At 62.1% G+C, this 228,523-nt stretch carries 209 protein-coding genes, 1 tRNA gene and 2 other RNA genes (2 of these 212 cut by a window edge); 141 read left to right on the top strand and 71 right to left on the bottom strand.

From position 1 onward, the window contains the following. Positions 1-27, top strand: the final stretch of a protein-coding gene (locus ACQ4WY_RS20925; protein WP_436505703.1) for a nitrilase-related carbon-nitrogen hydrolase. The gene continues 1,440 nt to the left of window position 1, outside the view; 27 of the gene's 1,467 nt are visible here — the last part of the coding sequence; its start codon lies beyond the left edge, outside the window; it ends in the stop codon at positions 25-27. Between the two features lie 192 nt (positions 28-219). Here the strand turns inward: ACQ4WY_RS20925 and ACQ4WY_RS20920 are convergent, their stop codons facing one another. Then, entirely contained in the window at positions 220-960 is a 741-nt protein-coding gene (locus ACQ4WY_RS20920; RefSeq protein WP_035825427.1) for a GntR family transcriptional regulator, read from the bottom strand. Positions 961-1,348: 388 nt separating this feature from the next. Here ACQ4WY_RS20920 and ACQ4WY_RS20915 point away from each other — a divergent pair, with 388 nt between their 5' ends. After that, entirely contained in the window at positions 1,349-4,030 is a 2,682-nt protein-coding gene (locus ACQ4WY_RS20915) for a TonB-dependent receptor (RefSeq protein WP_436505702.1), read from the top strand. A 9-nt stretch (positions 4,031-4,039) separates the two neighbouring features. On the opposite strand, the gene ACQ4WY_RS20910 is transcribed toward ACQ4WY_RS20915, so the two are convergent. After that, complete coding sequence (locus tag ACQ4WY_RS20910; protein WP_436505700.1) at positions 4,040-4,288, bottom strand: hypothetical protein; 249 nt, start codon at positions 4,286-4,288, stop codon at positions 4,040-4,042. On the opposite strand from ACQ4WY_RS20910, the gene ACQ4WY_RS20905 reads away from it, so the two are divergent. Continuing rightward, positions 4,287-5,408 (top strand): acyltransferase family protein, encoded by a 1,122-nt coding sequence (locus ACQ4WY_RS20905; protein WP_436505698.1) that lies wholly within the window; start codon positions 4,287-4,289, stop codon positions 5,406-5,408. The two genes, ACQ4WY_RS20910 and ACQ4WY_RS20905, sit on opposite strands and share 2 nt — an antisense overlap. On the opposite strand, the gene ACQ4WY_RS20900 is transcribed toward ACQ4WY_RS20905, so the two are convergent. From ACQ4WY_RS20900 to ACQ4WY_RS20850, 11 genes are all read right to left on the bottom strand, one after another. Beyond that, complete coding sequence (locus ACQ4WY_RS20900) at positions 5,405-6,598, bottom strand: hypothetical protein (RefSeq protein ID WP_436505696.1); 1,194 nt, start codon at positions 6,596-6,598, stop codon at positions 5,405-5,407. The genes ACQ4WY_RS20905 and ACQ4WY_RS20900 overlap by 4 nt on opposite strands. Before the next feature lie 81 nt (positions 6,599-6,679). Next, positions 6,680-7,993 carry a tetratricopeptide repeat protein gene (locus ACQ4WY_RS20895; RefSeq protein WP_436505694.1) on the bottom strand — a complete coding sequence of 438 codons (1,314 nt, stop codon included), beginning with the start codon at positions 7,991-7,993 and terminating at the stop codon, positions 6,680-6,682. Positions 7,994-8,152: 159 nt separating this feature from the next. Further along, on the bottom strand, positions 8,153-9,298 hold the full coding sequence (locus ACQ4WY_RS20890) for an ABC transporter ATP-binding protein (protein ID WP_436505692.1): 1,146 nt from the start codon (positions 9,296-9,298) through the stop codon (positions 8,153-8,155). Positions 9,299-9,312: 14 nt separating this feature from the next. Then, a complete protein-coding gene (locus tag ACQ4WY_RS20885; protein WP_353658577.1) occupies positions 9,313-10,641 on the bottom strand; it encodes an MFS transporter in 1,329 nt (442 codons plus the stop codon). Between the two features lie 26 nt (positions 10,642-10,667). Next, positions 10,668-11,504, bottom strand: a complete 837-nt coding sequence (locus ACQ4WY_RS20880; RefSeq protein ID WP_436505690.1) for a carbohydrate ABC transporter permease — start codon at positions 11,502-11,504, stop codon at positions 10,668-10,670. Between the two features lie 13 nt (positions 11,505-11,517). Further along, a complete protein-coding gene (locus tag ACQ4WY_RS20875; protein WP_166447680.1) occupies positions 11,518-12,387 on the bottom strand; it encodes a carbohydrate ABC transporter permease in 870 nt (289 codons plus the stop codon). 7 nt (positions 12,388-12,394) lie between these two features. Further along, complete coding sequence (locus tag ACQ4WY_RS20870; protein ID WP_436505688.1) at positions 12,395-13,654, bottom strand: ABC transporter substrate-binding protein; 1,260 nt, start codon at positions 13,652-13,654, stop codon at positions 12,395-12,397. Positions 13,655-13,785: 131 nt separating this feature from the next. Continuing rightward, positions 13,786-14,799, bottom strand: a complete 1,014-nt coding sequence (locus ACQ4WY_RS20865; protein WP_071079063.1) for an SIS domain-containing protein — start codon at positions 14,797-14,799, stop codon at positions 13,786-13,788. Next, positions 14,789-15,901 (bottom strand): N-acetylglucosamine-6-phosphate deacetylase, encoded by a 1,113-nt coding sequence (gene nagA / locus ACQ4WY_RS20860; RefSeq protein ID WP_436505686.1) that lies wholly within the window; start codon positions 15,899-15,901, stop codon positions 14,789-14,791. Before nagA ends, ACQ4WY_RS20865 begins: the two co-directional genes overlap by 11 nt. Continuing rightward, positions 15,898-16,632, bottom strand: coding sequence for a GntR family transcriptional regulator (locus tag ACQ4WY_RS20855; protein WP_353658572.1), 735 nt, complete (start codon positions 16,630-16,632; stop codon positions 15,898-15,900). The genes nagA and ACQ4WY_RS20855 overlap by 4 nt, the downstream gene beginning before the upstream one ends. Before the next feature lie 2 nt (positions 16,633-16,634). Next, positions 16,635-17,507 carry a glucosamine kinase nucleotide-binding domain-containing protein gene (locus ACQ4WY_RS20850; RefSeq protein WP_436505685.1) on the bottom strand — a complete coding sequence of 291 codons (873 nt, stop codon included), beginning with the start codon at positions 17,505-17,507 and terminating at the stop codon, positions 16,635-16,637. 348 nt (positions 17,508-17,855) lie between these two features. On the opposite strand from ACQ4WY_RS20850, the gene ACQ4WY_RS20845 reads away from it, so the two are divergent. The 9 genes from ACQ4WY_RS20845 (at position 17,856) to bufB (ending at position 25,960) form a co-directional block, all read left to right on the top strand. After that, positions 17,856-18,143, top strand: a complete 288-nt coding sequence (locus tag ACQ4WY_RS20845; RefSeq protein WP_029496217.1) for a hypothetical protein — start codon at positions 17,856-17,858, stop codon at positions 18,141-18,143. A 230-nt stretch (positions 18,144-18,373) separates the two neighbouring features. Next, positions 18,374-18,898, top strand: a complete 525-nt coding sequence (locus ACQ4WY_RS20840; protein ID WP_436505683.1) for a hypothetical protein — start codon at positions 18,374-18,376, stop codon at positions 18,896-18,898. Positions 18,899-18,949: 51 nt separating this feature from the next. Then, positions 18,950-20,584, top strand: a complete 1,635-nt coding sequence (locus ACQ4WY_RS20835) for an ExeA family protein (RefSeq protein ID WP_436505682.1) — start codon at positions 18,950-18,952, stop codon at positions 20,582-20,584. 1 nt (position 20,585) lies between these two features. Further along, entirely contained in the window at positions 20,586-21,296 is a 711-nt protein-coding gene (locus ACQ4WY_RS20830) for a general secretion pathway protein GspB (protein ID WP_436505681.1), read from the top strand. 100 nt (positions 21,297-21,396) lie between these two features. Then, positions 21,397-22,884, top strand: coding sequence for an alkaline phosphatase family protein (locus ACQ4WY_RS20825; RefSeq protein ID WP_436505680.1), 1,488 nt, complete (start codon positions 21,397-21,399; stop codon positions 22,882-22,884). A gap of 106 nt (positions 22,885-22,990) precedes the next feature. Continuing rightward, positions 22,991-23,515 carry a molybdopterin-guanine dinucleotide biosynthesis protein B gene (gene mobB, locus ACQ4WY_RS20820; protein WP_436505679.1) on the top strand — a complete coding sequence of 175 codons (525 nt, stop codon included), beginning with the start codon at positions 22,991-22,993 and terminating at the stop codon, positions 23,513-23,515. Between the two features lie 57 nt (positions 23,516-23,572). Next, positions 23,573-23,773, top strand: a complete 201-nt coding sequence (locus ACQ4WY_RS20815) for a YjfB family protein (protein WP_034759798.1) — start codon at positions 23,573-23,575, stop codon at positions 23,771-23,773. 235 nt (positions 23,774-24,008) lie between these two features. Continuing rightward, positions 24,009-24,311, top strand: coding sequence for a BufA1 family periplasmic bufferin-type metallophore (locus ACQ4WY_RS20810; RefSeq protein ID WP_131690123.1), 303 nt, complete (start codon positions 24,009-24,011; stop codon positions 24,309-24,311). Positions 24,312-24,328: 17 nt separating this feature from the next. After that, entirely contained in the window at positions 24,329-25,960 is a 1,632-nt protein-coding gene (gene bufB / locus ACQ4WY_RS20805) for an MNIO family bufferin maturase (RefSeq protein WP_436505678.1), read from the top strand. A gap of 4 nt (positions 25,961-25,964) precedes the next feature. On the opposite strand, the gene ACQ4WY_RS20800 is transcribed toward bufB, so the two are convergent. The 3 genes from ACQ4WY_RS20800 to fumC form a co-directional block, all read right to left on the bottom strand. Further along, positions 25,965-26,249 (bottom strand): hypothetical protein, encoded by a 285-nt coding sequence (locus ACQ4WY_RS20800; RefSeq protein WP_035825472.1) that lies wholly within the window; start codon positions 26,247-26,249, stop codon positions 25,965-25,967. 126 nt (positions 26,250-26,375) lie between these two features. Further along, positions 26,376-26,597 (bottom strand): RNA-binding S4 domain-containing protein, encoded by a 222-nt coding sequence (locus ACQ4WY_RS20795; protein WP_035825476.1) that lies wholly within the window; start codon positions 26,595-26,597, stop codon positions 26,376-26,378. 96 nt (positions 26,598-26,693) lie between these two features. Next, positions 26,694-28,088 (bottom strand): class II fumarate hydratase, encoded by a 1,395-nt coding sequence (gene fumC, locus ACQ4WY_RS20790; RefSeq protein WP_436505676.1) that lies wholly within the window; start codon positions 28,086-28,088, stop codon positions 26,694-26,696. A gap of 172 nt (positions 28,089-28,260) precedes the next feature. Here fumC and ACQ4WY_RS20785 point away from each other — a divergent pair, with 172 nt between their 5' ends. After that, the gene (locus tag ACQ4WY_RS20785; RefSeq protein WP_436505675.1) at positions 28,261-29,373 is read left to right on the top strand and encodes a type IV pilus assembly protein FimV; all 1,113 of its coding nucleotides are present in this window, start codon (positions 28,261-28,263) and stop codon (positions 29,371-29,373) included. Positions 29,374-29,795: 422 nt separating this feature from the next. On the opposite strand, the gene ACQ4WY_RS20780 is transcribed toward ACQ4WY_RS20785, so the two are convergent. Beyond that, positions 29,796-30,068 carry a flagellar protein FliT gene (locus ACQ4WY_RS20780; RefSeq protein ID WP_495542784.1) on the bottom strand — a complete coding sequence of 91 codons (273 nt, stop codon included), beginning with the start codon at positions 30,066-30,068 and terminating at the stop codon, positions 29,796-29,798. Between the two features lie 267 nt (positions 30,069-30,335). Between ACQ4WY_RS20780 and ACQ4WY_RS20775 the strand changes: the two genes are divergently transcribed. From ACQ4WY_RS20775 to ACQ4WY_RS20765, 3 genes are all read left to right on the top strand, one after another. Beyond that, positions 30,336-32,420, top strand: coding sequence for a M13 family metallopeptidase (locus ACQ4WY_RS20775; RefSeq protein WP_436505673.1), 2,085 nt, complete (start codon positions 30,336-30,338; stop codon positions 32,418-32,420). 69 nt (positions 32,421-32,489) lie between these two features. Continuing rightward, positions 32,490-33,134: a class I SAM-dependent methyltransferase gene (locus tag ACQ4WY_RS20770; protein WP_436505672.1), complete on the top strand. Its 645-nt coding sequence runs from the start codon at positions 32,490-32,492 to the stop codon at positions 33,132-33,134. 176 nt (positions 33,135-33,310) lie between these two features. Continuing rightward, positions 33,311-33,496: a CsbD family protein gene (locus ACQ4WY_RS20765; protein ID WP_034759763.1), complete on the top strand. Its 186-nt coding sequence runs from the start codon at positions 33,311-33,313 to the stop codon at positions 33,494-33,496. Positions 33,497-33,567: 71 nt separating this feature from the next. Here the strand turns inward: ACQ4WY_RS20765 and ACQ4WY_RS20760 are convergent, their stop codons facing one another. Continuing rightward, positions 33,568-35,775, bottom strand: coding sequence for a S9 family peptidase (locus tag ACQ4WY_RS20760; protein ID WP_436505670.1), 2,208 nt, complete (start codon positions 35,773-35,775; stop codon positions 33,568-33,570). Positions 35,776-36,006: 231 nt separating this feature from the next. Continuing rightward, complete coding sequence (locus tag ACQ4WY_RS20755) at positions 36,007-37,401, bottom strand: MATE family efflux transporter (RefSeq protein ID WP_436505669.1); 1,395 nt, start codon at positions 37,399-37,401, stop codon at positions 36,007-36,009. A 189-nt stretch (positions 37,402-37,590) separates the two neighbouring features. Here ACQ4WY_RS20755 and ACQ4WY_RS20750 point away from each other — a divergent pair, with 189 nt between their 5' ends. The 6 genes from ACQ4WY_RS20750 to ACQ4WY_RS20725 all read left to right on the top strand — a co-directional run bounded on the left by ACQ4WY_RS20750 (position 37,591) and on the right by ACQ4WY_RS20725 (position 42,597). Next, positions 37,591-38,244, top strand: coding sequence for a beta/gamma crystallin-related protein (locus ACQ4WY_RS20750; protein ID WP_436505668.1), 654 nt, complete (start codon positions 37,591-37,593; stop codon positions 38,242-38,244). 167 nt (positions 38,245-38,411) lie between these two features. Next, positions 38,412-39,284: a beta/gamma crystallin family protein gene (locus tag ACQ4WY_RS20745; protein ID WP_436505667.1), complete on the top strand. Its 873-nt coding sequence runs from the start codon at positions 38,412-38,414 to the stop codon at positions 39,282-39,284. 102 nt (positions 39,285-39,386) lie between these two features. After that, a complete protein-coding gene (locus tag ACQ4WY_RS20740) occupies positions 39,387-40,376 on the top strand; it encodes a beta/gamma crystallin family protein (RefSeq protein WP_353658553.1) in 990 nt (329 codons plus the stop codon). Positions 40,377-40,536: 160 nt separating this feature from the next. Further along, a complete protein-coding gene (locus ACQ4WY_RS20735) occupies positions 40,537-41,229 on the top strand; it encodes a beta/gamma crystallin-related protein (RefSeq protein ID WP_436505666.1) in 693 nt (230 codons plus the stop codon). Between the two features lie 132 nt (positions 41,230-41,361). Then, the gene (locus ACQ4WY_RS20730) at positions 41,362-42,282 is read left to right on the top strand and encodes a DnaJ C-terminal domain-containing protein (protein ID WP_436505665.1); all 921 of its coding nucleotides are present in this window, start codon (positions 41,362-41,364) and stop codon (positions 42,280-42,282) included. Positions 42,283-42,285: 3 nt separating this feature from the next. Continuing rightward, complete coding sequence (locus tag ACQ4WY_RS20725) at positions 42,286-42,597, top strand: chaperone modulator CbpM (protein WP_436505664.1); 312 nt, start codon at positions 42,286-42,288, stop codon at positions 42,595-42,597. Positions 42,598-42,600: 3 nt separating this feature from the next. Here ACQ4WY_RS20725 and ACQ4WY_RS20720 read toward each other — a convergent pair whose 3' ends face one another. Further along, positions 42,601-42,828 carry a hypothetical protein gene (locus ACQ4WY_RS20720; protein ID WP_034759733.1) on the bottom strand — a complete coding sequence of 76 codons (228 nt, stop codon included), beginning with the start codon at positions 42,826-42,828 and terminating at the stop codon, positions 42,601-42,603. Between the two features lie 136 nt (positions 42,829-42,964). After that, the gene (locus ACQ4WY_RS20715; protein ID WP_436505663.1) at positions 42,965-43,882 is read right to left on the bottom strand and encodes a LysR family transcriptional regulator; all 918 of its coding nucleotides are present in this window, start codon (positions 43,880-43,882) and stop codon (positions 42,965-42,967) included. A 134-nt stretch (positions 43,883-44,016) separates the two neighbouring features. Here ACQ4WY_RS20715 and ACQ4WY_RS20710 point away from each other — a divergent pair, with 134 nt between their 5' ends. Both ACQ4WY_RS20710 and ACQ4WY_RS20705 read left to right on the top strand, forming a co-directional pair. Next, entirely contained in the window at positions 44,017-44,622 is a 606-nt protein-coding gene (locus ACQ4WY_RS20710; protein ID WP_436505661.1) for an FMN-dependent NADH-azoreductase, read from the top strand. A gap of 112 nt (positions 44,623-44,734) precedes the next feature. Beyond that, positions 44,735-45,280: a nuclear transport factor 2 family protein gene (locus ACQ4WY_RS20705; protein WP_353658546.1), complete on the top strand. Its 546-nt coding sequence runs from the start codon at positions 44,735-44,737 to the stop codon at positions 45,278-45,280. Between the two features lie 17 nt (positions 45,281-45,297). Here the strand turns inward: ACQ4WY_RS20705 and ACQ4WY_RS20700 are convergent, their stop codons facing one another. Further along, positions 45,298-45,597 (bottom strand): hypothetical protein, encoded by a 300-nt coding sequence (locus ACQ4WY_RS20700; protein WP_353658545.1) that lies wholly within the window; start codon positions 45,595-45,597, stop codon positions 45,298-45,300. A gap of 148 nt (positions 45,598-45,745) precedes the next feature. On the opposite strand from ACQ4WY_RS20700, the gene ACQ4WY_RS20695 reads away from it, so the two are divergent. From ACQ4WY_RS20695 to pncB, 3 genes are all read left to right on the top strand, one after another. Further along, positions 45,746-46,000: a hypothetical protein gene (locus ACQ4WY_RS20695; RefSeq protein ID WP_436505660.1), complete on the top strand. Its 255-nt coding sequence runs from the start codon at positions 45,746-45,748 to the stop codon at positions 45,998-46,000. Positions 46,001-46,116: 116 nt separating this feature from the next. After that, on the top strand, positions 46,117-46,980 hold the full coding sequence (locus tag ACQ4WY_RS20690) for a cysteine hydrolase family protein (RefSeq protein ID WP_436505659.1): 864 nt from the start codon (positions 46,117-46,119) through the stop codon (positions 46,978-46,980). Positions 46,981-47,057: 77 nt separating this feature from the next. Continuing rightward, on the top strand, positions 47,058-48,248 hold the full coding sequence (gene pncB / locus ACQ4WY_RS20685; protein ID WP_436505658.1) for a nicotinate phosphoribosyltransferase: 1,191 nt from the start codon (positions 47,058-47,060) through the stop codon (positions 48,246-48,248). Between the two features lie 16 nt (positions 48,249-48,264). Here pncB and ACQ4WY_RS20680 read toward each other — a convergent pair whose 3' ends face one another. Both ACQ4WY_RS20680 and ACQ4WY_RS20675 read right to left on the bottom strand, forming a co-directional pair. Further along, complete coding sequence (locus ACQ4WY_RS20680) at positions 48,265-48,564, bottom strand: antibiotic biosynthesis monooxygenase family protein (protein ID WP_353658541.1); 300 nt, start codon at positions 48,562-48,564, stop codon at positions 48,265-48,267. A gap of 62 nt (positions 48,565-48,626) precedes the next feature. After that, positions 48,627-48,956, bottom strand: coding sequence for a hypothetical protein (locus ACQ4WY_RS20675; RefSeq protein ID WP_436505657.1), 330 nt, complete (start codon positions 48,954-48,956; stop codon positions 48,627-48,629). Between the two features lie 195 nt (positions 48,957-49,151). Between ACQ4WY_RS20675 and ACQ4WY_RS20670 the strand changes: the two genes are divergently transcribed. From ACQ4WY_RS20670 to ACQ4WY_RS20655, 4 genes are all read left to right on the top strand, one after another. Beyond that, complete coding sequence (locus tag ACQ4WY_RS20670; RefSeq protein ID WP_353658539.1) at positions 49,152-49,733, top strand: DJ-1/PfpI family protein; 582 nt, start codon at positions 49,152-49,154, stop codon at positions 49,731-49,733. Between the two features lie 64 nt (positions 49,734-49,797). After that, positions 49,798-51,030 (top strand): GAF domain-containing sensor histidine kinase, encoded by a 1,233-nt coding sequence (locus ACQ4WY_RS20665; RefSeq protein WP_436505656.1) that lies wholly within the window; start codon positions 49,798-49,800, stop codon positions 51,028-51,030. Between the two features lie 38 nt (positions 51,031-51,068). Beyond that, the gene (locus ACQ4WY_RS20660; RefSeq protein ID WP_353658537.1) at positions 51,069-51,716 is read left to right on the top strand and encodes a response regulator; all 648 of its coding nucleotides are present in this window, start codon (positions 51,069-51,071) and stop codon (positions 51,714-51,716) included. A 155-nt stretch (positions 51,717-51,871) separates the two neighbouring features. Beyond that, positions 51,872-52,567, top strand: a complete 696-nt coding sequence (locus ACQ4WY_RS20655) for a Crp/Fnr family transcriptional regulator (protein WP_034759676.1) — start codon at positions 51,872-51,874, stop codon at positions 52,565-52,567. A gap of 4 nt (positions 52,568-52,571) precedes the next feature. On the opposite strand, the gene ACQ4WY_RS20650 is transcribed toward ACQ4WY_RS20655, so the two are convergent. Continuing rightward, on the bottom strand, positions 52,572-53,759 hold the full coding sequence (locus tag ACQ4WY_RS20650; protein ID WP_436505654.1) for an MFS transporter: 1,188 nt from the start codon (positions 53,757-53,759) through the stop codon (positions 52,572-52,574). Positions 53,760-53,851: 92 nt separating this feature from the next. Between ACQ4WY_RS20650 and ACQ4WY_RS20645 the strand changes: the two genes are divergently transcribed. Both ACQ4WY_RS20645 and ACQ4WY_RS20640 read left to right on the top strand, forming a co-directional pair. Beyond that, positions 53,852-54,313, top strand: a complete 462-nt coding sequence (locus tag ACQ4WY_RS20645; protein WP_436505653.1) for a winged helix-turn-helix transcriptional regulator — start codon at positions 53,852-53,854, stop codon at positions 54,311-54,313. After that, positions 54,310-55,539, top strand: a complete 1,230-nt coding sequence (locus tag ACQ4WY_RS20640; RefSeq protein ID WP_436505652.1) for a D-amino acid dehydrogenase — start codon at positions 54,310-54,312, stop codon at positions 55,537-55,539. Before ACQ4WY_RS20645 ends, ACQ4WY_RS20640 begins: the two co-directional genes overlap by 4 nt. On the opposite strand, the gene ACQ4WY_RS20635 is transcribed toward ACQ4WY_RS20640, so the two are convergent. Both ACQ4WY_RS20635 and ACQ4WY_RS20630 read right to left on the bottom strand, forming a co-directional pair. Further along, the gene (locus tag ACQ4WY_RS20635) at positions 55,514-56,605 is read right to left on the bottom strand and encodes a hypothetical protein (protein WP_436505651.1); all 1,092 of its coding nucleotides are present in this window, start codon (positions 56,603-56,605) and stop codon (positions 55,514-55,516) included. The two genes, ACQ4WY_RS20640 and ACQ4WY_RS20635, sit on opposite strands and share 26 nt — an antisense overlap. Positions 56,606-56,674: 69 nt before the next feature. Further along, positions 56,675-57,706 carry a MerR family transcriptional regulator gene (locus ACQ4WY_RS20630; protein WP_436505650.1) on the bottom strand — a complete coding sequence of 344 codons (1,032 nt, stop codon included), beginning with the start codon at positions 57,704-57,706 and terminating at the stop codon, positions 56,675-56,677. A 339-nt stretch (positions 57,707-58,045) separates the two neighbouring features. Here ACQ4WY_RS20630 and ACQ4WY_RS20625 point away from each other — a divergent pair, with 339 nt between their 5' ends. The 13 genes from ACQ4WY_RS20625 to ACQ4WY_RS20565 all read left to right on the top strand — a co-directional run bounded on the left by ACQ4WY_RS20625 (position 58,046) and on the right by ACQ4WY_RS20565 (position 70,525). After that, positions 58,046-59,056, top strand: a complete 1,011-nt coding sequence (locus ACQ4WY_RS20625; protein ID WP_436505813.1) for a zinc-binding alcohol dehydrogenase family protein — start codon at positions 58,046-58,048, stop codon at positions 59,054-59,056. A gap of 1 nt (position 59,057) precedes the next feature. Next, positions 59,058-60,194, top strand: a complete 1,137-nt coding sequence (locus ACQ4WY_RS20620; RefSeq protein WP_436505648.1) for a mannitol dehydrogenase family protein — start codon at positions 59,058-59,060, stop codon at positions 60,192-60,194. A gap of 114 nt (positions 60,195-60,308) precedes the next feature. After that, on the top strand, positions 60,309-61,226 hold the full coding sequence (locus tag ACQ4WY_RS20615; protein WP_436505646.1) for a GntR family transcriptional regulator: 918 nt from the start codon (positions 60,309-60,311) through the stop codon (positions 61,224-61,226). Between the two features lie 25 nt (positions 61,227-61,251). Next, positions 61,252-61,587, top strand: a complete 336-nt coding sequence (locus ACQ4WY_RS20610; protein WP_436505645.1) for a UxaA family hydrolase — start codon at positions 61,252-61,254, stop codon at positions 61,585-61,587. Further along, a complete protein-coding gene (locus tag ACQ4WY_RS20605) occupies positions 61,584-62,807 on the top strand; it encodes a UxaA family hydrolase (protein ID WP_436505643.1) in 1,224 nt (407 codons plus the stop codon). Before ACQ4WY_RS20610 ends, ACQ4WY_RS20605 begins: the two co-directional genes overlap by 4 nt. A gap of 20 nt (positions 62,808-62,827) precedes the next feature. Next, complete coding sequence (locus tag ACQ4WY_RS20600) at positions 62,828-63,847, top strand: aldo/keto reductase (RefSeq protein ID WP_436505642.1); 1,020 nt, start codon at positions 62,828-62,830, stop codon at positions 63,845-63,847. Further along, complete coding sequence (locus tag ACQ4WY_RS20595; protein WP_436505641.1) at positions 63,844-64,686, top strand: amidohydrolase family protein; 843 nt, start codon at positions 63,844-63,846, stop codon at positions 64,684-64,686. The genes ACQ4WY_RS20600 and ACQ4WY_RS20595 overlap by 4 nt, the downstream gene beginning before the upstream one ends. After that, positions 64,683-65,012, top strand: coding sequence for an L-rhamnose mutarotase (locus tag ACQ4WY_RS20590; RefSeq protein WP_436505640.1), 330 nt, complete (start codon positions 64,683-64,685; stop codon positions 65,010-65,012). The genes ACQ4WY_RS20595 and ACQ4WY_RS20590 overlap by 4 nt, the downstream gene beginning before the upstream one ends. 85 nt (positions 65,013-65,097) lie before the next feature. After that, the gene (locus ACQ4WY_RS20585; protein WP_436505639.1) at positions 65,098-65,853 is read left to right on the top strand and encodes an SDR family oxidoreductase; all 756 of its coding nucleotides are present in this window, start codon (positions 65,098-65,100) and stop codon (positions 65,851-65,853) included. Between the two features lie 189 nt (positions 65,854-66,042). Then, positions 66,043-66,909 (top strand): fumarylacetoacetate hydrolase family protein, encoded by an 867-nt coding sequence (locus ACQ4WY_RS20580; protein ID WP_436505812.1) that lies wholly within the window; start codon positions 66,043-66,045, stop codon positions 66,907-66,909. An 81-nt stretch (positions 66,910-66,990) separates the two neighbouring features. After that, on the top strand, positions 66,991-68,523 hold the full coding sequence (locus ACQ4WY_RS20575; protein WP_436505638.1) for a sugar ABC transporter ATP-binding protein: 1,533 nt from the start codon (positions 66,991-66,993) through the stop codon (positions 68,521-68,523). Between the two features lie 19 nt (positions 68,524-68,542). After that, positions 68,543-69,517 (top strand): ABC transporter permease, encoded by a 975-nt coding sequence (locus ACQ4WY_RS20570; protein WP_070257549.1) that lies wholly within the window; start codon positions 68,543-68,545, stop codon positions 69,515-69,517. A 54-nt stretch (positions 69,518-69,571) separates the two neighbouring features. Then, positions 69,572-70,525 (top strand): ABC transporter substrate-binding protein, encoded by a 954-nt coding sequence (locus ACQ4WY_RS20565; protein ID WP_436505637.1) that lies wholly within the window; start codon positions 69,572-69,574, stop codon positions 70,523-70,525. Positions 70,526-70,528: 3 nt separating this feature from the next. On the opposite strand, the gene ACQ4WY_RS20560 is transcribed toward ACQ4WY_RS20565, so the two are convergent. Next, a complete protein-coding gene (locus ACQ4WY_RS20560) occupies positions 70,529-71,428 on the bottom strand; it encodes a LysR family transcriptional regulator (protein WP_436505635.1) in 900 nt (299 codons plus the stop codon). Between the two features lie 98 nt (positions 71,429-71,526). On the opposite strand from ACQ4WY_RS20560, the gene ACQ4WY_RS20555 reads away from it, so the two are divergent. Beyond that, entirely contained in the window at positions 71,527-72,594 is a 1,068-nt protein-coding gene (locus tag ACQ4WY_RS20555) for an SDR family oxidoreductase (protein WP_436505633.1), read from the top strand. Here ACQ4WY_RS20555 and ACQ4WY_RS20550 read toward each other — a convergent pair. The 3 genes from ACQ4WY_RS20550 to ACQ4WY_RS20540 all read right to left on the bottom strand — a co-directional run bounded on the left by ACQ4WY_RS20550 (position 72,581) and on the right by ACQ4WY_RS20540 (position 74,694). Continuing rightward, positions 72,581-73,594 carry an SMP-30/gluconolactonase/LRE family protein gene (locus ACQ4WY_RS20550; protein WP_436505632.1) on the bottom strand — a complete coding sequence of 338 codons (1,014 nt, stop codon included), beginning with the start codon at positions 73,592-73,594 and terminating at the stop codon, positions 72,581-72,583. The genes ACQ4WY_RS20555 and ACQ4WY_RS20550 overlap by 14 nt on opposite strands. 89 nt (positions 73,595-73,683) lie before the next feature. Beyond that, the gene (locus ACQ4WY_RS20545) at positions 73,684-73,926 is read right to left on the bottom strand and encodes an Imm32 family immunity protein (RefSeq protein ID WP_436505631.1); all 243 of its coding nucleotides are present in this window, start codon (positions 73,924-73,926) and stop codon (positions 73,684-73,686) included. A gap of 18 nt (positions 73,927-73,944) precedes the next feature. Continuing rightward, entirely contained in the window at positions 73,945-74,694 is a 750-nt protein-coding gene (locus ACQ4WY_RS20540; protein ID WP_436505630.1) for a hypothetical protein, read from the bottom strand. A gap of 215 nt (positions 74,695-74,909) precedes the next feature. Here ACQ4WY_RS20540 and ACQ4WY_RS20535 point away from each other — a divergent pair, with 215 nt between their 5' ends. The 5 genes from ACQ4WY_RS20535 (at position 74,910) to ACQ4WY_RS20515 (ending at position 78,960) form a co-directional block, all read left to right on the top strand. Further along, positions 74,910-75,146, top strand: coding sequence for a hypothetical protein (locus ACQ4WY_RS20535; protein WP_353658516.1), 237 nt, complete (start codon positions 74,910-74,912; stop codon positions 75,144-75,146). Between the two features lie 161 nt (positions 75,147-75,307). Further along, entirely contained in the window at positions 75,308-76,678 is a 1,371-nt protein-coding gene (locus tag ACQ4WY_RS20530; RefSeq protein ID WP_436505629.1) for a hybrid sensor histidine kinase/response regulator, read from the top strand. A 72-nt stretch (positions 76,679-76,750) separates the two neighbouring features. Continuing rightward, positions 76,751-77,167, top strand: a complete 417-nt coding sequence (locus ACQ4WY_RS20525; protein ID WP_436505628.1) for a hypothetical protein — start codon at positions 76,751-76,753, stop codon at positions 77,165-77,167. Further along, positions 77,164-78,609 carry an ATPase domain-containing protein gene (locus tag ACQ4WY_RS20520; RefSeq protein ID WP_436505626.1) on the top strand — a complete coding sequence of 482 codons (1,446 nt, stop codon included), beginning with the start codon at positions 77,164-77,166 and terminating at the stop codon, positions 78,607-78,609. Before ACQ4WY_RS20525 ends, ACQ4WY_RS20520 begins: the two co-directional genes overlap by 4 nt. A gap of 108 nt (positions 78,610-78,717) precedes the next feature. After that, the gene (locus tag ACQ4WY_RS20515) at positions 78,718-78,960 is read left to right on the top strand and encodes a hypothetical protein (protein ID WP_353658512.1); all 243 of its coding nucleotides are present in this window, start codon (positions 78,718-78,720) and stop codon (positions 78,958-78,960) included. A gap of 60 nt (positions 78,961-79,020) precedes the next feature. Here the strand turns inward: ACQ4WY_RS20515 and ACQ4WY_RS20510 are convergent, their stop codons facing one another. Further along, a complete protein-coding gene (locus ACQ4WY_RS20510; protein ID WP_436505625.1) occupies positions 79,021-80,175 on the bottom strand; it encodes an ATP-binding protein in 1,155 nt (384 codons plus the stop codon). 294 nt (positions 80,176-80,469) lie between these two features. Here ACQ4WY_RS20510 and ACQ4WY_RS20505 point away from each other — a divergent pair, with 294 nt between their 5' ends. The 3 genes from ACQ4WY_RS20505 to ACQ4WY_RS20495 all read left to right on the top strand — a co-directional run bounded on the left by ACQ4WY_RS20505 (position 80,470) and on the right by ACQ4WY_RS20495 (position 83,511). Continuing rightward, the gene (locus ACQ4WY_RS20505; RefSeq protein WP_436505624.1) at positions 80,470-82,071 is read left to right on the top strand and encodes a sensor domain-containing diguanylate cyclase; all 1,602 of its coding nucleotides are present in this window, start codon (positions 80,470-80,472) and stop codon (positions 82,069-82,071) included. Positions 82,072-82,208: 137 nt separating this feature from the next. Then, a complete protein-coding gene (locus ACQ4WY_RS20500; protein ID WP_436505622.1) occupies positions 82,209-83,048 on the top strand; it encodes a hypothetical protein in 840 nt (279 codons plus the stop codon). A gap of 13 nt (positions 83,049-83,061) precedes the next feature. Then, the gene (locus ACQ4WY_RS20495; protein ID WP_436505621.1) at positions 83,062-83,511 is read left to right on the top strand and encodes a GTP pyrophosphokinase; all 450 of its coding nucleotides are present in this window, start codon (positions 83,062-83,064) and stop codon (positions 83,509-83,511) included. 196 nt (positions 83,512-83,707) lie between these two features. Here the strand turns inward: ACQ4WY_RS20495 and ACQ4WY_RS20490 are convergent, their stop codons facing one another. The 7 genes from ACQ4WY_RS20490 to ACQ4WY_RS20460 form a co-directional block, all read right to left on the bottom strand. After that, positions 83,708-84,229, bottom strand: a complete 522-nt coding sequence (locus ACQ4WY_RS20490) for a GNAT family N-acetyltransferase (RefSeq protein WP_436505620.1) — start codon at positions 84,227-84,229, stop codon at positions 83,708-83,710. Positions 84,230-84,614: 385 nt separating this feature from the next. Then, positions 84,615-84,975: a transfer-messenger RNA gene (ssrA, locus tag ACQ4WY_RS20485) on the bottom strand. A 173-nt stretch (positions 84,976-85,148) separates the two neighbouring features. Next, positions 85,149-85,471, bottom strand: a transfer-messenger RNA (tmRNA) gene (gene ssrA / locus ACQ4WY_RS20480). A gap of 91 nt (positions 85,472-85,562) precedes the next feature. Then, entirely contained in the window at positions 85,563-86,267 is a 705-nt protein-coding gene (locus ACQ4WY_RS20475; RefSeq protein ID WP_436505619.1) for an HAD family hydrolase, read from the bottom strand. 68 nt (positions 86,268-86,335) lie between these two features. Beyond that, on the bottom strand, positions 86,336-87,031 hold the full coding sequence (ubiG, locus tag ACQ4WY_RS20470) for a bifunctional 2-polyprenyl-6-hydroxyphenol methylase/3-demethylubiquinol 3-O-methyltransferase UbiG (RefSeq protein WP_353658488.1): 696 nt from the start codon (positions 87,029-87,031) through the stop codon (positions 86,336-86,338). A gap of 127 nt (positions 87,032-87,158) precedes the next feature. Next, complete coding sequence (gene ompA, locus ACQ4WY_RS20465; RefSeq protein ID WP_353658487.1) at positions 87,159-87,869, bottom strand: outer membrane protein OmpA; 711 nt, start codon at positions 87,867-87,869, stop codon at positions 87,159-87,161. Between the two features lie 164 nt (positions 87,870-88,033). After that, positions 88,034-88,261, bottom strand: a complete 228-nt coding sequence (locus tag ACQ4WY_RS20460) for a hypothetical protein (RefSeq protein WP_353658486.1) — start codon at positions 88,259-88,261, stop codon at positions 88,034-88,036. A gap of 264 nt (positions 88,262-88,525) precedes the next feature. Here ACQ4WY_RS20460 and gyrA point away from each other — a divergent pair, with 264 nt between their 5' ends. From gyrA to ACQ4WY_RS20385, 15 genes are all read left to right on the top strand, one after another. Continuing rightward, positions 88,526-91,213: a DNA gyrase subunit A gene (gene gyrA / locus ACQ4WY_RS20455; RefSeq protein ID WP_436505617.1), complete on the top strand. Its 2,688-nt coding sequence runs from the start codon at positions 88,526-88,528 to the stop codon at positions 91,211-91,213. Between the two features lie 106 nt (positions 91,214-91,319). Beyond that, on the top strand, positions 91,320-91,904 hold the full coding sequence (locus tag ACQ4WY_RS20450) for a DUF2059 domain-containing protein (RefSeq protein WP_436505616.1): 585 nt from the start codon (positions 91,320-91,322) through the stop codon (positions 91,902-91,904). 24 nt (positions 91,905-91,928) lie between these two features. Beyond that, a complete protein-coding gene (gene serC, locus ACQ4WY_RS20445) occupies positions 91,929-93,020 on the top strand; it encodes a 3-phosphoserine/phosphohydroxythreonine transaminase (RefSeq protein WP_436505615.1) in 1,092 nt (363 codons plus the stop codon). 83 nt (positions 93,021-93,103) lie between these two features. Then, positions 93,104-94,174 (top strand): prephenate dehydratase, encoded by a 1,071-nt coding sequence (gene pheA, locus ACQ4WY_RS20440; protein ID WP_353658483.1) that lies wholly within the window; start codon positions 93,104-93,106, stop codon positions 94,172-94,174. A gap of 44 nt (positions 94,175-94,218) precedes the next feature. Beyond that, entirely contained in the window at positions 94,219-95,325 is a 1,107-nt protein-coding gene (gene hisC / locus ACQ4WY_RS20435) for a histidinol-phosphate transaminase (protein WP_436505612.1), read from the top strand. Positions 95,326-95,329: 4 nt separating this feature from the next. Next, positions 95,330-96,238 (top strand): prephenate dehydrogenase, encoded by a 909-nt coding sequence (locus ACQ4WY_RS20430; RefSeq protein WP_436505611.1) that lies wholly within the window; start codon positions 95,330-95,332, stop codon positions 96,236-96,238. Between the two features lie 18 nt (positions 96,239-96,256). After that, the gene (gene aroA, locus ACQ4WY_RS20425; protein WP_436505609.1) at positions 96,257-97,612 is read left to right on the top strand and encodes a 3-phosphoshikimate 1-carboxyvinyltransferase; all 1,356 of its coding nucleotides are present in this window, start codon (positions 96,257-96,259) and stop codon (positions 97,610-97,612) included. Positions 97,613-97,628: 16 nt separating this feature from the next. Beyond that, a complete protein-coding gene (cmk, locus tag ACQ4WY_RS20420) occupies positions 97,629-98,297 on the top strand; it encodes a (d)CMP kinase (protein WP_436505607.1) in 669 nt (222 codons plus the stop codon). Between the two features lie 119 nt (positions 98,298-98,416). Continuing rightward, complete coding sequence (gene rpsA, locus ACQ4WY_RS20415; protein WP_071650172.1) at positions 98,417-100,129, top strand: 30S ribosomal protein S1; 1,713 nt, start codon at positions 98,417-98,419, stop codon at positions 100,127-100,129. A 17-nt stretch (positions 100,130-100,146) separates the two neighbouring features. After that, the gene (locus tag ACQ4WY_RS20410) at positions 100,147-100,452 is read left to right on the top strand and encodes an integration host factor subunit beta (RefSeq protein WP_008446215.1); all 306 of its coding nucleotides are present in this window, start codon (positions 100,147-100,149) and stop codon (positions 100,450-100,452) included. A gap of 240 nt (positions 100,453-100,692) precedes the next feature. Further along, positions 100,693-100,995, top strand: coding sequence for a LapA family protein (locus ACQ4WY_RS20405; RefSeq protein ID WP_034751796.1), 303 nt, complete (start codon positions 100,693-100,695; stop codon positions 100,993-100,995). 46 nt (positions 100,996-101,041) lie between these two features. Continuing rightward, entirely contained in the window at positions 101,042-102,217 is a 1,176-nt protein-coding gene (lapB, locus tag ACQ4WY_RS20400) for a lipopolysaccharide assembly protein LapB (protein ID WP_034782020.1), read from the top strand. 139 nt (positions 102,218-102,356) lie between these two features. Beyond that, on the top strand, positions 102,357-103,724 hold the full coding sequence (locus ACQ4WY_RS20395; RefSeq protein ID WP_353658477.1) for a UDP-glucose dehydrogenase family protein: 1,368 nt from the start codon (positions 102,357-102,359) through the stop codon (positions 103,722-103,724). Beyond that, the gene (rfaE1, locus tag ACQ4WY_RS20390) at positions 103,721-104,674 is read left to right on the top strand and encodes a D-glycero-beta-D-manno-heptose-7-phosphate kinase (RefSeq protein ID WP_353658476.1); all 954 of its coding nucleotides are present in this window, start codon (positions 103,721-103,723) and stop codon (positions 104,672-104,674) included. The genes ACQ4WY_RS20395 and rfaE1 overlap by 4 nt, the downstream gene beginning before the upstream one ends. A 165-nt stretch (positions 104,675-104,839) precedes the next feature. Further along, positions 104,840-105,544 (top strand): ComEA family DNA-binding protein, encoded by a 705-nt coding sequence (locus ACQ4WY_RS20385; protein ID WP_436505604.1) that lies wholly within the window; start codon positions 104,840-104,842, stop codon positions 105,542-105,544. 93 nt (positions 105,545-105,637) lie between these two features. Here ACQ4WY_RS20385 and ACQ4WY_RS20380 read toward each other — a convergent pair whose 3' ends face one another. After that, positions 105,638-107,251, bottom strand: coding sequence for a phospholipase D family protein (locus ACQ4WY_RS20380; RefSeq protein ID WP_436505603.1), 1,614 nt, complete (start codon positions 107,249-107,251; stop codon positions 105,638-105,640). Between the two features lie 86 nt (positions 107,252-107,337). Then, complete coding sequence (locus ACQ4WY_RS20375) at positions 107,338-109,107, bottom strand: FAD-dependent oxidoreductase (RefSeq protein ID WP_436505601.1); 1,770 nt, start codon at positions 109,105-109,107, stop codon at positions 107,338-107,340. Between the two features lie 252 nt (positions 109,108-109,359). Between ACQ4WY_RS20375 and cysM the strand changes: the two genes are divergently transcribed. Next, positions 109,360-110,262, top strand: a complete 903-nt coding sequence (gene cysM, locus ACQ4WY_RS20370; RefSeq protein ID WP_353658471.1) for a cysteine synthase CysM — start codon at positions 109,360-109,362, stop codon at positions 110,260-110,262. Positions 110,263-110,362: 100 nt separating this feature from the next. Here the strand turns inward: cysM and ACQ4WY_RS20365 are convergent, their stop codons facing one another. The 5 genes from ACQ4WY_RS20365 to ACQ4WY_RS20345 form a co-directional block, all read right to left on the bottom strand. Further along, the gene (locus tag ACQ4WY_RS20365) at positions 110,363-110,695 is read right to left on the bottom strand and encodes a hypothetical protein (RefSeq protein WP_034751784.1); all 333 of its coding nucleotides are present in this window, start codon (positions 110,693-110,695) and stop codon (positions 110,363-110,365) included. A gap of 438 nt (positions 110,696-111,133) precedes the next feature. Then, entirely contained in the window at positions 111,134-112,312 is a 1,179-nt protein-coding gene (gene mltB / locus ACQ4WY_RS20360) for a lytic murein transglycosylase B (RefSeq protein WP_436505599.1), read from the bottom strand. After that, positions 112,303-114,324, bottom strand: a complete 2,022-nt coding sequence (locus tag ACQ4WY_RS20355) for a transglutaminase TgpA family protein (protein ID WP_436505597.1) — start codon at positions 114,322-114,324, stop codon at positions 112,303-112,305. Before ACQ4WY_RS20355 ends, mltB begins: the two co-directional genes overlap by 10 nt. Next, complete coding sequence (locus tag ACQ4WY_RS20350) at positions 114,321-115,310, bottom strand: DUF58 domain-containing protein (RefSeq protein WP_436505596.1); 990 nt, start codon at positions 115,308-115,310, stop codon at positions 114,321-114,323. The genes ACQ4WY_RS20355 and ACQ4WY_RS20350 overlap by 4 nt, the downstream gene beginning before the upstream one ends. Positions 115,311-115,315: 5 nt before the next feature. Continuing rightward, positions 115,316-116,224, bottom strand: a complete 909-nt coding sequence (locus tag ACQ4WY_RS20345; protein ID WP_436505594.1) for an AAA family ATPase — start codon at positions 116,222-116,224, stop codon at positions 115,316-115,318. A gap of 244 nt (positions 116,225-116,468) precedes the next feature. Here ACQ4WY_RS20345 and ACQ4WY_RS20340 point away from each other — a divergent pair, with 244 nt between their 5' ends. After that, the gene (locus ACQ4WY_RS20340) at positions 116,469-117,395 is read left to right on the top strand and encodes a histone deacetylase family protein (protein WP_436505593.1); all 927 of its coding nucleotides are present in this window, start codon (positions 116,469-116,471) and stop codon (positions 117,393-117,395) included. A 14-nt stretch (positions 117,396-117,409) separates the two neighbouring features. On the opposite strand, the gene ACQ4WY_RS20335 is transcribed toward ACQ4WY_RS20340, so the two are convergent. Both ACQ4WY_RS20335 and ACQ4WY_RS20330 read right to left on the bottom strand, forming a co-directional pair. Then, entirely contained in the window at positions 117,410-117,787 is a 378-nt protein-coding gene (locus ACQ4WY_RS20335; RefSeq protein ID WP_436505592.1) for a hypothetical protein, read from the bottom strand. Positions 117,788-117,953: 166 nt separating this feature from the next. Beyond that, positions 117,954-118,751, bottom strand: a complete 798-nt coding sequence (locus tag ACQ4WY_RS20330) for a hypothetical protein (protein WP_436505591.1) — start codon at positions 118,749-118,751, stop codon at positions 117,954-117,956. Positions 118,752-118,978: 227 nt separating this feature from the next. On the opposite strand from ACQ4WY_RS20330, the gene ylqF reads away from it, so the two are divergent. Continuing rightward, positions 118,979-119,899 (top strand): ribosome biogenesis GTPase YlqF, encoded by a 921-nt coding sequence (gene ylqF / locus ACQ4WY_RS20325; RefSeq protein WP_413465205.1) that lies wholly within the window; start codon positions 118,979-118,981, stop codon positions 119,897-119,899. Positions 119,900-119,953: 54 nt separating this feature from the next. Here ylqF and ACQ4WY_RS20320 read toward each other — a convergent pair whose 3' ends face one another. Further along, positions 119,954-120,772, bottom strand: a complete 819-nt coding sequence (locus tag ACQ4WY_RS20320) for a DODA-type extradiol aromatic ring-opening family dioxygenase (RefSeq protein ID WP_436505590.1) — start codon at positions 120,770-120,772, stop codon at positions 119,954-119,956. 112 nt (positions 120,773-120,884) lie between these two features. Here ACQ4WY_RS20320 and ACQ4WY_RS20315 point away from each other — a divergent pair, with 112 nt between their 5' ends. Then, positions 120,885-121,778, top strand: coding sequence for a LysR family transcriptional regulator (locus ACQ4WY_RS20315; protein WP_436505589.1), 894 nt, complete (start codon positions 120,885-120,887; stop codon positions 121,776-121,778). On the opposite strand, the gene ACQ4WY_RS20310 is transcribed toward ACQ4WY_RS20315, so the two are convergent. Next, positions 121,775-122,659: a hypothetical protein gene (locus tag ACQ4WY_RS20310; protein ID WP_436505588.1), complete on the bottom strand. Its 885-nt coding sequence runs from the start codon at positions 122,657-122,659 to the stop codon at positions 121,775-121,777. The genes ACQ4WY_RS20315 and ACQ4WY_RS20310 overlap by 4 nt on opposite strands. Next, positions 122,656-124,944, bottom strand: a complete 2,289-nt coding sequence (locus tag ACQ4WY_RS20305; RefSeq protein ID WP_436505587.1) for a M1 family metallopeptidase — start codon at positions 124,942-124,944, stop codon at positions 122,656-122,658. The genes ACQ4WY_RS20310 and ACQ4WY_RS20305 overlap by 4 nt, the downstream gene beginning before the upstream one ends. 235 nt (positions 124,945-125,179) lie before the next feature. On the opposite strand from ACQ4WY_RS20305, the gene ACQ4WY_RS20300 reads away from it, so the two are divergent. The 5 genes from ACQ4WY_RS20300 (at position 125,180) to ACQ4WY_RS20280 (ending at position 129,268) form a co-directional block, all read left to right on the top strand. Continuing rightward, on the top strand, positions 125,180-126,715 hold the full coding sequence (locus tag ACQ4WY_RS20300) for a TonB-dependent receptor domain-containing protein (protein WP_436505586.1): 1,536 nt from the start codon (positions 125,180-125,182) through the stop codon (positions 126,713-126,715). 147 nt (positions 126,716-126,862) lie between these two features. Next, positions 126,863-127,534 (top strand): thiol:disulfide interchange protein DsbA/DsbL, encoded by a 672-nt coding sequence (locus ACQ4WY_RS20295; protein WP_436505585.1) that lies wholly within the window; start codon positions 126,863-126,865, stop codon positions 127,532-127,534. A gap of 11 nt (positions 127,535-127,545) precedes the next feature. Next, complete coding sequence (locus tag ACQ4WY_RS20290) at positions 127,546-127,770, top strand: hypothetical protein (protein ID WP_219133298.1); 225 nt, start codon at positions 127,546-127,548, stop codon at positions 127,768-127,770. Positions 127,771-127,850: 80 nt separating this feature from the next. Further along, complete coding sequence (locus ACQ4WY_RS20285) at positions 127,851-128,597, top strand: SDR family oxidoreductase (protein ID WP_436505584.1); 747 nt, start codon at positions 127,851-127,853, stop codon at positions 128,595-128,597. A gap of 125 nt (positions 128,598-128,722) precedes the next feature. Beyond that, positions 128,723-129,268 carry an ester cyclase gene (locus ACQ4WY_RS20280; RefSeq protein WP_436505582.1) on the top strand — a complete coding sequence of 182 codons (546 nt, stop codon included), beginning with the start codon at positions 128,723-128,725 and terminating at the stop codon, positions 129,266-129,268. Positions 129,269-129,278: 10 nt separating this feature from the next. Here ACQ4WY_RS20280 and ACQ4WY_RS20275 read toward each other — a convergent pair whose 3' ends face one another. The 7 genes from ACQ4WY_RS20275 to ACQ4WY_RS20245 form a co-directional block, all read right to left on the bottom strand. After that, positions 129,279-130,196, bottom strand: a complete 918-nt coding sequence (locus ACQ4WY_RS20275) for a LysR family transcriptional regulator (RefSeq protein ID WP_436505580.1) — start codon at positions 130,194-130,196, stop codon at positions 129,279-129,281. Continuing rightward, complete coding sequence (locus ACQ4WY_RS20270) at positions 130,193-131,101, bottom strand: efflux RND transporter periplasmic adaptor subunit (protein ID WP_436505578.1); 909 nt, start codon at positions 131,099-131,101, stop codon at positions 130,193-130,195. The genes ACQ4WY_RS20275 and ACQ4WY_RS20270 overlap by 4 nt, the downstream gene beginning before the upstream one ends. Positions 131,102-131,149: 48 nt before the next feature. After that, entirely contained in the window at positions 131,150-131,350 is a 201-nt protein-coding gene (locus ACQ4WY_RS20265; RefSeq protein ID WP_070224633.1) for a DUF1656 domain-containing protein, read from the bottom strand. Continuing rightward, on the bottom strand, positions 131,340-133,496 hold the full coding sequence (locus ACQ4WY_RS20260; RefSeq protein ID WP_436505576.1) for an FUSC family protein: 2,157 nt from the start codon (positions 133,494-133,496) through the stop codon (positions 131,340-131,342). Before ACQ4WY_RS20260 ends, ACQ4WY_RS20265 begins: the two co-directional genes overlap by 11 nt. A 10-nt stretch (positions 133,497-133,506) precedes the next feature. Then, on the bottom strand, positions 133,507-134,013 hold the full coding sequence (locus ACQ4WY_RS20255; protein ID WP_034782299.1) for a MarR family winged helix-turn-helix transcriptional regulator: 507 nt from the start codon (positions 134,011-134,013) through the stop codon (positions 133,507-133,509). 73 nt (positions 134,014-134,086) lie between these two features. After that, entirely contained in the window at positions 134,087-135,499 is a 1,413-nt protein-coding gene (locus ACQ4WY_RS20250) for an efflux transporter outer membrane subunit (RefSeq protein ID WP_436505574.1), read from the bottom strand. A 130-nt stretch (positions 135,500-135,629) separates the two neighbouring features. Beyond that, a complete protein-coding gene (locus ACQ4WY_RS20245) occupies positions 135,630-135,944 on the bottom strand; it encodes a DUF4148 domain-containing protein (RefSeq protein WP_436505572.1) in 315 nt (104 codons plus the stop codon). Between the two features lie 285 nt (positions 135,945-136,229). On the opposite strand from ACQ4WY_RS20245, the gene ACQ4WY_RS20240 reads away from it, so the two are divergent. The 3 genes from ACQ4WY_RS20240 (at position 136,230) to ACQ4WY_RS20230 (ending at position 137,560) form a co-directional block, all read left to right on the top strand. Next, on the top strand, positions 136,230-136,559 hold the full coding sequence (locus ACQ4WY_RS20240) for a hypothetical protein (protein ID WP_436505571.1): 330 nt from the start codon (positions 136,230-136,232) through the stop codon (positions 136,557-136,559). 128 nt (positions 136,560-136,687) lie between these two features. Next, positions 136,688-137,005, top strand: a complete 318-nt coding sequence (locus tag ACQ4WY_RS20235) for a hypothetical protein (RefSeq protein WP_353658449.1) — start codon at positions 136,688-136,690, stop codon at positions 137,003-137,005. Positions 137,006-137,080: 75 nt separating this feature from the next. After that, positions 137,081-137,560, top strand: coding sequence for a DUF2244 domain-containing protein (locus tag ACQ4WY_RS20230; protein ID WP_436505570.1), 480 nt, complete (start codon positions 137,081-137,083; stop codon positions 137,558-137,560). 5 nt (positions 137,561-137,565) lie between these two features. Here the strand turns inward: ACQ4WY_RS20230 and mgrA are convergent, their stop codons facing one another. After that, positions 137,566-138,606, bottom strand: coding sequence for an L-glyceraldehyde 3-phosphate reductase (gene mgrA / locus ACQ4WY_RS20225; RefSeq protein ID WP_436505568.1), 1,041 nt, complete (start codon positions 138,604-138,606; stop codon positions 137,566-137,568). Positions 138,607-138,737: 131 nt separating this feature from the next. On the opposite strand from mgrA, the gene ACQ4WY_RS20220 reads away from it, so the two are divergent. Beyond that, the gene (locus tag ACQ4WY_RS20220; RefSeq protein ID WP_436505566.1) at positions 138,738-140,300 is read left to right on the top strand and encodes a CYTH and CHAD domain-containing protein; all 1,563 of its coding nucleotides are present in this window, start codon (positions 138,738-138,740) and stop codon (positions 140,298-140,300) included. Between the two features lie 58 nt (positions 140,301-140,358). Here ACQ4WY_RS20220 and ACQ4WY_RS20215 read toward each other — a convergent pair whose 3' ends face one another. The 4 genes from ACQ4WY_RS20215 to ACQ4WY_RS20200 all read right to left on the bottom strand — a co-directional run bounded on the left by ACQ4WY_RS20215 (position 140,359) and on the right by ACQ4WY_RS20200 (position 145,750). Beyond that, entirely contained in the window at positions 140,359-140,730 is a 372-nt protein-coding gene (locus ACQ4WY_RS20215) for a lysozyme inhibitor LprI family protein (protein WP_436505564.1), read from the bottom strand. A 117-nt stretch (positions 140,731-140,847) separates the two neighbouring features. Continuing rightward, positions 140,848-143,820 (bottom strand): sensor histidine kinase, encoded by a 2,973-nt coding sequence (locus ACQ4WY_RS20210; RefSeq protein ID WP_436505562.1) that lies wholly within the window; start codon positions 143,818-143,820, stop codon positions 140,848-140,850. A 119-nt stretch (positions 143,821-143,939) separates the two neighbouring features. Further along, positions 143,940-144,518 carry a superoxide dismutase gene (locus ACQ4WY_RS20205; protein WP_070224622.1) on the bottom strand — a complete coding sequence of 193 codons (579 nt, stop codon included), beginning with the start codon at positions 144,516-144,518 and terminating at the stop codon, positions 143,940-143,942. 212 nt (positions 144,519-144,730) lie between these two features. Beyond that, a complete protein-coding gene (locus ACQ4WY_RS20200; protein WP_436505561.1) occupies positions 144,731-145,750 on the bottom strand; it encodes a LacI family DNA-binding transcriptional regulator in 1,020 nt (339 codons plus the stop codon). A 393-nt stretch (positions 145,751-146,143) separates the two neighbouring features. Between ACQ4WY_RS20200 and ACQ4WY_RS20195 the strand changes: the two genes are divergently transcribed. From ACQ4WY_RS20195 to ACQ4WY_RS20170, 6 genes are all read left to right on the top strand, one after another. After that, positions 146,144-147,433, top strand: coding sequence for an extracellular solute-binding protein (locus ACQ4WY_RS20195; protein WP_436505559.1), 1,290 nt, complete (start codon positions 146,144-146,146; stop codon positions 147,431-147,433). Between the two features lie 82 nt (positions 147,434-147,515). Then, positions 147,516-148,442 (top strand): carbohydrate ABC transporter permease, encoded by a 927-nt coding sequence (locus ACQ4WY_RS20190; RefSeq protein WP_436505558.1) that lies wholly within the window; start codon positions 147,516-147,518, stop codon positions 148,440-148,442. Further along, entirely contained in the window at positions 148,439-149,257 is an 819-nt protein-coding gene (locus tag ACQ4WY_RS20185; protein ID WP_070282696.1) for a carbohydrate ABC transporter permease, read from the top strand. The genes ACQ4WY_RS20190 and ACQ4WY_RS20185 overlap by 4 nt, the downstream gene beginning before the upstream one ends. Positions 149,258-149,283: 26 nt before the next feature. Then, on the top strand, positions 149,284-150,651 hold the full coding sequence (locus tag ACQ4WY_RS20180) for a GH1 family beta-glucosidase (protein ID WP_436505557.1): 1,368 nt from the start codon (positions 149,284-149,286) through the stop codon (positions 150,649-150,651). 1 nt (position 150,652) lies between these two features. Then, on the top strand, positions 150,653-151,693 hold the full coding sequence (locus ACQ4WY_RS20175) for an ABC transporter ATP-binding protein (protein WP_436505556.1): 1,041 nt from the start codon (positions 150,653-150,655) through the stop codon (positions 151,691-151,693). Positions 151,694-151,799: 106 nt separating this feature from the next. Beyond that, a complete protein-coding gene (locus tag ACQ4WY_RS20170) occupies positions 151,800-154,250 on the top strand; it encodes a TonB-dependent receptor (protein ID WP_436505555.1) in 2,451 nt (816 codons plus the stop codon). Positions 154,251-154,397: 147 nt separating this feature from the next. Here the strand turns inward: ACQ4WY_RS20170 and ACQ4WY_RS20165 are convergent, their stop codons facing one another. From ACQ4WY_RS20165 to xseA, 3 genes are all read right to left on the bottom strand, one after another. Then, positions 154,398-154,634 (bottom strand): hypothetical protein, encoded by a 237-nt coding sequence (locus tag ACQ4WY_RS20165; RefSeq protein WP_436505554.1) that lies wholly within the window; start codon positions 154,632-154,634, stop codon positions 154,398-154,400. Positions 154,635-154,919: 285 nt separating this feature from the next. Further along, entirely contained in the window at positions 154,920-155,630 is a 711-nt protein-coding gene (locus ACQ4WY_RS20160) for a hypothetical protein (protein WP_436505553.1), read from the bottom strand. A 77-nt stretch (positions 155,631-155,707) separates the two neighbouring features. After that, the gene (xseA, locus tag ACQ4WY_RS20155) at positions 155,708-157,069 is read right to left on the bottom strand and encodes an exodeoxyribonuclease VII large subunit (RefSeq protein WP_436505552.1); all 1,362 of its coding nucleotides are present in this window, start codon (positions 157,067-157,069) and stop codon (positions 155,708-155,710) included. A 1,305-nt stretch (positions 157,070-158,374) separates the two neighbouring features. On the opposite strand from xseA, the gene ACQ4WY_RS20150 reads away from it, so the two are divergent. From ACQ4WY_RS20150 to ACQ4WY_RS20110, 9 genes are all read left to right on the top strand, one after another. Then, positions 158,375-158,980 (top strand): MotA/TolQ/ExbB proton channel family protein, encoded by a 606-nt coding sequence (locus tag ACQ4WY_RS20150; RefSeq protein WP_353658435.1) that lies wholly within the window; start codon positions 158,375-158,377, stop codon positions 158,978-158,980. Further along, entirely contained in the window at positions 158,977-159,417 is a 441-nt protein-coding gene (locus ACQ4WY_RS20145) for an ExbD/TolR family protein (protein ID WP_436505551.1), read from the top strand. Before ACQ4WY_RS20150 ends, ACQ4WY_RS20145 begins: the two co-directional genes overlap by 4 nt. A gap of 93 nt (positions 159,418-159,510) precedes the next feature. Next, positions 159,511-160,566 (top strand): tetraacyldisaccharide 4'-kinase, encoded by a 1,056-nt coding sequence (gene lpxK, locus ACQ4WY_RS20140; RefSeq protein ID WP_436505549.1) that lies wholly within the window; start codon positions 159,511-159,513, stop codon positions 160,564-160,566. Further along, positions 160,547-160,723 (top strand): Trm112 family protein, encoded by a 177-nt coding sequence (locus ACQ4WY_RS20135; RefSeq protein WP_010395789.1) that lies wholly within the window; start codon positions 160,547-160,549, stop codon positions 160,721-160,723. The genes lpxK and ACQ4WY_RS20135 overlap by 20 nt, the downstream gene beginning before the upstream one ends. Before the next feature lie 2 nt (positions 160,724-160,725). After that, positions 160,726-161,481: a 3-deoxy-manno-octulosonate cytidylyltransferase gene (gene kdsB / locus ACQ4WY_RS20130; RefSeq protein WP_436505548.1), complete on the top strand. Its 756-nt coding sequence runs from the start codon at positions 160,726-160,728 to the stop codon at positions 161,479-161,481. A 243-nt stretch (positions 161,482-161,724) separates the two neighbouring features. Further along, complete coding sequence (adk, locus tag ACQ4WY_RS20125) at positions 161,725-162,381, top strand: adenylate kinase (RefSeq protein ID WP_077400901.1); 657 nt, start codon at positions 161,725-161,727, stop codon at positions 162,379-162,381. Positions 162,382-162,559: 178 nt separating this feature from the next. Continuing rightward, positions 162,560-164,683, top strand: coding sequence for a sodium-translocating pyrophosphatase (locus tag ACQ4WY_RS20120; protein ID WP_436505547.1), 2,124 nt, complete (start codon positions 162,560-162,562; stop codon positions 164,681-164,683). Between the two features lie 205 nt (positions 164,684-164,888). After that, entirely contained in the window at positions 164,889-165,269 is a 381-nt protein-coding gene (locus ACQ4WY_RS20115) for a hypothetical protein (RefSeq protein ID WP_436505546.1), read from the top strand. Positions 165,270-165,284: 15 nt separating this feature from the next. Continuing rightward, positions 165,285-165,782 (top strand): glycine zipper family protein, encoded by a 498-nt coding sequence (locus ACQ4WY_RS20110; RefSeq protein ID WP_436505545.1) that lies wholly within the window; start codon positions 165,285-165,287, stop codon positions 165,780-165,782. Positions 165,783-165,785: 3 nt separating this feature from the next. On the opposite strand, the gene ACQ4WY_RS20105 is transcribed toward ACQ4WY_RS20110, so the two are convergent. Beyond that, positions 165,786-167,852 (bottom strand): TonB-dependent receptor domain-containing protein, encoded by a 2,067-nt coding sequence (locus ACQ4WY_RS20105; RefSeq protein WP_436505543.1) that lies wholly within the window; start codon positions 167,850-167,852, stop codon positions 165,786-165,788. Between the two features lie 281 nt (positions 167,853-168,133). On the opposite strand from ACQ4WY_RS20105, the gene ACQ4WY_RS20100 reads away from it, so the two are divergent. From ACQ4WY_RS20100 to ACQ4WY_RS20035, 14 genes are all read left to right on the top strand, one after another. After that, positions 168,134-168,556: a hypothetical protein gene (locus ACQ4WY_RS20100; RefSeq protein ID WP_436505542.1), complete on the top strand. Its 423-nt coding sequence runs from the start codon at positions 168,134-168,136 to the stop codon at positions 168,554-168,556. Positions 168,557-168,712: 156 nt separating this feature from the next. Next, a complete protein-coding gene (locus tag ACQ4WY_RS20095; protein WP_436505541.1) occupies positions 168,713-169,471 on the top strand; it encodes a 3-hydroxyacyl-CoA dehydrogenase in 759 nt (252 codons plus the stop codon). A gap of 84 nt (positions 169,472-169,555) precedes the next feature. Continuing rightward, entirely contained in the window at positions 169,556-171,331 is a 1,776-nt protein-coding gene (gene ggt, locus ACQ4WY_RS20090; protein ID WP_436505540.1) for a gamma-glutamyltransferase, read from the top strand. A 39-nt stretch (positions 171,332-171,370) separates the two neighbouring features. Continuing rightward, on the top strand, positions 171,371-172,540 hold the full coding sequence (locus ACQ4WY_RS20085) for a patatin-like phospholipase family protein (protein WP_436505538.1): 1,170 nt from the start codon (positions 171,371-171,373) through the stop codon (positions 172,538-172,540). 54 nt (positions 172,541-172,594) lie between these two features. Further along, positions 172,595-176,824, top strand: coding sequence for a hybrid sensor histidine kinase/response regulator (locus ACQ4WY_RS20080; protein WP_436505537.1), 4,230 nt, complete (start codon positions 172,595-172,597; stop codon positions 176,822-176,824). Between the two features lie 85 nt (positions 176,825-176,909). Further along, positions 176,910-177,620, top strand: coding sequence for a response regulator (locus tag ACQ4WY_RS20075; protein WP_436505536.1), 711 nt, complete (start codon positions 176,910-176,912; stop codon positions 177,618-177,620). Between the two features lie 93 nt (positions 177,621-177,713). Beyond that, the gene (locus ACQ4WY_RS20070; protein ID WP_436505534.1) at positions 177,714-179,333 is read left to right on the top strand and encodes an AMP-binding protein; all 1,620 of its coding nucleotides are present in this window, start codon (positions 177,714-177,716) and stop codon (positions 179,331-179,333) included. Next, positions 179,330-181,711, top strand: a complete 2,382-nt coding sequence (locus tag ACQ4WY_RS20065; RefSeq protein ID WP_436505533.1) for a bifunctional salicylyl-CoA 5-hydroxylase/oxidoreductase — start codon at positions 179,330-179,332, stop codon at positions 181,709-181,711. Before ACQ4WY_RS20070 ends, ACQ4WY_RS20065 begins: the two co-directional genes overlap by 4 nt. A 1-nt stretch (position 181,712) precedes the next feature. Continuing rightward, on the top strand, positions 181,713-182,513 hold the full coding sequence (locus tag ACQ4WY_RS20060; RefSeq protein WP_436505532.1) for an SDR family NAD(P)-dependent oxidoreductase: 801 nt from the start codon (positions 181,713-181,715) through the stop codon (positions 182,511-182,513). A gap of 13 nt (positions 182,514-182,526) precedes the next feature. Next, positions 182,527-183,039 carry a MarR family winged helix-turn-helix transcriptional regulator gene (locus tag ACQ4WY_RS20055; RefSeq protein WP_436505530.1) on the top strand — a complete coding sequence of 171 codons (513 nt, stop codon included), beginning with the start codon at positions 182,527-182,529 and terminating at the stop codon, positions 183,037-183,039. Positions 183,040-183,041: 2 nt separating this feature from the next. Beyond that, positions 183,042-183,896, top strand: coding sequence for an enoyl-CoA hydratase family protein (locus tag ACQ4WY_RS20050; protein WP_353658420.1), 855 nt, complete (start codon positions 183,042-183,044; stop codon positions 183,894-183,896). Between the two features lies 1 nt (position 183,897). After that, positions 183,898-185,058 (top strand): acyl-CoA dehydrogenase family protein, encoded by a 1,161-nt coding sequence (locus ACQ4WY_RS20045; protein WP_436505528.1) that lies wholly within the window; start codon positions 183,898-183,900, stop codon positions 185,056-185,058. A gap of 17 nt (positions 185,059-185,075) precedes the next feature. Further along, positions 185,076-185,468, top strand: a complete 393-nt coding sequence (locus ACQ4WY_RS20040; RefSeq protein ID WP_426088825.1) for a RidA family protein — start codon at positions 185,076-185,078, stop codon at positions 185,466-185,468. A gap of 123 nt (positions 185,469-185,591) precedes the next feature. Further along, the gene (locus tag ACQ4WY_RS20035; protein WP_436505527.1) at positions 185,592-186,338 is read left to right on the top strand and encodes a PEP_CTERM-anchored TLD domain-containing protein; all 747 of its coding nucleotides are present in this window, start codon (positions 185,592-185,594) and stop codon (positions 186,336-186,338) included. 473 nt (positions 186,339-186,811) lie between these two features. Here ACQ4WY_RS20035 and ACQ4WY_RS20030 read toward each other — a convergent pair. Further along, positions 186,812-186,886 (bottom strand) — tRNA-Arg (locus ACQ4WY_RS20030). Between the two features lie 221 nt (positions 186,887-187,107). On the opposite strand from ACQ4WY_RS20030, the gene ACQ4WY_RS20025 reads away from it, so the two are divergent. From ACQ4WY_RS20025 to ACQ4WY_RS19950, 16 genes are all read left to right on the top strand, one after another. Further along, on the top strand, positions 187,108-189,000 hold the full coding sequence (locus ACQ4WY_RS20025) for an ATP-binding cassette domain-containing protein (RefSeq protein WP_353658416.1): 1,893 nt from the start codon (positions 187,108-187,110) through the stop codon (positions 188,998-189,000). A gap of 176 nt (positions 189,001-189,176) precedes the next feature. Then, positions 189,177-189,839, top strand: coding sequence for a CAAX prenyl protease-related protein (locus ACQ4WY_RS20020; protein ID WP_436505525.1), 663 nt, complete (start codon positions 189,177-189,179; stop codon positions 189,837-189,839). A gap of 40 nt (positions 189,840-189,879) precedes the next feature. Beyond that, positions 189,880-191,127, top strand: a complete 1,248-nt coding sequence (gene epsL, locus ACQ4WY_RS20015; protein WP_353658414.1) for an XrtB/PEP-CTERM-associated polysaccharide biosynthesis outer membrane protein EpsL — start codon at positions 189,880-189,882, stop codon at positions 191,125-191,127. 8 nt (positions 191,128-191,135) lie between these two features. Then, positions 191,136-192,518 (top strand): undecaprenyl-phosphate glucose phosphotransferase, encoded by a 1,383-nt coding sequence (locus tag ACQ4WY_RS20010; RefSeq protein ID WP_353658413.1) that lies wholly within the window; start codon positions 191,136-191,138, stop codon positions 192,516-192,518. Between the two features lie 505 nt (positions 192,519-193,023). Beyond that, entirely contained in the window at positions 193,024-194,007 is a 984-nt protein-coding gene (locus tag ACQ4WY_RS20005) for an EpsD family peptidyl-prolyl cis-trans isomerase (RefSeq protein ID WP_436505523.1), read from the top strand. 54 nt (positions 194,008-194,061) lie between these two features. After that, positions 194,062-194,850 (top strand): polysaccharide export protein EpsE, encoded by a 789-nt coding sequence (gene epsE / locus ACQ4WY_RS20000; RefSeq protein ID WP_353658410.1) that lies wholly within the window; start codon positions 194,062-194,064, stop codon positions 194,848-194,850. A 60-nt stretch (positions 194,851-194,910) separates the two neighbouring features. Next, on the top strand, positions 194,911-196,320 hold the full coding sequence (gene epsF / locus ACQ4WY_RS19995; protein ID WP_436505522.1) for a chain length determinant protein EpsF: 1,410 nt from the start codon (positions 194,911-194,913) through the stop codon (positions 196,318-196,320). 22 nt (positions 196,321-196,342) lie between these two features. Beyond that, positions 196,343-197,215, top strand: a complete 873-nt coding sequence (epsG, locus tag ACQ4WY_RS19990) for a chain length determinant protein tyrosine kinase EpsG (protein ID WP_353658408.1) — start codon at positions 196,343-196,345, stop codon at positions 197,213-197,215. Beyond that, positions 197,215-198,111, top strand: a complete 897-nt coding sequence (gene xrtB, locus ACQ4WY_RS19985) for an exosortase B (protein ID WP_353658407.1) — start codon at positions 197,215-197,217, stop codon at positions 198,109-198,111. The genes epsG and xrtB overlap by 1 nt, the downstream gene beginning before the upstream one ends. After that, on the top strand, positions 198,108-198,791 hold the full coding sequence (gene epsI, locus ACQ4WY_RS19980; protein WP_353658406.1) for an exosortase-associated protein EpsI, B-type: 684 nt from the start codon (positions 198,108-198,110) through the stop codon (positions 198,789-198,791). Before xrtB ends, epsI begins: the two co-directional genes overlap by 4 nt. 62 nt (positions 198,792-198,853) lie before the next feature. Further along, on the top strand, positions 198,854-200,452 hold the full coding sequence (locus tag ACQ4WY_RS19975) for a hypothetical protein (protein ID WP_436505520.1): 1,599 nt from the start codon (positions 198,854-198,856) through the stop codon (positions 200,450-200,452). Continuing rightward, the gene (locus tag ACQ4WY_RS19970) at positions 200,453-201,721 is read left to right on the top strand and encodes a lipopolysaccharide biosynthesis protein (RefSeq protein ID WP_436505518.1); all 1,269 of its coding nucleotides are present in this window, start codon (positions 200,453-200,455) and stop codon (positions 201,719-201,721) included. Further along, complete coding sequence (locus ACQ4WY_RS19965; protein ID WP_436505517.1) at positions 201,718-202,464, top strand: glycosyltransferase family 32 protein; 747 nt, start codon at positions 201,718-201,720, stop codon at positions 202,462-202,464. Before ACQ4WY_RS19970 ends, ACQ4WY_RS19965 begins: the two co-directional genes overlap by 4 nt. Before the next feature lie 205 nt (positions 202,465-202,669). Continuing rightward, complete coding sequence (locus ACQ4WY_RS19960; RefSeq protein ID WP_436505516.1) at positions 202,670-203,812, top strand: acyltransferase family protein; 1,143 nt, start codon at positions 202,670-202,672, stop codon at positions 203,810-203,812. Between the two features lie 148 nt (positions 203,813-203,960). Next, complete coding sequence (locus ACQ4WY_RS19955; protein ID WP_436505515.1) at positions 203,961-204,614, top strand: PIG-L family deacetylase; 654 nt, start codon at positions 203,961-203,963, stop codon at positions 204,612-204,614. Between the two features lie 899 nt (positions 204,615-205,513). After that, complete coding sequence (locus ACQ4WY_RS19950) at positions 205,514-207,772, top strand: DUF4962 domain-containing protein (protein ID WP_436505513.1); 2,259 nt, start codon at positions 205,514-205,516, stop codon at positions 207,770-207,772. 75 nt (positions 207,773-207,847) lie between these two features. Here ACQ4WY_RS19950 and ACQ4WY_RS19945 read toward each other — a convergent pair whose 3' ends face one another. Further along, a complete protein-coding gene (locus ACQ4WY_RS19945; protein WP_436505512.1) occupies positions 207,848-208,837 on the bottom strand; it encodes a glycosyltransferase in 990 nt (329 codons plus the stop codon). Between the two features lie 180 nt (positions 208,838-209,017). Here ACQ4WY_RS19945 and ACQ4WY_RS19940 point away from each other — a divergent pair, with 180 nt between their 5' ends. From ACQ4WY_RS19940 to ACQ4WY_RS19900, 9 genes are all read left to right on the top strand, one after another. Next, positions 209,018-210,232 carry a glycosyltransferase gene (locus ACQ4WY_RS19940; protein ID WP_436505510.1) on the top strand — a complete coding sequence of 405 codons (1,215 nt, stop codon included), beginning with the start codon at positions 209,018-209,020 and terminating at the stop codon, positions 210,230-210,232. A gap of 130 nt (positions 210,233-210,362) precedes the next feature. Beyond that, positions 210,363-211,445 (top strand): glycosyltransferase family 4 protein, encoded by a 1,083-nt coding sequence (locus ACQ4WY_RS19935; protein ID WP_436505508.1) that lies wholly within the window; start codon positions 210,363-210,365, stop codon positions 211,443-211,445. A 22-nt stretch (positions 211,446-211,467) separates the two neighbouring features. Beyond that, entirely contained in the window at positions 211,468-213,336 is a 1,869-nt protein-coding gene (gene asnB / locus ACQ4WY_RS19930; protein ID WP_436505507.1) for an asparagine synthase (glutamine-hydrolyzing), read from the top strand. A gap of 7 nt (positions 213,337-213,343) precedes the next feature. Beyond that, entirely contained in the window at positions 213,344-215,359 is a 2,016-nt protein-coding gene (locus ACQ4WY_RS19925; protein ID WP_436505506.1) for a heparinase II/III family protein, read from the top strand. Continuing rightward, complete coding sequence (locus ACQ4WY_RS19920) at positions 215,356-216,666, top strand: nucleotide sugar dehydrogenase (RefSeq protein WP_425252252.1); 1,311 nt, start codon at positions 215,356-215,358, stop codon at positions 216,664-216,666. The genes ACQ4WY_RS19925 and ACQ4WY_RS19920 overlap by 4 nt, the downstream gene beginning before the upstream one ends. After that, positions 216,647-217,909, top strand: a complete 1,263-nt coding sequence (locus ACQ4WY_RS19915; protein WP_436505505.1) for a glycosyltransferase family 4 protein — start codon at positions 216,647-216,649, stop codon at positions 217,907-217,909. Before ACQ4WY_RS19920 ends, ACQ4WY_RS19915 begins: the two co-directional genes overlap by 20 nt. A 33-nt stretch (positions 217,910-217,942) precedes the next feature. After that, positions 217,943-219,097, top strand: a complete 1,155-nt coding sequence (locus ACQ4WY_RS19910; protein ID WP_436505504.1) for a nucleotidyltransferase family protein — start codon at positions 217,943-217,945, stop codon at positions 219,095-219,097. Between the two features lie 20 nt (positions 219,098-219,117). Continuing rightward, entirely contained in the window at positions 219,118-220,572 is a 1,455-nt protein-coding gene (locus ACQ4WY_RS19905; RefSeq protein ID WP_436505503.1) for a mannose-1-phosphate guanylyltransferase/mannose-6-phosphate isomerase, read from the top strand. A 71-nt stretch (positions 220,573-220,643) separates the two neighbouring features. Then, positions 220,644-221,678, top strand: a complete 1,035-nt coding sequence (locus ACQ4WY_RS19900; RefSeq protein ID WP_436505502.1) for a TIGR03790 family protein — start codon at positions 220,644-220,646, stop codon at positions 221,676-221,678. Positions 221,679-221,750: 72 nt separating this feature from the next. Here ACQ4WY_RS19900 and ACQ4WY_RS19895 read toward each other — a convergent pair whose 3' ends face one another. Further along, a complete protein-coding gene (locus ACQ4WY_RS19895) occupies positions 221,751-222,560 on the bottom strand; it encodes a PEP-CTERM sorting domain-containing protein (RefSeq protein ID WP_436505501.1) in 810 nt (269 codons plus the stop codon). Between the two features lie 449 nt (positions 222,561-223,009). Here ACQ4WY_RS19895 and ACQ4WY_RS19890 point away from each other — a divergent pair, with 449 nt between their 5' ends. The 4 genes from ACQ4WY_RS19890 (at position 223,010) to ACQ4WY_RS19875 (ending at position 228,237) form a co-directional block, all read left to right on the top strand. Next, positions 223,010-226,024, top strand: a complete 3,015-nt coding sequence (locus tag ACQ4WY_RS19890; RefSeq protein WP_436505500.1) for an ExeM/NucH family extracellular endonuclease — start codon at positions 223,010-223,012, stop codon at positions 226,022-226,024. A gap of 10 nt (positions 226,025-226,034) precedes the next feature. After that, the gene (locus tag ACQ4WY_RS19885) at positions 226,035-226,673 is read left to right on the top strand and encodes an NF038129 family PEP-CTERM protein (protein ID WP_436505499.1); all 639 of its coding nucleotides are present in this window, start codon (positions 226,035-226,037) and stop codon (positions 226,671-226,673) included. 185 nt (positions 226,674-226,858) lie between these two features. Next, positions 226,859-227,563: a winged helix-turn-helix domain-containing protein gene (locus ACQ4WY_RS19880; protein WP_436505498.1), complete on the top strand. Its 705-nt coding sequence runs from the start codon at positions 226,859-226,861 to the stop codon at positions 227,561-227,563. Beyond that, positions 227,560-228,237 carry a LuxR C-terminal-related transcriptional regulator gene (locus ACQ4WY_RS19875; protein ID WP_436505497.1) on the top strand — a complete coding sequence of 226 codons (678 nt, stop codon included), beginning with the start codon at positions 227,560-227,562 and terminating at the stop codon, positions 228,235-228,237. The genes ACQ4WY_RS19880 and ACQ4WY_RS19875 overlap by 4 nt, the downstream gene beginning before the upstream one ends. A 6-nt stretch (positions 228,238-228,243) precedes the next feature. On the opposite strand, the gene ACQ4WY_RS19870 is transcribed toward ACQ4WY_RS19875, so the two are convergent. Next, positions 228,244-228,523: the 3' portion of a protease inhibitor I9 family protein gene (locus tag ACQ4WY_RS19870; RefSeq protein ID WP_436505495.1), read on the bottom strand. It continues 92 nt past the right edge of the window; the window shows 280 of its 372 coding nt (coding positions 93-372); the start codon falls outside the window, past its right edge — the gene reads right to left on this strand; the stop codon is at positions 228,244-228,246.

Here is a 228,523-nt window from a genome sequence, read left to right as displayed (position 1 = left end):
GGCCGCCGCGCCGTGCCTGCTCCGTGACAAGTAAGGCCACATTTTGCTGCAATGCGCAAAACCCCATTGCGCCGCCTTCTTTTATATTTTTCGCATGGGGCTAGATAATGTCCGCCGATTATTGCAGCACCGCCGTGCATATATCGGCGCGATGCCGGCATATATATTGCACTGCAATAAGTGGTGTTATCTGGTATTGAGAAATTCGTGCATCCGGTATTAATTGGTACTTAATTCGGCCACGAAGTCATACATATCGCCGCGGAAATAGGAGCGGCAAAATTCCACGGCGCGGCCATCGCGCAAAAAGCCCAGCCTTTCCACCGACAAGCCTGCGTCACCTTCCTCCGCCTGCAACAGGCTGGCCTGTTCCCCCGTCAGTAAAAGCGCGCTGAGGCGCTGCAAGGCGCGCACGGGCCGGTTGCCCGCCTGTTCCAGTGCGTCATACATGGACACGTCGACGGCGTCGAGCGCCGGCAGGCAGCTGGCGACGATGGTGGCGTACTCCAGGCACATCGGTATCTCGTCCGCATAGCGGATGCGGTGAAAACGGTACACGGGCGCGCCCGGCGACAGCCGCAGGCGCAAGGCCTCTTCCGGCGTGACGGTGCCCTCTGCGCGCTTGAGCCACACGCTGCGCGGCGTGCGTCCGCGCGCCCGCATATCCTCGGAAAACGAAGTCAGCTTGGCGAAGTTTTTCTCGATGCGCGTATTGATGAAATTGCCCGAACCGGGGCGCCGCACCAGCAAGCCCTCGTTGACGAGGCCATCGATGGCCTTGCGCACGGTGATGCGCGAGACGGACAGGTCGCTGGCCAACTGGCGCTCGGCCGGCAAGGCTTCCTCGGGGCCGAGGATGCGCTTGTCGATCGCTTCGCGCAGCGCGCGCTGCAGTTGCTGGTACAGGGGCAGGCTACTCGTCTGCCCCAGGCCTTGCATGATGTGAGCCAGGGTTGTCATACGCTGAGGGTCTCCGTTACGGCGCGTTGCAGACGCGCTCTGTATCTGTTTTGTGTCGCTGGATAATACCAAAAAAGGCCGTTATAAAACCAATTTGAATTGTCAGGCCAGCAATTTATGCCTGGCTTCGCCGGTATTTAGCCCGCCCATACGGGCTACAGATTGATTTAGATAAAGTGGTCTGTGTGATTCAAACAACGTTATAAAAAAAAAGTTGCAACTGGTAGTGTTCTGGTATTGGATAGTAGTATATTGGCGTTGAATTGGTTTTGTAAGTGGTTGTGCCGAAGGGTCTGCAGCATGCCGGCGAGAGTGGGCGGGCTGGAAAGAAGACCTACGTTAAAAATGAAAAGGGTCCAATCCTGGAGCCTAAATCAAGGGGGAGTACATGAAACGCAATTTGACACCTGCAGCTGCCGTCGTGAAATCCGGATCGCGTAGCCGTACGCCGATCGCTACGGCCGTCGCCGTGATGGTCGCTGGTCTGGCCTTTTCGGCGCAGGCGCAGGAAGCGCCCGCCGACGACGTGTCCACCGTAGTGACGGTGACCGGCGTGCGTGCCTCGCTGGAAAAATCGCTGAAGCAAAAACGTAATGCGGATTCCGTGGTGGAAGTGATCACCGCCGAAGATATCGGCAAGATGCCAGACCGTAACGTGGCTGACGCGATCCAGCGCCTGCCAGGTGTGAATACCCAATCGTCGGCCGGTGGTGAAGGCGGCTTCGGCGAAAACGACCGCGTCAGCCTGCGCGGCACCAGCCCGAGCTTCCAGCAAACCCTGTTCAACGGCCACGCCATCAGCACGGGCGACTGGTTCGTGCTGAATCAATTCGGCGGCAACGTCGGCCGCAGCAGCAGCTTCTCCTTGCTGCCATCGGAACTGGTGAGCTCCGTCGTCGTGCACAAGAGCGCCACGGCAGACCTGCCTGAAGGCGGCGTCTCGGGGGTGATCGACGTGATCACCCGCCGTCCGCTGGAATTCAAGAACCAGCTCACGGCTGAAGGTTCGATCCAGGGTTTCTACAACGATCTGGCCGGCAAGACCGATCCTCAGTTCTCCGGCCTGGTGAACTGGAAGAATGACACGAATACCTTGGGCATCATGGTGCAGGGCTTTTCGCAAAAATCGACCGTGCGCCGCGATGGCCAGGAAATCCTCGGCTACACGCCGATCGCTGCGAACAGCGTCGCAGCCCAGGCCCGTCCGGAACTGGCCGGCGTGAAAGTGCCGACCTTTATTGGCGCCAGCCTGTTCGAGCAAAAGAAAACCCGCGAAGGCGGCGCATTCGACATCGAATTCAAGCCCAGCAAGGACTTGACCCTGGACGTGAACGGCTTCTATTCGCAACTGAAGGCGCCGCATCAGAACACCAACTGGCTGGCCGCGCCCGCCAACTCGATCAACAGCACGAAAGACGGCGTGCCGAACGGCCAGATACCGACCAACTATACGGTCAAGAACGGCACGATGACAGGCGCCACCTTCGCCACGAACGCGGGCGAAGTTGACAATATCTACCGTCCTGACGCCGGTGGCGAATCGTACTACCTCGATTTCAACTTCAAGTACCGCGCCACCAAGGACCTGACCCTGACCGGCAAGCTGGGCAAGACCCATGGCGTGGGCTATGACCGCAATGATGTCTACTACCAGAACAACGTCGATGGCGGCATGGTGTATCAATTGAACGGCATGAGTCCGGCCAGCGTTTCCTATCCGGGCGGCACGACCACCAAACCAGGCTCGACGGCTTGGATCGGAGGCGGCGAATCGCGTTCCGTCGACCAGGAAAAATATGCCCAGATCGACGCAGAACTGCGCCTGTCGTCCGGCATCTGGGATTCCGTCAAGTTCGGTGCACGTTTGACCGATCACAAGCGCGATGCCGAACACCCGCTGGAATCCAAACCGGGACCTCTGGGTATCGCCAATCCGGGGCCTGTCTGGAATGGTACCCAATACCCTAGCGACTTCGCCAAGAATCTGGGTGGCAACCTGTCGTCGAACTACTTCAAGTATGACGGGGCAGCGCTGGGCGTTTGGGGCGCGATTCCTGGTAACCGCAATCTCGACCGTGTGGCACGCCACAACTGGACCGATGAATTCAAGCTGAAGGAAAAAACTTCGGCTATCTATGCCATGGCCAATGTGACGGGCGATAACTGGAGCGGTAACTTTGGTTTGCGCGCGGTGCAAACCAAACAGTCCAGCCTGGTTAACAAGAAGGGCGGCCCGATCACCGGTTCCGATTGGGAACCATACTCGCAGAACCTGTTTGAGCGCACCTATAATGACTACTTGCCTAGCGCCAACATCAAATTCGATGTGCGCAACGATTTGGTCGTCCGGGCTGCCGTTGCCCGCACCATCGCCCGTCCGGACTACAGTGCGCTCGGTGGCTCGGTTTCGCTGAATGACGATGCATTGAGCGGTACCGGTGGTAACGTCCAGCTTGATCCTGTCAAATCGGATAACGCTGAAGTCAGCGCCGAATGGTATTTTGCTCCGAAGTCTGCTTTCTCGGTCGGCCTGTTCTACATGGACCTGAAGTCGGTGGTGTCGAATGGTACCGTAAATGCCTCTTATTACAATAGCAAGCGTGGTACCAACACCGTGTACCAGATTACGTCGCCATTCAATACCAGCGGCAAGAACAAGGGCGCGGAATTCAGCTATCAGCAACCGCTGTTCGGTGACTTCGGCATTTTGGCCAACTACACCTATGCCGATGGCAAGCTGGATAACGGTGACGAACTGGTCAACGCATCGCGCAGCACGTATAACCTGACGGCCTTCTACGAAGCCAATGCGCTCAGCGCTCGCCTGGCCTACAACTACCGTTCGTCCTACAAGGCGGGCGTGGACCGTGGCGCCAGCCAGCACGTCGAAGGTGCGGGCGGCCTGGCCGGTTCGCTCAACTACAAGATCAACGAACACTTCACGATCACGTTCGATGCGCTTAACCTGACGAACACGACCATCAAAATGTACGCTGAAAACCGCGATCAGCCACGCGCGTTCTACAGCAATGGCCGTACCTTCTACCTGGGCCTGCGCGCCAAGCTGTAAGCAAGACGATCAGGCCTGATGCGCCCGCGTCAGGCCAGGTCTTCCTCGGTCTTTCAAGCAAGTTCCTGCTTCAGGAGCTTGCTTTTTTTTTGCGCTCACCGGCAGGGCCGCTTCTGTCTTGTTCATGCCAGGGCTGTCGCCGCCGGTCGCCAGCATGACTTGCGCCCGCGAAGCTTGTATCCTGCGGCGTAAGGGTTTTTGCTGCCTCCTTGCCGCAAGCAGGAAGGAGGTTTTTCTCATTTGGAATTGTTTGACCATGACTATTGCACCTCAACGCTACCTCGCCCTCGACGTCCTGCGCGGCCTGACCGTGGCCCTGATGATCTTCGTCAATACACCCGGCGACTGGGGCAGTGTGTATGCGCCGTTCCTGCATGCCGAATGGCATGGTTTTACCCTGACGGACCTGGTCTTCCCCAGTTTTTTATTTGTCGTCGGCAATGCGCTGGCTTTTGCGCTGGGGAAATATGAAAACCTGGGCCATGGCGCCGTACTGGCCAAGCTGTGCAAGCGCAGCGCGCTGATCTTCTTACTGGGATTCCTGCTGTACTGGTTCCCCTTCTTCAAGCTCGACGATGCGGGCCAGTTCGCCTGGTCGCCCCTGTCGCATACGCGCATCCCCGGCGTACTGCAGCGCATCGCCGTGTGCTACCTGGCCGCCGCCTTGATCCTGCACTACTGGAAGACACGGGGCGCGCTGGTCTTCAGCGCCTGCGCCTTGCTCGGCTACTGGGCCATCCTGGCGACATGGGGCGACTACAGCCTGCACGGCAACGCGCCGGCCAAGCTGGACCTGATCCTGCTGGGTGACAGCCACCTGTATCACGGCGAAGGCATCGCCTTCGATCCGGAAGGTATCCTCGGCACCTTGCCGGCTATCGTCAATGTCATCGCCGGCTACCTGGCGGGCAGTTTCCTGCGCCAGGCGGCGCCGGCGCAGCTGCGCTCCAGCTTGGCTCAGCTGGCCGTGGCTGGCGTCTTCTGCGTGGCGGTGGCCCTGTGCTGGAATGAAGTGTTTCCGATCAATAAGAAACTGTGGACCAGCTCTTACGTGATGCTGGGCATCGGCCTGGACTTGTTGCTGCTGGCGTTGCTGATGTTCGTCATCGACGTGCGCAAAATCACGGGCTGGACGTATTTTTTTGAAGTCTTCGGCAAGAACACCCTGTTCATCTACCTGGTGTCGGAAGTGCTGGTAATCATCGCCTTTACCGTGCGCATCGGCGGCGGCAACCTGTACCAGTGGCTGTACCAGCAGTGGTTTACAGGCTGGGCGCCGGCGCGGGTGGGATCCATGCTGTTCGCCGTCAGCTTCATGCTGCTGTGCTGGCTGATCGCCTACGGCATGGACAAGCGCAAGCTCTATATCAAGGTCTAAAACTTCAACTTCAGGCCGTAACGCGTGGCCAGCGCGGTGAAGAGCAGCATCAGGGCGGTGACGGCGGCGGCATTCCACAGGCCGGCCGCGCCGCCCGTCTCCAGATAGGGCCACCAGAAGCGCGGCAGGTGCAGTACGGCCGCCAGTTGCTGCCACAGGTCGGGCACGATGTAGGCGAACAGGGCATTGGTACCGGCGGGTAACAGTAGCACTGCCCAGGCGCGCCAGCGCCACACGTCGATGACGACATAAAATACGAGGAACATGGCCAGGATGAGGGCGCTGCACACGAGCGTGTAGGACTCCGTTGCCGCGATCTTGTTGATGTTGTGATACGGCCGCAGCAGCAGGCCTGCCGCCAGCAGACCCAGCGCGAACCACGCCATGAAATGTATCCTCTGGGCATGGTTCAGGGCCGCGCCGCGCAGGAACAGCTGGCCCACTAGGGTGCCGGCCAACACATTGGCCGCCGTCGAACCGAGCACCTGCGGCACGTTGACAAACCCGTTGATGCTAGTCGGCAGGAAATCCAGGCTGCCCGCCATGCCACCCATGAACAGCGCGATCAGCAGGGAAAACACGCCCATCAGCGCCGTGCCGCTGCCCTGGCACGCCAGGTACAACAGGCTGCACAGCAGGTAGGACCAGCCGATCATGCCAAGGATGCCCCACCACGATGGTTGTAGCCAGGTACTGGAAAATTCCGCATTCAGTTCGCCGCGGAAGGTCGCCAGCAGGAACAGCATCAGGGCGCCGCCTGCAGCCAGCTCAAACCTGCCCGCGCCCTGGCGCCACAGCAGGATCATCGCCAAATAAAACAGAAGGAAGAACACGGCCTGCGGCAGCAGCGCCGCCTGCGCATCATAGCGGTAGGCATTCGCCAGCACCACGCCGGCCAGCATCAGGCTGGCGGAGCGCCACAGCAGGCGTCCCAGCAAGGCTGGCGTGACGTGGCCGCAATGGCGCTGCAAGGCCAGTGGAATGGCCATGCCGACCATGAACAGAAAGCCGGGAAAGACCAGGTCGGGCAGGGTGATGCCGTCGGCGCGCGCTCCCGCATGTTCGAGCCAATAGGCAATGCCGGGCATGCCGGCCAGGTAGTTGACCCAGATCATGGTGACGATCACGAAGCCGCGAAAGGCGTCCAGGCTGGTCAATCGTTCGGCGGTGGGGGAGGTGGCTGGCGGCATGGAAGGATGAAAGAAGGTCGAAAAAAAAGCAGCCCCGGCCTGAGCCGGGAACTGCCTTGCGCATGCTTGAAGGAGCAGGAATTACTGTGCCGCTGCTGCCGGTGCTACCGCTGCCGTGGCAGGACGGTTCAGCCACAGGATCCAGTAGCGGGCCAGGTCGCCCACGCCGTCGCCGCCCTTGACCGTTTCCAGTACCTTGATGGCGTCGTCTTTCTTGCCCGCCATGGCGTAGGAATAGCCGAGGCGCAGTTTGGCGTCTTCAGCACGCTTCAGGCCGCCCTTGGCGATGCCTTTCTGGATCAGGTCGATACCTTTGTCGAACTGGTCCATCGTCACGAAGGCGTAGCCCAGGTTGATCAAGCCCGTGCCATCTTTGCTCTTCATGGCCGACGCTTCGCCGCTGGCGATGTTTTTCACATCGTCGGCGGCAGCCTTGTTGGCCTGGTCGCGCAGCTTCTTATGCTTGGCAGCATTCGCGCCCGTGCCCAGCACGCCTTTGGCAAAGCCGGCGTCGAGGACTTTTTTCGCTTCCGTCGGGAAGGCGTTTTGCAAGGCGATTTCAGCCATGTCGCTGTAATCTTGCGGCGGCATGGTGCCGACGGCCTTGAATTGCAGGCGCAGCACGTCCAGCGCGAAGCGGTCCGAATAACCGGCCTTGCCTTGCAAACGGCCCAGCAGGTCGCTCCAGTAGTCGTCCGACGGGTAGTAGCGCACCAGGTTTTCCATGGCGACCAGGTAGGTGGCCGGATCCTTGCTCTTCGATCCCGTGTTGGCCAGCAATTGCAGTTCTTCGATACTCGGCGTCTTGCCCGCTTGCTGCTTGGCCGTTACGTCGGCCATCAGTTCCTGCTTGGCGCGCGCGAAATCGTTGCTGAAGTAATAGGAGCGGATGATGTAGGGACGCACGGTGGCCACGTCGCCTGTTGCCGTCTGGTAACGGGTGAACCATTTGATGGCGTTCGGGTAATCCTTGGCGTTGTAGTGATAGTTCGCCAGGGCCTGGATGAAGTCGCCTTCCGATTTTTTGTCCAGCTTGCCCGATTCGATCACCGCTTCCAGCGCCGTCATGGCCATCGGTGCATTGTTGGTGGTCGAGGCCAGCGCTACGCGCAGGCGGTTCAGCACGAACGTTTCATACGGCGTCAGGGCTGGAATGGCGGCAGCCTGGTCAATGCGGCTTTGCACGTCGGCGTAGTTTTTGGCATCCATCGATGCCTTCACGGCAGTCGGATCGAGCAGCTTGAACACTTCAGGGCGCACCGATTCTGCTGCGGCGGCGGGTGCACCGGCAGCAGCGGCAGGCTTGGCATCCTGCGCATGCGACAGGGATGGCAGGACATTCAGGCCGATGGCGGCCAGGAGCAGGCTAAGACGGGCAAGACGGAATTGGGACATGGGTTATCCTTCAATCAATAACAAAAATACGCTCCGGTACTGGTTGCCGCAACAGCGTGTGGCGGCATTTTCCGGGGGCAGGGAATCTTAAAAAACACGTATTCTGCCATCCTGATCGCACAAGTCAAAGGGCGGCAGCATGGTAAACAACGGCTATTGTCACATAAACGGCTGGGCCGGAGCGCCAAACGTGCGCGCCAGGGCTTGCCCTTTGGCATCGAACAGCAGGCAGCGCTGCGGCGGCAGATGCAGGCGCATGGTCTCGCCCGCCTGGCGCAAGCCATCCTCGGCCGGCAGCTTAATTGCCAGCATTTCGGCCAGCATCTCGGTCACGCCCGGCATGCTGGCGTAAACGATGGCCACGTCGCCCAGATATTCGACATGGCTGACACTGGCCTCGATCACGTTATTGTTCGCCGTCTCCCCGTGCTGCAGGACCACATGTTCGGCGCGCACGCCCAGGGTCAGCTGGTCGCCTGGCGCCACGGTCTCGCCCTGCGCTTCGACGTCGATGACGGCGCCGCCGGGCAGGCGCACGGCCACGGAGCCGGGACCGCAGGCAACGGCCTCGCAAGCGACGAAATTCATCTTCGGCGCGCCGAGGAAGCCGGCCACGAACAGGTTGCCGGGATTGTTATACAGCGCGTGCGGGCTGCCCACCTGCTCGATGCGCCCGCCGTTGAAGACGACGATGCGCTCGCCCAGGGTCATCGCTTCGACCTGGTCGTGCGTGACGTAGATCATCGTGGTTTTCAATTCCTGGTGCAGGCGCGAGATTTCCACCCGCATCTGCACGCGCAAGGAGGCGTCGAGGTTCGACAGCGGTTCGTCGAACAGGAACACCTGTGGTTTGCGCACGATGGCGCGGCCGATGGCCACGCGCTGGCGCTGGCCGCCCGACAGATCTTTCGGCTTGCGTTTCAATAGTGGCGTGATTTGCAGGATCTCGGCCGCGCGCTCGACGGCAGCGCGCACCTCGGCCTTCTTGTGTCTGGCCAGGCTCAGGGCGAAGGCCATGTTCTCGAACACCGTCATGTGCGGATACAGGGCGTAGCTCTGGAAGACCATGGCCAGGCCACGCTCGGCCGGCGCGATATCGTTGGCCAGCTTGCCGCCGATATGCAGCTCGCCGTCCGTGATGTCTTCCAATCCCGCGATCATGCGCAGCAGGGTCGATTTGCCGCAGCCGGACGGCCCCACGAAGACGACGAATTCGCCGTCGCGGATATCGAGGTCGATGCCGTGGATGACCGGGTGCTTGTCGTCGTACCGCTTGACGATATTCTTTAATGCGATATGTGCCATGGACTGTGCGATTCCTAGCTTGCGCTGGCCGGCGCGGACGTGGCGCCGGCGTCAGCCTGGTCGGAGGGGGCCTTTGGTCCGATGCGCATGAAGCGCGACAGGATCAATACGGGCACGGCCGACACCAGCACCCACAGGAAAAAGGTCTTGTAGCCGAGCGCCGTCTGGATATCGCCGCTGATCATCTTGAACAGCACGAAGCCCAGCTGCATCACGCCGGTGGCGAACGCATAGTGGGCCGTCTGGTACTTGCCCACGGAGACCACCTGCATCATGAACAGGATCAGGCCGACGAAGCCGAAGCCATAGCCGAACATTTCCACGCTGAGCGCGGCCGTGATCAGGGTCAGGTCGGTCGGCATGCTGTGGCTCAGGTAGTAGAACACCAGGTTCGGCAAGTTCATGGCCAGGATCAGGAAGAACATGGCGCGCTTGAGGCCCAGCCAGGAAGTGAAGTAGCCGCCGCCGATGCTGCCCAGCAGGAATGCCACGGTGCCGGCCGTGCCGTACACGGCGCCCACTTCCGTCGTCGACAGGCCCAAGCCGCCCAGTTCGCGCGCTTCGCGCAGGAACAGCGGGCCGATGGTCTGCACTTGCGCCTCGCCCGCGCGAAACAGGATGATGAAGGCGATCATGCCCCAGATGCCGGGTTTTTTCAGGAAGTCCACCAGCACGTCCCACAAGGTGCGGCTGATGCCGGCCACGCTCTTGTCTGCCACGGCCGCGTTGCGTACCTGCGGCAGCGCCCACAGGTGGTAGGCGGCCAGCGACAGCATCATGGCGCCGATGATCAGGAAGATCACCGACCATGCCGGCTTGATGCCGATTTTTTTCTCCAGGTAGCCGGCCAGGATCACCAGGCCGCCCAGCGAAATGAATTTGCCGGCGTTGAAGAAGGCGCCTTGCCAGCCCGCGTAGGCGGCCTGCTGCTTGTCCGACAGGCTGGCGATATACAGGCCGTCGCAGACGATGTCGTGCGTCGACGAGGCCAGCGCGGCGACGAACAGCACGGCGATGCTGGCGGCGAACCACAGCGGCGTTTGCAGGGCCAGCGCGATCAGGCCCAGGCTCAGGCCACCGAGGAACTGGAACAGCACCACCATGGTCTTCTTGCTCGACGCCAGTTCCAGGAAGGGACTCCACAGCGACTTGAAGACCCAGGCAAAGCCGATCAGGCCCGTCCAGCGGGCGATCTGGTCGTTCGGTACGCCCATGCTCTTGAACATCAGGCCGGCTACCAGGGCCACGGCGTAGAACGGCAGGCCCTGGGCGAAGTACAAGGTGGGCACCCAGGATATCGGGCTGCGTGCTTTCTTGCTGATGCTGATGCGCTGGTCGTGCATGGAGGCTTCCTTATCGAGAGACGTTTTCATTTGACTGCGCCGTCCATGCCGCGCATGAAGAAGCGTTGGGTAAACAGGAAGGCGAGCAGGGTTGGCACGATGGTGATCAGGGTGCCGGCCGCGATCACGCGCGTGCTGCTGCCGAAGGTGCCGCGCAAGTACAGCACGCCGACCGAGAGCGGGAATTCATCGGGTTTGCTCATGACGATGGAGGGCCAGATGTACTCATTCCACGACTCGACGGCCGTCAGGATGCCGACGGTTGCCAGCCATGGCGTAATCAGCGGCAGCATGATGCGGCTGAAGATGACCCACTCGGTAGCGCCATCGACACGCGCCGCGTCGATCAGGTCTTGCGGCACTTCCTCGAACGCCTGCTTGAGCAGCAAAATGGCCACGGCCGTCACCACGTTGGGCAGGATCACGCCCGTGTAGGTGTCGACCAGGCTCATTTGCGTGATGGTGATGAAGTTGACGAGGAAGTTTACCTCCGACGGCAGCACCAGGGTGGCCAGGATCAGGCCGAACACGAGTTTGCGGCCGCGGAATTTCAGACGCGCCAGCGGATACGCTGCCAGTGAGCACAGCAGCAGTTTCCAGAACACGGTAAACACGGCGATCAGCACCGAGTTCTTGAAAAACGACCAGATCGGGATGGCCTGGAAGACTTCGATGAAGTTGTCGAAGGACGGGGCCTTCGGCCAGAAAGTGGGCGGGAAGGCGAAGATATTGCCTTCCGTGGAGATGGCCGTCACCAGGGTCCACCAGAACGGGAAGACGCAGACGACGGCGATCGCGCACAGCACGGCATAGTGGCCCAGTATTTGCAGGCGTGTTTTCAGGGGGCGGGAGCGGGTTTTCATGGTCATTCCCCTGTCAGCGGTGCTTGGGTTTCAAATAGCGCAGGCACAGCAGGGCGATGCCTATGCAGAACAGCGAGACGACGAAACTGGCTGCCAGCGCGCGCGGCAGTTTCAAGTGCTTGAGGCCCTGATCGTAGGCGTAATACAGCGCCGTGAAGGTGGAATTCATCGGCCCGCCCTGGGTCAGCACGTCGACTTCCTGGTATGCCTTCAAGGCTGCCAGCACGGACAGGATGGAGCACAGCATGATGGTCGGGCGCAGCATCGGCACGGTGATCTTCCAGAAACGCTGCCAGCGGTTGGCGCCATCGAGCATGGCCGCTTCCTGCATGTCCGACGGGATCGATTGCAGGGCCGCCAGGTACATCACCATATACCAGCCCAGGCCGCGCCACAGGGTGACGAACATCACGGCGAACAGGGCCAGGCTGTCGTTCGTCAGCCAGCCCACGGGCGCGTTCACCAGCCTTAACGTCATCATCACGTAGTTCAGCGCGCCCTGTTCATGGAACATGAAGCCCCACATGATGCCGACCACGGACACGGTGGTCACCACCGGCACGTAGAAGGCGGCGCGGAACAGGCGGATGCCGGGCAGGCGGTTGTTGACCAGTACGGCCAGCACGATGGCGCCTACCTGCACGAAGGGCACCATCAGCAAAAACATCAGCGAGTTTTTCAGGCCCGAGACGAACATCTCGTTATTGAATATGTAGCGGAAGTTATCGAGGCCGACGAAGCGCGTCTCGCGTATCAGGCTGTAGTCGGTGAAGGCCAGCACGGAGCCGTAGCCGACGGGCCAGAAGGAAAAGGCGGCCAGCAGCAGCAGGGCAGGGGCGAGGAACAGCCAGGCTTGCAGGGTGTGGCGGTGGGCGAGTTTCATGGTGTCCTCAGTGGCGCGGCAGGGTGGCCAGCTTGCGGTTCCAGATGGCGACGGCCTGATCCAGCGCCTGTTTCACATCCTGCTTGCCCGTCACGCCCGCCTCGACGGCCTTCACCAGCGAGCGGCGCAATTCGTCGTAGTCGTCGATGCCGGCCACGTACAGGGTGCGCGAGTGGCCCATTGACAGGGCGCCGGCAGCCACCGCCTTTTCGGCCGCGCCCGCGTTCTGCGGCGTGGATAGAAAGAACGGGTCGGCCGCCGCCTTGATCGTGGTGGGAAAGACGCTGGCCTGTCTGGCGAAGGCCAGCTGGTTGGCGTCGTTCGTCAGGAAGCGCGCGAACTTGCCGACCGATGCCAGCTGGTGCGCCGGCACGCCTTTCGGAATGGCGAAGTGCACCAGCCAGCCGCCATCGGCGATGCCGGTGGGGCCCAGCGGCGCGGGCGCCACGTCGGTGATGGCGTAGATGTCCTTCGCGTCGCCGCGGATGCGCTGCATGGCCGTCGGCGGCGCCAGCAGCATGCCCAGGCGGCCACCCTTGTAGGCGTCGATCACGGCCGGGAAATTATCCTCGGCGAACAGGCTTTCCTTCAGCAGGCCACCCACTTTATAGGTGTCGGCCAGCTTTTGCACCAGCGCCACGTGCTGCGGCGAATTGAAGACGGCGCGGTTGTCCTGGATCACGGCCAGGCCTTGCTGCATGAACAGGCCGTCGATTTTAGAGAGGGCGGGGGCGATGCCTGCCTTGCCCGTGCGTTGCGCGATCTGGCGCGCGAACGCCAGCTGTTCATCGAGGCTGGCGGGGCCGCGCGTGAGGCCCGCCTGCTTGAAAATGGCGGTATTGAAGGCGATCACCGCGACATTGCTGTACATGGGAAAACCGTAGGTGCGGCCCTTGAAACGCAGGTCGTCCAGGGCGCTGGGAATGTAGCTGGCGCGCGCCTCCGCGATCAGGCCATCGACGGGCGTGAGCAAGCCGTCGCGCGCAAATTCGTCGGCCCAGGGCACGTTCAGGCTGACCAGCGCGGGCGGCGTGCCGGCCACGATGCGCGTGACCAGCTTGGTCTGGATGACGTCCCAGGGAAAGTCGATCCATTCGATCTTGACGTCGGGATTCTGCGCCTCATAGCGCGCCACCACCGCATTGAAATACGGCGTGAACTTGGGCTTCATGCTGAAGGTCCAGAATTCGATTTTCTCGGCAGCCCATGCCTGTGGCGCGAGCAGGCCCGCGCAGGCAAACACTGCCAACAGTCTCTTGATCGTCATTTTTATCCTGGAGCGTGGCGCTCCAATGTCCATGAGTCCGCGGCGCGGGTACATGCCCTTGCCGTCGCTTATATTCGGGTGCTGCTGCCGGCAGCTGCGCCCCGTGCCGGGGACGCAGCTGCCGATACTGCTTAGTTGGTCTTCGTGACCTTGCTCAAATGGCGCGGCGCATCCGGGTCCATGCCGCGCGCTGCCGACAGTTTTGCCGCCATCACGTAGAAGGACTGGATGGCGACGATCGGATCGAGGTCCGGCGTGGCCGCCACGGGCAGGGTCAGGTCGCGCTCGGCCACATCGGCGGGCGCCGCCAGCAAGACCTTGGCGCCGCGGCCGCGCATTTCCGTGGCCAGCTGCAGCAGGCCGGCCTGGGTCGGGCCGCGGGTGGCGAAAATGAGCAGCGGGTAGCCGTCTTCGATCAGGGCCATCGGACCATGCTTGATTTCGGCGCCGCTGAACGCTTCCGCCTGCAGGGCCGAGGTTTCCTTGAATTTCAGTGCCGCTTCCAGCGCCACGGGGAAGCTAATGCCGCGTCCCACGACCATGATGTTGCGGGCCGGCGCCAGTACGTCAATCGCTGGCGACCAGTCGACGCGGGTCGCTTCGAGCAGCGCTTCAGGCAGCGCTTCCAGGCCCGCCTGCAGCTCGGGATCGTTCTGCCACTGGGCTACCATGCGTGCGCCGGCGACCAGGCTGGTGATGAAGCTTTTCGTCGCGGCGACGCTTTGTTCCTTGCCGGCGCGCAGGGGCATGGCCCACTCGGCGGCGTGCGCCAGCGGCGAATCGATGTCGTTGACGAGGGCCACGGTGGTGGCGCCGCCATCGCGGAAGTAGCGGATCGGTTCAACCACGTCCGGGCTCTGGCCCGATTGCGAGATCGAGATGGCCAGGGTGTCGCGCGTCACCAGCGGCGACTTGTTCAGGGTCACCAGCGACATCGGCAGGGACGCGACGACACGGCCCAGGCGCGCCATGATCAGGTACGCGACGTAGTTGCAGGCGTGGTCCGAGCTGCCGCGCGCGATGGTCAGCGCGGTCGAGAACGAGGTGCTCCTCAATTTGCGGCCCAGTTCCGCGTAGCGTTCCGTGTCGCTGGCCAGTTGCAGGGCGACGCATTCGGCGGCGGAAATGGCTTCTTTAAGCATCATTGAGGTCACAGATTTCTCCTTCTATATACACAGCTTTGAGTTTGAGATCGCGATCGAGTACCACCAGATCGGCGTAAGTACCGGGGGCCAGCCGGCCGCGTTCTTCCAGGCCCAGGTAATCGGCGGCATTGGTCGATACGCGCTTGGACGCGTCGGCCAGGTCCAGTCCCAGTCCCACCAGGTTGCGCAGCGCCTGGTCCAGGGTCAGGGTGCTGCCCGCCAGGGTGCCGTCGGGCAGGCGCACGCCGCCCATGCATTTCTGCACGGCGTGGCGGCCCAGCATGTATTCGCCGTCCGGCATGCCGGTGGCGGCGGTCGAATCGGTGACGCAGTACAGGCGCGGGATGGCGCGCAGGGCCACCTTGATGGCGCCCGGATGCACGTGCAGCAGGTCGGGGATCAGTTCGGCGTATTCGGCGTGCGCCAGGGCGGCGCCAACCATGCCAGGCTCGCGGTGGTGCAGGCCGCTCATGGCGTTGAACAAATGCGTGAAACCCATGGCGCCGTGTTCCAGCGCGGCCACGCCGTCTTCATAGGAACCAAGCGTGTGGCCGATCTGCACGCGCACGCCGGAGTCGGCCAGGACGCGCACCAGGTCCAGGTGGCCGGCGATTTCCGGCGCCACGGTGATGACGCGCAGCTTGGCCAGGGTTTGCAGGCGCTCGATTTCAGACAGCGTGGCGGCGCGCGCATAGTTGGGCTGCGCACCGAGCTTGCCGGAATTGATGTACGGGCCTTCCAGGTGGGCGCCCAGCACGCGCGCCGTATTCGGGCGGCGGTGGTTGGCGGCGATGCCGATGGCCGTCAGGGCCATGTCGATATCTTCCGGCGGCGCCGTCATGGTGGTCGCCAGCAGGCTGGTGGTGCCGTGGCGCGCGTGGATGGCCGCGATGGTGTAGACGGCGTCACCGCCTTCCATGATGTCCTTGCCGGCGCCGCCATGCACGTGCAGGTCGATAAAGCCAGGCAAAATATAGTCGTCGCTGTTGTTCGACGGGTGGAGGGAATTGCCCGTGATGCTGTCGACGCGCTCGCCGAAGGCGATGGCGCCGTGGATCCAGCCGCCGGGGGTAAGGATATTGCCTTTGATAGTGCTGCTCATCTGCGCGACTCCGCTACGAATTCATAATAATCACTGCGGCAATACGAGTGGGTCAGTTCCACCGCTGCGCCGTTGTCGAGATAACTGACACGGGTGATGTGCAGCATGGCTTCACCCGTCTTGATATTGGCCAGCTTGGCCTGTTCCGCCGTGGCGTTGACGGCGCGGATATGCTGCAGCGCGCGCATCGGGATGGTGCCGCGCGACTCCAGGTAGCCGTACAGCGAGTCCGTCACCTGCTGCGGGTCCGGCATGTACAGCGCGGGGATGGTGGTCGTCTCGATCGCCATCACCACTTCGTCGGCCGTGCGCAGGCGGCGCAAACGCGCCACAGGCATATGTGGCGACAGGCCCAGCGACAGCAGTTCCAGCGGCGCGGCCGCGCCGATGTCGCGCTGCAGCCAGCGCGAGCCGGCCGTGAAGCCCCGCTGGCGCAATTCTTCCGAAAAGCTCGTCAGGCGCGACAGCGGCTGTTCCAGCTTGGGCGTGATGTAGGTGCCCGAGCCGCGCTTGCGCGTCAGCATGCCCCGGTCGCACAGCATGTCGATGGCCTTGCGCGCCGTGACGCGCGAAATTTCCAGGATGTCCGACAGTACGCGCTCGGAAGGCAAGGCCTGGTTGGCGCGCCAGTCGCCGCTGGCGATGCCGTCCGACAGCATGTTCGCCAGCTGCATGTAGAGCGGCGTGTCGCTGGCCGGATTGGGTTTGAAGGCGGACAGTTTGTCCAGCATGGTCATTGCTCCTGCAAGTGCTTGCGTATCAGGCGCAGGCCGCCTGCGGCCGAGTCGCCCTGTGCCGGCACGACCAGTTGCAACAGTGCCGCTGGAAGGTAGCTCGACAAGGGCGCCGCCAGGCCGCCGCACAGGGCCACGGGCAAGGTGCCGGCCGGGTCGAGCGCCCTGGCGATGAGGGCGATCTGCTGGCCCGCGTCCATCAGGATGGTGCGCGCCACGGCATTGCTGGCCGCGTGCTCGAGCACCAGCCGCGCCAGTTGCGCAAAGTTGGTCTGGCTGGCGGCGGCCAGCCACACCTGCATGGCGTCGCGCTGGCCGCCGCAGGCGTCGATGATGGCCGTGGCGAAGGCGCTGCCGGGCACGCGACCGTCGACCACTTGCTGCGCGTGGTTGATGGCGCGCATGCCGATCCAGGCGCCGCCCGCCTCGTCGCCGGAGGGGAAGCCCCAGCCGCCCACTTCATGGCGGCTGCCGTCCGCGTGCAGCACTTCGCCCACGCTGCCGGTACCGACGGCGACAATCGCGCCCGGCTGGCCGGCATGTGCGCCCAGCAGGGTGGTCAGGGCATCGGATTCGAGCGCCACGAAGGCATAGCCGGGATTGTGTTCGATGAAGCTGGCGGCCCACTGCTTGTTGTGTACGCCGGCCAGGCCCAGGCCGATGGCCATGCGCTGCAGCGGCGCCTGTTCCAGGCCGGCGGCGCGGAAGGCCAGGGTGACGGCATGCGCCACGGACGTCCAGGCCCGTTCGATGCCCAATCCCAGGCCGGATGGGCCGCTTTGTCCCTGCGCCAGCTCCTGGCCATCGAGGCGCGCCAGGCGTACGCGGGTACCGCTTCCCCCGCCGTCGACGCCGATTATGTATTCGATCATGTTATGCAGTCCCGCGTTTGGTTGATTGCGCCTGTCTCGGTTCTTTTATTTGTCGGGCGGCGAAAAAGCTGAAGGCACTATATTGTCGCCTCGATGGCTTGTCAACAGGTATTTAAGTGGTATTAACAAATGCCTTGCGCGATGGCGGGTCTTGCCCGAGTAGAAGATTGCAAGTTATTGTTAATAAAGGAGTTTTTGCGTGCCGTGAATGGTATTGAAATTGGCCTTGTTTAATGCCAATTTTTCCCGAGTGGTCTGCGCCGTGCGCTGTAGTGTTGCTTCCGTGCATGCTTGGCAAGGGACGCCATGAAGAGTAAAGTCCGCCTTTTACACCTGAGTTGGAAGAGCATGATGAACGACAAGGCAGCAAAGAGCGATTACTGGGACGACTGGCAGCAAGAGGCGCTAGCCGCTGGCGTGTCGGCGCCGCTGGCTGCGCTGGGCATGGAAATGATGCGCACGCACCGCAAGAACCGCTGGCCGAAGGATTTCCTGGGCCGCGAAAGCGATGGCCCGGTCATGATCGAAATGTGCCTGGAAGACGAAGCGGAAACGGAATTGTTCTTTATCGAGAACCTGTATCCCTACGATGCGGCGCTGATCGAAAAGACGCGCCGCCGCCTGTGCCTGCACTGATAGTGCGCTGACGCGTGACTGGAACGGCCGCCTTGCGCGGCCGTTTTGCCTTTCGGGTGGCATTTTCATGGGGGAGTGTCATAATGGCCCAGGCATTTTCGCCCAGGTATGGAGTAAATGATGAGCAAGGCACAGGACAGCAAGAAGGAAGCCAAGAAGGAACCGGCCAAGAGCATGAAGGAAAAGAAGGAAGCCAAGAAGGTCAAGAAAGAAGAGCGCAAGCGCTGATCATGCGCGTGCGTCGTTCATTGATGCGCCCGTGGCGTGCGCCGGCCCTGCTGGCGGCGTTCGCCCTGCTGGCCTTCGGTGTACCCGTGTCCGGCGTGCTGGCGCAGCAAAAGGCACCACCGTCCACGTTCGGGCAAGTGGTGGGCAATGCGGTGCTGTGCATCGACCAGATCGACAACAAGGCCTTCTATGCCTATTTGCTGACGGCCTTCGGCCCCGCCTACAAGCATGAAGGGGGCGCCTACTGGTTCCGCACGGACGCCACCTTGTGGGGCGCGCCGATTACCGACGTGATCGTCAGCGACGATACCAGTCCCCTCGTCTTCATGGGCGTGGTGGCCGATTCGACGCCGGAAAAACTGGAACCGGCCATCCGCGGCGCCTCGGGCCTGCGTTTCAATAAGCTCGACAATTCCGCCTTTCCTGTCCGTGGTTCCGTGCCTGGCAGTAAAATCGTCTACTTCCGCAGCAAGGCGAAAGTGTATTGCGCCAAATACAAGCCGTTGCCGCCCGCCCGCACCCGATGAGGGGTTCGGCTTGCCGCCGCGCATTTTGATCGTTTCATCCGCAGGGTCTCCATGTACACGCATTATTTCCAGCTCAAGCAATCGCCGTTCTCGATCGCCCCCGATCCGCGCTACCTGTTCATGAGCGAACGCCACCGCGAAGCGCTGGCGCACCTGCTGTATGGCGTGGGCAGCGGCGGCGGCTTCGTGCTGCTGACGGGAGAAATCGGCGCCGGCAAGACCACCGTGTGCCGCTGCTTCATGGAACAGATTCCGGAAAATTGCCAGCTGGCCTATATCTTCAATCCGAAGTTGTCCGTCGAGGAATTGCTGCTGTCGATCTGCGAGGAATTCCGCATCGCCCTGGCGCCCGGCGTGGCCAGCGTGAAGGGCTATGTCGACGCCATCAATGCGCACCTGCTGGCCAGCCATGCGCAGGGCAAGAACAATGTGCTGATCATCGACGAAGCGCAAAACCTCTCCGCCGCCGTGCTGGAGCAATTGCGCCTGTTGACGAATCTGGAGACGAGCGAGCGCAAGCTGCTGCAGATCATACTCATCGGCCAGCCAGAATTGCGCGCCATGCTGGCCCGGCCGGAGCTCGAGCAGCTGGCGCAGCGCGTGATCGCCCGTTATCACCTGGGTTCGCTGTCGGCGGACGAGACGGCCAGCTATATCCGCCACCGCCTGGCCGTGGCGGGCAGCACGGCGCAGACGCCGTTCGCCCCCCGTTTGATGGCGCAGATCCATGCCATGAGCCACGGCGTGCCGCGCCGCATCAACCTGCTGTGCGACCGCGCGCTGCTGGGCGCCTACGTGGAAAACCAGCCGCAGGTGACGCGCCAGATACTGCGCCGTGCCGCCGAGGAAGTGTTTGCGGAAGAGGGGAAACCGACTGCCGGACGGGGCCTGCGCTGGCCGCACGTGGCGGCCGGCGTGCTGGCTGGCGCCGTGGTCACGGCCGCGCTGGCCTGGCATTTCATGCCGCGCCCATCCTCTGCGCCCGCTGTATCTGCCTTGGCCGCCTCGCAGCCGGCCGCGTCCGCCGTGGTGGCTGCCGCCGCATCCGCCCCCGCGCCGGTGAGCGTGCCGGACCGCAATGCCGTGCTGCGCCAGCTGGCCGCCCTGTGGGGCGAGCAGTTGCCGGCCGGCGACGCTTGCCAGGCGGGCGCCCGCGCCGGCTTGCGTTGCCTGCACAGCAGGGGCGGCATCGCCGAGCTGCGCGTACTGGACCGTCCTGCCATGCTGGCCTTGCGCGATGGGCAAGGGGTAGAACAGCTGGCGCTGCTCACGCGCGTGCAAGACGAGAACGCCACGCTGATGCTGGGCGGTAAGCAGCAAAGCCTGCCGCTGGCCCAGCTGGCGCAGCGCAGCGATGGCAGTTTCACGACTTTCTGGCGCGCCCCGCGCAGCTGGCGCGACGAAGTGCCGCTGGGTGCCCGTGGCGCCGACGTGGACTGGCTGGCGCAGCGCCTGGCGCAGCAGCAGGGCTTGCCGCCGCCGGCCGGCAATCTGCCGCTCGATGCTGAGATGCAAGGCCTGCTGCGCGCTTTCCAGCAGCGCCAGAACCTGCGGGCCGATGGCCTGGCGGGCCCGAAAACGTATATACGCCTGATGCAACTGGGTGACAACTCGGAGCCGCGTCTGAGCAGCGCAGCTCCTGCCGTGGTAGCGCCCGCTGCGACGGCGATGGTGGCGGGGAAATAAGATGTCCTACATACTTGAAGCACTGAAAAAATCGCAAGCCGAGCGCCAACTGGGCGAGTTGCCGTCGATCCACGCACCGCAAGTGCAGCTGCACGATGCCGCAGCGTCCGGCGCGGCGCGGCGCGCGCCCGTCTGGCTGGCGCTGGGCGGCGTGGCTGTGGCCGTGGCTGCCGCACTGCTGCTATGGCAGCCTTGGCAAGCGGGTGCGGCTGCACCTGCACCTGCACCTGTGGCCGCTGCTGTCCCTGTTGTGCTGGCCCAGGCTGTGCCCGCGCCGCTGCCGGTAGTCGTCCCGCCAGCCGCGCCCGCGCCTGTGGCAGCCCCCGTCCCGCAAGTCACGCCCGTGCCGCCGGCGGCCACCGCCGCGCCCGTGCACCATGCCAGGCCCGTACCGGAACCGAAGCAGGAGTCGCCAGGCCAGGCCACGCCGCCCGTCCCCGTGCCGGCGCCGGCCGCGCCCGCGCCCGCGCTGGCAGCCGAAGAGGCCGTGCCGGGCATGCGCGACTTGCCCGAGCCGATACAGCGGCAAATTCCCGCTATCGCCATCGGCGGCTATATCTATTCGAAGAATCCGGCCGACCGCCTGCTGCTGATCGACAAGGTCTTGCGCCACGAAGGCGAGGAATTGGCGCCCGGTCTGGTGCTGGAAAAGTTGCAGCCGAAGGCAGCCATCTTCAGTTTCAAGGGCTACCGCTACCGCGTGCCGTATTGAGTTGTTGCGCATCAAGGCCGGGCCGCCATAGCTGAACCATACTGGCCAGGCCTGGTCGAACCAGGATCGCTGCGCCCGTGTGCGCGGCCGGGGAGGTCCGATGATTGCTGCCGCAGATGCTGGCGAGGATGTGCTTGATGCGCATGGCTTGGGAAACCTGGCGCGCATCGAGCATATCGTCGTGCTGATGATGGAAAACCGTTCCTTTGACCACATGCTCGGCTACCTGAGCCTGGAAGGCGGGCGCGCCGACATCGACGGCTTGCAGGTCAGCCATGCCAACCTGCATGGGGGCGTGGCCTACCCCGTGCACCATTTGCGGCGCACGGCCTTCGGCCCGCAGCAAGATCCGTCGCATACGGGCCTGTCGGTGGCGCAGCAATTGCAAAACAACAATGGCGGCTTCGTCGACGACTATGCGCAAACGCATCCGGGCGACCCCGACATCAACCTGGTGATGGGTTACTATAATGCGGCCGACTTGCCCATGTACGATTTCCTGGCGCAGCAGTTCTGCGTCTGCGACCGCTGCTACAGTTCCGTGCCGGGCGCCACCTGGCCCAACCGCCTGTATGCGGTCAGCGGCAAGGCGGCCGGCAGCCGAGACAGCAAGCGCGTGCCCTTGTATGCGAACAAGTCCTTCGTGCGGCACCTCGAGCGGGCCCAGGTCAGCTGGAAATTTTATTCCGCCTGGAAGCCCTGGAGCCTGGCCCTGACGGACGACCATTACCGCTCGTCCGAGCTGTACGAACCGTTCGGTTCCAGCGCGCGCCGTTATGGCTTCATCGGCGATGCGCTGGCGGGCACCTTGCCCTCGGTCAGCTGGATCGATCCGCATTTTTTTGAGAATGACGACCATCCGCCGGCCGATATCCGCGCCGGCCAGGCGCTGGTGGCGCAGGTCTACCAGGCCTTGTCGCGTGGTCCCGCCTGGGCGCGCACCTTGCTCATCCTCAGCTATGACGAACACGGCGGCTTTTTCGATCATGTGCCGCCCCCGACCGCTGTGGACGATGATCCCGCCTTCCGCCAGTACGGCGTGCGCGTGCCCATGCTGCTGGTGTCGCCGCTGATCGCGACGGGCAGCGTCAGCCACGAGGTGGTCGACCACACATCGATTATTAAAACCATCCTGCAGCGCTTTTGCCGCGCCGCCGATGGCGCCTTGCCCCAGATGGGCGCGCGCGTGGGGGCCGCCAGCGGCCTGGGCGCCGTGCTGACTCTGGCGCAGCCGCGCGCGGCGCCCGCCGTGCCCGCCGCTGTGCTGGCGCAGCGCGCCGCCTGGGAAGCGGAGGTGCGGGCACAGGATTTCGCCCCGCTGGCACCTGCCTGCCAGCCTGATGGCGAGCTGGCCGCCGCTGCCGCCGCACCCTTCCAGTCCGATGCGGAGGCAGGCGCGATCGCTGCCCATCGGCAATCGGCGCGCACGGCCAGGAATGCGCAAGCGGTGAATGGCAAGGCAGCGAGCAAGGCAGCGGGCAAAACGGCGGGCACGACAGCGCCGAAGCCGGCGGGCAGGCGCCGGCGGAAGGGCGGCAAGCCTGCGCCCTTTGGCGACCCGAATGGCGGAAAATCCACAGGCGCTTGATCTGCGCAATGAGTTTGGCAATGAGCTGGGCAATGCGCGTCGCCGGCGCCAGGCGCTGGGCCGGTGGGGCTGCGTATAATCATTCCTTCTCAATCAAGGAGTGACCATGCACGATGCGATGCCCGCACACCCTGTACTCGGTGTGATCGGCCGTTCCGGTAGCGGCAAGACGACCCTGCTGGAGTTTGTGGTGAAGGAACTGGCGGCGCGCGGATTGCGCGTCAACCTGGTCAAGCACAGCCACCATGACCTGGCGCTGGAGCCACCGCAAAAAGACAGCGCCCGCCTGCGCCTGGCCGGAGCGGCGGAAGTGCTGGTGGCGTCGCCGTACCGCTTTGCCATCGTACATGAGCTGCGTGGCGCGCCCGAGCCGAGCCTGGCGCAGCAATTGGCTCGCATGGGGCCGGCAGACCTGACCCTGGTCGAAGGTTTCAAGACGGACCCCATTGCCAAGCTGGAAGTGTTCCGCCCGGAAGTGGGGCAGGCGCCCCTGTATCCGCATGACCCGCATGTGATCGCCGTCGCCTCGGACAGCCCGGCGCCGGCCGATTTGCGTGCGGGCGTGCAATGGCTGGACTTGAATGCGCGCGAGCACGTGCTGGCCTGGCTGCTGCAAAGACTGGAAAAATAAGCTAAAGGTTTTCCGGCGGCATCCGTTAACAAGGGTAGAACCTCATTGGAGAAACGTATGGACGTCGGAAGCATTGCTCAACTGTCAACCACGATGGCGGAGACAGGCACGCGGCAAGCCGTCGGTTTGACTGTCCTGAAAAAAGCCCAGGATATTCAAAGCTCGACTGCCACAGCCTTGCTGGCAGCCCTGCCACCGATACAGGCGGCGCCTAGCCTGCCTGCTCACCTCGGTAACCGCATCAACACGACAGCCTGAGCGCAGTCCCGCGGCGCCAGTCCGGCGCTCGCCACCGCCATGCCCACACCACCGTCATCGACGGTGGAGAGTGGGTGTCTGTCTTCTATCTCCCTTCCTGCCTCTATCAAATTGACTAATTGACCATGGTTCGCCATGGCGCGGCCGATTCAGTAAAATGATGGCCGTTACCTCGCGTTGCCCATGGCGCAGCCCGGGGCGTGCCATTACTTTGACCCATGCAAGAGGAATCCCCATGAACAAACGTCAAGCTCTCATCGCCGCCGCCCTCGCGGGCATCTGCGCCGGCACCACAGTCAACGCGGCCGCGCACGATGGTCCCGCTCCTGGCGACAAGGAAAAATGCTACGGTGTGGCCAAGGCAGGGCAGAACGATTGCGCCTCGTCCGATGGCGCGCATTCCTGCGCGGGCCAGGCCGAGGCGGACAATCTGCCCACGGAATGGACCTATGTTGCCAAGGGCACGTGCGAACAGGCGGGCGGCTCCGTCAAGCCCATCAAGGCCGGCAAGGCGGCAAAACCGGCTACGCAGCCGTAAACGTCCGCGACCTTCCCATGCCGCCGCCCATCCAGGCGCTTGCCGGCGTCGGCCTGCGCGCCGCGCACTACCGCGACTTCCTGGCGCGCCGGCCCAAGGTGGGCTGGCTGGAAGTGCATACCGAAAATTATCTGCAGCCTTCGGGCTGGGATAGTCATGTGCTGCAGGCACTGCGCCAGGATTACCCGCTCAGCCTGCATGGCGTGGGCCTGGGCCTGGGTTCTGCGCGCGGCTTTTCCGAAGCCCATTTGCAGCGCGTGCGCGCCGTGGTCGAGCGCACCGAGCCGGCCCTCGTGTCGGAACACCTGTGCTGGGGCGCCGTGGCGCAACGGCAACTCAATGATCTGTTGCCGCTGGCCTTGAATGGCGCCGCCCTGGACTTGCTGTGCGCAAGAGTGGGGAGAGTGCAGGAGGTGCTGAAAAGGCCGATCTTGCTGGAGAATGTCTCCACTTACCTGCGCTTTGCCGACGATGCCATGAGCGAGGCGCAATTCCTGGCGGAGCTGGCGCGCCGTAGCGGCTGCGGGTTGCTGCTCGATATCAATAACCTGTATGTGAACCAGTGCAACCACGGCGAAGACGCCTTGACGGCCATGCAGTCCATCGCGCCGGGCAGCGTGGGCGAGCTGCACCTGGGCGGCCATTTGCTGACGCCGCACGCCGTGATCGACCACCATGGCGCCGCCGTGGCTGATCCTGTCTGGGACTTGTATGCGGCCGCCTTGCTGCGCTTCGGCGCCATTCCCACCCTGGTCGAATGGGATACGGATATACCGCTACTGGATATCCTGCTGGGCGAAGCGGACAAGGCGCAAGCCATGCTGGCGCGCCATGCACCGCAGGCGCCATGGCAGGGAGCGCTGCTGGCGCTGGCGCCGGCCCTTCCTGCCGATACGCTGGCGGCCGGTCAGCAAGCGTTTGCCACGGCCTTGTTTGATACTGTGGCAGTCCTGCCATCATTTGCAGGAGAGGCTGTCTCGCAGCGTTTTTCACTGTACCGCAGCAACTTGAACGCCACCTGGCGCCGCACTCTGGGCCAGGCCTACCCCGTCGTGCTGGCGCTCGTGGGCGAGGATTTCTTTGGCGGCCTGGCGCGCGCGTACGGCCGCCAGTATCCGTCAGATAGCGCCGATTTGAACCAGTTTGGCGCCCGTTTCGCCGATTTTCTCGCTGCGTTCCCGCCCGTGGCCGAGTTGCCCTACCTGCCAGACATGGCGCGCCTGGAATGGGCCGTGCACCTGGCCCATTACGCGCCCGATGCGCAGGGCCTGGCGCCCGAGTCGCTGGCAGGCTTGCCTCCCGATCAACTGGAAGCGCGCCATTTTGCCTTGCATCCCGCTTGCGCCTTGCTGGCATCAAACTGGCAGGCGGCGGCCCTGTGGCAGGCACATCAGGAGGGGGATGGACAGAGTAAAGGGCAGGGGGCGTTTCCGCAGGATATGCAGGTGGCTAGCTACGCACTGGTGTGCCGGCCGCGCTGGAAGGCGCAGGTGCTGGTCGTGGATGGGGCGGCGCATGCGGCCTTGCTGGCCTTGCAGCAGGGCCAGACGTTTGGCGCGGCGCTCGATGCGGCATTCGAGCTGGCTCCGGCATTTGACCTGGCCGGATACTTGCGCCAGTGGCTGGCGCATGCGGTGCTGGCAGCATAATGGTCTACTCGAAGGCCCGCAGCAGGCGCGCTTCGCCCGTCTGATCGCGGTACAGGGCATTCGCGGCCAGGGTGGCGTCCATCATGCGCGTGACTTGCTCTTCTTCAAAGCGCGCGAGTTCGGCAGTGGCCGCGACGAGGGCCAGTTCCAGTCTGGCGCGCGCGCTCTGGTACAGGCTGCTGGTGTATTTGTCTGTGTTACGCAGCAATTCTTCCGCGTTTTCTATGACCTGGCGCAAGTCGCCGATCAGGCGTTCCTGGCTACGCGTACCTTGTTCGGGCTGGTCCATGGCGCTTCCCTTCTGCAATCGATATTTATCTGACAATAACGACATGTTTGCAGCCTGATCCAGGCAGCCGGGCTGGCAGAGTGCTGGCTGGACGCATGGGGCTGCTTTCGCACCCCCATGCAGGGGTCAGACCGGGGCGACGACCGTGATACGGATATCGCCCACGCTGACGACCTGGCCGGCGCGGATCTTGGCGGTCTTGCGCAATTCCTTCTTGCCATCGACCTTCACCACGCCGCTATCGACCATGACCTTGCCTGCGCCACCGCTGTCGCACAGGCCGACCAGCTTCAATAGCTGGTTCAGCTCGACAAACTCGGATGTTAAATCAAAGCTTACTTTTTGCATTGTATCCCTTATTGCAATGATGTGTTTTAAACACTTGGTGACGGCATCAACTAAGGTCATAGTTTACATGAAGCGAGGGAGAATGCAGGCTGAGCCTTAACTTTTGTTGGGCCGCGTCATCTCCAATGGCACGATCCACGCACTGAATTGCTCTTCCGTCACGAAGCCCAGGGCCAGTGCAGCTTCCTTCAAGGTCGTGCCTTCGTGCTGGGCCTGCTTGGCGATTTGCGCCGCCTTGTCGTAGCCGATGTGCGGCGCCAGCGCCGTGACCAGCATCAATGAGCGTTCCATCAGTTCGGCGATGCGTACACGGTTCGGCGCGATGCCATGCGCGCAATGCGCGTCGAAGCTGCGCATGCCGTCGCCCAGCAGGCGCGCACTTTGCAGGAAGTTATGCGCAATCAAGGGCTTGAAGACGTTCAACTCGAAATTGCCCGAGGCGCCGCCCACCGTGATGGCGACATCGTTGCCAAACACCTGGCAGCACAGCATGGTCAGCGCTTCGCACTGGGTAGGATTGACCTTGCCCGGCATGATGGAGCTGCCCGGCTCGTTTTCAGGAATGGTGATTTCACCGAGGCCGGAACGGGGGCCGGACGCCATCCAGCGCACGTCGTTGGCGATTTTCATCAGCGCTGTGGCCAGGGTTTTCAGCGCGCCATGGGCGGCCACCAGCGCATCGTGGGCGGCCAGGGCGGCAAACTTGTTGCTGGCTGTCTCAAACGGCTGGCCCGTCAGGCGCGCTAGTTCCGCGGCGATGCGGTCCGCAAATTCCACGTGGGCATTCAAACCCGTACCGACGGCCGTGCCGCCGGCGGCCAGCTGCAGCAGCGGCGGCAACGATGCCGTGATGATGTGCTCGGCGAAGTCCAGCTGCGCCACGTAGCCGGAAAACTCCTGGCCCAGGGTCAGTGGCGTCGCGTCCTGCAAATGGGTGCGGCCGATCTTGACGATGTCGGCAAATTCCGTGGCCTTGGCGTCCAGGGTGGCGCGCAACTGGCGCAGCGGCGGCAAGACCGTGTTGGCGACGGCCAGCGCGGCCGCCACGTGGATGGCGGTCGGAAAAATGTCGTTCGAGGACTGGCCCAGGTTGACGTCGTCATTCGGGTGCAGCAGGCGCTCGGCGCCCCGCAAGCCGCCGATCAGCTCGGAACCGCGGTTGGCCAGCACTTCATTCATGTTCATATTGCTTTGCGTGCCAGAGCCCGTCTGCCAGACGGCCAGCGGGAATTCCCCGTTGTGCTTGCCGGCCAGTACTTCGTCTGCTGCCTGCGTGATGGCGATGGCCTTCTTGCCGTCCAACAGACCCAGGTCCAGGTTGACGTGGGCGGCCGCGCGCTTGACGGTGGCCAGGGCGGCGATCAGTTCGGGCGGCATCTTTTCCGTGGAGATATGGAAGTGCTCGAGCGAGCGCTGCGTTTGCGCTCCCCAAAGCCGGTCGGCGGGTACGTCGATCGGGCCGAAACTGTCGCGTTCGATTCTGCTACTCATGACATCCCTTTCATCGATGGAGGTGGATCGAGTGTACTCCAGACGTCAAAAAGGCACAGGATGATGCTGTATTGCATCATTTTTGCCGTAGCCCATCTATATTTTTGCGATTTCCTGCCGTTAAAGACAGGCGAGTTCCCCTTATTTATCTTGTTATCAAAGCGATCAGTCCATGCAGAGCAGCATCTTTCCCCGTTGGTCCCTGATCGCGTGCGCCGCCGCCAGCCTGGCCTTGCCGCCCGTCATGGCGGCCGAACTGGGTGAGATGGCGGTGCTGTCGCACGTGGGCCAGCCCTTGCTGGCCGAGATCGAACTGACGGCCCTGGCGCCCGAGGAAGCCAACGGCGTGGCCGTGCGCCTGGCCTCGCCCGATGTGTACCGCGGTGGCGGCATCGGCATGGATCCGGCCCTGCAGACCTTGACGATCAGCCCGCTGGAACGTGGTGGACGCCACTATGTGCGCGTGAGCACCCGGCAAGCGATCCAGGGTGGCCACGTGCATTTGTATTTGTTATTGGGCAATGGCAGTGGCGCCATCGTGCGCCTGGGCACCTTGTGGCTGACGCCGGCGCCACCCGCTGCCATCAGCGCGCCAGTCAGGCCTGTCTCCCCTGTTGCCGCGCCTGTGCCCGCGCCGCTGCCGTTTCCACGTGCTGTGTCGGGCGCAGCGTCGCCCGATGCCGCCGCGCTGGCGGCCCGCGCCCGCGCCGAGGGCCTGGTGCGGCCGGCGCGCGTGTTCGTACCACCGCCCGCCACACCCACGCCGGCTGCCCCCGCGCTGCGCCCGCCGCCGTTGCGCCGCGCCGCCGCCCCCGTGGCCGCTTGCGCGCCGCAGGCGGATGCCGGGCAGACGGCAGCGTGCGTGGCATTGGACGAGAAAAACGCTGCCTTGAATGACAAGCTCGGTGAATTGGAAGGGAAGATCGGCGCCTTGCAAAAGGCGCTGGCGCTGCCTGCCGTTCCTCCTGCTGCGGCGCTTGCCGTAGCGCAAGCGCCGCATGCCAAGCCCAAGCCCCTGATGCCGCCAATAGTTGACAAGGAAAAGAAAGCGGGCGGCAACGGCTTGCTGTGGCTCGGTATCTGCACCCTGATCTTCCTGTTGCTGACGGCGGTCATCGTGTATGCCGTGCGCAAACGCAAGCAAGCGGCGCAGCCGGGCACGCCATCGAAATATTGGGTCTTGCTGCGCAAGTCATTCGGTCGCAAGAAGAAGGACGTGCCAGTGCTGACGGAAACGGTGGAGGAGGCGGTGGCCGAGCCGGAAGCGGAGCCGTTCTCGCGTTAACGCTGCCGCAAGGTCGCACTAAAATTTGATATAAAAAAAGATATTGAAAGAGACGGGAAAGTGCCTGTCTATCGTGTTAGCTATTTTTCAAAGATGGTGATATGATTAATTCAGTGGACTTGCTCTACGACAAAACAGCCCCAGCCTGTCGCAGTCACCAACGATAGTGTGGCGCGGCAAACAGGTGTAGCGTTGCATAAACGCCTGGGCCTGGAAGCGGTTTGCGATGCCGACGATGTGCTCGCGAACGCCGGATGCAACCGGCAGCGAGGCGACGCCAGGAGATACCTGGGGCTCGCCTTCCAAATTCCCCCTCCTTGCTTTCCGGGCGCCGCAGATACCGCGCTTCCTGATACGGCGACAGACGTAAAAAAAGCACCCGCAGGTGCTTTTGTTGTTTCTGGCGTTGCAAGCTTGCTTGTTTACATGCGGGCGCGCGAACCCTGCATCCCGTTCGACAGCTGCGTCATCCACGGTTCCGTGATGGTGCGTATTTCGCGGTCATTGGCCAGGATTTGCTTGAGTAAGTCAATCTTGCGCTGGCGTGAGGCGCCAGCCAGGGCCGGTACCTTGCCCGTCATGGTCGGGCTGGCGGCGCTGGCGCACTGGTTTTCCAGGGTATTCAAGCCATCCCAGTCGCTCGAGCGTGCGGCCACGACCATTTTGTTGGTCATTCCTGCAATATTTTCATACATCGAGAGAACGTCGTTGGAGGTCATGAGCACACCCGTAACTAGTGAATGGATTACCGCTTGTCTAGATTAACGGCGGCCAGAACGGGAACTTGAGGGTTTTTTTGAAAAAAAATGAAAATAATTTAGATGATTGCTTGTATGCCGCCGGAATCGCCTGCCAAGCCGCATACCCGCTGGCGTCGCGGTGACAGAGGGATGTGTTGCGGCGCCTCAAAACGCGTTATGATTTTGCACACTACTGTCGTCACTTTGCCTGAAAGGATCACCATGCGCGTTGTCACTGCTGCCGCTTCCTCTTTCCCTGCTCCCTGGCGCATGCGCGCCATGGCGCTGGCCCTGTCCGGCATCGCGCTGGCCGGCGGCGTCGTCCACGCACATGGCCAGGAGGCGGTCGCCAGTCCTGCCGCCGCGATGGCGGCGCCCAAGGCTGTCTTGCCCGGCGACGATTTTTATGATTTCGTCAATGGCGACTGGCTGCGCGGCACGGAGATCCCCGCCGACCGCAGCAGCTGGGGCTCGTTCGCCATCCTCGCCAACTCTACCAACGAGCGCATCATCGCCCTCGTGGAAGGCTTGGCGGCGGCGCCACAGGCGGATGCGTCCGCGCGCCAGGTCAGCGATTTTTACCGTTCCTGGATGGATGAATCTGCTATCGAAGCGAAAGGCTGGGCACCGATCAAGCCTTTGTTGACAAAGATTAATGGCATACGCGACCAGGCAGGGCTGGCCCGCGCGTTGGGCGAGAGCTTGCGCGCCGATGTCGATCCGCTCAACGCCACCAATTTTTATACGGAAAACCTGTTCGGCCTGTGGGTGGCGCAAGACTTGAACGACACCACGCGCAACGTGGCCTACCTGTTGCAAGGCGGACTGGGTTTGCCCGACCGCGCCTTTTACCAGGGCGACAGCGCCCGCATGCAGGGCTTGCGCACGGGCTACCAGGCGCATATCGCCGCCATGCTCAAGCAAGCTGGCTACAGCGATGCGCCGGCCCGCGCCGCGCGCGTGTTTGCGCTGGAGCAGCAAATTGCCGCGAGTCACGCCAGCCGCGAGGATTCTGCCGATGTCGCCAAGGGCAACAACGCGTGGCGCGCCGCCGACTTCGCCAGCAAGGCGCCGGGCCTGGACTGGAAAGCTTTCTTCCAGGCGGCCGGCCTGGGCAAGCAGGCGGATTTCATCGTCTGGCATCCGACGGCCATGACGGGCAGCGCCGCGCTGGTGGCGAGCGTGCCGTTGGCCACGTGGAAAGATTTCCTCGCCTTCCACGCGATCAACCATTTCAGCACCACCTTGCCGAAGGCAGCCGCCGACCAGCGCTTCGCCTTCTATGGCAGCACCCTGAGCGGCACGCCGCAGCAGTCGCTGCGCAGCAAGCGCGCGCTGGCCGCGACGAATGCGGCGCTGAGCGACGCCGTCGGCAAGCTGTACGTGGAACGCTATTTCCCGTCTGAATCGAAAGCCCGCGTACAGGACATGGTGACGAATATCGTCGCCGCCTTCTCGCGCCGCATCGACAAGCTGGACTGGATGGCGCCGGCCACCAAGGCGCAGGCGCAGGAAAAACTCAAGACCCTGTACGTGGGCGTGGGCTATCCGGAGCGCTGGACCAGCTATGCGGGTTTGCGCGTGGTGCGCGGTGACGCGCTGGGCAATGTGCAGCGGGCGGAACAGTTTCACTATCGCCAGGAGCTGGCCAAGCTGAGCCAGTCTCCCGACCGCAAGGACTGGGCCATGCCGGCACAGCTGGTCAATGCCGTCAACTTGCCGCTGCAAAATGCGCTGAACTTCCCCGCCGCCATCTTGCAGCCGCCGTTTTTCGACCCGCAAGCATCCGATGCGGCCAACTATGGCGGCATCGGCGCCACCATCGGCCACGAGATCAGCCACAGCTTCGATGACCAGGGCGCACAGTTCGACGCCCAGGGCAAGCTGCGCGACTGGTGGACGCCAGCCGATCTGGCACATTTCCAGTCGGCATCCAAGCAATTGGTGGCGCAGTTCGCAGCCTACAAGCCGTTTCCCGACCTGGCCGTGAATGGCCAGCTGACCCTGAGCGAAAATCTGGCCGACCTGGCCGGCGTGGCGGCCGCGCATGACGCGTTCACCCTGTCGCAGCAAGGCAAGCCGGTGCAGGCGGGCGCGGATCGCGATTTCTTCACGGGCTACGGCGTCAGCTGGCGCAGCAAGGCGCGCGACGCGGCGGCGCGCCAGCAAATCCTCACGGATGGCCATGCGCCGGCGCAATATCGCGCCGCCACCGTGCGCAACCTCGACGCCTGGTACCCGGCCTTCGGCGTCAAGCCGGGGCAGCAGTTGTATCTGACACCGGAACAGCGCGTGCGCGTCTGGTAAGGGTGCTGACGCTGCCGGCCGGGGAGCCGGTCGGCAGCGTAAAATGCGCCCATCGATGACAGGAGCGCCATGAAGCCGACCCCACCGCAAGATCCGCAAGACCCCATCCACGCGATCACCGGGCGCACCCTGGCCCATTACGACGCCAGCGCCGAGCAGTTTTTCGAAGGCACGCGCGATCACGACGTCAGCCAGAACATCAATGCGCTGATGAAAGCCATCGACAGGCCGGCACCGCTGGCGATCCTCGACCTTGGTTGCGGCCCGGGCCGCGATCTGAAAGCGTTCACGGCCATGGGGCACCACGCCACGGGCGTCGATGGCTGCCCCCGTTTCGTCGAGATGGCGCGCGCCTACAGCGGCTGCACAGTATGGGAGCAGGATTTCGTCGACCTCGATTTACCGGCTGGGCACTTTGACGGCGTGTTCGCCAATGCCGTGCTGTTCCACGTGCCCAGCGCCGTCTTGCCTGGCGTGCTGCGTGCTTTGTACGCGTGCCTGAAGGAAGGCGGCGTACTGTTCAGCTCAAATCCGCGCGGCCACAACCAGGAGGGCTGGAATGGCGCGCGCTATGGCAGCTATCACGACGAAGAGACGTGGGCCGCGTTTGTGCAGGCGGCCGGCTTTACCCTGGTCGAGCAGTACTACCGTCCGCCCGGCTTGCCGCGCGCGCAGCAGCCGTGGCTGGCGACCGTCTGGCGCAAACACGGCTGATTGGCGTATGTTGGATGAATTTGAGCATGTGTTAGGAACCGTACAGAGCCTTTGATACTCCTTGCGTACTATGGACACATCGACACGCAGCAAGCAGTTTGCAACAGCGTGTGAGCCGCAGTACCGGCCCTTCGGGTGCCGGACTACAGAGGTACCAACTACAGTGAGGATCCATCATGAACAAAGATCAAGTCGAAGGTAAACTGAAGGAAGTCGGCGGTAAAATCCAGGAAGCCGCTGGCAAAGTCGTCGGCAGCGAAGAACAGCAAGCCAAGGGCCTGGCAAACCAGGTCGAAGGCAAAGTGCAGAAGAAGGTTGGCGATGTGAAAGACGCAGTCGAGACCGTCACTCGCAAACCGTAAATCTGGCAGCAAGAATGAAAAAACCGCCGCCTGTCGCAAGACAGGCGGCGGTTTTTATTTGTAGTGGCGCTTTACTTCGCTACGCCCAGGTTTTGCTTGAAGAACATTTCAATTTTCTTGTACACGTGGCGCTGGCCCGCGCGCGACGAGATGCCGTGCTTGGCGCCCGGATACGTCATCAGGTCGAATTGCACGCCGCGGTTGACGAGGGCGTCGATCAGGCGCGTGCTATTGCTGAACAACACGTTATCGTCGGCCATGCCGTGCACCAGCAGCAGCGGCGACTTCAAGCCGTTGAGGTGGGCGAACACGGTGCTGGCCTTGTAGCCATCCACGTTTTCCTTCGGCATGCCGAGGAATTGCTCCGTGTAGTGGGTGTCGTACAGCGACCAGTCGGTGACGGGCGCCACCGAGACGCCCATGGCGATCTTGTCGGAGGCTGCCGACAGCAAACGCAGGGTCATGAAGCCGCCGTAGCTCCAGCCGAACACGCCGATGCGTTTAGGATCGACGAAGCTTTGCTTGCCCAGCCAGTCGATGCCGACCAGTTGATCGGCCACTTCGGCTGCGCCCAAGTTGTGATAGATGGCGTCCGTGAACGCGCGTTCGCGGCGCGACGAACCACGGTTATCGAGGCGGAAGACGACAAAGCCTTGCTGCGCCATGTACTGGTCGAAGTTGTTGCCCCAGCGGCGCGCCACGTGCTGCGAGTGCGGGCCGCCATACGTCGACAGGTAGACGGGGTAGCGTTTTGCCGCGTCGAAGTTCGACGGTTTGACGATGGAGTAATACAGCGTCTGGCCATCGTTGGCTTTCAGGGTGCCGTATTCCGTCGGCAGGTGATCCGATTTGTATTTGGCGTACGGGTGGCTGGCGTTCAGTGCATTTTCTTCCAGCCAGCCCACCATCGAACCGTCCGGACGGTGGATGCTTACTTGCGGCGGCGTGGCGGGATCGGAGTACGTGTCGACAAACACTTCGCCATTGCGCGAGAACGTCGTGTCGTGCCAGCCGTCGGCTTTCGTCACGCGCTGCGGTTTGTCGGCCGTGCTGCCATCCAGCGCCAGGGCGTAGGTTTGCTTGTCGATGACGGCGTCGCGGTTCGACGAGACGAACACCTTGCCCGTTTTCTGGTTCACGGCCAGCACGCTGTCGATGCCCCACTCGCCCGATGTGACCGGGTGCAGCAGCTTGCCGCTCATACCGTACAAATACAGATGGTTGCGGCCCGTGCGCTCGGACGACCAGAGGAAGGTGCCGTTCGACAGGAAGCGCAGGTCGTCATGGATGCTGACCCAGGTTTTCGACGTTTCCGTCAGCAGGGTGCGCTGCGCCAGCGTGGCTGCATCGACGGCGACCAAGTCGAGGGTCTTCTGGTCGCGCGACTGGCGCTGGTAGACGAGCGACTTGCTGTCCGAGCTCCAGTCGGCGCGCACCAGGTAGATGTCCGGATTCGTGCCCAGGTCCACCTGGCGCTGCGCGCCCGTTTCCGGTGAGACGATCAGCAGCTGCACCAGCACGTTCGGGTCGCCGGCGGCCGGGTAGCGCTGCTCGACGACGTCCGTGCGGTCGGCGAAGATTTCGAAGCGGCGCACGACGGGCACGGGCGCTTCGTCATAGCGTTTATAGGCGATGGCGGAATCGTCGGGGGCCCAGTAGTAGCCGGTGCGCTGGCCCATTTCTTCCTGCGCCACGAATTCGGCTTCACCGTTGCGGATGGTGCCCTTGCCATCGGTCGTCAGCTGGCGTTCCTGGCCCGATTTCAGGTCGATCACGTAGATGTTCTGGTCGCGCACGAACGAGACGTAGCGGCCTTTCGGCGAGATTTTCGGATCCAGCACATTGCCCTTGGCGACCAGGCGCGCCTTGTCCGGGTGCGCCGCGTCGACCAGGTACAGATTGCCGGCCAGCGGCACCAGCAACTGCTTGCCATCGGGCGACCAGCTGTAGCTGAGAATGCCGTTCAGGCTGGCCGTGCGTTCGCGTTCGCGGCGCGCCTGCTCTTCGGGCGAAATCGTTTCATTCGGTACCAGCGCCTTGGAGTCGACCAGGCGGTGCGTGCTCTTGTCTTTCAGCTTGAATTCCCACAGGTCGAGCTGGAACTGGTTGTCGGCGCGGCCGCGCAGGAACGTGACGCGCTCGCCGTCAGGCGAGACCTTCAGGTAGCGCACGCCGGGGCCGGCCAGCGCCGGATCGGCATGGATGCGTTCCAGGGACAGCTTTTCAGCCGATGCGGGAACGCTGGCCATCGCGGCCAGAAAACAAAGAATAAAACGCATGGATGTCTCGGTGATTGTAAAAGGATGGTCAAGAAAAATGCTTGACAGCAAACGATACCAGAGCAAGACATTTAATGCGATAGGGTCAGCCACGGAATAATCCGGCAATTGCCTTCTTTACTTTGGTGGAAAGAGTAGGGTGCTGGTGCTTTGTATGGCGAAGCAGCAAGAGTGGCGCGCTAAAATTGCGCGCCGCCCTGTGTCCAATGAGCTGTGTTCAATGCGCTGCGGTCAATGCCCCGCGCGCAGGCGCTGCAGCGACAAACGGTTCAGATACCAGGTCAGCAGCACGGCGGCCACCGTCAAGCCCGTGACGAGGCCGATCCAGAAACCGGCGGCGGCCATCGGCTCGGCCGGCGACCAGATGAAACCGGCCGGCGCGAGGCCCAGCACGTAGCCGATCGGCAGCGAGAAGCCCCAGAAGGCCAGCAGCTGGATCAGCATCGGCTGGCGCGTCACCTTGTAGCCGCGAATGGCGCAGGAAGTGGCCACCTGGGTCGCGTCGGACAGCTGGAACAGGGCGGCAAACAGCAGCAGTTGCGCGCACAGCGCCTGCACCTGCGGGTCGGAGGTGTAGGCTTGCGCGATCTGGTGGCGGAAGACGGTGATGAGGGTGGCCGAGACGATGGCCGCCGTCAGCGACATGGCCACGCCCACCCACGAAATGAAGCGGGCGCGGCGCAGATTGGCTTCGCCCACGGCGTGGCCCACGCGCGTGACCAGCGCGATGCCGAAGGTGAGCGGCACCATGAAGACGACGGACGAGAAGTTCAGGGCGATCTGGTGCGCCGACACCTGGATCACGCCGAAGCGCGCCACCAGCAGGCTGATGACGCCAAACGCGCTCACCTCGGCAAAGTAGGTCACGCCGATGGGCAGGCCCAGGCGCAGCATGGGGCCGATGGACGACAGCTGCGGCCCTTCCCAGTGCGTGAACGGGTACGTGGCGTGGTAGGCGGGCGCGATCCTGATCCAGGCCAGCATGGCCAACAGCATCATCCACACGCAGCAGGTGGTGGCCACGGCGCAGCCCACGCCGCCCATCTTCGGCATGCCCCAGTGACCGTAGATCAGCAGGTAGTTGACGAGGATATTCAGGCCCAGCGCGGCCAGCGCGATGACCATCACGGGCTTGGTCTGGTTGATGCTGGTGCTGTAGCCATACAGCGCGCGGTAGGCGGCGAATGGCGGCAGCGCGCAGCTGATGATGTGCACGAACAGCTTGGCCTTGGCCGCCACGGCAGGTTCCAGCATCAGGTGATCGAACACCAGCGCCGCCATGTTCGTCAACAGGCAAGCCACCAGGCCCACGAGCAGCGCCTTCCACAGCGACTGGCGCACGATGTGCGGCACCCGGTCGTGGCGCGCGGCGCCGATTTCATGCGCCACCAGGGTATTGATCGCCATCATGATGCCGCTCACGGTGACGAGCACGATGGACCAGATGGCCGCGCCCAGCGAAACGGCGGCCAGTTCCTCTGGATTCGTATGTCCCGTCATCGCCACGTCGGCCGCGCCCATGCCGACGGTCGCCAGCTGGCCGATCAGGATGGGCCAGGCCAGCTTCCACAGTGAGGAAATTTCAGTACGGACGGCGGGCAGCGTGAACGAGGTAGTGTGTGGCATGGGCGGCAAGCTTAACTAAACACAAGATTCTACCGGCATTCGCCATGCTTGTCCGTCGAGGCATCCCTGGCGCCCGGGTGCGGTAATCATTTGTTACAGCTAAGTGGGCCAGTCGCGGATAGACTGCGCGCTCTATTTGGCAAAATGACCAAATAGTCAACCGCAGTACCCTGACTATGGAGTAAGACCATGTTGAAGAAAGCCTTGAACTGCGCCCTGTTGCTGGGCGCCGCCATGACGGCCGAACTGGCTGGCGCGGGCGAACTGACCCTGTATTCGCGCGACGATTATCACGGCCGCTCGCACACCGTGCGCGACGCCGTCGCCGACCTGGAAGACGTCGATTTTGACGACACGACGCAAAGCATCCGCGTGCGCTCGGGCCGCTGGGAAGCGTGCGAGGAAGCCGATTTTCGCGGCGCCTGCTTCCTGCTCGCGGCAGGAGAGTATCCATCGCTCGATGTCCGCGCCAACAAAATCAGCTCGCTGCGCGAAGTGCGCGGCGGCTGGGGCGGTTATCCGGGCCGGGATCGGGATCGGGATCACCGCTGGGAGCGTGACCGGGAGCGCGGCCATTTGCCAGGGCGCTCGCTGGGCGGAGAACTGACCTTCTATACGCGCGACGATTTCGCCGGCCGCAGTCTGACCGTGCGCAATGGCGCTGCCGACTTGCGCGAGCGCGATTTCAACGACACGGTGCAAAGCGTGCGCGTGCGCTCCGGCTATTGGGAAGTGTGCGAGGACGTGGATTTCCGTGGCCGCTGCCGCACGCTGGGTCCCGGCGAGTATGCGAGCCTGGAACGCCTGAGCAACCGCATCTCGTCGGTGCGCGAAGTGCGCTGACGCGGGGCTGGCAAGCGTGGCCGGTCCCTGCCGGGGCCGGCTATTTCTTTTGGTAACAATTTATTGTGCTTTTCGCATACTTTGTTACACCGTTTTTTCTACGGATGGCTACACTGAGATCAGTTGCAATGTAGATCACTGCCTTTGCCGCCACTGGAGACCGCCCCATGAATCGCCCGTTCGCCTTTGCCCTGCTGTGCGCTAGTTCTCTGTTTGTCCATCTTGCGGCGCAGGCCGGCGAAATCCGCCTGTACACCGATGACAATTTCAAGGGGCGGGTGGTGCTCTTGCGCGATACGACGGACGACCTGTCGCGCGTCAATTTCAATGACACCGTGTCGAGCATCCAGGTCGATTCGGGCAGCTGGGAAGTGTGCACGCATGCCGATTTCAAGGGCGATTGCAAGACGCTGGAACGGGGCGATTACCGCTCGCTGCCGGGCATGAACGATAAAATTTCCTCCGTGCGCGAAATCGGCGGCGGGCAGGGGAGCGGCGGCAGCGGTGGGCACCGCGCGGCGCTGGAGCTGTTCGCCGACAGCGGCCAGCGGGGCGCATCGGCAGGTGTGAATTCGGACCGCGACGACCTGGTCGACATCAGCTTCAACGACCGCGCCAGCAGCGCGCGCGTCGAACATGGCTACTGGCAGTTGTGCAGCGATTCCAATTACCGTGGCAGCTGCCGCGTCTTTGGTCCTGGCAGCCACGATGACCTGGGCAGCCTGAATGGGCGCGTGTCGTCGGCGCGCCTGGTCGATCCGCGCGAGGAGAACCGTCCGCAAAATGACGAAGGCCTGGTGGTGCTGTATGGCCGCGCCTTCCTGAAGGGGCGAGGGCTGCAGGTGAACCGCGACGTCAGCGACCTGGTACGCCTGAACTTCAACGACCAGGCCGAATCCATCGCCATCAACGAAGGCACCTGGGAAGTATGCACGGACTCGCAGTTCAACGGCAGCTGCGAGCGCATGGGGCCGGGCAAGTATGAAGTGCTGAATACGGCGCTCGACAAGCGTATTTCCTCGCTGCGCCGCCTGTACTGAGCGTGTGATCGGGTTTTGTTCCTGGCCTTGTATTTGTTACACTAGCATCCTGGCGCAACAGCCAGGCAAATCATCACCAAAGAATGAAGAATGGAGTTAATCATGACGGGCCCTTTCAAACACGCGTTGGCATGCGCCGCGACCTTGCTGCTCTCGCTAGGGGCGCACGCAAGCGCCCATGCGGGCGATATCACCTTGTTCGAAGACGTTGATTTCCGTGGTCGTGCAGTGAACCTGCGCGAGACGACGGACGATTTGTCGCGCATGGGTTTCAACGACAAGACGTCGAGCATCCTGGTGCGTTCAGGGACCTGGGATGTGTGTACCGATGCCGGCTTCCGCGGCAATTGCAAGACCCTGGGACCGGGCGAGTACCGCTCGATGCCGGGCATGAACGACGCCATCACCTCGGTGCGCGAATCGGGGCGCGGCGATAGCTACAATCCGGGACGCCCGGGGCGCGATCCCGACCGTGGCAATGGCGGCTATGGCCGTGGCGGCACCCTGGAAGTGTATTCGGGCGCGGGTCAGAATGGCGGCTCGGCGCGCCTGAACCGCGACACGGACGATTTCGTCAATATCGGTTTCAACGACCGCACCACCAGCATCGTCATCTATAACGGCTATTGGCAGCTGTGCAGCGACTCGAACTACCAGGGGACTTGCCGCATTTTCGGCCCCGGCCGCCACGACGACCTGGGGCGCGGCCTTGACGGGCGCGTTTCGTCGGCGCGCATGGTCGACGAGCGCGAAGCGCGCCGCCAGCAGCAGTATGAACAGCAGTACCAGCGGCCGCAGTACGAGCAGCAGTATCCACAATATCAGCAGCCGCAGTACCAGCAGCGCGGCGCCGTCCTGCTGTTCCCCGAAGCGGGCATGCGCGGCGAGCCGCTGGCGCTGGACCGCAATGCGGAAGACCTGGTGCGCTACAACTTCAATGACCGCGCCTCGTCCATCGTCGTCAATGAGGGCCAGTGGGAAGTGTGCAGCGATTCAAACTTCCGTGGCCGCTGCGAAACGATCGGGCCGGGAGAATATGGACGCCTGAACGGCATGGAAAACCAAATTTCCTCGCTGCGCCGCGTGCGCTGATTTTCGACAGCCGTCATGCTGACAGGCCGCCTGCCGGGTTGATCCCGCCAGGCGGTTTTTACATTCTCTGCCGTGTGCTGACATTTGCTTGCCCTTTGTTACACTCGCCGCCTGCCGCCTGGACTACACTGGCGAAAATGTAATCAGTATTGGAGTTGTCATGGTTCGATCTTTCCGGCCCGCGCTGTTGTGCGCCGCCACCTTCCTCGCCCCCCTTGCCGCATCCGCGGGCGAAATCACCCTGTTCGAGGACGCCGGTTTCCGTGGCCGCCCGGTCACCCTGCGTTCCGATGCGGGCGATTTGTCGCGCATGGGCTTTAACGACAAGACGTCCAGCGTCATCGTGCGCTCGGGCACCTGGGAAGTGTGCAAGGACGCCAACTACCGGGGCAATTGCCGTACCTTCGGGCCGGGGCGCTATGACAGCATGCCGGGCATGAACGACGCCATCTCTTCGGTGCGCGAAGTGGGCCGCCCGGGCCATGGCGGCGGCGATCACCGCCCCGATCACCGTCCCTACCCGCCGCGCCCTCCGCGTCCGGAGCCGGAGCGTCCATATCCCGGTTATCCCGGCCACGGCGGCGGACACCGTCCCGACATGAATGGCGCCGTGCTGATGTTCCCTGACGCCGGCATGCGCGGCCGGCCCGTGCGCCTGGACCGCGAAGTGCATGACTTGAGCCGCTATGGTTTCAATGACCGCGCTGAATCGATCGTCGTCAATTACGGCCGCTGGGAGTTCTGCGTCGATGCCAATTTCCGCGGCCGCTGCGTGGTCATGGGACCAGGCAGCTACGGCCGCCTGCACGGTGGCCTCGACCGCCGCATTTCCTCGCTGCGCCGCGTGCGCTAGGCGTTTTCCGCTGCCCCTTTCACCGCCCGCGCGCCCCGTGCCTCGCGGGCGGTGTTGTATTGTGCGCACGCGTTGTCGGCGCCAATTCGTGTACTCTTCCCATAGGCAGTTCAACCATGGGGAGCAAGCACGGTGGAATACAAGGACTACTACAAGGAGCTTGGCGTCGAGAAGACGGCGACCGAGGCCGACATCAAGAAGGCCTACCGCAAGCTGGTACGCAAATACCATCCCGACGTGAGCAAGGAGCCGGACGCCGACAAGCGCACCAAGGCCCTCAACGAAGCTTACGGCGTGCTGGGCGACGCGGAAAAGCGCGCCGCCTACGATGAGCTGGGTCGTAACCAGGGCGCGCAGGGGCAGCCCTTCCGCCCGCCGCCGGACTGGGGTTCGGGCTACGAATCGTCGGGCGCCGACGACAGCGATTTCTTTGCCGACCTGTTCGCCCACGTGGGCGGGCGCCGCCGCGCGGGCGGCAGTTTCCAGATGCAGGGCGAGGATAGCCACGCCGCCATCACCATCGATTTGCAGGACAGCTACCAGGGCGCCAAGCGCCACATCGTCATGCGCGTGCCAGAAGCGGATGCGCAAGGCCACGTGGTGACGCGCGAGCGCACGCTGGAAGTGACGATACCGAAAGGGGTCACGGAAGGACAGCAGCTGCGCATGAAAGGGCAGGGGAATCCGGGCAGTGGCGGCGCGCCGGCCGGTGATTTGTACCTGGAGATACGCTTCCGGCCCGATGCGCGCTACAAGGTGGAAGGGCGCGATGTCTTCGAGACGGTGCCCGTCACGCCGTGGGAAGCGGCGCTGGGCGGCGAAATCGACGTGGCCACGCCATCGGGCACGGTGTCCGTCAGCGTGCCGCCCAATTCGCAGACGGGGCGCAAGCTGCGCCTGAAGGGGCGCGGCATCCCCGCCGCCCAGCCGGGCGACCTGTATCTGCTGCTGGAAGTGGTGCTGCCGCCGGCGAACGATGACAAGGCGCGGGAACTGTATGCAACCATGGCGCGCGAGATGGCTTTCAATCCGCGCCAGAAGCTGGGAGGGTAAATCATGACAAACAAGGTAATTGGCGAATTGCTCGAAGATCGTGCCCTGAGCCTGGAAGAACTGGCGCGCGCCTGCGCCGTAGAGCCGGATTGGGTGGTGCAGCACGTGCAGACGGGCGTGCTGCTGCAAGACGGCCCGCCAGCGGGGCAATTGACGTCCTGGCGCTTCACCAGCCTGGATCTGGTGCGCGCGCGCCGCCTGCACGAAATCGAATCCGTGTTCGACGCGAACGCCGAACTGGCCGCGCTGGTGGTCGACCTGTCGGAAGAAGTGGCGCGCCTGCGGCGCCGCCTGCACGTGCTGGGCGTCGGCTAGCCCTTAGGCCGGATCGCCGTGCCGCTGCACGGTGATCCGGCCAATGTAGAATTGCCCATCGACGACGACCCGGTGCGGAATGCCGGCCACGTCGAAGCCGGGGCCGCCGTCTTCCATCCATTCCTGCGCCAGCGAGTCGAATTGCTGCGGTGTCATGCGCAGCATCTGCGCCGTGATGACGAAGCGTGCGCCAGGTTTTTGTTTGTTGACGAAGTCGTCGATGCCGGCCATGGTGGTTCCTTCTTATTAAATGACGGCCGGGGGCAGACCCCCGGACACGTTGGCACTGAGCCTTGCGTTAGCGGTGTTGAGGGTCTGACCCCAGACTTCCGCTGCGGGTCACTATCATACCTTCACGCTGAGTTATCTAGAACCCCGCTTCTGGCAGCAACGGCAGCTGCTCCGCAAAGCGCTCAGTGAGCCACTTGCCCGCCTGGCCCGGCGGCGTGTCGGCGCGCTGGATCAGGTAAATCGGGTAATTCTCGCCATTGTCGACGGCCAGCGGCAGGTGCACCAGGCGGCCTTCTGCCAGGTCGTCGCGCACCATCGCTTCGGGCATGTTGCCCCAGCCCAGGCCCGCCCGCAGCAAGGCGTGCTTGGAGCCCAGGTCGCCCAGGCGCCAGTTGCGCAATCCCAGCACGCCGAAATCCTGGCCCTCCGTCAGCACGCTGCGGTCGCTGAGCACCAGCTGCACGTGTTCGCGCGCCACGTTGGAGGCGATCGGCCCTTCCAGCTGCGCCAGCGCGTGGCTGGGCGCGGCCACGGGAATCAGGCGCACATGACCGACGGCCAGGCGCTCGAAGACGCTGGCCGTGGCCGTCATCCAGCCACCGAGGCCGATGTGGCAGCTACCATCCATCACCAGCTGCGCCACGGCGCCCATGGCTTCGATGCGCAGGCGCAGGGCGACGGTGGGGAACTGCGCCTGGAACGCTTCTAATACGCGGACCAGTACGCAGGTGGGGAACATCACGTCGACCACCACCGACACTTCCGCCTCCAGCCCGCCGGCCAGCGCCTTGGCGCGCGCGCGCATGCCATCCACCTTCAGGGCCACGGCGCGCGCATCGGCCAGCAGGGCCTTGCCCGCATCCGTCAGGGTGGGCTTGCGCTTGCCGCGGTCGAGCAGCACCACATTCAGTTGTTCTTCCAGGTTGGCGATGGTGTAGCTGATCACCGACTGGGTGCGGTGCAGCTGGCGCGCCGCGTGGGCGAAGCCGCCTGCGTCGATGACGGCGACGAACACGCGCAACTGGTCGAGCGAAGGCTGGCCCGGTTCTCTCATGGCAACTCCATATCTAAAAATTCGATGCTAATCATTTATATTTACACGGTTTTCTCGATGGTATACCCGAACTATGCTGTGTGCAAGGGCTGCGATGCGGCCATTCCCGTCACCCGTTTTCACAGGAGCATTCCATGAGCAAGGTCTTGTATATCAATAGCAGCGTGCGCAACAGCGGTTCTCTGTCGCGCCAGTTGTCCGGCGAATTCGTCGCGAAACTGGCCGCGCAAGGCGCCAGCGTGGTGGAACGCGACCTGGCCTTGCAGCCCGTGCCACACTTGACGGAAGAGGTGATGGGCGCCTTCTTCACGCCGGCCGAACAGCGCAGCGCGCAGGCGGCAGCGGCCGTGCAATTGTCCGATACCCTGGTCGATGAATTGCTGGCCGCCGACGTGCTGGTGCTGGCCGCGCCCATGTACAATTTTTCCGTGCCCTCGACCCTGAAGGCGTGGATCGATCACGTGGCGCGCGCCGGCCGCACTTTCCAGTACACGGCCACGGGCCCGGTCGGCCTGGCCACGGGCAAGAAAGCGCTTATTTTCACGGCCAGCGGCGGCGTCTACAGCGAAGGCCCGGGCGCCGCGTATGATTACCTGAGCACCTATCTGCGCACGGCGCTGGGCTTCATCGGCATTACCGACATCGAGTTCGTGCAAGCCGAAGGCGTGGCCATGGGCGAGGACGCCGTCGCCAGCGCGATCGCCAAGGGCCGCGCGTCGATCGAGGCCCTGGCGGCCTGAGTTGCTGTCATCTAGTTCGAAAGAGGGATTGCCAATCTGCTATGGTTGACATAAGCTTGCCGGCGGCACGTCCCGTGCCAGGCCGGCGAGCGGTTCGCCATGAAGGTCCCTCATGCACAAGTTGGCAAGCGCAGTACTGTTCGGATGTACCCTGCTTTCAGCAGGCACGGCGCTGGCGCAGACTGCGCCACCTGCGCCACCCCACGTGGCTCGCCACGCCTCCACGCCCGACGATATCCGCGCCATCGAAAAAGTCGTCGCCGACTTCCAGGCGGCCCTGATCGCCAAGGATGTCAAGCTGCTGTCGTCGCTGATGCTGCACACAAACATCCTGTTCGCCTCGCCGGCCGACGACGGTTTCATCAAGAAAATGCGCGATACGACGGACGTCCACTTCGACGGCGTCGGGGCGGCCGGCTATGTCGGTTTCGCCAACTTCATCAAGCGCGAACCGCAGCGCACGGAAGAAAAATTCTACAACGTCAAGATCACCCAGGATCGCCATGTGGCGTGGGTCAACTTCGACTATGAATTCCTCGTCGGCGACAAATTGTCCAACTATGGCGTGGAAGCGTGGCAAATGGTCAAGCGCGATGGTGAATGGAAAATCCTCAGCGTCGTCTGGTCCATGCATCCCGCCGCCGAGGCGGGGAAGTAGCTGCGAGCCAGGCCGCGTCAGTCGCGCGGCAGTGCGCGAATTTCCACCGTACCCCCTGCGTTCAGTACGGGGTTTCCGATTAACAATTTTTTTGCATCGTCTATACTTTCAGCTTGCACACGTAGATAGCCTGACAAGTGTGGCGTGACCGGTCTGGCCTGGCCTGAGCGGTGCACGCAGATGCCAGGCCCGATGGAGCTGCCGCCGCAGAAGCGGCCACTGGCCCTGAGCATGGCGAAGTAGTCTTCCCAGGCGGAGGTGGCGACGTCCATTGGTGTTTCCGTGTCGTCATGCATGAAGATGATGTAGTCGTTCATCCCTTTTCTCCTGTGCCGCGTTATAAAAACGCATGATAAAAGCTGAATTGAGTATCACCAGCAATCGCGAGCGCATGGTTTCACCCTTTTTACCGCGTCAGTCCGTAGAGACAAGCTGTCCGGCCATGTCATTTTTGGAGCGCACATCGTGCCGATAAAGTATGTTGATTTTTATGAAGTAAATTACACGGCAGAGCGCTTGCGGGGCTGCAAGCTATGGGGCGCCTACGTCGCCATCTATGCCCCGTCGCCCAACCCCATGCATCGGGTGAATCTGGTGCACAAGCGCCGGGTGTCGGCTGATCACCAGTTTACAACGGAAGCGGACGCCATGGCGGAAGCGGGTGAGGTAGCCGTCAAGCTGGTCGAGCGGCGCCAGCGCCGTTATGTCTTCCACCCCTGACCTGGCTTGTTCAGACGCAAGTTATTGCTACTTGCAAGGTGCATGGCGGCCCCTGGATTGGCGTGATGGCGATGTTGCCATTATCATGCAACTTCCCGCCACGCACGAGGACCGCCATGAAACGCCAGCTGCACCTGCTCGTCATCGACCCGCAAAACGATTTTTGCGACTTGCCCGCCACCTGGCTGCCGCCAGATGCCGCACCGGCCCTGCCCGTGCCGGGCGCCCACGCCGACATGCTGCGGGTGGCGCAGCTGATCCGTGAAGGGGGCAGTGGTTTGACGCAGATCAGCGTGACGCTTGATGCCCACCACCGCTACGATATCGCCCACCCCGCCTTCTGGCGCACGGGCGATGGCGGTCCCGTCGCGCCGTTCACCCAGATCAGCGCGCAGCAGGTGCGCGACTGCCTGTTCCTGCCCGCCGCCAGCGGCGCCTTGCCGCGCGCGCTGGCTTACCTCGATGCCTTGCAACAAGCGGGACGCTACCAATTGATGGTGTGGCCCGTGCATTGCGAGATCGGCAGCTGGGGCCAGAATATCCATGCGGCCGTGCGCGCCGCCTACAACGCCTGGGAAGTGGATCAGCTGCAAGTGGTCGCCAAGCTGAGCAAGGGTTCCAACCCGTGGACCGAGCATTACTCGGCCGTCATGGCGGAAGTGCCCGATGCACAGGATGCGGCTACCCAGCGCAACCTGGATTTCCTCGCCACCCTGCTGCCGGCGCAGCAGATTTATGTCAGCGGTGAAGCGGGCAGCCATTGCGTGAAAGCCAGTACGGAGCACATTGCCGACTACCTGGAAGCGCAGCATGGCAAGCCGGCGCTGTCGCGCCTGGTCTTGCTGACAGACTGCATGAGCCCCGTCACGGGCTTTGCAGCGCAGCAGCGCGACTTCCTGGCCGCCATGCACGAGCGCGGCGCGCGGCTGGCCACGTCCGCCGACGTCTTGCCCGAATTATTGGCCAACGCGGTTGCCTGAGCCATTATTAATCGTGCCCTGCTGAAATGCTTGCGGTGGCGTACTATTCTGGCTTCAGGAAGTTGGAGAAAACACACATGACCCCGATAGTGCGCAGTTTGCTGGAAACCGATCTGTATAAATTTACAATGTGGCAAGCATTGCTGCACGGTCATCCGAATACCCATACCGAATACGAATTTGTCTGCCGCAACGCGACGGCCTTTCCCCTGGCCGAACTGAAGGGCGAACTGGAAGAGCAGCTCGACCATTTGTGCTCGATGTCGTTTGCCGACGACGAGCTGGCCTATTTGCGCACCCTGCGTTTCATGAAGAGCGATTTCGTCGACTTCTTGACGGTCTTCCGCTTCCAGCGCAAATTCATCGAGGTCAGCACGGATGGTGACACCTTGCTCGTGCACGCGGCCGGGCCGCAAGTGCATGTGATGGGTTTCGAGATTTTCGTGCTGTACATCATCAACGAACTGTATTTCCGCCGTTTCGACCTCGATGCCGCCATGCGCGAAGGGCGCCATCGCCTGAGCTTGAAAGTGGCGGCCGTCAAGGAATTCGGCAAGCTGCCGCGGCGCAAGCATCCGTTCGAGTTTTCCGATTTCGGCGTGCGCCGGCGTTTTTCCGGCGCCTGGCATGACGAGGTGGTGCAGCGCCTGGCGCGCGACGTGCCCGAGTATTTTAAAGGCACGTCGAATGTGTACCTGGCGAAAAAGCTGGGCATCGTGCCGATCGGCACCATGGCGCATGAATACATGCAGTCGTTCCAGTCCTTCGGCGTGCGCTTGCGCGACTTTCAAAAGGCGGCACTGGAAGACTGGGTGCAGGAATACCGTGGCGACCTGGGCATTGCCCTGACGGACGTGGTGGGCATGGATGCTTTCCTGGCCGACTTCGACCTGTATTTCGCCAAGCTGTTCGACGGCTTGCGCCACGATTCGGGCGACCCTGTCGAATGGGGAGAGAAGGCGCTGGCCCACTACGCGGCTCTGCGCATCGACGCCAATACCAAGCGCCTCGTGTTTTCCGACGGCCTGGACCTGGACAAGGCGTTCGCCCTGTACCAGCACTTCGCAGACCGCATCATGACGGGCTTTGGCATCGGCACCAATCTCACCAACGACGTCGGTTTGACGCCGCTCAACATCGTCATGAAACTGGTACGCTGCAATGGCCAGTCCGTGGCGAAGTTATCGGATTCGCCGGGCAAGACCCTGTGCAAGGATGAAACCTTCCTTGCGTACTTGCGGCAGGTGTTTCACCATCCTGCCGTGTAGGCGCTTGATTGCCGGTCTAGAAGCCTGCGACCACCGTGTTCATGTGCTCGACCTGGGGCGGTGCGGCAAAGAATTCGCCGACGAGACCGCGCCATGCCTGGAAATCGTCGCTGCCGCGGAAATGCACGGTATGGTCTTCCAGGGTCGTCCAGCCCACCACCAGGCGATAGGCATCGCCGTTTTCGATCGAGCGCTCCAGGCGCATCGACTCGCAGCCGCGCGCGCGCTGGAACAGGGGGATGGCTTTCGTCACGGCCGCTTCGAAAGCAGCGTGCGTGGCCGATTTGATCTGGATGTGGGCAATTTCAAAAATCATGGCAAGTTCCACTGTGGAATGAAGGAACGCTGATCTTGCCATAATTTGGCCGGGGGAGGGTGTCAGCCTGCGAGCGCGTGCGCGCCTGTGCGCTGGCCGCCCGCATGGCTGGCCGTGCGCTGTTCGATATCGCAGCCATTGCAGGCCTGCACGATGGCGTGCGCCCGTTCCCGTTCCTGCGGATTGCTGATGGCCACGACGAGGCGGAACATGCCGCGCCATGCGGCCTTGCCCAGCAAGGGGACGGCTTCGTCATCGACCGTGTCCAGCTGTACGGCGTGCGCGGGGAAGCCATCGTCGAGCAGGGCGCTGCGGGCCTGCTGGGCATCGGCAAAATGGTCGAAGATACGGATCAGGGCAGGCGAAAGAAGGGGGCTGGTGGCGGTGTTCATGGCCAGGCTTTCCAGTAGGGGTGTCCGAGTTTGACCTGCCAGCCTGTAAATAATTCTGTCTCAGCCTGTAAAATCCTCGATCAAGGCGCAAAAGTTTGATAAATATCCAGTATGGCTGCCAAGTCGCGCTAAGATACGCCTTGCGGTGCATTCTGCAGGCAGGGATGCGGGATCAATCTTTCATAGGAGAACTAAATGGCAGCGAAGAAAATTCTGTTTTTGACCGGCGATTTTGCAGAAGATTATGAAACGATGGTGCCGTTTCAAGCCCTGCTGATGCTGGGCCATACCGTGCATGCCGTTTGTCCTGGCAAAAAAAGCGGCCAGACGATCAAGACGGCCATCCACGATTTCGAGGGCGACCAGACCTACACGGAAAAGCCGGGCCATTTGTTCACGCTGAACGCCAGCTTTGACGAGATCGATCCGGCCGATTATGACGCCGTGATGATCGCCGGCGGCCGCGCTCCCGAATACCTGCGCCTGAACGACAAAGTCATCGCCGCCGTGCGCCATTTCGCCGAGGCTGGCAAGCCTGTCGCGGCCGTCTGCCACGGCGCGCAATTGCTGGCCGCCGCCGACGTCATCCGCGGCAAGCGCATTTCCGCCTATCCAGCCTGTGCGCCGGAAGTGAAACTGGCGGGCGGCACGTATGCCGACATCGCCGTCACGGACGCTGTCACGGATGGCCAGTTCGTCACTGCGCCCGCCTGGCCCGCGCATCCGGCGTGGCTGGCGCAGTTCGTCAAGCTACTGGGTACCGAGATCCATTTGTAACCTTTACCAGCCCGGCAGGCCGCTGCGTTTGCCGGGCGCATTACTTTTCAGATTCGAGTTCTTCATGCATGCGCCGCGCAGTCAACCTTCCCGCAAACAACTTCCAGCGTCGCGCTGGCGCCAGCGCCGCCTGGCGCAAGCCGAATCGGGCCTGAGCGCCGCGCAGGAACGCCAGCTGGCCACCTTGCACGAGATTTCCACCTTGCTGGCGGGACAGCACGCCATCGATGCGCTGTGCCGCGGCTTCTTGCGCCACGTGATGCAGTTCGCGCAAGCTGAAGGCGGCACCGTGCGCATCCTCGATCCGCAACAAGACACCGTGCACATCATCGTGCACGAAGGCATTTCCGACGCCATGGTGGAAGAGGAACACTGCATCCGCAACAACGATTGCCTGTGCGGCGCGGCCGTGGCGCAGGGCGTGATCCAGATCCGCGATTTCCGCCAGGTCGATGCGCTGCAGCGCTACCGTTGCCAGGACGAAGGGTTTATCGCCATCGCCGTCTTTCCCATCCTCGCGCGCGAGCAGGTGGTGGGCAGTTTTTCGCTGCACTTTGCGCGCCCGCAAGCCGTGCATGGGCAGCAGCAGGGCTGGCTGGAGACCTTGGGCCAGAGCCTGGGTATCGCCATCGAAAACCAGCGCCTGATCGCGCGCGAAAAGGAATTCGCCGTGGCGCGCGAACGCAGCCTGCTGGCCGAAGGCTTGCATGACAGCATCGCGCAAAGCCTCAATTTCATCAGCCTGCAAGTGCAGATGCTCGACGATTCCGTGCGCCGGGGCCAGCTTGACGAAGCGGCCGAAGTGTTGCCGCTGATGCGCATGGGCGTCGAACAAAGCTACCAGGACGTGCGCGAATTGCTGGTCAATTTTCGTACGCGCTGGCATGGCAGCGACCTCGAAAGCAAACTGTCGGAAGTGCTGGCGAAGTTCGAGCTGCAGACGGGCGTCGTCGGCACCCTGGACATGAGCGGCAATGGCGCGCCGCTGGCGCCCGAGCAGCAGTTGCAGATCCTGTTCATCGTGCAGGAGGCGCTGTCGAATATCCGCAAGCATGCGCAGGCCAGCAACGTGGCGCTGCGCGTGGAAAACGGGCGCGATTTTGCGCTGCAGGTGCGCGACGATGGCGAAGGCTTTGCCGCCAACCTGCGCGACAAGAAAACGGAATTGCAGATCGGCTTGCGTATCATGCAGGAAAGAGCCGAGCGGCTCGGTGCGCAATTTGCCATCGACAGCACGCCCGGCGGCGGCACGACGATCTCGCTGGCCTTGCCGGCAGCGCGGCGCCAGGCGGCGTAAGCGATGACCCTTATTTATCAGGTAGAAGAAACAAACAAGTGAACGCACCAATCAAAATCCTGCTGGTCGACGACCACACCTTGCTGCGCAGCGGCGTCAAGCTGCTGCTGCAGCGCAATCCTCAATTCCAGGTGGTGGGCGAGGCATCGAACGGACTGGACGGCGTGCGCCTGACGGCCGAATTGCAGCCCGACGTGGTGCTGATGGACTTGAACATGCCAGGCGTGACCGGCGTCGAGGCGCTGCAGCTGATCTTGCAGGACCTGCCGCAGATGGTGGTGCTGATGCTGACCGTGTCGGAAAACGCGGCCGACCTGGGCGCGGCCCTGCGCGCGGGCGCACGCGGCTACCTGCTGAAAAATATCGAGGCCGAGCAGCTGGGCCAGGCCATTTGCCGCGCCGCCGCCGGCGAATCGGTGATTGCCGATGCCATGACGGCCAAGCTCGTGTCGCAGTTCCGCGCGGGGCAGAACGCGCCCCAGGCCGACTATGACAAACTGACGCCGCGCGAACGCGAAGCCATGGCGTGTCTGGCGCAAGGACTGAGCAACAAGGAAATCGCGCGCCAGCTGGACGTGGCCGAAAGCACGGTGAAAATCCACGTGCAAAACATCCTCAAAAAGCTTAAGCTCAGCAGCCGCGTGCAGATCGCCGTATATGCAGTCGAGCGTGAGTTAAGCAAATAAAGATCAAACAAAGTCCAAATAGTGCGCAAGGAATGCGCGATTGTTTGATCTGCATGGCGTTCCGGCCTAGACAACCCTAGTTCCTTTGACGTATGGCCTTGACCGTGCCTGCGCATTACACTCTTAGTCATTCGCTAATCTAATAAGAGAGTGTCATGCATAAGGTCAACGTCGATGGCTTGCTATCGAGCCAGGCTCTGTTCCGCCATATTTCCCCTTCGCAATTAGAACAATTGCGCCAGGATGTCGTGCGCGTCGAAGTGGAAAAAGGCAAAGTGCTGTTCCGCAAGGGCGAAGTGGCGGAAGGCGCCTACGTCGTGGTCTTCGGCCTCGTCAAGCTGAGCGTGTTTTCCATGGAAGGTACGGACAAGGTACTGGAACTGATCCGCCCGGGCCAGAGTTTCGGCGAAGCCATGATTTTCCTCGATGAACCGTACCCGTTCTGCGCCGAAGCGCTTGAGCACTGCCTGCTGCTGCGCATCCCGCCGCACGCGCTGCTGCGCCTGCTGGACCAGTCGCCGCGTATCGCGCGCCAGATGATGAACAGCCTGTCGCACCACCTGATGGGTTTCATCCGCAACGTGGAGCGTTGCTCCGTGCAGAACGCCACCCAGCGCGTGGTCGAGTACCTGTTGCAGGCGTCGGACCAGCAGCGTTCGAACGAGGTCAAGCTGGACTTGAAGAAAAGTTTGCTGGCATCGTTCCTGAACCTGGCGCCCGCCACCCTGTCGCGCGTGCTGCACCAGCTGACGGACTTGCATTTGATTAAAGTCAGCGGTTCGCTGATCCAGATCCAGCCCGATGCCTTGAAAACCTATCGCCATGGTTCTGCCACGGCCATGCTGAATTAAGCATCTAAGCTTTTTCAGCAGGCAAGGTCAGCCGCCAGAACAGCAGGGCGAGCAAGCTGACCGCCGCGCCCAGCGCGCATACCCCATGCCAGCCCGCCAGCGCATACACGCTGGTGGCGGCAATCGCACCGAGTCCGCTCCCCACCGCATAAAACAGCATGTAGCACGCCACCAGGCGGCTGTGCGCGTCGCTGTCCTGCTTGAAGATCAGGCTTTGATTGGTCACGTGGATGGCCTGGCCCGCCAGGTCCAGCGCGATGATGCCGACGATCAAGGGCCACAGGGCTGTGCCCGCAATGCTCAGTGGCAGCCACGCAGCCAGCAGCAGCAACAGGGCCGCGCCCGTCGTCCATTGCGCGCGTCCGCTGTCGGCCAGTGCCCCGGCCCGCGCCGCGCCCAGCGCCCCGATCACGCCGACCAGGCCAAATGCGCCGATGGCCGCATGGCTATAGCCTTGCGCCGTCAAGGGCAGCACCAGGGCGCTCCAGAAAATATTGAAGACGGCAAACATCAGCAGCGCCAGCATGCCCCGTACGCGCAGCACCTTGTTGTGCAACAGCATGTCTAGCATCGAGGCGAGCAGGGCGCCATACGCCATCTTCTTGCCAGGCAGCACTGGTGGTGGCAGCTTGCGCCACAGCAGCAGCAGGGCGCAGGCGATGGCTGCTGAAACAAAATACACGGCGCGCCAGTCGGCGATATCGGCCACTACGCCGGACAGGGTGCGCGCCAGCAGCAAGCCGATCACCACGCCGCCCTGCGCCATGCCGACCACGCGGCCCCGCTCGTGGCTGGCCGCCGCGCTGGCCGCATAGGCGATCAGGCCCTGCGTCATGGCCGTGCCCAGCAAGCCTACCAGCAGCATGCCACCCAGCAAGGCGGCCGTGGAACGTGCGCAGCCCAGCGCCGCCAGGGAGATGGCGAGCAAGCCCAGCTGGAACAGGATCAATCGGCGCCGGTTCAGCATGTCTCCCAGGGGAACCAACAGCAGCAGGGCCAGCGCGCAGCCGAGCTGCGTGGCCGTGATGACCATGCCGCTGGCGGCCTCCGTCATGCCGAATTCGTGCGCCAGGGTAGCCAGCAAGGGCTGGGCGTAATACACATTGGCCACGCTGAGGCCGGCCGCCGTAGCAAACAGCCAGACGAGGGTGGGGGGAAGTGCTGTCGTGATGGGTGGGTTCGAGTCGCGCATAGAGTTTACAATTAAGTGGTTTCAAATTAAAACCAGTTGGAGTCTACGCCGAGAAGTTTTAAAATGCAACCAGTCAATCCTGGAGAATGCCTGTGGCCAAGCGCAAGAGCCTGAAAACCGACCCCTGTCCCGTGGCGCGCGCGCTCGACGTGATCGGCGAGCGCTGGTCGCTGCTGATCGTGCGCGACGCCTTCGACGGCATGCGCAGGTTTGGGGAGTTCCAGAAAAGCCTGGGCGTGGCGAAGAACATCCTGGCCGACCGCCTGCACACTTTGGTGGAAGAGGGCATCTTTACGGTCGCCCCCGCCTCGGACGGTACGGCGTACCAGGAATACGTGCTGACGGCCAAGGGGCTGGCGCTGTTTCCCGTCGTGGTGGGCTTGCGCCAGTGGAGCGAAGCGCAATTGTTCGAGGCGGGCGAGGCGCATTCCACCTTGCTGCAGCGCGGTTCAGGCTTGCCCGTGCGCCGCATGGACGTGCTGGCGCCAGACGGCCGCGTGTTGCAGGCGGGCGATACCGTCGTGCAGAAGGTGTCGCAGAAAGCTGAGACATGAAGCGCGTGGCCGTGCTGGGCGGAGGGATTACCGGCGTGACGACGGCGTATGCGCTGGCGAAACGGGGCGTGGACGTGACCTTGATCGAGCGCCACCGCTACGCGGCCATGGAAACGTCATACGCGAATGGCGGGCAATTGTCGGCCTCGCACGCGGAAGTGTGGAATCACAAGGCAACAATATGGAACGCCCTGAAATGGATGGCGCGGCGCGATGCGCCGCTGCTGCTCCATCCCTGGCCCAGCTGGCACAAGCTGAGCTGGTTTGCCGAGTTTCTTGCCGCCATGCCCGGCTACGAGCGCAACACCATCGCCACCGCGCGCATGGCGATCGCCGCGCGCGAACATTTGTTTGCCTGGGCGCAAGAAGAAAATATCGACTTCGATCACCGCCGCGCCGGCATCCTGCACGTTTATCGTGACAAGGCCGGCTTCGAGCGGGCGGCCGGCGTCTCGCGCCTGCTGGCGCAGGGCGGCTTGCAGCGGCGCGCCGTCACGCTTGCGGAAATGCGCGCCATCGAACCGGCCCTGGCTGGCGACTTTTACGGCGGCTACTACACGGACAGCGATTCCACGGGCGACATCCACAAATTCACCAGCGGCCTGGCTGACGCCTGCGTCCGGCTGGGCGTGGCGTGCCGCTTTGGTCAGGAAGTCACCGCGCTGGCGCGCGAGGATGGCAAGGTGCGCGTCACAACAGGGCAGGACAGCATCTTGTTCGACGCCGTCGTCATCTGCGCGGGTACGGTCAGCCGCGCCATGGCGGCAATGCTGGGCGACCATGTGAACGTGTATCCCGTGAAAGGTTATTCGATTACGGTGCAGCTCGATGATGGAGCCAGCCGCGTGGCGGCGCCGTCCGTCAGCCTGCTTGACGACGCCACCAAGCTGGTCAGCAGCCGCCTGGGCGAGGACCGTTTAAGAGTGGCGGGCACGGCCGAGTTCAATGGCGTCAACCACGACATCCGCGCCGACCGTATCCGCCCGCTATTGCAGTGGGTGGAGCAGTGTTTTCCCGGCGTCAATACGCGCAAGGTGATCCCGTGGGCGGGCTTGCGCCCGATGCTGCCGGACATGCTGCCGAAAGTGGGGCCGGGCAAGGCCCCGGGCGTGTACTACAACACGGGCCACGGCCACCTAGGCTGGACTCTGGCGGCCGCCACGGCGGAGATGGTGGCCGCGATGGTGGAAACGGCGGTGGCTAGTTCTTCGGCAACAAATCGCTGAGCGCGGCGCGGCCCTTGACGGTGAGGAAGGGGCCGACCTTGCTGTAGGGCAGCAGGAAGTCGTTTTCGCAGCCGCTGCCGTTGGAATCTTCCCAGAAGGACACGCCCTCCCGTTTCAATGACAGGTGGAAGCGGCCACGGCCGTCGTAATCCGTGCCCTTGCACTCGGCGTCGATTTTCACATTCTTGAAGAGGGCTTGCCGCAGGCGGTCCGGCAACTCGGCCTTGTCGTCGCCATCGCTGGCGCTGGCGCCGAACCAGTTCCACACATCCGTTTCCTGGCCCGTTTTTACATCCCAGGTGCGGAACTTGATGGAGATGCCGTTGGCGCCATAGCCGGCCGGCCAGCGGTAAAACTTGACCGTCACCCAGCGCGGCGACCAGTAGGTCGGCTCCGCATACACTTCGTCTTCCGTCGTGAAACCGTTGCGCCCCAGATATTCGCGGCGCGTGGCGTAGAAGTCGGTCAGGTCCTTTTTGTTCTTGGCCAGCACGGCGCGCAGCTGCGCGTTGATTTTTGCCACGCCGTCGCCGGGCGCGATCAATTCCACCGTGATGGTGTCGCCGATTTGCAGGTTGCGGTATTGCTTGCCTTCGAAGGCAATCGGTTTACTCACCTTGGTGCTGGGAAATACCTCCAGCGCCAGGTTGTAGGCGTCGCTGGCACAGGATGGATGGTCGCGGTCGCCCGCTGCTTCCAGCAGGCTCAAGGCCAGCGGCAGGGACTTGCCGCTTTTCGGATCCGTCCAGCTGCCGATGAGCTTGTCACTTAGCTTGTCGCCCTGCGGCGCATGCAATGACCACGTGCCCGTCGTGTCACCCTTGGCGTCGAGTTCCTGCCACAGCACCTTGCCGTTGGGCTTGGCCAGCATGATGGGCGTCTTGTAGCGCGTGTAGTAGTAATTGCCGCTGCGGTCAGCACCTTGCGTGGGGCTGGGCTGGTTGAAGCAGGCCACGATATTGGCCTTGCCCAGGGTGCCCTGCCACACCCCTTGCACGGGCGGCTCGGCCGCCATGGCCAGATTCAGGGCGGGCAGGGTCAGACAGACAAACAAGAAGCGGCGCATCGGGTTTTCCGGTAAATGGCGATGGCCGATTCTACATGGCCACCGCCTGGATGTGCCGCACGTCAACTTTTATGCTTGCTTTTCCTGCGCCACCACGGCCATCGCCGCGCTCAGGTATTGCAGCATGGCGGCGTCGACAAAGCTGCCTTCCATCAAACGCGGTTCCTGCTGGTGCGCCTGGCGGAATTTCAGCTGCGTGGCTGGATCCGTGCCCGCATACGCGCGGAACAGTTCCAGCCACTGCCGCGCCAGTTGCAGCACGGCCGGATCGGTGGGCGGCGTGCGTGCATCGATGGCGGCGCGCACGGCGGCGATCAGGGCCGGCCACTCGCCCGAGCGCTTGCCGTAATTGGCGGCCAGGTGCGCATATTCCTGTTCGTTGAGGAAAGGTCGATACAGCGCGATGCGCGAGGTATTGAAGGCGGCGATGATGAACTGCATCAAGTCCGCATCGATGCTGGTGGTGGCCTGCATGGAGGGTTCCTGCGTGTGCATGTCGTTCAGGCGCGCGAACAGGCCCGGGTGGGCGCCTGTGTCGCGCACCAGCTTGACCATCCATTCCGTGGCCAGCGCCTGCGCCTTGTCATCGCCGGGGCCGGCGCCCGCGTCTCTGACGGCGCGCACTCTCGCTACCAGTTCCTTCCATTCCTGTTCCACGGCCGCATCGGACAGCAGCGGCAGTTGCTGCAGTTCTTCGGGGGTAAAGTATTTGTCGTACATGGTCATCAACTCCATTGTGGTGAGCCACTCGGCCAGTTCCGGCGCCTTCCCCTGTGCCAGTTGCGCCTGCAAGCTGCACAGGCGTACACGCAAGGTGGAAGCTTGCGCGATCTGGCGCTCCAGCATGGCGATCTGCTGCGCCACGATGGAATGCAAAGGAAGATCCGGGCCGGCGAGTGCGTTGGCGATATCGGCCAGCGACAGCCCGAACTTGCGCAGCGCCATGATCCGGTGCAGCCGGTCCATGTCGCCGTGCTGGTACAGGCGGTAGCCAGCTTGCGTGCGCGCCGAGGGCGAGAGCAGGCCGATGCTGTCGTAATGGTGCAGGGTGCGGATGGTCAGGCCCGTGAGCCTGGCCAGTTCACCGATTTTCAACAACATCGTCTTCTCCTTGTCTTCAGTGCGTGCCACCACGATGGCGCCTGACCTTACGTCAGGGTCAAGCAGAAATGTAGCAGAAGACTCAAAAAAACCGGCAAAAGAATCCGTTGACCTTCATTTTTTTGTACGGTATATTTATAAAACCGAATAACGGCTTCAGCAAAACAAGGGGGTTCGGGCCAGGCAGCATGACGGAATAATCGTTGTGCGGCGCAGCAAGATGCGCCCTTGGCAGGGCTGGAAAGACAATCCGCGCAGACGGATTTTTTTCACAGTTGGTTTGTACGTTAAATATAATATGCCACCGGCAAGACCCGGTCGGCGAGAGAGACGACCATGATGAAAAGTATCGTTTGCGATACGCCCGGCAGTTTGCGCATGGAGCAGCGCCCCGTGCCTGTGCCCGGCGAAGGCGAAGTGCTGCTGCGCATACGCCGCGTCGGCATCTGCGGCACCGACATGCATATCTTCCGCGGCACCCAGCCTTTCCTCAGCTACCCGCGCGTGATGGGCCATGAATTGTCCGGCCATATCGACAGCGCGCCAGCCGGCTCGCGCCTGGCAGTGGGCGACCAGGTCTATGTGATGCCCTACCTGTCGTGCGGCAGCTGCGTGGCCTGCCGCCAGGGCAAGACCAACTGCTGCACCCGCATCGAAGTGCTGGGCGTGCACCGCGACGGCGGCATGACCGAATACCTGGCGCTGCCCGAGCGCTTTGTCTTCAAGACGGAAGGCATCTCGCTCGACGACGCGGCCATGATCGAATTTCTCGCCATCGGCGCGCATGCCGTCAAGCGCGGCGCGGTCGACGCGGCCAAGCGCGTGCTGGTGGTGGGCGCCGGTCCGATCGGCATGGCCGTGATGCTGTTCGCATCGTTGAAAGGCGCCGACGTGACGGTGCTCGATGGCCGCGCCGACCGCCTGCAGTTCTGCCGAGAGGCGCTGGGCATCGCCCGCACGGTGGCGCTGGGCGAGGGCGACAAGGAGCAGTTGTCGAGTGCCACCGGCGGCGAATTTTTTGACGTGGTGTTTGACGCCACCGGCAATATCGCCGCCATGGAGCGGGGCCTGGATTTCGTCGCCCACGGCGGATCCTATGTGCTGGTGTCCATCGTGCGCGACCGCCTGTCCTTTTCCGACCCTGAGTTCCACAAGCGCGAAACGACCTTGCTGGGCAGCCGTAACGCCACCGTCGACGATTTCGAGGAAGTGGTGGCGGCCATGAAGGCGGGATTGGTGCCGACCGCGCTGCTCAATACCCACCGCACCACGCTCGACGAATTTACCGGCGTGCTCGATCGCTGGATGCAGCCCGAGGCGGGCGTCATCAAGGCTATCGTCGAGGTCTGAGATGGCGCACTCCAACCCCATACTTCAATTTGGCACCAGCCGCTTCCTGCAGGCGCACGCCGACCTGTTCGTCAGCGAAGCGGCCAAGGCAGGCCAGGCGCTGGGCCATATCACCATCGTGCAGACCACGCACAGCGCGCAGGGCGCGGCGCGCGTGGCGGCGTTTCGCCGCAGCGGCGGCTATCCCGTGCGCATCCGCGGCTGGCAGGACGGCGCGCAAGTCGATGAAGAGCGCCGCGTCCACGCCGTCACGCAGGCGTGGCAAGCCGCCAGCGACTGGCGGCAGGTGCGCGATGCGGCCGTGGCCGCGCGCGTGATCGTCTCGAATACGGGCGACACGGGCTACCAGCTGGATGACGCCGACCACGCCGGCATGCTCGATGGCGCGGCCGTTCCCGCCAGCTTTCCCGCCAAGCTGCTGGTGCTGCTGCACGGTCGCTTCCTGGCCGGCGCCGCGCCCATCTCGATTTTTCCGTGCGAACTGGTGGCCGATAACGGCAAGGTGCTGCGCCAGGTGATCGTGACCTTGGCGCGGCAATGGCAGCTCTCGCCCGACGCCATCGCCTATCTGGAAACGGGCTGCCTGTGGATCAATTCCCTGGTCGACCGCATCGTTTCCGAACCGATCGAACCGATAGGCGCGGTGGCCGAGCCGTATGCGCTGTGGGCCATCGAGGCGCAGGAGGGCATGCTGCTGCCGTGCCGCCACCCGCAACTGGTGGTGACGGGCAGCCTGCGCGAGTATGAACAGCGCAAGCTGTTTCTGCTCAACCTGGGCCACACCTATCTGGCGCAGCTGTGGATGGACCGCGGCAGTCCGGCCGCCATGACGGTGCACGAGGCGATGGACGATGTCGCCATGCGCGCCGCGCTGGAAGCCGTGTGGCATGAGGAAGTGCTGCCCGTGTTTGCCGCCATGGGGGAGCCGCACGGTGACGCCGCGCTGGCGTATGTGGCGCAGGTCCGGGAACGCTTCGGCAATCCATTCCTCGCACACCGCCTGGCCGACATCGCCCAGCACCACGCCGGCAAAATCGCGCGTCGCATGGCGCCCGTGGCGGCGCTGGCGCAGCAGCTCTGTCCCGCCCTGGCGCAGCCGCGCCTGCGCGCCATGCTGGCGTCGGGAGCGCAGCCGTGAACGCCCGGCTCACCACAGTTGTTTCTTTTTCGGCATGCCGATCCAATCCGATATCGACTAAAATGGCCCACTCATCCACTTTCCCTTTCGCTGGCATAGCGCGTTCATTCATCCATGTCCAAACCCGCCACCGTCTTCAAGCGCAGTACCAATCTGCTGTTGCAATTTCTCGCCGAGAATGTCGCAGTGGGCGAGATGCTGCCGACGGAGCAGTTCCTGACCACCATCTGCCAGGGCAGCCGCACGGCGATCCGCAGCGCGATCGCCTACCTGTCGACGCGGCGGCTGATCGGCAGCCCGGCGGACCGGCGCTTGCTGAGGAAGCCCATACCGGGCGACTACTTCGATATCTCCGAATTGCAATCGGGGGCCGAGCGCATCCAGCAAGTGCTGATGGAGCGCGTGTACCAGCGCGACATGCCGCCCGGCGCAGAATTCTCGGAAGCGGAGCTGGCGCGCGAGGCGGGCGCCAGTACCGTCAGCGTGCGCGAATTCCTGATCGGCTTTTCGCGCTTCGGCCTGATCGAAAAGAAACCGCGCGGCGGCTGGCGCCTGTGCGCGTTCGACCGCTCGTTCGCCACCGAACTGGCGGACATGCGGCGCATGTTCGAGATGGCGGCCGTGGAGCAGTTTGCGCACCTGCCGCACGGCGATCCCGCGTATGCGGAACTGGCGCGGCTGATCAAGCAGCACGAGAAGCTGGCGGCCAGGATAGACACGCGCCACAACGCCTTTCCGGCGCTGGACCGCGAGTTCCACACCTTCCTGATTGGCCTCTTGAACAACCGCTTCGCGCAGGGCTTCTACGATATCGTCTCGTTTGTCTTCCACTATCACTACCAGTGGGACAAGGGCGAGGAAAAGGGGCGCAACCAGTACGCGGTGCAGGAGCACCTGGCGATCCTGCACGCGCTGGCGGAGCACGACATACCGAAGGCGCTCGAGGGCATGCGCTCGCACCTCGATTCCTCGCGCCGCACCATGCTGTCCTCGATCGGCACCCGCGAAAAACTGAACCAGCCAGGCGTCTAGCCGTCCTGGCCGGGGAGGGTGCGCCATGAGCCTCGCTTCCCAGCCTGCCAGCCTGCTGCTGATGTCGCCCGAGGATAACTGCCTGATTGCCAGGACAGCCCTGGCCTGCGGCGACGTCGTGGCCATCGATGGCCAGCCCGTCACCCTGGCGCAAAATATCCTGATCGGCCACAAGGTGGCGCGCCGCGCGCTGGCCGTGGGCGACAAGGTGCTGCGCTATGGCGCCCTGATCGGCAGCATCACGGCTCCCGTCGCCATCGGCGAGCATATCCACACGCACAACCTGGCAAGCGATTACATCCCCACGTTTACCCTGGGCCAGGACGGCCACCATTTCCTGGACAAGGACGACCAAGCATGAACGCTCCCGTAACGACACCGGCCCTGTCTGGCTACCTGCGCGCCGATGGCCGCAAGGGCATCCGCAATATCGTGGTGGTGGCCTATATGGTCGAATGCGCGCACCACGTGGCGCGCCTGATGGTCAACGCCTTTCCCGGCCAGCCCGTGCACCTGATCGGCTTTACGGGCTGCTTCCCGAATGAATACGCGGACCAGGTGATGCGCCGTTTGCTGACGCATCCGAACGTGGGCGCCGTGCTGCTGGTGTCGCTGGGCTGCGAAGGATTCAACAAATATGGCCTCTCCAGCGCCGTGGCCGACAGCGACCGCCCCGTCCACACGATCACCATCCAGGAAAACAGCGGCACGCGTCCCAGCGTGCGCAGCGGCACGGAATGGATAGGCTGGGCGTTGGAACACCTGGCGCAGCAGGAGCGCGTGCCGATGGGGATCGATGAACTGGTCGTTGCCACCATCTGCGGCGGTTCCGACAGTACCAGCGGCATCAGCGCCAACCCGGCCGTCGGTGTTGCCTTCGACACCCTGATCGCGGCCGGCAGCCCCTGCATCTTCGAAGAGACGGGCGAACTGGTGGGCTGCGAATACCACATGCAGCGGCGCGCCATCAGCCCGGACCTGGGCAATGCCATCGTCGACACCGTGGCGAAGGCCGCCCGCTACTACACCATCATGGGCCATGGCAGCTTCTCGCCGGGCAACGCCGACGGGGGCCTGACCACGCAGGAAGAAAAGTCGCTGGGCGCCTACGCCAAGAGCGGTTCCTCGCCAATCGTCGGCATTCTGAAACCGGGCGACCAGCCGGCCGGCGGCGGCCTGTACCTGCTCGACGTGGTGCCGGACGGCGAGCCGCGCTTCGGTTTTCCGAACGTGTCGGACAACGCGGAAATCGTCGAACTCATTTCCTGCGGCGCCCACATTACCTTGTTTACCACGGGCCGCGGCTCCGTGGTGGGCTCGGCGATTTCACCCGTCATCAAGGTGTGCGCCAATCCGCAAACCTTCGAGCGCCTGGCCGACGACATGGATATCAACGCCGGCAAGATACTCACGGGAGAAGCCACCCTGGAAGAAGTGGGCGCGGAGATCGTCGCCGCCGTGCTGAACGTGGCCAATGGAGAACTGAGCCGCTCGGAAGACCTGGGCCACCAGGAATTCGTGCTGACCTATAAACAATTCGACGCGGTGGGGCCAGGCTGCTTCCCGCTGCGCGCAGCATGAGGGCCGCCGCGATGGATGTCATGGATACCACGCGACGCCGTACCTTGCCGCGCGGCGGCCTCTCACTGCCCTGCATCGGCATGGGCTGCGCGCCGCTGGGCGGCCTGTACCAGCCGGTCAGCGACGCGCAGGCGCGCGCCACGCTCGATGGCGCCTGGGATGCCGGCGTGCGCTTCTTCGACACGGCGCCGTTCTATGGCTATACCCAGTCCGAACACCGGCTGGGCGCGGCGCTGCGCGAGCGGCCCCGCAGTGAATTTGTGATCAGCACCAAGGTGGGACGGCTGATGCGGCCCGACGCCTCCGTGCGCCCCGGCGACGACGGCTTTGCCGCGCCGCTGCCGTTCCGCCCCCGTTACGACTACACGTATGACGGCGTGCTGCGTTCGCACGAAGACAGCCTGCAGCGACTGGGGCTGGAGCGCATCGACATTCTGTTCGTGCACGATATCGGCAAGGTCACGCATGGCGAACACGATCAGCAATACTGGCGCCAGCTGACGGCCGGTGGCGGCTTTCGCGCGCTGGACCAGTTGCGCGCCAGCGGCCAGGTGAAAGCCGTGGGCCTGGGCGTCAACGAATGCGACGCCGTGCTGCGGGCGATGGCCGAATTCGATCTCGATTGCACCTTGCTGGCCGGCCGCTATACCTTGCTGGAGCAGGCCTCGCTGTCGCCGCTGCTGGACCTGTGCGTGGAACGCGGCAACGCCATCGTGATCGGCGGCCCGTTCAACTCGGGCGTGCTGGCCGGTAACGGCAAATTCAATTACGCCGATGCGCCGGCCGCGATACTCAAGCGCGTGGCGCGTCTGGACGCTGTCTGCCGTGACTTTGGCGTGCCCTTGCAGGCGGCGGCACTGCAGTTTCCGCTTGCCCATCCGGCCGTCGCTTCCTGCATCCCGGGCGGCCAGGACCTGGCGCAGCTTCGGCAAAACCTGGCCTGGTTCGCCACACCGCTGCCCGACGCCCTGTGGCTGGCACTGCGGGACGCGGACTTGCTCGATGCGCGCGCGCCGCTGCCTGCGGGAGTGGCCGCATGATGCGTATCGACGCCCATCAGCACTTCTGGCAGCTGGCCGCGCGTGCCGGCAGCTGGCCGCCGCCATCCCTGGCCGCCATCCACCGCGATTTTGCGCCCGCCGACCTGGCGCCCCTGCTGGCTGCACACGGCATCGCTGGAACCGTGTTGGTGCAGTCCCTGCCGTCCGAAGACGATACGCACTGGCTGCTGGCGCTCTCCGAAAAAAGCAGCTTTATCCGCGCCGTCGTGGGCTGGACGGAGCTGCTGGCGCCTGACGCGCCGGCCAATATCGCCCGCCTGGCGTCGCACGGCAAGCTCAAAGGCTTGCGCCCCATGCTGCAGGATATCGAAGACGATGCATGGATCGCCGATCCCGCGCTGGCGCCGGCTTTGAAGGCCATGCTGGAACACGGCTTGCGGCTGGACGCCCTGGTGTTGCCGCGCCACTTGCCCGCGCTGCTGCATTGCGCGCGCGACTATCCGCTGCTTCCCATCGTGATCGACCATGCGGCCAAGCCGCCGATTGCCGATGCCGCCTTCGGCAACTGGCGCGAAGACATGGCGCAGCTGGCCGCGCTGCCGAACGTGCATTGCAAGCTGTCCGGGCTGGTGACGGAAGCGGGGCCCGACTGGCATGTGGACGATTTGCAGCCGTATGTGCGGCACGTGCTGGACGTGTTCGGTCCCCGGCGCGTGATCTGGGGCAGCGACTGGCCCGTGGTGGACCTGGCCGGTGGCTATGCGGCGTGGTTGGCCGTCAGCGAAGCACTGCTGGCGCATCTGGGGCAGCAGGACAGAAACGATATTTTTGGCCTCAATGCACTGCGCTTTTACGACATCAACCAGGAAACGCCATGAAAAGAATGGGCATGGTCATCGGCATCGCGCCGGAGCGCATCGCCGAATACAAAACCCTGCACGCCGCCGTCTGGCCGCAGGTGCTGGCCAAACTGTCGGCAGCGCATGTCAGCAATTATTCGATCTTCCTGCGCCAGCCGGAAAACCTGCTGTTCGGCTATTGGGAATACCACGGCGAGGATTTTGAAGCCGACATGGCGGCCATCGCCGCCGACCCTGAAACGCAGCGTTGGTGGACCTTCTGCGCCCCATGCCAGCTGCCCCTGGCCACACGCGCCGAGGGCGAGCATTGGGCGATGATGGAGCAGGTTTTTTACCTTACTTAGTCAGCAAAAATCCGGGGTCAGACCCGCCGGGTCTGACCCCAGTACTTAAGGTGTTGGATTGAAAGTATAAAAATATGGAGATGAAATGACCGCCAGACTACAAGGAAAAATCGCCCTGCTCACCGCCGCAGGCCAGGGCATCGGCCGCGCCACGGCCGAAGCGTTCGTGCGCGAAGGCGCCACCGTGATCGCCACCGATATCAATCAGGCGCAGCTCGACGCGCTGAAGGAAGCGACGGGCTGCGCCATCCGCCTGCTCGACGTGACCGATGGCGCGGCGATCACCGCGCTGGCCGACGAGATCGGCCCCGTCGATGTCCTGTTCAACTGCGCCGGCTTCGTTGACGGCGGCACCATCCTCGAGTGCGACGACGCTGCCTGGGACCGTTCCTTCGACATCAACGCCCGCTCCATGTACCGGCTGATGCGCGCCGTCCTGCCCGGCATGCTGGCCAGGGGCGCCGGCTCCATCGTCAATATGTCGTCGGTGGCGTCCAGCGTGAAGGGCGCGCCGAACCGCTTTATCTACGGCACCTCGAAGGCGGCCGTGGTGGGCATGACCAAGTCGGTGGCTGCCGACTTCGTCACGCGCGGCATCCGCTGCAATGCGATCTGCCCCGGCACCATCGAGTCGCCCTCGCTGAAGGAACGCATTGCTGCGCAAGCCGAGGCCACTGGAGTCAGCGTGGAAACCGTGCAAGCCGCTTTCGTGGCTCGCCAGCCGATGGGCAGAGTGGGTAGGGCAGAGGAAATCGCCGCCCTGGCCGTCTATCTGGCCTCCGACGAATCCGCTTTTACCACCGGCATGGTGCACGTCATCGACGGCGGTTGGTCTAACTAAGGACACCCGACCAAACCTACTGCGCGTCGCGATATGCGGCCTGCGATGCTCACTGTACATTCGTACAGTTGCGCTTCTCGGCCACATCTCCCTTCCGCTCGCTACGGTTTTGTCGGGTGTCGTGAGGGCGCGGACCCGCTTGTTTCTGAATTTGTTTATTTTGTTTGATATTTACTTGAAAGTTTAATGATGAAACTGATGCGTTATGGCGCCAAGGGCGCTGAAAAACCTGCCTTGATCGATGCTGACGGCGCCGTGCGCGACCTCTCCGGCGTGCTGTCGGATATCACGGGCACGACCCTGGGCAAAGATGGCCTGGCGACCTTGGCTGCCCTCGATATCGCCAGCCTGCCGGTGGTGGACCATCCCGGCCGCATCGCGCCGCCGTGGAAGGGCGTGGGCAAGTTTTTGTGCGTGGGCCTGAACTATGCCGACCATGCGGCCGAGTCGGGCATGGCCGTGCCGGCTGAGCCGGTGCTGTTCATGAAGGCCACCAGCGCCATCATCGGCGCCAACGATGCCGTGGTGATGCCGCAGGACTCGAAGAAAAGCGACTGGGAAGTGGAGCTGGGCGTGGTGATCGGCACCACCGCGCGCTATGTGAGCGAGGCGGATGCGCTGTCGCACGTGGCCGGCTACTGCGTCGTCAATGACTTGTCCGAACGCGAATACCAGCTGGAGCGCGGCGGCCAGTGGGACAAGGGCAAGGGCTGCGACACCTTCGGCCCGATCGGCCCCTGGCTGGTGACCGCCGACGAAGTGGCGGACCCGCAAAACCTGGGCCTGTGGCTGGAAGTGAACGGCAAGCGCGTCCAGGACGGCAATACCCGGACCATGGTCTTCGGCGTGGCCAAGCTGGTCAGCTACATCAGCCGCTTCATGACCTTGTGCCCGGGCGACATCATCAGTACCGGCACGCCACCGGGCGTGGGCATGGGCCAGAAACCGTCGGCCGTGTACCTGAAGCCGGGCGACACCATGCGCCTGGGGATCGAAGGCCTGGGTGAGCAGAACCAGACCGTGCATGCCTGGAATCCGCAACTGATCGACGGTTAATGAAGTAGCAGACCGGCGTGCCGCCAAGGTGCTCAGACACCGGCGCGCCGGCCTATGGCAGTGGAGTGGAGGAGACACACCATGAATGAATCCGAAGAGATACTGGCGCTGAACAAGGTCAGCAAGCGCTTTCCCGGCGTGCTGGCGCTGGACAACGTCAGTTTCAGCCTGCGCAAGGGCGAGGCGCATGCGCTGTGCGGTGAAAACGGCGCCGGCAAGTCCACCCTGATGAAGGTGATGAGCGGCGTGTACCAGGCCGACGAGGGAGAACTGGTCTACAAGGGCAAGGTGTGCAGTTTTGCCTGCAGCGTGGATGCGGAGGCGGCCGGCATCGCCATCATCCACCAGGAATTGAATTTGATCCCGCACTTGAGTGTGGCGGAGAACATTTTCCTCGCGCGCGAACCGGTGCGCGGCATTTTCATCGACCGCAAAAAAATGCGCGCCGATGCGCAGGCGCTGCTGGACCGCTTGAAACTGCGCATCGACCCGCGCCAGCTGGTCAAGAACCTGTCCTGTGCGCAGCAGCAGATGGTGGAAATCGCCAAGGCCCTCTCGCTCAATACGGAAGTGCTGATCATGGACGAGCCCACCTCGTCGCTGACGGAAAGCGAGACGGGCCAGCTGTTCGACATCATCAATGAACTCAAGCGCAATGGCGTGAGCGTGGTCTACATCTCGCACCGGCTGGAAGAGATGCAGCACATCATCGACAGGGTGACGGTGCTGCGCGACGGGAAATTTGTCTGCACCGACGATTTTGCCAGCACCACCCTGGACGCCATCGTGGCAAAGATGGTGGGCCGCACCCTCGATGAAAAATTTCCCGACCGCGTCTCGACGCCAACCGCTGACGTGCTGCTGCGTGTGACCGATTTGCACCGCAAGGACGTGTTCGGCCCGCTGAGCTTTGATTTGCGGCGCGGCGAGATCCTCGGCTTTTCCGGCCTGATGGGCGCAGGGCGCACGGAAGTGGCGCGCGCCATCTTCGGCGCCGATCCGCTCACCAGCGGCGCGATCCACCTGGGCGACATGGAAGTAGCGATCGCCAGCCCCATCGACGCCATCGGACACGGCATCGCCTACCTGTCGGAAGACCGCAAGAGCCACGGCCTGGCGATCCGCATGTCGGTGGCGGCCAACCTGACCTTGACCAATGTATCGGGGCTGGCGAACCGTTTCGGCTTCATCGATTTCGCCAGGGAAGAGGCGGTGGCGCAGCAGTACATCGCGGCGCTGGGCATCAAGACGCCGACGTCGAAACAGATCGCGCGCAACCTCTCAGGCGGTAACCAACAAAAGATCGTCATCAGCAAATGGCTGTACCGCGAATCGAAAATCATCTTCTTCGACGAACCCACGCGCGGCATCGACGTGGGGGCCAAGTTCGCCATCTACCAGCTGCTCGACAAGCTCGCGTCGGAAGGCATCGGCGTGGTGCTCATCACGTCTGAACTGCTCGAGATCATGGGCATGACGGACCGGGTGGCCGTGTTCCATGAAGGGCGCATCAGCGGCATCGTCAATACGCGCGAATCGTCGCAGGAAGAGATCATGCAGCTGGCGTCGGGGCGCGTAGCCAGCCCCGCCCTTGGCCAGGCAGCAGTCCGTTAAAAACAGAAAGCTTAAAAAAATGAATAAAGAACTGATACAAAAATTCGCCGCGCTGGGCAGCCTGTCGCTGTTGCTGCTGGTGTTTTCCCTGACCAGCAACGCCTTTTTCTCCGTCAGCAACGGCATGAGCGTTGCCTTGCAAGTCACGTCGATCGCCTACCTGGGCATTGCCGCCACCTGCGTCATCATCACGGGCGGCATCGACCTGAGTTCCGGCTCCGTGCTGGCGCTGGCCGGCGTGGCCGCCGCGCTGCTGGTCAAGAGCGGCGTGCCCGTGCCGGTCGCCATGCTGGGCGGCGTCGTGGTGGGCGCCATGTGCGGCGCCGTCAACGGCTTTTGCATCACGCAATTGAAACTGCCGCCCTTCATCGCCACGCTCGGCATGATGCTGATCGCGCGCGGCCTGGCGCTGCAGGTGACGGGCGCGCGCGCCATTTCCGGCCTGGGCGATTCGTTTGGCGAACTCGGCAATGGCGTGCTGTGGCGCATCGAACGCGACACGGGCGGCACCTTCCCCGAAGTCGTCTTCCCTGGCATACCGTATCCGGTGGTGCTGATGGTGGTGATCGCCGTGGCCGTCTCCATCATGCTCAGCCGCACCACCTTTGGGCGGCATATCTATGCCGTCGGTTCGAATGCGGAAGCGGCGCGCCTGTCGGGCGTGAAGGTGGGCCGCGTGACCCTGCTGGTGTACACCTTGTCCGGCGCCTTGTCTGGCCTGACGGGCTGCGTGCTGATGTCGCGCCTGGTGACGGCGCAGCCGAACGAGGGCGTGATGTACGAACTCGATGCGATCGCCAGCGCCGTGATCGGCGGCGCCTCGCTGATCGGCGGCATCGGCACCATTTCCGGCACCGTCATCGGTTCCTTCGTCATCGGCATCCTGCGCAACGGCTTGAACATGAACGGGGTATCGAGCTTTATCCAGCAAATCATTATCGGACTGGTCATCTTGCTGACCGTCTGGATCGATCAGAAGCGCAACCGCGCCTGAAGCAGTAGCTGAAAGTAGTCACACCCATAAATCTATAATTACATGAGGACGACAATGAAAACCTTCAAAGCCTTCAACACCATCTTGCTTGGTCTGTTGACCGCAGCATTTTCCCTGAGCGCCAGCGCCGCCCCGGGCGAGATCGCCGTGATCGTCAAGACGACCAATTCCAATTACTGGCAAAACGTCAAGAAGGGCGCCACGGCCAGCGCGGCAGACGCCAAGGGCTACAGCCTGACCTTCCAGGGACCCGCTTCGGAATCGGCCATCGCCGACCAGGTCAGCATGGTGGAAAACGCCGTCACGCGCAAAGTGGCCGGCATCGTGCTGGCCGCGTCGGACCCGGACGCGCTGGTGCCGGCCTTGAAGAAGGCGTGGGAAGCGAAGATTCCCGTGGTGCTGATCGATTCGCTGGTGGCCGACAGCGGCAAGCGCTACTACCAGTCTTTCCTGTCGACCGACAATGAAGCGGCCGGCGAGCAAAGTGCCAAGGCCCTCATTTCGCAGGTCGGCAAGACGGGCAAGATTGCCGTGATGTCGTACGTGGCCGGCGCCGGTTCCGAGACGGGCAGGGTGGGCGGCTTCAAGCGCTATATCGAAAAGAACTCGCGGCTGCAGATCGTCGGCACGTATTACTCGCAGTCGCAAATGGCCACGGCGCTGAACCAGACGACCGACGTGCTGGCGTCGAACCCTGACCTGAAGGGCATCTTCGGCGCGAACGAGCCGACGGCCGTGGGCATGGGCCGCGCCATCGCGCAGGCGGGCAAGGCCGGCAAGGTGATCGCCGTGGGCTTCGACGGCAATGAAGACCTGAAAAACTTCGTCAAGGACGGCACCCTGTATGCGACCGCCGTGCAGGGTTCCTACTCGATGGGCGCGCTGGGCGTGAAAACCCTCGTCAGCCTGATCGAGGGCAAGAAGGTCGCGCCGTTCGTCAACACGGGCGTGGTGATCGTCACCAAGGCCAATGTCGACCTGCCGGAAGCGAAGAACGTTTTATATTGAGGGTCAGACTATCGTCAGGCGCTGCTTCAATTCCTTGAGCAGCGTGCCGGTCTTGGCGGTGAGCTGGCGCGCCAGCGGCCACGCCAGGGAGAGCGGCAAGCCTGGCGTGGCGCAGGCTGGCAGTACTTCGACGATGGCGCCACTGGCCAGGTGCTCCTGCACCAGCCAGGTCGCCTGCTGCGCGATGCCCAGGCCCGCCAGCACGGCGGCCGTTTGCGCCTCGGCGTCACCTACCGTCAGACGTGGATGGATCGCGCGCCGTTCCACCCCGTCCTCGCCAGCAAACAGCCACGGCGCCGCCGTGCCGTCGCCCCGGCCATAGGCGATGCAGTCGTGGCCATCGAGCTCGGCGATGGTGGCCGGCATGCCGCGCTGCGCCAGGTAGGCGGGCGCCGCGCAAAAGATCAGGCGCTCTTCGCCCAACGGCATCTGCCCCAGCGTCTGCGGCCAGCTGCCCGGCGCGCCGATGCGCACGGCGATATCGATGCGCTCTTCGAACAGGTCGGCAAAGCGGTCGCTGAAGGTGATCGTCGGCTGCAGCTGCGGATATTTTTCGCACAGATCAATCAGCGCCGGCATCACGCGCATGCGGCCATACGAAGCGGGCACGCCGATGCGCACCTTGCCTGCCAGTTCGCCTTCCTGCTCGGCCAGCACGTTTTCCGCATCGACCAGTTCCTGCAGCACGCGCTTGCAGGTGGCGTAATAGGCCTGCCCCGCGCTGCTCAACTGCAGACGCCGGGTGCTGCGCTCGAACAGGATCACGCCCAGGCGGGCTTCCAGCCGTGCCACGCTCTTGCTCACGGCCGAGCTGCTCAAGTGCAGTCGTGCGGCCGCCTTGGTGAAACTGCCGGCGTCGGCGGTGGCAAGAAAAGGCGCGATGCCTTTCAAGTGTTCGGACATGATTGAGGAATATTTTTCATGAATAATGTGAAATACTATCGCGGATAAGAATTTCTGTCCGTTATATCATGTTTTTTTACACAGGCATTAGAGTTCCCATGAACAAGCACGCATTGATTATCGGCGCCAGCGGCGTTATCGGCAGCAGCCTGGCCACGCATTTGCTGGCGCAGGGCTGGCAGGTGACGGGCGTCTCGCGTGGCCGCACGCCCGTGCCAGCCGGTTGCGTATCGCTGCAACTGGATGCCACGGATGGTGCGGCAGTAAGCGCCGCCCTGACGGGCCTGGACGCCAGCCACGTCTTCTTCACGGCTTGGGCGCGCCAGGCAAACGAGCAGGAAAATATCCGCGTCAATGGCGCCATGGTCGCCAATGTGCTGGCTGCGCTGGGACCGAACGGCCACTTGCGCCATGCGGCGCTGGTAACGGGCCTCAAGCATTACCTGGGGCCGTTTGACGCTTATGGCAAGGGCAACGTTCCAGTCACGCCGTTCCGCGAAGAGCAGGGCCGGCAAGCGGTCGAGAATTTTTACTATGCACAGGAAGACCGCTTGTTCGAAGCGGCCGCCCAGTATGGTTTTACGTGGAGCGTGCACCGTCCGCACACCATCATCGGCTACGCGCTGGGCAATGCCATGAACATGGGCCTGACGCTGGCCGTGTATGCCAGCCTGTGCAAGGCCTGCGGCCAGCCCTTCGTCTTTCCCGGTTCGCCCGCGCAATGGCACGGCTTGTCCGACATGACGGACGCGGGCCAGATCGCGCGCCACCTGGCGTGGGCGGTGGACAGCCCCGCCGCGCGCAACGAGGATTTTAATATCGTCAATGGCGACGTATTCCGCTGGAAGTGGCTGTGGCCGCGCCTGGCCGCCTATTTTGGCGTCGAGGCGGCGGACTTGCCGGAGACGATGGCGCCGCTGGCTGATCGCATGCAGGACGCCCCCGCGCAGTGGCGCGCCCTCGCGCAGCAGCATGGCCTGGTGGAAGCGGACATCGGCCGTCTCGCCTCCTGGTGGCATACGGATGCCGACCTGGGGCGGCCGATGGAAGTGATGACGGACATGGGCAAGAGCCGCAAGGCGGGTTTTCTTGATTACCAGGATACGCAAGATGCCTTCATCGCCCTGTTCGAGCGCCTGAAGGCGGAGCGCGTCATTCCGCGCTGACCTGCTCCGCTGCGGCCGGTGGCGGGGCTGCCGCTGCCGCCGCATTGCTCTTGTGCTGCTGTGCCCGCTGCCACTCCAGGCCCGGGCGGTCGACGCGGAATTGCAGCAGCCGCCCCTGCACCACTTCCGTCACATACGCCGTGCGGCCATCGGGGCCGCCGAAGGTGATGTTGCTGGGCTTGGCGCCGGGTACGCTGATTTCGCGCAGGATGCGCCCCTGTGGCGACAGTTTCACCACGCTGCCCTTGCCATAGCGCGTCACGTACAGATTGCCGTCGACATCGACCCGCATGCCGTCCATGCCGAAATCGTCGAACTTGATCAGCAATCGCTTGCCGCTCAGGCTGCCATCCGCGGCGATGTCATATATCCAGATATTGCGCTGCACGCTTTCATTCACATACAAAATCTTGCCGTCGGGACTGACCTCGATGCCGTTGGCCGTGCCCATGGTGTCCAGCGCCAGGGTCACCGTGCCGTCGGCCGCGATGCGCCATACGCGGCCCGTGTTTTCCTTCCAGTTCGGGTCGCTCGCATACAGCACGTCGTCCTGCGTGATGGCGATATCGTTCGGCTGCGTCATGCGCGGCTCGCGCGCGTGGATGGTGAGCGCGCGCGTGGCCGGATCGACCAGGTAAATCGTGTGTTCCATGTAGTCGGCCAGGTACATCTGCCCACGGCTGCCGAAGCGGATGCCATTGGCGATGCTGGTGCCAGGCAGGGTCAGGTACACCTCGCCACTGCCGCCGGGGCTGACCTTGCCGATGGTTTGCTGGCGCGCAAAGTTGACGGCATAGATATTGCCATCCGCATCCACGGCCGGGCCTTCGATGCCCTTGGTGAAGGAATGCGCGGGCGTAAGGGTGGTGGCGAGGAACAGCGTCTCGTGCGCGGGCGGGCTGGCGCAGGCGGACAGGTTGGCCAGCGCGGCGGCCAGCACGGCGGTGCGCAAGCAGGGCAGGGCGGTTCGGAAATGGGGCAAGGTGGAGGATTGATGCATGGAGCGATCTCTGTATGGCAAAGGTGGCGTATGTTACCCGAGGCGCGCGAGCCGGGGCGCCAGTGTAGGTCTTACCCCAGGCCGCCGCCCTAGGCTGCCACCACGACCAGGTCGGGGAAGTCATCCTGCCAGCCAGGCCATGCATCTTGCAAATGGGCGTGCATGCCGGTGCACTCTTGCGCCAGATCAAACTCGTCGGCGCTGGCCAGCAGAAAATGGGCAATGGCGCGCAGGGTGGCCGGGTCAGCCTGGATGGTTATGTCGGAGCAGGGCAGGGGGCGCTCCGACGGCGCGTCTTGCAGATAGCAATGCAGGGAAAGGTGCGTGGTCATGACGTTTATTGGTTAGCTTCAATTGTCGATGTGAGAGCCCAGCATGGCGTGCGCCAGCAGGTCGGCACGGGCGGCGGTCTGTTCTTCGCCGCTTAAAAACCAGTGTGTCTTGCCGTCGTGCGCATCGCAGCGGCCATGGGTTTGCATCGCTGTGCGCAATGCCTGTAGTCGTGCCGGTGGCAGCGCTTCGAGCCTGGACTGGCTGAAAGTATTGATGGGATACACGTCGCGTATGTGCTCATATTGCAGGCCCTTGCGCTTTATTGCGTCCCAGTTATTGCCGGGGTCGCCGCTGCCAAAGGTCATCGGATGGGCCGCATCGAGTTGCCGATAGCCGCGTGCGTAGCCGGTGCCATAGCCCAGGGTTTCGCTGTAGCCGTACACATAATCGCAATGATCGAGCAAGCCGGGTATGCTTGCCGCAGCGTCGAACAGTTGTTGCAACGGAAGCTTGCTGGCGCGCATCGCCAGCAGCAGTGTAACGCTCGGCTGATAGATGGCCAGCGCGTCGCAGTTCGTGGTCTCGTCGGCCTCGTCGGGCGGCACGATGCGCGGTGAAAATAACTCGATGCCGTCGGCATCGGGGGCGTTCAGGGTCTTGTCGTAGTTTTTCTGCGAGAACTTGACGACCTTGCCGCTCTTGCTGCCGTAGCGCTCGACGGGTTCGCCTATCTGCGCGAACCAGGCAAACAGCTGCGCGCTGGCCGCGGCGGGAATGAAGGGGCTATCTTTGGTGAATTCGCCGACGAGGAAATGGTATTGGTCCATATGGCATGCGTGGGGAGGGTATCGAGGGGCATATTTTTACACGGGATGCCAAACGCTGCCAATGCGTGCGTGCGGGTCCCGTCAGTCGGCCTGATGCGTATGTATTTGATTTAAATGAAATTCGTGGCGCATTGCGGTTACACTAAGTCTGACTATACTGCAATAACGGCTGTGGTTTTTGTTCACGGCGGCGCTGGCAATCCCATGGAGGCCTCATGTCTTATGCGAATCCCACCACCCACAACGGGTTCCTGATCTCGGCCTACGCCTGCGAACTGCCCGAGGGATGCTGGCAGGGACAGTTGGTGCTGAGCAAGTGCGGCTTTGCAGATGTCCGGCAAGCCAATCTGGAAAATCGCCGCACGCAGCACGAGGCGGAGCAATCGGCCCTGGCCATGGGGTGGCAGCTCGCCAATTACGTGCTACCCCTGCGCACTGTTGACGATAAGTAATCTAATGCTTTCATTTGCTAAGGGAAATAGGGTATCGTGTTCAGATAAAGTAATACACCGTATGCAGCAATAGAGCTGGCGTGCGCGGCGATGTCTGAGTGAACGCCGCGGCACGAAGAGTTGTCCTTGAGGCCGGCCCCCACAGGCCGTACACCGTCACCATGCAATACACAGCACTCTCGCCCGATCCTGAGGATGCGCCCGCCCAGCAGTTAACCTCCGAGCACAATCTGCATGCCTTGCATAGCCGCGAAGTCATGCTGCTGCGCGAGACGATCAACCAACTGTTGGTCATGGCCAAGATGCAGGTGCAGGAAAAGGATAAATCCGACGCCTTTGGCCTGCTGATCATGCAGTTGCGCGAAGCCAATCAAAATCTGGTGCTGGCGACGTTTGGCGCGCAGGATATGCAAGCGTCCGCCGAAGCGACGGCTCTGCGCCAGACAGAATTCCTGGCCATGCTCGCGCATGAGTTGCGCAATCCCTTGCAGCCGTTGGCGATGGCCAATGACTTGTTGGCCAAGAAGGTCGAGCTTGATCCCCAACTGGTGGATGTGCATGGCGTGATCGGCCGCCAGGTGGCGCACATGGCGCGCCTGATCGACGACTTGCTCGACGCTTCGCGCGTCAGCAGCGGGAAGATCACCTTGCAGCTGGCGCCCATCCTGCTGAGCGACATCCTCGCCAGTGCCATGGAAGTTGGCCAGGCCAGCATCAGCCAACGCCAGCAAGTGCTGAGCGTGAGCGTGCCGGACGAACCCCTGGTCATCGAAGGGGACTTGGTACGCCTGACGCAGGTGTTAGCCAACTTGCTCATCAATGCAAGCAAATTCACGCACGAGTTCGGCCATATCGACATCGTCGTCAGGCGCCACGATAATTTGGCGGAAATTACGGTCACCGACGATGGCGCCGGTATCGCCCTCGATATCCAGCCCTTCATCTTCGACCTGTTTACTCAGGGCTTCCGTTCGCTGGAACGGGCGCAGGGCGGCCTGGGCATCGGTCTGTCGCTGGTGCGCATCATTACCCAGCTGCATGGGGGGACGGTGGATGTGTTCAGCGCCGGGGTCGGCTTTGGCAGCCAGTTTGTCTTGCAGTTGCCCCTGTCGTCGCTGGCGCCACCATCTCAGGACTTGCCTGTGGAACATGCGGCGCATGCAGCATCACGCCGCATATTGCTGATCGAGGATAATGCCGATGCGGCGGAAATGCTGGCGCTGCTGCTGACGCAGGATGGCCATCATGTCGATGTGCGCAATGATGGCCCCAGCGGCTTGCGCGCCGCGCTCGATGCGCCCTATGATGTGATCGTGTGCGATATAGGCTTGCCGGGCATGGATGGCTTTCAGGTCGTCAGTTCGGCCCGTGCGGCCCTGGTGGCGCCGCTGCCGTGTTTTGTCGCTACGTCGGGATACAGCCAGCTTGGCGAGTTCGACCGCGCCGGCGAGGCAGGGTTTGACCATTACCTGGTAAAACCCATCAATATCGACGCTTTGTCGAAAATAATCACGGCAAAGGCTCCGCGCTGATGGGCGAAAGAGCCCTGATGCTTTTTTTAAACATGGTCCATGCACCGAAAACCGCAGAGAAAAGATCCGATTATGGCCACAGTCCATGAACAGCGGCAGCGCAGAATAGAGTACGCGCTGTTACGCGACCCAGGTGCGGTGGTAAACGTCAGTATTCGCCTTTGGGAGCAACTGGCCACTGAGTTGAATCAGATCATTGGTGAGCGGGGTGTGGAGTCGATGTATGCCCGCAGCCTGCACCAGATTCAGAAACAGTTCAGCTGGCTGACGCCTCATCCACCGCAAGCGCTGGCAGCTGCCATGACCGCCTTGCGCGCCAGCTTGCAGGCACAGGCAGACGCAGTCGCCTGCGCGGCAAGCACAGCGATGTTGATGCACTTCATCAATACCCTTATTTTATTAATTGGCGAACTCTTAACGAATAGCATCCTCCTCAAAGCCTGGGGTGATGACGTTGTGAATAATGCTATAACGGAGCCGAACGAATGAACAAAGTCACCATCCACCGCCTGGCCACTGGCGTGCCGGGGTTGGACAAACTGCTGGGAGGCGGAATACCTGAATTTTCCTTCAACCTGGTGGCGGGCACTCCCGGCAGCGGCAAGACGACGCTGGCGCACCAGATCATGTTTTCCCTCGCCACGCCGGAGCGCAAGGCGCTGTTTTTCACGGTCCTGGGCGAGCCACCGCTGAAGATGCTGCGTTATCAGCAGCAGTTTCCCTTCTTCGACGTGGAAAAGATCAACCAGTCGATCAAGTTCGTCAATCTGTCGGCCGACTTGCTGGAAGGTGATTTCGACCGCGTGCTGGCGCGCATTGCCGAAGAGGTGGAGGCGTTTTCGCCCAGTCTCGTCTTTGTCGATTCCTTCCGCTCCGTGGTGCAGTCGGCCAAGGCCATGGACACGGGGGCGGCCGGCTTGCAGAATTTCGTGCAGCAACTGGGCGCGCAAATGACCAGCTGGCTGGCCACGACCTTCCTGATCGGCGAGTACCTGGCCCCCGAGGCTGAGTCCAGCGCCGTGTTCACGGTCGCCGATGGCATCCTGTGGCTGTCGCAGCTTGTGCACCGCGACGCCATGGTGCGCAAGATCCAGGTGGTCAAGATGCGCGGCCAGTCACAAAGTCTGGGCGTGCACACCTTCCGCATCAATGATGATGGCGTGGAAATCTTTTCCCGCGCCGTGCTGAAGACCAGTGGCATGCAAGAGCTTAGTATTTCCGGCAATGAGCGCCTGTCGCTGGGCGTACCGGAGCTCGACCAGATGATGGGGGGCGGCTTGCCGGCCGGCTATTCGCTGCTGCTGGTCGGGCCGTCCGGTTCCGGCAAGACCGTGCTGGCCACGCAATTTCTCACGGAAGGCGTGCGCTGCGGCGAGCCCGGCGTGATCGCCGCCTTCGAGAAAAGCCCGAACCAGCTGCTCAGCCATCAATTGAATGCCCTCGTCAGTTCCGGCCAGATCGGCGTGATCAACACGCGCACCCTGGATTTGTCGCTGGATGAAATCCTGCATGACCTGGTGAGCATGATCACGCGCATGAAGGCCAAGCGCGTGGTCATCGATTCGCTGTCCGGTTTTGAAATGGCGCTGGCCTCCATGTTCCGCGAGGATTTCCGCGAATCGCTGTACCGCCTGGTGGCGGCCTTGACGGAGATGGGCGTGTCGGTGCTGATGACGGCCGAGCTGGAAGACCAGTATTCCGTGCTGCGCTTCAGTTCCTACGGCAACGCCTTCCTGGCCGACGCCATCGTCATGCAGCGCTACGTCGAGCTCGAAGGCCAGTTCAAGCGCGTGGTGTCGGTGGTGAAGGTGCGCGGCAGTGGCCACAGCAAGGATATCCGTTTCTATGATATCGACGGGGGGGGCTTGAAGATCGGCGCCGCCCTCAGCCAGTACCAGGGCATCCTGTCGGGCGACCCCTACCGGGTCTAGGTGATGAGGCGTATGATGAAAGTGCGGCCATGCCGACCGTGATGGCTGTACGCACAGGGGACGGATGATGCGTCTTCTATGTTTCCGAGCTGATCAAGAGGAGATATGATGGATAAACCCGAATTCATCCTGGCCGTGAAAGCCATGGAAACGCTGGAGATGTATCAGACCTTCTATGGCCATGCGCAGGAATACCAGGCGCATCAGCAGGAAATATTGAAACTGCTGCGCCACAAGGGCGCCTCGCTGCTGGTGTCGGAACATGGTCCGGCGAAGTTTTTATTGGCGTTTGCCGATGCGCTGGAAGCGGCCAGCTTGCCGGGCGAGTATGTGCCGCTCAACCGCAGGTAGGGCGCGCCTGTCCCGGTAGATGTGTCGGCAGCAGATGTCGTCTTCTACCGGGTTCCGTCCCTAGCCGTCGTTCGCGTTCTCGTTCAGCGCTACCCTGGGCAGACACACGGTAAATACCGTGCCGCATTCCAGGCTCGATTCGGCGCCGATGGTGCCGCCGTGCGCGCAGGCGATTTCACGCGCGATAAACAGACCCAAGCCGATGCTGGTGGCATTCGGTGCTTTGTGTTCGTCGGAAACGGCCAGCTGTACCAGGGGATCGAATATGGTCTTCAGCGAGGACTCCGGGATCTGGCGGCCGAAATTCTTGACCTGCACCACTGCCGTATCGGCATCGCCGCAGGCCGTGATGGTCACCGGCTGGTCGTCGGTGCGATATTGCGCAGCATTGTTGAGCAAATTGGAAAACAGCTGGGCCAGGCGGGCCGCATCGAAGTCGCCGATCATCTCGCCCGTGGTACTCAGTTCGAACTTGCATTTCGGGTGAGCGGCCGAAGCGTCCTCGACGGCCGTCCTGCAGATTTCCCCCAGGTCGCCCAAGATGGGCGAAACGGGCATGTGTCCCCCCAGCTGCGTCCTGGCAAATTCCAGCAGATCGTTCACCATGGTGGTCATGGTGGCTGCGCTGCGGGCAACCCGTGCACCGATCTCTACCGTGGAAGAGGAGTTCGCGCTCGGCCTGCTCAGCAGCGCACCTGCCATTGTCATCGTGCTCAGCGGGCTGCGCAGATCGTGGCTGAGGATGGCGAGAAAGGTATTGCGGGTGCGTTCGCTCTGCTGCGAATAGCGTATGGCCGATTCCTGCAACGCCTTGTCTATCGCTTCATTAAAGCGCAGGATGTCTTCTGTCGCCGTTTTTGACGCCACTGACACCTGTGCCATCCACAGTCGCAGAACGCTGGCCCGCATGGCGCGAAATTCCGCCGTCAGTTGCGGTAGCGTGAAGCCAATTTGCTGGCGCAGGGAGCCATGCGTGGCGGCGGCGGTTTCCTTGCCCGCTATCTCGGATACGCCCGTGGTCGATTTCTTTTTTCGCTGCGCCGCGTTCTCGATGACGTCCATGTCGCGCACGATGGTTTCCAGCATCTGCTTTGCATGATCGCGTAATTCTGCTTTCGAGATGGCTGCTCCCGGAATGGGTAGCGAGCTGGCGAAGAGTTCCCACTCCTCCAGGATCCGCTCCAGATGGTCGGTAATAAAGCGCGATAGTTTCACGGTGGACCAATGCGTTGATGGAAGAGGAGCCAGTGTACGCCGTTAAGGCGAGGGATGCGGGCGATGCACGTGCGCATGTCGTTGCAAGGGCTGTTGCTGGAACGTATGTGGGAGCTGGAATGGCGGTATTGTAAATGATGGGAGGCTGGAAGCACCTTCCTTGACGCCCTGGCGGCGAAGGCATGTCACCCAGCAAGTGTGGTAATTTTTTTATATCTTGCATGTGATAATGTGTGAGCATGTTGGTGCAGATTTGGTGCACACTTTGCCGGATATCTATTCGGGAGTGTATCCATGATCAGGTCACGCAGCTTGCCGCCACGCTTGTTGGGAGCAGGTTTCCGTGGCTTTTCCCTACTGCCGCTGGCTATTTCATTTGTCGTGCTGGTGTGCCTGTCGCTCCTGGCGATACAGCTATGGATGACCTTGCGCGCACGGGAAGTGCAGCTGAATGAAGCGGCCCGTGAAAGCGCCAACCTGGCGCAATCTGTTGCGCAGCATGCCTATGACACCATCAAGGAGGCCGATACGGTGCTGGTCGGACTGGTGGAGCGGGTGGAGACAGACGGCGTGTCCGATCTTGAACTGGCCCGTATCCATAAATTGCTGGTCACCCGTGTCGCCGAGCTGCCCCAGTTGCACGGCATCTTCATCTATGCCCAAGATGGCAGCTGGCTGGTGAACTCCCAGCAAGCGCTGTTGAGCAATCTGAATAATTCTGATCGAGATTATTTTAACTACCATCGAACGCATGAGGATCGGGGGCCATATGTCGGCCCTCCCGTGCGCAGCAAATCGACGGGGCAATGGATTGTCACAGTGTCGCGGCGGATCAATATGCCTGATGGAAGTTTCGGTGGCGTGGCGCTGGCGACCCTGAATATGAATTATTTCAGGCTGTTTTATGAACGTTTTTCGATAGGAAAAAAAGGCGCCATCTTCATTGCGAATGGAGTGGGTATTCTTTTATTGAGAAGGCCATTCGATGAGAGTTTGCTGGGGCGTGACATTTCACAATACCCGGTGTTTCATGATTATTTGCCCAAAAGTCCCGTTGGCACCGCCGTGATCAAGTCGGGCGTCGATGGCGTGATGCGTATCAATAGCTACCGAAAAATCGAGGAATACCCGCTGGTGGTCTCTGCCGCATTGTCAGAGGATGAAGTACTCGCCGAGTGGCGTCTCGACATGATTTTGCATAACGCGGTGGGTGGCGTATTAGTACTGCTGATTGCCTTCATCGGATACCGCGGAGTGCGGCAAATCGATTTGCGGGTCAAGAGCGAGGCGGGACTGATCGAGGCGCGCAATGAGCTGGAAATGATCAATGAGACCCTGGCCCGCCTTGCCAACCAGGATGGATTGACGGGGCTGGCGAACCGGCGCCACTTCGACCAGTCGCTGCTTGCCGAGTTCAGCCGTGCGCAGCGTGAAGACAGCGCACTCGGGCTGGTCTTGATCGATGTCGATTTCTTTAAACAATACAACGATATCTACGGCCATGTGGCCGGCGACGAGTGCCTGAGAAAAATCGGCAAAGTGGTCGGCTACAGCATGCGCAGGCCGGGCGACCTTGCGGCGCGCTACGGTGGCGAAGAATTGGTCATTTTATTGCCCGGAACGGATCTGCCGGGCGCCTTGGCGGTGGCGGAAGGCGTGCGTCAGGCTGTGCAATCACTGGGCGTCGAGCATCGGGGCAATCCCCTTTGCGTGGTGACAGTCAGTGTCGGCGTGGCGGCTTTCATGCCAACGCACCTGGGAAACCATGCGGTCGAGCTGGTTGAACTCGCTGATAAGGCACTGTACAAGGCCAAGGCATCCGGGAGAAATCAGGTCTGTTATGAATCTTCTTGCGAGCCTGCCGAGCAGGCAGCAACTGCGTTTGCGTTTCGATAGCACTTTTTGAAGGCGAGCACGTGCTGGTGTCAGTCTTGCGCTGTGTCCTGGGCGGCCCGTGTGCCGGCTTTGTCCATGTACAATCGGCAACATACGGATCGACGTATCCGCCCCTTCATTGCGGAGTACGCTTGAGCGTGACACAAACATTCCAAACCTGGCTGCTGGCCTGGCGGGAAGCCTTCACGTGCGTCGGCCTGGGACTGCGCGATGCGCGTCATGCGGGGCTGTGGTGGCGCTCCGCGCTGTGGTGCATGGCGGTCGTGGCCCTGTGGCTGGGACTGTATGGCTGCTTTGGCCGTTTCTTTGTCGAGCTGAGCGCCATGCTGGCGCTGGTGTCGGTCACCGGTTTGCTGGGCCTGGGCGTGATAGATGGCGTCGGGACACTGGCCAACGGGCCGGCCACCCTCTCACAGATGGGCAATATCGCCGGCGGCCTGGGCAGCGCCGCCAAGGCCCTGCTGTCGATCGGCCAGATTGCCCTGGCGCTGCTGGCGCTGGCAGCTTTTTTCTATGTGCTGGTCTTTATCGTCGGCGCCATCGGTACGGCGCGCTTGCCGCTGCGCTGCTTGTTGCTGGAGCGCGCCAAGGCCGTGGCGGCGCGCCGCTATGTTTCGTGGCAAGCACCGGCCGGCCTGGAGCTGTCCGCCGCGCCCCCCGCCTGGCGGCGGCGCCTGTTGCTGCTGCTGTCTCTGCTGATCCCCGTGTGGGCCATGTGCGTGCTGATCTCGTACTTGCTGGCTTGGAATATCCAGATGATCTACGGCGCGGCGGCCGAAGAGGTGCTCGGCGCGGAACAGCAAGCGGCGTTGCGCCGCGAACAGCGCCCGGCGATTTTTGCCCTGGGGCTGCTGTTGTGCTTGCTGATGCTCGTACCTGTTCTCAATTTATTGTTGCCAGCCTTGCTGTGCACCAGCGTTTGCCATTTGCAACGCCGCGGCTGGCGCGCAACGGACACATCAATCAAAGTGGAGTGAACAAGGAGTGAACATGAGTGAACACGCAAGACGCGCTACCCTGGAGCGCGCGATTGAAATCGCTGCCACCACCCATGCCGGCCAGACGGACAAGGGCGGCGCGCCGTACATACTGCACCCCTTGCGCGTCATGTTGCGTGTCGCCCCCGGCGCCCAGCAGATTGTCGCCGTGCTGCATGATGTGGTGGAAGACAGCGACGGCAAAGTAACCTTCGACGACCTGGCGCGCGAAGGATTTTCCCAGGAAGTCCTCGACGGCGTGCGCGCCGTGACCAAGATTGAAGGCGAGTCGTACGATGATTTCATTGCCCGCGCAGCGTTGAACCCCGTCGGCAAGGCTGTCAAGCTGGCTGATCTGGCTGAGAATAGCGATTTGTCGAGGATAGCGGCGCCGACGCAGAAGGATCTGGAGCGGGTGGAGAAGTATCGGCGGGCTATTAAACGATTAATATCGCAGCAATGATTCTTGAATGCTGAGATCGTGTCTGAGTGGAAGACATGATCCCGGCACCTGCAAACAATATTGCCGCGGAGCTACCCCTGTCGTTCGCCGGGATATTTCTTACTGCGCCTCTGCCCAATTTGCATAAACCGGCGTTGGGACCGCCGCCTTGTTTTTTGATGCCCATAGCGGTACATAGTGCACGCGGGCTCAGGCGTCACGCTATTGGAAGTTGGCAGACCATGACTACCATTCCAATTGCAACTTTGTCTGTTTGGAAGGGGATTTCACCGCGTTCTTGAAAACCCTGTTTCGCGTAGAAGTGGCGAGCACTTAAGTTGGTTTTGAGCACATCTAACCATATCAAGCTCTCCCTGCGCTCCAGCGCCAGATCTTGAATATAGCTCAAGAGCTGCTTTCCATAACCGCGTCCAGCCTCGGATTTGAGGAAGTATATCTTCTGCAGTTCTAGGCCCACCTCGCCGCTGATAGGCGCCGGCTTCGACAAGTTGACCTTGGCGAAGCCGACGACTTTTCCACTTTCGTTGGAAGCGACAAGCCAGACTTGCTTCAATGAATTGAGCGAGTTTTCAAGCGTGCCTGGAGAAAAATCTTGATCCAGGAAATCCGATATTCCAGCAGCGGACCAAATATCCGAAAAATGCTCACGGTAGGTCTGGCAGCCGATTTCCTGTAGAGCGCGCAGGTCTGTGATTTCAGCCTCACGGATATTAATCATATTCTTTCGATTTAGTCAGAAACGGGAGATGCAATGATATTGTAAATTGCATCATTGCGTTGGGGAGCTGTTGCCAAGAATCATGTCGTGAACGGATTTCATCCTGCTTCCTAGCGAGCGGCAGGTCTGTCATTCATACACCGCCTGAGCGGCTGAGTTTGTCGTGAGGAAAAACCGGCTGCGGCGCAAAACCTAGCCAGAGGAATCGGAGAGGGTTGCGCTTGCAAGCGCAACCCGGTTTTGCGGCGCCGAGCTGCGCTCGCCGAAGGCCCCGCAAAACCCCCGCGCCCGTACTGGGCGCAGATTCGACGCCCGCGCTCTGCATGCATGGAATAAATAAAAAGGGCCTCCCCGCCAAAACGGGGAAGCCCTTTTATTTATTCAGTGGTGGAGACGGCGGGAATCGAACCCGCGTCCGCAAGCACTCTACAGACAGTTCTACATACTTAGCACTATCATTTAATTTAACTCAGCCAGCACGGATGTGCACGTTATGGGCAAGCGAGTTACCTATTATTTAGTCGGACGCTAAGTAACCCAGCATACGACGAGTCCCTGTAAATGACTCTAGAGCTTTTGACGGCCCACCCCAGGGACGAGGTGTTCTAGAGCTAACAGCGATTAAGCTGCCAGTGCGTACGAGTTATCGTTTGCAGTTAAGTTTTTTCAGGTTGTATTTACGAGGTAGCCCGCCCTCGGTATGCCCTGCGCTGCTTTGCAACCCACGTCGAAACCAGGTCGTCCCCACAGAACCTTCATTGTAGCGCAATCCGCCCACTCTTGCATGATGCATTCGCGGTAAGGAACGAGGCATCTTCGAATCGCTTGAACCAGACGAATCGGAGAGGCTTGCGCTGGCAGGCGCAAGCCGGTTGTGCGGCGCCGGGCTGTGCCCGCCGAAGTCCCGCACAACCCCCGCATCCGCAAGCACTCCACAGACAGTTCTACCTACTTGGCACGATCATTTCATTTAACTCAACCATCACTGCTGTGCAGCTTATGGGCAAGCGAGTTACCTAATATTTAGTCGGACGCCAAGTAAGCCAGCATCAGACGAGCTCTGTTGTGACTCTGGAGCTTTTGACGGCCCACCCCAGGGACGAGGTGTTCCAGGGCTAACAGCGATTACGCTGCCAGTGCGCACGAGTTACCGATGGCAGTTAAGTTTTTTCAGCTTGTATTTACGAGGTAGCCCGCCCTCGGTATGCTTTGCGCTGCTTTGCAATCCAGGTGGAAACCAGGTCGTCCCCAGCGTATCGTCAACGTAGCGCAATCTTCACACTCTTGCATGATGCGTTCGTTTGTTGGCGCACCAGATCGAGCGGAGGCCGATTTACGCTGCCAACTGGCGCTCCTGCGCCGCCTTCACCACCGCGCTGACCAGCTCGAGCAACGCTTGCGGCGTATCCAGCAGATGGTCGGCATTCCAGTGCTGCGGCTCGACGGGGCCGCAGTAGCCCCAGGCGCAGGCCACCGTGCGCATGCCGGCGGCCCGGCCGGCCTGGATGTCGCGCAGGTCGTCGCCCACGTACCAGCAGTCTTGCGGCGTCAGGTCCAGGCGGCGGGCCGCCTCCAGCAGGGGGGCGGGGTGCGGTTTCGGGTGCGGCATGGTGTCGCCCGAGATCACGCAGCCTGCAGCGCCCAGGCCGATCTGGCCGACCAGCGGGTCGGTGAAGCGGGCGGCTTTGTTGGTGACCACGCCCCAGGCCAGGCCCAGGGCGCTCAAGCCTTCCAGCATGGCGGGGATGCCGTCGAATAAACGGCTTTCCACGGCCAGCGCCGCTTCGTAATTGTTCAGGAAGCCGTCTTTCAGGGCTTCATAGCCGCTTTCGCCAGGTTGCACGCCATACGACACGCCTATCATGCCGCGCGCGCCGGCCGAGGCCGTGGGGCGCAGGATCTCATACGGGGTCGGCGCCAGGCCGGCGCGCGCGCGCAGCAGGTTGATGGCCGCTGCCAGGTCGGGCGCGGTGTCGGCCAGCGTGCCGTCGAGGTCGAACAGGATGGCGCGCGGGGCTGGCAGATGGTCTGTGATCATGGCGGGTAAAGTGTGTCAAGTAGGAATGAAAAATGGCGGCCGCAGCCGCCTTGTATTGTGCGTGATGGTTACAGCGGCCGGGTGCAGGCCACCAGATAATTGACGCTGGTATCGCTATTAAGTGAGTAAATCTTGGTCAGCGGATTGTAGCCCATGCCGCGCATGCTGTTGATGTCCAGGCCGGCGCTGCGCACGTATTGCGACAGCTCGGCCGGGGTGATGAATTTGTCATAGTCGTGCGTGCCTTTCGGCAACAGACGCAGCAGGTACTCGGCGCCCAGGATGGCGAACAGATACGCTTTCGGGTTGCGGTTCAGGGTCGACAGGAAGATGTGGCCGCCCGGTTTCACCAGGGTGGCGCAGGCCTTGACGATGGCGGCGGGGTCCGGCACGTGCTCGAGCATTTCCATGCAGGTCACGACGTCGTACTGGCCGGCTTCTTCCTCGGCCATGGCTTCGGCGGCGATCAGCTTGTAGCGTACCTTGGCGCCAGATTCCAGGCTGTGCAGGTCGGCAACTTTCAAGGCCTTGTCGGACAGGTCGATGCCCGTCACGTCTGCACCCTTGCGTGCCATTGATTCGGCCAGGATGCCGCCGCCGCAGCCGATGTCGATCACGCGCTTGCCGGCCAGCGGCACTTTCGCGTTGATCCATTCCAGGCGCAGGGGATTAATTTCGTGCAGGGGACGAAACTCGGAAGTGGGGTCCCACCAGCGGTGGGCCAGCTCACTGAATTTTTGGATTTCGAGAGGGTCGGCGTTCATAGGTCGAATAATAGCGGCAATTTTACAATTGGGCAGCCACGGACGAAAAAAAACCCCGCCGAAGCGGGGTTTTTCATGCTGGTCTTGACTTGCGCGATGACTTGCGGCAAGTCCAGGAACTCAGCTATTACTTGTTGCGGGTACCAACAACTTCGATTTCCACGCGACGGTTTTTCGCACGGCCTTCGGCAGTTTTGTTATCAGCAACAGGTTGTTTCTCGCCTTTGCCTTCGGTGTACACGCGGTTGCTTTCAACGCCTTTGGTGACCAGGTAGGCTTTGACAGCATCAGCACGACGTACCGACAGTTTTTGGTTGTAAGCATCGGTGCCGACGGAGTCGGTGTGACCCACAGCGATGATGACTTCCAGGTTGATGCCGCCCAGTTGTGCGGACAGCTCGTCCAGCTTGGCTTTGCCTTCTGGCTTCAGCGTAGCTTTGTCGAAATCGAAGAATGCATCAGCAGCGAAGCTGACTTTTTCCGAGGTAGGAGCAACGACGACTGGTACTGGTACGACAACGGCTGGTGCTGGTGCTGGTACGACTGGTGCTGGAGGAGCCACGCATTTGCCGTCTTGCAGGGTTTCTGGCTCTACGCACAGTGGCACGTCGCAACCTGGCACTGCGTCAGCAGGTGTCCAGTAGCCGGTACGCCAGCACAGGCCGAATGGATCACGCACGATCACGCCGCGGGCATCTTGCACATAAGCGCTTTTTGGGCTTGGTGCTTGGATGTCAGTGGTAACTGGCGCGAATGGTGGGGAGGTTGGGGTTTGGGCCGAAGCCGAGCCAGCAATCACTGCGGATGCAGCGAAAAACAGCGTTACAAATTTATTCATTCTTTTTTCCTTTCGGGGGGTGATATCCGCAGAACAACACTGCGCTACTGGTGCTACGTGCCAAGATTTTATCATGTAGACCATATGCGCTCGTTTCAGATTGCGAAACTAGCAATTAACTTCCCAGTCATTTTGCCACACGCATCAGGGGCACACGACCGTGGTTAAATCAAAGCTTGCCCGATTTTAGACCGTGCGTTGTTTTTGCGCAACGAAAATGCCCATTTGTAACGCGTCTGTAACAATTGATCGTTTTTTTTGCCACTTTTAAGGGCAGGTGTCTTGAACTGGTATTTCCATTGTGCATTATCGACAGGTCTACGTGCACGCCCCCGGTGCAAACTGCCAATCTTGTCGGTATGGCCAATTTGTACAGGTAGCTGGGCGCGCATGCTAAAATCGTGCGCTTGACTGTTAAGAGTGTCGAGCAAATGCCCACGGCAGCACCGTATGGCCAGGAGGTACCCTTGCGGTACCTGTACTGGCTGTGCCGCCAGCCCGTCGATTTGTTCAATCACTCTGCGACATGGAAGCCGGGCCGCGCCAGCAGCGCGCAGCGCGGCGTCCACGACGACAGCCACCCAGGATATGCAGTATTGCGTCATACATTGCGTAACAGATAAGTTAACCACAGCCTGAGATCAGTCGAACCGCCAATGGATCAATTCGCAAAAGAAACAATTCCTATTTCCCTCGAAGAAGAGATGCGCAAGAGCTACCTCGATTACGCCATGAGCGTGATCGTCGGTCGCGCCTTGCCCGATGCGCGTGATGGCTTGAAGCCAGTGCACCGCCGCGTCTTGTTCGCGATGCATGAAATGAATAACGTGTGGAACCGCCCTTACGTCAAGTGCGCCCGCGTGGTCGGCGAAACCATGGGTAAATACCATCCCCACGGCGATGCCTCGATCTACGACACACTGGTGCGCATGGCGCAAGATTTTTCGCTGCGCTACATGCTCGTCGATGGCCAGGGCAACTTCGGTTCCGTCGACGGCGATGGCGCCGCGGCGATGCGTTACACCGAGTGCCGCCTGGACAAGATCGCCGGCGAACTGCTGGCCGATATCGACAAGGATACCGTCGACTTCCAGCCCAACTACGATGGCAAGGAAAAGGAACCGACGGTCTTGCCGACGCGTATCCCGAACCTGCTGATCAATGGCTCGTCCGGTATCGCGGTCGGCATGGCGACGAATATTCCGCCACATAACATCACCGAAGTCATCGACGGCGCGCTGCACGTGCTGCGCAACCCCGATTGCACGATCGATGAATTGATCGAGCTGATCCCGGCGCCGGACTTCCCGACGGCCGGCATCATCTATGGCGTGTCCGGCGTGCGCGACGGTTACCGCACGGGCCGTGGCCGCGTCGTGATGCGCGCCAAGACCCACTTCGAAGAATACGGCAAGGATGGCGGCCGCATCGCCATCATCGTCGACGAGCTGCCATTCCAGGTCAACAAGAAATCCTTGCTGGAACGCATCGCCGAAAACGTGCGCGACAAGAAGCTGGACGGCATTTCCGACATCCGCGACGAATCCGATAAGTCGGGCATGCGCGTGGTGATCGAGCTGAAACGGGGCGAAGTGCCGGAAGTGGTGCTGAACAATCTGTACAAGCAGACCCAGTTGCAAGACACTTTCGGCATGAACATGGTGGCCCTGGTCGATGGCCAGCCGAAGCTGCTGAACCTCAAGCAGATGCTGCAATGCTTCCTGTCGCACCGCCGCGAAGTGGTCACGCGCCGTACCGTGTTCGAACTGCGCAAGGCGCGCGAACGTGGCCACGTGCTCGAAGGCCTGGCTGTCGCGCTGGCCAACATCGATGACTTTATCGCCATCATCAAGGCCGCGCCAACGCCACCGATCGCCAAGGTCGAGCTGATGGCCAAGGCCTGGGATTCGTCCGTCGTGCGCGAAATGCTGGCCCGCACGGGTGACGGCACGACGCCAGGCGGCATCGATGCCTACCGTCCGGAAAACCTGCCGAAGCACTACGGCATGCAGACGGATGGCCTGTACAAGTTGTCGGACGACCAGGCGCAGGAAATTCTGCAGATGCGCCTGCAGCGCCTGACCGGCCTGGAGCAGGACAAGATCGTCAACGAGTACAAGGACGTGATGGAACATATCGCCGACTTGCTCGACATCCTGGCCAAGCCGGAACGCGTTACCGTCATCATCACCGATGAAATGACGGCGGCGAAGAACGAATACGGCGCCGGCAACAAGGACGTGCGCCGCTCGCAGATCGAGCTGAATGCGACCGACCTGGAAACGGAAGATTTGATCACGCCGCAGGACATGGTCGTGACCCTGTCGCACACGGGCTACATGAAGGCGCAGCCAATCACCGAATACCGCGCGCAGAAGCGCGGCGGACGCGGCAAGCAGGCCATGGCGACCAAAGAGGAAGACTGGATCGACCAGCTGTTCATCGCCAATACGCACGACTACATCCTGTGCTTCTCGGATCGTGGCCGCATGTACTGGCTGAAGGTGTGGGAAGTGCCGCAAGGCTCGCGCAATTCGCGCGGCAAGCCTATCGTCAACATGTTCCCGCTGCAGGACAACGAAAAGATCACCGTGATCCTGCCGCTGTCGGGCGAGAACCGCACGTTCCCGGAAGACCATTACGTTTTCATGTCGACCAGCCTCGGTACCGTCAAGAAGACGCCGCTGAAGGACTTCAGCAATCCACGCAAGGCCGGCATCATCGCGGTCGACCTGGACGACGGCGACTTCCTGATCGGCGCGGCGCTGACCGATGGCCAGCACGACGTGATGCTGTTCTCCGATTCGGGCAAGGCAGTGCGCTTCGACGAAAACGATGTGCGTCCGATGGGCCGTACGGCGCGCGGCGTGCGCGGCATGAACCTGGAAGAAGGCCAGCACGTGATCGCCCTGCTGGTGGCTGAGAACGAGCAGCAGTCGGTGCTGACGGCAACGGAAAACGGTTACGGCAAGCGTACGCCGATCACCGAGTACACGCGCCATGGCCGTGGCACGAAAGGCATGATCGCCATCCAGACCAGCGAGCGCAACGGTAGAGTGGTTGCCGCGACCCTGGTCGATACCAGCGATGAAATCATGCTGATTACCACCGGTGGCGTATTGATCCGCACCCGCGTGTCGGAAATCCGCGAGATGGGCCGCGCGACGCAGGGCGTGACCCTGATCGCCGTGGAAGACGGCACCAAACTGTCCGGCCTGCAGCGCGTGGTGGAAACGGATATCGACGAAGTCGAGCTGACGACGGAGGCGGGCACTGATGCCGCGCCAGCGGCGGCTGAACCAGCCGATCCCGTTGATCCTGTCGATCCGGCCCAGCCGGAGTAAGATGATTGGGGCTCTTTCGGGAGCCCCAATTGCTATTGGCGCGCCAGTTGCGGCGCCAGCCTGCGTGTCCCAGCTTATTTCCCGCTTTTATAAAGTCCCGCATGCCATGAGAAAAATCGTCGCCACCTTCTTTGCCGCGTTTTCGCTGGCCTTTCTTGCGACCCTGCCGGCCCTGGCCCAGAGCACGCAAGCCACGCCCGCCCGCCAGGCCGCGCCCAGCCCTGCCATGAAAGTGGCTGTGCGGCGCATGCTCGACGCGATGCAGTTCCCGCAGCTGACGCGCAATATCTTCGACCAGATGCTGCAATCGGTGCCCGCCATGATCCGCCAGTCGGCGCAGCAGCAAATCAGCAGCAACCCGAACCTGGACGAGCAGCGCAAGGCGCGCGCGCTGGCCAGCGCCGAGGAAGAAATCCCCTTGGCCATCGCCACCCTGACGCAGGTGCTGGCCGACCCGACCCTGATCGACGAGCTGGCCGCCGAAATGGTGCCCCTGTATGCGCGCTTTTACACGGTGCCCGAAGTCGAGCAGCTGACGGCCTTCTACAAGACGCCGCTGGGCCGCAAGATGCTGGCCACCATGCCGCAACTGTCTGCCGAATCGATGGCCATCAGCCAGCGCGTGCTGATCCCGCGCGTGAATGCCGTGCTTGACCAGGTCATGCGGGCGGCTACGCAGTCGCCCCAATAATTTCATTTTACTAAGGACCGTATCGTGACCCATATCTACAACTTCTCCGCCGGCCCCGCCGTCCTGCCCAAGGAAGTGCTGGCGCAAGCGGCCGCCGAGATGCAGGACTGGCATGGCAGTGGCATGTCGGTGATGGAAATGAGCCACCGTGGTCCTGAATTCATTTCCATCTACAAGCAGGCGGTGGCCGACCTGCGCGAGCTGCTGGCCGTGCCCGCGAACTACAAAATCCTGTTCCTGCAGGGCGGTGGCCTGGGCGAGAACGCCATCATCCCGATGAATCTGGTGGGACTGGCCGCGCAGCAGCCGGCCACCGTCGACTTCGTGCACACAGGCTCGTGGTCGGGCAAGTCGATCCAGGAAGCCGCCAAGTATGCCAGCGTGAACGTGGCCGCGTCGTCCAAGGCCGCCCGTTTCACGGGCGTGCCGCCGGTGAGTGAATGGAAGCTGACGCCAGGCGCCGCCTACCTGCACATCTGCACCAATGAAACCATCGATGGCGTGGAATTCCAGCAGGCGCCAAACGTGCCGGCAGGGACCACCATCGTGGCCGACATGTCGTCGCACATTTTGTCGCGCGTGATCGACGTGTCGCAATACGGCGTCATCTTCGGCGGCGCGCAGAAAAATATCGGCCCGGCCGGCCTGACCCTGGTCATCGTGCGTGAAGATTTGCTGGGCAAGGCGCTGCCGATCTGTCCGTCGGCCTTCGACTGGACCATCGTGGCCGAACATGAGTCGATGTACAACACGCCGCCCACCTACGGTATCTATATCGCCGGCCTGGTTTTCCAGTGGCTTAAACGCCAAGGTGGCGTGGCAGCCATGGAACAGCGTAATATTGAGAAAGCGGCGCTGCTGTACGCGGCGCTCGATGCGGACGACTTTTACCAGAACCGGGTCGACCCCGCATACCGCTCGCGCATGACCATTCCGTTCTATCTGCGCGACGAAAGCTTGAATGACGCATTCCTGGCCGGCGCCAAGCAGCGCGGCCTGCTGCAACTGAAGGGCCACAAGTCCGTCGGCGGCATGCGTGCATCGATCTATAACGCGATGCCGATCGAGGGCGTGCAAGCCTTAGTGAATTATCTGAACGAGTTTGCCGGACGCTGAGTCGCATAGACGACCGCGCCGGCCCGCCGCCGGCGCAGGCCGCGTGGCCATGATTGAAGTACAGCTGACGAAACAAACCAACCATGACCGATAAATTGAAACCGCTGCGCGAACAGATCGATGCGATCGACGCGCAAATCCTCGAGCTGCTGAACCGCCGCGCGCAAATCGCCCAGCAAGTGGGCCACGTGAAGGCTGAAACGCAGGCGCCCGTGTTCCGCCCCGAGCGCGAAGCGCAGGTGCTGCGCGGCGTGGCCGAACGCAATCCCGGCCCCATGGGCGACCGCGAAGTGCAGACCATCTTTCGCGAAATCATGTCGTCCTGCCGCTCGCTGGAAAAGCGCGTCACCGTGGCCTACCTTGGCCCGGCCGGCACCTTCAGCGAGCAGGCCGTGTATCAGCAGTTCGGCAGCGCCGTCGAAGGCTTGCCGTGCGCCTCCATCGATGAAGTGTTCCGTGCCGCCGAAGCGGGAACGGCGGACTTCGGCGTGGTGCCGATCGAGAATTCCTCGGAAGGCGCCGTCAACCGCACGCTCGACATGATGCTGCAGACCAGCCTTATCATCAGCGGCGAGGTGGCGATTGCCGTGCACCACAGCCTGATGACGAAGAGCGGCAACATGGATGGCGTCACCTCCATCTGCGCCCATTCGCAGGCGCTGGCGCAGTGCCAGGTGTGGCTGAACCAGAATTACCCGCACGTCGCGCGCCACGCCGTGGCCTCGAACGCCGAAGCGGCCCGCATGGCCGGCGAAGATGGCACGGTGGCGGCAATCGCCAGCGAACTGGCCGGCGCGCAGTACAAGCTGGGCGTGGTCAAAGGCCATATCCAGGACGACCCGCACAACCGCACGCGCTTTGCCGTCGTGGGCACCTTGCAGACGGCGCCGTCGGGCAAGGACCAGACGTCCCTGGTGCTGGCCGTGCCGAACAAGGCGGGCGCCGTGTACCAATTGCTGGCGCCCCTGGCGAAACACGGCGTGTCGATGACGCGCTTCGAGTCGCGCCCGGCGCGCATGGGCAGCTGGGAGTATTATTTCTATGTCGACGTGGAGGGCCACGTGCATGACGCAGCCGTCGCCCAGGCGCTGGCCGAGCTGCAGAGCAATGCGGCGTTTTTCAAGGTGCTGGGGTCATATCCTGTCAGCCTGTGAAGTTGTAGCGATACTTACAATCACCCACTTTTTTAAAGAACACCATGTCTAAAAATATCGGTCCAGAATACGTCCGCGCCATCGCCCCTTACCAGAGCGGCAAACCGATCGCGGAAGTTGCGCGCGAATTCGGCCTCGACGAGGCAGCCATCGTCAAGCTGGCGTCGAATGAAAACCCGTACGGCATGCCGGAATCGGCCAAGCAGGCGATGATCGCCGCCATCGATGACCTGGGCCGCTACCCGGATGCCAACGGCTTTGACTTGAAAGCCGTGCTGTCCAAGCGCTACGACGTGCCGGCCGACTGGATCACCCTGGGCAACGGCAGCAACGACATCCTGGAAATCGCCGCGCACGCGTTTGTGCAGCATGGCGAATCCGTCGTCTACTCGCAGTACTCGTTTGCCGTGTACGCGCTGGCCACACAAGGCCTGGGCGCGCGCCACATCGTCGTGCCGGCGCAAGCCTACGGCCATGACCTGGATGCGATGGCGGCGGCGATTGCCGACGACACGCGATTGATCTTCATCGCCAACCCGAACAACCCGACCGGTACTTTCTTGTCGGCGGCGCAACTGGAAGCGTTCCTGCAGAAAGTGCCGCAGCACGTCGTCGTCGTGCTGGACGAGGCCTACAACGAATTCCTCTCGGCCGACGACCAGTACGAGTCGACGGCGTGGGTGCGCCAATATCCGAACCTGGTGGTCTCGCGCACCCTGTCGAAGGCTTACGGCCTGGCCGGCCTGCGCATCGGTTTCGCCATCGCCCAGCCGGTGCTGACGGACCTGATGAACCGCATCCGCCAGCCATTCAATGTCAACTCGCTGGCGCAGGCGGCGGCGATTGCCGCCCTGAACGACAAGGCCTTCCTCGAGCAAAGCGCGCGCAACAATGCGGCCGGCTACCAGCAGTTTACGGAAGCGTTTACGCAACTGGGCCTGGAATACGTGCCGTCGCACGGCAATTTCGTGCTGGTGAAAGTGGGCGACGATGATGAAGCGGGTGCGCGCGTGAACCTGGCGCTGCTGAAACAGGGCGTGATCGTGCGTCCCGTCGGCAGCTATGGCTTGCCGCAATGGCTGCGCATTTCCATCGGCCTGCCGCAGGAAAACGCCATCTTCATCGCCGCGCTGACGAAAGCGCTGGCCTGACCTTATGACGACGCCTGCACTGAAAAAAGTTGTCATCTTCGGCGTAGGCCTGATCGGCGGCTCGTTCGCGCGCGCCATGAAACACGCGGGCGCGGTGAGCAAGGTGGTCGGCATGGGCCGCTCGCCGGCATCGATGGCGCGCGCGCTCGAACTGGGCATCATCGACGAGATCGGCGGCGACATGGCGCAAGCCATCGTCGGCGCCGACCTGGTGCTGCTGGCCGCACCCGTGGCGCAAACGGGCGCCATCCTGGCATCCATCGCGCCGCATTTGCAGCCGGGCACCATCGTCACCGATGCTGGCAGCACGAAAAGCGACGTGGTGGCGGCCGCGCGCGCGGCGCTCGGTGAAAAAGTTGGGCAATTCGTGCCTGGCCACCCGATCGCGGGACGCGAGACGAACGGCCCTGACGCGGCCATCATCGATCTGTATCAAGGCAAGAAAGTGGTGCTCACGCCGCTGGCGGAAAACGCCGCGGCTGACGTGGAACTGGTGGCTGGCGCCTGGCGCGCCTGCGGCGCCATCCTGCGCACCTTGAGCCCCGAAGAACATGACAAGGTGTTTGCCGCCGTCAGCCATCTGCCGCATTTGCTGGCCTTTGCGCTGGTCGACGACATCGCCAACAAACCGCACGCGGGCCTGCTGTTTCAATACGCGGCCAGCGGCTTTCGCGACTTTACGCGCATCGCTGGCTCATCGCCGGAAATGTGGCGCGACATCAGCCTGGCCAACCAGCCGGCGCTGCTGCACGAACTGGACGCCTACCTGGCGCAGTTGACGACCTTGCGCGCCCACCTGGCCGCGAACGACGGCGCCGCCATCGAAGGCGTGTATGCGAACGCCCAGCACGCGCGGCAGCAATGGATCGAGGCGATTGAAACGGCGGAAATGCCAGCCGCGCCCACACGATAAATACTCAAGGATTCCAGCATGACCCAGACCAAGCACTACCCCCACCATATCGATTTGAAGCCAGTGATGCATGCCGAAGGCACGGTGCGCTTACCCGGCTCGAAAAGCATTTCCAACCGCGTGCTGCTGCTGGCCGCGCTGGCCAAGGGCACGACGAAAATCATCGACTTGCTCGCCTCCGACGACACCTTCGTCATGCTGACGGCGTTGACGTCGCTGGGCGTCAAATGGACGCAGGATGAATTGACGGGCGACCCGGCCTCTGCTCACCACGTGCATCACGTGGAAGGCTGCGGCGGCGTGTTCCCGCACCACGAGGCGGACCTGTTCATGGGGAACGCCGGCACGGCGATCCGTCCGCTGACGGCGGCCCTGGCCGTCATCGGCGGCGACTACACCCTGCATGGCGTGTCGCGCATGCACGAGCGCCCCATCGGCGACCTGGTCGACGCGCTGAACGCCGTCGGCACGCAGATCGAATACACGGGCGAGCAGGGCTTCCCGCCGCTGCGCATCCGCCGCGGCCACATCCACGCGCAGCGCATCGCCGTGCGCGGCAACGTGTCGAGCCAGTTCCTGACGGCCCTCCTGATGGTGGCGCCGCTGATGGCGCGCGACCATGCGGTGACCATCGATGTGACGGGCGAGCTGATCTCGAAGCCGTACATCGAGATCACCCTGAACCTGATGCGCCGCTTCGGCGTGACGGTCGAGCATGACGGCTGGCAGTCGTTCACCGTCCAGCCGGGCCAGCAGTATCAAAGCCCGGGCACCATCCACGTCGAAGGCGACGCTTCGTCGGCCTCGTATTTCCTGGCTGCCGGCGCCATCGGTGGCGGTCCCGTGCGTGTGGAAGGCGTGGGACGCGACAGCATCCAGGGCGACGTGCGTTTCGTCGAAGCCTTGCAGCAAATGGGCGCGACCATCACCATGGGCGAGAACTGGATCGAAGCCCGTTCGAACGGCGTGCTGAAAGCCGTCGACATGGATTTCAACCACATCCCCGACGCAGCCATGACGATCGCCGTGGCCGCCCTGTACGCGGACGGCACCAGCACCTTGCGCAATATCGCCAGCTGGAGGGTGAAGGAAACGGACCGCCTGGCCGCCATGGCGACGGAGTTGCGCAAGCTGGGCGCGGAAGTGGAAGAGGGCGCTGACTACCTGCGCGTGACGCCGCCGGCCGAGATTGCCGCTGCCACCATCGACACGTATGACGACCACCGCATGGCCATGTGCTTTTCGCTGGCCTCGCTGGACGGTGCCGCGCGCCGCGGCAACGAGATGCGCATCAACGACCCGAAATGCGTGGCCAAGACCTTCCCCGAGTACTTCGCCGCGTTTGCGGGGATTGCCAAAGACACCTTGATTTAATTGATTGTTTAATACTATGTCGACCTCCAACATTCCAGTCATCGCCATCGACGGCCCCACCGCTTCCGGCAAGGGCACGGTGGCGCACCGCGTGGCCGACAAGCTGGGCTTTCATTACCTCGATTCGGGCGCGCTGTACCGCTTGACGGCCTTGACGGCGCTGCGCCGCGGCACGGACTTGCGCGACGAGCACGCGCTGGCCAAGCTGGCCGAACACTTGCCTTGTCATTTTGCGGGCGGTGAGATCCTGCTGGCGCAGGAAAACGTCACTGAGCATATCCGTGCCGAAGAAGTGGGCAATACGGCGTCAAAAATTGCTGTGTTGCCAACGGTTCGCCATGCCCTGGTCAGCTTGCAGCTGGGTTTTCGCAAGACGCCGGGCCTGGTGGCCGACGGGCGCGACATGGGTACGGTGATCTTCCCGCACGCCCAATTGAAGGTGTTCCTGACCGCCAGCGTCGAGGCGCGCGCGCAACGGCGCTACAAGCAATTGATAGACAAGGGTTTTTCTGCTAAGATGGAAGACCTTCTGATGGATTTGCAGGCGCGGGACGAACGTGATACTCACCGTGCGATTGCGCCGCTGGTCCCCGCAGAAGGGGCGCATGTCCTCGATACCTCGGCAATGACGGCTGATGAAGCCGTTGAAACCGTGTTGAAATGGTATGCAGTTGCAGCAAAATAGTGTGATTTTTATGCTATGTGGTGCCCGTTGACGGCTCCTGGCCTGTCCGGGTGTGTCAAAAACCTAACCCAGTTTAAGTCGCATCGTGCGATCTCTGCTGGATAACCTGTGTGAACCCTATGTCTACTGTTACAACTAACGAATCTACCGGTATGGAAAGTTTTGCTGCGCTCTTCGAGGAATCGTTGTCGCGTCAAGATATGCGCTCCGGCGAAGTTATTTCCGCTGAAGTCGTGCGCCTCGACCACAATTTCGTGATCGTGAACGCTGGCCTCAAATCCGAAGCATTCATCCCTGTCGAAGAATTCAAGAACGACCACGGCGAACTGGAAGTCAAAGTTGGTGACTTCGTTTCCGTGGCGATCGAATCGCTGGAAAACGGTTTCGGCGATACCATCCTGTCGCGCGATAAAGCCAAGCGTCTGGCTTCGTGGCTGGCTCTGGAAAAAGCGATGGAATCGGGCGAAATCGTCGTCGGTACCGTCAATGGTAAAGTCAAAGGCGGTCTGACCGTGTTGACCAACGGCATCCGCGCATTCCTGCCGGGCTCGCTGGTTGATACCCGTCCTGTCAAAGACACCACCCCATTCGAAGGCAAAACCCTCGAATTCAAAGTGATCAAGCTGGATCGCAAGCGTAACAACGTGGTTCTGTCCCGCCGCGCCGTCATCGAAGCTTCGATGGGCGAAGAGCGTCAGAAACTGATGGAAACGCTGAAAGAAGGCACGGTCGTGACCGGCGTCGTCAAAAATATCACCGACTACGGCGCGTTCGTGGATCTGGGCGGTATCGATGGCTTGCTGCACATCACCGACCTGGCATGGCGCCGTGTACGTCACCCGTCGGAAGTACTGACGGTTGGCCAGGAAATCACCGCCAAAGTCCTGAAATACGATCAAGAGAAAAACCGTGTTTCGCTGGGCGTGAAACAACTGGGCGACGATCCTTGGACCGGTCTGTCCCGTCGTTACCCACAAAGCACCCGTCTGTTCGGTAAAGTAACGAACCTGACCGACTACGGCGCGTTCGTTGAAGTGGAACAGGGTATCGAAGGTCTGGTACACGTTTCCGAAATGGACTGGACGAACAAAAACGTTGCTCCTAACAAAGTTGTCCAACTGGGCGACGAAGTAGAAGTCATGGTTCTGGAAATCGACGAAGAGCGTCGTCGTATCTCGCTGGGTATGAAACAGTGCAAAGCCAACCCTTGGGATGACTTTGGCGTTACCCACAAGAAGGGCGATAAAGTCCGCGGCGCGATCAAATCGATCACCGACTTCGGCGTGTTCATCGGCCTGGCCGGCAACATCGACGGTCTGGTTCACCTGTCCGACCTGTCCTGGACCGAAACCGGCGAAGAAGCCGTGCGTCGCTTCAAGAAAGGTGACGAACTGGAAGCCATCGTTCTGGCCATCGACGTTGAGCGCGAGCGCGTTTCCCTGGGCGTCAAGCAACTGGAAGGTGACCCATTCAACAACTTCGCAGCCATGAACGACAAAGGCTCGCTGGTAACCGGTACCGTTAAATCGGTTGAGCCTAAAGGCGCCGTGATCCAACTGTCCGAAGAAGTTGAAGGCTACCTGCGCGCTTCCGAAATCTCGCGTGACCGCGTTGAAGATGCTGGTACGCACCTGAAAGTCGGCGACACCGTCGAAGCAATGGTGTTGAACATCGACCGCAAAGCCCGTGGTATCCAACTGTCGATCAAAGCGAAAGACAACGTTGAAACCCAGGAAGCCATGCAGAAGATGGCAGCTACCGACAACAACGCAGCTTCGGGCACCACCAGCCTGGGCGCCTTGTTGAAAGCTAAGTTCGATAACAAGAACTAAGACTGCGGATACGGCAGATGACAAAGTCCGAGCTGATCAACCGCCTCGCTGAGCGTTATTCTCAGCTGGTGGCGAAAGATGCGGAGTATGCCGTCAAGACCATTCTCGATGCGATGACCAACGCCTTGGCGACCGGTCAGCGTATCGAGATCCGCGGTTTTGGCAGTTTTGCCCTGAACAGCAGGCCCCCGCGTATAGGCCGCAACCCGAAATCCGGCGACAAGGTGATGGTTCCTGAAAAACGGGTACCCCACTTCAAACCGGGCAAACAGTTGCGCGAGCGGGTGGACGCGATGGTCGGGCAACCGATTATCGAGGATTAATCGTCTGCTGGAAGGCGACATAGAAAGCGGCGTCCTTGGATGCCGCTTTTTTTTGTTAATATGCTGTAGAGCACTGACCAAACCTACTGCGCGTCGCGCTTTGCGGCCTGCGATGCTCACCGTACTTCAGTACGGTTGCGCTTCTCGGCCACAAATCACTGCCGCTCGCTACAGTTTTATCAGCGCTCTACGTTTGTGCCATGTTGGCACTGGCATTTTTTGTTCTCTCTGGACCTATCGATGAAAATCATCTCCACCATCGTTGGCTGTGTTCTTTTCGTCCTGTTCTTCAGTTTTGCGCTGAAGAATGCGCAGGTTGTCGACCTGCATGTTTTCCTCAATTATGAAATTCGCGGCCCCCTGGTCCTGATGCTGCTGGGCTTTTTTGTCGCTGGCGCCAGCCTGGGCGTACTGGCCCTGACGCCGACCGTGTTCCGTCACCGCCGCGAAGCGACCAAGCAAAAAACCACCATTGCCGCGCTGCAGACCGTTGGCGTGGCCAGCAATGTCCAACCGCAACCGGACAGCGTGAGCGCGCAGTAAGCGGCGCCGTCGCTCCTATCTCTCTTACTCGAATAAAAACAATCGCATGGATTTTGAACTCTGGTGGCTCTTGGGTATCCCGGTGTTTTTCGCGCTGGGCTGGATTGCCGCGCGTGTGGACATTCATCAACTGGTATCCGAATCGCGCAGCCTGCCGCGCAATTACTTCAAGGGCTTGAATTTCCTGCTCAATGAACAGCATGACAAGGCCATCGATGCCTTTATCGAAGTCGTCAAGCTGGACCCGGAATCGGCCGATATGCACTTTGCGCTGGGCAACCTGTTCCGCCGCCGCGGCGAAACGGAGCGCGCCATCCGCGTGCACCAGAATTTGCTGGCGCGCCCGGATCTGCCGCTGGAACAGCAGGGCCATGCCGCCTACGAGCTGGGCATGGATTACCTGAAAGCGGGTCTGCTGGACCGCGCCGAAGAAACCTTCAACAGCCTGGTCGACACGCAATATGCGGCCCAGGCGCGCCGCGCACTGCTGGAAATCTACCAGCGCGAAAAGGAATGGCCACGCGCCATCGAAGCGGCCGTGGGCTTGCAGGAATCGGGCGCCGGTGCGCGCCAAAAGGAAATCGCCCAGTTCTATTGCGAACTGGCGCATGACGCCCTCGTGCACATGAAGCCGGACGACGCCATGCCGCTGCTGGAAAAAGCCTTGCAGACGGACCGCAAGAGCGTGCGCGCCACCATCCTGACGGGCGACGTGCTGCTGGCGCGCGGCGACGTGGAAGGCGCGCTGACGACCTGGCGCCGCGTGGAGCAGCAAAGCGTGCCGCACGTGGCACTGGTGGCGCAGCGCCTGATGGACGGGTATACCAAGGTGGGCCGTGCTCAAGAGGGCGTCAACCTGCTGCGTTCCTACCTGGAAGAGGCGTCGTCGATCGACTTGATCGAAGTCGTCTTCAAGGCCGTCATCGAACTCGACGGCGTGGAAGCGGCGAAGCAGCTGGTCAGCGCCGAGCTGCGCCGCACGCCGACCCTGCTGGGCCTGGATAAATTGCTGGAAGCGCGCATGATGGATGCGCCGGCCGCCATCTGGTCGGAGCTGTCGATGGTGAAAAACCTCGTGCACGGCTACACGCAGAAGCTGGCCCGCTACCAGTGCAGCCACTGCGGCTTCAAGGCGCGCCAGTTCTACTGGCACTGCCCGGGCTGCAACAAGTGGGAAACCTACCCCCCGCGTCGCACGGAAGAACTCAACGTCATGAATTAGTCGTGCTCACCACAGGGCCCATGGCTGCGTTGCAGCGCCTCGCCGTACTATTCGTACTGTCTTCGGCGCCGCGCCTTGCCCTGAACCCTGTGCTGCGCACTTGTAGGTCAGAGATATATATTACAAATACGGCACAACCATGAAAATCACCATTATCGGCACGGGCTATGTGGGCCTCGTGACCGGCGCCTGCCTGGCGGAACTGGGCAACGACGTCTTTTGCCTCGACCTGGACGCACAGAAGGTGGCCTTGCTCAACAGCGGCGGCATCCCCATCCATGAACCGGGCCTGGAAGAAGTCGTGGCGCGCAACCGCGCCGCCGGCCGCATGACCTTTTCCACCGATGTCGAGGCGGCCGCCGCGCACGGTGTGATGCAATTCATCGCCGTCGGCACGCCGCCCGATGAAGACGGTTCGGCCGACCTGCAATACGTGCTGGCGGCAGCGCGCGGCATCGGCAAGTACATGACGGACTTCAAGGTCATCGTCGACAAGTCGACCGTGCCCGTCGGCACGGCTGAAAAAGTGCGCGCCGCCATCCAGGGCGAACTTGATGCGCGCGGCGTGTCCGCCACGTTCTCGGTGGCGTCGAACCCGGAATTCCTCAAGGAAGGCGCGGCCGTCGAAGACTTCATGCGCCCGGACCGTATCGTCATCGGCGTCGACACGACGCCGGACGGCGAGCGCGCGCGCGAATTGCTGAAAAGCCTGTACGCGCCGTTCAACCGCAACCACGAGCGCACTTACTGGATGGACGTGCGTTCGGCCGAATTCACGAAGTATGCGGCCAACGCCATGCTGGCCACGCGCATTTCGTTCATGAATGAACTGGCGAACCTGGCCGACAAGGTGGGCGTGGACATCGAAGCTGTGCGCCACGGCATCGGCTCCGACCCGCGCATCGGCCACAGCTTCCTGTACGCCGGTTGCGGCTATGGCGGTTCCTGCTTCCCGAAAGACGTGCAGGCGCTCGAGCGCACGGCGCGCGGCCACGGCCAGGAATTGCTGATCCTGCGTGCTGTCGAGGCCGTCAATGATCAGCAGAAGCAGGTGCTGGGCCGCAAAGTGGTCACTCGCTTCGGCGAAGATTTGACGGGCCGGCATTTTGCCGTGTGGGGCCTGGCCTTCAAGCCGAATACGGACGACATGCGCGAAGCGTCGGCCCGCGTGCTGCTGGCCGACTTGCTGGGGCGCGGCGCCACGGTAGCCGTCTACGATCCTGTTGCAATGACCGAGGCAAAGCGGGTGCTGCAACTGGACTTGACGCCGGAGCAATTGGCGAGGGTGCGCTTTGCCGACAGTCCGAAGGATGCGCTGACGGACGCCGATGCGCTGGCCATCGTGACCGAATGGAAAGCCTTCCGCAGCCCTGACTTCGAGCAGGTCAAGGCGCGCCTGAAGCAAGCCGTGATCTTTGACGGGCGCAACTTGTTCGAGCCGGCCGTCATGGCCGAGAATGGCATCGAATACCACGGGATCGGTCGCTCGATCCTGACGCGCGCATGAGCGCCCAAGAGGTAGTCGCCTTGACGGCGCCGGCCGCATTGGCCCAGGTACGCCTGCTGGTAGTGGGCGATGTGATGCTGGACCGTTACTGGTTCGGCGACGTCAGCCGTATTTCCCCGGAAGCGCCCGTGCCCATCGTGCGCATCGAGAAGCGCGAAGAGCGCCTGGGTGGCGCGGCCAACGTGGCGCGCAACGCGGCCGCGCTGGGAGCGAAGACGGGCTTGCTGGGCGTGGTGGGCGATGACGAGGCCGGCAGCCAGGTCGAGCGCCTGCTCGAAGGCGGCGGTATTCACAGTTATCTGCAGCGCGATGCGGCCATTTCCACCATCATCAAGCTGCGCGTGATCGGCCGCCAGCAGCAGATGTTGCGCATCGACTTCGAGGATGCGCCCAGCGATACGGTGCTGCGCGACAAGCTGGCGCAGTTTAATGCCCTCTTGCCGCACTACGACGTGGTGGTCCTGTCCGACTACGCCAAGGGCAGCCTGGTGAACGTGGCCGAGATGATCAAGGCGGCGAGAAAGGCTGGTAAGATCGTCATGGTCGACCCGAAAGGCGATGATTTCAGCCGCTATACGGGAGCGTCAGTGCTCACTCCGAACAAGTCCGAACTGCGCCGCGTGATCGGCAGCTGGAATACGGAAGAGCAACTGACGGAACGCGCGCAGCAGATGCGCGCGCAGCTGGGCCTGGACGCCTTGTTGCTGACCCGTTCCGAAGAAGGCATGAGCTTGTACACGGCCGATGAGGTGGTGCACATGCCGACCGATGCGCGCGAAGTGTTCGACGTCTCGGGCGCTGGCGACACGGTGATCGCCACCATGGCGGCCATGCTGGGCGCCGGCATGGGCCTGGGCGACGCCGTGCGCACGGCCAACCGGGCTGGCGGCATCGTCGTCGGCAAGCTGGGCACGGCCACCGTCACCCGCGACGAGCTATTCCCGCAGTAACTTTGCTGTATTGCCTGCGCCAGTCCGTTTGATCTGGCGCAGGTTTTCCCATCCTTCCGCTGTCCTGTCTTGTCAACCGTATCACGCCACAGCCGTTAAGCCGTTAAGGCGCTGTTCCTCCTTTGCGTTCGAGTCATCTTGAAACCACCTTACGGAGAGATATCCATGTTCAAAAAAATACTGCTGGCCATTGCCACCCTGATCGCGACGATGGGCTTTGCCTTTGCCCAGGTCGATGTCAACAAGGCGGACCAGGCGGCACTCGACAGCGTCAAGGGCATCGGCCCCGTCACGTCGAAAGCCATCATCGATGAGCGTGCCAAGGGCGGCGCCTTCAAGGATTGGGCAGATTTCGAAACCCGCGTGAAGGGCATCGGTCCGAAAAGTTCCGTGAAACTGTCGGAAGCGGGCTTGCAAGTGAATGGCCAGGCCAAGTCCGGCGCGCCAGCGGCGCCCGCTCAGGCGGCGAAAGCTGCCCCGGCAAACGCTGCTGTGAAGGAAGTTGCAGCGAAAGAAGCCGCACCGAAGCCAGTTGCTGCGACCGACACCGCTGCGGCGCCAGCCAAGACAGCCGCAGAAACGAAGAAAGAAGCTGCTGCCGCGAAGAAAGAAGCCAAGGCCGCCGCTGCCGCCGCGAAAAAAGAAGCTGCCGCCGCCAAGGCGGTGCCAGCTGCAGCGCCTGCTCCTGCTGCTGCAGCGGCCGATGCCGCGCCCGTGAAAACGGCTGCCGAAACGAGGAAGGAAGCCGCTGCTGCGAAGAAGGCGGCAACGGCCGCCAAGAAAGAAGCCAAGGCTGCGGAAGCGGCTGCGAAGAAGGAAGCAAAATTGGCTGCAGCCGATGCGAAGAAGGCTGAAGCCGAGAAAAAGTAAGCATCTTGCTGTAAGGCGTGTTGCGTGGTGGTGCCGCGCAGCACGAGAAGAAAACCCCGCGTGGTACCGGCCGCGCGGGGTTTTTTTATGCGCCTACAGCTGCGACTCGATCGGCAGCCAGCGCATCACGGACACCAGCATGCGGCGCCAGAAGCCCGCTTCGGGATCGTGCGTCCACACCTTGGCTGGCTCTTCGGTGGCGTCCGACCAGCGCAGGGCGCCGTTATCGAGGAGTAAACGGTAGCTGGTGTCGCTAGCCGTCGAGTGCAGGAACAGCGCGCGCATGTCGGCCGCCAGCGCGGCATCGTCGAACAGCACGCCCATTTCCGTGTTCAGCTGGGCCGAGCGGGGATCGAGGTTGAAGGAGCCGACGAAGCCCCGCTGGCCGTCGACCACCACGGCCTTGGTATGCAGGCTGGCGCGGCTAGACCCCATCAGGCTGATGCGCTTGCGGTGCAGGGTCTTCAATTCAAACAGTTCGATGCCGCCGCCCAGCAGCGCCTGGCGGTAGCGCGCATAGCCCGCGTGCACGAGGGCCACATCGGTGGCCGCCAACGAGTTGGTCAGCACCTGAACCTGGACGCCCGCGGCGACCTTGCCGGCCAGGGTTTGTGTCAGCTCTGTGCCGGGCACGAAGTATGGCGAGGTCAGCAGCGCTTCCTCGCGCGCGTCCGTCAGCAGGGGCAGCAAGCTGTGCATGAGCCAGTGCTCGCTGCGCTGCAAACTGGCCACGGGCGCCGCTTTTTCCGGCGGATCCGACAATACCTGCACTTGCGCGCTCCAGTGCAGGCGCAACCGGCCATCCAGGTGGGCCTGCAGCTGGCCCGCATCGGTCAGCTGCCGCAAGTACGGCGAGGCGCCCAGTTCTCCGGTCAGCGCGTCGAGGCGGCTGCGCACTGCGGGCAACTGCGGCAGTTCCGGCGCGCCCGCATGCTTGTCAGCGTGCAAGGCCCTGATGGGGATGACGGCGCGGCTGTTCCAGAAACGGTCGAAGATGTCGCTCGTCTGTTGTACGGCGGGGCCCACCAGCAGCAAGTCGGCATCCTGGAAATTGACTTGTTCGGCGGCATCGAAGTATTCATCGCCGATATTGCGTCCGCCGACGAGGGCGACCCTGCCGTCGACGATCCAGGCCTTGTTGTGCATGCGCCGGTTCAGGCTGACGGCGCGCAAGGCCATTTCCACGGCGCGCAACCAGATGCCGTCGCGGTTGCGGCTCGGATTGAAGATGCGCACGTCGATCAGCGGGTGGCTGTCGAGCGCGAGGATGGCGGCGTCCTGGCCGCGCGCATTGATATCGTCGAGCAATACCCGCACTCGCACGCCGCGGTCGGCTGCGCGCAGCAGTTCGCGCACCAGCAGCCGTCCCGTGACGTCGTTATGCCAGATGTAGTATTGCAGGTCGAGGCTGCGGCCCGCTTCGCGCGCGCTCAGGGCGCGCAGGGCGAACGCTTCCAGATTGTCGTCGATCAGGGCCGTGCCGCTGTGGCCCGGGCGTTGCGCCAGTTGTGGTGCCAGCACGCTGTCGAGCAGGGTGGCGTCGGTGGCCACGGGCAAGGCCGTGCCTGGCGTCCCCAGCGAACGCTCGGCGAAGCGCCCGTAGCTGTACAGGGCGGCGATGCTGAGCACGGCAAACAGCGTGGCCAGCAGCAACAGTTTGACGAGCATGCGGCGCACCGTCAGCGCACCGCAGGCATGCTGCGGCACGAGGAAAGCTTGGCGGTGTGGGGCATGCGGTCTCTTTCAGCTGGATGGCAACAGCCGATTGTAGCAGTTTCTACAATGCACGATTTTCAGGTCGAACCCGCGGGCAGCCGCGCCAGGAAGCCGTGAATTTGCGATACCACGGCCGCCCCTTCACCGACGGCGGCCGCCACGCGCTTGGTCGAGCCTGCCCGCACGTCGCCGATGGCAAACACGCCAGGCACGCTCGTTTCCAGCGCGGCCCGGTCAGGCAAGTCGGGTGGCGGGTAGGGCAAATGCGCGGCGTGGCCGTGGGCGCGGCATTCGGCGCGCGTGACGTCGAAGCCGGTGCGGATAAAACCCTGTTCGTCGACGGCAACGGCGCAGTCGTGCAGCCAGTCCGTGTTCGGATCGGCGCCGACGAAGAGAAACACGCGGCGCACGGCGCAATCGGCTTCCTCGCCCGTGCGGTTGTTGCGCCAGCGCACCTCCGTCAAGCCGTCGTCGTCGCCTTCGAGGGCGATGATTTCCGTGTGCGTATGCAAGGTGATGTTGGGCGTGGCGGCGATGCGCTCGATCAGATAGCTCGACATGCTGGCCGCCAGCCCTTCGCCACGGATCACCATGTGGACCCTGGCGGCGTGGCCGGAGAGAAAGACAGCGGCCTGGCCGGCCGAATTGCCGCCGCCGACCAGGATGATTTCTTCCTGCCGGCACAGCTTGGCCTCGATGGGCGAGGCCCAGTAATACACGCCCCGTCCCTCATACGTTTTCAAGTTCGCCAGCGAGGGGCGGCGGTAGCGCGCGCCGCAGGACAGCACCACCGTGCGGGCGCGCACCTGCGTGCCGTCGCACAAGTTGACGCGCAGGGGCCAGGTATCGCACAGCAGGTTGGCGGCGCTGGCCGGGGTGGCGATCTCGACGCCGAACTTTTGCGCCTGCACATAGGCGCGTCCCGCCAGCGCGCGGCCGGAAATGCCGGTGGGAAAACCCAGGTAATTTTCGATACGCGCGCTGGCGCCGGCCTGGCCACCGTACGCGCGCTGTTCCAGCGCCAGCACGGTCAGGCCTTCGGATGCCGCATACACGGCGGTAGCCAGGCCGGCGGGGCCGGCGCCCACCACCAGCACGTCAAAAATCTTGTCGCCGGACAAATCGGGCAGCATGCCCAGGCAGCGTCCCAGTTCCGCATTGCCGGGATTCTTCATGATCTTGCCGTCTGGACAGACCACCAGCGGCCAATCCTGCGGCGTGGGCCGGTAGCGCTCGGCCAGCGCGGCGGCGGCCGCATCGGTGGCCGGATCGAGCACCGTGTGCGGATGGCCGTTGCTCGATAAAAAGCTTTGCAGGTGGAACAGATTGCCATTGCCGCGCGGTCCCACCAGCACGGGGCCGCCCGAATTCGATTCGATCAGCGCCACGCGGCGCAGGATCAGGGCGCGCACGATGCGTTCGCCCATCTCCGCCTCGGCCACGATCAGCGCGCGCAAGGATTCCGAACTGATGTCGAGCAATTCCACCGCGCCCACGGCGCTGCCGTTGACGAGGGTGGGACGGCCGGACAACTGCGCCACTTCGGCAATGAAGTGGCCGACGCCCACCTCGCGCAGCAGCGACGCCTGTCCCAGCACTTCGTGGCGCTTGATGCTGACCCGCCCGGACAGTATTACCAGCATGCCGAAGCTGCTGCTGCCCGCCTCGAACAGCGTATCGCCATCGGCAAAGCGCTGCAAGGTGCCATAACGCTGCAAGCGCTGCAATTCGAGCGCATTGAAAACGGGCGAGATCTGGTGGCTGCGGCCCTGCAAGTCGAGCGTGGCGAACTGGACGGGATCGTCCTGCGTTGTTTCGGGAATGAATTCGGGTGTGCTGCTGGCCATGGCGAGTCCGTTCGGAGGCTGAATAAGCAAATAACAAAAATAACTAACAGTGACGAGTCTAGCGCATGCGGCGCGCGCCTGCCGCAATACCCCTTGCGCACGCCCGGAAATGGCAGCGCGGCAGGCGCCGTGCGGCAGGTGGCGGCGCAGCCGGACGTGCATGCGGGCCCGGATGCCGCCGCCGATGAGCGATACGCCGTCCAGCATCTCATATTAGAATGGGTCTTTGTTGAATCTACCCAAACAGACACGATGGCTTACAAGACACTTGAAGATACGATAGGCAATACTCCGCTGGTGCAGCTGACGCGCTTGCCGGGTGCCGATGCGCTTGCGCGCAACAACGTCATCCTGGGCAAGTTGGAGGGCAATAATCCGGCTGGCTCCGTGAAGGACCGCGCTGCCATGTCCATGCTCAAGCGCGCCGAAGAGCGCGGCGTCATCAAGCCAGGCGATACCCTGATCGAGGCGACCAGCGGCAACACGGGCATCGCGCTGGCCATGGCCGCCGCCTTGCGCGGCTACAAGATGCTGCTCTTGATGCCCGACAATCTCAGCGTGGAACGCCGCCAGAGCATGGCCGCCTACGGCGCCGACATCTTGTTGACGCCGAAGACGGGCGGCATGGAATATGCGCGCGACCTGGCCGAGCAGATGCAGAAGGATGGCCGCGGCGTGATCCTCGACCAGTTCGCCAATGAAGACAATTCGCGCGCCCACTATGAAAGCACGGGACCGGAAATCTGGCGCGACACGGATGGCCGGGTCACGCATTTCGTCAGCGCCATGGGCACGACGGGCACCATCATGGGTGTGTCGCGCTATTTGAAAGAGCAGAATCCCGCCATCCAGATCATCGGCGCGCAGCCCGAGGAAGGTTCGCAGATTCCCGGCATCCGCAAATGGCCGGAAGCGTACTTGCCGAAAATCTACGACAAGTCGCGCGTGGATCAGGTGGAATACGTGAGCCAGGGCGTGGCCGAGCGCATGGCGCGCAGCCTGGCGGCGGAAGAGGGCTTGTTTTGCGGCATCTCGGCAGCCGGCGCGTGCGAAATCGCGCTGCGCATCTCGCAAACGGTGGAAAACGCGACCATCGTGTTTGTCGTCTGCGACCGCGGCGACCGCTACTTGTCCACCGGTGTGTTTCCTGCTTGATAGTTGATACGGGAAAATAATGTCGGCCAGAACAGCCTGAGAAGTGCTGGAAATACCCCCTCCCCATGGCGGGGAGGGAAAACCTGCGAAACTGGCAGGATCAGCCTTGTGGCGTTTCGCCTTCTTTTGGCTTGAATTGTTTGTCGCTGATACGGAATTTGTTGCGGCGGTCACCCATCAGGTAACGCAGGTCGCGGATGCTCAGGTCGCTGACTTCATGCATGCGTATCAGCAGCGATGCGCCGACCGGCAGGCGGTGGTGACGGATTTTGCTGATGACTGGCGGCGCTACTTCCAGCGCGCGCGACAGGGCTGCGTCGTTTTTCAGGCGCAGGTTCTCGATCAGGGTATCGAGTAATCTGTTTGGGTTGTACTGCAGCAGATCGTCGGAGTCCGAATCGCTGTTCATATCAATGCCGACTTGGTTTGTCATGATGTTAATGTTCCTTCTGTAGTTGCACTGCAAAGTAAAAAACACTCGGAGCTCGCTCTTGCTGCGTTCATGTTCATTCTTTACTAAAAGGAACGAATTCACACACGGTACGATCCGGGATACAGTTTTTCATGATATATACACAATTGTACAGCAGGATTCAATTTCAGGCGGGAAAGCCTGGAAATCTTGCTTTGTACAAAATTGGTGTTGTCTAGCTGCAACACCTATTTATTCTTTATTATGCTCTATGATAGAACAAAAATTGTACTTTGACAAAAGTTAAGTATAAAACCATTTCTGCATTCCGTGCCGCACAAAGGCTGGCGAGCAAGGCTGGCACATGTTATCGGCCCTACCATAGACTTGTTTTCTGGTCGCTTCAACATCGCTTACGCTTTCTTACAAGTAATATTATAACTTTACACTGACTTTCGGTTAGCGTGCGCGCACTTGACTGATGGCCTTGCCCAAATCTATGACTGACATGGCATAAAAATAACTTCTGTTGTACTGAGTTATAGCAAAGAAGTTATTGGTTGCCAAGTAATACTCAGTTGCTTCTGAACCATTTTGCAAATCGATCAGGCCGAACAACATGTTCTGGGGCGTGGCCGAGACGGTACTCACGCCGGCCTCCTGCAATTCCCCCAAGCGGTACTTGGCCTGCAAGCCCTGACCAATGAATTTTTCCCAGGCGTGGCTGGACGAAACGGTGACGGGATACGTGCTGATGGCCGGGTCATCGCGCCGCCAGCCGTGCTCGACGAGGAAATGCGCGACGCTGCCGATGGCGTCGGCCGTGGAATTGCGCAGATCGATGTGATTATCGCCATCGAAGTCCACCGCATATTTCATGATACTGCTAGGCATGAACTGGGGCAGGCCGATGGCGCCCGCATACGAGCCGAGCAAGGTCAAGGGATCGATGCCATCCTTGCGCGCATACAGCAGCGCATTTTCCAGTTCTCCCTTGAAAAACTCCATGCGCGCGGCCCGGGTCGGGCTGTCCGGATAGGAAAACGCCAGGGTGGTCAGCGCGTCGAGCACGCGGAAGCGGCCCGTGTTGCGTCCGTACACGGTTTCCACGCCGATGATGCCGACGATGATCTCGGCCGGCACGCCATATTCGCGCTCCGCGCGCGCCAGCGCTTCCGCGTTCTCTTCCCAGAATTTCACGCCCGCATTGATGCGCACCGGCTCGATGAAGCGGGCGCTGTACGCTTGCCAGTTCTTCGGCTTGCCCGGCGGGGCCGGCTTCATCAGCTGCACGGTCGACTCGACATAGCGCACCTTGCCGATCAGGGTATCGAGTTCGGCGCGGTCAAAGCCATGTTTGGTGGACATGTCGTCGAGGAAGGTGCGGACTTCTTTCCAGTTGGCATAGTCGACAAATTCGCCTTCGAAGTCGAATTTCGCCGGTGCTTTCTTCGCCACCGGCTTGCCTGCCACCTTCTTGACGGGCTGGGCCTTGGCTGCGCGCACGGCACGGGCGCGGTCGGCAGCGGAAATATTGCTGTTTTCGCCAGCGTGCGCGGTGGACAAGCACAGGGGAAGGGAGAGGAGCAGGGACAGGGCGGAGGTTTTGATCGGTAACAAGGAGCGTCTCATCGGCATTGGGTTAACAGGCGGCGCAAGCTGCGCCGCGCGCGGAGTTGTTCGTCTGGCTTGGCATTACCATACTTCATCGCGGCATAGATTGCCAGAAACTGTGCGATGGCGGCGTGCGCCTCGGGCGTGGCTTTGCCTGCGGCCAACCGGGCAGCATAACCGTGCGGACCCTCATGCGGCGCACGGCTGTAGCCGCGCCGCGCCTGCTGGCGGCAAAACTGCGCGTACAGGAAGTCGAGCGGATCGCCTTGCCGGGCCTGGCGCCACCAGACCAGTGCGCCGGCCACGGCGGCCAGCAGGGCCAGCACGGCGCAAGCGAGTGCCAGTTTCTTCGCTGGCAAGTTTTTCAAGCCATCGAGCATGGCGCGCTGGCGTTGCGGCGTGGTGTCGAGCACCCAGCTGCTCCAGGCGTATTCTGCCTGCTGCCATTGCTGGCGCCACGCGGCAAGCGCGCCGTGCGCGCCGCCATCGAGTCCGGCCAGGGCGCGCCACGCCGTCAGCGGCGACGGGGCCGGTGGCAGGGCGGCATCGAGGTTGCGCTCCGTGCGCAGGGGCGCGACGGCGCTGGTGGGATCGACGCGCACCCAGCCCCGGCCGGCCAGCCACACTTCGCTCCAGGCATGGGCGTCGGACTGGCGCACGCTCAAGCTGTTGTCTGACCCGTTGCGCAGGCCGCCCTGGTAGCCCGTGACGACACGTGCGGGAATGCCCATGGCGCGCATCAGCACGACAAAGCTGCCCGCGTAATGTTCGCAAAAGCCCGCGTGCGTGGTAAACAGGAAGTCGTCGACGCCATGCTTGCCCAGCAGCGGCGGCTGCAGGGTGTAGCGGAAGGGCGCGCGGCGGAAGTGTTCAAACACGGCGGCGATGGCGTCGGCGGGCGCCAGCGCCTGCGCGCCATGGCCACGCAATGCGCGGGCCCAGACCACGCTGCGTGGATTGCTGCCAGCGGGCAAGGCCAGCCATGGCTGTTGCTGGGCAAAAGACAGGCCCGCCTGCAGCCGGTAGCGGGGCTGGGAACTGACGCGGTAACGCACGGTCGAAGTAATGGGCTGTGTGGTCAGCACTTCCAGCGCGGACGACACGACATATGGATTGCCGGGCAGGCGCTCGATGCTGCGCGGCACGTCGAGCGCGAAGATGCGCCGCTGGCCGCTCGCTTGCAAGCTGACTTCGTAGTGGCTGGGCTGGCCTTCCAGCGCGATATCTATCCGGCTGTCGCTGGCAGGCGCGCGCCGGCCCGCACCCCTGCGCGTCCAAGTGGCGCCGTCGTAGTCGCCCAGCACCACGCCGCGCCAATACAGCTGGTCTTGCGGCGGGAGCGGCGTGGAAAAGCGCGCCGTGAAGACAGGTTCGCTTGACAGGGCCAGCGAGGCGATGGCGCCCGGCTGCATGCTGTCGGACAAGCCTGTGCGCGCTTGCGCGCCTTCTGCTGCGGCGCCCCACAGGGGGCCGTCGATGCGCGGCACGGCAAGAAACATCACGACCGACAGGGGAAGGGCCAGCGCCAGCAGGCGTCCCAGCAAGCTTAACCGTTGCGCCAGGCGCGGCTGCACGGCGCCATACTGGGCCGACAGCAGGGCTGCCAGCAGGACGATGACGGTGGCCAGCATCCAGGCGGCGCTGAGTATGCCTTGCGTATGAAAGAAGTTCGCCAGCAGAAGGAAAAAACTGAGGAAGACAAAGACGAAGATGTCGCGCCGGCCATGCATTTCCAATGATTTCAAGGCCAGCAGCAAGGCCAGCATGGCTACGCCCGCGTCGCGTCCCAGCACGGTGCCGTAGCTGGCGTAGACGGCGGCGATGCCGAGCAAGGCCAGCGGCGCGAGCAGGGCTAGCTGCGGCTGGCGTCGGCCCCGCACGGTGATGGCGGCGCGCCACAGCAGGAGGGCGGCAGCGATGGCCGACAGCCACGGGGGCAGGTGCAGCGCGTGCGGCGCCAGCACCATGGCGGCGGCCAGCAACAGCAGCACAATGTCGGCCTTGTCGCGCGGCAAGTTGCTCAACCATTGCCTCATGCTATGGCCTCCTCCTGCGGCAAATCATGCAGGGTCAGCGCGCGCAGGCAGGCGTCGCGCTGGCTGGCACCCAGGGCCGGCGCCAAGGTCAGGGCGCCCAGGCGCAAGCCATATGGCAGGCCCGAGCGTTCCGCCTGCAGCACCCAGGCGGCCAGGCGCGCCAGGCGCGCTTCCGGCGCCAGCGCGTGCAGGGGGGCGTATTCGAGCATGATGCTGCCACGGGCTGCGCCCGTTTGCGCGTCGGCGGCTGGCTGGAATTGCTTGCTGAATAAATGCTCGCCGTCATGGCGGGCGATCTGGCGCCAGGCCAGGCGGTGCAGGGGATCGCCTGGCTGGTAGGCGCGCACGCCGGCCAGTTCCAGGGCGCCGCCGGGCGAGTGCGGTTGATGTCGTGTCTGCTTTGCCGGCTGTTCCGTTCCGGCAGGCACGGGCAGCGGCGGCGCGTTGTGCTCGGGCTGCGGATACACGAGCGCGCGCGCGTCGGGCTGCCAATGGCACCAGGCGATAAACAGGCCCAGCGGGAAGCTGCCCGACAGGCGCACGGCTGGAGCGTCCAGCCAGCCCCGTTGCGGCGCCGCTACGACGATGCTGACGGCTGTTTCCCAGTGGGCGGCGATATCGGCCGGGCTGGGTGCTGCCCTTGAATCGCGCACGCTCAGGTGGATCGCATGGCGCGGGCGGGCGCTGCGGTTGATCAGGCGCAAGGTGAACGTGGCCTGGCTGCCCGCGAACACGGGTTTGCCGGGCGTCGCGGCCAGCGCCAGGCCCGCCAGGTTACGGCTGGCAAACACCATGTCGGCGATGGCGCAGGCGGCCGCGAAATACGTCAGCGCGTAGCCCAGACCCAGGCGGTAATTGACGGCGGCGATCCACAGCGCCAGCAGCAGCGCGGCAAAGGCCAGGCCCGCGCGCGAGGGACGGATGTGCACGCGCTGCGCGCCCAGCCAGGGACGCGCCGGCGGCCATCGGATAGTGCGCTGGCGCACGGCGGTCAGACGGGGGTCGCCAGCAGCAATTGCTGCAGCAGGCTGCGGCTGTCCGTGGACCCTTGCGCCGCATGCAGGCGGTGGGCGCAGACGGGCAAGAGTACGGCTTGCACATCGTCGGGCGTGACGTGGTCGCGTCCTGCCAGGGCGGCCCAGGCGCGCGCCGCCTGCAGCAAGGCCAGCGCGGCGCGCGGGCTCAGGCCATCGGCAAACACGCCCGGCACGCGGGTGGCGTGCACGAGTGCCAGCACATAGTCGACGACGGCAGGCGAAGCGTGGATGGCGCGCAGGCCCGCTTGCGCCTGCAGCAATTCTTCCGCGTTCATCACGGCCGGCAAGGTGTGCAGCATGGCGCGGCGGTCGGCGCCCAGCAGCAGTTCCCGTTCGGCGGCCGCATCGGGATAGCCGAGGGTGACGCACATGAGAAAACGGTCGAGCTGCGATTCGGGCAGGGGGAAGGTGCCCAACTGGTGCGCGCAGTTTTGCGTGGCGATGACGAAAAACGGCTGCGGCAGCGCGCGCGTGACGCCGTCGAGGCTCACTTGCCGCTCTTCCATCGCTTCGAGCAAGCCCGATTGCGTCTTCGGTGTGGCGCGGTTGATCTCGTCGGCCAGCAGCACCTGCGTAAACAGGGGGCCAGGGTGAAAGATGAAGCTGGCGCTGCCCCGGTCATACACGCTCATGCCGGCCACGTCGGCGGGCAGCAGGTCGCTGGTGAATTGCTGGCGCTTCCATTGCAGGCCCAGCGAGATGGCCAGCGCGTGCGCCAAGGTCGTCTTGCCCACGCCGGGCACGTCCTCGATCAGCAGGTGGCCGCCGGCCAGTACGCAGGCGAGGGTCTGGCGGATCTGCAAGTGTTTGCCGACGAGAACTTCGCCGATCTGCTGTGCGGCCTGGTGTATTTTCGAAAACATGCTATTTCTATCACAGTAAGACGGATTATTTAATTTACAATCGCTTTGGCCAGGTCAAACGGCACCGCCCGCCCGCTGCGCGCTCGTGGTAGATTAGAGTGACAGCAAAGGCGGCAAGGGCGGCACAGACCAGCCAGTGATTTTATGCGAGAACGCGCCAGGCAGGCAGGAATGCTCTGCAGGAACTCCGGCGCACGTTCCCGGTATGGATAGAGAGCAGAGACAGAGGTAACCAGTACAGCGCATGAGCACAGCCATTTATACCCATCCCGATTGCCAGCGCCATGAAATGGGCGACTGGCATCCCGAATCGCCGGCCCGCTTGCAGGCCATCAACGATCAATTGATCCTCGCGCACATCAGCGACCTGGTCGAGCACCGCGACGGCGTGCGCGCGCAATTGTCCGATATCGAGCGCAACCACAGCGCCACGGCCATCGGCCTGGTGCGCGACAATGTGCCGCCGGAGGGCGACTACTATCCGCTCGATGGCGACACCTTGCTCAACGCACACAGCTACGAGGCAGCGCTGGCCGCCGCTGGCTCGGCCGTGGCGGCCACGGACGCCGTCATCGACGGCGAGATCAGCAACGCCTTTTGCGCGATCCGTCCGCCCGGCCACCATGCGCGGCCCAGCGAGCCCATGGGTTTTTGCCTGTTCAATAATATCGCCATCGCCGCCAAGCATGCGCTCGACGTTCGCGGGCTCGAACGGGTCGCCATCGTCGATTTCGACGTACATCACGGCAATGGCACGGCCGAATCCGTGGCGCACGATCCGCGCATCCTGATGGTCAGCTTTTTCCAGCATCCGTTTTATCCGTACAGCGACGTGGAATCGTATACGGACACGCGCGTCAACGTGCCCGTGCCCGCCCGCTCGAAAGGCGACGCCGTGCGCCAGCTGGTGCTTGACCACTGGCTGCCCGCGCTGCACCGGCAGCAGCCGCAGATGATTTTCATTTCCGCTGGTTTCGATGCCCACCGCGAAGACGATGTGGGCGGCATGGGCCTGGTGGAGGCCGACTACACGTGGATGACGCAGCAGATGATGGCCGTGGCCAATCAGTATGGCAAGGGGCGCATCGTCAGCTGCCTCGAGGGGGGTTACAACCTGTCGTCCCTGGGCCGCAGCGTGGCCGCGCACGTGAAGGCGCTGGCGGAGCTGTAAGGGCGCAGCGGTCGTTACAGCAAGGTGGGACGGCTGCGGGAATTCGTGTGGCGGTGAGTCTGGTAGTCGAGTGCATCGCCGGCCATGAAGCGGCGCCAGGCTTGCGTGTAGACGAGCGATGATTTTTCCGCGTCGAAGCTGTCGAGCTGCAACATGTCGCGGTGGTGCTTGATTTCGTTGACCAACTGGTCATACAGCACCTGCAAGCCATAGCTGTCCGCGCTCTGGCGTTTCAATCGCTCTTGCAGCTGCGCCACTTGCCCCTGCAACTGCCGGCACTCCTTCTTCCATTGCAACAGGCTGCCATTGCGCGGCACGCGCTTGGGCGCCGCCTTGGCCGGGCGCGCGCTGCCACGTTCGCATGCCGCTGGCGCCTTGCCAGTGTGTTCCATCACCATATCGAGCTATCCCTATCGCCTATCTCCCTGTACCCGGCGCTAGCCAGCCTGGAAAATAATTGCTTTTCATTTAAGAGGCGATATTAGAGCACACTTTTATTTCTTTCAGCAAATATAAGAATCCATGTGGAAATATTTGACTTGGCTTCCCGGGTGCGCCTTACTGGCGCTGCGCTGCCTGCAAGGGCGCTGCCGGGGCGGCTTCGGCCATATTGTCGTCGTCGGCATAGGTCAGGGTCAGCAGGGTATTGTCGTTCCAGTTCGCGTCATGCAGCGGCGGCACGTAGCGCTGCCGGTCTTGCGTGACGCGGATGTCCAGCGTGCGCTCGCCCGAGCGCGCCTGCACGGCGATCAGCTTGCGCACCACGGGAAACGGCACGTGGATCAGCGACGAGTGGCACGGCCCGCCCGCCAGGCGGAACAGGTTGCGCCGGACAAAGGGCAGATCATCCTGCTCGACGGCCCAGCGGATTTCGCATTCCAGGCGCAAGTCGCCCAAGCGGCGCACATTCTGGGGCAGGCCCGGCGTGTGGATGTCGGCGCGCCAGCGCAAGGTGTCGCGCTTCTTGTTGCTGACCAGGTCGGCATTCGCATCGTAGGCGGTCTTGTCGCGCGACAAGGTGAAGCCGCCGTCCGCTGCCAGCGGCACGGGGATCGACAGGTTGTCGGCCGACAGGTGCAGCGTCACGCCATCGAGCCTGGCCTGGGGCGTGGCGGGGATCAGCATGAAGCGCAGCGGCGCGCCAGGCGCCAGGCGCTGGTGGTCGGCATACGCGTCGAGTCCCTTGAGCATGGTGCGGTAGGGGCGCAGGTCGGGATCGCGCGTGCCTTGCACGTCGACAATCTGCTGCATTTCCTGGTGCACCGCGTCGCCCGGCGGCGCCGCTTGTTCCTGGGCCATGGCGGGCAGCAGGCTGGCGTAAAGGGAGGCGAGGAGGCAAAAGCGGGGAAAGTGCATGGAATGCGTGCCAGGTTAAGCGTGCGATGGGAAACCGTCCAGGCTGGACGGACTGCGGATCTTATCATTCATGTAACTGCCAAATTATCACCAATTGTCTCGTTCATGTCGCACGGCTGGCGCTGGCGGCGGAAAATGGGACGTCGTGGCGGCAACCACGTAAAATAGCGGATTGACCGAACGATTTTGAAAGCAAGAGCATGGCGATACAATGGTACCCAGGACACATGAACGCGGCCCGCAAGAAAGCGGCCGAGACCATGGAAAACACCGATCTGGTGATTGAAGTGGTGGACGCGCGCCTGCCGGCAGCCAGCTGCAATCCCATGGTGGACGAGCTGCGCCTGTTCCGCCAGCGTCCTTGCCTGAAAATTCTCAACAAGACCGACCTGGCCGATCCTGCCGCGACCGCCGCCTGGGTGGCCTATTTCAATGCCCAGGAAGGCGTGACCGCGTATGCGATGACGACCAAGAAGCCGGGCGACGTGGCGCGCATTCCGGACTTGGCCAAATCGCTGGCGCCGCACCGTGGCGTGCCGACGAAGCCGCTGCGTATCATGATCATGGGCATCCCCAACGTGGGCAAGTCGACCCTGATGAACGCGCTGCTGAAAAAGCGCGTGGCCAAGGTGGGCGACGAGCCGGCCGTGACGAAAATGCAGCAAAAGCTGTACCTGGACAAGAACACCATCCTCGTCGACACGCCCGGCATGCTGTGGCCGAAGATCGCCATCCCCAGCGACGGCCTGATGCTGGCGGCCAGTCACGCCATCGGCTCGAATGCGCTGATCGAAGAGGAAGTGGCCGTGTTCCTGGCCGAGGAATTGCTCAAGCGCTACCCGGACTTGCTGGCGGCCCGCTACGGCACCAAGGTCGATGAAGTCGACGCCATCGGCGTGGTCGAGGGCATCGCCGCCAAGCGCGGCTTTCGCATCAAGGGCGGCGACTACGATTTCGAGAAAGCGTCGCACACCTTGCTGCTCGATTACCGCAGCGGCATCCTGGGACGCATTTCGCTGGAAACACCGGACACGCGCGCGGCCCTGCTGGCCCAGCACGCGGCCGAGATGGCGGAAAAAGCGGCCAAGGCAGCGGAGATCGCCGCTGAAAAGGCAAAGAATGCGGCGCGGGGCAAGCGCGGCACGTAAATCAAATGACACCCATGCAAAAAGCGCCGCGACATCACTGTCGCGGCGCTTTTTTTATGCGGCGTCGCCTTCTCCAAACCTGAAGCTGGTGACCGCCAGCGCCCCAAAGAAATCCTCCTCGTGGTACACGACGTGCGCCGCTTCCTGTTCGGCCGCGCCGAGCGCCACCATCAGCGGCAGCAAGTGATCTTCTTGCGGATGGGCCTGGCGCGCACCCGGCGCCTGGTCCCAGGCCAGCAACTGTTCCAGCCGCTGCTGCGGCGGCAGGGCCATCGCCTGGCGCAGCCAGGCGTCGAACTGGTGCGAGGCGACGGCGCCCGCCTGGCCGAACTGGCGCAGGTTATGGTAACTGAGGCCACTGCCGAGTATCAGCACACCCTGCCGGCGCAAACTGGCCAGCGCGCGGCCCACCTCGACGTGCGTGAGCGGATCGTAGCCGTGTTTCAGCGACAATTGCACCAGCGGCATGTCCGCTTGCGGGTAGATGGGGAACAGGGCGCTGAAGGTGCCGTGGTCGAAACCCCGCTCGTGGTCCAGGCGCGCCGGATGGCCGGCTGCATCGAGCAACTGCTTGACTTGCGCCGCCAGTTCCGGCGCGCCGGGCGCCGGGTACTGGATCTGATACGTGTGCGGCGGAAAGCCCGAATAATCGTAGATCATGCCCGGCCGGGGACTGGCCGACACGAGAAATTGCGGCCCTTCCCAGTGCGCCGTGACCACCAGCACGGCCTTCGGCCGCGCACCGACCTGGCGCGGTATATCCTGCAAGGATGCTTCGAGCACGTCGTAGCGGCCGCCGAACTGATCTTTCATGAACGGCCACGGGCCGCCGCCGTGCGATAGGAAATAGGTGGGGAAGGTGTGCTCTTGCATGGCGGCTCCGGAGTGGAATGACTGATCCTATCGATGATAGTCATGCGCGGTCAGTTGATCAAGATCGCAATTATTGATATATCATTTCCATTTTGTTGATGATTGGGCCGTCATGGATACCTTGCGCAGCATGCGCGTGTTTCGCGCCGTGGTGGAACTGGACAGCTTTGTGCGCGCCAGCGAGCGCCTGGATCTGTCGCCGGCCATGGTCAGCAAGCATGTGATGCACCTGGAGCGCCACCTGGGCGCGCGGCTGCTGAACCGCAGCAGCCGTCACCTGAGCCTGACGGAAATCGGCAAAGTGTATTTTGAACAGTGCCGCGACATGCTCGACAATCTTGACGAGGTGGAAGCGACCGTGGGCCGCACGACGGTGGTGCCGCGCGGCATGCTGCGCCTGAGCGCCCCCGTCTGGTTCGCCAACGCCATCTTTACGCGCACCCTGGCAGCCTATCGTGAACGTTTTCCGGAAGTGACGTTCGACATCGACTTGAGCGGAAGAGTGGTCAATTTGGTGGAAGAGGGGTTTGACCTTGCCCTGCGCGTGAGCCAGGCGCCGTCGCCGACCCTGATCGCGCGGCCCATCGGCAGCATTGCTTTTCACCTGGTGGCCGCGCCCGCCTACCTGGCGCGCGCGGGCCACCCGCAAACACCGCAGGACCTGGCGCGGCACGCCATGATCAGCTATTCCTTGTTGTCAAATGGAAATGAACTGGCCTTCGACGGGCCGCAGGGACACGAGACGGTGAAGTTCTCGCCCGTGCTGCAATGCAATAACGAAAGCCTGCTGCACGCGGCCGCGCTCGACGGCATGGGCATCGCCCTGCTACCGTCGTGGCAGACGGATGCCGACCTGGCGGCGGGGCGGCTGGTGCGCCTCTTCGCTGATTTCAAGCTGGCGGGCGGCAAGGTGTACGCCGTCTACACGAGCCGCCGCTACCTGTCCTCGAAAGTGCGCACCTTCATCGACTTCCTGGCCGATGAAGGGCGCCTGGGGCCTGACTAGCCGAGAGAGCGCTTGACGTCGATCAGCGCGAACAGGCGCGCGCTGCGCATCCACGCCAGCACCAGCGCTGCCAGCTGCGTCACCAGCAAGCCGGCCACGATGGCCAGTGGACCGGGCGTGGCCAGGTTCAGGCGCGCCACGCCCAGCAGCGCATACAGCGCCAGTCCCAGCAAGGTGATGACGAGGTAGATGGCCAGGCAGGCCAGCGGACGCCGGCGCAGCATGCCCAGTCCCCGCCACCAGGCCTTGACGGCCGAGCTGCGACGACGGTCGACGGCCAGCGCCGCGCGGCCGGCGTCGAGCGTGGCGCAGGCCAGCAGGAACAGCAAGCCCGTGAGCAGCAAGGCCAGGTGACGGACCAGGTCGGCATCGGCTTCCAGGATGGCTTTTGCCGCGTGCTTGTCGGCCAGTTTCAGTGCGCCAGCGCCGATGGCCAGCGCCACGCCCAGCGGCACGATGCTCCACAGCAGCATGCGCAGCATGCGGCCGTACTCGCTGAAGGCGCCCGTCAGCAGGGGGCCGAAGCCGAGTGGCGCAGGCGCGCGCGCGGCCGTCACCACCAGGCCGCTCAACAGCGGCGACAGCAGCAAGGCCAGGACGATGCCGGTGATGGCGGCCTGGCTGATGGCGGCGCCGTTGCGTCCCGCATTGGCCACCAGGTCGGCCAGGGTCATCAGGTCGAGCTTGTGCGCCAGGGCCGCCGCATGCACGGCGTTATCGAGGCTGGCGCTCAAGGTACGCCAGAGGGGAATGACGGCAAGGATGGTGGGGATCAGCAGCAGGCCCGCCCACAGCAGCAGCAAGCGCCATTGCAGGGCGGCGCGGCTGGCGCGCGTGGTCAGGGTCAGGCCGCTGGCCCGTGTCGTGGAAGTGGCGCTCATACGATGGCAATCAGGGAAAGGAGGTATTGGAAGGCGGCGGCAAGGTCGACGCTCCAGCGCCGCGCGGCCGAGGTATCGGCCTTCAGGGTGCGGCTGTCATCGAGCTTGTTGACGTCGAGGTAGTGCACGCGGTCGGGATCGAGTTCGGCTGAGACAGCTTTTACGGGCTTGCTCCACGTGTAGCGCTGCCACAGCTGGTCGTTGTCCCAGACCACGCGCTCGGAGGTGCCGTCGGCGAACTTCACCAGCAGCACTTGCGGCACGGGCGCGCCGCGGCGGCGCAAGACCACGCTGGTCAGGTAGGGATACGGGCCCGTGCCGGGCTTGGCGTCCGGATGCGCCTTGTCCCACGCCGCGCGTACTTTTTTCTCCTCTTTTTCCAGCGCCTCGGCCGTGTGTTCCACGCGCTTGCCGTTCACCAGCGCCATGCCGGCCAGCGGCGTCTGCTCTTCGCTGGTGAAGGTACCGATGCGGTCGTCGATATTCGCGCTGGCATAGACTTGCTGCGCGAAGACCTGTTCCACGATGCGCCGCTGACCCGTCGCCTCGGCCAGCGTTTCGCGCAGGTCGGCCACGCTCGGGTGGCGGAATTTCCACTGTTCGTAGTAGGCCTTGAAGCCCCGTTCCATGGCTTCGCTGCCGATCCGCGCTTCCAGGTCGCGCATGGTGATGGCCGTGCGGCTGTAGACGGGGCCAACGCCTTGCAGGCGGTTCCACGCGTTCTGGCCCAGCGGGTCGGCCGCATCCTGGCGCGGTGCGGCCATGCGCTCGAACTCGAAGACCTTGAAGGCGGGACCGAAGCCCAGGCGCTTGAGCAGGGGCGTGGTGGCGTGGATATCCTGGCCGCGCGCGCGCAGCATGCGCTGGTCCCAGTACTCGTTCAAGCCTTCGTCGAGCATGGGTTCCTCGAACTCGTTCGAGGCCAGGATGCCATAGAAATAGCCATGGCCGAATTCGTGGATGGTGACGAAATCGAGGCCGAATTCGGGAATGGTCTTCGGCTGCAGCTTGGCGTAGCTCGAGGCGGTGATGAAGGTCGGATATTCCATGCCGCCCGCTTCGGCCGCATTAAACGGCGGAATCACCACCGTCAGCGTCTTGTACGGATACGGGCCCAGGGTGCGCGAGAAATACGTGAGCGAGTCCTTGGCCGCCTGCAGCGCGGGCGCCGCGTTCGATGCGTACTCGGGCGGGTACAGCACCTTGATGGTCACGGGCGGGCTGCCAGGACCGCTCCAGTTGCCCGTCAGTGGCTGCGCGCTGCGCTTGTCGGCCGTCCAGGCGAAATCGTGCACGTCGCCCTGCACATAATGATGCGTGAGCATGCCGTTCTTTTCCTGCGGCGCGCCCTGCAGTTCGCCCGTGGCGCCCACCGTGTACTCCTTGGGCACGGTCAACTTCACGTCATAGTTGCCGAAATCGGCGTAGAACTCCGAATTGAGGTGGAATTCATGCGCGTTCCAGCGCGGCGCGGTGGCGCCCCGTTCGCCGGGCAGTTCCAGCACGGCGATCTTGGGGAACCACTGGCCCACCAGGTGGAAGCTGCCGAAATAGCCGGTGCGCGCGATGACGCGCGGCAGTTGGTCGAAGAAGCGGATGTCGAGCGTCGTCTCGGCGCCCGGCGCGACGGCCTGCGGCAAGTCGACGCGCACGACCGTGCGGTCGGTGGCCGGGCCGTTGTCAGGCTGGACGAAATGCCAGGGCGCCTTGGCGCCGTTCTGCGTCATGCTGCGTAGTTCGATGTAGCCCCACTCGCCGTCGCGCGTGTCGACGCCCGAGCGGAAGCCCGTATCGAGCTTGCGCTTCTCGGTGAAGAAGGTCGAATGTTCGCCTTCGAACGCATTCAGGTACAGGTGCAGGTACACGCTGCTGACGGCTTGCGCGCTGCGGTTGCGCCAGCGCAGTTTCTGCTGGCCGGCTATGGTGTGCTTGACGGGATCGAGCGTCGCTTCGATCTGGTAGTCGACCACGCGGTCCGACAGGGTCGCTTGCGGGCCCGTGCGCGCACCGCCCCAGGCGTTGCTGGCGCTGGGCGTGCTGACGGCCGACGCGTGCGGCGACGCCAGGGCGATGCCGTCGGCGGACGGCGCCAGCGGCATGGGCGCGCCGGCCGGCTTGCCTTGGCCCGGCTGGGCGAACAGGTCGGCCTGCAGGGCAAGGCCGGCCAGCAGCAGGGCGGTGATGGAAAGGGCTTTGAGCTTGCCCGAGATGGGGAAAAAACCAATGCTGCGGCGCGTGCCGCGGGGACTTGGCGGCCCCTGGCGCGTTGTGCTACGACTTTCCATGCGTGACTCCCACAGTGACTTCTTATTGTTGATTTTTAAATGCAGTCGGCTGCGCCCAGGATCGCCGGGCGCTCGTTAATATACCCGTAAAAATTACAAATAAGCAATGAATTGTGTAAGCAGCCCCGCCGGCTGTTGCGGCGCCGTGCGCCGTGCGTATAATGATTCGCTTTTGCCATCCCTTCCGCCCCACTCGCGTGCGTCTGCGCCGCGGTGACGCCTCAAGCCTGCCGCCATGATGCCTGCCCCTCCCACCCTGACCATTGCCACGCGCGCCTTGCTGCTGTGCGCCCTGGCCATGCCGGCGTGCGCGCAGGAAGGCGTGGATGGCGGCGCGGCCGGCGTCACGCATGGCGACTTGTCCGCCGAGCTGGCGCAGGGCGGCCAGCACAGTGTGCGCGGCGCCGTGTCGCGCGAGCAGGGCGGCATGACGCTCGATGTGGCCATGGACGGGCTGCGCAATGGCAATTACCGCGATGGCAGCGTGTTTCACCAGCGCGGCTTCAGCGGCGGCGCGGAATGGAAGGTGCGCCAGGGCCGCTTCGGCTTCAGCGCCGACCAGCTGAACCAGGACACCCGCTATCCCGCGCCCGAGGCGCCGTTCCTGGCCTTGCTGGCGGCTCGCCCGGAAGACCTGTACCGCTATGAAGTGCGGCGCGCCAGCGCCTTCGTGCAGCGCTACGTCGGCAAGTTCGAGCTGGGCGTGGAACTGTCGCAGCGGGAAAAGCGCGCCACGGCCCGCTATGCGGGCGAGGACGGCAGCAGCGAAGCGCGGTACAGCAGCCGCCGTCGGCAACTGGCGCCCCGCCTGCGCCATTACGGCAAGGTGGGCGGCGTGGGCACGGATACGGAAGTGGGCCTGGACCTGATGCAGTGGCAGCGGCGCTCGGGCCGCGATGGCGATGGGCAGCGCCGCCAGTACTCGCGCGCGCTGCTGCTGCGCGAGGAACTGGCCTTCGGCGGCCCGTATGCGCCGCGCCTGCTGCTGGGGCTGCGGCATGAACAGTTCCAGCTCGATCCGGCCGACATGCCCGCCGGCGGCAGCGACTGGGAAAACCAGAATGCCTGGGACTTGCAGGGCAGCCTGCTACTGCGCCCGCAACTGAGCGTGTACGCCAAGGCCGCGCGCAGTTACCGCATCGACGACGATGGCTATACCAGCGCCGGCTACCGTCCCCTGGCGGGCCAGCTGCGGCGCGAAATGGAGGTGGGCGCCACCTTCGGCGGCGCGGCGTGCAGCGCTTCCGTGCGCGTGTTCAGCGAGCGCCTGAGCAACCAGATCGTCTTCGACCAGAGCCTGGGCCAGCTGGGCTTTGCGGGCAATCTTGACCCTTCGCGCCGCGACGGCATCGCCATCGAGGCCAGCATGGCGCTGGCGCGCGACTGGCGCCTCGACGCTCAGCTGCGGCAAGTGCATGCGCGCTACGACGATTACGCCTACGACGGCCCGGATATCGCCCTCGTGCCGAAAACCCTGGCCAGCCTGCGCCTGTACTGGACGGGGCAGGGCGGCGCCAGTGGCGACGTGGGCGTGCAATGGTTGCGCGCCCTGCGCTATGGTCCCGATTTCGCCAGCAGCTGCCTGGCGCAGGTGCCCGCCTTCGCCACCGTGGACGCGCGCTATACGCGCAAGCTGGGCGCCTGGGAGCTGGAACTGGCCGGCAGCAACCTGGCCAACCGCCGCCATTACGGCGATGCGCCGGGCTGCCGCTCCAGCATTTACCTCAATGACACGCGCCAGCTGCGCGTGTCGGCGCGCTATCATTTCTGAGGCAGAGGCGCAGCGGCGCTTAAGAGCGGCTTAATCAGACGCAAACGGGGCGCATAAAAGTGCCTTTTTTCCGCCCGGGCTTCGATAGACAGTGCAAAAAGTGGTAATCTCGCCCCGTTCACGACCACTTTATGATGAAGGATTATTATGCGTTTTCTGCGTTTCTTGCGTCCCCTGCTTGCCGCCGTCACCCTGGTGGCAGCCACCGGCGGCGCCATGGCGGCCGATACCGGCTTCACCACGCTCCCGACGCCAGTGCGTACGGACACGGGCAAGAAGGTGGAAGTGGTGGAGTACTTCATGTATTCCTGCCCGCATTGCTATGCGCTCGATCCGTTGATGCACGACTGGGTCAAGAAGCAGGGCGACAAGATCGCCTTCCGCCGCATTCACCTGGCCGCCAATGGCCCGAAAGATCCGCAAGCGCACGCTTATGCCACCTTGGAGGCGATGGGCCAGCTGGACCAGTTCCACGACAAGATCTTCCGCGCCATCCACGTTGAGCGCAACCGTCTGAATCGCGATGACGCCATCCTCGAGCTGCTGGTGAAGAATGGCATCGACAAGGCGAAATACCTGGACATGTTCAATTCCTTCGGCGTGCAGACCAAGATGAAACGCAACGAGCAGCTGATCACCGCCAGCAAGATCGACAGTGCGCCGACCATCGTCATCGATGGCCGCTTCGTCACGTCGCCGGCGCAGCTGTCGCGTCCGGGCCAGTCCGAGCCGCAGACCCAGACAGCGACCTTGCGCGTGATGGATGAACTGGTGGCGCGCGTCCTGAAAGAGCGCGCTCCCGCGCCAGCGAAGAAGTAAGCGGAGACATCATGAAACAGCTGCCCTGGACCTTGTGCGTACTGGCCCTCGCCCTCGTGGCGTGGCTGGCGCTTGCCGTCGTCAACGTGGAAAACCAGCGCAATGCGCTGGTCACCAAGGCTTGCGTGGACCCCGCGTTCAAGAACGAGGTCGACGCGAAATGCCTGGCGTCCGTGCAGTCGCGCGAGCACTGGTGGCAGCACTTGACGTATGCCATGACACATTTCAGGCCTTAGCCGAACGCTTGAAAAAACCCGCCTTGCGCGGGTTTTTTTTCGTCCGCGTATGATGCAGTCACAACCATCGAGGAGGGACAATGAAGGAAGTGATCTTGATTACTGGCAGCAGCCGCGGCATCGGTGCGGCGACTGCCTTGTTGGCGGCGCGCCAGGGCTATGCCGTTTGCGTCAATTATGTGCGCGAGGCGCAGGCTGCCGAGGCACTGTGCGCGCGCATCGTGGCTGGCGGGGGCGAGGCCATCGCCGTGCAGGCCGACGTGGGCGATGAAGCCGACGTGGCGCGTTTGTTCGGCGAAGTCGATGCGCGCCTGGGCACGCTCACGGCGCTGGTCAACAATGTGGGCGTGCTGGAGCAGAAATGCCGGCTCGTCGACATTTCCGCGCAGCGCCTCGAGCGCGTGCTGCGCACCAACGTGATCAGTTATTTCCTGTGCTGCCAGCAAGCCGTGCGGCGCATGTCGACGGCGAACGGCGGGCAGGGCGGGCGCATCGTGAATGTCTCGTCGGTGGCCGCGCGCATCGGCTCCCCGGGCGAATACATCGATTACGCGGCCTCGAAAGGTGCCGTCGATACCTTGACCATGGGACTGGCGAAGGAAGTGGCGGCCGAGGGCATACGCGTCAACGGCGTGCGGCCCGGCATCATCTACACGGACATCCACGCTTCCGGTGGCGAGCCGGGACGGGTGTCGCGCCTGGCGTCCGGCGTGCCGATGCAGCGGGGCGGCCAGCCGGAAGAAATCGCCGACGCCATCCTGTACCTGCTGGGGCCGGGCGCGACGTATGTGACGGGCAGCCTCCTCGACGTGGCGGGCGGCCGCTGATTTTCAACTTATTTTCAACTGCTACAAGCAATTGCTTCAAGCGACGGGCCAATTATCAAATATGGCAAGCGAGTCCAGAATGGCGATGTGCCATGCGCACGCCGATCAACCAACCTGGATTTACCATGCCCGCACCTGTTATTGCTCCCGCCATCCTGGCCCTGTCGCTGCTGGCTGCCGCGCCTGCCCATGCCGCCGACGTGGCGCATTCCCTGCCCCTGCCGGCCCACCTGTCCGGCGCCAAAGCCGACGCCAGGGTGGCGCTGGCCGCGCGCCGCTATGCCGCGTTCTGGCAGAGCGGCGACCCGGCCCTGGCGCGCCTGGCGCTGGCCGAGAATTTTATTGACCGCACCTTGCCCGACGGCCGCCCGCAGGGACTGGCCGGCCCGCTGCAGGCCTCGCAAGTCTTTCACGCGGCCGTGCCAGACTTGCAGGTGGCCATCGACGACATGCTGGTGGCCGGCGACCGGGTCAGCCTGCGGCTGCATTTCACGGGCCGCTTCACGGGCGTCTTCCCCACGCCGCAGGGCCCCTTGCAGGGGCAGGGCCAGGCCATCGATTTTCATGCGTTTGATTTGTACCGGGTCAATGCGCAGGGGCGCATCAGCGACAACTGGCACCTGGAAGACAATCTGACCCTGCTGCGCCAGCTGGGCGTGCTGCCGCCCTGATGGTGGTCAGCTAGGCGTGCGCCGGCAGGGCGGCGAACTGCCGCAGCAGGAAGTCGGCCAGCAGGGCGATGCGCGGCGGCTGGAAGCGGCTGCGCCGGTATAGCAGGTTCAGAGGAACGCTATCGGCAAAGTAATCGTCGAGCACCGTTTGCAAGCGCCCCGCGCGCAGGTCGTCAGCGATGTCGAGCAGGGATTTGTAGGCATAGCCATGGCCGGCCACGGCCCAGCGGCGGATGATTTCGCCGTCGTTGCTGTGCCAGTCCCCCTGCAGGCGCAGGCTGTGGCGCTTGCCCTCTTCACGGTAGCGCCATTCCTGCGGCGCGCCGTCGCCCGCCGTGAGCACGAGGGTGGGCAACGCCGCCAGGTCGCGCGGCACGGCCGGCACGCCCACCTTGGCGGCCAGCGCGGGCGCCACGCAGACGACGCGCCGGCCCGGGTGCAGCAGGCGCGCCACCATCTCGCTGTCGGGCAGCTCGCCATAGCGGATGGCCAGGTCGATGTCGTCTTGCACCAGGTTGGCCGTGGCGTCCGTCAGGGTCAGCGCATGGCGCACCTGCGGGTGCAGCGCGGCAAAGCGGTCGAGCATGGGCAGCAGCAACTGGCGGCCGATGTCGGACGGCGCCGAGATGCGCACGATGCCGCGCACGGCGCCGCCGCCCGCATGCAAGCCGTCTTCCGCCTGCGCCAGCAAGTCCAGCGCCTGTTCGCTGTAGTGGCGGTAGTGCTGGCCTTCTTCCGTCAGGCGCAGCTGGCGCGTGGTGCGTTCGAACAGGGTGACGCCCAGCGCCGTTTCCAGGCGCGCGATGGCGGCGCTGGCGGCGGCCGGCGACAGGCCGTGCTTGCGGCCGGCGGCGGAAAAGCTGCCCAGCATTGCGGCGTCGAGGAACAGGGCGATTTCCGCCAGGCGTCCGGCGCCGCCGCGGCTCATGCCGGGTGCGCGGCCGCTGGCCTGGAAGCAGGCGCTGGCTGGGGTGCCGAATGGGGCGTGATCACCACGGTGCAGGTGGTGCCGGCCACCAGCAGTTGCCCCTTCGGCTGCTCGTCGATGTGGATGCGCACGGGCACGCGCTGCGCCAGGCGCACCCAGTTGAAGGTGGGATTGACGTCGGCCAGCAGTTCACGGCCCGTGGCGGCGTCGCGGTCGGTGATGCCGCGCGCGATGCTCTCGATATGGCCATGCAGGGTGCCGCCGCTCATCAGATTCATTTCCGCCTTGTCGTCCTGCGCCAGCATGCCCAGCTTGGTCTCTTCGAAGTAGCCGACGACATAATACGAGGCGCTGTCGATGACGGCCAGCTTGGCCGCGCCGACGGCGGCGAAATCGCCCTTGTGCACGTTCAGGTTCGTTACGTAGCCGCTGACGGGGGCGCGCACGGTGGTGCGTTCCAGGTTCAATTGCGCCAACGCGCGGGCGGCCAGCGCGGCCTGCACCTGCGACGAGGCCGAGCTGGCGGCGAACGCCGCGCTTTCGCGGCTTTCCGTCGAGATGATGCTGGCGTCGAGATTGGCGCGGCGCTGCGCTTCCTTGCCGCGGCGGCCCTGTTCCGTCCTTTGCGCGGCCAGCACGGCGTCGGCTTGCGCCAGCGCGCTCGCATAGCGTTCCTTGTCGACGATGAACAGGATATCTCCCTTTTGCACCACCTGGTTGTCGCGCACCAGCACGTCCGTGACGGTGCCGGCCACGTCGGCGCTGATGTTGACGATATCGGCCTTGATGCGGCCGTCGCGCGTCCACGGCGACTCCATGTAGCGGTCCCAGACGGTCTTGCCTATCCAGAGGGCTGCGGCCAATAGCAGCAGGGTGATGGCATAGCGGGTCAGTTTGGTTACCATGTCGGCAGCCCTTCCTTGATCAGATTGAACATTTTTTTTATTTGAGTGTTATTTGTACAGCGATAGAGCCAGCGCGCCGAAGATGGCGATGAAGATGCACAGCCGCGCCAGCGACGGGTGCCACACCATGCGGTACACGCCCAGCCAGCCCAGCACGCGGTCAAGCAGGGTTTGCAGGCCGATGCTGAGGATGAACAGGGGCAGCAGGGTAGGAATCAGAATTCCGAACAGGGCGAATTCACGCGGCATGGGAGTCTCCGGCGCCAGGCGCCATATGGTCGAGCAATGAAGTGTAGATTGAATGCAGGTCGGCCAATGCCGTCTGCAGGCGCAGGTCTTGCTCCTGCTTGCGTTCTGGTGTCGCACCCGCTTCCGTCTGCGCCGCGCGCACCACGGCGCCCGCCTGCAGAGTGGCCGCCAGCGCCGCCTGCAATGCCGTGTCGCTGCGCGTGCGCAGCCAGGTGGCGATGTGGTCCACGCACTGCTGCAGCGCGTGGCGCGTGGCGCCTGGCCGGGCGGTCGCAATCAGTTCGCGCAATTCGATCACCGAGTGGCCGATTTCCAGCAGGGTCAAGGCCTGGCGCACGACGGCGCGCGTGGCGACACCCGGCGCCGGTCCGGCCGCCGCATTGAGCTGGCTGAGCAAGTCGCGCACGCGGTTGTCGAAACGGTGTTTCACGCGCCGCGCGGGCGCCGTACACGCATGCAGTGCTTCACGCCACAGGGCAGGGCCGATATGGTCCTTGTGGCCCATCGTGTGCTCGGGCAGCAGCACGGCAAACACGAGGGCGGCCAGCATCAGGCCGACGATCAGGGCCATGCCCGTGTTGAGAAAAGCCGCGCCGTCGACGTGCATCAGATTCGTCGGCGCCATCTGCGTGATGAAGGTCGACACGCCCAGGCCCACGCCCAGCTTGGCCGGATTCGTCATCAGGTACAGGCCGACGGCCAGGAACGGCGCAAAGCTCAGTACCAGCATGGGAAAGCCGTCGCCGTGCACCAGCACGAAATACACGCAGACGAGCGACAGCGGCATGGCGATGAGGAAGCCTGCCAGCACCTGGCGGACCATCATGATGGGGCGCGGCGAGGACGAGGCCAGCGCGCAGAACACGGCCGCCATCAGCATCGCCGTGCTGGCATACGGCCAGGCCAGGAAGTAGGCGCCCAGGGCCAGCAGGGCCAGGCTGATGCCGGCGCGCGCGCCGCTGGCGATCACCAGCGCGGGCGGCGTCTTCGGCGCATACGCCTGCGGCGTGCTCACATCGAGCGGCGTATCGTGCACGAGGCTGAAATACACTTCATGAAAGCGGCTCATGTCGCGCGCGAAGCGTTCGAGCAGTTCGCACACGGTGTCGAAATCGATGCGCTGCGCATGCACGATGGTCGCGCTATCGATGTCCATGCGCGCCTGGCCCAGCGCCGTCTGCAGGTGCTGCTGCATGGTGTCGAGCGAGTCTTGCGAAGGCGTGGTTTGCAGCGCTTCGGCGACGATGGCGTACAGGGGAGCGCATGCCTGCATGACCTGGGTCTCGCCATCGCGCTGCAGGCGGTCGAACAGGCGGTGGAAGGTATAGAAGGTGGTCAGCGCCGTCATGAAGGTGGCGTTGAAGGCATGCAGCTTGCGGTTTTGCGCGCGCACGTGACTCACTTTGCTGGTGACTTCGAACAGGGCGGCCGAGCGGCCCAGCTCCAGCGCCGCCACGTCGGCGGCAAACTGCAAATGCGTCAGTTCCACCTGCGCCGGCGTGAGCTTTTGCTGCAGCACGTCCTGGCAAAAGGAGAGGAATTTGCCGTAGCGTGCCTGCACCGTACGCATCACCTGCGTGCCCTGGTGGCGCGGCAGCAGCACGCTGGACACGGCTGCCGAGCAGATGATGCCCAGGCTCACTTCGGCCACGCGCGTGACGGCCAGCGCGAACACCTGCATCGGCTGCTCGATGGCGGGCAGCACGATCATGCAGGCCGTGTAGCCGGCCAGCACGTACACGTACGACTGGGCGTTGCGGTGCAGTGCCGAGCCGCTCGTGCACAGGCCCACCCACAGGGCCAGGCCGGCGAACAGCAGCACGGGCTGCTGCGGGAACAGGCCGATCAGGGTCAGCGCGGCCGTGCATCCCAGCAGGGTGCCGCACAGGCGGTAAAAGCTTTTTTCCAGCACCATGCCGCTGCTGGGCAGGGCCAGGATGATGGTGGTGGTCATCGCCGTGCTGGGCGAATCGAGGCCCAGGCGGTAGGCCAGCCACAGGGCACAGAACGACGCGATGAGGGTCTTGCCGACGTAGATCCAGCGTTCGCCTTCCGTCGTGCGCCAGTCCTGCAGCGCCAGCGCCAGCCAGTGGGCCGCCCGGGTCAGGGGGCCAGATGTAGGTGTTGTTGCTGTGGCTGGCGTCATCGATAGGCTATCAGTTCTGGTTGTTGAGATTGTTCAGGTTGCGCAACTGGCGCATGTACAGCTTGTCGAGCACTTGCAGCTCTTCGTCCGTGAACCCCTCGTACAGGGCCGAGGTTTCCTGGTACACGTCGGGCAGCGCCGTCTCGATCAGGGCGCGGCCCTTGTCGGTCAGCGAGATCATCACCGAGCGGCGGTCGCCGGGGCGCGTGCCGCGGTGGATCAGGCCGCGCGTTTCCAGGTCGTTGCACACGCGTGTCAGGTTGGCCGGCTTTTCATGGCAGGCCATGCCCAGGGTGCAGGCGTTCGAGGTTTCATCGTCCGTGCCGTACAGCACGGCCAGCACCATGTAGCTGGCATCGACCAGGTCGTGCTTTTTCAGCGCGGCATTGGTCAAGTCCTTCATGCCTTTTTGAATGTGGTACGTCATGCGCAACAGGCGCATCAGTTCCATGGGGAAGCCTGGCATGCGCGTGCGGATGTTTTGCAGCCGCTTGGAGGTGGCGTCAAAAGCGGTCATGTCATATTCCTTCATGTGTGAATAAAGTTCCGATTGTATCTTGTTGGGCTATGGCAATGCCAGGATTGCAAGCTTAGATGCCGCCTCCTAATGCATTCATCAAGGAAACGTACAGATCGAGTTCGCGTGCCCCATTCTGCGCCTGCTGCTGTTCTTCCGCCAGCAGCGCCACTTGCGTGTTGAGCATGTTGATGGCGTCGCTCATGCCTGCCTTGTACGCCTTTTCCGCCAGGTCGCGCGCGCGCTGCGCCGTGGCCAGCGCCTGCACGGTCAGCTGGTGCTGCCTGGCCAGCGATTGTGCCTTGGTGACGGCATTGGCCACGTCCGACATGGCGTTGATGACGGTGGCGTTGTACTGCTCCACGGCGCCGTCGTACACGGCCGTCTGGCTGCCCAGCTGGGCGCGCAAGCGGGCGCCGGCAAAGATGGGCAGGCTCAGCGCTGGCGAGGCGCCGCGGATCTGCGAATTGGCGTCGAGGAAGTGGCTGAAGCCGAAGGCCTGGAAGCCGGCAAAGGCCACCAGGTTGACGTTCGGGTAAAACTCGGCCTTGGCCGCATCGATGCGCTGCGCCGCCGCTTCCACTCTCCAGCGCTGGGCGGCGATGTCGGGCCGGCGGCCGATCAGGTCGGCAGGCAGGGCGGCGGGAATGGCCAGCGGCTGGTCCAGGCGCAGCACGGGGCGCGTGAGCGCCGCACCGGCTGCCGGCCCCTTGCCCGCCAGGGCCGCCAGCTGGTTGCGCAGCAGGGCCAGCGACTCGGCCGACTGCTCCAGCTGGCGGCGGCCCGCCGGCAAGGTGGTTTCGATTTGCGCCACGTCGATGTCGGTGCCGATGCCGGCGGCCTTGCGCTGGCGCGTGATGTCGAGGATGCGGGCGCGCTGCGCCAGGCTGCGTTCGATCACATCCTGCAGCTGGAATTCATACGATAACTGGATGTAGGTGCGTACCAGCGCCGTTTCCAGGGCCAGGCGGGCCATCTGCGATTCGGCCGACGCCATCTGCACGTCGCCCAGGGCGGCGGACAGGGCGGCGCGGTTGCGGCCCCACAGGTCCAGGTCGTACGAGGCCGTGACGGTGGCCTGGTTGCGCCAGGCATAGTTGCCGGCCAGCGGCGCGGGCGTGCTGCCGTGCTGCGAATACAGTTCGCGGTTGATGGAGACGGCCGCGTCCGCCTGCGGGCGGGTCTTGTCCTCGGCCGCGCCGGCCAGCGCCTCGGCCTGGCGCACGCGCGCCTGGGCGCCGCGCAGGGTGGGGCTGTCGGCCAGCGCCTGGTCCATCAAGCGGTTCAATTGCGGGTCGTGCAAGTCTTGCCACCATTGCGTGCGCGGCCATTGTATGGCGGCGCTGGCGGCGGCATCCATGGCCTGGCTCGCTTGCAATTTGTTGGCGTCGAGCAAGGCCGATTGTGGCGCGATATGGCCCATGTCGGCGCAAGCGCTCAAGGCAAGGATCAGGCTGGCGGCAAGCAAACGGCGGTGCAGGGACATGCAGGGACTCCGGGAGAGATCGTGTTGGGGTGATGCTGACAGCTCGCCGCGGTGAGCGCCGGGAGTGGCCCGGGGTGCTGCGCCGCAACTGAGGTGTGTTACTGACTACTGAAACCGGCTGACTGGTTTCTTATTTCACGACGTGCTTGGCCGTTTGCGCGACATCAAAGTCCGCTTCCGTTTGCGGTATCAGGCCAGCCTTGCGGGCGGCGTAGAACTCGGCCATGACTTGCTCGCGCGTCACGTTGCTGGCGGCGGTAGCCGGCGTTTTCGGATAGTCGACTTCGCTGGTGGCGATTTCGCCGGCGTTGCGGGCACGGACGTATTCGGCCGTGACGTCAGCGCGCGTCAGTTGCTGGCTGGTGGCAGGCGCGGCGCTTTGGGCGAAAGCCGAGGTGGCGGTGGTGATGGCAAACAATGCTGCGATGAGTGATTTGGCTTGCATGATAAGACTCCAAAATGTGCATGATGGCTGGGTGGATGGGCCGGATCGCCACGTACCGGTCGGTTCGGCGGCATGGCGCTGGTGGGCGCCGTGCCGCCGATGAAGCAGTTTCTGGATGAGAAGATGCTTACTTGAATTAACTATAGCAATGAATAGTACATTTGTGAAGTAATTTCTAAAAATATTTGTGCGCCGCCGCATTTCCCCTGCGAAAATGCCGTGCAGGCGTGCGCCGCTGGCCGGGCCAGGGGAGTAAGCTGGTTTTTTTATCAAGGGGAGTCAGCCATGAGCGGCAGCACACTCGATCCGGACAATTTGCCCGTCACGCCCGACCGCGTCCTGGGCAGCGGCCATGGCAAGGGCGCGCTCGGGCCCAGCGACAGTTCCGACAGCGGCAGCGACATGCAGGGCGTGCCTGGCCAGGATGCGGAAGAGCTCGATAACGACAGCGATGCGGCCGGCACGGGCGACCGGGCCGGCGTGGAGCCCCACAACGCGACACACGACGGCGGCGATATCGACGTCGATCATGTGGAGCGCCTGGTACCCGTGCCGCCGGCGGAAGGGGACGATGACAAACCGCGTGCGCCGCAGGCGCCCGTGCCGCGTTCCTGATCCTGCTTGCCAGCCGCGACTGGCCGCCACGAATTATTGGCTCTCTTGCGCCATCAGCGTAAAATGTGGACAAGGGGGCGTGCGCGCCGCCATGGCCAGCCGGCCGGCACAGGATAGGATGTCACAGGATGCAAGCGCAAATGTCGGAAGAGAAAGAAAAAGACTTGATGTCGATGTACCGCGAGACGCGGCCGCGCGAGTTTTTTGGCGAAAAAAGTAACACCAATCACCTGGCCTGGAGTTTGCTGGTGATTTTACTGGCGCTGGTGTTCTGGCTGGTCGTGGCCCTGTCGGCGGCGGAAAACCAGCGCCATGCCCTGGAAACGAAGGCATGCCAGGATCGCGTGTTTCCCACGGAAATCGACACGTCTTGCCTGAAGCAGGTCAAGTCGCGCGATCACTGGTGGCAGCATGTGGGCCACGCGCTGGTGCGGATGGGCGCCTGACCCGGGCGCGATCTGTGAACCTGGTGGCCGCCGTGAGGGCAGTTGCGGTAATGGAGCGACAGTGCGGGAGGCGCCATGCCACGCGATCACTCGCGCGAGCAGCCGCAATGGCTGTTGGCGCGCCACAGTGCCTTGACGGCGCGCCAGTTGCTGCGCGCCTACGGCTTGCTATGTCTGTTTTCCCTGACGATTGCCGCTGCCTTTGCGCTGCGCGGCCTCTGGTACATTCCCGTCTTTTCGTTCGTCGAACTGAGCCTGGTGGCCATTGCCCTGCTGCATTACGTACGCCACGCGCGCGACTATGAACACATCGCCCTGCGCGACGGCGAGCTGATCATCGAACAGGTCAGCGCCGGGCGTTGCCGGCGCTACCACTTTTCGCCGTGGTGCACGCGCATCGCCGTGCCGCAAGGGCCGCGCCAGTTGATACACATCAACGATATGCGTGATGCTACCCGGCAGGTGGCGGTGGGCGTCTTCGCCACGCCTGAACGGCGCCGGCAGGTGGCGCAGGAACTGCTGGCCTTGCTGCCATCGCCAATGTCGCCGCCCTGAACGCCTTACACGGCCCGCGACGGACCTTCCCACAGATTGATATGGCCTTCGCGCGCCTGTACGTCGATGGCGGCCAGCTCGTCGGCCGTGAATGACAATTGCTGCAGCGCGGCCACGTTTTCGCGGATTTGCGCGCTGCTGCTCGCGCCGATCAGGGTCGAGGTGACGCGGGGATCGCGCAGCACCCAGGCCAGCGCCATCTGCGCCAGGGCTTGCCCCCGTTGGGCGGCGATCTGGTTCAGTGCGCGCACGCGGGCCAGGTTTTCCGCGCTCAGGTGCTTCTGCAGCAGCGAACCACCGCCGGGACGGTTGACGCGCGCATCCTGCGGTACGCCATCGAGGTATTTGTCGCTGAGCAGCCCCTGCGCCAGCGCCGTGAACGTGATGCAGCCGATGCCTTCTTGCTGCAGGGTATCGAGCAAGCCGTCTTCCTCGATCCAGCGGTTGAGCATATTGTAGGCAGGCTGGTGGATCAGGCACGGCACTTTCCACTCCTTCAGCAGGGCGGCGGCCTCGGCCGTCTTTTGCGGAGAATACGACGACAGGCCCACGTACAGCGCCTTGCCCTGCTGCACGGCGGTGGCCAGCGCGCCCATGGTTTCTTCCAGCGGCGTGTCGGCGTCGTAGCGGTGCGAGTAAAAGATGTCGACGTAGTCGAGTCCCAGGCGCTGCAAGCTCTGGTCCAGGCTGGCCAGCACGTATTTGCGCGAACCGCCGCCCTGGCCGTACGGGCCCGGCCACATGTCCCAGCCCGCCTTGGTGGAAATGATCAGCTCATCGCGGTACGGTAAAAAATCGTCGCGCAGCAGCTTGCCGAAATTGCTTTCCGCGCTGCCATACGGCGGGCCGTAGTTATTCGCCAGATCGAAATGCGTGATGCCCAGGTCGAAGGCCGTGCGCAGCATGTCGCGCTGCGAAGCCAGATTGTTACTGTCGCCAAAGTTGTGCCACAGTCCCAGGGACAGCAGCGGCAGTTTCAGCCCGCTACGCCCGCACGTGCGGTATTGCATGCTGTCGTAGCGGTTCTCGGCGGCGTGGTAGGTCATGGCATCTCCTGGTTGAGTGAAGCTGAGTGAAGCGCTTATTTTGGCGCAAAATCAAGGTCAGCGTGCGTGCTCCTTGCGCGCGACCTGGCGCGCCTTACAATGGGCGTTCAGGAGTCTCGCAAGGAGCGGTCATGGAAATCGAATTGAAACTGTTGCTGGCGCAGCAAGACGCGCCCCGTCTGCGCGCACACCCGCTGCTGGCGCAGACTGCGCAAACAGCGCCAGAGGTGCTGCAGATGCACGACATCTATGTCGATACGCCTGATTTGCAGCTATGCCGCCACCAGGCCGGCTTGCGCGTGCGCCAGGTGGATGGGCGCTGGGTGCAAACCCTGAAGGCGGGCGGCACCGTCAGCGGCGGCTTGCATAGCCGCCACGAATGGGAAGGCGACGTTCCCGGTCCGCAGCCGGACCTCGCCGCGCTCGACTCTGCCATCGGCCGCAAGCAGCCCATCCGCGCGCTGCTGCGCCAGGACGCCATCCGCGACGCCTTGCAGCCCGTGTTTACCACGCGCATCGAGCGCACCGTATGGCAGCTGTGCACGCCACAGGGCGACCAGATCGAATGCGTGTTGGACCAGGGTGTCATTGAAAGCGGCGCGGATGGCGTTGCGCGCAGCGTGCCCGTCAGCGAGATCGAACTGGAGTTGAAACAGGGGCAGGCGGCCAGCCTGTTCGACGTGGCGCTGGCCCTGCTGCAAGACGTGCCGCTGCAGCTGGGCCACATGAGCAAGGCGGAACGCGGCTACCGCCTCGCAGCACCGCAGCCTTTGCGCGCCGTCAAGGCGCAGCCCCTGGCGCTGGACGCGGCGATGTCGGTGGAGCAAGTGTTCCTGGCCATCGCCGGCAATTGCCTGGAGCAAGTCAGCGGCAACCAGGACGGGGTGGCGGGGGGCGAGGACGTGGAAAGCGTACACCAGATGCGCGTGGGCCTGCGCCGTCTGCGCTCGGCGCTGGGCATGTTCAAGTCCCTGCTGGCGCTGCCGGACGACTTGAAGAGCGAACTCGGTTGGCTGGGCGGCGCGCTGGGCGAGGCGCGCGATTGGGATGTGTTGGCTGGCAATACCCTGGCGCAACTCAACGGTGAGGCGGCCACGGATGCGGCGGCGCTGTCAGAGGCGGCGTACGCGCAGGCGCGCATCAAGCACGTGCAAGCGGCCCAGGCCGTCACCTCGGCGCGCTACACGGCTTGCATGCTGGGCTTGCAGCGGTGGCTGCAGGCGCGCACCTGGCGCGACAGTTGCTCCGTGCGCCAAGTGCGGCGCCTGGACGCGTCTATCTGCCCGTTTGCCCGCGCTACCCTGCGCAAGGATCAGCGCCGCCTGGTGAAGCGCGGCAAGCGCCTGCTGCATGCTACGCCGCAGCAGCGCCACCGGGTGCGCATCGCGGCCAAGAAGACGCGGTATGCGACGGAATTTTTTGCCTCGCTGTTTGTCGCGCGCGCCGTGCAACCGTATGTGGGACGGCTGTCGGCCCTGCAGGATGAACTGGGCTGGCTCAACGATGTGCAGGTAGCGGACCGGCTGCTGCAGCAATTGCCCGATGCCCAGGCTGACCAGTCCGCCCAGGACGGGCTGCGGCAGCACGCGGCCTTCGTGCGCGGCTATCTGGCGGCGCGCGCCCAGGCGCAGGGCAGCGATGGCCGCATGCACAAGGCCTGGCGGCGCTTCAAGGCGGCCCGCTTGCCGGCCTGAGCCGGTTTGGCCGTGGCGTGAGCCCCTGTGGGGAGCGGCCATGGCGCGCAGCTTCAGCTCACAGTTTGCTGTTCTGGCAGCCGGCGCTCACGCATTCGCGCACGCGGTCCTGCAGGAATTGCGCGCGTTCGATGGTGGTGCGCGTGGCGCAATCGAGGTTCACATAGAAGCCCGAGCCATCCTTTTTAGAGCATCGCTCGTTGCGCTCGCTGATCCAGGAAAGCTGACCCGATTTCAGCTTTTGCTTGCCGCCGGCATCGAGCTGGGAGCTAAGTTTCTTGTAGTTGGTGTTGAGTTCCTTGTCCGCTTCCTGGTACACCTTGTTGAGGCAGTACAGGCCGTCGAAGTCGTTGCGCGGCGTGTCGCAAGCCGAGTTGGCAAAGGCGGAACCGGAGGCAAACACGAGCAGGGCAAGGATGCATTTTTTCATGGCGGGCTTTCTGGAAATGGTGGGGGCTAGAGTCGGTGAGCAAGGCAGCGCTCTTGCGCATCGTACAACACTTCCCGTCGTGGCCGCGGACGCTTGCGGGCGCGCCCGCCAGCGCCGTCAGTAGGCCAGACGGCCCGGCACGCTCACTTCGATCTGCGTGCCGGCGCCGGGCCGGCTGTCGATGCGCAGACTGGCCCCGATGCCTGCGGCGCGCTCGCGCATGCCGACCAGTCCCCAGTGGCCGGGCCGCTGGCCCGTTTGCACGACGGCGTCATCGAGGCCGCAGCCGTCGTCGCGCACGCGCAGGGTGAATGTCTGGTCCGCATAGTCGAGTTCCAGCACGATGTTTGCCGCCTCGGCATAGCGCGAAGCGTTGAACAGCGCTTCGCGCGCGATGGCATAGATCTCGTCATGCACGCGCGGCTGCAGGCGCCGGCAGGTGCCGCTGACATGCACCGTAAAGGCGTGCGCGCGGTGCTCGGCCAGGCCCTTGCCAAATTGCTGCAGCGCCAGCCGCAGTTCGTCGGGTTCGGCCGAGGCGCGCAAGTCCATGATCTGGTCGCGGCCTTCGATCAGCAGCTGGTCCGCCAGGTTGAGGGTGCCATCGAGGCGCGCCCGTTCGCGCGTGCCCTTGGGCAGCATGTCCGCATGCGCATGGAAGGACAGGATCAGGCCCTGGACGCTTTGCAGCAGGGTGTCGTGCAGCGAGCGGGCGATGCGCGAGCGTTCCGCCAGGCGCTCTTGCAAGCGTTCCTGCAGCCGTTCCTGCATATTGCGCGTCAGGTGGCGGATGCGCAGCACATAGCCGCCATACAGCAGCAGCGCGGCGCCCAGCGCCAGCAGCACCACGAACCACGGCGTTTGCACGAAGGCGGGCGCGATGACGATGTCGAGTCCTGCTCCCTGCGTGTTCCAGACGCCGTCTTCGTTGGCGGCCGTGACGTCGAAGCGGTAGCTGCCGGGTGCAAGGTTGGTGTAGTACGCCTCGCGGCGTCCCACCGCTTCCTGCCAGCCCGCGTCCACGCCCGCCAGCCGGTAGCGCAGGCGCACGCGTTCCGGCATCGACAGGCTCAGGGCCGTGAAGCCGATCTGCAGGTTCTTGCTGCCTTGCGGCAGGTGCTGCGGCTTGCCATCGGCCGGAACATAGCGCACGCCATCGGCCAGCAAGCTGTGGATTTGCACGGGGGGTGGCAGGCGATTGCGGCGGATATGCAGCGGGTCGAGCATGGCGATGGTAGCCGAGGTGGAAAACCACAGCTTGCCATCGGGCGCATGGATCAGCGACGGTACGGGGCGCAGCTGCGAGGCATGGCCCTGCAAGCCGTCGAGCGCGTCGAAGCGTTCCGAGACGACGGCGCTGCCGTCCCGCATCCACGCTGCCAGGCTGGCGGCGCCGATATGCTCGATGCCGTCTGCGCCATGCAGCCACAGGTCGCCGTCCGGCATGCGCACGATGCCCGACACGCCGCGAAACGCTGCGCCGTGCGCACCGCGCAAGGTGTGGAAGTGGCCGGCGCGGTACAGGGCCACGCCGTTTTCGCCGCCGGCCCACATCGCCTCGCCATCGCGATACAGCTGCAGCACCGTACCCACTTGCAGGCCCTCGGGCGCGCCGAGCCGTTTGACGGCGCCCGCGCGCTGGCCATCGGCCACCAGGCTGAGCGTATTGTCGGCATGGCCCAGCCAGACGGTGCCGGCGCCATCGATCGCCATGGCCGTGGTCAGCACCGCCGGCAGGCCGGACAGGCCGCCGTTCGCGATCCATTTTCCGCCGCTCAGGCGAAACAGGCCGCCGCCGGAAAACGAGGCCCACAGGGCGCCCGAGCGGTCCTGCTGCAGCGCCTGCGGATCGAGTCCCAGCACGGGCGGCACCACGCGCGTCATGGCGCCGTTGCGCGCGCGGTGGTGCAGTTCCCGCTCGTTGCCCAGCCATAGCGTGCCGTCGGGCGCCCAGTGGCTGGCCGCCAGCGCCCCTTGCAAGATCACTTTTTTCACCCCGTCGGCGGTAAAGCTGCGCACGTCGCCCACGTAGTCGCCGATCCACACATCGCCATCGGGGCCCGGCAGCATGCCGGGATGGTCGAAGGGTGCGGCGACGGGCAAGGTTTGCAGGCGGTTCGGCCGCAGTCGGTCCAGGCCGGTCGAAGTGCCGAACCACAGATTGCCTTCGCGGTCCTGGAACGACGTTTGCGGCAGCGGGCCGCTGATGCCGTTCTGGCGCGTCAGGCGCTGGGCCGGCAGGCTGGGGCCGGAAGGGTCAAACTTGCGTTCAATGCCATCGGGCTGCATCAGCCACATGGTGCCGGCGCGGTCGAAGCGGATGCTGTTACCCCTGGCGTCGGGCCGGATGGGCGCATCGCCGCGCGGCGCGCTGGTGCGCACGCGGTAGTAATTGCTCTGGCCGTCGACGGCCCAGATGGCGCCATCGGGCGCTTCGTCCATGCTGGTGAGCATGGTGCGCGGCCAGGCATGGGAAAAGCGCGTCTGGCCCGGCTTCCTGAAATATACGCCATGCATGGTGCCCATCCACTGCGTGCCGTCGCGTCCGAACAGGATCTGGTACACGCGCTTGTCGGGCAGGCCCACGTTGGCGGCCTGCGCGACGAAGCGGTCCGCACCCGGCGCCAGGCGCGCCGCGCCATCGCGCGTGCCGACCCAGATGGCGCCGTCGGGCGCTGCCTCGATATGGAACACGGCGCCCGACGGCAAGCCGTCCGCTTCCCTGTAGGTGCGCGCGCCACCCTGGCGAAAGACGCTGACGCCGCCGAGGCGGTAGCCGACCCACACGGCGCCGTCCGACGGCGTGGCCAGGCCCAGTACATTGCTCGACGGCAAGCGGTGGCCGTACACGCTGTCGACGCGGTCGAAGCGCACGCCATCGTAGCGGTACAAGCCGGTGGCCGTGGCGATCCACAGCCAGCCATCCTGGCCCTGGGCGAATTTCAGCACATCGACGGGCGCGCCTTGCAAGGCGCCCCAGGCGTTGTGGGTGTAGTCGGACAGCAGGGGCGATGGCGCGGCCGCGCACGCGTGCAGGTGGCACGCCAGCAGGGGCAAAAGCAACAGGCGGCGCAGCAAATGAGCGGACATCGGGGCAGGGCAGGGTGGCGGGATGCTGATTGTAGCGCAGCGCCTCGCCTTTCAGCAGGCAAAAAAAAGCCTGCGCGGGGCGGCGCAGGCTTTTTTCTCCTTACGTTGACAGGAACTGCTTACGCGAAGTTCTTGGCAACGAAGTCCCAGTTGACCAGGCCCCAGAACGTTTCCACGTACTTGGCGCGCAGGTTGCGGTAGTCGATGTAGTAGGCGTGTTCCCAGACGTCGCAGGTCAGCAGCGGCTTGTCGCCGGTGGTCAGCGGGCAGCCGGCGTTCGAGGTGTTGACGATGTCGACGGAGCCGTCGGCTTTTTGCACCAGCCAGGTCCAGCCCGAACCGAAGTTGCCCACGCACGATTTGGTGAATTCTTCCTTGAACTTGTCGAACGACGACCATTTGGCGTTGATCGCGTCAGCCACGGCACCCGTAGGCGCGCCGCCGCCGGCCGGCTTCATGCCGTTCCAGTAGAAGGTGTGGTTCCATACTTGCGCTGCATTGTTGAAGATGCCGCCCGACGATTTCTTGATGATTTCTTCCAGCGACAGGTTCTCGAACTCGGTGCCCTTGATCAGGTTGTTCAAGTTGGTGACATACGCCTGGTGATGCTTGGCATAGTGGTATTCCAGGGTTTCTTTCGAAATATGCGGCGCCAGAGCGTCCATTTCATACGGCAGTGGTGGCAGAGTATGTTCCATGTGATGTCCCTTTGTGGTGAGTGTTCGGAGTCTTCCAGCCTGTGGCCGGAGGGTTGAGCCAAGCTTGCTTGAAGCAGGCATTCTTGCTGAACGAGCCACTATTGTAAAGCGGATGCGCCATTGCTGCAGATTCCCGCACGCGGCGCGGATGCCGTTGGCGTAGTGATTCTCGTTTCGCCTGAATCGGTCGGAAAAGTTCCCAACCGCAAGCCTCAGCGGATGCGGCGGGTGGTCTCGCGTACGATGAGTTCCAGTGGCGGAATGGCCGCCTGCACGGCTTCGCCATTGATCAGGCCCAGCAGCGCTTCGGTGGCGATGCGGCCGATGTCGTACAGGGGCTGGTGGATGGTCGTCAGCGGCGGCGTCGTGTAGGACGAGCCGGGCAAGTCATCGAAACCGACGAGCGAGATATCGTCGGGCACGCGGATGCCCTTGCGGTACAGGCACAGGCGCACGCCGTAGGCGGACAGGTCGTTGGCGGCGAAGACGGCGCTAAATTGCTGCTGCGTATCAAATAAATGGTTCATGGCCAGCATCCCGCTTGCCTCGTGGAAATCTCCTTCCACCATCAGCTTCGGATCGATGGCGATGTCCGCTTCGCGCAGCGCGCGCTGGTAGCCCGTCAGGCGCTCGGCCGCATCCGTGTTGTTGGCTGGACCGGCAACAAAGGCGATACGGCGGTGGCCCAGTTCCACCAGGTGGCGCACGGCCAGGTAGGCGCCGTATTCGTTGTCGAGCTTGAAGCCAATGGCGCTTTTCGTCGCCAGCGCGCGGCCCGTCGAAACGATGGGCCGCTGCTGCGAGAAATCGAGCACGCTCTCGTCCGAGATGCGCCCCGACAGCAGGATGATGCCGTCAACTTTTCTCGCCAGCAGCAAACGGATGCGGTCGGCTTCCTCCTGCGCATTCCAGTGCCCGCTGACGATGACGGACGCATAGCCCGTGTCTTTCAAGCCATCGTCCACGCCGCGCAGGCTTTCGTCGAAGAAGGGGCTGGAAATATCCTGCACCACGATGCCGATGGTCATCGAGCGGCCTTTTTTCAATCCCTGCGCCATCTGGTTCGGCGCGAATTTCATGTGCGCAATCGCTGCCAGCACGGCGTCGCGCTTGTCGTCGGACACCCTGGCCGTGCCATTCAGGATGCGCGAAACGGTGCTGGGGGACACGCCGGCCTGGCGGGCCACGTCGAGCAGGGTGGAGGGGGGAGCAGCGTGGGCGCTATCGTTCAAGGTGATTCCTGGGTATCAAGATGGCTGGTTGTCAGTGTTCTGAAAACCTTTTCATCGAAAGATTACCATAAATGGCCAATAACGCCCCAGGGCGGGCCTAACCCGGCATATTGTTGGCCGTGCACGTCGGCTTGCACGCAGGCGCACCTCGGCTGCTGCGCTAAGCCAAGCTACTTATGAAAACGTTTTCACAAAAAACAACAGCAAGCCCGGCGGCCCGTATTTTCGCCTTTCTCATAGGAGAACACGCGGCATGGCGCGACTACTGCAATGCTGCCATCAATAAAAATGACAACTTTTTCGGTTGACTTGCATTTCTTTGCGGTGTTAAATGGAAGCATGTTGTGAAAACGTTTTCAAGATAGAAGACGCTCAATAAACGGAGATGAAATAATGAAGTCAAGCATCCTTGGCGCCGCCCCGCTGGCAGCGCTGACCCTGGCCTTTGGCGTGGCCGCCGCGCCCGCAGCCGTCCCGCCGGCGGCAGCCCTGCCGGCGCTGGCCCCCGCCACGATTACCGTCGCCTCGTTCCCCGACCTGGACCGCGCCGTCAAGACGGCCTTGCCCCTGTGGGAAAAGCTGTACCCGCAAGTGAAGGTCAAGCTGGTCAGCCTGCAGATCGACGACCACCATAACTCGATGACGACGGCGCTGGCGGCCGGCGCACGCCTGCCTGACGTGATGGCCATCGATTTTCGTTATGTCGGCAGCTTCGCCGAATCGAAGGGCATGGAAGATTTGCTGCAGCCGCCTTACGGGGCAGGGCAGTACCGCGCCCAGTTCGTGCCGTTCACCTTCGTGCAGGCGACCAGTTCGCGCGGCACCCTGGGCGCCATGCCGGCCGACCTGGGGCCCGGCACCCTGTTTTACCGCAAGGACCTGATGGACAAGGCGGGCATCAAGGAGGCCGACCTGACGGCCTCGTGGGAGTCGTACATTGCCGCCGGCAAGAAGCTCAAGGCCGCCACCGGCACCTATCTGCTGGCCGGCGCCAGCGACCTGGCCGACATTGTTATCCGCGCCAACCTGACAGATGGCGAAGGCATTTACTTTGGCGACAAGGGGCAGGTGCTGGTCGACTCGCCCCGCTTCGTCAAAGCCTTCGAATTGGCCAAGGCGGCGCGGGTGGCGGGCATCGATGCGCGCACCGTGGCCTGGACGGGCGAATGGGCCGAAGGCTTCAAACGCGACAAGGTCGCCAGCCAGATGATGGGTTCCTGGCTCAGTGGTCACCTGGCCAAGTGGCTGGCGCCCGACTCCAAAGGCCAGTGGCGCGCGGCGAACCTGCCGGCCGGCGCGCTGGCGTCTTACGGCGGCTCCTTCTACGGCATTCCGAAAAAGGCGGCGAATAAAACCCAGGCCTGGGAATTCATCAAGTTCATGACCGTCAACAAGGATATCCAGCTGCACTCGCTCAAAGAGATCGGCGCCTTCCCGGCCCTCAAGGCGGCGTATGCGGATCCGATGATGGATGAACCGCAAGCGTATTTCGGCGGCCAGAAGACGCGCTTGCTGGCGCGCGACACGGCGGCGAAAATCCCCGTCATCCGCGTCGACAAGTTCGACGCCGTGGCGCGCGACATCGTCAACATGGAACTGGAAAGCGTGCTGGCGCAAAACAAGGATATCAAGACGGCCCTGGCCGACGCCAAGGCCCTGATCACTCACCGCGCGCGGCGCTAGGAGCAGCATGACTACCTCCATGCCTTGTACCGAGGGTGCGCCCGCTGCTGCTGCAGCGAGGCCCGCCAGGAAACGCTTCAACATGAAGAAGTGGGCGCCGTACATTTTCATCAGCCCCTTCTTCATCCTGTTCGCCGTCTTCAGCCTGTTCCCGCTGCTGTTTTCCATCTATTTGTCGTTCAACCAATGGGAAGCGGCCAGCGGCGTGGAAGCCATGCAGTGGGTGGGACTGGATAACTACAAGTACGCCTTGAGCGATCCGTGGTTTTTTCGCTCGCTGGGCAATACCGTCTGGCTGGCGCTGGCCTCGGGCGTACCGCAGCACCTGGTCGCCATTCCGCTGGCGGCCTTCATCCACAACAGCTTCAAGCGCTCGCGCAACCTGGTGATCGGCATTTACTTTTTACCGTTCATCACCTCCAGCGTGGCCATCGCCATGGTCTTCAACACCCTGTTCTCGCGCGACTATGGCCAGATCAATGTGCTGATCCAATGGTGCGCCAGCCTGCCGCTGGTGGGAGGCCTGTTCCCTGCCGAATCGATCGACTGGCTGGGCAGCTCGCTGTTCATCAAGCCGGCCGTCGCTTTCGTGATTTTCTGGCGCTACCTGGGCTGGAATCTGGTGCTGTATCTGTCCGCGTTGCAGGTCATCCCCAAGGATTTGTATGAAGCGGCCACCATCGATGGCGCCTCGAAACGCCAGCAGTTCTGGTACATCACCCTGCCGCAGCTGCGCCCGATGATCTACCTGGCCGTCACGCTCACCATCATGGGCAATCTGCAGCTGTTCGAGGAACCGTTCGTGCTGGTGGCCGAATCGAGCGGCGTGAGCCAGTCGGTGATGACGACGGCCATCTTCGTCTACAAGACAGCGTTTTCCTCGGGCGACTTCGGTACGGCGTCGGCTATTTCCTGGCTGCTGTTCCTCATCATCGCCAGCACCACCTGGGTGAATAACCGTATCTTCAGCCGCAATGAACGTAGAGAAAAACGCAAGGAGGCCCGATGAAAACTACCCGCTGGACGGCCTACGCCATGGTGGCCATCGGCGCCCTGATCATGGTCGCGCCGTTCTACTTCATGTTCGTCTTCGCCACGCATACGAGCGCCGAGATCTACAGCCTGCCGCCGCCGCGCTGGTTCGGCACGGCCCTGCTGAACAACATCGAGCTGCTGCAGGAGCGCCTGCCGTTCTGGCGCAACATCGGCATCAGCCTGTACGTGGCCCTGATGACGACTGCATTGACCCTGTTCTTTTGCTCGCTGGGCGGCTATGCCTTCGCCATGTACGAATTCCGCTTCAAGCGGCCCTTGTTTACCCTGGTGATGGCGTCGATGATCATCCCGTCTTTCATGAACATGATTCCGACCTTCATGCTGATGGATTTCCTCGGATGGCTGGATCAGCCGCGCGCCCTGTACGTGCCGGGAGCGGCCGGCGCGCTGGGCATTTTCCTGATGCGCCAGTACATCGGCACGGCGATTCCGAAGGACTTGATCGAGGCGGCGCGCATCGACGGCTGCGGCGAATTCGCCATCTACTGGCGCGTCGTGCTGCCGCTGATCGGCCCTGCGATGGGTACCCTGGGCCTGATCACCTTCATCAACTCGTGGAACAATTTCATCACGCCGCTGGTCGTCATGCGCTCGGTCGAGAACTATACGATCCCGCTGGCCCTGCGCAGCATGCAGGCGCCGAACAACACGGAGTGGGGCGCGCTGATGACGGGCGCCGCGATTGCCGTGCTGCCGCTGTTGCTGATGTTTTTTGTCGCCTCGAAGCGCCTGATCGAGGGCCTGACGCAAGGCGCCGTCAAAGGCTAGATCTTTCTTAATCCACTCACACTGACATGACTACCATGCATAACGACGACACCGATACCAACTTTCCCGCCAACTTCACCTGGGGCGTGGCCACCAGCGCCTACCAGATCGAGGGCGCCGCCGCCATCGATGGCCGCGGCCCGTCCATCTGGGATACCTTCAGCCACACGGACGGCAAGATCATCGACGGCAGCAATGGCGACGTGGCCTGCGACCATTACCACCGCTACTTTGATGACGTGGAGCTGATAGCCAACCTGGGCGTGAACGCCTACCGTTTTTCCATGTCCTGGTCGAGGGTGCAGCCGGCCGGTTCCGGCGCCTGGAACGAAGCCGGCTTCGATTTCTATGCGCGCCTGCTCGACGCCCTGGCCGCCAAGGGACTCGATGCCCATCTGACTCTGTACCACTGGGACTTGCCGCAAGCCTTGCAGGACGAGGGCGGCTGGCTCAATCGCGCCACCTGCTATCACTTCGCCGCCTATGCGGCCGAGGTGGCGCGCCGCTTCGGCCACAAGGTCGTCAGCATCGCCACGCACAATGAGCCGTGGTGCACGGCCGTGCTGGGCCACGGTACGGGGCAGTTCGCCCCCGGCATGGCCGACCCGGCCGCCGCCGTGCAAGTGTCGCACCATCTGCTGCTGTCGCACGGCCTGGCCATGCAAGCCATGCGCGCCGTCAATCCGCCCGCGAAACTGGGCATCGTGCTCAATCAATGGACGGCCACGCCGGCCACCGACAGCGCCCAGGACCGCGAGCTGGCCGAACTCGAATATGCGCGCTCGGTGCAGTGGTATATGGACGCCATCTTCAAGGGCCGCTACCCGGCCCTGGCCCTGAAACACGTCGACGCTTCAGCTTTAGCTATCTTTGAAAACGATTTCACGGATATTAAACAGCCCATCGATTTCCTCGGCGTGAACTACTACACGCGCGCTTTCATGAGCGCCGAGACGCCGCCGCGCAAGCCCGAATGCAAGCTGGGTGTCAACGACATGGGTTGGGAAACCTACCCGCAAGGCTTGACGGAGCTGCTCGTGGGCCTGCACCGCGAATACCGGCTGCCGCCCGTGTACATCACGGAAAACGGCATGGCAGTTGCCGACAAGCCCGTCGACGGCAAGATCCACGACCAGGCGCGCATCGAGTACGTGCAACTGCACCTGGACGCCTTGCGCGCCGTCATCGCGCAGGGCATCGACGTGCGCGGTTATTTCTACTGGAGCCTGATGGACAACTTCGAGTGGAACTCCGGCTATGCCAAGCGCTTCGGCATGCTGTACGTGGATTACGCCACGCAGCAGCGCAGCTTCAAGGACAGCGCCCTGTGGTACCGCGACTTCATCGCCGCGCAGCGCGCGTCCCACGCTGCCGTCCTGGTCGGGGAGCACTGACATGGCCGCCATTTCCCTGCGCGGCATCCGCAAGACCTACGGCTATGGCCCGGAAATCGTCAAGGGCCTGGACCTCGATATCCATGACGGCGAATTCATGGTCTTCGTCGGGCCGTCCGGTTGCGGCAAGTCGACCCTGCTGCGCATGATCGCGGGACTGGAAGACATCAGCGCGGGCCAGCTGCGCATCGGCGACTTGCTGGCCAACGACGTGGCGCCGGCCGAGCGGGGCATCGCCATGGTCTTCCAGAGCTACGCCCTGTATCCGCACATGACGGCGCGCGACAACATGGGCTTTGCCCTCAAATTGGCGGGCAGGCCGGAAGCGGAAGTGCGCGCCGCAGTCGGCAAGGTGGCCGAGATTTTGCAGATCACGCACCTGCTCGAGCGCAAGCCCAAGGCCTTGTCCGGCGGTGAACGCCAGCGCGTGGCCATCGGCCGCTCCATCGTGCGCCAACCCAAGGTGTTCCTGTTTGACGAGCCGCTGTCCAACCTCGACGCGTCGCTGCGCGTGCAGACGCGCATCGAGCTGGCCAAGCTGCACCAGGAACTGGGCACCACCATGATCTACGTCACCCACGACCAGGTCGAAGCCATGACCCTGGGCGACAGGGTGGCCGTTTTCCACGGCGGCCACCTGGAACAGGTGGGCGCGCCCCTGGACCTGTACCGCCACCCGGCCAGCCAGTTCGTGGCCGGCTTCATCGGCGCCCTGCGCATGAACTTTTTGCCGTGCGCCGCCGTCCCGGCGCTGGCCAGCCAGCTCGGAGGCGAGGCGGGCATGCTGGTTGGCATACGCCCCGAACACCTGCGCCTGGTGCCGCGCAATGAAGGCTATGGCGCCAGCGTGACCCTGATTGAACAGCTGGGCGACGCGCAGATCATCCACGCCATGGTCGACGGCGGCCAGCACGCGGTGGCCATCAAGCTGCACGGCGAGGCGCGCCACACGCTGGCGCAGGGCAGCGCCATCGGCTTCGCACCGGAAGAAGGCCATGCCTTTCTATTCGACACGGCCGGGCGCGCCGTGGCTACCCATTGACCCTGCACGGAGGCGACATGACTTCAGATTGACACCCAAAAAATGTGCAGCAGTAGCCAAAGAGCTATGTGATCATCATTCAACCAGCGGTACAGGAGACAAAAAAATGCAACAGCTCAAACGCAACACCATCGCCCTCAGCCTGGCGCATGCGACCTTCGCCCAGTTCATTTTGCTGGGCAGCGGTGTCGCGGTGGCGCAAGATACGACCACCACCGACACGGCAAAACCGGCCGCCGAGCAGATGGACCGCATCGTCGTCACGGCCACGCGCCGCAACACCTTCGTGCAGGAGACGCCGCTGGCCGTCACCGCCTTCAACCAGGACACCCTGCAAAACAACCAGGTCAAGGATCTGGCGTCGCTGGCGGCCATGGTGCCCAGCCTGGTCGTCGAGCAGCATGGCGACTCGGGCGGCGTGCACGTCTACATGCGCGGCGTCGGTTCGGCCAACCACACGGAGCTGGGCGACCCGGCCGTCGCCTTCTATGTCGATGGCGTATATTCGCCGCGTCCCCAGGGCGCCACGGCGCTGATGTATGACTTGTCGCACGTCGAGGTGGCGCGCGGTCCGCAGGGCACCTTGAACGGACGCAATTCGACGGCCGGCGCCGTCAACCTGGTGTCGGCCGCGCCGAGCACGGCCAAGTTCATGGGCTCGGCCGGCATCACGGTGGGCGACAAGCGCCATCTGCAGACGCAGGGCATGCTCAATATCCCGTTGTCCGACGATGTGGCGCTGCGCATTGCCGCCATCAAGGATAGCCACGACGGCACGGTGGACTTCCGTCGCGGTTCGAACGTCATGCCGGGCACGGCCAAGTATGGCGCTGGCGACCAGATGGGCGTGCGCGCGTCCCTGCTGTGGAAGTTCACGCCGCAGCTGCGCGGCACCTTCATCGCCGACTACTTCCTCGACCAGGGCGCGGGCAACGTCTACCTGGCGGCCGAACCGAAAGCGGGCGAGAAGCTGCGCTCGGCCCTGATCGACACGCCGGGCACCCTGGACCAGTCGATTTTGACCTACAAGGGCAAGCTCAATTACAAGCCGACGGACGCGCTGGACTTCACTTACCTGGGCAGCTGGAGCCGCTACAAGCGCCAGAACAGCAATGACTCCGATGCGGGCCTGTTCCCCGGCTTCAAGTCGGAAAACCGCACCGACTGGGCGCAGTTCGACAGCTATTCGCACGAGCTGCAGGCACGCTCGGACGACGATGCACCGTTCCAGTGGGTGGCCGGCCTGTTCCTGTTCAATGAAAAGAACAAGGTGCGCTTCGATATCGACCGCAGCCAGATTTCGCAGGCGGCCGTGCAGCAGGATATCGCCAACGGCGCCGTGATCTTCGTGCAGCCCACCGTGGGCCAGTACGCCTCGGCTATGTCCTTCATCCAGGGCGACCGCCAGCTCAAATCAAAGGCCGTGTTTGGCCAGGTCAGCCAGCAGGTGACGGAGCAGATCAAGCTGACGGCCGGCGCGCGCTACACGAAAGACCATAAATTCGATGTCGGCGGCAAGAACTGGGCCTGCCCGAACTGGCCCGCGAACACGCCGCTGGGCACCACGGTGCTCACTGCCGACCAGCTGCGCCAGCTGGTCACGCCCGGCTCGGGCCTGGCCAATACGCACAATATCGGGCCCGGCGGCGCCATCACGGCGGCCACCTGCGGCAATACGCCGGGCGACAATACGGCCGACCTGAAATACGGCCAGGCCACATGGCTGGGCCGCATCGAGTACAAGCTGCGCCCGGATATTTTGCTGTTCGGTTCCGTGACGACGGGCTTCCATTCGCCGGCCATCGGCGACGGCGGCGCCACCACCAAGCCGGAAAAACTGACCAGCTATGAAATCGGCTTCAAGTCGGACCTGCTGAACCGCGAACTGACCCTGAACCTCGATGCCTTCCTGATGAAGTACAAGGACAAGCTCGAATCGCAGGTGGTCAACAGCGTGCTGGCCAACTTCAATGCGGCCGGCGCCACCGTCAAGGGGCTGGAAGCGGAATGGGTGTGGCGGCCAACGAAGGTCGATCGCCTGACGGGCAACGCCACCTGGTTGAAGGCTGTGTACGATGATTTCATGTCGTGCGACGTCGATGCTGCGCGCGCGAATGGCCAGTCTTGCGGCTCCACGGCGCCACTGGTGAACGTGGGCGGCAGCACCATGAAGCATGCGCCGAAGTTTTCTACCACGGTACAGTACGAGCATGATTTCACTGTCGCCGGCGGCCAGCTCACGCCGCGCGCCTCGGTGCACTATGAAACCATGTCGTACGTGGGAGCGGGGGCGTTCAACGGCGACGTGCCGGGCCATGCGGGCGTCAAGCGCCAGGAAGCCTACACCACCCTGGACCTGAGCCTGCGCTTCCAGCCGGCGAACAAGGCCTATACGGTGGAAGCGTTCGTGCAGAACGCCACCGACGAGGCGGTCAAGCTAGACGTCAATGAAATCTGCACGGACGTCGGCATGCCATGCCAGCCCACGCAGCAGATCTACGGCGCCTTCTACAACGCGCCGCGCACGTTTGGCGCGCGCGTATCGATGAAGTTCTGATCGGGTAGTGTGAAACAGTAGTTGCAGTCCACTCAGTAGGGCAGGTGTTGGGCCGGGGAGTTTCCCCGGCCTTTTTTGACTTTGAATTGAAATTCGCGGAATTTAGAGGTGAAATTAATGAAGAAAGTAATATGGGTTATTTTTAAATCAATCCTCCTTTTTTTGCCCATTAATTAATTTTGCAATCATATCTATCTTGTCTGAAATTTGAGGTTCAAATCCAGACGGATTTGCTTTTGAAAATGCGCTCTCACTTGTAATATTCCAATTCTCAAATATGTCAATTAGTTCCTTCCGATCTACTGAATTTCCATATATTTCTAAATATAGTTTTCCAAAATTAATTGCGTGGGCTCGGTCAGAACGTTTTATGGATTCATGCATATATGCGTTGCTAACTGTAAATGCATGTTTCGCCCATACTCCAAGAACACTTAAAATTATTAATCCCTTGAATGTTACAAACAGAAGAGTCTGCCAAGGTAGGTTGTCAAGTGATGTGCCAAAACCTGCGCCGTAGAGGGATATAAATATTGCAGAAATAATCGCGGTAAATAATACTAGTATTCCCTGCGTGCTCCAGTGAAAAGCTTTTTTTTGATAAAGTATTTCTCTGTCGTCCAGTACTTTTAAAGCCGCAGCGACATATTCTGGAACTTTTAGTTCTATTCACTCTTGAACTTGCTTTTTTGTTGTTTCTTCGAATTCAAAAACTCTTTCGGCAAGTTCTTTTTCCTGTTGTTCAATGTTGTATTTTTTTTCGTCAATTTCTTTTAATTTTGTTTTTAACTTTAACTCTTCATCTTCTGCTAATCTTGCATAATGTAGCAGTTTGTTTTTTGACTCCAGTTCTAGATTTTCGAGCATACTTTCTCTCGTTCTGATAGCGCTCTCTAGGTCAGTAAGAAGTCTTTTTCTATCTTCAAATAAAGATGTGGATGCGTCATCTGCCCGGCTGCGTGTTTCATTAAAGTCTGCCTCCATAGCGCGAACATGATCAATCCAAATTTTCCTTCTTTCAACTGGCAATGATTTTGCTATTCCTATCCTGTATTTGTAAGATGGAGCTGAGTCTATGATTTTTAATGTTAATTCGTTGTTTGACTTTTCAAGAATCTTTGCTATTTGGGGTGGCTGAACGAGTTCTAGAAATTTTGATATTGCATTTGAATTGCAGATTTTCAATATTTTAATTATTTGAGTGGCACTTAGTAGTGATAGCATTTTTGATGCTAAATTATGATTCAGTGACTCTAATATTTTATTTACGTTATCTGATTTGTTTTTTATAAGTGCTGTTGTGAATTCGTAGTCAGATAGGCTTTCTAATGCTACTTGTAAATCTGAATTTCTTAAAATGCTTAACTCATCATTTTCCATCGTGAATCTCTCTTTTTTTTAAATTGAAATTATTATTTTTTATTTTTGCTATCGCGTATTTAGGGGGATTTTTTGACCTATTCTAGTGTAGCTTGCACGCTGGCGATGCCGATCTGCGCGCTGCCTTCGGCCAGGCGCACATTGACATTCTGGCGCGCCTGCAGCTGCGCCGGCGAGCGCACGATGGCGCCTTTTTCGTCGCGCAGGATGGCGTAGCCGCGTTCCAGGGTGCGCTGAGGATTCAACAGCTCCAGCTGCGCCGCCAGGCCGTCGAGACGGTGGCGCCGCTGGCCTAGCTGCTGCGCCATGGCCGCGCCGCTGCGGCGCTGGGCTTCCACCAGGCGCGCGCGCGGCGCCGTGACGTCGGGCCGCAAGGCCGCCCAGCGCGAACGCAGGCGTTCCAGCGCGTACTGCGACTGGCTGACGGGCGCGCGCGCCGCATGCGTCATGGCCGTCGACAGGGCCAGCAGCTGCAAGCGCTGCTGCTGCAGCTGCGCCTTCGGGTTGAGCAGGCGGCGGCTGTGGCGGTCCAGGGTCTGCGCCGCATCATCGAGGCTGCGGCGCATGGCGCGGCGCAGGTCGGTCGCATCGGCGCGCAGGGAGGCCATCCAGTCGGCGCGCGGCGTGGCCGCCAGTTCGGCCGCCGCCGTCGGCGTGGCTGCGCGCAGGTCGGCCGCGAAGTCGGCGATGGTGAAATCCGTTTCGTGGCCCACGCCGCTGATCACGGGCATGGAACAATCGGCGATCGCGTATGCCACGGCTTCATCGTTGAACGACCATAAATCCTCGATGCTGCCGCCGCCACGGCACACCAGCAGCACGTCGCACTCGGCCCTTGTTGATGCCGTGCGGATGGCGTGCGCGATTTTTTCCGCTGCCTGCTGGCCCTGCACTGGTGTGGGGTAGAGGATGATGGAGATGTGCGGCGCGCGGCGCTTGAGCGCGATCAGCACGTCGCGCAGGGCCGCCGCCTGCGGGCTGGTAACGATGCCGATGCTGCGCGCGAACATGGGAATGGCGCGCTTGCGCTCCTGGTCGAACAGGCCCTGGGCGGCCAGTTTTTCCTTCAGGCGCTGGAACGCTTCATACAGGGCGCCCACGCCGGCGCGGCGGATGGCTTCCACGTTGATCTGGTAATCGCCGCGCGCGCCGTACAGGGTGACGAGGGCGCGCACTTCCACCTTGTCGCCTTCGCGCGGCGTGAAGCCGGCAAACTGGGCGCGGCCACGGAACATCACGGCGCGCACCTGGGCGCCATCGTCCTTCAAGGTGAAATACCAGTGGCCGGAAGCGGCGCGCGTGAAGTTGGAAATCTCGCCGGCGATCCAGGTCAGGGGGAACGAGCGTTCGAGCAGACGCGCGACGGCCTGGTTCAGGGCGCTGACGGTCAGCACGGGCGGGGCGGCAAAGCCGCTGTCAGTCGGGTTGTCGGTCATCATCAAGCTGGGGGAGGGAAGGAACTGTCCACATATTATCGGCGAGGTCATGCTTATGTCATATATCGCGCAAAACAACAAGTTCTATTTCTAAGTATTTGATTTCATGATGAATTCCCGTATGCCTGATTTGCGTGCACAGGGAAAAAAACCTTTAATATCAAGCACATCAGTACAGCCCCTGCCACTTACGCACAAAGTTATCCACAGAAAGTGTGCGGAACTTTTTACCTCGGACAAACATTGGCCGGCAAGCCAATTTGACCGATAAAAATGCCTTGCTACATTTTTGCGCACGGAAATAAAGCCCATATGAATCAAGCGCTTAGTATGCCATGCCTGGCCTTGCGCACAATCTTATCCACAAAAAATGTGCAGAACTCTGGCGCAGTGCCGGATTTATCCACTGGAAGCTCCATGGTACGGCTTGCCTGAATTTTGCGCAGCATAAAAATAGTCATATAAATCAATGGTGTAGCATCATGCCGTAGGTCTTGCTCACAATCTTATCCACAGAATGTGTGCAAAACTGCATAAACCGTTTCCTGCTTTGCCCGGGTTTTCCACTGCGTGGACCTGCCATATTGCTGCCTTATTTTTCAGCAGAGAAAAAAATCCCTTTAAAATCAATGCTCTTGCATGGAGTCAATCCGCTTGCTCACAATCTTATCCACACTTTATGTGTGGAACTGTGCTGGCGGTGGAAAAGTGCCGTTCGACGACGCTTTTTTGCATGAAAAACTCCGCTTTTCAGCCCTTGCCACATTTTTATGCATGACCATAAAAACGATATAAATCAATGTACTTGGCGGCTATTTTTGAGCTTGCGCACAATCTTGTCCACAGATTGTGTGCAGAACTTTCAAGGCCGATATGCCGCGTATTGCACGCCCGCTGCCACTTTTTTGCGCATTGATTTATTTTCCTTTAAAATCAAATACTTAGTTTAATTCCTCGGCTTTGCACACAATCTTGTCCACAGTAAATGTGCAGAACTTCAGAGTTATTAATTTTATGACATTGACTACTGGCGATGAGCTGCTATGCCTGTATTTTGCGCACTGCGATAATTCTCATGAAAATCAATGACTTGCATGCTGTACTTCATGCTTGCTCACAATCTTATCCACACAAATTGTGCAAAACTGTGCGCGGTGTGGGCAAATGCCATGCAGGCGCCACTTGCCGCCGGCGCGGCAACGCGCTACATTGCGCCATTCCCGCGCGGACGTACAATCGTTCTTCGGCGCTCGGTACAATACAGGCTGTTCGGGCGGTCCATCGCCTTCCCTTTACCAGGAGTTTCTTTTGCTCGCTATATTTCAAGCCGCTGGCTGGCCCATCTGGCTGTTGTTGATCGCTTCCATCGTCGCCCTGGCCTTGATCATCGAGCGCCTGCTGTATTTGCGACGCGCCAAGATATTGCCCCGCAAGCTGTTTGATGAAGTGGTGCAGGTGTATCGCAGCGGCAAGATCACGCCGGACACGGTGGCCAAGCTGGAAGATAATTCGCCGCTGGGCGTCGTGCTGGCCGCCGCCCTGCGCAATGTCGACGCGCCGCGCGAGGTGATGAAGGAGTCGATCGAAGAGGCGGGCAGCGGCGTGGCCCACACGCTGGAACGTTTCCTGACGACCCTGGGCACCATCGCCACCCTGGCGCCGTTGATGGGCCTGTTCGGCACGGTGGTCGGCATGATCGAAATCTTCGGTTCGCAAAACGCCAGCGGCTCGAATCCCGCACAATTGGCGCACGGCATCTCGGTGGCCTTGTATAACACGGGCTTTGGCCTGGCCATCGCCATGCCGGCCCTGGTCTTTTACCGCCACTTCCGCGCCCTCGTCGACAGCTTCGTCATTGACATGGAGCAGCAAGCGGTCAAGTTCGTCGACATCGTCCACAGTGGCCGCAAATGAACTTCCGTAAAGGCAAGGGGCGTGAAGACCCCGAAATCAACCTGATCCCGTTCATCGACGTGCTGCTGGTGATCCTGATCTTCCTCATGGTCAGCACCACCTACAGCAAATTTACGGAGCTGCAGATCACCTTGCCGACGGCCGACGCCGAGCAAGCCAAGGACAAGCCGCAGCAGCTCGACGTCACCATCGATGCCAAGGGCAATTACACGGTCAACCGCGAACCCGTCTCGTTCCGCGACGTGGCCGGCCTGGCCGGCGCCTTGCAGGACGCGGCGAAGGCGGCGAATGGCGGCAAGGCGCCCGCGCAGACGCCCGTGGTGGTGGTCAACGCCGACCAGTTCGCCATGCACCAGATGGTCATCCACGTGATGGAAGCGGCACGCCTGGCCGGCTATGAAAAGCTGACGTTTGCGGCGCAGGCGGGCGGCAAGTAAGCTATTATTCAACCCCAATCGAAGTGTTGGGGTCAGACCCGCCGGGTCTGACCCCGGATTTTGCACCTGGGGTTATTTTTTACGTCTGTCCCCATGCCCACATCCTCCCCCGCCAAGCTTGAAACCACTCTCACCCGCGCCTGGCTGACGCGCGGCCCGCTGGCGTGCGCGCTGTGGCCCGTCTCCCTGCTGTTTGGCGCCTTGAGCGCCGTGCGGCGCGGTCTGTACCGGGCAAACCTGCTGAAATCCGCGCGCCTGCCCGTGCCCGTCGTCGTCGTCGGTAATATTTTCATTGGCGGCACCGGCAAGACGCCGCTGACGATCTGGCTGGTGCAAGCCTTGCGCGACGCGGGCATGTGCCCGGGCGTCATTTCGCGCGGTCATGGCAGCGCCGACCGTTCGCCGCGCGCCGTCAGCGCTGCTTCCACGGCGCAACAGGTGGGCGACGAGCCGCTGCTGATCTTCCAGCGCGGCGGTTGCCCCGTGATGGTGGGGCGCGACCGCGCGCAAGCGGGCAGGGCGCTGCTGGCCGCGCACCCGGACGTCGACGTGCTGGTGACGGACGACGGCTTGCAGCATTACGCCTTGCAGCGCGACGTGGAAATCGTGCTGTTCGATGGCCGCGGCGCCGGCAATGGCTGGCTGCTGCCGGCGGGACCTTTGCGCGAATCGCCGCGCCGCCGGCGCGATGTGACGGTGATCAATGCGCCCGAGCTGGCGCCGGCGCTGGTGGCGCAGGTGGCGCCAAAGGGGGCCCTGGTGGTGCAGATGCGGCTCGATGGCGGCGTGGCCGAGCGCCTGATCGACCGCGGCGAGCGCATGCCTTTGGCGACCCTGGCGGCGGGCGGCCAGCGTATCGTGGCGGCGGCCGGAATCGGCAACCCGCAGCGTTTCTTTGCCATGCTGCGCGGGGCCGGATTGGACTTCATGGAACTGCCCCTGCCCGATCATCACGACTTCCTCGACCAGCCATTTGCGGCACTGGACACGGATGTGATCTTGATCACAGAGAAGGATGCAGTAAAATGTGCGCAAATTGAACATCTCAAAGATGACCCGAGACTGTGGGTCGTCCCCGTCAGTGCGCGCATCGATAGCGCGCTGGCCCAACAAATTGTGGAGAAATGTCGTGGACGCTCGACTGCTTGATATCCTGGTCTGCCCTGTTTGCAAGGGTCCGCTTGAACACGATAAGAAGGCGCAGGAACTGATTTGCCGCGCCGACCGCCTCGCCTATCCTATCCGCGATGGCATCCCCATCATGTGGGCGGACGAAGCGCGCACCCTGCAAGACGCAGTGGAATAACGATGGCGTTCATCGTCATCATCCCGGCCCGCCTGGCCTCGACGCGCCTGCCGGGCAAGCCGCTGGCTGACCTGGGCGGCAAACCGATGGTGGTGCGCGTGGCCGAGCAGGCAGCCCTGTCTGGCGCCGCGCGCGTCATCGTCGCCACCGACCACGACAGCATCCGCGCCGCCTGCGCCGCGCATGGCGTGGAAGTGTGCATGACGCGCGCCGACCATCCGTCGGGCACGGACCGCATCGCCGAAGTGGCGCGCACGCTAGCATTGCCGCTCGACGCCGTCATCGTCAACCTGCAAGGCGACGAACCCTTGATCGATCCGTCCCTGCTGGCCGCCTGCGCGGCGCAGATCAGCGCCACCGTCCCCATGGCCACTTGCGCCCATCCGCTGCATGACATGGCCGATGCGTTCAATCCGAACGTGGTCAAGGTCGTGCTGGACAAGAACGGCCGTGCCTTGTATTTTTCGCGCGCGACGATTCCGTGGCACCGCGACGGCTTCGCGCAGTCGAAAGACAGCTTGCCGCAAGGTTACGTACCGCTGCGGCATATCGGTTTGTATGCGTACAGCAATGCGTTCTTGCAAGAATATCCGCAATTGTCCGCTTCGCCGCTGGAAGCCATCGAGGCGCTGGAGCAGTTGCGCGTGCTGTGGCACGGTGTTGCCATCGCCGTGCATGTCACGGACTCGGCCCCTGCCGCCGGTGTCGACACGCCGGAAGATCTCAAACGCGTGCAGGCGCACTATCGCGCCCTGTAAGCGCTACCCGCAAAACGGCAGGCGTGCAAATATAGTTTGGGCGCCTGCAGTAAAAACCACATTTTGAAACGTCCGCCTCGCTAATTGCTGGCTTTGATCAATCAGGGCATATCAATTCGATAGCAAACTGGCGCTCCGGGGATTTTTTGTGGTAAGTTTCGTAGGGAAAGATAGCCATAGCAACACCATCTAAAAATAATTACACATACCACCATCCAAAATCTGTTTTTTAGGAACTTTTCAATGCGTCTGATACTTTTAGGAGCACCCGGTGCCGGCAAGGGCACCCAAGCTAATTTCATCAAAGAAAAATACAACATTCCACAAATCTCCACGGGCGACATGCTGCGCGCGGCGATCAAGGAAGGCTCGGAACTGGGCCTGGCAGCGAAAAAAGTCATGGATGCGGGCGGCCTCGTGTCGGACGACATCATGATCGGCCTGGTCAAGAACCGCCTGCAGGAAGCCGATTGCGCCAATGGCTACCTGTTCGACGGTTTCCCGCGCACCATCGCGCAAGCGGACGCCATGAAAGACGCCGGCATCAATGTCGACTACGTGCTGGAAATCGACGTGCCTGACGCTTCGATCATCGAGCGCATGGACGGCCGCCGCAGCCACCCGGGTTCGGGCCGCGTCTACCACGTCAAATTCAATCCGCCCAAGGTCGACGGCGTCGACGACATCACCGGCGAACCGCTGATCCAGCGCGACGACGACAAGGCGGAAACGGTCAAGAAGCGCTTGGACGTGTACCACAACCAGACCAAGGTCTTGCTGGGTTACTACAATGACTGGGCCAAGTCCGGCCTGCCAGGCGCACCGAAATACCGCCGCATCGCCGGCGTCGGTCCGGTCGAGCAAATCCGCGACAGCGCATTTGCCGCCCTGGCGGAATAAGCAGTTTGAAAAGCGGACCTGAGTGTCCGCTTTTTTTGTGCCCGCTTTTCGCCAGCGGTGCCGTGTCGTTTTCGTAGTTCAGGTTTTTTGCAGGTCGTGTTTTCCTGGCTGCGCGTGCCTACCCGGTGCGGTCTGCAGCTGTTGGCAATGACGTCGGATAAAAACAGAAGGGGACGATATGGCAGCCAGTTTGTGGTTTGCGGTAGCCTGCGGCGTAGTCGCAGTCATTTACGGTTTGGTGTCGCGTAGCTGGATCCTGAGGCAGGATCCCGGCAACGCGCGCATGCAGGAAATCGCCCTGGCCATCCAGCAGGGCGCGGCCGCCTACCTGGCGCGCCAGTACCGCACCATCGCCATCGTCGGCGTGGTGCTCCTGATCGCCATTTATGCGCTGCTTGGCCTGCATACGGCGCTGGGCTTTTTGATCGGCGCCGTGCTGTCGGGCGCCTGCGGCTTCATCGGCATGAATGTCTCGGTGCGGGCCAATGTGCGCACGGCGCAGGCGGCCACCCTGGGCATCAACCAGGCGCTGAACGTGGCCTTCAAGGGCGGGGCGATTACCGGCATGCTGGTGGTGGGACTGGGCTTGCTGGGCGTGACCCTGTTTTACTGGCTGCTGGTGACGACGGGCGCGCCCGGCGTCACGCAGCATGACCTGATCAAGCCTTTGATCGGCCTGGCCTTCGGCGCCTCGCTCATTTCCATCTTCGCGCGGCTTGGCGGCGGCATCTTCACCAAGGGCGCCGACGTGGGCGCGGACCTGGTGGGCAAGGTCGAGGCGGGCATTCCCGAGGACGATCCGCGCAACCCGGCCGTCATCGCCGACAACGTGGGCGACAACGTGGGCGACTGCGCCGGCATGGCGGCCGACCTGTTCGAAACCTATGTCGTGACCCTGATCGCCACCATGCTGCTGGGCGCACTGCTGATGGCAGAGGCCAGCAGCACGGCCATCATCTACCCGCTGTTGCTGGGCGCCGTTTCCATCCTCGCTTCCATCGTCGGCTGCTCGATGGTCAAGACGGCCCCGGGCAAGAAGATCATGTCGGCCCTGTACACGGGCCTGTGGTGGGCGGCGGGCCTGTCGCTGGTGGGTTTTGCCGTGGTGACGTGGCTGCTGTGGCCCGACGACGCCATGCGCTACAAGATGCTGGGGGCCACCGTCGTCGGCATCGTCCTCACGGGCCTGATGGTGTACATCACCGAGTACTACACGGGCACGGACTTCAAGCCCGTGCGCCACATCGCGGAAGCGTCGACGACGGGCCACGGCACGAATATCATCGCCGGCCTGGGCGTGTCGATGAAGTCCACCGCCTACCCGGTGCTGGCCGTCTGCGTCGCCATCCTCGTTTCGTACCAGCTGGCCGGTTTGTATGGCATCGCCATTGCGGCCACTGCCATGCTGTCGATGGCGGGCATCATCGTCGCGCTTGACGCGTATGGCCCCATCACGGATAACGCGGGCGGCATCGCGGAAATGTCGGGCTTGCCCGATTCCGTGCGCGCCATCACCGATCCGCTCGACGCCGTCGGCAACACGACCAAGGCCGTCACCAAGGGCTATGCCATCGGCTCGGCCGGGCTGGCAGCGCTGGTGCTGTTCGCCGACTACACGCATGCGCTCGAATCCGTGGGCCAGCACATCACCTTTGATTTGTCGAACCCCATGGTCATCGTCGGCCTGTTCATCGGCGGCCTGATACCGTATCTGTTCGGCGCGATGGCGATGGAAGCCGTCGGCCGCGCGGCGGGCGCCGTGGTGGTCGAGGTGCGCCGGCAGTTCCGCGACATCAAGGGCATCATGGAAGGCACTGCGCGGCCCGAATACGACAAGGCCGTCGACATGCTGACGGCGTCGGCCATCCGCGAAATGATCGTGCCATCGCTGCTGCCGGTGGTCGTGCCCATCGTCGTCGGCATGCTGCTGGGGCCAGCGGCGCTGGGCGGCCTCTTGATGGGGACCATCGTCACGGGCCTGTTCGTGGCCATCTCCATGACCACGGGGGGCGGCGCCTGGGACAATGCCAAGAAATACATCGAGGATGGCCATTTCGGCGGCAAGGGTTCAGACGCGCACAAGGCGGCCGTCACGGGCGATACGGTGGGCGACCCGTACAAGGATACGGCCGGCCCGGCAGTGAATCCCTTGATCAAGATCATCAATATCGTGGCCCTGCTGCTGGTGCCGCTGCTGCCGGCCACGGGCTGGCTGGCGGTCAAGGCCCCGGCACCCATCCACGTACCCGCGCCGCCCACCTTGGCGCCGGCCACACCCGTGCAAAGCTTGCCCGCGCAATAAGGCGGCGCATCCCCGGCAGCCCCGTGGCCCGTGCCGCGGGGCTGTTCGCTTTTGTGTCAGTGAAACTTTCCTGCAGTCCATATCCTTGGCGTATAAAAGGTGAGCAATTGTTACGGCGCCTTTTATTGCCCTATATCTCTGCCAATAATGAATGGCGCTCCACGCTCGGGCAGGTGGGGTAAATAGGGTTAGGTAGGAGGATGTCATGAACAGCATCAACAGGAAGGGCGGCGCATTGCTGGCGCTGCTGATATTGGTGGGCGCGGCAGGGTTGGTCCAGGCGGCGCCTGGCCGGCATGGCGGCTTTCACGGCGGGCATGGGAATTTTCATGGCCACTCGCATGTGGGCGTCTGGATAGGCTCGCCATGGTTGTATGGGTACGGGCCGGGCTGGTATGGCGATCCTTGGTACGGCTACCCGTATGGACGCACGGTAATCGTGCAGCAACCCCCAGTGTATGTAGAACAGGGCGGCGAACCGACGGCGCAGATGTGGTACTACTGCCGCAATCCGCAAGGCTATTATCCCTATGTGAAAAGTTGCGCGCTACCATGGCGCGCCGTGGCGCCTGCCAGCGTGCAATGATGAGCGAGGTGTGACATGAGCACGATCTTATGGACGCGGGCGACATTGCTGGCGCCCCTCTTGCTGGCAGCGTGCACGGTGATGCCGGAAGGGCCGTCGGCCATGGTCTTGCCGGGCACGGGCAAGAGTTTCGAACAGTTCCGCGGCGATGACCTGCAGTGCCGCGCTTATGCGCAAGGACAGCTCGGTGGTGCGTCGGCGCAGCAGGCCGGCGTCGACAGCGGCGTGCGCAGTGCGGCGCTGGGCACGGTGCTTGGTGCGGCGGCCGGCGCCGCCATCGATGGCGGCCATGGCGCCGGCGTGGGAGCGGGAACGGGTCTGCTGTTCGGCGCGCTGGCCGGCACGGGCGCGGCCGACAGTTCCTCGTATGGCATGCAGCGCCGCTACGATAACGGCTATCAGCAATGCATGTATGCGAGTGGCCACAAGGTGCCCGTGGCCGGGCAGATGCTGAGCGGCGTACCGGCGAATGCCGCCACGCCGCCGCCCGATACGCCGCCGCCCCGTTATTAGGCCTTAAAAACGCGAGGTCAGGCCGACGAACATGCGCCGTCCCGGCACGTAATAGTCGACCAGGCCATCGGCCATCGGGCCCTTCTTGAACAGGTTTTGCACGCCGCCACGCACTGTCCACTGAGGCGTGACCTTGTATGACACGACGGTGTCGACGATGGTGTAGGCCTTGTCGGCCAGCTTGCCGGCATCGAGTTCCTTGCCCGTGTACTGGGCCGATACTTCGCCGAACAGCTGGTCGTTGACTTGCCAGCCCAGCGCCGAGTACCACGACAGTTTTGGCGTCGACAGCAGGTTGGCGCCCGTGGTCAGGTTTTTCGCTTCCGCCATGTAGGTCACGTTATTACGCCAGTTCAGGTTTTTCGTCAGCGGGATGGTGGCCGTCGCTTCCAGGCCGCTGGTGCGCGCTTTCTGGATATTCGTCATCTTGGTCCACCAGCGCTGTTGGTAAAAACCCAGCGGCGCATAGTCGATCTTGTTCTTGAAATCCGTGTGGAAGTAGGTCAGGCCCACATCCCAGCCATTCTGTTCCCACGCCACGCCGATCTCACCGGCCGTGCTCGTTTCCGGCTTCAAGTCCGCATTGCCGGCCATGTAGCAGTCGCCCTTGATGTAGCCCAGCGGCTTGAGGCTGCCGCAACCGCGTCCGGCCGAGTTGGTCGCTGCCGCCGGCGAGTTTTCCTTCAGGCTCGGGGCGCGGAAGCCTTGCGAGACGCCGCCCTTGATGGTCCAGGCGGGGGCAGGGTGGTACACCAGGTACAGGCGCGGGCTGTAGTGGTTGCCGAACTTGCTGTGGTGATCCAGACGCAGGCCGGCCGTGGCCGTCAAGTCCTCGCGCAGGAACAATTGATCTTCCGCAAACAGGGCCGAGGTGGTGCCGGACAAGGTCGCGCCACTGACGGTGTTGCCCAGGTAATCGGTGGGCACGGTGCCGATGGTATTCGTGTTCGTCAGTTCCTGGTGCTTCCACTGGCCGCCCATCACCAGCATCTGCTCGATGCCGCCCCAGCCGAGCCGTTTTTCCAGGCTGGCATCGAGGGTGCTGTCCTTGGATTTCGCTACCGAGCCGACAACTTCGTTGTCGAAGTCGTTGTGATACAGGTTGACCGTGGTCTTGCCGAAGTCCCAGCGGCCTTCATAGCCGAGGCTGACACTCTTGCGTATCAGCTTGTTGGCGCCCCAGCTGGGGACCAGCGCCTCGCCGTCCGCATCGCGTGTGCTCGAATCGCTGGCTTCCTGCCTGCCGTAGCTGGCATCGAGCGACAGGTTCTGTTTCTTGCCCAGCGCCCAGGTCAGCTGGCCCGAGGCAGTCTGGTTGCGTTCGCCGCCGATGCCACCCGCCTTGTCGTATTTTTCATCGGGATTCTGGCGCGTCTGGCTCAAGCCCAGGCGCATGCCGACCGTGTCCGACAGGGGGCCAGCCAGGTTCACGCCCAGCTGGTGCGCCGTGCCGCGGTCGCTGTCCTGCGGCTGCGTGTAGTTGGCCGTGGCCGAACCGTTCCACTTGCCAGGCACCTTGCGCGTGATGATATTGATCACGCCGCCCATGGCGTCCGAGCCGTACAGCGAGGACATGGGTCCGCGCACCACTTCGATACGCTCGATCATGTCGGGCGAGATCCAGTTCAAGTCCTGGCGGCCCAGGTCTGGGCGGTAAGCCGTGTCGCTCGAGCTGCCCACGCGCTTGCCATCGACCAGTATCAGGGTGTATTTGTCGGGCAAGCCGCGCAGCTTGATCTTCGACGCTTCGCCTTCGGGGCCGGTGCCGCCCGTCACGCCGGGGATGCGGCGCAGCAAAGTGTTGAGGTCATACACGGGCTGGCGCTCGATTTCCTCGCGCGTAATGACGCTGATACTGGCCGGCGCATCCTTGATATCGATGGCCGTGCCCGACGCGGTGACGACCACCGTGTTCATGGTGGGATCGGCGGCCACATTGCCTTCGGCCCAGGCGTTGCTGACGGCCAGCGACAGCAGGCACGGCAGGAGCAGGGCGGCGGAATGGATGGCACGGGCGGGAGTGGCGACGGGGGCTACGAAGGTTGCGAAGGCGGGACTGCGCTTGGTCATGGTGGACTTTCCGGATGTTGTTATTTCCTGGCTGCCTTCCGGGTGGCTCGGGTATAAATGAATGAAAAGATAATAAACTGCGCTCCCATTCCACGAATGAGAATAAGAATCGTTCTTATTGTAATGCCATGCTGGCAAGAAGGAAAGTGCTGAAAGGAAATAAAACACCGTTGCAGGGTGCGCATGGCAGGAGCAAACGTGAGAAATTGTTACCCTGGCTGGCATCTGGCGCGGCGTGTGCCAATAATGAATGCTGGGTGATCGATGCTTGGAGAGGCGGCATGAAGAGGATGGCAAAAACAATATCGGCGCTGGCCTGCGCCATGCTGCTCGCCGGCGGCCATGCCTGGTCGCAGGAGAAGGCGGCGCCCGAGTCCCTGCCCGTGTGCCAGCTCGACCCGCGCGACAGCAGCAAGCTGGCGGTGGAACCATGCCGCCCGGCGCCGCCCATGCAGCAGCGCCGTTCCGTGGCGCAGGTGATTGGCCGCATGCCGGCACAGCCTGCGCCATCCGTCGTGCCCATGGCGCCTATGCTGCCCAGCCCGGCCGTGCCGATGCCGCGCACGCCGCAGCCTATCGGTTCCTGCGATACGGGCGGTTGCCGCGATGCGGCAGGCGCGCGTTACAACGGCGCGGGCAATGCCACGCTCGATGCCAACGGGCGCATCTGCCACCGCAACGGTGCTTTCATCCAGTGTTTTTAGCCCTGCCATTCGCTACCGCCACAAGTTTTCGCTCGGTGATCATAAAAATGGCTACAATTGTCGCCGACATTACGTTTACGTAAACGTAATGATGGCATCATGCACCATGCAACCATCAGGCGCCGGGAACACGGCCCTTATCACTCAGGAGATTTCATGCAGATTCAGGACAATGTATTCATCATCACGGGCGGCGCATCAGGTTTGGGCGCGGCCACGGCGCGCATGCTGACGGCGGCGGGCGGCAAGGTCGTGCTGGCCGACGTACAGGCCGAGGCGGGCCAGGCGCTGGCCGCTGAACTCGGTGGCGTGTTCGTGCAGTGCGATGTCACCTCGGAAGAAGACGGCATGGCCGTGGTGGCCGCGGCGACCAAGCTCGGTACCTTGCGCGGCCTGGTGAACTGCGCCGGCGTGGCGCCGGCCGTAAAAACCGTGGGCAAGGATGGCCCGCATCCGCTTGCCCTGTTCCAGAAAGTCGTCAACATCAACCTGGTCGGCACTTTCAATATGTGCCGCCTGGCGGCCGATGCCATGGCCAAGCAGGATGCCACCGTTGAGGGCGAGCGCGGCATCATCATCAACACGGCTTCCGTTGCGGCCTACGATGGCCAGATCGGCCAGGCCGCGTATGCGTCGTCGAAGGCGGCCGTGGTGGGACTGACCCTGCCGATGGCGCGCGACCTGTCGCGCAACGGCATCCGCGTGATGACGGTGGCGCCCGGCATTTTCGAAACGCCGATGCTGCTGGGCATGCCGGCCGAAGTGCAGGACGCGCTGGGCAAGATGGTGCCGTTCCCTTCGCGCCTGGGCAAGCCCGGTGAATACGCGCAACTGGTGAAAGCCATCGTGGAAAACGTCATGCTCAATGGCGAAACGATCAGATTGGACGGCGCGATCCGCATGCAGCCGAAATAAGTCCGGCGCGATTTGATGTAGGATACCCCCGTATGGGGCGTACAGCCTTGCTTGGCTGTGCGCCCTTTTTTTATCGGAGAATCCATGATCACATTGAAGCCGCTGGCGCTGAGCCTGACCTTGCTGGGAGCGCTCGCTGCCAGTCCCGTATTTGCCGAGGTGCCGCAAAAGGCGCCGGAAATCGCCACCGCGTATGCGGAAAAATCGGGCTGGGCGGCGCAGAAATTCATGGTTGCCGCCGCCAATCCGCTGGCCGCCGATGCCGGCTACCAGATGCTGAAGCGGGGCGGCAGCGCCATCGACGCGGCCATCGCCACGCAACTGGTACTCACCCTGGTCGAACCGCAATCGTCGGGTATCGGCGGCGGCGCTTTCCTGCTGTACTCGACCGCCAAGGGCGTGCAGGCCTTCGACGGACGCGAAACGGCGCCTGCCGCCGCCGATGAACACCTGTTCCAGAATGCGGACGGCAGTCCCGTCTCGCGCGCCACGGGCGTGGTGGGCGGGCGTTCCGTGGGCGCGCCGGGCGTGCTGCGCATGCTGGAACTGGCGCACAAGGAGCATGGCAAGCTGCCGTGGGCGACCCTGTTCGGTCCTGCCATCAAGCTGGCGCACGGCGGCTTTCCCGTCAGCCAGCGCCTCAACGGCCTATTGAGCTGGGACCAGGCATTGAAGCGCGACCCTGTCGCCGCCGCGTATTTCTATGACCAGGACGGCAAGCCCTGGTCCGTTGGCCACGTGCTGAAAAACCCGCAGCTGGCGCGTACCCTGCGCGAGATCGCGCGCGGCGGCGCTGACTCTTTTTACCAGGGCCGCATCGCGCGCGACATCGCCGCCAAGGTGGCCTCGCATCCGACCAATCCGGGCAAGCTGACGGCGACCGACATCGCCGGCTACCGGGCCAAGGTGCGTGAACCCGTCTGCAGCGACTACAAGGCCTGGACCGTGTGCGGCATGCCGCCGCCATCGTCGGGCGGCATCGCCATCGCGCAGATGCTGGGCATGCTGGAAGTGAAGGATATCCGGCCGTATGCGCCCGTCGACGGCGTGCTCGACGCGCAAGCGATCCACCTGTTTTCGGAAGCGGGGCGCCTGGCCTACGCGGACCGCAACCGCTACGTGGCCGACACGGACTTCGTGCCCCTGCCGGGCAATGGCGTCGTCTCGATGCTCGATAAAACCTACCTGGCGCAGCGCGCCTCCCTGATCGGCGACAAATCCATGGGCCGCGCCTTGCCTGGCACGCCACCCGGCATGCAGGTGGCGTGGGGCATGGACAACGCCTTGCAGCGCCCGTCGACTTCGCACCTGGTGGCCGTGGACGCCTTCGGCGGCGGCCTGTCGATGACCACCAGCGTGGAAGACGCGTTTGGTTCGCGCCAGATGGTCGATGGTTTCCTGTTGAATAACCAACTGACGGATTTCTCATTCGATTCGCGCGATGCGGACGGCCCGATTGCCAACAGAGTCGAGGCGGGCAAGCGCCCGCGCAGCGCCATGTCGCCCACCTTGGTATTTGAAAAGGGCACGCACAAGCTGGTGCTGGCGACGGGTTCGCCCGGTGGCTCGTCCATCATCAATTATGTCGCCAAGGTGCTGGTCGGCACCATGGACTGGGGCCTGAACGTGCAGCAAGCGATCAACCTGCCGAACTTTGGCAGCCGCAACGGCCCGACAGAACTGGAAAAGGGCCGCGCGCCTGCAGCGCAAGTCGAAGCGCTGCAGGCGATGGGCCACGAGGTGCGCGTCATCGAGCAGAATTCCGGCTTGCAGGGCATCATGCGCCTGAATGCGCACGGCAAGGACTTCTGGTTTGGCGGGGCCGATCCGCGGCGTGAAGGCATGGTGCGGGGCGACTGAAATTTCCACAAAGTATCCAGACCCTGCTAATCTGCCGGCATGGGAATGCAAAATAAAACAGGCTTGATACTCACGGGAGGAGGCGCCCGTGCCGCCTACCAGGTGGGCGTGCTGCAGGCGATTTCGGCGATTCTGTGGGAAGCGGGTTGGGCACCGGCGCGCAATCCGTTCGACATTATCTGCGGCACTTCGGCCGGCGCCATCAACGCCACGGCGCTGGCCTGCCGCGCGGATAACTTCGGCGAAGGCGTGCAAAAGCTGCTCGACGTGTGGCAGCACATCCAGGTCGAACAGGTCTACCGCGCCGATTCGCTGGGCGTGATCCGCTCGGGCGCGCGCTGGCTGTCGCTGCTGTCGTTCGGCTGGCTGCTGCGCCAGTGGCATGCGTCGCCGCCCAATTCCCTGCTCGACAATACGCCGCTGGTCAGCCTGCTGCACCGCATGCTCGACCTGCCGCGCCTGGATGCGGCCCTGGCCGACGGCTTGCTGCATGCGCTGGCCGTGACGGCGTCGTCGTATTCTGGCAGCCGCCACATGACGTTTTACCAGACGGCCGGAGATATCGCGCCGTGGGTGCGCACGCAGCGTCTGGCCCTGCCGGACCAGATCGGCGTCGAACACTTGCTCGCCTCGGCCGCCATCCCTTTTATCTTCCCTGCCGTGCCCCTGTACGTGGGCGGCCAGCGCGAATACTGCGGCGACGGTTCCATGCGCCAGCTGGCGCCGATCTCGCCGGCGATTCACCTGGGCGCGAACAAGGTGCTGGTGGTGGGCGCGGGACGCATGGCGGAACCGGCGCCCGCCGCGTCCGAATCGGCGCGCTATCCGAGCCTGGCGCAGATCGCCGGCCATGCGCTGTCGTCGATCTTCCTCGATGGCCTGGCCGTCGACATCGAACGCCTGAACCGCATCAACCTGACCCTGTCGATGCTGCCGCCCGAGTTGTTGGGCAAGACGGCCTTGCGGCCGGTGGAATTGCTGGTCATCGCGCCGTCCGAGCGGCTCGACGCCATCGCCAGCCGGCATATCGGCAGTTTGCCGCGTCCCATCCGCACCATGCTGTCGGGTATCGGTGCGGCCGAAGCGCGCGGTGCGGCGCTGGCCTCGTATTTATTGTTCGAATCGACGTATACTAACGAACTGATCCGTCTTGGACAGCGCGATACGCAAGCCCGCAAGGATGATGTCCTGGCGTTCTTTGGTTCCTGAGACGGCCCTTGGAGCGGCGTGCGGGTTTTTCGCGTTTTTTTTGACAGGACGATTGTGCTGGTATTTCGACGTGTTTTCGATGTTGCCTTACTGTTAATTCTGCTGCTGGGCGGCCCGGCTGCCGCGGCGCCTGCGCCCACCCTGCGTTTCGACCAGCTCAGCGTCGACCAGGGCCTGGCGCAGGAATCGGTGCTGGCCATCGCCCAGGACCGGCAGGGTTATATGTGGTTCGGCAGCCAGTCTGGCCTGAGCCGCTACGATGGCTACCGCATGGTCGTCTACAAGAATATCGAGGGCGACAAGACCAGCCTGGCCGACAACTGGGTCGGCGAACTGCATGTCGACAGCCAGGGCCAGTTGTGGGTCGGTACCGACAATGGCCTGGACCGCTTCGACGCCGCCAGCCAGACCTTCATCCATTACGTCCCTGCCGAGAAGAGCAAGCGCGGCAACGGCAACCGGCATATCCACGCCATCCTCGACGATGGCGCGCGCGGCTTCTGGATCGCCACCTCGGACGGCTTGCAGCATTTCGACCCCGCCACGGGCGTCTTCCGTACCTGGCACCATGAAGAGGGCAATCCGCACAGCCTGGGTGACAATGAAATCAAGGCGCTGGCGCTGGACGCGCAGCAGCGCCTGTGGATAGGCACGGTAACGGGCCTGGACATGCTGGCGCCGGGCAGCGAGCGCTTCGAACATTTCGCCGTCGACACGGAGCCCGGCTCGAAGTACAACGTGATCCAGTCGCTGCTGATCGACCGCCAGCAGAACCTGTGGATAGGCACCATGGCCGGCGCCGAGCGCTGGCGCCTGGGTGGTGCCGGCCAGCCGCCGCAGGTAAGAGTGCGTTTCGGTGAGAAGCATGGCTTTTCCGCCATCCGCGTCGCCAGCCTGTACCAGGACATCGACGCCACCGTCTGGCTGGGCAGCAATGCCGATGGCCTGTTCCGATGGCTGCCCGGGAGCGATACCTTCCTGCAGTACCGCCACCAGACGGGCGATAAATTCAGCGTCGCCGACAACCAGCTGTCGTCGCTGTACCGCGACCGCGCCGGTACCTTCTGGGTCGGCTCCTGGTACAACGGCGTGAGCCGGGTCGACCTGGGCAGCGGCGGCTTTTCGCGCATGGCGCGCGCGCCCGGCGACGTGGGCGCGCTGGCGGACAAGAAAGTGCGCGCCGTGGCCGACGCGGGCAATGGCAAGCTGTGGCTGGCCACCAAGGGTGGCTTGAAACTGTACGACACGCGCGACGGCAGTTCGCGCCTGTTCGACCTGCGCAGTTCGCCCGGCATGTCGCGCGACGAGCAGATCACCACCCTGTACAAGGCGCCGGACGGCACCCTGTGGGTGGGCGGCTCCACGGGCTTGCACCGCTTCGATCCGGCACTGGGGCGCTTCTTCACCATGCGCTTTGCCGCCGGTGACCCGAACAGCGATACCATCCGCAATATCGTGAGCGACCGCAGCGGCATGCTGTGGGTCTCGACGCGGGGCGGCGTGCACCGCTTCGATCCCGTCAGCAAAGGCTTTACCACCTACCGCCACGACCCGGCCAACCCGAACAGCCTGTCCGACAATATGGTGCGGCCCGTGCTGGAAGACGGCAAGGGGCGGCTGTGGATAGGCTCCTTCCACGGCCTGGACTTGCTCGACCGCGCCAGCGGCCACTTCCGCCATTTCCGCCACGATCCGCAAAACCCGCATAGCCTGAGCCACGACGAAGTGCATTTCCTGCACGAAGACAAGCGCGGCGTGCTGTGGGTGGGCACGGCCAATGGCTTGAACCGCATGGACATCGACGCCAAGGGCGAGATCCGCTTCCGCCGCTTCTTGCGCAAGGATGGCATGGCCGACGATGCCGTCGCCAGCATCCTCGGCGACGACAACGAGCAGCTGTGGCTGAGCACGAATAGCGGCATCACGCGGCTCGACATGCGCAGCGGCCTGTTTCGCAACTACGACAGCGCCGATGGCACGGTGGAAGGCTCGTACTTCGATGGCGCGGCCCTGCGCGCGTCGGATGGGACCATGTATTTCGGCGGCTTTAACGGCATGACGGCGTTTGTGCCGCAAGATATCCACGACAACCGCGTGCCGCCGCTGGTGGCCATCACGGAGCTGCAGATATTCAACAAGCCGGTGGCAATCGGCCGCGGCGAGTTCGCGCACGTGCTCAGGACGGCCATCGACCATACGCGCAAGCTGGTGCTGACCAGCCGCGAAAGCGTCTTTTCGCTGGAATTCGCGGCCCTGCATTTCGCCGCGCCCCAGCGCAACATGTTCGCCTACCGGCTCGAGGGCTTCGACCAGGACTGGGTCATGACGGATGCGGGCCGGCGTTTTGCCACCTACACCAACCTCGATGCCGGCAACTACGTGTTTCGGGTCAAGGCGGCCAACAAGGACGGCGTGTGGAACGAGAGCGGCGCCACCCTGGCCGTCACGATCCTGCCGCCGTTCTGGAAAACCTGGTGGTTCCGCACCCTGATGGCGGCGCTGCTGCTGGGCGTCGTGTATGGCGCGTACCGCCAGCGCGTGCGCGCGCTGCGGCATCAGCAGAATGAACTGGAAAAGCAGGTCAGCGAACGCACGGCCGAGTTGCAGAGCAAGGAAATCGAAGTGCTGGCCCAGTCGGAAAAGCTGGCGCAAGTCAACAGCAGCCTGACGAAGAACGAGGAAAGCCTGCGCCAGGCCAAGCGCAAGGCCGAGGACGCGACGCGCCAGAAGTCGGAATTTTTGGCCAACATGAGCCACGAGATGCGCACGCCGCTGGCCGGCGTGATTGGCATGCTGGGCTTTGCCCTGCGCGACGGGCAGCTGCACGACGCCACGCGCGAGCAGATCCTGCGCGGCCAGGCCAATGCCCAGTCGCTGCTGGTGATCATCAATGACTTACTCGATTTTTCCAAGATCGAGGCGGGCAAGCTGAGTATCGAAAACATCGACTTCGCGCTCGGTGCGGCCATCGAGACGGTCGTCAGCCTGTTCGAGGAGCAGGCGGCCGCGCGCAGCATCGGTTTCTCCATCGATTTCGCGCCCGACCTGCCGCCCTTCGTGGTGGGCGACCCGACCCGCTTGCGCCAGGTGCTGGTCAACCTGGTCGGCAATGCCTTCAAGTTCACCCAGCGCGGCGGCGTCAGCGTGTGCGTCGAGCGGGCCGGCGTGGCCAGCGGCAGCGGCGGACGCCGTGTCAACCTGATCCGCTTTACGGTCAGCGACAGCGGCATCGGCATCGACGCGGAGGCCATGGCGCGCCTGTTCCAGAAGTTCGAGCAGGCCGACGCCAGCACCACGCGGCGCTACGGCGGCACGGGACTTGGCCTGGCCATCTGCCGCCAGCTGGTCGAACTGATGCATGGCGAGATCGAGGTGGCCAGCACGCCGGGGCAGGGCAGTACTTTTGCCTTCACCTTGCCGCTGGCCGATGGCGTGGCGCCGCCGCTGGTGCCGCAGGTGGCGCTGGCGCCGCACAGCCACCAGTTGCGTGTGCTGTGCGCGGAAGACTTCCCCACCAACCAGATCATCATCCGCGTCATGCTCGAAGAACTGGGGCATAGAGTCGACGTGGTCGCCAACGGCGTGCTGGCGGTGGCGGCCTGCGTGCATACGCGCTACGACCTGATCCTGATGGACGGGCGCATGCCGGAGATGGATGGGGCCACGGCGACGCGATTGATCCGCGTGGGCGGCTGGCCCGACCAGCCCGTGCGCGACCAGGAACTGATGATCGTGGCCCTGACGGCGAATGCCAGCGAAGAAGACCGCAGTCGCTATCTTGGCGTCGGCATGGATGATTTCCTCAGCAAACCGGTGGACGAGGCGGCGCTGCATGGCTTGCTGGCGCGCGCCATCGAGCGCCAGCTGCAGCGCGGTTTCATGTTGCCGCGCATGCCGTCCGACGCGCCGCGCGCCGCCGCAGGGGGGCAGGCAGAACTCGATGCCTTGTTCGGCATCGCGCCGGCAGCTCCCGTCGCGGCACCTTCCCCGTCCATCCGCAGCAGCGAACTGCAACGGCGCATCCGCGTCGCTTTCGTTGCCGACCTGGAAGGGCGCCTGCGTGAACTCGATGCCGCCCTGGCGGCGCAGGACAAGGACAACGCCGGGCGCCTGCTGCATGGTTTGAAGGGCAGCGCCGCCTATCTCGATGAAACGCAGCTGCACATGCTGTGCACGGAAATGGAAGAGGCGGCGGACGGCGGCCGCTGGACGCAGGTGGCCTTGCATTTGCCGCAATTGCGCGCACTGCTGGCGCAAATAGCCGTTTCGGATGAGAAGATGTAAAATAGGCAATGCCGGCCATCGAGCGCGCGGTGAAACTGGGTAGTATACGGCCAGGCCCCTGACGCTGCCGGCAATGGAGAAAGCAATGAAAGTACTGGTGGTTGACGATGATGTCGTGTCGCGCATGGTATTGATGCATCTGATCGACAGCTGCGGCGTGCACGATATCGTGGAAGCCGAGGATGGCGCGGCAGCGTGGGAGCAGCTCGAAGGTGGTTTGCGCCCTTCGCTGTGCTTTTGCGACTTGCGCATGCCACGCCTGTCCGGCATGGAGCTGCTGCAGAAAATCCGCGCCGACAGCGCGCTCGATGCCATGCCGCTAATATTGGTATCGTCGGCCAATGACCAGGACACGGTGCGTGACGCCGTGCAGGCCGGTGCTGCCGGCTACATCGTCAAGCCCTTCCAGCCGGAGCAGGTGCGTCAGCATATCGACGCCTGCTTCGACGTCTCGGCCTTGCCGGCCGAGGCGCCGCGTGACACGCTGCAGCGGCTGGGTATCGACAGCGAACGCCTGCTGGCGTATCTGACGGGCTTCCAGGGCCAGATAGTCGCCGCCAGCGAACAGGTCGACGCCTTGCTGGCGCGCGGCGAACCGGCCCAGGCGCGCCAGCAGCTCGAACGGCTGCACCTCGGTTGCCGCACCCTCGGTTTACATGGCGCGGAAGCTGGCATGATGGCCCTGCTGCAGGCAGCGGTACTCGATGGCGAGGAGATGCAGACGGCCCTGGCCGCGCTGGCGCGCAGCGTGGCGCAGCAGGTGCGCCGGCTGCGGCAACAGGACGACCCTGACTGAATCTGCTGTTTTTCGCTTGCTGGAAAAATACTTTAGGTTTAAAGTATCTGCTTCCGGGCCTTGTGCACGCGCCCGTCACCAGCCAGGATGAGCATGAGCAGCGACCCTTCGCCTACCACCGCATCTCCCCAGGACGACTTTGCGCGCACGCATTTGCCGCCGCGCGCACTCTGGCCGCAGCTGTGCCTTGATTTACCCGAGCTGCAGTATCCGCCGCGCCTCAATTGCGTCGCCGCGCTGCTCGATGCGGCCATCGGCAAGGATGGCGGCGGGCGCACCGCCATCCTTGCCGATGGCCAGCGCTGGACTTACGCCGAGCTTGCACGGCAAGTCGACCGCATCGCCCACGTGCTGCGCAGCGACCTGCGCCTGATCCCCGGCAACCGCGTGCTGCTGCGCGGCGCGAATACCCCGATGATGGCGGCCTGCCTGCTGGCCGTGCTGAAAGCCGGCTGCATCGCCGTGCCCACCATGCCGCTGCTGCGCGCGCGCGAACTGTCCACCATCCTGGCCAAGGCGGAAGTGAACGCCGTGCTGTGCGCGCAGGGCTTGCGCGCGGAGCTCGATGGGGTGTCCGGCTTGCCGGCCATGTTGTGTTTTGGCGCCGATGGCGCCGAACTGGAACAGCGCATGGCCGCCCACGATGCACCCTTTGCCGCATGCGATACGGCGGCCGACGACGTCTGCCTGATCAGCTTTACCTCGGGCACGACGGGCGTCCCCAAAGGCACCATGCACATGCACCGCGACCTGCTGGCCATCTGCGACTGCTTCCCCCGCTCCATGCTGCAGGTGCGCGCCGACGATATCTTTATCGGCACGCCGCCGCTGGCGTTCACCTTCGGCCTGGGTGGCTTGCTGTTGTTCCCCCTGCGCTTTGGCGCCGCTACCGTACTGCTGGAAAAACTCACGCCCGATAGCTTGCTGCGCGCCATCGGCGCCTATCAAGCCACCATCTGCTTCACGGCGCCCACCTTTTACCGCCAGATGACGCCCCTGGCTGCCAGCCACGACGTGCGCAGCCTGCGCCTGTCCGTGTCGGCCGGCGAGGCGCTGCCGCTGGCCACGCGCGACGCCTGGCAGGCGGCGACGGGACTGGCCATGACGGACGGCATCGGCGCTACCGAGATGCTGCACATCTTCATTTCCGCCACGGGCGAGGGCATCCGCCGCGGCGCCATCGGCAAGGCCATTCCCGGCTACCAGGCGTGCATCGTCGACGATGCGGGCGTGCCGCAGCCGCCCGGCGTGACGGGCCGCCTGGCCGTGAAAGGCCCTACGGGTTGCCGTTATCTGTCCGACCCGCGTCAGCGCGAGTACGTGCAGAACGGCTGGAACCTGACGGGCGACACCTTCGAGATGGATGCGGACGGCTATTTCTATTACTGCTCGCGCAGCGATGACATGATCGTCTCGGCCGGCTACAACATCGCCGGCCCGGAAGTGGAAGAGGCGCTGCTGCGTCATCCGGCCGTGGCCGAATGCGGCGTGGTCGGGCGCGCCGATGCCGAACGTGGCCAGATCGTCGAAGCGCACGTGGTGCTGAAGGACGGTTTCCAGCCCAGCGACCTGCTGGCGGCTGAACTGCAGGACTTCGTGCGCCAGCAGATCGCCCCGTATAAATACCCGCGCGCCATCCGCTTTCTGCCTTTCCTGCCGCGCACGGAAACGGGCAAGCTGCAGCGCTTCAAACTTCGCACGGATACTCCATGAATATTGTCTGCATCGGCGGCGGTCCCGCCGGCCTGTATTTCAGCCTGCTCATGAAAAAGCAGAACCCCGCGCACCGCATCACCGTCATCGAGCGTAACCGTCCGTACGATACGTTTGGCTGGGGCGTGGTGTTTTCCGACCAGACCCTGGGCAACCTTGCCAACGCGGACGAGCCGACGGCGCGCGCCATCCTGCAGGCGTTCAACCACTGGGACGATATCGAAATCCACTTCAAGGGCGAGACCGTGCGTTCTGGCGGCCATGGCTTTTGCGGCATCGGCCGCAAGCGCCTGCTCAACATCCTGCAGGCGCGCTGCGAGGAACTGGGCGTGGAGCTGGTATTCGAGACGGAAGTGCAGGACGACCAGGCCATCGCGCGCCAGTACGGCGCCGACCTGGTGATCGCCAGCGACGGCTTGAACAGCCGCATCCGCGCGCGCTATGCGGCCAGCTACCAGCCCGAGGTCGACCAGCGCCATTGCCGCTTCGTCTGGCTGGGCACGCGCAAGAAATTCGAGGCCTTCACGTTTGCCTTTCGCCAGACACCACACGGCTGGTTTCAGGCGCATATCTACCAGTATGACGGCGAGACCTCGACCTTCATCGTCGAAACGCCCGAACACGTGTGGCGCGCGGCGGGCTTGGATACCATGAGCCAGGAAGAGGGCATCGCCTTTTGCGAAGCCCTGTTTGCCGAGGAGCTCGATGGCCATGGCTTACTGAGCAATTCGCCGCACTTGCGCGGCTCGGCGCAGTGGATCACCTTCCCGCGCATCGTCTGCCGGCAATGGGTGCACCAGCAGGATGGCGTTCCCGTCGTGCTGATGGGCGACGCTGCTCACACGGCGCATTACTCGATCGGCTCGGGCACCAAGCTGGCGCTGGAAGACGCCATCGAGTTGGCGCGCTGCTTCGGCCAGCACGGGGATACCGATGCTGCGCTGGGCGCCTACCAGCAGCTGCGCGCCATCGAGGTGCTGAAAATCCAGAGCGCGGCGCGTAATTCCATGGAATGGTTTGAAAACGTCGAGCGCTACAGCGCCATGGAGGCGCCGCAGTTCGCCTATTCCATGCTCACGCGCAGCCAGCGCATTTCGCATGAAAACCTGCGCCTGCGCGACCCTGCCTACGTGGCCGACTATGAACTGTGGCTGGCACGGCGCGCGGGCGAACAGGCTGGCGTGGCGATGCGGGACGAGGCCCTGCCGCCCATGCTCACGCCGTTTCGCCTGCGCGGCGTGCTGCTGAAAAACCGCATCGCCGTCTCGCCGATGGCGCAGTACAGCGCCGTCGATGGCGTGGCGGGCGACTACCATCTGATGCACCTGGGCGCGCGCGCCGTGGGCGGCGCGGGTCTCGTGTTTGCCGAGATGACCTGCGTGTCGGCCGATGCGCGCATCACGCCCGCCTGCCCTGGCATGTACAGCGAAGCGCATACGCAGGCATGGCGCCGCATCGTCGATTTCGTGCATGCCAACAGCGACGCGAAAATCGCCCTGCAACTGGGTCACGCGGGGCCGAAAGGCTCGACGCGGCCCATGTGGGACGGCATCGACCTGCCGCTCAGGGAGGGCAACTGGCCGCTGCTGGCAGCCTCGGAACAGCAGTACCTGGCCGGCGTATCGCAAACAGCGCGTGCGGCCACGGAGGCCGACTTGGCGCGCATCGAGCAGGACTTCGTGCGCGCCACCCTGGCTGCGGCCGTCGCCGGCTTCGACTGGCTGGAACTGCATTGCGCGCACGGCTATCTGCTGTCGGGTTTTATCTCGCCGCTGACCAACCGCCGCACGGACGAGTATGGCGGCAGCCTGGAAAACCGCTGCCGCTATCCCTTGCGCGTGTTCCGCGCCATGCGCGCCGCCTGGCCGCAAGATAAACCGATGAGCGTGCGCATCTCGGCCCACGACTGGGTCGAAGGCGGCATCACGCCCGACGATGCGGTCGTCATCGCGCGCCTGTTCAAGCAGGCGGGCGCCGACCTGATCGATTGTTCCTCTGGCCAGGTCAGCAAGCTCGAACAGCCCGTATACGGACGCATGTTCCAGGCACCGTTCGCCGACCGCGTGCGTAATGAAGCCGGCATCGCCAGCATGGCCGTCGGCTCGATTTTTGAAGCCGATCACGCCAACAGCATCATCGCCGCCGGGCGCGCCGACCTGTGCGCCGTGGGCCGGCCGCACCTGGCCAACCCGGCCTGGACCCTGACGGAAATGGCGCGCATCGGTTACAGCGGCGCCGGGGCAGGCGCAACTTGGCCGAAACAGTACCGGCCGGGCCAGCAGCAGCTGGAACGCAATCTGCAGCGCGAGCGGCAGCAGGCCGCCGCCAATACGGGCCTCACCCCGCAACAGGTGGCCGCGCGGCTGCTGGAAGGATGACATGAACAAGGAACAACGGGATGGCGCATTGGCCGGCAAGCACGCGCTGGTGACGGGCGCCGGCAGCGGTATCGGCCTCGCCTGCGCTGGCGCCTTGCTGGAGGCGGGCGCCCGGCTCACCCTGGCCGGGCGCGACGGCGCGCGGCTGGCGCGCGCGCGCATGCAGCTGGAAGAGGCGGGCCACGCGGGCAGGGTGGCCATCTGCGTGCTCGACGTGAGCGTGGAAGCGTCCGTGCAGGCGGGTTTCGCGCAGGCGGCCGCGCATTTCGGCCGCATCGAGATATTGATCAATAACGCGGGCCAGGCGCATGCGGCGCCCTTCGGCAAGACGGATGCCGCCATCTGGCAGCAGATGCTGGCCGTGAACCTGACGGGCGTGTTCCACTGCTGCCAGGCCGCCATGCCGGGCATGCTGGAAGCGGGCTGGGGGCGCATCGTCAACGTGGCGTCGACGGCGGGCCTGAAAGGCTATCGTTACGTCAGCGCCTATGTCGCCGCCAAGCATGGCGTGATCGGCCTGACGCGCGCGCTGGCACTGGAAGTGGCGCCGCGCGGCGTCACCGTCAACGCCGTTTGCCCCGGCTACACGGAAACGGAAATGGTGGCGCAGGCCGTGCAGAACATCGTGCGCAAGACGGGGCGCGGCGAAGACGCGGCGCGCGCGGAACTGGCCGCCGCCAATCCGCAACAGCGGCTGGTGCAGGCGCGCGAAGTGGCCGATGCGGTGGCCTGGCTATGCCTGCCCGCGTCGGCCGCCATGAATGGACAATCGATCGCCGTCGCCGGCGGCGAAGTCATGTAACTGAATGAAGACCATGGATAAAGAAACCGATAATGTGCAAGACGAACCCGTGCTGGACCTGGCGAGCCGGCTGACGCAGGACCACCACCAGTCGCTCAAGCTGTGGCTGCGCATGCTCTCGTGCACGGTAAAAATCGAAAACGAGGTGCGCACGCGTTTGCGCGCCACCTTTGGCATCACCTTGCCCCGCTTCGATCTGATGGCGCAGCTCGAACGCTTTCCCGATGGTTTGCGCATGGGCGAACTGTCCAAGCGCATGATGGTCACGGGCGGCAATATCACGGGCATCACCGATCAACTGGAGCAGGAAAAACTGGTGGCGCGCGTGGTCGATCCGAAGGATCGCCGCTCCTACAGCGTCAAGCTGACGCCCGCCGGCAGGCGCGCGTTCGACGAGATGGCGCGCGTGCACGAAGGCTGGATCGCCGAACTGCTGCACGGCGTGACGCCGGACGACAAAACCCAATTGATCGACCTGCTGTCGCACATGAAGCAGCAATTGAATAACACTTCCCTCAAGGACTGACCATGCGCCATCTACCCGGCCAGCCGCAAGACCTGCCAGGCAACCGCGCCAGCCTGGCCCACTACGCCGCGCGGCATTTCCTGTTTTCCGTCGAAGGCGGCGTTGCCACCTTGACCCTGCACCGGCCCGAGCGCAAGAATCCGCTCACCTTCGATTCGTATGCGGAATTGCGCGAGCTGTTTCGCGCGCTGGCGCATGCGGACGACGTCAAGGCCGTGGTGATCACGGGCAGCGGCGATAATTTCTGCTCCGGCGGTGACGTGCACGACATCATCGGCCCCCTGACGAAGCTCGACATGCCCGGCCTGCTGGCGTTTACCCGCATGACGGGCGACGTGGTGAAAGCCATGCGTGCCTGTCCGCAGCCCATCATCGCCGCCATCGACGGCATTTGCGCGGGCGCTGGCGCCATGCTGGCGCTGGCCTCCGATATCCGCATCGGCACGGCGCGCAGCAAGACGGCCTTCCTGTTTACCCGCGTGGGCCTGGCCGGCTGCGACATGGGCGCTTGCGCCTTGCTGCCGCGCGTGATCGGCCAGGGCCGCGCCGCCGAGCTGCTGTACACGGGGCGCTCCCTGCCGGGGACGGAGGCTGAACGCTGGGGCTGGCTCAACCGCCTGGTCGAGCCGGAAGAACTGGCGCAGGCGGCGCAGCTGTTCGCCGCCGGCCTGGCCAGCGGCCCCACCTTCGCGCACGGCATGACGAAAAAAATGCTGCAGCAGGAGTGGAACATGGGCGTCGATGAAGCCATCGAGGCGGAGGCGCAGGCGCAAGCCATTTGCATGGCCACCAACGATTTCCACAGGGCCTATCACGCCTTCGTGGCGAAAGAAAAACCGCAGTTCGAGGGCGATTGACATGAGCAGTACACGCGACACGACTTACCTGGACTGGCCGTTTTTCGAAGCGCGCCATGCCGAACTTGAACGGGAGCTCGATGCCTGGGCGACTCTGCATCTGGACGACGCCCATGGCGCCGACGTCGATATGGCCTGCCGCGCGCTGGTGGCGCAACTGGGGCAGGGCGGCTGGCTCGCGCATGCTACCGGCGTCGATGGCAAGATCGACACGCGCGCCATTTGCCTGATGCGCGAAACCCTGGCGCGCCATAGCGGCCTGGCCGATTTCGCCTTTGCCATGCAGGGCCTGGGCTCCGGCGCCATCGGCCTGTTCGGCAGCGTTGAGAACAAGGCGCGCTATTTGCCGGACGTGGCCAGCGGCAAGCGCATCGCCGCCTTTGCCTTGTCCGAGCCGCAGGCCGGCTCCGACGTGGCTGCCATGGCGTGCGCTGCGCGCCGCGACGGCGAAGAGTATGTGCTCGACGGCGAAAAGACGTGGATCTCGAATGGCGGCATCGCCGACTTTTACGTGGTGTTCGCCCGCACGGGCGAGGCTCCGGGCGCGCGCGGCATCAGCGCTTTCATCGTCGACGCCGACAATCCCGGCCTGGAAATCGCCGAGCGCATCGCCGTCATCGCGCCGCATCCGCTGGCGCGCCTGCGCTTTGTCAATTGCCGCGTGCCCATGTCGCAGCGCCTGGGCGAGGCGGGGCAGGGTTTCAAGGTGGCGATGGCGACACTGGACGTGTTCCGCACCTCGGTGGCCGCCGCGGCGCTGGGCTTTGCGCGGCGCGCCTTCGATGAAGCGCTGCGCCACGCCATGGCGCGCCAGATGTTCGGCCAGACCCTGGCGGACTTCCAGCTGACGCAGGCCAAGCTGGCGCAGATGGCCACCGGCATCGACGCGGCCGCGCTGCTCACCTACCGCGCCGCCTGGCAGCGCGACCAGGGCCGCAAGGTAACGAAGGAAGCGGCCATGGCCAAGCTGACGGCCACGGAAACAGCGCAGCAGGTGATCGACGCGGCCGTGCAACTGTTCGGCGGCATGGGTGTGGTGAGCGACCATCCGGTCGAGCGCCTGTACCGCGAAATTCGCGCCTTGCGCATTTACGAGGGCGCCAGCGAAGTACAGCAATTGATCATCGCGCGCGAACTGCTGCGCGAGGCGGGACCCGTATGAATAACCAGGAAAGCAATATGCAAGTTTTACAACCACCAGGATGGGCCAGGCCGCGCGGCTATGCGAACGGCGTGGCCGCCAGCGGACGCACGGTGTACGTCAGCGGCATGATAGGCTGGGATGCGCAGGGCCAGTTCCATACGGACGATTTTGCGGGACAGGTGCGCCAGGCCTTGCAGAATATCGTCGCCGTGCTGGCCGAGGCGGGCGCCTTGCCCGAGCACATCGTGCGCATGAACTGGTATGTGCTCGACAAGAAAGAGTACGTGGCGGCGTACCCGCAAATCGGCGTGGCGTACCGCGAGCTGATCGGCAAGCATTTTCCAGCCATGACGGCCGTGCAAGTGGCCGGCCTGATCGAGGATCGTGCCAGAGTGGAAATCGAAGTGACGGCGGTGCTGCCTGATTAAATTTCCGTTACGAAATATTGCTTTTTGATATCTAAATTATAAATATAAAAATACCATCTATCGTGTTATATTGGTAATCGTAAGTGATGCGTCGTTTTACAATATTGATAATTGAGGTGCAAGATGCAGAACAATTTCAGAGTAGCAAGAGGTGCGATGTTGGCGATGTGCTTTGTGTGCATGGGTGCCCAGGCCGATTCCGGTACGTCATTACTCTCTCCCGCCTACCAAACGCAACTGGAGAACTGGCTGGGTGAAGGCCAGTTGTCTTTGAATAATATTTATACCAAGGCGGCCGGTGATACTTCGCTGGATTTTCACAAGGCATCCGATGGGCAGGGGCGCACTTTTTCTGTCATGGAGGCAAGCAACAGCTCTGGGCAGACTTGGCTCGTGGGTGGTTATAATCCGCAAAGCTGGAGTTCCACCGATGGCGTGCATGTGACGATGGACGATAGTTCCCGCACGGCTTTCCTGTTCAACTTGACGAGCGGTATCATGCTTCCGCAATTGAAGCAGTATTTCAATGGCGACGGGATAGGCAAAGATCAAACGTACAACAGTGCCGATTTCGGCCCCACCTTCGGCTACGGGCATGATTTGTATGTTCCGCGGGATCTGACGAACGGCGGCAGCTCTTTGCTGTACACCTACAATTATCTTGGGCAGCCATCGACTGGCGTCAGTCTGCTCGATGGCTCCATTTGGAAGGGCTACGATGTGACTTATGGTGCCCTCCAGGTATTTTCCATCAGTGCCGTGCCCGAGCCTGCCACATATGGAATGTTGCTGCTTGGCCTGGTTTCTCTGGCAGGTTTACGGTGCTTTGGCCGCCGTGTGGCAATAGGCGATGCCAGCGTTCGTGGCTGACCGTAGCGCCAATTTTTGCCTTCTGATTCACTTTTTTGAAGATGCTCACGGCAACGCCAGCCTTGCTGATTGCCGTGTTTCACCTTGCCCGGATCACCCCCGTTCGCCATGGTTCTGTCCCCGCTAAGCAGGGGGAGTTTCAGGAACTTCCCTCTCCCCCTGCTGCCTGGCCGTTCGCCGTGCCGCCTATCGCGTCTTCGTCAGATTAGCGGCGATCAGCCACCTGGCTGTCGACGTGCTCCGGCATCCGCGTGCAGAACGTCTCCCGCAACTGACGGTGACCTGACCTTTCGCAATGGCTACCTGCTGGTCGACTTGTCTTCCGTGCTCAGTCTGGCTCTGTTGGCGGTCGATGTCGGGTAGTGATGCTGGACTGGATCGTAACGTCATGCCGCCAGCGGTTCAGCGGCGTGCTGGCGCGCCAAAGGCTGCGCGGAAATGTCACTTGAGAGTGTCGCGTATGAGTAGACGGTTGGTCCCCCCGACTGGAATCGAACCAGTATCCCACGCTTAGGAGGCATGTGCACTATCCATTGTGCTACGGGGAGGACGCTCAGGCGTGGCAAGCTGCCATGCCGGATCCGGCGGCAAGGAGCGTACAGGACGTCCCATGTGTCGCGAATCGAGCGCAATTATAGCCGACAGTTTGCAAGATATGCCTATGCTTGCGCGAGTATCGGTACAATGCGTGCTTCATTCATCTAATCGGCGGCTGTTTTGCACACCAAGCGGTGTGCGCGAGACGGCGCCCGAGCACTCTTACTCATTTATGGCTGTCATTTCTCTTTCATCGGCGCAACTTGCGTTCGGTCACGTCGCGCTGCTCGATCACGCGGAATTTTCACTGGAAACCTCGGAGCGGGTCGGTTTGATCGGCCGCAACGGTACGGGTAAATCGTCGCTGTTGAAGGTTATTTCGGGCAAGTTCAAGCTCGATGACGGCTTGTTGGTAATGCAGCAAGGCATCAAGATCGCGTATGTGGAGCAGGAACCGCAATTCGACCCGGAAATGTCCGTGTTCGACGCCGTCGCTTCCGGCATGGGCGAATCGCAGGCGTGGCTGAAGGAATACGATGCGCTGACGGGCCAGTTTGGCCAGGGCAATGACGACGAACTGATGGAACGCATGCACGACATCCAGGTCAAACTCGATGCGGCCGATGCGTGGAGCTTGCCGAACAAGGTGGAAACCGTGCTCGACCGTTTGAACCTGACGGGCGACATGCTGATGAAAACCCTGTCCGGCGGGATGCAAAAGCGCGTGGCGCTGGCGCGCGCGCTGGTGTCGGCGCCCGACGTGTTGCTGCTCGATGAGCCGACCAACCATCTGGACTTCAGCTCCATCCTGTGGCTGGAAGGCTTGTTGCGCGACTTCAAGGGCAGCGTGCTGTTCATTACCCATGACCGCTCCTTCCTCGACAACGTTGCCACGCGCATCATCGAACTCGACCGCGGCCGTTTGCTGTCGTACCCGGGCAACTTCACGGCTTACCAGACCCGCAAGGCGGAGCAGCTGGAAATCGAAGAAGTGGAAAACGCCAAGTTCGACAAGTTCCTGGCGCAGGAAGAAGTGTGGATACGCAAGGGCGTCAAGGCCCGCCGCGTGCGCGACGAAGGCCGCGTGCGCCGCCTGGAAGCGCTGCGCCTGACGCGCAATGCGCGCCGCGAACAGCAGGGACAAGTCAAGCTGGACGTATCGGCCGGCGAACGCTCGGGCAAGATCGTGGCGGACCTGGAAAACGTCTCGAAGATTTACGGCGACAAGGTCATCGTCAAGGATTTCAGCGCCACCATCTTGCGCGGCGACAAGGTTGGCCTGATCGGCGCCAACGGCGCCGGCAAGACCACCTTGCTAAAGATGATCCTGGGCCAGGAAGAGTCGGACACGGGCACCATCCGCCTGGGTACCAAGCTGCAAGTGGCGTATTTCGATCAGATGCGCACGCAGCTGAACGAAGAGGCGAACCTGATGGAAACCATCGCGCCAGGCAGCGACTGGGTCGAGATCAATGGCCAGCGCCGTCACGTGATGACTTACCTGAACGATTTCCTGTTCGCGCCGGAACGCGCCCGTTCGCCCGTCAAGTCGCTATCCGGTGGCGAGCGCAACCGTTTGCTGCTGGCGCGCCTGTTCGCCAAGCCGGCCAACGTGCTGGTGCTCGATGAGCCGACCAATGACTTGGATATCGATACCCTGGAATTGCTGGAAGAGTTGCTGGAAGAATACACGGGCACCGTCTTCCTCGTCAGCCATGACCGCACCTTCCTCGACAACGTGGTCACGCAAGTGATCGTCGCCGAAGGCGAGGGCAAGTGGCGCGAATTCGTCGGCGGCTACACGGACTGGGAGCGCGTGCGCACCTTGCCGATCGCCACGGCGCCAGCCAGCAAACCGGCGGTCAAAGTCGAGGTTGCCGCACCGGCCGCCAAGCAGAAAAAGCTCAGCTACAAGGAACAGCGCGAGCTGGAAGAGTTGCCGAAACTGATCGCCAAGCTGGAAGATGAGCAATCGGTGCTGGCCGCCGAGCTGTCGCATCCGGACTTCTACAAGAAGACGCCAGCCGAAGGCAAGCGCCTGAACGCGCGCGTGGCCGAGATCGAAGGCGAATTGCTGGAAGCGCTGGAAAAGTGGGAGCAGATCGAGGCACGCGCCAACGGTTGATGCTTTTCTGTAGACCCTGTTGTAATTAAGTCAGGATTATTTGCCACGGCAACGGTCCGTCTTGATATAATTATATAATTATATTTATTACATCGGGGAATGCATGTTTGTCATGAAAAACACGCGTTCCGGACCACGGCGTCCGGCGCGTGGCTCCACATCCGATGCGCAGCAGCATGTTTGAGCGCGCCGCCTTGCCCCGGGTAGCGCCATTCCTGGCCTATCTCTCCTTTATTTTCATTGCCGACATGCTCGGCCGCCTGGGCGTTGCCGCACAGGACTTGCGCTGGCTGTACGCGGTCAAGATCGGCGTCGTGCTGGGCCTGTTGTTGTACTGGCGCCGCAGTTACACCGAATTGCAGTGGACGCCGTTGGGCGCGCGTGCCATTCTCGGAGCGCTGGCAAGCGGTGTTGTTGTTTTTCTGCTGTGGATTAATCTCGACGCCAGCTGGATGCGCATCGGCAACCCAGACGGCTTCGATCCCCGCACCGATGGCCGCATCGAGTGGAGCTTGGTCGTGCTGCGTATCGCGGGCGCGGCGCTGGTGGTGCCGGTGATGGAGGAGCTGTTCTGGCGCTCCTTCCTGCTGCGCTGGATCGACAAGCCGGATTTTTTGCGGACCGATCCGCGCCTTGCCAGTGCCAAGGCCTTCGTCATCAGCGTGTTGCTGTTTGGCTTTGAGCATAATTTATGGCTGGCAGGCATCGTTGCCGGTGCTGTCTACAGTTTGTTGTACATGCGTAGCCAGTCCCTGTGGTCGCCCATCCTCGCGCACGGCGTGACGAACGGCGTGCTGGGGTTCTGGATTATTTCTGGTGGGCACTGGATTTACTGGTAGTATTGCCTATCAACTGTGTGATCTTTCAAAGACAAAATCCATGTTGAATTCCTTGCGTAAAAAAGCCCTTGCCGCTGCCTTTACGGCTCCCCCACGCTTGCATGCTGCGCTCTTGTTCAGCACCTTGGCAGGTACCCTGGCCAGTGGCGCCGCGCTGGCAGATATCAGCGACACCATCAAGCCCTTCGTTGCCGCCTCCTATTCCTACGATGACAACCTGATGCGCTTGCCGGACGAGGTGCCGGGTTTTTCCGGCCCCCGTTCGGATACGTCGCGGATGCTGCAGGCGGGCTTTCTGTTCAACCGTCCCATCGGCCGCCAGATACTGACGGGCCAGGCCAAATGGTCGAAGGTGAGCTTCAACCGTTTCAGCCAGTTCGACTACGATGGCAAGGATTACCTGGCCGACCTGGAGTGGCACATCGCCAACCACCTGGAAGGCCATGTGGGCGCCAGTTATTCGCAAACCCTGACGCCGTTCAGCGACTTCCAAAGCACGGTGCGCAATTTGCGCACGGAGCGCCGCGAGTATGTGAATGGCGCCTGGCGCTTCCACCCCAGCTGGCGCGTGCGCGGCGGCCTGGCGCGTAACCGCTATTCGTACGACTTGCCATCGCAGGCCTTTTCCAACTGGACGGAAGACTCGACGGAATTTGGCGTCGACTACCTGGCGAGCAGCAATAGCCGCATCGGCCTGCAGCTGCGCCACCTGGACGGCAACTATCCGAATCGCGGTGCGCTCGATACCAGCATTTACGGCAATGGCTATACCCAGGACGAGATCAAGGCAAACGTCTATTGGGAACTCAGCGGCATCACGCAAATGGAGTTTCTGGGCGGCTGGGTGCGCCACCGCAACAGCTTGCTGTCCGGACACGATGTCAGCGGCACGAATGGTCGGCTGAGCGTGTACTGGAAGCCTTTGGGCAAGGTCAATTTCACGGGCGTCGTCTGGCGCGAATTCGGTTCGGTCGACAATTCGCTGGTGACGAGCAGCCTGAATACGGGCGCGAGCGTGGCGGCTACCTGGGCCGCGACGTCCAAGGTGAGCATCGATGCGCTGCTGCGCCAGGAACGGCGCGATTTCTCTGCCGTCAGCGGCCTGGTGCTGCCTGGCGACGGCCGCGACACCACCCGCACCGCCTCGCTTGGCGCCAACTATGCGCCACATCCGAAAATCCAGCTTGGCGTACGCCTGTTCCACGAGCGGCGCGAAGGCGTCGCCATCGTTGATAGCGGCGGCTATCGGGCCAAGGGTATTTCGTTCAATGGCAGCGTACAGTTTTAAAGATCAACATGACTGTCAATGATATACCTCTGATTTCGTTTTTTCAGCGCGTTCTCGATCCGATCATCATCATGGGCTTGCTGTATCTGATGACGGTCCTGTCGGGTTCGCCATTTACCGGCTATACGCTGGTGTTGATGATACTCGCCGTCTTCATTGCGTCGACGGTATTCCATCACGTCGATCCTTACCGTACCTGGCGCAGCGGGCGCATGTTGGCGTATGCGCGCGATATTCTGGTGGCCTGGACGATCACCGCGCTCATTCTGACCTTCCTCGGCTCGGCCACCGGCCTTGCCTATCACTTTGATACCCAGGTGGTGCTGGCCTGGTTCGTCCTCACGCCTTTCGTGCTGCTGGCCGGGCACCTGGCCGGCCGCAGGTTCAGCCTGCGTCCGGACGGCGACAGCGAAGTGCGCTCTGTGGTCATCATCGGTGCCAATGACGCCAGCCTGAAGTTTGCCACCATCATCGAGCGCAATCCGAATCTCTTCATGAGCGTGCGCGGCTTTTTCGACGATCGAACGGATGACCGCTGGCCGGAGACGATGCGCGAGCCAATGCTGGGTAAAATGACCGATATTGCCGCCTATGTGCGCGAACACAATATCAAGATGATATTCATCAGCCAGCCGATTTCGGCCCAGCCGCGCATCCGCAAGATGCTCGATGAGCTCGAAGATACGACGGCTTCCGTGTATTTTTTGCCGGATATTTACATTTTCGATCTGATGCAGGCGCGTTTCGACAACGTGGGCGGCATGCCCGTGATCGCCATCCGCGAATCACCGTTCACGGGCTTTAACAGCATGGTCAAGCGCAGTAGCGATATCGTGCTGGGTTTATTGATTCAGATTATGTTGCTGCCAGTGATGCTGCTCATCGCCATCGCCGTCAAGTTGACTTCGAAGGGGCCCGTGATTTTTCGCCAGCGCCGCTATGGTCTTTATGGCGAAGAGATTATTGTCTATAAATTTCGTTCAATGACGGTTAGCGAGGATGGCGACAAGGTGGTGCAAGCCACCAGGAATGACCAGCGCCTGACCTCCATTGGCGCTTTTCTGCGCAAGAGTTCGCTTGATGAATTACCGCAGTTTATCAACGTGCTGCAAGGGCGCATGAGTATCGTCGGGCCGCGTCCGCATGCGGTGGCGCACAACGAACAGTACCGCAAGCTGATCAAAGGCTATATGCTGCGCCACAAAGTCAAACCTGGCATCACCGGATGGGCGCAAGTCAATGGCTTGCGCGGCGAGACCGAGACCCTGGACAAGATGGAGGCACGTATACATTTTGACCTTGATTACTTGCGTAGCTGGTCATTATGGCTCGATTTGTGGATCATCATGCGCACCGTGAAGGTAGTGCTGAAACGCGATAACGCGCATTGACCGGCAGGAGGGAGCGATTTATTTTTCGCTCAGTCAATACGCGATAAAATATGCACAAGCAGATCATCCTCGGGATAGTCTGCAGCCCCCGCCCACTGACACAGTAGCTATGCTTGCTCTACGTTCGCATCTTGCGCCGCCCCATCCTTGCCGTCATCCACTGCCGGTGTATGGTGGATCAGCAGCGTGCGAGCAAGACATATTGCGTAAACAGAAATCTATTGCTTAAAAGCACTTTACTTCGAGAAGAAGTTCATTCAGGTAGGCTTTTCCGACAAGTCGACACGAGAAACAGTTGTTTTAAAACCTTCTTAATAGATTTTTATGCAAATAATTTCCCATTTCCTTGTATTTTGTGTATGATATTTTACTATATTGATAATTGTTTGCAGCAGATCATTGATTTCTGAAGATAGGTGTTGTTTTAGGCAATGCTCCCCTGTCGGAAGGAGCTTGCGTAGTGTTAATTAATTGCGTTTTTGGATGCTAAATCGAAGGAGTAATCTTGAATCATTTTCACAACTCTGCTTTGACACTCCGCAGATCAGTCGTCAATACGCGATTGTTGTGCGCTGCGTTGGCCGTCTTCGCCGTCGTCGGACTGACGGCCTGTGGAGGCAAGGAAAAAAAGGCCGGCCAGGCCCTGGCAAGCGTCAACGGCGAGGAAATCACGGTATTGCAACTGAATGACGAGCTGCAGCATGCCAATGTACCCGCAGTTCAGCAGGAAGCGGCCAGCAAGCAATTGCTGGAGTCCTTGATCGACCGCCAGTTATTGCAAAATGAGGCCGTGAAAGAAAAAATCGACCGTGACCCCAAGGTGGTGCAAGCTGTTGAACGTGCCAAGGCGTTGATCGTTGCCCAGGCGTATATGCAAAAACGCATCGGTGTAATTGCGAAGCCGACAGCGGCCGAGGTGGAGGAGTACTTTAACAAGAATCCGCCGTACTTTAGCCAGCGCAAACAGTTTGATATGCGTGAACTGGTTATCGCCTCGGCCGACATGAAGGATGAGTTGAAGAAAACGATGGATCGTGCGAAGTCGCTGGAAGAAGTGGCGGCATGGTTGGACACGAATCACGTCAAGTATGGCCGTATGCAACTGTCGCGTACCAGTGCCGATCTCGCGCCTGAATTGAGTGCCAAGCTGGCGGCAATGCCGGCAGGTCAGCTGTTCATCGTCCGCGAAGGTGAGCGTACCTTGTTGATTTCCCTGGCCGATATCAAGGAGAGCCCGGTGGCCCTGGCGCAAGCGACGCGGCAGATCGAACAGTTCCTGTTCAATAAGAAGAACAAGGATGCCGCGGAAGCCGAACTGAAACGTTTGCGCGCCAGCGCCAAGATCGAATACCTGAACAAGACCGAGAAGTCCGCATCCGCATCCGCTGCAGCCGTTTCAGCGCCGGCGGCGGCGCCCGTTGCTGCACCGCCGGCTCCGGCGGCTAACAATAGCGAGGTTGATGCGCGCGCCGGGCTGGGCTTGAAGTAAGAGCAGGCAGGTATTTTGAGGTACAACAGAGTTTTTAAAAGGATAGAGCAAATCATGAAACGACTTGCAATGTGGATGGCAGCTGTACTGATGGCTTGCAGCGTTGGTATGGCAGGCGCCGCCGAGGTATTGCTCGGTGCTGGTGATGTGCTGAAGATTTCCGTGTACGGCAGTCCTGATCTTGGTCTGGAAACACGCGTCAGCGAGGCCGGCAACATTACCTTCCCTTTGGTCGGGACCGTTGGTGTGGGAGGCTTGTCTGTTGCTGCGGCAGAGAAAAAGCTTGGCCAGGCGCTTGAAAGCGGCGGTTTTTTACGCAAGGCTCAGGTCAACATCATTGTGACTGCATTGCAGAGCCAACAAGTGTCTGTGCTGGGTCAGGTAAATCGCCCGGGGCGCTATCCGATTGAGGGCAAGCGTAGTCTGCTCGATATTCTGGCCATGGCTGGCGGCCAGAGTCCTGAAGGTGGCGATGTGGTTAGCTTGATACGCAAGCGTGCTGGCACCACCACCAAAGAGACTGTTGACATCGTCGACATGATGCGCAGTGCAGATCTGGCCCGCGACTTTGACTTGACTGGCAACGATGTCCTGTATGTCGAGCGGGCACCGCGCTTTTATATTTATGGCGAAGTGCAGCGTCCGGGAGCATTCCGCCTGGAGCGCTCGATGACTGTGTTGCAAGCCCTGTCCGTTGGCGGAGGTTTGACGCAGCGCGGTACCGAGCGTGGCGTGCGCATCAAGCGCCGCGATGCTGCCGGCGTCATGCAAGTGCTCGATGCCAAGCATGACGACATCGTTCAAATCGATGATGTTGTGTATGTCAAAGAAAGTTTGTTTTAAGCTGAATCGTTCCGGCGCGCCGGCCTGACTGGCTTTGTTTTACTGATATGAGAGTTAACCATGAATTTCCACCAGTTTTTACTCGTCTTGTTTGTCCGCAAACGAATTTTGCTATTCACTTTGCTCATCACGGTCGGGGCGACGGTGGCGGTCAGCCTCATGCTGCCCAAGACCTATAAGGGGACGGCGTCCGTATTGATTAGCTACAAAGGCGTCGATCCGGTGACCGGACTGGCATTGCCTATGCAGTTGTTGCCTGGCTATATGACGACGCAAATCGACATTATCAGCAGCAAGAACGTGGCGCTGAAGGTCGTCGATCAACTACGGCTGGCGGAAAGTCCCGCCGTCATTGCCCAGTTCAATGAGGTCACTGAAGGCAAGGGCACCGTGCGTGACTGGCTGGCGGATCTGTTGCTGTCCAAGCTGGAAATCGTGCCTTCGCGCGAAAGCAGTGTGGTCGATATCAGTTTCAAGGGCAACGACCCGCAGTTTGTCGCGGCCATCGCCAATGCTTTTGCCGATGAGTACCAAAAAACCAGTATTCAGCTGAAAGTCGATCCGCTGAAAAAGGTGGCCGTGTATTTCAATGAGCAAACGAAACTGTTGCGCGACAGCCTGGAAGCGGCGCAAAGCCGCCTGTCGAAGTACCAGCAAGATCACGGTATTGTCAGCGTGGATAACCGCCTCGACGTGGAATCGAACCGCCTGAACGACCTGTCGGCCCAATTGGTGGCCGCGCAAGGTCTGGCGATGGAGGCGTCGTCGCGCCAGCGCATGGCCGAAGGCAATGCGGGCTCTGAATCGCCCGATGTAGCGTCGAATCCGCTGGTCCAGAATTTGAAACTGAGCCTGGCAACGGCTGAATCGAAGCTTGCCGAGATGGCGCAGCGCCTGGGACGCAATCATCCACAATACGAAAGCCTGCGCGCCGAGGTCGAACGCATGCGCAGCGAACTGGCTGACAGCACGCGCGTGACGTCAAATTCGGTCAGCAAGAACGCCGGCATCATGCAACAGCGCGAAGGCTCCGTGCGCGCCGCGTTGACGGCGCAAAAAAACAAGGTGCTTGAGTTGAACCGTACCCGTGACGAAATGGGCGTGATGCAAAAAGATGTGGAAAGCGCCCAGCGTGCCTTCGATATCGCTTCGCAGCGCTTCTCGCAGACTAGTATCGAGGGCAAGTCTGAACAATCCGATATATTTTTGCTCAACCCTGCCGTGGCACCGATCAAGCCTGCTGGCCCCAAAGTCATGTTGAATACGCTGCTGGCCCTGTTCCTGGGCGGCTTGCTCGGTGTGGGCTTTTCCTTGCTGGCGGAAATGCTTGACCGCCGCGTGCGTTCGGAGGCTGACCTGAGCGAATTGTTGCAATTGCCTGTGCTCGGTTCGATCGACTGGAGTGCGCCGACGCGTCCGCGCCTGAACCGATTCAAATCGTTGTTGCCGCGTAGTTTGCGTTTTAATTAAGTAATTAAGTATTGGGGATAATATGAATCCAGCATTGCAACCGCTAGTATCTGCGACGCCGCGGACTGCCGACTCAAGCATCGGTGCACTTTTGCTTTCCTTGGGCAAGATCACGCCTGAAAGTGCCGAACGTGTCCTGCGCATGCAAAAAGAGTTGGGCATACGCTTTGGCGAGGCCGCCCAGCGTCTGGGGCTGGTGACTGAGGCTGATATCCAGCAAGTCCTGGCGCGCCAGTTTGACTATCCCTATCTGCAGCAGGGCGAGGGCAAGTATTCCGACAAGCTGATCGCTGCCTATCAGCCTTTCAGCCCGCAGGTGGAAACCTTGCGCGCCATCCGCAGCCAGCTGATGTTGCGCTGGATGGCGCTGGGCCGAAAATCGCTGGTGGTGGTCGGTGTCAATGATGGTGACGGCACCAGCTTGTTTGCTGCCAACCTGGCCGTGGTATTTTCCCAGTTGGGCGAACAGACTTTGCTGGTCGACGCCAACTTGCGTAATCCCAGCCAGCACGAGATTTTCGGCATGGAGGGACGCCAGGGTTTGTCGGACATCCTGGCCGGTCGAGCCGAACGCGATGTGATCACGCGCATTGAATCGTTTGTCGACCTGTCCGTGCTGGGCGCGGGCACCTTGCCGCCGAATCCGCAGGAACTGTTGAGCCGCCCGGCATTTTCCACCTTGCGCGCCGAACTCGAAGCGACGTATGACGTCGTGCTGTATGACTCGGCGGCATTCTCGCTCGGTTCCGATGCGTTGGCCCTGGCCGCACGCACCGGTGGCGTACTGCTGGTGGCACGCAAGAATTACACCCCTGTCGCCGACATCAATGCCATGACTGAACAGATGCTGCATAGCGGCGCGCAAGTAATTGGCTCGGTATTGGTGGACTTCTGATGAATACGAGCACTCGACCTAACCTGGTGAGCAAGCTGCAAGGCCGCGATTTTCTGCTGGAATGGCTGCCTGTAGTGGTTGGATTCGCAGTGCTGTATGTGCCATCGTTTTATAACTTGTTCACCGGCATTTGGATGACCGAGGAACAGGCGCACGGTCCCATTATTCTGCTGCTCGCGTTCTGGCTCATCTGGCGCCAGCGCGAACAGATATTGGCCGTTGCGCAATTTAACCGCGCACCACTGTTTGGCTGGCTGCTTTTCGTCGCCGGGCTCTTGATTTATATTGCCGGCCGTTCCCAGCAGATTCTTGCCTTCGAGATTGGCTCATTTGTCATGCTCACGGCGGCCATCCTGGTGCTCAAGCTGGGCACAGAGGCGCTGCGCGTGGCCTGGTTTCCGTTCTTCTTCATGTTGTTCATGATTCCGTTGCCAAGCTCGGTCGTCAGTGCGCTGACCTTGCCGATGAAGATGGCTGTCTCGTATGTGTGTGAGCATATCCTGTTCTGGTTCGGCTATCCGATCGCACGCACGGGCGTGATTCTGCAGATCGGCCAATACCAGCTTCTGGTCGCCGATGCTTGCGCCGGTCTGCAAACGCTGCTGACGCTGGAAGCGCTTGGCCTGTTCTATCTGAATCTGGTGCGTCATACCTCGGCCATCCGCAATATAGGCCTGGCGATCCTGATTATCCCCATTTCCTTTACCGCAAACGTGACGCGCGTGGTCACATTGACGTTGGTCACATATTATTTCGGCGATGCCGCAGGACAGGGTTTCCTGCATGGTTTTGCGGGGATGGTACTGTTCATCAGCGCGCTGGTGTTGATATTGAGCCTGGACTCCTTGCTGCAATGGCTGGCGCGGTTGTGGCACGCCCGAAAGGTGGCTTCATGAAAAAAAGTACGATGATCAGTTGGTCCATGGCGGCCATGATGCTGGTCGGCGCCTTGTGTACCAAGGCGGTCACGCCTACGGTGCGCTTGGCCGATACGCGTCCGCGAGTCATCCTGAGTACGGCGATTCCGGCCAAGTTTGGCGATTGGCAGGAAGATACGAGCCAGGTCGCTGCCGTGGTCAACCCCACCACGGCCGAAGAACTCAATAAAATTTATGCCGAAACGTTGTCGCGCACTTATGTGAACCAGCAGGGCGAGCGCATCATGCTGTCGATCGCCTATGGTACCGACCAACGTGACAATCTGTCCGTGCATTTCCCGGAGGGCTGCTATGGCGGACAGGGTTTTGCGGTAGGCGAGACTACCCAGATATCGTTGCCTACCAAGGCCGGTGCGATTGCCGTGTCACGCATGGTCGCCACACTCAATAACCGTATTGAGCCGATTACGTATTGGGTCGTCGTTGGCGACAAGGCCGTGCCCAGTTTGTGGGAAGTCAAGAAGGTCAAGCTGGGGTATGCCGTGCGGGGCCTGATCCCCGACGCGACTCTGATGCGGGTATCGAGTATCGGCGGCGATACGGAAGAGGGTTATCGGTTGCAGCAGGCGTTTGTTGATCAGTTACTGCAGGCCATGCCGGCGAACTTGCGCCAGCACTTTGCTGGCACCTCGCTGTAGCCGATGCTCTGACAGCGTTTCACCTTATTGAGCCCGGCGTCCACGCCGTGCATGGAATATATATGAGTTTTCCCCCCCAGAAACTGCGTTTGAACGCCACCCCGGTGCAAGCCGCACGGGCCAGGCAAGGCAAGGCCAAACAGGGCATGCCCGGTCTGTCCGCCTTCCTGCTGATTCTTGGAGGATTGGCGACAGCGCTCGTGCTTGGCATGGTCATCGCTCTCGGGGAGATACAGCTGACCGTCGTACTGACCGGAGCGCTGATCTTCATCCCAATCCTGCTTCTAGTGAGCACGAAGAAATTGATGCCCATCCTTTTCTTCGCCGTGTTCTTCATCGCAGGTTCTGTGCATTTTTTTTTCGAGATGCGTTTGGCGACATGGATGGCAAGCGGGCTGAGCGCCCTGTTTTTTATCCGGGCCATTCTCGAGAAGAGCCTGTCAAACAGCTTGGCGAAAGATCATCTGGCCGCCGACTCCCAGAGTGCGACGCGCGTCATTGTCGCCGTGTGGATATATTTAGCATTTTATGCCTTCAGTATTTTCCTCGGTCACGCCACCACTGGACAGTTGATTTCCACCCTGCGTTTCTGCTTGCCAATGTTTGGCGTGCTGTTTGCAATGTACTGGTTTGAATGGTCCGACAAACGCTTGTTGGTCTTGTGGTCGATAGTGTTAATAATTTCATATATGCAACTTCCACTGGTCGTATATCAGCACTTCTTCATGATAAGCAGCCTTGGCTGGGATAGCGTCGTCGGTTCCTTTGGTGCGAGTATGAGTCCGGTACTGATTCTGTTCATCGTCGCCGCCATGCTGTATATGCTGGCGCGCTGGGTACGCGGTATCAGCCCCCTGTGGCAGGTCGTTTCCGTGTTGCTGATTGGCCTCGTGATCATTTTGCTGGGAGAGGTCAAGGCGGTTTTCCTGTGGCTGCCGTTCGGCGTCTTCTGGATATTGCGGCGCAGGGTCATGAAAAATGTCATGGCGTTCATTGTTTTTGTGGCGATGATGTCGGTGATCAGTTCAGGCATCTTCATGACCTATCACGCCTTGTATTGGGGGGAGAGCACGAAGACGGAAACAACCGAAGACAAGGTGAATACCTTGGGCGCCTATGTGGTCGACCCAAATAACGTCAATTATGTCACCGGAGAGGTCAGCCGCGGTGCAACACTGGCGTTCTGGTACAACGATCCCGTACTCACCTTTCAGGAGCGCCTGATCGGCTCCGGTCCTGGTGCCAGCGCGGTCAGCACGACCGTTGGCCGCGGCGTGGTCGCGGCCCGCTACCGCAACCTGCAGATCGGCGCCACCGGTCTGGCGACGCTGCTGTGGGACGTCGGGATACTGGGAACTTTGGCGTACTTATCCATTTTTGTGCTCGGCATTCGCCTGGGCATTCGTTATGTGGCGCGTAGCGGGGAGAGCGCCGAGCGCTTGGCAATGGCTGACACGAGCACCATCATGCTGATGCTATTCATGAGTACGCTGGTGTATAACCGCACCTTGATAGACGAACCTCCCATGCAATTGCTGTGCTATTTCTGTCTGGGCTGCATCGTGCAGTTTATCCGCTTTAAACAGCCTGCGAGCGCTGTGAACGAGGCCGCTGAAACCCTGCCTGACAGGGGCAAGTATTTACGCGAAGTAATTGCCTAAATGAGTACCGCAAACACGGCGTTTGGCAACCTGGTCAAAAACAGTTCCATGATGTTCCTGCTCAATGTGGTGGGCGCAGGGGTGAGTGTGCTTACCATACCGGTGATGCTGGCTATTGCTGGCGTGGAAGCCTATGGCCATCTGGTACTGGTGCAGTCGATCGCCCTGACGGTATTTACCATTTGTGGCTTCCAGTATTGGCAAGGCATGCTGGTAGCATTGCCGGGCCATAAGATCGAGGCCGCGACGTTGCGCAGCGCTGTCATCAAAAGCGCGCGTTATGAACTGCTGGCGATGGTGGCTGTGGTGCTGGTGGCCTGCGGCTTGGCCATCTCGACATTGCCGCAAGTTGCGGATTTTTCCGGGTTCAATTTGTTGTTGCTGTCTCTGGCTGCGGTCTTTCCCGTGATCGGCACGCACAATGCCTATTTCAGGCTGGTCAATCAATACAATGTGCTGATGTATGCCGGTTTCCTGACCAATCTGTTCAAGCTGGCTGTGCTGTTTGTCGTGTCGCGCTATCAGCCCACCTTGTCGAGCATGGTACTGGCGTATACGGTGCCGGAAGTGCTGCGTTGCCTGATCCTGTTCTACCTGATCTTTCGTAACCAAAGCGGGATCGAAGGAGCGTTTCCCGAGACTGAGTTGCGTCAGGGGCGCCTGATGGAAGCTGGCAAATGGAGTACCTTGCAGGCAATCTGCGACCTGCCCGTGGTGCAACTGGACCGTATCATTATTGGTTTCGCTTTGCCCGGGGCCAGCCTCGGTGTATTCAGTATTCTAAAGCGTATCTATTCTCTGGTGAATCTGGCCACAGCGCCATTTTATTCCACTTCGATTCCTGAATTTGCCGCACGCGTTAATGCAGGCGATTTGAAGGGGGCATTCATCTTGTGGATCAAGACGATGAAGATGTTGTTTGGTGTGACAGCCGCGGCCGGTGTCCTGTGTTATGCGAGTGAATTCCTCTGGATGCCGAGACTCTTTCCTGTGCTGCAAGATTATTTGCCGGAATTTACAGTCGTTCTTTTGACCGCAGTCATCGCCGGCACTTTCGTGACCACGCATTCGTTTTATTGGGCGCTCGGAAAATTGCGGCAAACGACCATCATTTCCGTGGCGACAAATGCCTTGTATTTGCTGGAATTGTGGCTGTTGACTGTGTATTTTGGCTTGTTTGGTGCTGTATTTGCCTTCCTTATCCATGTCATATTTGTTGCCGCTGTAAAAATCGTCTTGCTGCGAAAAATCGCCTTGAGAAATAAATGATCCCCAAAATTATTCATTACTGCTGGTTCGGCCGGGGCGAAATGAGTACCTTGCATCGCCGCTGTGTCGAATCCTGGAAGAAGTATTGTCCGGAATATGAGTTGAAGTTATGGAATGAGGATAATGCCGATATCGACAATGATTATTGTCGGGAGGCGATTATTCAAAAGAAGTGGGCTTTCGTTGCCGACTGGGTGCGTTTCGATGTGCTGTCCAGGCATGGTGGCATCTATCTTGATACGGACCTGGAGCTGATCACATCGCTCGATTCCCTGCTGGGTTTGCATGGTTGCCTGATGGCCCGCGAAACGATCAAGGATGTGGGCCAAGGCTACGGTGCGGGTTTTCTGGCGTGCGAAGCTGGTAATCGCGTGATGGCGACGGCCCGCAGCCTGATTTTGCGCGAGCTGATTGCACAGCGCCTATTCGCTACTTCGCCCGTGGTGCTGAAGAAAGCGGTGGAACTCGATCTCGGCGGGAACAGCACGCAACTTGAACCGGTTACCTTTTACCCGTTCAATCCGTATGATCGCAGCAACCCGGACAATGCGATGCAACTGATGTATAGCGACATCACGCCGCAGACTATAGGCATTCATCATTATGGACTGAACGTGTCGTGGGTCGATAGCCGCATCAAGCGGCTGATCTTCAAGATAGTTAAACGGATGGCCCTGCAGCGCCGTTGGGATATTTCCTTTACACCATTCGAGAACGTCACACGTATCGCCGATGTTGGGTAATGCCCTGGCAATTTTAAATTTTTTTGCAGCGCTTGGATCATGAAGTGCGGTGCGATTCACTGGAAAGAAGTCGTGTGCTCAAAACGTAGCGGGTCCTGAGGAAGAACCCGCTACGGCTTGGTGAATAATCACACTCATCTAGACAGGTGGAGGCCTGGCAGTTAATAGGCAAGAACTATTCAATCTTCGTGAATCGAGACTTCCTATGCAAAGAATTCCATCGAATACGTCAATCTGGCTGAATGTCATGCGCGCCTTGGCTGCTCAGGCCGTTGTTGTTGGGCATGCTAATGACCTGTTTTTTGACTATGCAGCGACAACTGGCGGCTGGTTGCCAGAGCTGGCGCATATGTGCGGCTCGAGCGCTCACAAGGCTGTCATCATGTTTTTTGTCATGAGTGGCTTTCTGATCGGCGGGCCGGTGATTGATGCCCTGCGAGCAGGGCGCTTCGATTCCTTCAAATATTTCATCGACAGATTGACGAGATTATGGATCGTCATTCTTCCCGCCTTACTGATGACAGCCTTGCTCGATGCACTGGCCTTCCGCTACGGCGATGGCGTATCTTTGCTCGCCAGCCGTACTCCTTTCTTTCCTGCATGGTGGAGCAGCATAGAGCCGGATTCTATCAGGACATTTGTATTGAATGTATTTTTCCTGCAAATGATAATTGGTTTTCAGTACGGAACTAATCTATCGTTATGGAGTCTATCCAATGAGTTCTGGTATTACATATTGTTGCCTGCGGGCTTGGGTATATTTTATCTTAAAAGGAAAAAAAGAATACTGTCAGTCATATTGACTATTGTTATTCTGCTCTTGCTTTTAAGCTCTGCCAAGCCGAATGATGTTGATCGGCCCCTTAATTATTTCATGATGTTTATTATATGGATGCTGGGTGCGCTAGTTTATTGTTATTATGAAAGTTCATGGCGGCGTTGGTCATCCGTGATTCTTCTTGTTACCGGGATTCTCTTGCTTGTATTTTTTAAATTAATTTATCCAGATTCGCTGGGGCGTGATTTTTCGATTGGCTTTTTTACAGCCGCCTTTATTTTGATGGCCAAGGATGTCCCAGCGATTTATTTTAAAAAACTTTTCAATTTTCTCGCCGGTTATAGTTTTTCATTATACGCATTGCATCTTCCATTGATTTTCTTTATCATGAGTTTTGATCAGAAATTGGCTGCGCCGCAGCCTGTTCGTATCGATACGGTAGTTCACTTCATGCTGTATTTATTGGCCGTCAATGGTGCTTCAATTCTGTTGTGGGCAGTAACTGAACGACATACGGCTGCTGTGAGGAATTTTGTGTTTTCGAGGCTGATCAATCCACGACTGGCCTGATGGTGGAAGATGTGCATGCCTTGAATGTTTACTCAAGCGCCAAGTTTTGTAAGCAAAACGCCAAGGTTTTCTGGTGTTGACTTTTTTGCTGTATGGCATCAAGCTATCCAGATATGAAAAAGTTAAATATCATGCGTTCGGAGGAGAAATGTTATCAATTATCGTATTTGTTTTTCGTTTAAATATATTCCAGAAATTTTATGTGCGCATAAAGTCTTTGGTGCGGAAGGTTGATTTGCCAACATTGGATGTGGTTGCTGATTTCGAGAACATTCTGATTGTCGCCCACCCTGATGATGATGTAATATTTTTTTATGATTACATCAAGGAGTACAAGCCGTTTGTGGTATGCCTGACCAATGGCGACAATTTGGCGCGCCACACGGAGTTTATTTTTGCAATGAGGGCACTGGGAGTAAAGGGTGTCATTCATGATTTCAAAGACGTTGTTAATGAACCCTTGCCGGACTTCGAACTGGCAAGCGTTCTTTCTCACTACTTGTCGCTGAAGACTTGGCATGCCGTTGCTACCCACAATGCCGAAGGCGAATATGGCCACATGCACCATATGCAAATTTCCAACTGCGTCAGAAAATTAGTTGATTTTTCATCGTCAGTGCTGTTGATGCCACCTGTCTTGAACGAGCTGGAAACGCCGAAATTTCTCGCAAAAAATATCAATGCGAAAGTAAATTTCCTGGAGAAGTTTTATGTTACACAAGCCCCTAACATATTATATTCCGGACCGGTTTATCGCCGCTGGGTAAATTTCGAGGGCCTCGTTCAACAATTGCCGACTTGAGACATAAAAAAGGATGTGCAAGCTGGGCCATGCTGCTGAAGAATGACGGCGAGAAATGCCATGATGATGGAACTGCAGATTTATTTAACGGCCACCATTTCCCGTGCGCCTCAGTCTAAGTAGTTATAATATTCTCATAACTTGTTTTCGGCCATGTAAACATATATTCAACATCGGATATGCTGCGTGAAGGCAAGGTCCCGCTCTTCTGAATATCCAAAGATATTGCAATTGATTGTCTGGAAGCTTTCCACATTTTCCCTCGTCTACATTTTTCATTATACGCATTGAATTGCATCTGCCTTTTCTGGCGCAGGCATCCTTGATGCATGATTGTCAGTTCCATAGTTTATGGGGACGCTACAGCATTGGCATTAATTTGTATCAACGCTGTGATGGCTGCAGCCGTATGCAACGCCTCTTGAATTTTTTGCATTTGAAAAATTGATAAATTTTCCTGCAGGGAAGTGCATTTTATTCGTCTGATAAATTAAAATTCAATCATTGTTTCAGTGGTGGTATTTAAGTTTGCAGCAATGAAAATTTGATGAGTTATGAGAAATATTTCCAATATGGTTATTATTTTCAAGTTCTTTAATTTGTTTGAAATATTATGTTTTTTATAGCTTGAAAGATTGTATTTCTATATTGTAATTGGTGTTCTTGGAGAATATTTTTTTTCGACTTTATTCTTGGTTTTATGGCTGTTTGTTGACTTCTGGTAACGCAATTTTTTTATATCAGGTGTATAGTTGTGAAAAGGAAGTATGAGGAGTGATATTTAAGTACGGTGAATAAGGATGATGCACTTTACTTTTTTATACGGCAGCCTGGCAAGTTCGATAAGGTTGCAGTGTCGCTCCCGCTTATATCCGATTATTCTAGTGCAGGAGCCAATAATGATTTACAAGAAGTCTTTTTTTTCCGTCGGCCTTGCGTTGACGATGAGTGTGTTTTCCGGGCCGAGCAGGGCGGACTGGGCAGAGGCGCCTGATTTATACGTCGTGCGACCAGCACCCGTGGATCGTCAGATACAGGCGCAGAATCCACCAGCCTTTGCGTGGGCGCGCTATCCCAACGGAGCCAAACCTCCCTCCTACACGCTGGAAGTGCAAAAGAACGGCGCGACGGTCGCAACGTTTACTTCGACCACTAACGTTTACTTGCCATCAAAGGCTTTGCCTATTGGCGACTATACATGGCGGGTGCGGCCCAGCACCAAGGTCGACTGGTCGACACCGCGCAGCTTTACGATCGACAGTTCGTCGCAGTTGTTTGAAGTGCCAGAGGCTGGGACGATCAAGGCCAAGGTTCTGGCGCACGCGCGTCCGCGCCAGCAGGCCACCACTTTTCTGCCAAGGTCCAAATGGACGCAAGCCATGATTACAGCGCGTGGTCCGGCCCTGACTCGGCTGAGCTCGGACGTGAGTAACCAGATTGCTGGCCAGCAATACGCGTTGGCCGTGCCGACGGATGCAAAATGGCCGTTGACCTCGACCACGCCGTCGGCGACGCGGGCTTTATATATTACGCAAATCTCCCAGTTGGTGGGCAGTACCGCCGATCAGGCTCTGGGTGCGGCGCTGCTGTATCGCATCACAGGCGAGTCGAAGTATCTGCAGGAAGCGCTGACGCGAGGCGACCAACTGGCGGCGCTGAGTCCTAGTGGCATGACGAGCTATGCCAATCACGACCTCGGATCGAACATCATCACAATGGCACTGGCGAAGGTGGCGGATTTGCTCTCTTCCGACGTGGCCAAGGACAGCGCACGCAAGGCCCGCTGGATGGCGTCGATCAACGCGCGTTTTGGAGCGCTGTACGCTGATCTCTCCACGGGTGATAGCAGGCTTGATGAACAGCCGTACGACTCCCACGGCACGGAGGCGCGCGGTTATCTGGCGCTGGTCTCGATCTTGACTTTGGGTGATATTCCCGCCGCGGATACATGGTTCGATTTTTCCTTCCGTCCCTATGTTAATTCCATCAGTGTCTGGGGCGGCCCGGAAGGTGGTTTTTCCAACGGTACTGCCTACGGTACGTACGCCGCGGATAGCATGTTGCAATTATGGCCGCCGATGGCCGAAGCCACTGGCGTGAATCTCTTCGATAAACCTTGGGCCAAGGGCTTTTCGCGCTACATGATGCATTTCCTGCCGCCAGGAGCGCCTGGTCTTGTATTTGGCGATCAGCGCGAGGGAGATATTTATAACTTTGTGCTGAAAGCTTTTGCGTCGCGCATCAAGTCGGCCGATACCGCCTGGTACGCCAAGAATATCGTAGGCGACGAATCGGACTTGATGTTGCTGCAGGCGCCGTATCCCCTGCCGGTCCAGACGGTGACGGATGCGCCGCTTCCTCCGCCAAATGCCGCCTTGTATCCGAGTATCGGCTGGGTTGCCATGCATAGCAACTTGTCCGACCGCGCACGTACTTCCGTGTATTTCAAATCCAGTCCCTACGGCTCCTATAACCATAGTCACGGAGACCAGAATTCGCTGGTGATCGATAGCGGTGGACGCCGTTTGTTGATCGAGTCTGGTTATGAAGACTATTATTATTCGCCACTGGTGATGTCCTGGTATCGCCAGACCAAGGCCCACAATGCGATCACCTTTAATAATGGTGTTGGCCAGATCATCGATCAAAACACTCAGAATCTGAGCAAGAATGGCAAGATCACGGCGTTTTCCACGACGCCAACACTTGATTATGCCGCTGGCGATGCGACGGCTGCCTATGGCGGCGCCCTGAGTTCGGCCGTGCGCAAGGTATGGTATCTGCGCGGACAGGATGCGGTGGTCGTGGTCGACAAGCTGAGCGCGCCGACGGCGCTGTCGTTTGAATGGAATCTGCATGCGGGTGGGCCGATTCTCAAGGAAAGTTCGACCGCTGTGAAGATTAGCAAAGTCGACCGCACGCTGTGTATCAGTTCCCTGGGCACTGAAAAAAATGGCTATCAAGTCCGCACAGGACCGCCGCCAAAGCCGGGCACGACAGAAGACCATGGTGCCTTCGTCAAGACGGGGACGGCGAAAGCTGCCGAATTTATCGTGTTGCTTGACGTGGGATGCAAGCGTCCAAAGACGACGCTTACGACGACGCAGACGGGCAGGGTTCTGAAGGTGGGAACGCAGACGATCACGATACCGAACTGAAGAAGTGACGTTCATACAGGCACTGTCATGCAGTGCCTGGTTTGATAAGCCTGCGGCGTGCCGCAGGCTTTTTTTTTAATCTGATAACAGAAATCGCTCGATTTCTTCCCCTGGGCTGCTGCTACGTTCCAGGCGCTCATTGGCCTGGCGGATCTGGTTGCCGAGCGTGTTCCGGAAATCTGCGTCTTGCAGGGTACGTAGCAGTGCGCTGTGCATGGCGTCGGCGTCGTCCTGGGGGACGAATCCCCCGTAATCGCGGCCCAGGTAGGCTTCGATCGCTTCATGACGCGTCGCAATCAGCGGTTTGCCGTTGCGCAGTACGCGCAAAAGCACGCTCTGGCCGCAGGCCTCCCCTTGATTCTTCAAGGGCATGGCTACGACCCGGCTGCGCGCCAAGAGTGCTTCAAATTCTTGTTCAGCAATATCCCGGTGCACCATGACATGGGGGTGATCCGCAACATCAATCTGATTGTGCGCGGAGGCGACGATGCAGAGTGGCACATCGATATCGCGCGTCGCGCGCAATAGCAGTGCATAGTCGCGATTGGAAAAACCACCGCTGAAAATAAAGCCATCATCGACGATGCCCGTCGCATCAGCCTGGCCATCGAGTGTCTGGCGCCACAGATGGAAATGTACGTCCGCCGCCTCCATGCCGACGTCGTCGATCAGATTGCGGGCTTCGCCTTGCGAGAAGGCGATAAACCCCATGCCAGGGAAGCGCAGCCATCGCCAGGCCCGATTGACAATACGGCGCGCCCGCTGTCCATGGATGAAGCAAGCCATGACCAGCAATTTCTTGGGACGAGGCAATATTCCGAGGCGTATCATGGCAAGTATTGGCAGCGATTGCCAGCCGACCACCAGGATGCGGTCGCTGGCTGTCCACGCGCCGCGCGCTCGCAGCAAGGCTGGGGAGAACATGGACTTCAGAATGCTTTTCTTGCTGTGTATCCCTGCAGCGGCGCTTGCCGGTCCGACGCTGATCACCTGCGCACCGCGCTGACGCAAGTGATCGACCACATCGCGATAGCTGCCAGCTTGCGACAACAGAATATGCATCATCGACGCCTCGCCAAAAAGATGTAATTATCGCATTAACTGCCGCCAGAGCGTCATGTACACGTAAAAAGATGTTCTCGAGATAATTTTTTACTGATTGCTGGTATATTCAGCCAGTTTTTCCGTTGTCGTGAGCCGCTTTCGGCCCCTATCTGCATTTTCCGGCTATTTTTCTGATCGACTATGTTTCTAAAAATTCTGCAGTTCGTGCCCGAATCCTTGCCCACTTTCCGCGCCGACGTCAGCGTGTTGTTTGGCAAGTATCTGCCCCGGCATCAAGTGCTGTGCGATGTAGTCGGCAAGGCGTCTCTCGACGCCCCCGACCTGCAAGGCTTCCGCTCGGTGCGTCGGCCAGCTTACCAGCGTAGCCGGGTGCGTCGTGAGCTGGCGTATTTGTGGTTGAGCCTGAGTACCTTGCTGAAAGCGAAACGGGACGAGTGCGACGCTATCCAGGTACGCGACATGGTGCCGCTGGGCTGGCTGGCCATGCTGGTCGCCCGACGTAAGGGCATTCCTTTCTATTACTGGATATCGTATCTGATGAGCGAAGGGCGCATTGAGCGGGCGCAGGAACAGTTGCGGCACGGCGCAGGCTTGCGCAGCCGGCTGGTGCTATGGAAGGGCCAGTTGGAACAGGCCTTGTTGTACAAGGTGGTGTTGCCGCGTGCGCAACACGTTTTCGTGCAAAGTGACGCCATGCTGGCAGTGCTGCAGGCCAAGGGTATTCCTGCTCAGCGCATGACAGCGGTGCCGATGGGCGTGGATATGGAGCTGCTCGGCAAGTCGCAGCTCGCGCCGCGCCGGCCCGAAGACTGGGACGCGGTGCCGTTGGTCGCCTATCTGGGCACGCTGGACAAGGCGCGCCAGCTGGAGCGGGTGATCGACGCGCTGGCAATCGTGCGCGCAACGTCGCCTTCCGCGTGTCTGCTGTTGATAGGCAATTCACCCACGCCACACGACGAGGTCCAGTTGCTCGACTATGCGCGCCAGGCCGGACTGGCAGAGGCTGTGCGCATCACGGGCTGGCTGCCATCGGCGCAGGCGTGGCAATTGCTGGCCGGCGCCGAGGCGGCCGTGTCCTACATCCCCCGCGGGACGTTGTACGACGTCAGTTCTCCCACCAAGCTGCTCGAGTACCTGGCGCTGGGCATGCCGGCAGTGGGGAATGACACGCCTGACCAGGTATATGTACTGCAAAGTAGCGGCGCCGGCTGGCTGACGGCCAGCGACCCTGCTGCGCTGGCGCAGGCACTGAACGAAATCCTTGCCGATCCGGTTGCCGCGCGCAAACGCGCTGCCATGGGGCCTGCATTTATCGAAGCGCAGCGCAGCTACCGCGAGCTGGCCGCCATGCTGGCCAGGCGCTACCGTACCTTGTTGCCCAAGCTTCCCCAGTGATGCCAGCGGAGCCGGGGGTGTTTCTATGTCATGGGGGGCCGAACGGTCATTAAACAACAATAAATATATTTTCAAAAAATGTCGTGTTTTTGCCAACCTTGTTGCTAAGAAATAAATTATACTCGAGGATATGACTACTATCATGTTGCTTGGTCCTTCCTTGGGCGCTGTCAGTGGGGTGAGCACTCACTTGAATCAGCTGCTGCAGTCGGCGTTGCCCCGTGAGTTTCGTTTCGTGCTTTTTCAAGTCGGTAGCGAGGGCAGGACGGAATCGCTGCCGGGCAAAGTGTGGCGTCTGTTATCTAGCCCTGTCCTGTTTTTCATCGCATTGTTACGTGAGCGTCCAGCGATCGTGCATTTGAATACTTCGCTGGAGCCCAAGAGCTACTGGCGCGATGTCGCGTATCTGACAATTGCCAAGCTGATGCGTAAAAAGGTGATTTATCAGGTACATGGTGGTGCATTGCCGCAGCAGTTTTTTGAAGGAAAGCCTGTGCGTACGGCGTTGCTGCGGCGTGTGCTGCGCGGCGCCGACCGCGTTGTCCTGCTGGCGCAGGAAGAATTGCGTGCCTATCGCCGCTTTGATCCGGCCTTGAAGCTTGATGTCATACCGAATGCCATTGACATCGCCCCGGATGTCGCTCCAGACCAGGGGCGCGATATGGCACCGCTTGCTGTTGCCTATGTCGGGCGCCTTGCCGAGAACAAGGGAATTTTTGATATTGTTGAAGCGGTCTCGATCGCCGTACGCGCCGGTACTGCCCTGCGCGTGGTCATCGCTGGCGGCGGACCGGACGAGGCGCGGCTCAAGGCGCTGGTCGCGGCACATGCCCTTGACGGGGTGATTACCTTCGCCGGCGCAGTGTTCGGTGCACAAAAAGCTGGCGTGTGGAATGATGCCGACATCTTCGCTTTTCCAACCTATCACCGGGAAGGCCTGCCATATTCTTTGCTTGAAAGTATGGCGGCGCGTACCGTGCCCCTGATTTGCCCCGTCGGGGCCATTCCCGACGTCATGCAGGATGGTGTGCACGGGATATTTGTCGCACCGCATGCGAGTCAGCACCTGGCCGAGGCGATCATGTGCCTTGATCGCGATCGCAGCCTATTGCGGCGCATGGGCGCCGCGTGCAGGGCACGTGCTGTTGAACACTATTCTGTCGAGCGCCTGGCGGACGATTTCCGTCGCACGTATCACGAGTTGCTGCGCTAATTTTTCAGAGGGGTTGCCAAGCATGTGCGGTATAGCCGGATTTATATTAAATGACACGACGCTCGAGCAGCGCCCATTGCTCGATGCGATGGGTGGCGCGATTGCGCATCGCGGCCCGGACGACTCGGGCTACCTGGAAGCCGTCAGCCAGGATGGCCGCTACAAGGTCGGCTTCGTGCATAGACGCCTGTCCATCATCGACATCGCCACCGGCCACCAGCCGCTAGGCACCGAAGACGGCCAGGTGCAAGTCATCTTCAATGGCGAAATCTATAATTTCCAGCCGCTGCGCGACGAGCTGATCGCGCTGGGCCACCATTTCCGCACGGCATCGGATACGGAAACCATCGTGCATGCCTACGTGCAATGGGGCGAGGAGTGCGTGCAGCATTTCCGCGGCATGTTTGCCTTCGCCATCTGGGATGCACGCCATGAGCGTTTATTCATGGCACGCGACCCCTTTGGCAAAAAACCGCTGTTTCTATGCGAGTACAAAGGCAGCTTGCTGTTTGCCTCGGAAATCAAGGCCGTGCTGGCGTTTCCCGGTATCGCAGCCAAGGCCGACGAGGCCGGCATCTGGGATTATTTCGCCTATCGCTACGTGCCGGGCCCGGCCACTTTATTCCGGGGCATCCGCAAGTTGGCGCCAGGTTCCACGGCCACCTGGGAAAACGGCGTGCTGCGCGAGCGCGTGTACTACACGCCGCCCGATAGCCTGTCCCGCGTGGCGGCCCCGTTGCCTGCCGACCCCGTCGCCACCTTCCTCGACAAGCTCGATGAATCGGTGCGCATCCGCATGATTTCCGACGTGCCCTTCGGCGCCTTCCTGTCCGGCGGCATCGACTCTTCGGCCATCGTGGCGCTGATGTCGCGCCATGCGGGCGTGCCCGTGAAAACTTTTTCCGTCGGCTTCAAGGAGGGTGGCTTCAGCGAGCTGGCGTATGCGGCCGATATCGCGCGGCAATTTTCCACGGAACACCATGAGCTGGAAGTGTCCGTCGACCAAGTCATCGCCTTGCTGCCCGACCTCGTGCGCTTCCGCGACGCCCCTGTGGCCGAGCCGTCCGACATTCCCATCTACCTGCTGGCGAAGGAATCGCGCAAGACGGTCAAGATGGTCTTGACGGGCGAAGGCTCCGATGAAATCCTCGGCGGTTACCCCAAGCACGTGTACGAGCGTTATGCGGGCAATTACCAGATGGTGCCGGGCCTACTGCGCCGCAGCTTGATCGAACCGGCCATCGGCGCCTTGCCCTATCGTTTTCGCCGCGCCAAGACGGCCATCGTCAACCTGGGCCTGGAAGCGTTCGACGAGCGCATGCCGCGCTGGTTCGGCATGATGTCCGACCAGGAACGCTCGCGCCTGGTCGCCATGCAGCCACCGACGCGCCAGCGCGATCCTTCGCTGGGCTGCGGCAGTGCCGGCAACAGCGCCTTGCGCCGCATCCTGTGCTTCGATCAGCTGAGCTGGCTGCCCGACAATCTGCTGGAGCGGGGCGACCGCATGACCATGGCCGCGTCGCTGGAAGCGCGCATGCCCTTCATGGATCACGAGCTGGCCGCCTATGTGTCGAGCCTGCCGGACGAGTACCGCGTGCGCGGCCGTACCACCAAGTGGATCTTGCGCGAAGCCATGAAGCAACTGCTGCCGCAAGCCATCCTGGAACGGCCGAAAGTGGGCTTCCGCGTGCCCGTCAACGAATGGTTCCGCGGCCCCATGAAGGATTATCTGTACGAACATCTGACGGGCGCCGAGTCGCGTACGCGCCACTATTACCATGCGCAAGCCCTGCAGCAGGTGCTGGCGGAACACGTGGCCGGGCGGCAAAACCACGAAAAGTTGCTGTGGAGCTTGCTCACCCTGGAAATCTGGCACCGCCAGTATCTGTGAGATGTCCATGCTGAGCAACCTGTCCTGGAAACTGAACCGCTTGCGCGCCATGGGGGCACCCGAAGTGGCGCACCGCGTGCGCGATGCCGTGCAGCAGCGGCTGCAGGCGCGCGGCTATGGCCTGGCGCCTGTGCCGCCGCCTGCCGCGCGTCAGCGTTTCGGTGCTCCATGGCTGGGCTTGCCCATAGCCGCGGCACCGCATCTGGCGGCTGCCGAACGCCTCCTGGCGGGGCGCTTCGACGTCTTTGCCCTGCGCGATGCGGACCTGGGTTTCCCACCCGAATGGAACCGCGATCCGAAGACGGGCACCGTGGTGCCGCTGGGCTTTGGCAAGACGCTCAATTACCGCGATGAAGCCGTGGTGGGCGACATCAAATGTCTGTGGGAACCGAACCGCCACCTGGCCGTGGCCGACCTGGCGATGGCCTACCGCCTTGGCGGCGACCTGCGCCATGCGCACGGGGCGCAAGCCTTGCTCGAATCGTGGTGGCAGCAGTGTCCGTATCCGCTGGGGCCGAACTGGAGCAGCGCGCTGGAACTGGCCTTGCGCCTGGTCAGCTGGTCGCATGCGTGGCATTTGCTTGGTGGCATCAACAGCCCCTTGTTCCAGGGCGCGCAAGGGCAAGCCTTCCTGCAGCGCTGGCTCGACAGCATCTACCAGCATTGCCATTTCATCGCCGGCCATTTTTCGCGCCATTCGTCGGCCAACAACCATTTGTTTGGCGAGTTGACGGGCTTGCATATCGCCGCGCTCACATGGCCGTGCTGGCCGGAAAGTGCCGGCTGGCTGGCGCAGACGGAAGGCGAACTGGAAGCGCAGGCGCTGAAACAGAATGGCGCGGATGGCGTGAACCGCGAGCAAGCCATTTATTATCAGCACACGGTGGCCGATGAAATGCTGCTGTGCGTGCTGGCGGGCCGCGCGAATGGCCGGCCCCGCTCGGCCGCCTTTTTGCAACGCCTGGAAGCCATGCTGGAATTTATCGCCGCCATGACGAACGTGGCGGGCGAGGTGCCGATGATCGGCGACGCGGACGACGCGCTGCTGGCGCATTGGGACAAGACACCAGGCGCGAATCCCTACACCTCGCTGCTGGCCAGCGGCGCTGCCCTGTTCGGCCGCGCCGACTTCAAGGCCAAGGCGCGTACCTTCGACGAGAAAAGCGCCTGGCTGCTGGGCGCGGCGGGGAGCCAGGCGTTTGACGCCTTGCCGGACGCTGCGCCCGATACCTTGCCGCGCGCCTTCACCGATGGCGGCTATTACGTGATGGGTGCGCGTTTCGGTACGCCAAGCGAGGTGCGCTTGACCGCTGACGCCGGTCCGCTGGGCTACCTGGGTATTGCCGCGCACGGCCATGCCGATGCGCTGGCGCTGACCTTGTCCGTGGCGGGCCAGATGGTGCTGGTCGATCCGGGCACCTATGCCTACCACACGCAAAGGCAGTGGCGCGACTATTTTCGCGGCACCAGCGCGCATAACACCGTGCGCATCGATGGCCGCGACCAGTCCGAGTCCGGCGGCAACTTCCTGTGGCTGCGCAAGGCCAGCACGCAGTGCCTTGCCTGGCGTGACGATGCCGAAGGGCAGTTTTTGAGCGCCAGCCATGACGGCTACCTGGGCCTGAAAGATGCCGTGCTGCATAGGCGCGACGTGCGCGTGGCGCCCGGCGCCGCACGGATCGTGGTCGACGACGTGCTCGAATGCCAGGGCGCGCATGAGGTGGAGCTGTTCTGGCACTTCGACCCCCGCTGCCGCGTGCAGCTGGACGGCCAGGTACTGCGCGTGGAGGGCGACGCCTTCGCGCTGGACATGCATTTGCCGCCCGTGCCGGATGCCTCCGTGCAACTGGTCTGCGGCAGCGACGATCCGCCGCTGGGCTGGATTTCGCACCGCTTCGATGAAAAACAGGCTGCGCCTGTGTTGGTCTGGCGCGGGCGGCTGCAAGGCGCGGCCACCTTGCGCACGGAGTTTCACCTGAGTTTGGCTACCCCTGATCTGTCAGAAAATACGAGGAAAACATGAAAATTAGCATATTTGGTTTGGGTTATGTGGGTGCCGTCTCGGCTGGTTGCCTGGCAACGGATGGACACGAAGTCATCGGGGTCGATCCGAACAGGACCAAGGTGGAACTGATCAACCAGGGCACCACGCCCATCATCGAAAAAGACATCGGCGAGATGATAGCCGCCACCGTGAAGAGCGGCCACTTGCGTGCCACCTTCGATGTGCGCGACGCCGTCTTCGGTTCGGACATGTCGCTGATCTGCGTGGGCACGCCTTCGCAGCTCAATGGCAACCTGGACCTGAGCCACGTGCGCAAGGTGTGCCAGGAAATCGGCGCCGCCATCCGTGAAAAGGATACCTTCCACGTCGTCGTGGCGCGCTCGACCATGCTGCCCGGCTCCATGCGTTCGTTGGTCATTCCGACCCTGGAAGCGGCCTCGGGCAAGGTGGCCGGCGTCGATTTCGGCGTGTGCAACAATCCGGAATTCCTGCGCGAAGGCACGGCCGTCTACGATTACTACAATCCGCCGAAGACCGTCATCGGCGAATCCGATGAAAAGGCCGGCGCGCTGCTGGTGCAGCTGTATGAAAAGATGGATGCGCCGCTGGTGCGCACGGATGTGGAAACGGCCGAGATGGTCAAGTACACGGACAATACCTGGCACGCCGTCAAGGTGGCGTTCGCGAACGAGATCGGCAACATCTGCAAGGCTGTCGGCATCGATGGCCACACGGTGATGGAAATCTTCTGCCAGGATACCAAGCTGAACCTGTCGCCGTACTACATGAAGCCGGGCTTTGCCTTCGGCGGCTCGTGCCTGCCCAAAGACGTGCGGGCACTGACCTACAAGGCGCGTAGCCTGGACCTCGATCTGCCCTTGCTCAATTCCATCCTGCCATCGAACCAGAAGCAAGTGGAAAAGGGCATCAAGATGATCGTCGACAAGGGCGCGCGCAAGGTGGGCATCCTGGGCTTTTCGTTCAAGGCCGGCACGGACGACTTGCGCGAGTCGCCGCTGGTCGATGTCATCGAGTATCTGCTGGGCAAGGGCTATGAGCTGAAGCTGTACGACAAGAATGTCAACCTGGCCGCCTTGACGGGCGCCAACCAGGATTACATCCTGAACATGATTCCGCACATTTCCAAGCTGATGGTGGACAACATGCAGGACGTGCTCGATTTTGCCGACACCATCGTCATCGGCAATGGCGCGGCCGAATTCAAGAGCGTGCCGGGCAGCCTGCAGCCGCACCAGCACATCGTCGACCTGGTGCGCATCAGCAAAGAACAAAGTGGAGAACAATATGACGGCATCTGCTGGTAACACCGTGGCCGGCCAGCCGCGCCGGGTGCTGATCCTGGTCGAAAACCTGCCGTCGCCCTTCGACCGGCGCGTGTGGCAGGAGGCGACCACCTTGCATGCGAATGGCTATGAAGTGTCGATCATTTGCCCGACCGGCAAGGGCTACGAGTCGCGCTACGAAGCCATCGACGGCATCCATATCTACCGCTACAACCTGCCGCTGGAAGCGGAAGGGGCGAAGGGTTACCTGGTGGAATACTCGCTGGCGCTGTTCCACACTTTCCGCCTGGCGTGGAAAGTGCATTTCGCGCGCGGCTTCGACGTGATTCATGCCTGCAATCCGCCCGACCTGCTGTTCCTCATCGGCGGCTTCTTCAAGTTGACGATGGGCAAGCGTTTCCTGTTCGACCACCATGACATCAATCCGGAACTGTACGAAGCCAAGTTCGGCCGGCGCGATTTCTTTTATAAACTGATGGTGCTGTTCGAACGCTGGTCGTTCCAGAGCGCCGACGTGTCGATCGCCACCAACGAGTCGTACAAAAAGATCGCCATCGAGCGGGGCGGCATGAAGCCCGAGGATGTCTACGTGGTGCGCAGCGGACCCAAGCTGGACCGCTTGCGCGTGCTGCCGCCCGTGCCGGAACTCAAGAAGGGCCGCGCGTACCTGGTCGGCTACGTGGGCGTGATGGGCGCGCAGGAAGGCATCGATTTGCTGCTGCAGGCGGCGCAATACATCGTGCAGACCTTGCAGCGCGAGGATGTGCACTTCGGCCTGGTGGGCGGCGGCACGTCGCTGGAACAGATGAAGCAGATGGCGCACGACCTGGGCATCGCCGACTACGTGACGTTTACGGGGCGCGTGCCGGACCAGCAGTTGCTGGAAATGCTCAACACGTCCGATGTGTGCGTGAACCCGGACGTGGCCAACGACATGAACGACAAGTCGACCATGAACAAGATCATGGAATACATGGCCCTGGGCAAGCCGATCGTGCAGTTTGATCTGGTCGAGGGCAAGGTTTCCGCACAACAGGCATCCTTGTATGCCTTGAAGAACGATCCCATCGACATGGCGCGCAAGATCGTCGAATTGCTGGATGACCCGGCACGCCGCGAGCAGATGGGCGCGTTTGGCCGCCATCGCGTGATCAACGAGCTGGAGTGGGAATATGAAGCGCCCAAGCTGCTGGCCGCGTATGCGCGCCTGTTTCCCGCCGCCGCGCCCGTCGCTCCCGTGACCCTGAGCAAGGATGGCCGCTGAAGCGCGCCCCAACCTGATGGAGCATGTTTGACGATGAAAGCGATGATACTGGCAGCGGGCAAGGGCACGCGCGTGCAACCCCTGACCTATGATTTGCCCAAACCGATGATCCCCATCCTGGGTAAGCCCGTGATGGCTTACCTGGTGGAGTATCTGGCGCAGCATGGCGTGACCGACATCATGGTCAACGTCAGCTACCTGCATGAAAAGATCGAGGAGTATTTCGGCGAAGGCCACCAGTTCGGCGTGCGCATCGGCTATTCCTTCGAAGGCTATACGAACGATGCGGGCGAGGTCGTGCCGCAACCGCTGGGCTCGGCTGGCGGCATGAAGAAGATCCAGGAGTTCGGCGGTTTTTTTGACGACACGACGATCGTGCTGTGCGGCGACGCCTTGATCGACCTCGACCTGGAAGCGGCCCTGCGCGAGCACCGCAGCAACGGTGCGCTGGCATCCGTCATCACCCTGCAAGTGCCGTGGGACAAGGTATCGAGCTATGGCGTGGTGGTCAGCGATGCCGATGGGCGCATCCGCGCCTTCCAGGAAAAGCCGGCGCAGGCCGATGCGCTGTCCAATTGCGTCAGTACCGGCATTTATATTTTCGAGCCGGCCGTGCTGGACCTGATTCCCGCCGACCAGCCCTTCGATATCGGTTCGCAACTTTTTCCCTTGCTGGTGGCGCAAGGCGTGCCCTTCTATGCGCAAAAGCGCCAGTACAGCTGGATCGATATCGGCAGCATCAAGGATTACTGGGAAGTGTTGCAAAGCGTGCTGATGGGGAAAGTGGCCCAGTTGCACGTGCCGGGCACCCAGATCGCCGATGGCGTGTGGGCAGGTCTGAACACGAGCATCGACTGGAGCGGCGGCACGCGCATCGAGGGCCCCGTCTACATCGGCTCGGGCTGCCGCATCGAAGCGGGCGCGACCATTATCGGGCCAGCCTGGATCGGCCACGGCAGCCATATCTGCGGCGGCGCCGAAGTGGTGCGCAGCGTACTGTTCGAATACACGCGCGTGCTGCCTGGCGTGGTACTTGATGAAATGATCGTCTTCAAGGATTATAGTGTCGACCGTGCCGGCCAGATGCTTCATGTTTCCGACTATGAGAAAGATGCCTGGGGCAATGCGCGCGACCGGCGCAGCCTGCGCCGCGCGGAAACCCCGCCGGCCCTGTATGCTGCCAAATAAACTGTTTTTGAAATGAAACCATGAAAATTTACCCAGTCATCCTGTCCGGCGGTTCGGGCACCCGTCTATGGCCGCTGTCGCGCGCCGTGTTGCCCAAGCAACTGTTGCCGCTGGTGACGGAGAAGACCATGCTGCAGGAAACAGCGCTACGCGTGACGAGCTTGCCGAACCGCCGTGCCGGCGATAGCGGACTGGCCGGTTTCGACGTCATGCCGCCGTTGGTGGTGTGCGGCAATGAGCACCGCTTCATGGTGGCCGAGCAGCTGCGCGAGATCGGCTTGCCACCGCTGGGCATCTTGCTCGAGCCTGTGGGCCGCAACACGGCGCCGGCCGTGGCCGTGGCTGCGCAATACTTGCTGGTCATTGATCCGCAGGCGCTGATGCTGGTCTTGCCGGCCGACCATGTCATCACCGACGTGGCAGCGTTTCACCAGGCCATCGCCGAGGCGGCGCTGCTGGCGGCCGATGGCGCCCTGGCCACCTTCGGCATCGTGCCGACGGCGCCGGAAACGGGCTATGGCTACATCCGCAGCGGCGCGCCCGTGAGCCCGGGTGCCGTGGGCTGCAAGGTCGAGCGTTTCGTGGAAAAGCCGGACCTGGCCACGGCGCAGTCGTTCCTGGCCGCCGGTAATTATTTTTGGAACAGCGGCATGTTTATGTTCCGCGCCGAACGCTATCTGGGCGAGCTGCGGCAATTCCAGCCAGCCATGCTGGCCGCCTGCGAGACGGCCGTGCGCGACGGCTACCGCGACCTCGATTTCTGCCGCCTGGAAGAGAAGGCCTTCGCCGCCTGCCCGTCCGATTCGATCGACTACGCCGTCATGGAACATACGGCGCATGCGGTGGTATTGCCGGCCGCCATAGGCTGGAGCGATGTCGGTTCCTGGTCGGCCCTGTGGGAAGTGCAGCAGGGCGATGCCAACGGCAACGTGGTGCGCGGCGACGTGTATCTCGATGGCGTGAGAAATTGCCTGGTGCGCGCCGAGCGTCGCATGGTGGCCGTGCTGGGCGTGCAGGACCTGATCGTGGTGGAAACGGACGACGCCATCCTGGTGGCGCACAAGGACCAGGTACAGCGCGTGAAACAGGTGGTCGATCACTTGAAGCAGGCGGGGCGCAGCGAGCACGTGCAGCACCGCAAGGTGTACCGCCCGTGGGGCAGTTATGAAGGCATCGATATCGGCGAGCGCTTCCAGGTCAAGCGCATCACCGTCAATCCGGGCGGCAAGCTGTCCCTGCAGATGCACCATCACCGCGCCGAGCACTGGGTGGTCGTCAGCGGCACGGCGCAGGTCACGTGCGGCGAGAAAGTGACTTTGCTGACGGAAAACGAATCGACCTACATCCCCATCGGCATGACGCACCGGCTGGAAAACCCGGGTAAGCTGCCCTTGCACCTGATCGAAGTGCAATCGGGCAGCTACCTGGGCGAGGACGACATCGTGCGCCTGGAAGATGTCTACCAGCGCGCCTGATGGCGCCATGATCAAAGGGCGGCCGCGCTTGGCCGCCTGCCTCCGATTCCCCCTAACCGGTACATCGACCCTTGCGCAACTTCCTTTGTCTTTCGCTGGCGCTGGCCGCCGCCGGCGCCGCCCATGCCGACGCTCCTGCCGCAGTCGTGATCCCGCCCGGATTGCAGGCGTCGCAGCTGGCCATCGTCATCAATGACGCCGAGCCCAACAGTGTCGAAGTGGGCGAATATTACCGCAAGGCGCACGGCATTCCGGCCGCCAATGTGGCGCACGTTAATATCCCCAACCGCCCGAGCAAGCTGAGCGTCGACCAGTTCGCGCAGTTGAAGGAACGCATTAATGCGCAGCTGAAACCCGAGATCCAGGCCGTGCTGATGGTGTGGAGCGCGCCGTATGCCGTCGAATGCAATGCCATCACGGCCGCCTTCACCCTGGGTTATGACGCGGATCAATGCGCGAAGACCTGCGGCCCAGGCAAGCCCAGCACCTATTTCAACAGCGAGGTGGCGCAGCCCTACAGGCAGCTGGGCTTGCGGCTGTCGATGCTGCTGCCCATCGATTTCGTGGAAGAGGCCAAGGCCGTGGTGGACCGCGGTGCCGTCAGCGGCTTTTCCGTGCCGGCCGGCAGCGCGTATTATTTGACCACCAGCGACACGGCGCGCAATAGCCGGGCCGCTTTCTTTCCACCCGCCGGAATGGTGCGCCAGCGTAAGCTGACCGTCAAGAATCTCAAGGCGGACAGCCTGGAAGGGGTGCAAGACATCATGGTGTACCAGACGGGTCTGGCCAAGGTGGCCAAGCTGGAGACCCTGCATTTCCTGCCCGGCGCCCTGGCCGACCACCTGACCTCGTTTGGCGGCGACTTGCAGGGCAGTAGCCAGATGAGCAGCCAGCGTTGGTTGGAGGCGGGCGCGACGGCCAGCTATGGCACCGTCAGCGAACCGTGCAACTATTGGCAGAAGTTTCCCAATCCGACCGTGCTGTTGCGCCGCTACCTGTCCGGCAGCACGGCATTGGAAGCGTACTGGGGCAGCGTGCTATGGCCGGCCCAGGGCCTGTTCATCGGCGACCCGCTGGCTGCCCCGTATGCGGGTTTCCGGCGTTGAAGCTCGATTCTTTCAGACAATAAAAAAGGCCCTCGCGGGCCTTTTTTCATGTTGCAACCTTATTTCGCAAGCTTATTTGCTCTTGCGGCGGCGCGCCAGGGCGACGAGGCCCAGTCCGGCCAGCAGCATGGCATAGGTTTCCGGCTCCGGCACGGCTGGAATTTCAGGTGTCACGACCGGAATGTCCGGCGTCACGGCCGGAATGTTCGGCGTTACGGCCGGAGTGTCCGGCGTTACGACCGGAGTGTTCGGCGTTACGGGGATGATGCTGCCGCCTGTGAAGCCGCCACCCGAGCCGCCGCTGCCAACGCCACCGCCAGTGGCAGGCAAACCTTCGCCAAGCGACGACGAGAAGATCAGTGGCGCAGTCGTGTCGTCGCTGCGGGTCTGATTGTACAAACGGCCCGAGCCGCGGTATCCGGCGGCGTCATCGAAGGGATGGTTTTCTTCGGAGGCGACGAAATCGCGCGTGGCAAAACGATAGTTGCGGTCGCTGCTGGCGAGCGTCTGACGCGGCTCGCCGGCGTCTGTATCTGCAGGCAACTGGCGCGTGGCCAGGCGGTGCGTATTGTCGGCCGATGGGACGTTGCGGAATTCCTGGTCGGACATGTTGCCGTCAAATTCCGGTGTCTTGTTCTTGCCGTCGCTGATGTGATTGCTGAGGCCGATGAAGCCGTTGGCCAGGCTGCAGGCGCTGTATGTGCCGTTCAGATTGGCATCTTTCGCATTGCCATTCGCGCCTTGCGTGCTGGCCTGGCAATTCTTTTCATTCTTTTGCTCAGACGGGGCCGTTTGCGCTTGGGCGCTGGCGCCGAACAGCATCAATGCTGCGGCCAGCAGCAAGGGACGGGACAAGGCTGGCGTGAAATTTGCTGTTGGCATGATCGATCTCTCAAAAAGCATGGAAGGGGGCGTTGCTCGACGCGTGTATCCACATGCGATTGTTGTCACTCCCGTCCAGGCTACTGTTGCGAGCAAGGCCGGGCGTGCACTTCAAGGTCAGGCATGGATGGGGCCTGCGCTACTGGGTCTGGTGTCGCCATTTAATTCCTTGTCAGGAACTAAACTTATTTGTTTGAATTATATCATATTGTGCGGCTGAGTACGTACCGGGATTGCTGTGCAAAGCCAGGCGTTGTTGAAAGGAGACTGTCGGCATGCGGCTGCCAGCGTGGATCCTTGCTGCGCGTTACTCCGTTCAGCTTAATGAAATGTCATCAACTCGTCATGCGGCCAGTTTAATATTCAAATCACAAGTTCGTCATCATTATGTCAAGCATAGCCTGCCAGCGCCTGCCCGGGTTGGTGTCATCTTACTGACCAGGAAAACCATGAATTCCCACCTTGCCGCCGTGTCCGTTTCCCCCTTATCCCTGCGTAACCCCTTGCGCCTGACGGTCATGGCCGCCGTACTGGCCAGCCTGTCCCTGCCAGCCCTGGCTGCCTCCGACGTCGTCATCAGCCAGGTGTATGGGGGCGGCGGCAACACGGGGTCCGTGTACCGCAACGATTTCATCGAGCTGTTCAACCGCGGCGCCAGCCCCATCAACCTGAGCAACTGGAGCGTGCAGTACGGCGCCGCCGCCAATACGAGCTGGTCAGTGACGGCCTTGCCGGCTATCGATTTGCAAGCTGGCCAATATTTGCTGGTCCAGCAAGCCAAGGGCACGGGCGGCACGCAAGACTTGCCCACGCCGGACGCCACGGGCAGCCTGGCCTTGTCCGGCACGACGGGCAAGGTACTGCTAAGTAATAGCACGACGGCCCAGGTGGGCGCCAGCCCCACGGGCGCCGCCGTCATCGACCTGGTCGGCTTCGGCACGGCCAACGGCTTTGAAGGCGCCGTGGCGCCCGCGCCTTCGAATACCCTGTCGATTGTGCGCGCGAATGGCGGCTGCGGCGACACGGACGATAACAGCGCGGATTTCGCCACCAGCAGCGTGACGCCGCGCAATACCGCCTCTGAACGCCGCGTCTGTGGCGGCCCCGTCGCGCATCAGATCGTCACCAGCTGCCCGGCCAGCCTGGCCCTGGCGGTAGGCAATGGCGGCAGCGCCGTGCTGCGGGCATCCGACGTGGATGGCGTCGTGAACGCCGCTATCTTGAGCTCGCCGGCCGTGGCCGGCATCAGCCTGGCCAACTTCAGCGCGGCCGGCGTGGCGGGCGAGAGCGCCATGGTCAGCTTGCAGGTGGCCGCCGGCGTGCCGGTGGGTAATTACCCTGTCATCGTGAATTTCAGCAACGACCAGCAGCAAAGCGCCAGCTGCAAGATCGACGTCGCCGTGCAAGGCCTGGCCGCCGTCAGCCACACGATTCCGCAGATACAGGGCAGCGGCGCTGCCAGCCCGTACGCCAATTCCGTGCAAACGACGCAGGGCGTGGTTACCCTGAAGGTTGGCACCGGCTTCTTTATCCAGGATGTGGCCGGCGATGGCGATCCGTCGACGTCGGACGGCATCTTCGTGTACACGGGCGCGACGGCCACCACCGTGCAGCCGGGCGAATTGGTGCGCGTGACGGGCACGGTGTTCGAGTACACGCCCTCGGGCGCGAAAAATTCCTATACGGAATTGAAGGACGTGACGGCCATCCTCACGCAAAGCGCGGGCCACAGCGTCGTGCCGACGAATGTGACTCTGCCGAACGAGAACCTGGCCGCCGTCGAAGGCATGCTGGTGCGCTTTACGCAACCTTTGACCGTGTCGCAAAACGCCTACCTGGGCGCGCGCGGCGAATTGACCCTGTCGGCGGGACGGCGCGAAGTGCCGACCAACCGCCATCCGGCTGGCTCGATTGAGGCGCAAGCCCTGATCGCCGCCAATGCGAACAACCTGATCGTGCTCGATGATGGCATTTTCGTCACACCGCCCACCATTCCGTACCTCGGCCAGGAGAGCACCGTGCGCAGTGGCGACACGGTGGCCGACCTGACGGGCGTGGTGGATTTTGGCGCCATCGGCGGTGGCGGCGCCGCATACAAATTGCAGCCGACGCAAGCGCCGCAGTTCTCGCGCGACAACCCGCGCGCGGGCAGCCCGGACCTGCCATCCGGCAACGTCAAGGTGGCCAGCGCCAACGTGCTGAATTTCTTTACGACCTTTACCAATGGCAATAACGTCTTTGGCCAGACGGGGCAGGGCTGTACCGTGGGCGCCTCGACCACCAAGAGCAATTGCCGCGGCGCCGACAATCTGGCCGAGTTCGAGCGCCAGCGCGACAAGATCGTGGCCGAGCTCAAGGCCATCGATGCGGACGTGGTGGGCTTGATGGAAATCCAGAACAATGGTGAAACGGCCGTTACTTACCTCGTCGAGCAGCTGAACGCGGCCATCGGCGGCGTCACGTATGCCGTGGTGCCGAAGCCGGCCGCCACTGGCACGGACGCCATCCGCGTGGCCATGATCTACAAGCCAGCCAAGCTGGGCCTGGTGGGCGGTGCCTTGTCGGATGCCAATGCCATCAACAACCGTCCGCCCATGGCGCAAACTTTTCTTGCGAGCAATGGCGAGAAATTCTCGCTGATCGTCAACCACCTGAAGTCCAAGGGTAGCTGCCCCTCGAGCGGACTGGACGCTGACCAGAACGATAGCCAGAGTTGCTGGAACGCCACCCGCGTGCAGCAAGCCCAGCGGCTGGTAGGCAGCTTCGTGCCGCAGGTGGCGGCCGCTGCCAGCGACGCGGACGTGCTGGTCATCGGCGACCTCAATTCGTATGGCGCGGAAGACCCGATCCAGGTCATCACGGGCGCCGGCTTCGTCAATGAACTCGAGCGCTTCGTGCGGCCGTCCGGCATGCCGTATTCGTACGTGTTTGGCGGCCAGAGCGGCTACCTCGACCATGCGCTGGCCAGTGCCAGCCTGAGCCCGCAAGTGGCCGGCGTCGCCGAATGGCATGTGAATGCGGACGAGCCGGAAGTGATCGACTACAACATCGACTCGGCCAAGCCGCAAGACCTGTACAACGCCTTGCCCTACCGCGCCTCGGACCACGATCCCGTCGTCATCAGCCTGGACTTGCAGCCCGCTTACCGCGATATCACGGCCGGCGTGGCGCAAGCCAGTTCGGGCCTGACCTACAACCGCGTGACGCAAAAGTACACGGGTACGTTCTCGTTCACCAACACGGGCACGACTGCCCTGGCCGGCCCGTTTCAGGTGGTGTTTGGCGGCTTGCCGGCCGGCGTGACCCTGGCAAATGCCGTGGGCAGCCATGCGGGCGCCGCGTATGTCACGGTCAACGCGGCCAGCCTGGCGCCGGGCGCGACGGCCTCGTTTTCCGTCAGTTTCACCAATCCGTCGAAAGTGACGATTACCTATTCCGCCAGCATCTACGCCGGCAACTTCTAAGGACACCATCATGTTGACAACGACACTCCATCCGTCCCTGCGCCGCGCCATCCTGGCCGCCGTGCTGGCTGCCAGCTCCAGCCTGGCGCTGGCGGACCCGCTCGGCTACCGCGTGGAAATCGACACGAGCCAGTTCTCGGGCGCCGGTTTCCTCGATTTCGCCTTTATTGCCGGCAACAGCCCGGCGCCGGGCGCCAGCGCCGTGCTCAGCAATTTCTCGGGTGCCTTTGGCGCGCTGGAATCGCTCGAAGGCAATGTCAGCGGCAGCGTGCCCGGTACCTTAACCTTCGGCAACAGCGGCGCCTATAACGACTGGTTTCACAACGTGACCCTGGGCGGCAAGTTCGGCTTCAATATTGTCTTTGGCGGCGACTTCCTGAATACGGCCGGCAACACGGGCACGACGTTTGGCGTGGGCTTGCTCGACTATACCGGCATGGCTTACCTGGGCAATGCGAATGGCAACTTGCTGCAATTCGAACTGACCCCGCTCAATGGTGGCTTGCCCGCCAGCATTACGGGCAGTAGCTACGCCAGCATCGCCACGATCTCGGCCGTGCCCGAAGCGTCGGAATGGATGATGCTGACGGGCGGCCTGGCGCTGATCGGTTTTGCCATGCGCCGCCGTCAAGCTGTCACGTCAGCGTAGTCTTTGCAGACTGGACACAGCGCGCTCATGGCCCGCTGTGTTTTTTGTTTATTTATTTGAAATAGCTATAAATCAGGAAACTAAATTGTATTGGTCAGCGTTTTACGCTTGATGCATAGTAAAAAACTTGTCGGGCAGTCTAGTTTTTCGTGGACTGCCGCCAACTTTTTTCGGGAGATGCATCGATGCCTGGCCATATCCTGGTGCTGGACCCTGCGCCCGCCATGCAAGCGCTGCTGGCGCATAACTTCGAGGGCGCCGGTTACCGTGTCAGTTGTGCCCTGGATGCGCGCGGCGCACTGGCGGTGCTGGCGGCCGACCCGCCCGACGTGCTGCTGCTGGAATGGGAACTGCCGGATGCGTCCGGCATCGCGCTGCTGCGCCAGGTGCGCCAGGATGGCGCGCTGTGCGACTTGCCCATCATCATGCTCAGCGCGCGCGACAGCGAACAGGACAAGGTACTGGCGCTGGATAGCGGCGCCGACGATTATCTGTGTAAACCTGTTGGCCCCCGTGAAATGCTGGCCCGCGTGCACGCGCTGCTGCGCAGGCGCACGCCAGCGGCCTTGCGCGCCGCCACTGCCGGCGCTGCCTTACGCCTCGACCCGTACACCTTGCGCGTGACAGCAGGCAGCGTGCCCGTCAGCCTGGGCCGCGTGGAATTCAAGCTGCTGCATTTCCTCATGGATCATCCGGGCACGGTGCATAGCCGCGCGCAACTGCTGGACCAGGTGTGGGGCCATGCCGTGTATCTCGACGAACGCACGGTCGACGCCCACGTGGGACGCTTGCGCCAGGCGCTGCAGCCGGGCGGCTGCGGCCACCGCATCGAAACCGTGCGCGGCAGCGGCTACCGCTACCTGGCGTATGACGCCGCTGTGTGCGCATGATGCTGCTGACGGGGCGGGAGCAGGAATACCTGCTGAACGCCATACTCGGCGCGCATGGCATCGCCGTGCCCGGCGATTTCTTTCTGTGGAGCCAGGGGCCGCTGCAGGCGCTGCTGCCGCATGCCGTCCTCGTCTGCGCGCAGCTGGGCGCCGATGGCGCGGTGGTGCGCAGCGCGGCCTGGCATAGCGCGGTACTTGCCGAGGACGAGGTGCAGGCGCTCAGCGATCCGCGCCTGGGGCAGGTAGCGCGTCTGGCGCAAGCCTGGCGTGCAGGCGGGCGGCGCGTGGCCATCATCGACGGGGTATTGGTGCATGGTAGTGCGGCCGCGGGCGGAGGCAGTTTTTTTGCCCTGTTCTGCGCCTCCCGGCCGGACCCGGCACGCCAGGCGTATGTGCTGGAATTGCTGCTGCCCTACCTGCACCTGCATTGGCTGGCGTTGCCGGACGGCATGCAGGCCGCTCCCGCCGGCGCGGCGCGCGCGGCCAGTGCGCGCGAGCTGGAAGTGCTGCACTGGGTCAGTATCGGCAAGAGCAATGAGGAGGTGGGGCAAATCCTCGGCATCAGCGGCGGGACCGTGAAAAGCCATTTGCAGCGCATCTATAAATTATTCGGTGTGAGCAACCGCACGCAAGCCGTCTCGCGCGGTATCGCGCTGCGCCTGCTGGCCGCCTGATGCCGCTTAGCGCTGCGGCTGGGGGGCACTGGCCTTGTGCGTGCCGCCGTTGAACTGATCCTCGGTGCCGGGCGCCACGCGCGCGACGAGGGGGCTGGCGCGCAGGCGCTGGACTTCTGCTGGCGTCAGCAGGGCGGCAAAGCCGTGCAGCGCGGCCGTGTAATGGTATTGCACCGTGGCATCGGGCACCAGCGCCAGCACGGCGCGCTGGCTCGCTTCCCGCTGCACTGCGTCAGGTGGCGGTGTCCGCTGCGGGCCAGGTTCCACACGCAGTTCTACGATGTAT

It is taken from the genome of Janthinobacterium salmonicoloratum, assembly GCF_051380845.1.
In the GTDB taxonomy this organism is placed as follows: domain Bacteria; phylum Pseudomonadota; class Gammaproteobacteria; order Burkholderiales; family Burkholderiaceae_D; genus Janthinobacterium; species Janthinobacterium lividum_F.
Note: the sequence above shows the minus strand (reverse complement) of the source record. Positions and strands in the feature narration are given on the sequence as shown.

Coding starts and splice junctions, on each gene's coding strand:
- ACQ4WY_RS20920 (WP_035825427.1), bottom strand. CDS start 960: ATGACAACCCTGGCTCACATCATGCAAGGCCTGGGGCAGACGAGTAGC.
- ACQ4WY_RS20915 (WP_436505702.1), top strand. CDS start 1,349: ATGAAACGCAATTTGACACCTGCAGCTGCCGTCGTGAAATCCGGATCG.
- ACQ4WY_RS20905 (WP_436505698.1), top strand. CDS start 4,287: ATGACTATTGCACCTCAACGCTACCTCGCCCTCGACGTCCTGCGCGGC.
- ACQ4WY_RS20910 (WP_436505700.1), bottom strand. CDS start 4,288: ATGGTCAAACAATTCCAAATGAGAAAAACCTCCTTCCTGCTTGCGGCA.
- ACQ4WY_RS20900 (WP_436505696.1), bottom strand. CDS start 6,598: ATGCCGCCAGCCACCTCCCCCACCGCCGAACGATTGACCAGCCTGGAC.
- ACQ4WY_RS20895 (WP_436505694.1), bottom strand. CDS start 7,993: ATGTCCCAATTCCGTCTTGCCCGTCTTAGCCTGCTCCTGGCCGCCATC.
- ACQ4WY_RS20890 (WP_436505692.1), bottom strand. CDS start 9,298: ATGGCACATATCGCATTAAAGAATATCGTCAAGCGGTACGACGACAAG.
- ACQ4WY_RS20885 (WP_353658577.1), bottom strand. CDS start 10,641: ATGCACGACCAGCGCATCAGCATCAGCAAGAAAGCACGCAGCCCGATA.
- ACQ4WY_RS20880 (WP_436505690.1), bottom strand. CDS start 11,504: ATGAAAACCCGCTCCCGCCCCCTGAAAACACGCCTGCAAATACTGGGC.
- ACQ4WY_RS20875 (WP_166447680.1), bottom strand. CDS start 12,387: ATGAAACTCGCCCACCGCCACACCCTGCAAGCCTGGCTGTTCCTCGCC.
- ACQ4WY_RS20870 (WP_436505688.1), bottom strand. CDS start 13,654: ATGACGATCAAGAGACTGTTGGCAGTGTTTGCCTGCGCGGGCCTGCTC.
- ACQ4WY_RS20865 (WP_071079063.1), bottom strand. CDS start 14,799: ATGATGCTTAAAGAAGCCATTTCCGCCGCCGAATGCGTCGCCCTGCAA.
- nagA (WP_436505686.1), bottom strand. CDS start 15,901: ATGAGCAGCACTATCAAAGGCAATATCCTTACCCCCGGCGGCTGGATC.
- ACQ4WY_RS20855 (WP_353658572.1), bottom strand. CDS start 16,632: ATGCTGGACAAACTGTCCGCCTTCAAACCCAATCCGGCCAGCGACACG.
- ACQ4WY_RS20850 (WP_436505685.1), bottom strand. CDS start 17,507: ATGATCGAATACATAATCGGCGTCGACGGCGGGGGAAGCGGTACCCGC.
- ACQ4WY_RS20845 (WP_029496217.1), top strand. CDS start 17,856: ATGATGAACGACAAGGCAGCAAAGAGCGATTACTGGGACGACTGGCAG.
- ACQ4WY_RS20840 (WP_436505683.1), top strand. CDS start 18,374: ATGCGCGTGCGTCGTTCATTGATGCGCCCGTGGCGTGCGCCGGCCCTG.
- ACQ4WY_RS20835 (WP_436505682.1), top strand. CDS start 18,950: ATGTACACGCATTATTTCCAGCTCAAGCAATCGCCGTTCTCGATCGCC.
- ACQ4WY_RS20830 (WP_436505681.1), top strand. CDS start 20,586: ATGTCCTACATACTTGAAGCACTGAAAAAATCGCAAGCCGAGCGCCAA.
- ACQ4WY_RS20825 (WP_436505680.1), top strand. CDS start 21,397: ATGATTGCTGCCGCAGATGCTGGCGAGGATGTGCTTGATGCGCATGGC.
- mobB (WP_436505679.1), top strand. CDS start 22,991: ATGCACGATGCGATGCCCGCACACCCTGTACTCGGTGTGATCGGCCGT.
- ACQ4WY_RS20815 (WP_034759798.1), top strand. CDS start 23,573: ATGGACGTCGGAAGCATTGCTCAACTGTCAACCACGATGGCGGAGACA.
- ACQ4WY_RS20810 (WP_131690123.1), top strand. CDS start 24,009: ATGAACAAACGTCAAGCTCTCATCGCCGCCGCCCTCGCGGGCATCTGC.
- bufB (WP_436505678.1), top strand. CDS start 24,329: ATGCCGCCGCCCATCCAGGCGCTTGCCGGCGTCGGCCTGCGCGCCGCG.
- ACQ4WY_RS20800 (WP_035825472.1), bottom strand. CDS start 26,249: ATGGACCAGCCCGAACAAGGTACGCGTAGCCAGGAACGCCTGATCGGC.
- ACQ4WY_RS20795 (WP_035825476.1), bottom strand. CDS start 26,597: ATGCAAAAAGTAAGCTTTGATTTAACATCCGAGTTTGTCGAGCTGAAC.
- fumC (WP_436505676.1), bottom strand. CDS start 28,088: ATGAGTAGCAGAATCGAACGCGACAGTTTCGGCCCGATCGACGTACCC.
- ACQ4WY_RS20785 (WP_436505675.1), top strand. CDS start 28,261: ATGCAGAGCAGCATCTTTCCCCGTTGGTCCCTGATCGCGTGCGCCGCC.
- ACQ4WY_RS20780 (WP_495542784.1), bottom strand. CDS start 30,068: ATGTATGAAAATATTGCAGGAATGACCAACAAAATGGTCGTGGCCGCA.
- ACQ4WY_RS20775 (WP_436505673.1), top strand. CDS start 30,336: ATGCGCGTTGTCACTGCTGCCGCTTCCTCTTTCCCTGCTCCCTGGCGC.
- ACQ4WY_RS20770 (WP_436505672.1), top strand. CDS start 32,490: ATGAAGCCGACCCCACCGCAAGATCCGCAAGACCCCATCCACGCGATC.
- ACQ4WY_RS20765 (WP_034759763.1), top strand. CDS start 33,311: ATGAACAAAGATCAAGTCGAAGGTAAACTGAAGGAAGTCGGCGGTAAA.
- ACQ4WY_RS20760 (WP_436505670.1), bottom strand. CDS start 35,775: ATGCGTTTTATTCTTTGTTTTCTGGCCGCGATGGCCAGCGTTCCCGCA.
- ACQ4WY_RS20755 (WP_436505669.1), bottom strand. CDS start 37,401: ATGCCACACACTACCTCGTTCACGCTGCCCGCCGTCCGTACTGAAATT.
- ACQ4WY_RS20750 (WP_436505668.1), top strand. CDS start 37,591: ATGTTGAAGAAAGCCTTGAACTGCGCCCTGTTGCTGGGCGCCGCCATG.
- ACQ4WY_RS20745 (WP_436505667.1), top strand. CDS start 38,412: ATGAATCGCCCGTTCGCCTTTGCCCTGCTGTGCGCTAGTTCTCTGTTT.
- ACQ4WY_RS20740 (WP_353658553.1), top strand. CDS start 39,387: ATGACGGGCCCTTTCAAACACGCGTTGGCATGCGCCGCGACCTTGCTG.
- ACQ4WY_RS20735 (WP_436505666.1), top strand. CDS start 40,537: ATGGTTCGATCTTTCCGGCCCGCGCTGTTGTGCGCCGCCACCTTCCTC.
- ACQ4WY_RS20725 (WP_436505664.1), top strand. CDS start 42,286: ATGACAAACAAGGTAATTGGCGAATTGCTCGAAGATCGTGCCCTGAGC.
- ACQ4WY_RS20720 (WP_034759733.1), bottom strand. CDS start 42,828: ATGGCCGGCATCGACGACTTCGTCAACAAACAAAAACCTGGCGCACGC.
- ACQ4WY_RS20715 (WP_436505663.1), bottom strand. CDS start 43,882: ATGAGAGAACCGGGCCAGCCTTCGCTCGACCAGTTGCGCGTGTTCGTC.
- ACQ4WY_RS20710 (WP_436505661.1), top strand. CDS start 44,017: ATGAGCAAGGTCTTGTATATCAATAGCAGCGTGCGCAACAGCGGTTCT.
- ACQ4WY_RS20705 (WP_353658546.1), top strand. CDS start 44,735: ATGCACAAGTTGGCAAGCGCAGTACTGTTCGGATGTACCCTGCTTTCA.
- ACQ4WY_RS20700 (WP_353658545.1), bottom strand. CDS start 45,597: ATGAACGACTACATCATCTTCATGCATGACGACACGGAAACACCAATG.
- ACQ4WY_RS20690 (WP_436505659.1), top strand. CDS start 46,117: ATGAAACGCCAGCTGCACCTGCTCGTCATCGACCCGCAAAACGATTTT.
- pncB (WP_436505658.1), top strand. CDS start 47,058: ATGACCCCGATAGTGCGCAGTTTGCTGGAAACCGATCTGTATAAATTT.
- ACQ4WY_RS20680 (WP_353658541.1), bottom strand. CDS start 48,564: ATGATTTTTGAAATTGCCCACATCCAGATCAAATCGGCCACGCACGCT.
- ACQ4WY_RS20675 (WP_436505657.1), bottom strand. CDS start 48,956: ATGAACACCGCCACCAGCCCCCTTCTTTCGCCTGCCCTGATCCGTATC.
- ACQ4WY_RS20670 (WP_353658539.1), top strand. CDS start 49,152: ATGGCAGCGAAGAAAATTCTGTTTTTGACCGGCGATTTTGCAGAAGAT.
- ACQ4WY_RS20665 (WP_436505656.1), top strand. CDS start 49,798: ATGCATGCGCCGCGCAGTCAACCTTCCCGCAAACAACTTCCAGCGTCG.
- ACQ4WY_RS20655 (WP_034759676.1), top strand. CDS start 51,872: ATGCATAAGGTCAACGTCGATGGCTTGCTATCGAGCCAGGCTCTGTTC.
- ACQ4WY_RS20650 (WP_436505654.1), bottom strand. CDS start 53,759: ATGCGCGACTCGAACCCACCCATCACGACAGCACTTCCCCCCACCCTC.
- ACQ4WY_RS20640 (WP_436505652.1), top strand. CDS start 54,310: ATGAAGCGCGTGGCCGTGCTGGGCGGAGGGATTACCGGCGTGACGACG.
- ACQ4WY_RS20635 (WP_436505651.1), bottom strand. CDS start 56,605: ATGCGCCGCTTCTTGTTTGTCTGTCTGACCCTGCCCGCCCTGAATCTG.
- ACQ4WY_RS20630 (WP_436505650.1), bottom strand. CDS start 57,706: ATGTTGTTGAAAATCGGTGAACTGGCCAGGCTCACGGGCCTGACCATC.
- ACQ4WY_RS20625 (WP_436505813.1), top strand. CDS start 58,046: ATGAAAAGTATCGTTTGCGATACGCCCGGCAGTTTGCGCATGGAGCAG.
- ACQ4WY_RS20620 (WP_436505648.1), top strand. CDS start 59,058: ATGGCGCACTCCAACCCCATACTTCAATTTGGCACCAGCCGCTTCCTG.
- ACQ4WY_RS20615 (WP_436505646.1), top strand. CDS start 60,309: ATGTCCAAACCCGCCACCGTCTTCAAGCGCAGTACCAATCTGCTGTTG.
- ACQ4WY_RS20610 (WP_436505645.1), top strand. CDS start 61,252: ATGAGCCTCGCTTCCCAGCCTGCCAGCCTGCTGCTGATGTCGCCCGAG.
- ACQ4WY_RS20605 (WP_436505643.1), top strand. CDS start 61,584: ATGAACGCTCCCGTAACGACACCGGCCCTGTCTGGCTACCTGCGCGCC.
- ACQ4WY_RS20600 (WP_436505642.1), top strand. CDS start 62,828: ATGGATACCACGCGACGCCGTACCTTGCCGCGCGGCGGCCTCTCACTG.
- ACQ4WY_RS20595 (WP_436505641.1), top strand. CDS start 63,844: ATGATGCGTATCGACGCCCATCAGCACTTCTGGCAGCTGGCCGCGCGT.
- ACQ4WY_RS20590 (WP_436505640.1), top strand. CDS start 64,683: ATGAAAAGAATGGGCATGGTCATCGGCATCGCGCCGGAGCGCATCGCC.
- ACQ4WY_RS20585 (WP_436505639.1), top strand. CDS start 65,098: ATGACCGCCAGACTACAAGGAAAAATCGCCCTGCTCACCGCCGCAGGC.
- ACQ4WY_RS20580 (WP_436505812.1), top strand. CDS start 66,043: ATGAAACTGATGCGTTATGGCGCCAAGGGCGCTGAAAAACCTGCCTTG.
- ACQ4WY_RS20575 (WP_436505638.1), top strand. CDS start 66,991: ATGAATGAATCCGAAGAGATACTGGCGCTGAACAAGGTCAGCAAGCGC.
- ACQ4WY_RS20570 (WP_070257549.1), top strand. CDS start 68,543: ATGAATAAAGAACTGATACAAAAATTCGCCGCGCTGGGCAGCCTGTCG.
- ACQ4WY_RS20565 (WP_436505637.1), top strand. CDS start 69,572: ATGAAAACCTTCAAAGCCTTCAACACCATCTTGCTTGGTCTGTTGACC.
- ACQ4WY_RS20560 (WP_436505635.1), bottom strand. CDS start 71,428: ATGTCCGAACACTTGAAAGGCATCGCGCCTTTTCTTGCCACCGCCGAC.
- ACQ4WY_RS20555 (WP_436505633.1), top strand. CDS start 71,527: ATGAACAAGCACGCATTGATTATCGGCGCCAGCGGCGTTATCGGCAGC.
- ACQ4WY_RS20550 (WP_436505632.1), bottom strand. CDS start 73,594: ATGCATCAATCCTCCACCTTGCCCCATTTCCGAACCGCCCTGCCCTGC.
- ACQ4WY_RS20545 (WP_436505631.1), bottom strand. CDS start 73,926: ATGACCACGCACCTTTCCCTGCATTGCTATCTGCAAGACGCGCCGTCG.
- ACQ4WY_RS20540 (WP_436505630.1), bottom strand. CDS start 74,694: ATGGACCAATACCATTTCCTCGTCGGCGAATTCACCAAAGATAGCCCC.
- ACQ4WY_RS20535 (WP_353658516.1), top strand. CDS start 74,910: ATGTCTTATGCGAATCCCACCACCCACAACGGGTTCCTGATCTCGGCC.
- ACQ4WY_RS20530 (WP_436505629.1), top strand. CDS start 75,308: ATGCAATACACAGCACTCTCGCCCGATCCTGAGGATGCGCCCGCCCAG.
- ACQ4WY_RS20525 (WP_436505628.1), top strand. CDS start 76,751: ATGGCCACAGTCCATGAACAGCGGCAGCGCAGAATAGAGTACGCGCTG.
- ACQ4WY_RS20520 (WP_436505626.1), top strand. CDS start 77,164: ATGAACAAAGTCACCATCCACCGCCTGGCCACTGGCGTGCCGGGGTTG.
- ACQ4WY_RS20515 (WP_353658512.1), top strand. CDS start 78,718: ATGGATAAACCCGAATTCATCCTGGCCGTGAAAGCCATGGAAACGCTG.
- ACQ4WY_RS20505 (WP_436505624.1), top strand. CDS start 80,470: ATGATCAGGTCACGCAGCTTGCCGCCACGCTTGTTGGGAGCAGGTTTC.
- ACQ4WY_RS20495 (WP_436505621.1), top strand. CDS start 83,062: ATGAGTGAACACGCAAGACGCGCTACCCTGGAGCGCGCGATTGAAATC.
- ACQ4WY_RS20490 (WP_436505620.1), bottom strand. CDS start 84,229: ATGATTAATATCCGTGAGGCTGAAATCACAGACCTGCGCGCTCTACAG.
- ACQ4WY_RS20475 (WP_436505619.1), bottom strand. CDS start 86,267: ATGATCACAGACCATCTGCCAGCCCCGCGCGCCATCCTGTTCGACCTC.
- ubiG (WP_353658488.1), bottom strand. CDS start 87,031: ATGAACGCCGACCCTCTCGAAATCCAAAAATTCAGTGAGCTGGCCCAC.
- ompA (WP_353658487.1), bottom strand. CDS start 87,869: ATGAATAAATTTGTAACGCTGTTTTTCGCTGCATCCGCAGTGATTGCT.
- ACQ4WY_RS20460 (WP_353658486.1), bottom strand. CDS start 88,261: ATGCGCGCCCAGCTACCTGTACAAATTGGCCATACCGACAAGATTGGC.
- gyrA (WP_436505617.1), top strand. CDS start 88,526: ATGGATCAATTCGCAAAAGAAACAATTCCTATTTCCCTCGAAGAAGAG.
- ACQ4WY_RS20450 (WP_436505616.1), top strand. CDS start 91,320: ATGAGAAAAATCGTCGCCACCTTCTTTGCCGCGTTTTCGCTGGCCTTT.
- pheA (WP_353658483.1), top strand. CDS start 93,104: ATGACCGATAAATTGAAACCGCTGCGCGAACAGATCGATGCGATCGAC.
- hisC (WP_436505612.1), top strand. CDS start 94,219: ATGTCTAAAAATATCGGTCCAGAATACGTCCGCGCCATCGCCCCTTAC.
- ACQ4WY_RS20430 (WP_436505611.1), top strand. CDS start 95,330: ATGACGACGCCTGCACTGAAAAAAGTTGTCATCTTCGGCGTAGGCCTG.
- aroA (WP_436505609.1), top strand. CDS start 96,257: ATGACCCAGACCAAGCACTACCCCCACCATATCGATTTGAAGCCAGTG.
- cmk (WP_436505607.1), top strand. CDS start 97,629: ATGTCGACCTCCAACATTCCAGTCATCGCCATCGACGGCCCCACCGCT.
- rpsA (WP_071650172.1), top strand. CDS start 98,417: ATGTCTACTGTTACAACTAACGAATCTACCGGTATGGAAAGTTTTGCT.
- ACQ4WY_RS20410 (WP_008446215.1), top strand. CDS start 100,147: ATGACAAAGTCCGAGCTGATCAACCGCCTCGCTGAGCGTTATTCTCAG.
- ACQ4WY_RS20405 (WP_034751796.1), top strand. CDS start 100,693: ATGAAAATCATCTCCACCATCGTTGGCTGTGTTCTTTTCGTCCTGTTC.
- lapB (WP_034782020.1), top strand. CDS start 101,042: ATGGATTTTGAACTCTGGTGGCTCTTGGGTATCCCGGTGTTTTTCGCG.
- ACQ4WY_RS20395 (WP_353658477.1), top strand. CDS start 102,357: ATGAAAATCACCATTATCGGCACGGGCTATGTGGGCCTCGTGACCGGC.
- rfaE1 (WP_353658476.1), top strand. CDS start 103,721: ATGAGCGCCCAAGAGGTAGTCGCCTTGACGGCGCCGGCCGCATTGGCC.
- ACQ4WY_RS20385 (WP_436505604.1), top strand. CDS start 104,840: ATGTTCAAAAAAATACTGCTGGCCATTGCCACCCTGATCGCGACGATG.
- ACQ4WY_RS20375 (WP_436505601.1), bottom strand. CDS start 109,107: ATGGCCAGCAGCACACCCGAATTCATTCCCGAAACAACGCAGGACGAT.
- cysM (WP_353658471.1), top strand. CDS start 109,360: ATGGCTTACAAGACACTTGAAGATACGATAGGCAATACTCCGCTGGTG.
- ACQ4WY_RS20365 (WP_034751784.1), bottom strand. CDS start 110,695: ATGACAAACCAAGTCGGCATTGATATGAACAGCGATTCGGACTCCGAC.
- mltB (WP_436505599.1), bottom strand. CDS start 112,312: ATGCCGATGAGACGCTCCTTGTTACCGATCAAAACCTCCGCCCTGTCC.
- ACQ4WY_RS20355 (WP_436505597.1), bottom strand. CDS start 114,324: ATGAGGCAATGGTTGAGCAACTTGCCGCGCGACAAGGCCGACATTGTG.
- ACQ4WY_RS20345 (WP_436505594.1), bottom strand. CDS start 116,224: ATGTTTTCGAAAATACACCAGGCCGCACAGCAGATCGGCGAAGTTCTC.
- ACQ4WY_RS20340 (WP_436505593.1), top strand. CDS start 116,469: ATGAGCACAGCCATTTATACCCATCCCGATTGCCAGCGCCATGAAATG.
- ACQ4WY_RS20335 (WP_436505592.1), bottom strand. CDS start 117,787: ATGGAACACACTGGCAAGGCGCCAGCGGCATGCGAACGTGGCAGCGCG.
- ACQ4WY_RS20330 (WP_436505591.1), bottom strand. CDS start 118,751: ATGCACTTTCCCCGCTTTTGCCTCCTCGCCTCCCTTTACGCCAGCCTG.
- ylqF (WP_413465205.1), top strand. CDS start 118,979: ATGAACGCGGCCCGCAAGAAAGCGGCCGAGACCATGGAAAACACCGAT.
- ACQ4WY_RS20320 (WP_436505590.1), bottom strand. CDS start 120,772: ATGCAAGAGCACACCTTCCCCACCTATTTCCTATCGCACGGCGGCGGC.
- ACQ4WY_RS20315 (WP_436505589.1), top strand. CDS start 120,885: ATGGATACCTTGCGCAGCATGCGCGTGTTTCGCGCCGTGGTGGAACTG.
- ACQ4WY_RS20310 (WP_436505588.1), bottom strand. CDS start 122,659: ATGAGCGCCACTTCCACGACACGGGCCAGCGGCCTGACCCTGACCACG.
- ACQ4WY_RS20305 (WP_436505587.1), bottom strand. CDS start 124,944: ATGGAAAGTCGTAGCACAACGCGCCAGGGGCCGCCAAGTCCCCGCGGC.
- ACQ4WY_RS20300 (WP_436505586.1), top strand. CDS start 125,180: ATGATGCCTGCCCCTCCCACCCTGACCATTGCCACGCGCGCCTTGCTG.
- ACQ4WY_RS20295 (WP_436505585.1), top strand. CDS start 126,863: ATGCGTTTTCTGCGTTTCTTGCGTCCCCTGCTTGCCGCCGTCACCCTG.
- ACQ4WY_RS20290 (WP_219133298.1), top strand. CDS start 127,546: ATGAAACAGCTGCCCTGGACCTTGTGCGTACTGGCCCTCGCCCTCGTG.
- ACQ4WY_RS20285 (WP_436505584.1), top strand. CDS start 127,851: ATGAAGGAAGTGATCTTGATTACTGGCAGCAGCCGCGGCATCGGTGCG.
- ACQ4WY_RS20280 (WP_436505582.1), top strand. CDS start 128,723: ATGCCCGCACCTGTTATTGCTCCCGCCATCCTGGCCCTGTCGCTGCTG.
- ACQ4WY_RS20275 (WP_436505580.1), bottom strand. CDS start 130,196: ATGAGCCGCGGCGGCGCCGGACGCCTGGCGGAAATCGCCCTGTTCCTC.
- ACQ4WY_RS20270 (WP_436505578.1), bottom strand. CDS start 131,101: ATGGTAACCAAACTGACCCGCTATGCCATCACCCTGCTGCTATTGGCC.
- ACQ4WY_RS20265 (WP_070224633.1), bottom strand. CDS start 131,350: ATGCCGCGTGAATTCGCCCTGTTCGGAATTCTGATTCCTACCCTGCTG.
- ACQ4WY_RS20260 (WP_436505576.1), bottom strand. CDS start 133,496: ATGACGCCAGCCACAGCAACAACACCTACATCTGGCCCCCTGACCCGG.
- ACQ4WY_RS20255 (WP_034782299.1), bottom strand. CDS start 134,013: ATGACCGCTTTTGACGCCACCTCCAAGCGGCTGCAAAACATCCGCACG.
- ACQ4WY_RS20250 (WP_436505574.1), bottom strand. CDS start 135,499: ATGTCCCTGCACCGCCGTTTGCTTGCCGCCAGCCTGATCCTTGCCTTG.
- ACQ4WY_RS20245 (WP_436505572.1), bottom strand. CDS start 135,944: ATGCAAGCCAAATCACTCATCGCAGCATTGTTTGCCATCACCACCGCC.
- ACQ4WY_RS20240 (WP_436505571.1), top strand. CDS start 136,230: ATGAGCGGCAGCACACTCGATCCGGACAATTTGCCCGTCACGCCCGAC.
- ACQ4WY_RS20235 (WP_353658449.1), top strand. CDS start 136,688: ATGCAAGCGCAAATGTCGGAAGAGAAAGAAAAAGACTTGATGTCGATG.
- ACQ4WY_RS20230 (WP_436505570.1), top strand. CDS start 137,081: ATGCCACGCGATCACTCGCGCGAGCAGCCGCAATGGCTGTTGGCGCGC.
- mgrA (WP_436505568.1), bottom strand. CDS start 138,606: ATGACCTACCACGCCGCCGAGAACCGCTACGACAGCATGCAATACCGC.
- ACQ4WY_RS20220 (WP_436505566.1), top strand. CDS start 138,738: ATGGAAATCGAATTGAAACTGTTGCTGGCGCAGCAAGACGCGCCCCGT.
- ACQ4WY_RS20215 (WP_436505564.1), bottom strand. CDS start 140,730: ATGAAAAAATGCATCCTTGCCCTGCTCGTGTTTGCCTCCGGTTCCGCC.
- ACQ4WY_RS20210 (WP_436505562.1), bottom strand. CDS start 143,820: ATGTCCGCTCATTTGCTGCGCCGCCTGTTGCTTTTGCCCCTGCTGGCG.
- ACQ4WY_RS20205 (WP_070224622.1), bottom strand. CDS start 144,518: ATGGAACATACTCTGCCACCACTGCCGTATGAAATGGACGCTCTGGCG.
- ACQ4WY_RS20195 (WP_436505559.1), top strand. CDS start 146,144: ATGAAGTCAAGCATCCTTGGCGCCGCCCCGCTGGCAGCGCTGACCCTG.
- ACQ4WY_RS20190 (WP_436505558.1), top strand. CDS start 147,516: ATGAAGAAGTGGGCGCCGTACATTTTCATCAGCCCCTTCTTCATCCTG.
- ACQ4WY_RS20185 (WP_070282696.1), top strand. CDS start 148,439: ATGAAAACTACCCGCTGGACGGCCTACGCCATGGTGGCCATCGGCGCC.
- ACQ4WY_RS20180 (WP_436505557.1), top strand. CDS start 149,284: ATGACTACCATGCATAACGACGACACCGATACCAACTTTCCCGCCAAC.
- ACQ4WY_RS20175 (WP_436505556.1), top strand. CDS start 150,653: ATGGCCGCCATTTCCCTGCGCGGCATCCGCAAGACCTACGGCTATGGC.
- ACQ4WY_RS20170 (WP_436505555.1), top strand. CDS start 151,800: ATGCAACAGCTCAAACGCAACACCATCGCCCTCAGCCTGGCGCATGCG.
- ACQ4WY_RS20165 (WP_436505554.1), bottom strand. CDS start 154,634: ATGCATGAATCCATAAAACGTTCTGACCGAGCCCACGCAATTAATTTT.
- ACQ4WY_RS20160 (WP_436505553.1), bottom strand. CDS start 155,630: ATGGAAAATGATGAGTTAAGCATTTTAAGAAATTCAGATTTACAAGTA.
- xseA (WP_436505552.1), bottom strand. CDS start 157,069: ATGATGACCGACAACCCGACTGACAGCGGCTTTGCCGCCCCGCCCGTG.
- ACQ4WY_RS20145 (WP_436505551.1), top strand. CDS start 158,977: ATGAACTTCCGTAAAGGCAAGGGGCGTGAAGACCCCGAAATCAACCTG.
- lpxK (WP_436505549.1), top strand. CDS start 159,511: ATGCCCACATCCTCCCCCGCCAAGCTTGAAACCACTCTCACCCGCGCC.
- kdsB (WP_436505548.1), top strand. CDS start 160,726: ATGGCGTTCATCGTCATCATCCCGGCCCGCCTGGCCTCGACGCGCCTG.
- adk (WP_077400901.1), top strand. CDS start 161,725: ATGCGTCTGATACTTTTAGGAGCACCCGGTGCCGGCAAGGGCACCCAA.
- ACQ4WY_RS20120 (WP_436505547.1), top strand. CDS start 162,560: ATGGCAGCCAGTTTGTGGTTTGCGGTAGCCTGCGGCGTAGTCGCAGTC.
- ACQ4WY_RS20115 (WP_436505546.1), top strand. CDS start 164,889: ATGAACAGCATCAACAGGAAGGGCGGCGCATTGCTGGCGCTGCTGATA.
- ACQ4WY_RS20110 (WP_436505545.1), top strand. CDS start 165,285: ATGAGCACGATCTTATGGACGCGGGCGACATTGCTGGCGCCCCTCTTG.
- ACQ4WY_RS20105 (WP_436505543.1), bottom strand. CDS start 167,852: ATGACCAAGCGCAGTCCCGCCTTCGCAACCTTCGTAGCCCCCGTCGCC.
- ACQ4WY_RS20100 (WP_436505542.1), top strand. CDS start 168,134: ATGAAGAGGATGGCAAAAACAATATCGGCGCTGGCCTGCGCCATGCTG.
- ACQ4WY_RS20095 (WP_436505541.1), top strand. CDS start 168,713: ATGCAGATTCAGGACAATGTATTCATCATCACGGGCGGCGCATCAGGT.
- ggt (WP_436505540.1), top strand. CDS start 169,556: ATGATCACATTGAAGCCGCTGGCGCTGAGCCTGACCTTGCTGGGAGCG.
- ACQ4WY_RS20085 (WP_436505538.1), top strand. CDS start 171,371: ATGGGAATGCAAAATAAAACAGGCTTGATACTCACGGGAGGAGGCGCC.
- ACQ4WY_RS20075 (WP_436505536.1), top strand. CDS start 176,910: ATGAAAGTACTGGTGGTTGACGATGATGTCGTGTCGCGCATGGTATTG.
- ACQ4WY_RS20070 (WP_436505534.1), top strand. CDS start 177,714: ATGAGCAGCGACCCTTCGCCTACCACCGCATCTCCCCAGGACGACTTT.
- ACQ4WY_RS20065 (WP_436505533.1), top strand. CDS start 179,330: ATGAATATTGTCTGCATCGGCGGCGGTCCCGCCGGCCTGTATTTCAGC.
- ACQ4WY_RS20060 (WP_436505532.1), top strand. CDS start 181,713: ATGAACAAGGAACAACGGGATGGCGCATTGGCCGGCAAGCACGCGCTG.
- ACQ4WY_RS20055 (WP_436505530.1), top strand. CDS start 182,527: ATGGATAAAGAAACCGATAATGTGCAAGACGAACCCGTGCTGGACCTG.
- ACQ4WY_RS20050 (WP_353658420.1), top strand. CDS start 183,042: ATGCGCCATCTACCCGGCCAGCCGCAAGACCTGCCAGGCAACCGCGCC.
- ACQ4WY_RS20045 (WP_436505528.1), top strand. CDS start 183,898: ATGAGCAGTACACGCGACACGACTTACCTGGACTGGCCGTTTTTCGAA.
- ACQ4WY_RS20040 (WP_426088825.1), top strand. CDS start 185,076: ATGCAAGTTTTACAACCACCAGGATGGGCCAGGCCGCGCGGCTATGCG.
- ACQ4WY_RS20035 (WP_436505527.1), top strand. CDS start 185,592: ATGCAGAACAATTTCAGAGTAGCAAGAGGTGCGATGTTGGCGATGTGC.
- ACQ4WY_RS20025 (WP_353658416.1), top strand. CDS start 187,108: ATGGCTGTCATTTCTCTTTCATCGGCGCAACTTGCGTTCGGTCACGTC.
- ACQ4WY_RS20020 (WP_436505525.1), top strand. CDS start 189,177: ATGTTTGAGCGCGCCGCCTTGCCCCGGGTAGCGCCATTCCTGGCCTAT.
- epsL (WP_353658414.1), top strand. CDS start 189,880: ATGTTGAATTCCTTGCGTAAAAAAGCCCTTGCCGCTGCCTTTACGGCT.
- ACQ4WY_RS20010 (WP_353658413.1), top strand. CDS start 191,136: ATGACTGTCAATGATATACCTCTGATTTCGTTTTTTCAGCGCGTTCTC.
- epsE (WP_353658410.1), top strand. CDS start 194,062: ATGAAACGACTTGCAATGTGGATGGCAGCTGTACTGATGGCTTGCAGC.
- epsF (WP_436505522.1), top strand. CDS start 194,911: ATGAATTTCCACCAGTTTTTACTCGTCTTGTTTGTCCGCAAACGAATT.
- epsG (WP_353658408.1), top strand. CDS start 196,343: ATGAATCCAGCATTGCAACCGCTAGTATCTGCGACGCCGCGGACTGCC.
- xrtB (WP_353658407.1), top strand. CDS start 197,215: ATGAATACGAGCACTCGACCTAACCTGGTGAGCAAGCTGCAAGGCCGC.
- epsI (WP_353658406.1), top strand. CDS start 198,108: ATGAAAAAAAGTACGATGATCAGTTGGTCCATGGCGGCCATGATGCTG.
- ACQ4WY_RS19975 (WP_436505520.1), top strand. CDS start 198,854: ATGAGTTTTCCCCCCCAGAAACTGCGTTTGAACGCCACCCCGGTGCAA.
- ACQ4WY_RS19970 (WP_436505518.1), top strand. CDS start 200,453: ATGAGTACCGCAAACACGGCGTTTGGCAACCTGGTCAAAAACAGTTCC.
- ACQ4WY_RS19965 (WP_436505517.1), top strand. CDS start 201,718: ATGATCCCCAAAATTATTCATTACTGCTGGTTCGGCCGGGGCGAAATG.
- ACQ4WY_RS19960 (WP_436505516.1), top strand. CDS start 202,670: ATGCAAAGAATTCCATCGAATACGTCAATCTGGCTGAATGTCATGCGC.
- ACQ4WY_RS19955 (WP_436505515.1), top strand. CDS start 203,961: ATGTTATCAATTATCGTATTTGTTTTTCGTTTAAATATATTCCAGAAA.
- ACQ4WY_RS19950 (WP_436505513.1), top strand. CDS start 205,514: ATGATTTACAAGAAGTCTTTTTTTTCCGTCGGCCTTGCGTTGACGATG.
- ACQ4WY_RS19945 (WP_436505512.1), bottom strand. CDS start 208,837: ATGATGCATATTCTGTTGTCGCAAGCTGGCAGCTATCGCGATGTGGTC.
- ACQ4WY_RS19940 (WP_436505510.1), top strand. CDS start 209,018: ATGTTTCTAAAAATTCTGCAGTTCGTGCCCGAATCCTTGCCCACTTTC.
- ACQ4WY_RS19935 (WP_436505508.1), top strand. CDS start 210,363: ATGACTACTATCATGTTGCTTGGTCCTTCCTTGGGCGCTGTCAGTGGG.
- asnB (WP_436505507.1), top strand. CDS start 211,468: ATGTGCGGTATAGCCGGATTTATATTAAATGACACGACGCTCGAGCAG.
- ACQ4WY_RS19925 (WP_436505506.1), top strand. CDS start 213,344: ATGCTGAGCAACCTGTCCTGGAAACTGAACCGCTTGCGCGCCATGGGG.
- ACQ4WY_RS19920 (WP_425252252.1), top strand. CDS start 215,356: ATGAAAATTAGCATATTTGGTTTGGGTTATGTGGGTGCCGTCTCGGCT.
- ACQ4WY_RS19915 (WP_436505505.1), top strand. CDS start 216,647: ATGACGGCATCTGCTGGTAACACCGTGGCCGGCCAGCCGCGCCGGGTG.
- ACQ4WY_RS19910 (WP_436505504.1), top strand. CDS start 217,943: ATGAAAGCGATGATACTGGCAGCGGGCAAGGGCACGCGCGTGCAACCC.
- ACQ4WY_RS19905 (WP_436505503.1), top strand. CDS start 219,118: ATGAAAATTTACCCAGTCATCCTGTCCGGCGGTTCGGGCACCCGTCTA.
- ACQ4WY_RS19895 (WP_436505501.1), bottom strand. CDS start 222,560: ATGCCAACAGCAAATTTCACGCCAGCCTTGTCCCGTCCCTTGCTGCTG.
- ACQ4WY_RS19890 (WP_436505500.1), top strand. CDS start 223,010: ATGAATTCCCACCTTGCCGCCGTGTCCGTTTCCCCCTTATCCCTGCGT.
- ACQ4WY_RS19885 (WP_436505499.1), top strand. CDS start 226,035: ATGTTGACAACGACACTCCATCCGTCCCTGCGCCGCGCCATCCTGGCC.
- ACQ4WY_RS19880 (WP_436505498.1), top strand. CDS start 226,859: ATGCCTGGCCATATCCTGGTGCTGGACCCTGCGCCCGCCATGCAAGCG.
- ACQ4WY_RS19875 (WP_436505497.1), top strand. CDS start 227,560: ATGATGCTGCTGACGGGGCGGGAGCAGGAATACCTGCTGAACGCCATA.